Annotated in this window: 221 protein-coding genes and 1 tRNA gene (2 of these 222 only partly in view); 99 read left to right on the top strand and 123 right to left on the bottom strand. The window is 59.1% G+C overall.

What is annotated here, in order from left to right; genetic code table 11:
* The 13 genes from Q1A91_RS02460 to rpsM form a co-directional block, all read right to left on the bottom strand.
* On the bottom strand, positions 1–1035 hold the 5' portion of the coding sequence (locus Q1A91_RS02460) for an amino acid ABC transporter permease (protein ID WP_299872315.1). It extends 264 nt beyond the left edge of the window; only the first 1035 of its 1299 coding nucleotides appear in the window; the start codon lies at positions 1033–1035; its stop codon lies beyond the left edge, outside the window.
* Position 1036: 1 nt separating this feature from the next.
* Complete coding sequence (locus Q1A91_RS02465) at positions 1037–2275, bottom strand: ABC transporter permease subunit (protein WP_299872318.1); 1239 nt, start codon at positions 2273–2275, stop codon at positions 1037–1039.
* A 138-nt stretch (positions 2276–2413) separates the two neighbouring features.
* Positions 2414–3430: an amino acid ABC transporter substrate-binding protein gene (locus Q1A91_RS02470; RefSeq protein ID WP_299872321.1), complete on the bottom strand. Its 1017-nt coding sequence runs from the start codon at positions 3428–3430 to the stop codon at positions 2414–2416.
* 191 nt (positions 3431–3621) lie between these two features.
* Complete coding sequence (locus tag Q1A91_RS02475; RefSeq protein WP_299872323.1) at positions 3622–4353, bottom strand: ATP12 family chaperone protein; 732 nt, start codon at positions 4351–4353, stop codon at positions 3622–3624.
* A complete protein-coding gene (locus tag Q1A91_RS02480) occupies positions 4350–5036 on the bottom strand; it encodes an HAD-IA family hydrolase (protein WP_299872327.1) in 687 nt (228 codons plus the stop codon). The genes Q1A91_RS02475 and Q1A91_RS02480 overlap by 4 nt, the downstream gene beginning before the upstream one ends.
* On the bottom strand, positions 5033–6079 hold the full coding sequence (locus Q1A91_RS02485) for an RluA family pseudouridine synthase (RefSeq protein WP_299872329.1): 1047 nt from the start codon (positions 6077–6079) through the stop codon (positions 5033–5035). The genes Q1A91_RS02480 and Q1A91_RS02485 overlap by 4 nt, the downstream gene beginning before the upstream one ends.
* On the bottom strand, positions 6076–6456 hold the full coding sequence (gene crcB, locus Q1A91_RS02490; RefSeq protein WP_299872332.1) for a fluoride efflux transporter CrcB: 381 nt from the start codon (positions 6454–6456) through the stop codon (positions 6076–6078). Before crcB ends, Q1A91_RS02485 begins: the two co-directional genes overlap by 4 nt.
* A gap of 45 nt (positions 6457–6501) precedes the next feature.
* Positions 6502–7809: a replication-associated recombination protein A gene (locus Q1A91_RS02495; RefSeq protein ID WP_299872335.1), complete on the bottom strand. Its 1308-nt coding sequence runs from the start codon at positions 7807–7809 to the stop codon at positions 6502–6504.
* Positions 7809–9182, bottom strand: coding sequence for a trypsin-like peptidase domain-containing protein (locus Q1A91_RS02500; protein ID WP_299872338.1), 1374 nt, complete (start codon positions 9180–9182; stop codon positions 7809–7811). The genes Q1A91_RS02495 and Q1A91_RS02500 overlap by 1 nt, the downstream gene beginning before the upstream one ends.
* Before the next feature lie 163 nt (positions 9183–9345).
* Positions 9346–9765 (bottom strand): 50S ribosomal protein L17, encoded by a 420-nt coding sequence (gene rplQ, locus Q1A91_RS02505; protein ID WP_299872341.1) that lies wholly within the window; start codon positions 9763–9765, stop codon positions 9346–9348.
* Positions 9766–9974: 209 nt separating this feature from the next.
* Complete coding sequence (locus tag Q1A91_RS02510; RefSeq protein WP_299872344.1) at positions 9975–10991, bottom strand: DNA-directed RNA polymerase subunit alpha; 1017 nt, start codon at positions 10989–10991, stop codon at positions 9975–9977.
* 116 nt (positions 10992–11107) lie between these two features.
* Positions 11108–11494, bottom strand: coding sequence for a 30S ribosomal protein S11 (gene rpsK, locus Q1A91_RS02515; RefSeq protein WP_299872347.1), 387 nt, complete (start codon positions 11492–11494; stop codon positions 11108–11110).
* Between the two features lie 14 nt (positions 11495–11508).
* Entirely contained in the window at positions 11509–11877 is a 369-nt protein-coding gene (gene rpsM / locus Q1A91_RS02520) for a 30S ribosomal protein S13 (protein ID WP_299872350.1), read from the bottom strand.
* Positions 11878–12154: 277 nt separating this feature from the next.
* Here rpsM and Q1A91_RS02525 point away from each other — a divergent pair, with 277 nt between their 5' ends.
* Positions 12155–12838 (top strand): DUF2461 domain-containing protein, encoded by a 684-nt coding sequence (locus tag Q1A91_RS02525; protein WP_299872353.1) that lies wholly within the window; start codon positions 12155–12157, stop codon positions 12836–12838.
* A 128-nt stretch (positions 12839–12966) separates the two neighbouring features.
* On the opposite strand, the gene Q1A91_RS02530 is transcribed toward Q1A91_RS02525, so the two are convergent.
* The 15 genes from Q1A91_RS02530 to rpmC all read right to left on the bottom strand — a co-directional run bounded on the left by Q1A91_RS02530 (position 12967) and on the right by rpmC (position 20960).
* Positions 12967–13614, bottom strand: coding sequence for an adenylate kinase (locus Q1A91_RS02530; protein ID WP_299872356.1), 648 nt, complete (start codon positions 13612–13614; stop codon positions 12967–12969).
* The gene (secY, locus tag Q1A91_RS02535; RefSeq protein WP_299872359.1) at positions 13611–14987 is read right to left on the bottom strand and encodes a preprotein translocase subunit SecY; all 1377 of its coding nucleotides are present in this window, start codon (positions 14985–14987) and stop codon (positions 13611–13613) included. The genes Q1A91_RS02530 and secY overlap by 4 nt, the downstream gene beginning before the upstream one ends.
* 120 nt (positions 14988–15107) lie before the next feature.
* A complete protein-coding gene (gene rplO / locus Q1A91_RS02540) occupies positions 15108–15590 on the bottom strand; it encodes a 50S ribosomal protein L15 (protein ID WP_299872362.1) in 483 nt (160 codons plus the stop codon).
* 266 nt (positions 15591–15856) lie between these two features.
* Positions 15857–16492 carry a hypothetical protein gene (locus Q1A91_RS02545; protein ID WP_299872365.1) on the bottom strand — a complete coding sequence of 212 codons (636 nt, stop codon included), beginning with the start codon at positions 16490–16492 and terminating at the stop codon, positions 15857–15859.
* A 140-nt stretch (positions 16493–16632) separates the two neighbouring features.
* Positions 16633–16821, bottom strand: a complete 189-nt coding sequence (gene rpmD / locus Q1A91_RS02550) for a 50S ribosomal protein L30 (protein WP_299872367.1) — start codon at positions 16819–16821, stop codon at positions 16633–16635.
* 3 nt (positions 16822–16824) lie between these two features.
* Positions 16825–17391 carry a 30S ribosomal protein S5 gene (gene rpsE, locus Q1A91_RS02555; RefSeq protein WP_299872370.1) on the bottom strand — a complete coding sequence of 189 codons (567 nt, stop codon included), beginning with the start codon at positions 17389–17391 and terminating at the stop codon, positions 16825–16827.
* A 157-nt stretch (positions 17392–17548) separates the two neighbouring features.
* Positions 17549–17908, bottom strand: a complete 360-nt coding sequence (gene rplR / locus Q1A91_RS02560; RefSeq protein WP_299872373.1) for a 50S ribosomal protein L18 — start codon at positions 17906–17908, stop codon at positions 17549–17551.
* 10 nt (positions 17909–17918) lie between these two features.
* A complete protein-coding gene (rplF, locus tag Q1A91_RS02565) occupies positions 17919–18452 on the bottom strand; it encodes a 50S ribosomal protein L6 (RefSeq protein WP_299872376.1) in 534 nt (177 codons plus the stop codon).
* Positions 18453–18462: 10 nt separating this feature from the next.
* Entirely contained in the window at positions 18463–18855 is a 393-nt protein-coding gene (gene rpsH / locus Q1A91_RS02570) for a 30S ribosomal protein S8 (protein WP_299872379.1), read from the bottom strand.
* A 12-nt stretch (positions 18856–18867) separates the two neighbouring features.
* Entirely contained in the window at positions 18868–19173 is a 306-nt protein-coding gene (gene rpsN, locus Q1A91_RS02575) for a 30S ribosomal protein S14 (RefSeq protein WP_299872382.1), read from the bottom strand.
* 18 nt (positions 19174–19191) lie between these two features.
* A complete protein-coding gene (rplE, locus tag Q1A91_RS02580) occupies positions 19192–19755 on the bottom strand; it encodes a 50S ribosomal protein L5 (RefSeq protein WP_299872385.1) in 564 nt (187 codons plus the stop codon).
* Positions 19755–20060 (bottom strand): 50S ribosomal protein L24, encoded by a 306-nt coding sequence (gene rplX, locus Q1A91_RS02585; RefSeq protein ID WP_299872388.1) that lies wholly within the window; start codon positions 20058–20060, stop codon positions 19755–19757. Before rplX ends, rplE begins: the two co-directional genes overlap by 1 nt.
* Positions 20061–20062: 2 nt before the next feature.
* A complete protein-coding gene (gene rplN / locus Q1A91_RS02590) occupies positions 20063–20431 on the bottom strand; it encodes a 50S ribosomal protein L14 (RefSeq protein ID WP_299872391.1) in 369 nt (122 codons plus the stop codon).
* Between the two features lie 68 nt (positions 20432–20499).
* Positions 20500–20745: a 30S ribosomal protein S17 gene (gene rpsQ / locus Q1A91_RS02595; protein ID WP_299872394.1), complete on the bottom strand. Its 246-nt coding sequence runs from the start codon at positions 20743–20745 to the stop codon at positions 20500–20502.
* Between the two features lie 11 nt (positions 20746–20756).
* Positions 20757–20960, bottom strand: a complete 204-nt coding sequence (gene rpmC, locus Q1A91_RS02600; protein ID WP_299872397.1) for a 50S ribosomal protein L29 — start codon at positions 20958–20960, stop codon at positions 20757–20759.
* A 212-nt stretch (positions 20961–21172) separates the two neighbouring features.
* Here rpmC and Q1A91_RS02605 point away from each other — a divergent pair, with 212 nt between their 5' ends.
* Both Q1A91_RS02605 and Q1A91_RS02610 read left to right on the top strand, forming a co-directional pair.
* Entirely contained in the window at positions 21173–21583 is a 411-nt protein-coding gene (locus tag Q1A91_RS02605) for a DUF6636 domain-containing protein (RefSeq protein ID WP_299872400.1), read from the top strand.
* 27 nt (positions 21584–21610) lie between these two features.
* On the top strand, positions 21611–22231 hold the full coding sequence (locus Q1A91_RS02610) for a TIGR02466 family protein (RefSeq protein ID WP_299872403.1): 621 nt from the start codon (positions 21611–21613) through the stop codon (positions 22229–22231).
* A gap of 7 nt (positions 22232–22238) precedes the next feature.
* Here Q1A91_RS02610 and Q1A91_RS02615 read toward each other — a convergent pair whose 3' ends face one another.
* The 11 genes from Q1A91_RS02615 to rplB form a co-directional block, all read right to left on the bottom strand.
* Positions 22239–23045 (bottom strand): metallophosphoesterase, encoded by an 807-nt coding sequence (locus Q1A91_RS02615; RefSeq protein WP_299872405.1) that lies wholly within the window; start codon positions 23043–23045, stop codon positions 22239–22241.
* A complete protein-coding gene (locus Q1A91_RS02620; RefSeq protein ID WP_299872408.1) occupies positions 23045–23815 on the bottom strand; it encodes an ATP-binding cassette domain-containing protein in 771 nt (256 codons plus the stop codon). The genes Q1A91_RS02615 and Q1A91_RS02620 overlap by 1 nt, the downstream gene beginning before the upstream one ends.
* On the bottom strand, positions 23812–24771 hold the full coding sequence (locus tag Q1A91_RS02625) for an ABC transporter ATP-binding protein (protein ID WP_299872411.1): 960 nt from the start codon (positions 24769–24771) through the stop codon (positions 23812–23814). The genes Q1A91_RS02620 and Q1A91_RS02625 overlap by 4 nt, the downstream gene beginning before the upstream one ends.
* Positions 24772–25590 carry an ABC transporter permease gene (locus Q1A91_RS02630; RefSeq protein WP_299872414.1) on the bottom strand — a complete coding sequence of 273 codons (819 nt, stop codon included), beginning with the start codon at positions 25588–25590 and terminating at the stop codon, positions 24772–24774.
* Positions 25587–26531: an ABC transporter permease gene (locus tag Q1A91_RS02635; protein WP_299872417.1), complete on the bottom strand. Its 945-nt coding sequence runs from the start codon at positions 26529–26531 to the stop codon at positions 25587–25589. Before Q1A91_RS02635 ends, Q1A91_RS02630 begins: the two co-directional genes overlap by 4 nt.
* Positions 26532–26589: 58 nt before the next feature.
* Positions 26590–28068: an ABC transporter substrate-binding protein gene (locus Q1A91_RS02640; RefSeq protein WP_299872419.1), complete on the bottom strand. Its 1479-nt coding sequence runs from the start codon at positions 28066–28068 to the stop codon at positions 26590–26592.
* Positions 28069–28677: 609 nt separating this feature from the next.
* Positions 28678–29091 carry a 50S ribosomal protein L16 gene (rplP, locus tag Q1A91_RS02645; RefSeq protein ID WP_299872422.1) on the bottom strand — a complete coding sequence of 138 codons (414 nt, stop codon included), beginning with the start codon at positions 29089–29091 and terminating at the stop codon, positions 28678–28680.
* Positions 29092–29102: 11 nt separating this feature from the next.
* Positions 29103–29810, bottom strand: coding sequence for a 30S ribosomal protein S3 (gene rpsC, locus Q1A91_RS02650; protein ID WP_299872425.1), 708 nt, complete (start codon positions 29808–29810; stop codon positions 29103–29105).
* The gene (gene rplV / locus Q1A91_RS02655; protein WP_299872429.1) at positions 29810–30190 is read right to left on the bottom strand and encodes a 50S ribosomal protein L22; all 381 of its coding nucleotides are present in this window, start codon (positions 30188–30190) and stop codon (positions 29810–29812) included. The genes rpsC and rplV overlap by 1 nt, the downstream gene beginning before the upstream one ends.
* Positions 30187–30465 (bottom strand): 30S ribosomal protein S19, encoded by a 279-nt coding sequence (gene rpsS / locus Q1A91_RS02660; protein ID WP_299872432.1) that lies wholly within the window; start codon positions 30463–30465, stop codon positions 30187–30189. The genes rplV and rpsS overlap by 4 nt, the downstream gene beginning before the upstream one ends.
* Before the next feature lie 2 nt (positions 30466–30467).
* Positions 30468–31310, bottom strand: coding sequence for a 50S ribosomal protein L2 (rplB, locus tag Q1A91_RS02665; protein WP_299872435.1), 843 nt, complete (start codon positions 31308–31310; stop codon positions 30468–30470).
* 282 nt (positions 31311–31592) lie between these two features.
* Between rplB and Q1A91_RS02670 the strand changes: the two genes are divergently transcribed.
* Positions 31593–32198, top strand: coding sequence for a hypothetical protein (locus tag Q1A91_RS02670; protein WP_299872438.1), 606 nt, complete (start codon positions 31593–31595; stop codon positions 32196–32198).
* Between the two features lie 891 nt (positions 32199–33089).
* On the opposite strand, the gene Q1A91_RS02675 is transcribed toward Q1A91_RS02670, so the two are convergent.
* The 7 genes from Q1A91_RS02675 to Q1A91_RS02705 all read right to left on the bottom strand — a co-directional run bounded on the left by Q1A91_RS02675 (position 33090) and on the right by Q1A91_RS02705 (position 38873).
* The gene (locus Q1A91_RS02675) at positions 33090–33242 is read right to left on the bottom strand and encodes a hypothetical protein (RefSeq protein WP_299872440.1); all 153 of its coding nucleotides are present in this window, start codon (positions 33240–33242) and stop codon (positions 33090–33092) included.
* A gap of 186 nt (positions 33243–33428) precedes the next feature.
* Positions 33429–33725: a 50S ribosomal protein L23 gene (locus tag Q1A91_RS02680; RefSeq protein WP_299872443.1), complete on the bottom strand. Its 297-nt coding sequence runs from the start codon at positions 33723–33725 to the stop codon at positions 33429–33431.
* Entirely contained in the window at positions 33722–34339 is a 618-nt protein-coding gene (rplD, locus tag Q1A91_RS02685) for a 50S ribosomal protein L4 (protein WP_299872445.1), read from the bottom strand. Before rplD ends, Q1A91_RS02680 begins: the two co-directional genes overlap by 4 nt.
* Positions 34336–35211: a 50S ribosomal protein L3 gene (gene rplC, locus Q1A91_RS02690; protein ID WP_299872447.1), complete on the bottom strand. Its 876-nt coding sequence runs from the start codon at positions 35209–35211 to the stop codon at positions 34336–34338. Before rplC ends, rplD begins: the two co-directional genes overlap by 4 nt.
* 19 nt (positions 35212–35230) lie before the next feature.
* The gene (gene rpsJ / locus Q1A91_RS02695) at positions 35231–35551 is read right to left on the bottom strand and encodes a 30S ribosomal protein S10 (RefSeq protein ID WP_169639408.1); all 321 of its coding nucleotides are present in this window, start codon (positions 35549–35551) and stop codon (positions 35231–35233) included.
* A 248-nt stretch (positions 35552–35799) separates the two neighbouring features.
* A complete protein-coding gene (locus Q1A91_RS02700) occupies positions 35800–37257 on the bottom strand; it encodes a M81 family metallopeptidase (RefSeq protein WP_299872452.1) in 1458 nt (485 codons plus the stop codon).
* Positions 37254–38873, bottom strand: coding sequence for an amidohydrolase (locus tag Q1A91_RS02705; protein ID WP_299872454.1), 1620 nt, complete (start codon positions 38871–38873; stop codon positions 37254–37256). Before Q1A91_RS02705 ends, Q1A91_RS02700 begins: the two co-directional genes overlap by 4 nt.
* Positions 38874–39028: 155 nt before the next feature.
* Here Q1A91_RS02705 and Q1A91_RS02710 point away from each other — a divergent pair, with 155 nt between their 5' ends.
* The 10 genes from Q1A91_RS02710 to Q1A91_RS02755 all read left to right on the top strand — a co-directional run bounded on the left by Q1A91_RS02710 (position 39029) and on the right by Q1A91_RS02755 (position 50430).
* Entirely contained in the window at positions 39029–40615 is a 1587-nt protein-coding gene (locus Q1A91_RS02710) for an ABC transporter substrate-binding protein (RefSeq protein ID WP_299872457.1), read from the top strand.
* Positions 40616–40692: 77 nt separating this feature from the next.
* A complete protein-coding gene (locus tag Q1A91_RS02715) occupies positions 40693–41637 on the top strand; it encodes an ABC transporter permease (protein ID WP_299872460.1) in 945 nt (314 codons plus the stop codon).
* Positions 41637–42527, top strand: a complete 891-nt coding sequence (locus Q1A91_RS02720; protein WP_299872463.1) for an ABC transporter permease — start codon at positions 41637–41639, stop codon at positions 42525–42527. Before Q1A91_RS02715 ends, Q1A91_RS02720 begins: the two co-directional genes overlap by 1 nt.
* On the top strand, positions 42527–44119 hold the full coding sequence (locus tag Q1A91_RS02725) for an ABC transporter ATP-binding protein (RefSeq protein ID WP_299872466.1): 1593 nt from the start codon (positions 42527–42529) through the stop codon (positions 44117–44119). The genes Q1A91_RS02720 and Q1A91_RS02725 overlap by 1 nt, the downstream gene beginning before the upstream one ends.
* Positions 44106–44318, top strand: a complete 213-nt coding sequence (locus tag Q1A91_RS02730) for a hypothetical protein (protein WP_299872469.1) — start codon at positions 44106–44108, stop codon at positions 44316–44318. The genes Q1A91_RS02725 and Q1A91_RS02730 overlap by 14 nt, the downstream gene beginning before the upstream one ends.
* Positions 44276–45025, top strand: coding sequence for an Asp/Glu racemase (locus Q1A91_RS02735; RefSeq protein ID WP_299872472.1), 750 nt, complete (start codon positions 44276–44278; stop codon positions 45023–45025). Before Q1A91_RS02730 ends, Q1A91_RS02735 begins: the two co-directional genes overlap by 43 nt.
* 158 nt (positions 45026–45183) lie before the next feature.
* Positions 45184–46281: an ABC transporter ATP-binding protein gene (locus Q1A91_RS02740; RefSeq protein ID WP_299872475.1), complete on the top strand. Its 1098-nt coding sequence runs from the start codon at positions 45184–45186 to the stop codon at positions 46279–46281.
* Between the two features lie 91 nt (positions 46282–46372).
* A complete protein-coding gene (locus Q1A91_RS02745) occupies positions 46373–47479 on the top strand; it encodes an extracellular solute-binding protein (RefSeq protein ID WP_299872478.1) in 1107 nt (368 codons plus the stop codon).
* Positions 47480–47595: 116 nt separating this feature from the next.
* Positions 47596–49248, top strand: coding sequence for an ABC transporter permease (locus Q1A91_RS02750; protein ID WP_299872480.1), 1653 nt, complete (start codon positions 47596–47598; stop codon positions 49246–49248).
* A 3-nt stretch (positions 49249–49251) separates the two neighbouring features.
* Positions 49252–50430 (top strand): ABC transporter permease, encoded by a 1179-nt coding sequence (locus tag Q1A91_RS02755; protein WP_299872483.1) that lies wholly within the window; start codon positions 49252–49254, stop codon positions 50428–50430.
* Positions 50431–50542: 112 nt separating this feature from the next.
* On the opposite strand, the gene Q1A91_RS02760 is transcribed toward Q1A91_RS02755, so the two are convergent.
* Positions 50543–51415, bottom strand: coding sequence for a MurR/RpiR family transcriptional regulator (locus Q1A91_RS02760; protein ID WP_299872486.1), 873 nt, complete (start codon positions 51413–51415; stop codon positions 50543–50545).
* Positions 51416–51530: 115 nt separating this feature from the next.
* On the opposite strand from Q1A91_RS02760, the gene Q1A91_RS02765 reads away from it, so the two are divergent.
* The 8 genes from Q1A91_RS02765 (at position 51531) to Q1A91_RS02800 (ending at position 59408) form a co-directional block, all read left to right on the top strand.
* Positions 51531–52310 carry an N-formylglutamate amidohydrolase gene (locus Q1A91_RS02765; RefSeq protein WP_299872489.1) on the top strand — a complete coding sequence of 260 codons (780 nt, stop codon included), beginning with the start codon at positions 51531–51533 and terminating at the stop codon, positions 52308–52310.
* Positions 52298–52867, top strand: coding sequence for a TRAP transporter small permease subunit (locus Q1A91_RS02770; protein WP_299872491.1), 570 nt, complete (start codon positions 52298–52300; stop codon positions 52865–52867). Before Q1A91_RS02765 ends, Q1A91_RS02770 begins: the two co-directional genes overlap by 13 nt.
* Positions 52867–54192, top strand: coding sequence for a TRAP transporter large permease subunit (locus Q1A91_RS02775; protein WP_299872493.1), 1326 nt, complete (start codon positions 52867–52869; stop codon positions 54190–54192). Before Q1A91_RS02770 ends, Q1A91_RS02775 begins: the two co-directional genes overlap by 1 nt.
* Positions 54193–54241: 49 nt before the next feature.
* A complete protein-coding gene (locus Q1A91_RS02780) occupies positions 54242–55273 on the top strand; it encodes a TRAP transporter substrate-binding protein (protein ID WP_299872495.1) in 1032 nt (343 codons plus the stop codon).
* Between the two features lie 63 nt (positions 55274–55336).
* Entirely contained in the window at positions 55337–55507 is a 171-nt protein-coding gene (locus Q1A91_RS02785) for a hypothetical protein (protein ID WP_299872499.1), read from the top strand.
* 19 nt (positions 55508–55526) lie between these two features.
* Positions 55527–56891, top strand: a complete 1365-nt coding sequence (locus Q1A91_RS02790) for a glutamine synthetase family protein (protein ID WP_299872502.1) — start codon at positions 55527–55529, stop codon at positions 56889–56891.
* Entirely contained in the window at positions 56888–58258 is a 1371-nt protein-coding gene (locus Q1A91_RS02795) for an aldehyde dehydrogenase family protein (protein ID WP_299872505.1), read from the top strand. The genes Q1A91_RS02790 and Q1A91_RS02795 overlap by 4 nt, the downstream gene beginning before the upstream one ends.
* Positions 58259–58262: 4 nt before the next feature.
* Complete coding sequence (locus Q1A91_RS02800) at positions 58263–59408, top strand: iron-containing alcohol dehydrogenase (RefSeq protein ID WP_299872508.1); 1146 nt, start codon at positions 58263–58265, stop codon at positions 59406–59408.
* A 16-nt stretch (positions 59409–59424) separates the two neighbouring features.
* On the opposite strand, the gene Q1A91_RS02805 is transcribed toward Q1A91_RS02800, so the two are convergent.
* Entirely contained in the window at positions 59425–63354 is a 3930-nt protein-coding gene (locus tag Q1A91_RS02805; RefSeq protein ID WP_299872511.1) for an amino acid adenylation domain-containing protein, read from the bottom strand.
* A gap of 172 nt (positions 63355–63526) precedes the next feature.
* Here Q1A91_RS02805 and Q1A91_RS02810 point away from each other — a divergent pair, with 172 nt between their 5' ends.
* From Q1A91_RS02810 to Q1A91_RS02840, 7 genes are read left to right on the top strand one after another with little or no spacing between them, the layout of a single operon-like run.
* Positions 63527–64360, top strand: a complete 834-nt coding sequence (locus tag Q1A91_RS02810; RefSeq protein WP_299872514.1) for a xanthine dehydrogenase family protein subunit M — start codon at positions 63527–63529, stop codon at positions 64358–64360.
* Positions 64361–64376: 16 nt separating this feature from the next.
* The gene (locus Q1A91_RS02815; protein ID WP_299873675.1) at positions 64377–67091 is read left to right on the top strand and encodes a molybdopterin-dependent oxidoreductase; all 2715 of its coding nucleotides are present in this window, start codon (positions 64377–64379) and stop codon (positions 67089–67091) included.
* Entirely contained in the window at positions 67088–68578 is a 1491-nt protein-coding gene (locus Q1A91_RS02820; protein WP_299872516.1) for a 6-hydroxynicotinate reductase, read from the top strand. The genes Q1A91_RS02815 and Q1A91_RS02820 overlap by 4 nt, the downstream gene beginning before the upstream one ends.
* Positions 68578–69438: a UPF0280 family protein gene (locus Q1A91_RS02825; protein WP_299873678.1), complete on the top strand. Its 861-nt coding sequence runs from the start codon at positions 68578–68580 to the stop codon at positions 69436–69438. The genes Q1A91_RS02820 and Q1A91_RS02825 overlap by 1 nt, the downstream gene beginning before the upstream one ends.
* Complete coding sequence (locus Q1A91_RS02830; RefSeq protein WP_299872519.1) at positions 69431–70012, top strand: amino acid synthesis family protein; 582 nt, start codon at positions 69431–69433, stop codon at positions 70010–70012. The genes Q1A91_RS02825 and Q1A91_RS02830 overlap by 8 nt, the downstream gene beginning before the upstream one ends.
* Positions 70009–70593: an amino acid synthesis family protein gene (locus Q1A91_RS02835; RefSeq protein ID WP_299872523.1), complete on the top strand. Its 585-nt coding sequence runs from the start codon at positions 70009–70011 to the stop codon at positions 70591–70593. Before Q1A91_RS02830 ends, Q1A91_RS02835 begins: the two co-directional genes overlap by 4 nt.
* 54 nt (positions 70594–70647) lie before the next feature.
* Positions 70648–71085, top strand: a complete 438-nt coding sequence (locus Q1A91_RS02840; protein WP_299872526.1) for a MarR family winged helix-turn-helix transcriptional regulator — start codon at positions 70648–70650, stop codon at positions 71083–71085.
* Here the strand turns inward: Q1A91_RS02840 and Q1A91_RS02845 are convergent.
* The 7 genes from Q1A91_RS02845 to Q1A91_RS02875 form a co-directional block, all read right to left on the bottom strand.
* Positions 71082–72260 carry an amidohydrolase family protein gene (locus Q1A91_RS02845; RefSeq protein WP_299872529.1) on the bottom strand — a complete coding sequence of 393 codons (1179 nt, stop codon included), beginning with the start codon at positions 72258–72260 and terminating at the stop codon, positions 71082–71084. The genes Q1A91_RS02840 and Q1A91_RS02845 overlap by 4 nt on opposite strands.
* A gap of 27 nt (positions 72261–72287) precedes the next feature.
* Entirely contained in the window at positions 72288–72983 is a 696-nt protein-coding gene (locus tag Q1A91_RS02850; protein WP_299873680.1) for an ABC transporter ATP-binding protein, read from the bottom strand.
* Positions 72976–73695 carry an ABC transporter ATP-binding protein gene (locus tag Q1A91_RS02855; protein ID WP_299873683.1) on the bottom strand — a complete coding sequence of 240 codons (720 nt, stop codon included), beginning with the start codon at positions 73693–73695 and terminating at the stop codon, positions 72976–72978. Before Q1A91_RS02855 ends, Q1A91_RS02850 begins: the two co-directional genes overlap by 8 nt.
* The gene (locus tag Q1A91_RS02860; RefSeq protein ID WP_299872532.1) at positions 73692–74636 is read right to left on the bottom strand and encodes a branched-chain amino acid ABC transporter permease; all 945 of its coding nucleotides are present in this window, start codon (positions 74634–74636) and stop codon (positions 73692–73694) included. Before Q1A91_RS02860 ends, Q1A91_RS02855 begins: the two co-directional genes overlap by 4 nt.
* Positions 74633–75559 carry a branched-chain amino acid ABC transporter permease gene (locus tag Q1A91_RS02865; protein WP_299872534.1) on the bottom strand — a complete coding sequence of 309 codons (927 nt, stop codon included), beginning with the start codon at positions 75557–75559 and terminating at the stop codon, positions 74633–74635. The genes Q1A91_RS02860 and Q1A91_RS02865 overlap by 4 nt, the downstream gene beginning before the upstream one ends.
* Positions 75560–75591: 32 nt before the next feature.
* On the bottom strand, positions 75592–76881 hold the full coding sequence (locus tag Q1A91_RS02870; protein ID WP_299872537.1) for an ABC transporter substrate-binding protein: 1290 nt from the start codon (positions 76879–76881) through the stop codon (positions 75592–75594).
* Between the two features lie 82 nt (positions 76882–76963).
* Positions 76964–78340: a hypothetical protein gene (locus tag Q1A91_RS02875; RefSeq protein ID WP_299872540.1), complete on the bottom strand. Its 1377-nt coding sequence runs from the start codon at positions 78338–78340 to the stop codon at positions 76964–76966.
* A gap of 138 nt (positions 78341–78478) precedes the next feature.
* Between Q1A91_RS02875 and Q1A91_RS02880 the strand changes: the two genes are divergently transcribed.
* From Q1A91_RS02880 to Q1A91_RS02895, 4 genes are read left to right on the top strand one after another with little or no spacing between them, the layout of a single operon-like run.
* Positions 78479–79033 (top strand): 3-hydroxyanthranilate 3,4-dioxygenase, encoded by a 555-nt coding sequence (locus Q1A91_RS02880; protein ID WP_299872543.1) that lies wholly within the window; start codon positions 78479–78481, stop codon positions 79031–79033.
* Positions 79034–79070: 37 nt separating this feature from the next.
* Positions 79071–81149 carry a xanthine dehydrogenase family protein molybdopterin-binding subunit gene (locus Q1A91_RS02885; protein ID WP_299872546.1) on the top strand — a complete coding sequence of 693 codons (2079 nt, stop codon included), beginning with the start codon at positions 79071–79073 and terminating at the stop codon, positions 81147–81149.
* On the top strand, positions 81149–82102 hold the full coding sequence (locus tag Q1A91_RS02890) for a dihydrodipicolinate synthase family protein (protein WP_299872549.1): 954 nt from the start codon (positions 81149–81151) through the stop codon (positions 82100–82102). The genes Q1A91_RS02885 and Q1A91_RS02890 overlap by 1 nt, the downstream gene beginning before the upstream one ends.
* Entirely contained in the window at positions 82099–83361 is a 1263-nt protein-coding gene (locus Q1A91_RS02895; RefSeq protein ID WP_299872552.1) for a glycerate kinase, read from the top strand. Before Q1A91_RS02890 ends, Q1A91_RS02895 begins: the two co-directional genes overlap by 4 nt.
* A gap of 2 nt (positions 83362–83363) precedes the next feature.
* Here the strand turns inward: Q1A91_RS02895 and Q1A91_RS02900 are convergent, their stop codons facing one another.
* From Q1A91_RS02900 to Q1A91_RS02910, 3 genes are read right to left on the bottom strand one after another with little or no spacing between them, the layout of a single operon-like run.
* On the bottom strand, positions 83364–84158 hold the full coding sequence (locus Q1A91_RS02900; RefSeq protein WP_299872556.1) for an ABC transporter permease: 795 nt from the start codon (positions 84156–84158) through the stop codon (positions 83364–83366).
* The gene (locus Q1A91_RS02905) at positions 84151–84918 is read right to left on the bottom strand and encodes an ABC transporter ATP-binding protein (protein WP_299872558.1); all 768 of its coding nucleotides are present in this window, start codon (positions 84916–84918) and stop codon (positions 84151–84153) included. The genes Q1A91_RS02900 and Q1A91_RS02905 overlap by 8 nt, the downstream gene beginning before the upstream one ends.
* A gap of 15 nt (positions 84919–84933) precedes the next feature.
* Positions 84934–85953, bottom strand: coding sequence for an ABC transporter substrate-binding protein (locus tag Q1A91_RS02910; RefSeq protein ID WP_299872561.1), 1020 nt, complete (start codon positions 85951–85953; stop codon positions 84934–84936).
* 188 nt (positions 85954–86141) lie between these two features.
* Here Q1A91_RS02910 and rpe point away from each other — a divergent pair, with 188 nt between their 5' ends.
* Positions 86142–86831 carry a ribulose-phosphate 3-epimerase gene (gene rpe, locus Q1A91_RS02915; protein WP_299872564.1) on the top strand — a complete coding sequence of 230 codons (690 nt, stop codon included), beginning with the start codon at positions 86142–86144 and terminating at the stop codon, positions 86829–86831.
* Here the strand turns inward: rpe and Q1A91_RS02920 are convergent, their stop codons facing one another.
* From Q1A91_RS02920 to Q1A91_RS02975, 12 genes are all read right to left on the bottom strand, one after another.
* Complete coding sequence (locus Q1A91_RS02920; protein WP_299872567.1) at positions 86832–88325, bottom strand: class I adenylate-forming enzyme family protein; 1494 nt, start codon at positions 88323–88325, stop codon at positions 86832–86834.
* A gap of 24 nt (positions 88326–88349) precedes the next feature.
* Positions 88350–89120, bottom strand: a complete 771-nt coding sequence (locus Q1A91_RS02925; RefSeq protein WP_299872570.1) for an oxepin-CoA hydrolase, alternative type — start codon at positions 89118–89120, stop codon at positions 88350–88352.
* Entirely contained in the window at positions 89117–89482 is a 366-nt protein-coding gene (locus Q1A91_RS02930) for a PaaI family thioesterase (RefSeq protein ID WP_299872573.1), read from the bottom strand. The genes Q1A91_RS02925 and Q1A91_RS02930 overlap by 4 nt, the downstream gene beginning before the upstream one ends.
* A 22-nt stretch (positions 89483–89504) precedes the next feature.
* On the bottom strand, positions 89505–90638 hold the full coding sequence (locus Q1A91_RS02935) for an acyl-CoA dehydrogenase (RefSeq protein ID WP_299872575.1): 1134 nt from the start codon (positions 90636–90638) through the stop codon (positions 89505–89507).
* Positions 90639–90642: 4 nt separating this feature from the next.
* Entirely contained in the window at positions 90643–91836 is a 1194-nt protein-coding gene (locus Q1A91_RS02940; RefSeq protein ID WP_299872578.1) for an acyl-CoA dehydrogenase family protein, read from the bottom strand.
* 11 nt (positions 91837–91847) lie between these two features.
* Entirely contained in the window at positions 91848–93026 is a 1179-nt protein-coding gene (locus tag Q1A91_RS02945; protein WP_299872581.1) for an acetyl-CoA C-acyltransferase, read from the bottom strand.
* Positions 93023–95119 carry an FAD-dependent oxidoreductase gene (locus Q1A91_RS02950; RefSeq protein ID WP_299872584.1) on the bottom strand — a complete coding sequence of 699 codons (2097 nt, stop codon included), beginning with the start codon at positions 95117–95119 and terminating at the stop codon, positions 93023–93025. Before Q1A91_RS02950 ends, Q1A91_RS02945 begins: the two co-directional genes overlap by 4 nt.
* Positions 95120–95142: 23 nt before the next feature.
* A complete protein-coding gene (locus Q1A91_RS02955; RefSeq protein WP_299872588.1) occupies positions 95143–95919 on the bottom strand; it encodes an IclR family transcriptional regulator in 777 nt (258 codons plus the stop codon).
* Entirely contained in the window at positions 95916–97256 is a 1341-nt protein-coding gene (locus tag Q1A91_RS02960) for a TRAP transporter large permease (protein ID WP_299872591.1), read from the bottom strand. The genes Q1A91_RS02955 and Q1A91_RS02960 overlap by 4 nt, the downstream gene beginning before the upstream one ends.
* Complete coding sequence (locus Q1A91_RS02965) at positions 97256–97789, bottom strand: TRAP transporter small permease (protein ID WP_299872593.1); 534 nt, start codon at positions 97787–97789, stop codon at positions 97256–97258. Before Q1A91_RS02965 ends, Q1A91_RS02960 begins: the two co-directional genes overlap by 1 nt.
* A 91-nt stretch (positions 97790–97880) precedes the next feature.
* The gene (locus Q1A91_RS02970; RefSeq protein WP_299872596.1) at positions 97881–98936 is read right to left on the bottom strand and encodes a C4-dicarboxylate TRAP transporter substrate-binding protein; all 1056 of its coding nucleotides are present in this window, start codon (positions 98934–98936) and stop codon (positions 97881–97883) included.
* Between the two features lie 125 nt (positions 98937–99061).
* Positions 99062–99550 (bottom strand): class I SAM-dependent methyltransferase, encoded by a 489-nt coding sequence (locus tag Q1A91_RS02975; RefSeq protein WP_299872599.1) that lies wholly within the window; start codon positions 99548–99550, stop codon positions 99062–99064.
* A gap of 147 nt (positions 99551–99697) precedes the next feature.
* Here Q1A91_RS02975 and Q1A91_RS02980 point away from each other — a divergent pair, with 147 nt between their 5' ends.
* The 4 genes from Q1A91_RS02980 to Q1A91_RS02995 are packed head-to-tail and all read left to right on the top strand — an operon-like array spanning position 99698 to position 105552.
* Positions 99698–101473, top strand: coding sequence for an ABC transporter ATP-binding protein (locus Q1A91_RS02980; protein ID WP_299872602.1), 1776 nt, complete (start codon positions 99698–99700; stop codon positions 101471–101473).
* On the top strand, positions 101466–103376 hold the full coding sequence (locus Q1A91_RS02985; protein WP_299872605.1) for an ABC transporter substrate-binding protein: 1911 nt from the start codon (positions 101466–101468) through the stop codon (positions 103374–103376). The genes Q1A91_RS02980 and Q1A91_RS02985 overlap by 8 nt, the downstream gene beginning before the upstream one ends.
* The gene (locus tag Q1A91_RS02990) at positions 103373–104401 is read left to right on the top strand and encodes an ABC transporter permease (protein ID WP_299872608.1); all 1029 of its coding nucleotides are present in this window, start codon (positions 103373–103375) and stop codon (positions 104399–104401) included. The genes Q1A91_RS02985 and Q1A91_RS02990 overlap by 4 nt, the downstream gene beginning before the upstream one ends.
* A complete protein-coding gene (locus tag Q1A91_RS02995) occupies positions 104398–105552 on the top strand; it encodes an ABC transporter permease (protein WP_299872611.1) in 1155 nt (384 codons plus the stop codon). The genes Q1A91_RS02990 and Q1A91_RS02995 overlap by 4 nt, the downstream gene beginning before the upstream one ends.
* A 105-nt stretch (positions 105553–105657) precedes the next feature.
* Here Q1A91_RS02995 and Q1A91_RS03000 read toward each other — a convergent pair whose 3' ends face one another.
* The gene (locus Q1A91_RS03000; protein WP_299872614.1) at positions 105658–106431 is read right to left on the bottom strand and encodes an MBL fold metallo-hydrolase; all 774 of its coding nucleotides are present in this window, start codon (positions 106429–106431) and stop codon (positions 105658–105660) included.
* A gap of 63 nt (positions 106432–106494) precedes the next feature.
* Positions 106495–108960 (bottom strand): mechanosensitive ion channel family protein, encoded by a 2466-nt coding sequence (locus Q1A91_RS03005; protein WP_299872617.1) that lies wholly within the window; start codon positions 108958–108960, stop codon positions 106495–106497.
* A 353-nt stretch (positions 108961–109313) separates the two neighbouring features.
* On the opposite strand from Q1A91_RS03005, the gene Q1A91_RS03010 reads away from it, so the two are divergent.
* From Q1A91_RS03010 to Q1A91_RS03040, 7 genes are all read left to right on the top strand, one after another.
* Positions 109314–110525, top strand: coding sequence for a glycosyltransferase (locus tag Q1A91_RS03010; protein WP_299873686.1), 1212 nt, complete (start codon positions 109314–109316; stop codon positions 110523–110525).
* Positions 110522–111760, top strand: a complete 1239-nt coding sequence (locus Q1A91_RS03015; RefSeq protein ID WP_299872620.1) for a glycosyltransferase family 4 protein — start codon at positions 110522–110524, stop codon at positions 111758–111760. The genes Q1A91_RS03010 and Q1A91_RS03015 overlap by 4 nt, the downstream gene beginning before the upstream one ends.
* 65 nt (positions 111761–111825) lie before the next feature.
* Complete coding sequence (locus Q1A91_RS03020) at positions 111826–112839, top strand: glycosyltransferase family 4 protein (RefSeq protein ID WP_299872623.1); 1014 nt, start codon at positions 111826–111828, stop codon at positions 112837–112839.
* Positions 112836–113417: a histidine phosphatase family protein gene (locus tag Q1A91_RS03025; RefSeq protein ID WP_299872626.1), complete on the top strand. Its 582-nt coding sequence runs from the start codon at positions 112836–112838 to the stop codon at positions 113415–113417. The genes Q1A91_RS03020 and Q1A91_RS03025 overlap by 4 nt, the downstream gene beginning before the upstream one ends.
* A complete protein-coding gene (locus tag Q1A91_RS03030) occupies positions 113414–114556 on the top strand; it encodes a glycosyltransferase (RefSeq protein ID WP_299872629.1) in 1143 nt (380 codons plus the stop codon). The genes Q1A91_RS03025 and Q1A91_RS03030 overlap by 4 nt, the downstream gene beginning before the upstream one ends.
* Positions 114546–115295, top strand: coding sequence for a polysaccharide deacetylase family protein (locus tag Q1A91_RS03035; RefSeq protein WP_299872632.1), 750 nt, complete (start codon positions 114546–114548; stop codon positions 115293–115295). The genes Q1A91_RS03030 and Q1A91_RS03035 overlap by 11 nt, the downstream gene beginning before the upstream one ends.
* A 1006-nt stretch (positions 115296–116301) precedes the next feature.
* The gene (locus tag Q1A91_RS03040) at positions 116302–116757 is read left to right on the top strand and encodes a transposase (protein ID WP_299872635.1); all 456 of its coding nucleotides are present in this window, start codon (positions 116302–116304) and stop codon (positions 116755–116757) included.
* A gap of 127 nt (positions 116758–116884) precedes the next feature.
* On the opposite strand, the gene lepA is transcribed toward Q1A91_RS03040, so the two are convergent.
* Complete coding sequence (gene lepA / locus Q1A91_RS03045) at positions 116885–118684, bottom strand: translation elongation factor 4 (protein WP_299872638.1); 1800 nt, start codon at positions 118682–118684, stop codon at positions 116885–116887.
* Positions 118685–118877: 193 nt separating this feature from the next.
* Here lepA and Q1A91_RS03050 point away from each other — a divergent pair, with 193 nt between their 5' ends.
* A complete protein-coding gene (locus Q1A91_RS03050) occupies positions 118878–119240 on the top strand; it encodes a hypothetical protein (protein WP_299872641.1) in 363 nt (120 codons plus the stop codon).
* 75 nt (positions 119241–119315) lie between these two features.
* Here the strand turns inward: Q1A91_RS03050 and Q1A91_RS03055 are convergent, their stop codons facing one another.
* From Q1A91_RS03055 to Q1A91_RS03095, 9 genes are all read right to left on the bottom strand, one after another.
* Positions 119316–119897, bottom strand: coding sequence for a GNAT family N-acetyltransferase (locus Q1A91_RS03055; RefSeq protein ID WP_299872644.1), 582 nt, complete (start codon positions 119895–119897; stop codon positions 119316–119318).
* Positions 119894–120286 (bottom strand): ketosteroid isomerase-related protein, encoded by a 393-nt coding sequence (locus Q1A91_RS03060; protein WP_299872647.1) that lies wholly within the window; start codon positions 120284–120286, stop codon positions 119894–119896. Before Q1A91_RS03060 ends, Q1A91_RS03055 begins: the two co-directional genes overlap by 4 nt.
* Positions 120283–120750 (bottom strand): low molecular weight phosphatase family protein, encoded by a 468-nt coding sequence (locus tag Q1A91_RS03065; protein WP_299872650.1) that lies wholly within the window; start codon positions 120748–120750, stop codon positions 120283–120285. Before Q1A91_RS03065 ends, Q1A91_RS03060 begins: the two co-directional genes overlap by 4 nt.
* Positions 120751–121230, bottom strand: a complete 480-nt coding sequence (locus Q1A91_RS03070; RefSeq protein ID WP_299872652.1) for a UPF0262 family protein — start codon at positions 121228–121230, stop codon at positions 120751–120753.
* Positions 121231–121316: 86 nt separating this feature from the next.
* Positions 121317–121955 (bottom strand): hypothetical protein, encoded by a 639-nt coding sequence (locus tag Q1A91_RS03075; RefSeq protein ID WP_299872654.1) that lies wholly within the window; start codon positions 121953–121955, stop codon positions 121317–121319.
* Between the two features lies 1 nt (position 121956).
* Positions 121957–123258 (bottom strand): histidinol dehydrogenase, encoded by a 1302-nt coding sequence (gene hisD, locus Q1A91_RS03080; protein ID WP_299872657.1) that lies wholly within the window; start codon positions 123256–123258, stop codon positions 121957–121959.
* A gap of 77 nt (positions 123259–123335) precedes the next feature.
* Positions 123336–123806 (bottom strand): DUF2948 family protein, encoded by a 471-nt coding sequence (locus Q1A91_RS03085; protein WP_299872660.1) that lies wholly within the window; start codon positions 123804–123806, stop codon positions 123336–123338.
* The gene (gene murA / locus Q1A91_RS03090; RefSeq protein WP_299872663.1) at positions 123803–125074 is read right to left on the bottom strand and encodes a UDP-N-acetylglucosamine 1-carboxyvinyltransferase; all 1272 of its coding nucleotides are present in this window, start codon (positions 125072–125074) and stop codon (positions 123803–123805) included. The genes Q1A91_RS03085 and murA overlap by 4 nt, the downstream gene beginning before the upstream one ends.
* 5 nt (positions 125075–125079) lie before the next feature.
* Positions 125080–125280 carry a hypothetical protein gene (locus Q1A91_RS03095; RefSeq protein WP_299872666.1) on the bottom strand — a complete coding sequence of 67 codons (201 nt, stop codon included), beginning with the start codon at positions 125278–125280 and terminating at the stop codon, positions 125080–125082.
* 233 nt (positions 125281–125513) lie between these two features.
* Here Q1A91_RS03095 and Q1A91_RS03100 point away from each other — a divergent pair.
* A tRNA-Thr gene (locus tag Q1A91_RS03100) sits at positions 125514–125588 on the top strand.
* Between the two features lie 198 nt (positions 125589–125786).
* On the opposite strand, the gene Q1A91_RS03105 is transcribed toward Q1A91_RS03100, so the two are convergent.
* From Q1A91_RS03105 to Q1A91_RS03140, 9 genes are all read right to left on the bottom strand, one after another.
* Positions 125787–127007: a hypothetical protein gene (locus Q1A91_RS03105; RefSeq protein WP_299872668.1), complete on the bottom strand. Its 1221-nt coding sequence runs from the start codon at positions 127005–127007 to the stop codon at positions 125787–125789.
* Positions 127008–127125: 118 nt separating this feature from the next.
* Positions 127126–127722 (bottom strand): SWIM zinc finger family protein, encoded by a 597-nt coding sequence (locus Q1A91_RS23675; protein ID WP_367278628.1) that lies wholly within the window; start codon positions 127720–127722, stop codon positions 127126–127128.
* 400 nt (positions 127723–128122) lie between these two features.
* On the bottom strand, positions 128123–128719 hold the full coding sequence (locus tag Q1A91_RS03110) for a hypothetical protein (RefSeq protein WP_299872671.1): 597 nt from the start codon (positions 128717–128719) through the stop codon (positions 128123–128125).
* 22 nt (positions 128720–128741) lie between these two features.
* A complete protein-coding gene (locus Q1A91_RS03115; RefSeq protein WP_299872673.1) occupies positions 128742–129206 on the bottom strand; it encodes a hypothetical protein in 465 nt (154 codons plus the stop codon).
* Positions 129206–129373: a hypothetical protein gene (locus Q1A91_RS03120; protein ID WP_299872676.1), complete on the bottom strand. Its 168-nt coding sequence runs from the start codon at positions 129371–129373 to the stop codon at positions 129206–129208. Before Q1A91_RS03120 ends, Q1A91_RS03115 begins: the two co-directional genes overlap by 1 nt.
* A 93-nt stretch (positions 129374–129466) precedes the next feature.
* The gene (locus tag Q1A91_RS03125; RefSeq protein ID WP_299872679.1) at positions 129467–129754 is read right to left on the bottom strand and encodes a hypothetical protein; all 288 of its coding nucleotides are present in this window, start codon (positions 129752–129754) and stop codon (positions 129467–129469) included.
* A gap of 112 nt (positions 129755–129866) precedes the next feature.
* Complete coding sequence (locus tag Q1A91_RS03130) at positions 129867–130037, bottom strand: helix-turn-helix domain-containing protein (protein ID WP_299872682.1); 171 nt, start codon at positions 130035–130037, stop codon at positions 129867–129869.
* 40 nt (positions 130038–130077) lie between these two features.
* Positions 130078–130809, bottom strand: coding sequence for a hypothetical protein (locus Q1A91_RS03135; RefSeq protein WP_299872685.1), 732 nt, complete (start codon positions 130807–130809; stop codon positions 130078–130080).
* Between the two features lie 14 nt (positions 130810–130823).
* Entirely contained in the window at positions 130824–132032 is a 1209-nt protein-coding gene (locus Q1A91_RS03140; RefSeq protein ID WP_299872688.1) for a site-specific integrase, read from the bottom strand.
* 432 nt (positions 132033–132464) lie between these two features.
* Between Q1A91_RS03140 and Q1A91_RS03145 the strand changes: the two genes are divergently transcribed.
* Genes Q1A91_RS03145 through arsJ form a run of 3 tightly spaced genes read left to right on the top strand, consistent with a single transcriptional unit; the run spans position 132465 to position 135567 of the window.
* Positions 132465–133313, top strand: a complete 849-nt coding sequence (locus Q1A91_RS03145; RefSeq protein WP_299872691.1) for a helix-turn-helix domain-containing protein — start codon at positions 132465–132467, stop codon at positions 133311–133313.
* Entirely contained in the window at positions 133310–134308 is a 999-nt protein-coding gene (locus tag Q1A91_RS03150) for an ArsJ-associated glyceraldehyde-3-phosphate dehydrogenase (protein ID WP_299872693.1), read from the top strand. The genes Q1A91_RS03145 and Q1A91_RS03150 overlap by 4 nt, the downstream gene beginning before the upstream one ends.
* Entirely contained in the window at positions 134305–135567 is a 1263-nt protein-coding gene (gene arsJ, locus Q1A91_RS03155; RefSeq protein WP_299872695.1) for an organoarsenical effux MFS transporter ArsJ, read from the top strand. The genes Q1A91_RS03150 and arsJ overlap by 4 nt, the downstream gene beginning before the upstream one ends.
* An 88-nt stretch (positions 135568–135655) precedes the next feature.
* On the opposite strand, the gene Q1A91_RS03160 is transcribed toward arsJ, so the two are convergent.
* Both Q1A91_RS03160 and Q1A91_RS03165 read right to left on the bottom strand, forming a co-directional pair.
* Positions 135656–137317 carry a flotillin domain-containing protein gene (locus Q1A91_RS03160; protein WP_299872697.1) on the bottom strand — a complete coding sequence of 554 codons (1662 nt, stop codon included), beginning with the start codon at positions 137315–137317 and terminating at the stop codon, positions 135656–135658.
* 50 nt (positions 137318–137367) lie between these two features.
* The gene (locus tag Q1A91_RS03165) at positions 137368–138057 is read right to left on the bottom strand and encodes a YqiJ family protein (protein WP_299872700.1); all 690 of its coding nucleotides are present in this window, start codon (positions 138055–138057) and stop codon (positions 137368–137370) included.
* Positions 138058–138194: 137 nt separating this feature from the next.
* Between Q1A91_RS03165 and Q1A91_RS03170 the strand changes: the two genes are divergently transcribed.
* The 11 genes from Q1A91_RS03170 (at position 138195) to Q1A91_RS03220 (ending at position 146679) form a co-directional block, all read left to right on the top strand.
* Positions 138195–138641: a helix-turn-helix domain-containing protein gene (locus Q1A91_RS03170; protein ID WP_299872703.1), complete on the top strand. Its 447-nt coding sequence runs from the start codon at positions 138195–138197 to the stop codon at positions 138639–138641.
* 123 nt (positions 138642–138764) lie between these two features.
* The gene (locus tag Q1A91_RS03175; RefSeq protein ID WP_299872706.1) at positions 138765–139151 is read left to right on the top strand and encodes a Fur family transcriptional regulator; all 387 of its coding nucleotides are present in this window, start codon (positions 138765–138767) and stop codon (positions 139149–139151) included.
* Positions 139152–139182: 31 nt separating this feature from the next.
* A complete protein-coding gene (locus Q1A91_RS03180) occupies positions 139183–139845 on the top strand; it encodes a DUF2796 domain-containing protein (RefSeq protein ID WP_299872709.1) in 663 nt (220 codons plus the stop codon).
* A 14-nt stretch (positions 139846–139859) separates the two neighbouring features.
* Positions 139860–140561 (top strand): ABC transporter ATP-binding protein, encoded by a 702-nt coding sequence (locus Q1A91_RS03185; RefSeq protein WP_299872712.1) that lies wholly within the window; start codon positions 139860–139862, stop codon positions 140559–140561.
* A complete protein-coding gene (locus tag Q1A91_RS03190; RefSeq protein ID WP_299872714.1) occupies positions 140558–141808 on the top strand; it encodes an ABC transporter permease in 1251 nt (416 codons plus the stop codon). The genes Q1A91_RS03185 and Q1A91_RS03190 overlap by 4 nt, the downstream gene beginning before the upstream one ends.
* A gap of 16 nt (positions 141809–141824) precedes the next feature.
* Complete coding sequence (locus tag Q1A91_RS03195; protein ID WP_299872717.1) at positions 141825–142328, top strand: DUF3299 domain-containing protein; 504 nt, start codon at positions 141825–141827, stop codon at positions 142326–142328.
* Positions 142322–142825 carry a DUF3299 domain-containing protein gene (locus tag Q1A91_RS03200; RefSeq protein ID WP_299872720.1) on the top strand — a complete coding sequence of 168 codons (504 nt, stop codon included), beginning with the start codon at positions 142322–142324 and terminating at the stop codon, positions 142823–142825. Before Q1A91_RS03195 ends, Q1A91_RS03200 begins: the two co-directional genes overlap by 7 nt.
* A gap of 338 nt (positions 142826–143163) precedes the next feature.
* Positions 143164–144123 (top strand): glycosyltransferase family 2 protein, encoded by a 960-nt coding sequence (locus tag Q1A91_RS03205; RefSeq protein ID WP_299872722.1) that lies wholly within the window; start codon positions 143164–143166, stop codon positions 144121–144123.
* Positions 144124–144126: 3 nt separating this feature from the next.
* Positions 144127–144528, top strand: a complete 402-nt coding sequence (locus Q1A91_RS03210; protein ID WP_299872725.1) for a GtrA family protein — start codon at positions 144127–144129, stop codon at positions 144526–144528.
* The gene (locus Q1A91_RS03215; protein WP_299872727.1) at positions 144525–145289 is read left to right on the top strand and encodes a methyltransferase domain-containing protein; all 765 of its coding nucleotides are present in this window, start codon (positions 144525–144527) and stop codon (positions 145287–145289) included. Before Q1A91_RS03210 ends, Q1A91_RS03215 begins: the two co-directional genes overlap by 4 nt.
* A 4-nt stretch (positions 145290–145293) precedes the next feature.
* Complete coding sequence (locus Q1A91_RS03220; protein ID WP_299872730.1) at positions 145294–146679, top strand: hypothetical protein; 1386 nt, start codon at positions 145294–145296, stop codon at positions 146677–146679.
* 18 nt (positions 146680–146697) lie between these two features.
* On the opposite strand, the gene Q1A91_RS03225 is transcribed toward Q1A91_RS03220, so the two are convergent.
* Positions 146698–147867: a lytic murein transglycosylase gene (locus Q1A91_RS03225; protein ID WP_299872733.1), complete on the bottom strand. Its 1170-nt coding sequence runs from the start codon at positions 147865–147867 to the stop codon at positions 146698–146700.
* Positions 147868–148041: 174 nt separating this feature from the next.
* Here Q1A91_RS03225 and Q1A91_RS03230 point away from each other — a divergent pair, with 174 nt between their 5' ends.
* The 3 genes from Q1A91_RS03230 (at position 148042) to Q1A91_RS03240 (ending at position 151743) form a co-directional block, all read left to right on the top strand.
* Complete coding sequence (locus tag Q1A91_RS03230; protein WP_299872735.1) at positions 148042–149277, top strand: putative DNA modification/repair radical SAM protein; 1236 nt, start codon at positions 148042–148044, stop codon at positions 149275–149277.
* Positions 149274–150755: a UdgX family uracil-DNA binding protein gene (locus tag Q1A91_RS03235; protein ID WP_299872738.1), complete on the top strand. Its 1482-nt coding sequence runs from the start codon at positions 149274–149276 to the stop codon at positions 150753–150755. Before Q1A91_RS03230 ends, Q1A91_RS03235 begins: the two co-directional genes overlap by 4 nt.
* A gap of 625 nt (positions 150756–151380) precedes the next feature.
* On the top strand, positions 151381–151743 hold the full coding sequence (locus Q1A91_RS03240) for a hypothetical protein (protein WP_299872741.1): 363 nt from the start codon (positions 151381–151383) through the stop codon (positions 151741–151743).
* Positions 151744–151777: 34 nt separating this feature from the next.
* On the opposite strand, the gene Q1A91_RS03245 is transcribed toward Q1A91_RS03240, so the two are convergent.
* A complete protein-coding gene (locus Q1A91_RS03245) occupies positions 151778–152545 on the bottom strand; it encodes a FadR/GntR family transcriptional regulator (RefSeq protein ID WP_299872744.1) in 768 nt (255 codons plus the stop codon).
* A 431-nt stretch (positions 152546–152976) separates the two neighbouring features.
* Here Q1A91_RS03245 and Q1A91_RS03250 point away from each other — a divergent pair, with 431 nt between their 5' ends.
* The 10 genes from Q1A91_RS03250 to Q1A91_RS03300 all read left to right on the top strand — a co-directional run bounded on the left by Q1A91_RS03250 (position 152977) and on the right by Q1A91_RS03300 (position 166903).
* Positions 152977–154029, top strand: coding sequence for a TRAP transporter substrate-binding protein (locus Q1A91_RS03250; protein ID WP_299872748.1), 1053 nt, complete (start codon positions 152977–152979; stop codon positions 154027–154029).
* Positions 154030–154143: 114 nt separating this feature from the next.
* Positions 154144–156210 (top strand): TRAP transporter large permease subunit, encoded by a 2067-nt coding sequence (locus Q1A91_RS03260; RefSeq protein ID WP_367278629.1) that lies wholly within the window; start codon positions 154144–154146, stop codon positions 156208–156210.
* Positions 156211–156239: 29 nt separating this feature from the next.
* A complete protein-coding gene (dld, locus tag Q1A91_RS03265; protein WP_299872750.1) occupies positions 156240–157922 on the top strand; it encodes a D-lactate dehydrogenase in 1683 nt (560 codons plus the stop codon).
* A 25-nt stretch (positions 157923–157947) separates the two neighbouring features.
* Positions 157948–159123: an acetyl-CoA C-acetyltransferase gene (locus Q1A91_RS03270; protein ID WP_299872752.1), complete on the top strand. Its 1176-nt coding sequence runs from the start codon at positions 157948–157950 to the stop codon at positions 159121–159123.
* Positions 159124–159191: 68 nt separating this feature from the next.
* Positions 159192–159914, top strand: coding sequence for an acetoacetyl-CoA reductase (gene phbB / locus Q1A91_RS03275; RefSeq protein WP_299872755.1), 723 nt, complete (start codon positions 159192–159194; stop codon positions 159912–159914).
* A 10-nt stretch (positions 159915–159924) separates the two neighbouring features.
* Positions 159925–162579 carry a pyruvate dehydrogenase (acetyl-transferring), homodimeric type gene (gene aceE / locus Q1A91_RS03280; RefSeq protein ID WP_299872758.1) on the top strand — a complete coding sequence of 885 codons (2655 nt, stop codon included), beginning with the start codon at positions 159925–159927 and terminating at the stop codon, positions 162577–162579.
* 24 nt (positions 162580–162603) lie between these two features.
* A complete protein-coding gene (locus Q1A91_RS03285; RefSeq protein ID WP_299872761.1) occupies positions 162604–163857 on the top strand; it encodes a 2-oxo acid dehydrogenase subunit E2 in 1254 nt (417 codons plus the stop codon).
* A 13-nt stretch (positions 163858–163870) separates the two neighbouring features.
* Positions 163871–165601, top strand: a complete 1731-nt coding sequence (gene lpdA / locus Q1A91_RS03290; protein WP_367278630.1) for a dihydrolipoyl dehydrogenase — start codon at positions 163871–163873, stop codon at positions 165599–165601.
* Positions 165602–165657: 56 nt separating this feature from the next.
* Entirely contained in the window at positions 165658–166611 is a 954-nt protein-coding gene (gene lipA, locus Q1A91_RS03295) for a lipoyl synthase (RefSeq protein ID WP_299872767.1), read from the top strand.
* A 109-nt stretch (positions 166612–166720) separates the two neighbouring features.
* The gene (locus Q1A91_RS03300; protein ID WP_299872770.1) at positions 166721–166903 is read left to right on the top strand and encodes a hypothetical protein; all 183 of its coding nucleotides are present in this window, start codon (positions 166721–166723) and stop codon (positions 166901–166903) included.
* A gap of 40 nt (positions 166904–166943) precedes the next feature.
* On the opposite strand, the gene Q1A91_RS03305 is transcribed toward Q1A91_RS03300, so the two are convergent.
* From Q1A91_RS03305 to Q1A91_RS03325, 5 genes are read right to left on the bottom strand one after another with little or no spacing between them, the layout of a single operon-like run.
* Positions 166944–168824: an alpha/beta fold hydrolase gene (locus Q1A91_RS03305; protein ID WP_299872773.1), complete on the bottom strand. Its 1881-nt coding sequence runs from the start codon at positions 168822–168824 to the stop codon at positions 166944–166946.
* A gap of 1 nt (position 168825) precedes the next feature.
* On the bottom strand, positions 168826–169713 hold the full coding sequence (locus Q1A91_RS03310) for a branched-chain amino acid ABC transporter permease (protein ID WP_299872776.1): 888 nt from the start codon (positions 169711–169713) through the stop codon (positions 168826–168828).
* Positions 169710–170498 (bottom strand): ABC transporter ATP-binding protein, encoded by a 789-nt coding sequence (locus Q1A91_RS03315; protein WP_299872779.1) that lies wholly within the window; start codon positions 170496–170498, stop codon positions 169710–169712. Before Q1A91_RS03315 ends, Q1A91_RS03310 begins: the two co-directional genes overlap by 4 nt.
* Positions 170495–171262, bottom strand: coding sequence for an ABC transporter ATP-binding protein (locus Q1A91_RS03320; protein WP_299872783.1), 768 nt, complete (start codon positions 171260–171262; stop codon positions 170495–170497). The genes Q1A91_RS03315 and Q1A91_RS03320 overlap by 4 nt, the downstream gene beginning before the upstream one ends.
* Positions 171247–172461, bottom strand: coding sequence for an ABC transporter substrate-binding protein (locus tag Q1A91_RS03325; RefSeq protein ID WP_299872786.1), 1215 nt, complete (start codon positions 172459–172461; stop codon positions 171247–171249). The genes Q1A91_RS03320 and Q1A91_RS03325 overlap by 16 nt, the downstream gene beginning before the upstream one ends.
* Before the next feature lie 138 nt (positions 172462–172599).
* Here Q1A91_RS03325 and Q1A91_RS03330 point away from each other — a divergent pair, with 138 nt between their 5' ends.
* Both Q1A91_RS03330 and Q1A91_RS03335 read left to right on the top strand, forming a co-directional pair.
* The gene (locus Q1A91_RS03330) at positions 172600–173304 is read left to right on the top strand and encodes a LuxR family transcriptional regulator (protein WP_299872789.1); all 705 of its coding nucleotides are present in this window, start codon (positions 172600–172602) and stop codon (positions 173302–173304) included.
* Positions 173305–173363: 59 nt separating this feature from the next.
* Positions 173364–174521, top strand: coding sequence for a DUF3095 domain-containing protein (locus Q1A91_RS03335; protein WP_299872792.1), 1158 nt, complete (start codon positions 173364–173366; stop codon positions 174519–174521).
* 101 nt (positions 174522–174622) lie between these two features.
* Here Q1A91_RS03335 and Q1A91_RS03340 read toward each other — a convergent pair whose 3' ends face one another.
* The 14 genes from Q1A91_RS03340 to ugpB form a co-directional block, all read right to left on the bottom strand.
* Positions 174623–175117, bottom strand: a complete 495-nt coding sequence (locus Q1A91_RS03340; protein WP_299872796.1) for a hypothetical protein — start codon at positions 175115–175117, stop codon at positions 174623–174625.
* 264 nt (positions 175118–175381) lie between these two features.
* Positions 175382–176794, bottom strand: a complete 1413-nt coding sequence (locus Q1A91_RS03345) for a PolC-type DNA polymerase III (protein WP_299872799.1) — start codon at positions 176792–176794, stop codon at positions 175382–175384.
* A 1-nt stretch (position 176795) separates the two neighbouring features.
* A complete protein-coding gene (locus Q1A91_RS03350; RefSeq protein WP_299872802.1) occupies positions 176796–177314 on the bottom strand; it encodes a hypothetical protein in 519 nt (172 codons plus the stop codon).
* A gap of 4 nt (positions 177315–177318) precedes the next feature.
* Entirely contained in the window at positions 177319–179139 is a 1821-nt protein-coding gene (locus Q1A91_RS03355; protein WP_299872804.1) for a DUF294 nucleotidyltransferase-like domain-containing protein, read from the bottom strand.
* A gap of 108 nt (positions 179140–179247) precedes the next feature.
* Complete coding sequence (locus tag Q1A91_RS03360) at positions 179248–181032, bottom strand: sodium:solute symporter family protein (RefSeq protein ID WP_299872807.1); 1785 nt, start codon at positions 181030–181032, stop codon at positions 179248–179250.
* A gap of 4 nt (positions 181033–181036) precedes the next feature.
* Entirely contained in the window at positions 181037–181297 is a 261-nt protein-coding gene (locus Q1A91_RS03365; protein ID WP_299872810.1) for a DUF4212 domain-containing protein, read from the bottom strand.
* Between the two features lie 60 nt (positions 181298–181357).
* Positions 181358–182044 (bottom strand): adenylate kinase, encoded by a 687-nt coding sequence (locus Q1A91_RS03370; protein WP_299873691.1) that lies wholly within the window; start codon positions 182042–182044, stop codon positions 181358–181360.
* On the bottom strand, positions 182044–184053 hold the full coding sequence (gene acs / locus Q1A91_RS03375) for an acetate--CoA ligase (RefSeq protein WP_299872813.1): 2010 nt from the start codon (positions 184051–184053) through the stop codon (positions 182044–182046). The genes Q1A91_RS03370 and acs overlap by 1 nt, the downstream gene beginning before the upstream one ends.
* Positions 184054–184494: 441 nt before the next feature.
* On the bottom strand, positions 184495–187656 hold the full coding sequence (locus Q1A91_RS03380) for an efflux RND transporter permease subunit (RefSeq protein WP_299872816.1): 3162 nt from the start codon (positions 187654–187656) through the stop codon (positions 184495–184497).
* Entirely contained in the window at positions 187656–188753 is a 1098-nt protein-coding gene (locus Q1A91_RS03385) for an efflux RND transporter periplasmic adaptor subunit (protein WP_299872819.1), read from the bottom strand. The genes Q1A91_RS03380 and Q1A91_RS03385 overlap by 1 nt, the downstream gene beginning before the upstream one ends.
* A gap of 131 nt (positions 188754–188884) precedes the next feature.
* Positions 188885–189940 (bottom strand): sn-glycerol-3-phosphate ABC transporter ATP-binding protein UgpC, encoded by a 1056-nt coding sequence (gene ugpC / locus Q1A91_RS03390; RefSeq protein WP_299872824.1) that lies wholly within the window; start codon positions 189938–189940, stop codon positions 188885–188887.
* A 3-nt stretch (positions 189941–189943) separates the two neighbouring features.
* Positions 189944–190780 carry a sn-glycerol-3-phosphate ABC transporter permease UgpE gene (ugpE, locus tag Q1A91_RS03395; RefSeq protein WP_299873694.1) on the bottom strand — a complete coding sequence of 279 codons (837 nt, stop codon included), beginning with the start codon at positions 190778–190780 and terminating at the stop codon, positions 189944–189946.
* Positions 190781–190800: 20 nt separating this feature from the next.
* On the bottom strand, positions 190801–191682 hold the full coding sequence (ugpA, locus tag Q1A91_RS03400; protein ID WP_299872827.1) for a sn-glycerol-3-phosphate ABC transporter permease UgpA: 882 nt from the start codon (positions 191680–191682) through the stop codon (positions 190801–190803).
* Positions 191683–191744: 62 nt separating this feature from the next.
* The gene (ugpB, locus tag Q1A91_RS03405) at positions 191745–193055 is read right to left on the bottom strand and encodes a sn-glycerol-3-phosphate ABC transporter substrate-binding protein UgpB (RefSeq protein ID WP_299872830.1); all 1311 of its coding nucleotides are present in this window, start codon (positions 193053–193055) and stop codon (positions 191745–191747) included.
* A gap of 177 nt (positions 193056–193232) precedes the next feature.
* Between ugpB and Q1A91_RS03410 the strand changes: the two genes are divergently transcribed.
* The 13 genes from Q1A91_RS03410 to Q1A91_RS03470 all read left to right on the top strand — a co-directional run bounded on the left by Q1A91_RS03410 (position 193233) and on the right by Q1A91_RS03470 (position 208086).
* Entirely contained in the window at positions 193233–194144 is a 912-nt protein-coding gene (locus tag Q1A91_RS03410; RefSeq protein ID WP_299872833.1) for a LysR substrate-binding domain-containing protein, read from the top strand.
* 515 nt (positions 194145–194659) lie between these two features.
* Positions 194660–194884 carry a hypothetical protein gene (locus tag Q1A91_RS03415; RefSeq protein WP_299872836.1) on the top strand — a complete coding sequence of 75 codons (225 nt, stop codon included), beginning with the start codon at positions 194660–194662 and terminating at the stop codon, positions 194882–194884.
* Positions 194885–194980: 96 nt separating this feature from the next.
* Entirely contained in the window at positions 194981–196846 is a 1866-nt protein-coding gene (locus tag Q1A91_RS03420) for a hypothetical protein (protein ID WP_299872839.1), read from the top strand.
* Between the two features lie 365 nt (positions 196847–197211).
* Positions 197212–198462: an integrase family protein gene (locus Q1A91_RS03425; protein WP_299872842.1), complete on the top strand. Its 1251-nt coding sequence runs from the start codon at positions 197212–197214 to the stop codon at positions 198460–198462.
* A complete protein-coding gene (locus Q1A91_RS03430) occupies positions 198462–199232 on the top strand; it encodes a hypothetical protein (RefSeq protein WP_299872845.1) in 771 nt (256 codons plus the stop codon). Before Q1A91_RS03425 ends, Q1A91_RS03430 begins: the two co-directional genes overlap by 1 nt.
* Before the next feature lie 102 nt (positions 199233–199334).
* Positions 199335–199529, top strand: coding sequence for a helix-turn-helix domain-containing protein (locus Q1A91_RS03435; RefSeq protein ID WP_299872848.1), 195 nt, complete (start codon positions 199335–199337; stop codon positions 199527–199529).
* 136 nt (positions 199530–199665) lie between these two features.
* The gene (locus Q1A91_RS03440) at positions 199666–201066 is read left to right on the top strand and encodes a DnaB-like helicase C-terminal domain-containing protein (protein WP_299872851.1); all 1401 of its coding nucleotides are present in this window, start codon (positions 199666–199668) and stop codon (positions 201064–201066) included.
* A gap of 4 nt (positions 201067–201070) precedes the next feature.
* Entirely contained in the window at positions 201071–201787 is a 717-nt protein-coding gene (locus Q1A91_RS23680; protein ID WP_367278631.1) for a helix-turn-helix domain-containing protein, read from the top strand.
* Between the two features lie 78 nt (positions 201788–201865).
* Complete coding sequence (locus Q1A91_RS03450) at positions 201866–202273, top strand: hypothetical protein (protein WP_299872853.1); 408 nt, start codon at positions 201866–201868, stop codon at positions 202271–202273.
* Positions 202273–204369 (top strand): hypothetical protein, encoded by a 2097-nt coding sequence (locus tag Q1A91_RS03455; RefSeq protein ID WP_299872856.1) that lies wholly within the window; start codon positions 202273–202275, stop codon positions 204367–204369. Before Q1A91_RS03450 ends, Q1A91_RS03455 begins: the two co-directional genes overlap by 1 nt.
* A complete protein-coding gene (locus tag Q1A91_RS03460; protein ID WP_299872859.1) occupies positions 204366–206963 on the top strand; it encodes a hypothetical protein in 2598 nt (865 codons plus the stop codon). The genes Q1A91_RS03455 and Q1A91_RS03460 overlap by 4 nt, the downstream gene beginning before the upstream one ends.
* A complete protein-coding gene (locus tag Q1A91_RS03465) occupies positions 206960–207550 on the top strand; it encodes a hypothetical protein (protein ID WP_299872861.1) in 591 nt (196 codons plus the stop codon). Before Q1A91_RS03460 ends, Q1A91_RS03465 begins: the two co-directional genes overlap by 4 nt.
* A 23-nt stretch (positions 207551–207573) precedes the next feature.
* The gene (locus Q1A91_RS03470; RefSeq protein WP_299872863.1) at positions 207574–208086 is read left to right on the top strand and encodes a hypothetical protein; all 513 of its coding nucleotides are present in this window, start codon (positions 207574–207576) and stop codon (positions 208084–208086) included.
* Positions 208087–208224: 138 nt separating this feature from the next.
* On the opposite strand, the gene Q1A91_RS03475 is transcribed toward Q1A91_RS03470, so the two are convergent.
* On the bottom strand, positions 208225–209907 hold the full coding sequence (locus tag Q1A91_RS03475; RefSeq protein WP_299872865.1) for a hypothetical protein: 1683 nt from the start codon (positions 209905–209907) through the stop codon (positions 208225–208227).
* A 328-nt stretch (positions 209908–210235) separates the two neighbouring features.
* Between Q1A91_RS03475 and Q1A91_RS03480 the strand changes: the two genes are divergently transcribed.
* From Q1A91_RS03480 to Q1A91_RS03495, 4 genes are all read left to right on the top strand, one after another.
* The gene (locus Q1A91_RS03480) at positions 210236–210514 is read left to right on the top strand and encodes a hypothetical protein (protein WP_299872868.1); all 279 of its coding nucleotides are present in this window, start codon (positions 210236–210238) and stop codon (positions 210512–210514) included.
* Positions 210515–211035: 521 nt separating this feature from the next.
* Positions 211036–211362, top strand: coding sequence for a hypothetical protein (locus Q1A91_RS03485; RefSeq protein ID WP_299872871.1), 327 nt, complete (start codon positions 211036–211038; stop codon positions 211360–211362).
* 441 nt (positions 211363–211803) lie between these two features.
* Positions 211804–212196 carry a hypothetical protein gene (locus Q1A91_RS03490; protein ID WP_299872873.1) on the top strand — a complete coding sequence of 131 codons (393 nt, stop codon included), beginning with the start codon at positions 211804–211806 and terminating at the stop codon, positions 212194–212196.
* Positions 212197–212519: 323 nt separating this feature from the next.
* A complete protein-coding gene (locus tag Q1A91_RS03495; RefSeq protein WP_299872876.1) occupies positions 212520–212873 on the top strand; it encodes a hypothetical protein in 354 nt (117 codons plus the stop codon).
* Between the two features lie 133 nt (positions 212874–213006).
* On the opposite strand, the gene Q1A91_RS03500 is transcribed toward Q1A91_RS03495, so the two are convergent.
* From Q1A91_RS03500 to Q1A91_RS03510, 3 genes are read right to left on the bottom strand one after another with little or no spacing between them, the layout of a single operon-like run.
* Positions 213007–214506, bottom strand: coding sequence for an IS66 family transposase (locus Q1A91_RS03500; RefSeq protein ID WP_299872878.1), 1500 nt, complete (start codon positions 214504–214506; stop codon positions 213007–213009).
* Between the two features lie 49 nt (positions 214507–214555).
* On the bottom strand, positions 214556–214903 hold the full coding sequence (tnpB, locus tag Q1A91_RS03505) for an IS66 family insertion sequence element accessory protein TnpB (RefSeq protein ID WP_299872881.1): 348 nt from the start codon (positions 214901–214903) through the stop codon (positions 214556–214558).
* Positions 214900–215292: a transposase gene (locus Q1A91_RS03510; protein WP_299872883.1), complete on the bottom strand. Its 393-nt coding sequence runs from the start codon at positions 215290–215292 to the stop codon at positions 214900–214902. Before Q1A91_RS03510 ends, tnpB begins: the two co-directional genes overlap by 4 nt.
* Before the next feature lie 279 nt (positions 215293–215571).
* Here Q1A91_RS03510 and Q1A91_RS03515 point away from each other — a divergent pair, with 279 nt between their 5' ends.
* Both Q1A91_RS03515 and Q1A91_RS03520 read left to right on the top strand, forming a co-directional pair.
* Positions 215572–215712 carry a hypothetical protein gene (locus tag Q1A91_RS03515; protein ID WP_299872887.1) on the top strand — a complete coding sequence of 47 codons (141 nt, stop codon included), beginning with the start codon at positions 215572–215574 and terminating at the stop codon, positions 215710–215712.
* A 515-nt stretch (positions 215713–216227) separates the two neighbouring features.
* The gene (locus Q1A91_RS03520; RefSeq protein ID WP_299872890.1) at positions 216228–217316 is read left to right on the top strand and encodes a site-specific integrase; all 1089 of its coding nucleotides are present in this window, start codon (positions 216228–216230) and stop codon (positions 217314–217316) included.
* Between the two features lie 4 nt (positions 217317–217320).
* On the opposite strand, the gene Q1A91_RS03525 is transcribed toward Q1A91_RS03520, so the two are convergent.
* Positions 217321–218508 (bottom strand): site-specific integrase, encoded by a 1188-nt coding sequence (locus tag Q1A91_RS03525; RefSeq protein ID WP_299872893.1) that lies wholly within the window; start codon positions 218506–218508, stop codon positions 217321–217323.
* Positions 218509–218707: 199 nt separating this feature from the next.
* Positions 218708–219424: a DUF1698 domain-containing protein gene (locus Q1A91_RS03530; protein ID WP_299872896.1), complete on the bottom strand. Its 717-nt coding sequence runs from the start codon at positions 219422–219424 to the stop codon at positions 218708–218710.
* A 193-nt stretch (positions 219425–219617) separates the two neighbouring features.
* Here Q1A91_RS03530 and Q1A91_RS03535 point away from each other — a divergent pair, with 193 nt between their 5' ends.
* On the top strand, positions 219618–219926 hold the full coding sequence (locus Q1A91_RS03535) for a hypothetical protein (RefSeq protein WP_299872899.1): 309 nt from the start codon (positions 219618–219620) through the stop codon (positions 219924–219926).
* A gap of 1430 nt (positions 219927–221356) precedes the next feature.
* On the opposite strand, the gene Q1A91_RS03540 is transcribed toward Q1A91_RS03535, so the two are convergent.
* The 3 genes from Q1A91_RS03540 to Q1A91_RS03550 all read right to left on the bottom strand — a co-directional run bounded on the left by Q1A91_RS03540 (position 221357) and on the right by Q1A91_RS03550 (position 228017).
* Positions 221357–223894, bottom strand: coding sequence for a DUF3131 domain-containing protein (locus tag Q1A91_RS03540; RefSeq protein WP_299872903.1), 2538 nt, complete (start codon positions 223892–223894; stop codon positions 221357–221359).
* A complete protein-coding gene (locus Q1A91_RS03545; RefSeq protein WP_299872905.1) occupies positions 223891–227289 on the bottom strand; it encodes a glycosyltransferase in 3399 nt (1132 codons plus the stop codon). The genes Q1A91_RS03540 and Q1A91_RS03545 overlap by 4 nt, the downstream gene beginning before the upstream one ends.
* A 479-nt stretch (positions 227290–227768) precedes the next feature.
* Positions 227769–228017, bottom strand: coding sequence for an XRE family transcriptional regulator (locus Q1A91_RS03550; protein WP_299872908.1), 249 nt, complete (start codon positions 228015–228017; stop codon positions 227769–227771).
* A gap of 108 nt (positions 228018–228125) precedes the next feature.
* Here Q1A91_RS03550 and Q1A91_RS03555 point away from each other — a divergent pair, with 108 nt between their 5' ends.
* The 3 genes in view from Q1A91_RS03555 to Q1A91_RS03565 are tightly spaced (at most 57 nt apart) and all read left to right on the top strand, a layout consistent with a single transcriptional unit that may run on beyond the window.
* Positions 228126–228479 carry a hypothetical protein gene (locus Q1A91_RS03555; protein WP_299872912.1) on the top strand — a complete coding sequence of 118 codons (354 nt, stop codon included), beginning with the start codon at positions 228126–228128 and terminating at the stop codon, positions 228477–228479.
* Between the two features lie 57 nt (positions 228480–228536).
* On the top strand, positions 228537–228788 hold the full coding sequence (locus tag Q1A91_RS03560) for a hypothetical protein (RefSeq protein WP_299872915.1): 252 nt from the start codon (positions 228537–228539) through the stop codon (positions 228786–228788).
* Positions 228785–229045 carry the 5' portion of a hypothetical protein gene (locus Q1A91_RS03565; protein ID WP_299872917.1) on the top strand. It continues 84 nt past the right edge of the window, so the window shows 261 of its 345 coding nt (coding positions 1–261); the start codon lies at positions 228785–228787; the stop codon falls past the right edge of the window. The genes Q1A91_RS03560 and Q1A91_RS03565 overlap by 4 nt, the downstream gene beginning before the upstream one ends.

Raw genomic sequence — 229045 nt, forward strand, 5'->3', positions numbered from 1 at the left:
GATCAGCCGCATGGCTTGCGGATAATCAAGTCCAAGGCTGTCGGCCGCCTCATATTGCCCCTTGGGCAGCGCGGCGAGGCCCCCGCGGATCACCTCGGCGATATAGGCCGAGGAGAACATGGTGATCATGATCACCACACGCAGGAACAGATCCACACCGGAGCCGGGTGGGAAGAAATACGCCAGCATCACGTTTGCCACGAACAGCAATGTGATCAGCGGCACACCCCGGATAAACTCGATGAAGATCACACAGATCCACTTGATCAGCGGCATGGAACTTTGCCGCCCCAGCGCCAGCGCGATGCCCAGCGGCAGCGACAGCGACACGCAGGTCAGCCCCAGCATCATGTTGAGCATATAGCCCCCCAGATCCCGCGAGGGCACCGCTTCGAGCAGAGGCTGCTCTGGCGCAAGCATCGGCGTGATGTAGCCGGTCACGATCCAGACCACGACCGCCGCGAAGACACCCCCGAAAAAGCCCACGGCAAAGCTCTGCGTGACAAAACGCGCATAGACCAGATAGCCCGCAACAAAGCCCAGCAGGGCGAAAAGCGGGGTCCAGATTGTCCCACCCCAGATCAGCCAATAGGCCACAAACGGGAAGAGCGCAGTGATGATCAGCAGCTTGCGCGGCAGGTCAAAGAAAAGCACCGGCGCAAGAGCCGCAAACATCAGCAGGAAGGCCGTCAGCGGACGCCAGTATTGATCGACCGGATACTTGAAGCCGAACAGCAGCTGGTTCCAGCGTTCCGTCAGAACCGAAAAACAGGCGCCGACCGTACCATCAAGCACCTCGCGGCACTCCGCCAGTGAGTTGGTGTTCCAGACGCCGTTGAAGATCCACGGCATCGTACCGGCCAGGATCAGGTAGATCACGTAAATCGACGCAATCGTCAGCAGCGCGTTGGGCCAGGTTGCAAAAAGGTTGTCACGCATCCATTTGACGATCCCTGACGCATTGGCAGGGGCCGGCGAAGGCGGGATGGCGGTTTCGCGCACAAAGGCAACGGACTGTGCAGGTGTGTCTGACATCTCAGCGCTCCTTCAGCTTCATGGCGTTGTTGTAGACGTTCATCCCTGCGGAGATCAGCAGCGAGATGACAAGATAGAACAGCATCAACAGAAGCACGCATTCAATCGCCCGGCCCGTCTGGTTCAGGGTGATCCCGCCCAGCGTCGCGGTGATGTCGGCATAGCCCACCGCAATGGCCAGAGAGGAGTTCTTGGTGATGTTCAGGTACTGCGAAATCAACGGCGGGATGATCACCCGCAACGCCTGTGGCAGCACCACAAGGCTCATCACCCGGTTGCCACGCAGCCCCAGGGCAGAAGCGGCTTCGGTCTGGCCTTTGCTGACCGCCTGAATGCCTGCGCGCACGTTTTCCGCGATGAAGGCACCGGTGTAGATCGACAGGGCAAACCACAAGGCAATCAGCGGTCCACCAATCTTGATCCCCCCCTGAAAGTTGAAGCCCTTGAGCGCGGGAATGTCCCAGCTGAGGCCAAGGATGAACAACAACACGATCAGCGGCACAAACCAGATCGCGAGATTGGTCCAGAGCGTATTGGGCCGGATCCCCGTATCAGCCTGAATGGCATTGGCACGGTTGGTCATGAATCGCGCGCTGAAATACGAGGCAACCAGCACTCCGATCACCAGCAGCCAATTGACCACGCTGCCTTCCTCTCCGCCGATACCGCGGGTGAAATAGGGTCCGGGGATGTAGACACCGCGGTTGGTGAAGGCAAACAGGTCCATCAACATCGACGAGGTGGCAGCGTCCCCCCTGAACGCACGGGGACCGGGCATCACCGCCGTCATGATGGTGAAGATGATGATGATCCAGATCAACACAGGGATATTGCGGAAGATCTCGACATAAAACGCCATGAGCTTGCTGACGAGCCAGTTGTTGGACAGACGCAGGACCCCGGCCAGCACGCCAAAGATCGTGGCCGTGATACAGGCCAGAAAGGCGACAAGCAGCGTATTGAGAATGCCGACAATGGCCGCGCGCAGGTTGCTCGACTGGCTGTTGTAGTCAACCAGTGTCTGGTTGATGTCATATCCCGCGGGTGCCCCCAGGAAGTCGAACGAGATGTTCAACCCGGCAGCACGCAGGTTCGCGGTGAGGTTTGAATACAGATAGAAGAGCGCAAGCGCCAAGATGAGCGCGGCAATCGCTTGCAGCGTCATCGACCGGTAACGGGTGTCGTTCAACAGCATGGATAGCCGGAACGTACCCCCTTGAGGGTCGGGTATGGTCGTCATCAGATATATCCCTGTGTGGCCGGGCGTTGATTTTTATCAGCGCCTTGAGGCGCCCGTCCCGGCTTGGTTGTCCCCGCAAAAGGGGCCGTCGTGAGGCGCAAAGGGCGCGACATGTATCGCGCCCTTTGACTGATGTGTTTAGCGGAAGGGGGGGCTGTAGAGCAGGCCGCCTTCTGTCCACTGTGCGTTCAGTCCACGGGCCAGACCGATGGGTGTGTCTTCGCCGATGTTCTTGGCAAAGATTTCACCGTAGTTGCCCTGAGTCTCGATCGCGCGCTTGAATGCGTCCGCGTCCAGACCCAGCATCGCGCCAAGGCCACCTTCGGAACCCAGAAGACGAGAGACTTCGGGGTTGTTGCCGGCACTTGCCATCTCACCAACGTTGGCGGAGGTCACACCCAGCTCTTCGGCTGTGATCAATGCGTTCAGGGTCCAACGGACCACATCGCCCCAGTCGTTGTCGCCGTGACGGACCAGTGGGCCCAGCGGCTCTTTGGAGATGATCTCTGGCAGCAGAACGTGGTCGCCAGGATTTTCAAACGCAGCACGTGTCGCGGCCAGGCCGGACGCGTCTGTGGTGTAAACGTCGCAGGCACCGGCAAGGTACTGCTGCTGCGCTTCGGCGTTTGTCTCGATTGGCACGGGCTCATAGCTGATGTTGTTGGAGCGGAAGAAATCCGCCAGGTTCAGCTCTGTTGTTGTGCCGGTCTGGATGCAGACAGTCGCGCCGTCCAGTTCCTTGGCGGAGGACACACCCAGTTCCTTTGGAACCATGAAGCCCTGACCGTCATAGTAGTTCACACCGACGAAATCGAACTTCAGGTCGACGTCGCGGGAGAATGTCCAGGTGGTGTTACGTGCGAGCATGTCGATCTCGCCGGAAGCCAGCGCGGTGAAGCGTGTCTTGCCGGTTGTGGGAACGAATTCGACAGCCGTCGCATCGCCCAGCGCTGCCGCAGCAACCGCGCGGCAAACCGAAACGTCAAAGCCCTTCCATTCGCCATTGGCGTCTGGTGCCGCAAAACCGATAAGGCCTGTGGTCACACCACAGTTCAGTTTGCCGCGTTCTTTCACGTCATCCAGTGTACCAGCAGCTGCGGCACCCGCCGCGAGACCGGCTGCTGTCATAGCACCGAAAAATACAGATTTTTTCATTTCAACCTCTTCCTGATTGTCCGCCACGTTGATGGGCGGTTCTTATGGAGCCATTTTGGCTGCCATAGGTGATACTGGCGGGATCGCTCCCCGACAGTGGGCAATATGTGTGCGGATTCCCCGTCGAAGGTCAAGAGGCTGACCCTCAGAATCGGTCCCGAAATGCCTCAACTCAGGGTAAAGCAACCCAATCAGGCGTTCGGGTCGCAGGTTTCGGGCTGTGATAGCGCAAACATTCGGCTCGCATGCAGAAAAGCCGCGCGGCGAAGGGCAGATTGCGCCTCGGCTTCCTCGTCCCTGCCCCATTGCTCGGCCTGCCAGATCTCATCCAGCCGTGACATGTCCCACAGCGCATCGCTGTCGCGCGCGCCCAATGCCGCTGCAAAGCCAAGAACCAATGACCCCGACAGGCTCACCAGATCATGGAATGCCGCCAGCTCAAACACGCCCAGCTGATGTGTGCGCAGGGACAGAACCTCAAGCGCTGCGGGGTCTTGCGGGGCGTGAATCACCCCCACGCGCGGCTCCAGTCGTGCCCCCAACGTGGTCGCCGCCCACTCCAGCATGGGATCCCAGACCTCCGCCTGCCGCGCCACCAGTTCCGCAGGGCCTTCCGCGCGGTAGCACAACAGATCACTGTCCCCATAGGCCGCGAGCATATCGGCCACTTCCCCATGCTGGACCGTCACCTTGTCGAGCGCCGCATTCGCGGTTTTGGTCGCTGGCATGGTATGCGGTTTGATCACGTCTTCCTGGGCATCCCACTCCTGCGCAACCACGCGGGCCATGGCGGCAGACGGCAGGATCAACAGCTGCTTGGCCGGAGTGCGGACGGGACGGCCATCAAGTTCCACCGTGAAACCGCCCTGCGCGGGCACAACAGCCGCAGATTTCCAGAACCGTTTGGCTTTCCAGTCGCTCATACCCTTTGCCCCCAAACCTGATCCAACGCGGGATGCAGCGCATCAAAGCCGTCAATCACCAGCCGCGCCTGGGCGCCAAGCCGCGCGCGGTCGTGATAGCCCCAACTGACGCCAATCCCGGCCACACCCGCACTTGCCGCCATCTCCATATCGAAACTTGTATCCCCCACCACAACCGCATCCGCTGCCGCAACGCCGGTATCAGACAGCGCCGCCAGGATCATGGAAGGATGTGGTTTTGACGGATGAAAATCCGCACAATGCTGGGTGACAAACAGGCCGTCCAACCCGTGCCCGTCGATCAGCTTGTCCAGCCCGCGCCGAGACTTGCCCGTGGCCACACCCAGCAGCACCTCTGGAATGGCATGCAGCGCCTCCAGCGTTTCCCGCGCGCCGGGGTAAAGGGGCGAGGACTTTGCCACCCCGCCCTGCGCCCTGAGCATCACATAGGCGTCCTTGTACCCATCAACCATCCGCCGATGCGTGGCCGCATCCGCCTCCGGCACCAGCGCGGGAAAGATCACCTCAAGCGACAGGCCCACCATTGCCAACAGATCCGCGCGCGGTGGCAACGGCAGGCCAACGGCCTCAAAGGCCACCGCCATCGCGGCAAGGATATCCCCCTGGCTGTCCACCAGCGTGCCATCCACATCAAAGATCACCAGCCGCAGGGGTGCGCTCATTGCAGACTCTCGAAAGGATCATCAGCCGCCAGATCTTCTGTCCACCCGAAGGTGTCCCAACTGTGTGCCATATGGTCGGGCAGTTCAGCCGTGACTGTGATCACCTTGCGGGTCTCAGGATGCTCAAACCGCATCATGCGCGCGTGCAGATGCAGCTTCTTGCTGATCACCCCGCCCAGTTGCGCGCCCCAGCCATCCCCCATGTTGTCCTGCCCGGAGCCGCCGTATTTGCCGTCCCCCGCAATCGGATGCCCGATCTCTGCCATATGCGCGCGCAGCTGGTGCGTCCGCCCGGTGACAGGTTCCAGCGCCACCCAGGCCGCACGGGACGCCACCCGAAACAGCGTCGCATAGAGCGTATGCGCGCGTTTTGCACCCGGCGTGTCATCCATGTCGCGCGGATGCACGGCGATCATCTTCTCGCCCTCCCCGCTGCGCCCATGGCCGCCTGCCTTGACCAGACCATAGCGGATCTCACCCAGATAGGGCGTCGGGACACCGGCGACCAACGCCCAGTAGATCTTGCGCGTCTCCCGGTGCCGCATCGCCGCGGTCAGCGCCTTGGCGGCCATGCGTGTCCGCGCCAGCAGCAGCACGCCCGAGGTATCCTTGTCCAACCGGTGCACCAGCCGGGGCTTCTCCTCAAAGTCGAACATCAGCGCCGCAGACAAAGCATCCACATGCCGTTCTGACTGGCCCGAGCCGCCCTGCACCGCCAGACCGGGCGGCTTGTTCAGCGCAATCACGTGGTCGTCCTTGTAGATCACACAAGCCCGGATCATCCTGGCATCCGCATCCGACACGGTTGCCCGTTTCGTTGGCGGTGGGGCGGCGTCATCGGGCAGCGGCGGAATGCGCACCTGCTGGCCCACCTCGACGCGCGTCGCGCCCTTGACCCGGCCCCCATCAACGCGGATCTCTCCCTTGCGACACATCTTGTCGATGCGCCCCTGCGGGATCTGCGGGAAGCGGCGCTTGAACCAACGGTCCAGCCGCTGATCGCCCTCATCCTCTGCCACTGTCACTGTCTGAACCCGGCTCATGCAAATACCCCGCGCGCCATCCAAAGGCCTGCCATCAGACCCGCAATCGACAGCCCCACTGACAAGGCCACATAAAGTCCCGCGGCACCGATCTGGCCCCGCTCCATCAATGTCACCGTCTCAAGCGAAAACGCCGAAAAGGTGGTAAAGCCCCCCAGCACACCCGTCATCACAAAAGGGCTCAGATGCGTGAGCCCCTTCTGCGCGGCAGCCACCACAAAGACCCCCATCAGGAACGACCCCACCACATTGACCGTGATGATCGCCAGCGGGAAATCCTGCGGCCCCAGCAGACGCAGCAGACCGACCCCCATGAGGAACCGGCATGCAGCACCAATGGCACCGCCCAAGGCGACAAGAAGAACTGTTGAAATCATGTGCGGTCTGTCAGCCCTTGGCCCGCATTTGTCAAGCTGGGCGGGCTATTCTTCGCGTTTGGCACGCAGCTTGGCAAAATACGCCAGCCGCTTTTTCAGGTCCCGCTCGAACCCCCGCTCCACCGGTTGATAAAGCGCCTGCCGCTCCACCCCTTCGGGAAAATAATTCTGCCCCGAAAACCCGTCCTCGGCGTCATGGTCATAGGCGTAATCCGCGCCGTACCCCATGTCCTTCATCATCCCTGTCGCCGCATTCAGAATGTGTTTCGGCGGCGGCGCAGACCCCGTCGCTTTCGCCGCCCTGCGCGCCCCTTTGTAGGCCACGTAAGCCGCGTTTGATTTCGGCGCGAGCGCCAGATAGGTCACTGCCTGCGCCAGCGCCAATTCCCCTTCAGGACTGCCCAGCCGCTCAAACGTCTCCCAGGATTGCAGACAGACCGCCTGCGCCTGCGGATCGGCCAGACCAATGTCCTCAACCGCCATCCGCGTGATGCGCCGGGCCAGATACCGGGGATCTTCGCCCCCTTCCAGCATGCGCGCAAACCAATAAAGCGCCGCATCCGGATCCGACCCGCGCACGGATTTATGCAGGGCGGAGATCAGGTTGTAATGTTCATCCCCACCCTTGTCATACTGCGCCGCACGCCGCATCAGCCGCGCGCCAAGGGCGGCTTTGTCCAGCGGCGCCTCCACGTCCCAGGCCGCGACCTGCTCTATGAGGTTGAGCAAGGCACGCCCGTCCCCATCGGCCATCTCGTAAAGCGCGGTCCGCGCCCCAGCGTCCAGCGGCAGGGCCCGACCCAATTCCTCTTCCGCCCGCGTGGCCAGCAGAGCAAGATCCTCCTCCGGCAACCGCTCCAGCACCAGCACCTGCGCCCGGCTCAGCACCGCGCGGTTCAGCTCAAACGACGGGTTCTCCGTCGTCGCCCCGACCAGCAGGATCGTCCCGTCTTCCATATGCGGCAGGAACCCATCCTGCTGCGCCTTGTTGAAGCGGTGGATTTCATCGACAAACAGCAGCGTACCCTGCCCTTGCTGGCGGCGCAGGCGGGCGGCTTCAAAGACCTTTCGCAACTCCGGCACGCCGGAAAAGATCGCGCTGATCTGCACGAAATGCAGGTCTGTCTCATCCGCCAGCAGCCGGGCGATGGTCGTCTTGCCCACGCCCGGCGGGCCCCAGAAGATCAGCGACGACAGGCTGCCAGACGACAACATCACCGTCAGCGGTGCTTCCGGCCCGAGCACCTGACGCTGGCCAATCACCTCAGCCAATGTCTTTGGCCGCAGCCTGTCGGCCAGCGGCCGATGCAGGCTCTCGGCTTGGGCCGCGCCACTGTCGAACAAATCCGCCATCAGACGCGGAACCGCAAAACCGTCTGCCGCGCGCCGCGCCGCACCACCATTTCGACACGCCTCAACTGCCCCGCCAAAACCGCGACAACGTCGTCCGGATGGCCAACCTCAACGCCGTTGATCGCCAGAACAACATCGCCCGCACGCAAGCCAACACGCGCGGCAACACCAGGGTTCAGCACCGCAACCCCTTCGCTTTGCAAGGGAAGGTTCAGCTCTGACAGAACCGCCGGATTGATCCGCACCATGCGCAATCCGGGCAGCTTGCTGCGCTGGCCCAGCGTGATTTCATCACGGGCTGGCGTGTCGGGCGCGGCAATCAACGACACGGTGAGCGTGCCCTCCTGCCCCTCCTGCACCCGCGTGACCTCAGCCTCCCGGCCCAACCCGGCGACCGACATGCGATAGATCATCTCTGCCGGCGTGTTTACCGGCGCGCCATCCACCGCCGTGATCACATCCCCCACTTCAAGCCCCGCCGCCAGAAAGGGCGAAGCCGGATGCAGCCCCGAGACGATGATCCCGCCGGGCCGGTCCAACCCCAACGGCCCCGCCATGTCACTGTCCACCGGCTGCCCGCTGATGCCTGCCCAGGGCCGCCCGAAACGGACCTGCCCCGCCCGCGCCTGCTCCACAAACACCGCGACCAGATCAGCCGGGATGGCAAATCCAATGCCGTTGGAGCCGCCCGATCGGGTGAGGATCGACGTGTTGATCCCAATCAAACGGCCCGCCATGTCGATGAGCGCGCCACCCGAATTGCCCGGATTGATCGGCGCATCGGTCTGAATGAAATACCCCACACCGGAATTTCCGCCCCCCACACCGGACCGTGCAAGCCCAGACACGATCCCGCTGCTGACAGTCTGGCCCACGCCAAAGGGATTGCCGATGGCCAATGCCAATTCCCCCACTTCAACGCCTGCACTGTCGCGCAGGTCCAGAAACGGCAGGTCTTCCTCGGCTTCGATCTTCAGAATGGCAAGGTCCGCGTCCTTGTCGCCCAACAGAACCCGCGCCTCGTATTCGCGCCGGTCGCTCAGCACCACGCGGATTTCCGTGGCCATGCCCACCACGTGATAGTTCGACACGACAATCCCGTCCGCCGACAGGATCACCCCGGAGCCGAGCGAGTTCTGCACCCGCGGCCTTTCCATGAACGGATCGCGAAAGAACCGCTCAAAAAACGGATCCCGCTGCAAGGGTGTGCCACGCGGTTCGGCCATGATCTTGGCATAGATGTTCACCACCGCAGGGGCTGCCTCGCGCACAAGCGGCACAAAGCTGAGCTGGATTTCGGATTGCGACTGCGGCACCTGCTGCGCGGCAAGGGGCGCGCCGAGGAGCGACAGGATCAGGACAAGAACTTTCATACCCAAGGATATGCGCAACGGACGGGGGACACGCAACTCCCCTCCTCTTTTTGGCCAAAAATATCCCTGCGCAACACCGGCTCCAAACACGACACATCGTTGCAGAGAATAAAAAAGCCCCGCCAGATCGGCAGGGCTTTTACGTCTGATACTGTGAGAGGTCTTATTCCTCAGCAGCTTCTTCCGCGGCCAGGCGGGCCTTGTCGGCTGCACCTTTGGCATCGCGATCACGGTCGACAAATTCGATGATCGCCATGGGTGCCATGTCACCATAGCGGAAGCCGGCTTTCAGCACGCGCACGTAACCGCCCTGGCGGTCCTTGTAGCGGGGGCCGAGCACGTCAAAGAGCTTGGCAACATACTGATCTTGCTTCAGCTTTGAAGCGGCCTGACGACGGGCGTGCAGGTCGCCGCGTTTGGCGAGCGTGATCATCTTTTCGATGATCGGGCGCAGTTCCTTTGCCTTGGGCAGGGTTGTCTTGATTTGCTCATGTTCGATGAGCGAGCCGGCCATGTTGGCCCAGAGCGCTTTGCGGTGCTCATGTGTGCGGTTCAGGCGGCGGTATCCACGTGCGTGACGCATTTCTTCTTCTCCAATCTGGTGCCCTCTACGGGCGTTTTTACTTTGTCTGGCAACGGGTGCGTGCCCGCTGCTCTCCTTGGGGTACGTGTCTTCCGCGAGGAAGGCGCGTTACCCGGTAGTCGTCCGCCCAAAGGCGGGCGATGAAAGGGCAGATGCCCGGGTGGTGGGTTTCACCCACCCTACGTAGGGTGGGTGAAACCCACGCATTCTTAAAACGAATCCTCGAACTTCTTGGCGAGGTCTTCGATGTTGTCCGGCGGCCAGTCTTCGACGTCCATGCCAAGGTGCAGCCCCATACCGGACAGGACTTCCTTGATCTCGTTCAAAGACTTCCGGCCGAAGTTCGGCGTGCGCAACATTTCGGCTTCTGTCTTCTGGATCAGATCGCCAATATACACGATGTTGTCGTTCTTCAGGCAGTTCGCGGAACGTACTGACAATTCCAACTCGTCCACTTTCTTCAGCAGCAGCGGGTTGAATTCCAGACCATCATCTTCGTCGGCACGCGACGCGGATTCAGGCTCATCGAAGTTCACAAAGATGCCCAGCTGGTCCTGCAGGATACGCGCAGCAAAAGCCACCGCGTCATCCGGCGTGATGGAACCGTCTGTTTCGACCTTCATGGTCAGCTTGTCATAATCCAGCACCTGACCTTCGCGGGTCGGCTGCACGTCGTAGCTGACTTTCTTGACCGGAGAATAGATCGCGTCGATTGGGATAAGACCAATCGGTGCGTCCTCTGGCTTGTTCTTGTCCGCAGACACATAGCCCTTACCGGTATTTACGGTCAGTTCCATGTAGACGTCCGCGCCATCGTCGAGGTGGCAGATGACGTGATCACGGTTCAGGATCTCGATCCCGGCGCTTTCAGAGATGTCACCGGCGGTCACAACGCCCGGACCTTTGGCGGAGATCGACAGGCGCTTGGGCCCTTCGACTTCCATGCGGATGGAAACGCCTTTGAGGTTCAGGATGATGTCGGTGACATCTTCGCGGACCCCGGCAACGGAGGAAAACTCGTGAAGTACATTGTCGATCTGCACGGATGTGATGGCCGCACCCTGCAGGGACGACATCAGCACACGGCGCAGCGCGTTGCCCATGGTCAGACCAAAGCCGCGCTCCAGCGGTTCGGCCATCACAGTTGCCTGACGCGCAGGGTCATTGCCCGGCTTGACGTCCAGCTGCTGTGGTTTAATCAGTTCAGCCCAATTTTTGTGGATCATGTGTCCCTCCATTCTTGTAACTGTCGCATGTCCGGTCGGCAGTTACGCTCGAGGTTTCAAAAAGGCGGTATGGGGCCTGCGCCAAATGGCGCAAACCCCGTAAAGTATCTGTTCGCTTAAACGCGGCGGCGCTTGGGCGGACGGCAGCCGTTGTGGGCCATGGGTGTCACATCACGGATCGAGGTGATGTTGAAACCCGCAGCCGCCAGTGCGCGCAATGCGCTCTCACGGCCGGAACCAGGGCCCTGCACTTCGACCTCAAGCGTTTTCACGCCATGTTCCTGTGCTTTGCGGCCTGCGTCCTCTGCCGCCATCTGTGCGGCATAAGGCGTGGATTTCCGTGAGCCTTTGAAGCCCATGGTGCCCGCCGAAGACCAGCTGATGGCGTTGCCCTGAACATCGGAGATCAGGATCTTGGTGTTGTTGAAGCTCGAATTCACATGCGCCACACCAGCGGCGATGTTCTTGGAGACTTTACGTTTTACGCGACGTTCACGTGCCATATCTCAAGCCTCCCTTATTTCTTCTTGCCGGCAATGGCCTTTGCGGGGCCTTTGCGGGTGCGAGCATTTGTGTGCGTACGCTGACCGCGGACGGGCAGGTTACGACGGTGACGCAGGCCACGGTAGCAGCCGAGGTCCATCAGACGTTTGATGTTCATCTGCGTGTCACGACGCAGGTCGCCTTCGACGGTATAATTCTCGTCGATGTGCTCACGCACTTTCACGACTTCGGTGTCGGAGAGTTCGTTGACGCGACGGGTCGGGTCGATGCCGACCGCTTCGCAGATGGCTTTGGCGGAAGCGTTGCCGATTCCGGTGATGTAGGTAAGGGCGATTGGAACCCGCTTTGCAGTCGGGATGTTGACGCCGGCAATACGTGCCACGTGTGCAATTCCTTTTCGTTGCGGGTCCGTGATCCCAGACCCTTTTTTCACAACATAAGCCCGGAGCGTTTGACGCCACCGGGCCTGGGCTGATCAGGTGATCTTGCGCGGCAGGAGCGACCCGCGTTGCAATTTGATTCTCTGTCGAGATAGCGCTGGTTATGACCTTTTTTGGGCAGCGTCAAGCGCTGTGCACCACCCTCTTGGCAGGATGGTCTGAAACGCTATCCTCGCGCACATCGCCGCGCATTGCGACCAGCCCAAAAGGAGCCTTTCCATGGCCGGATTTTCTGAGACCTCTTTCGCCATTCTGGCTGAATTGGAGGCCAACAACAACAAGGCCTGGTACGACGAAAACAAGGAAAAGCTGAAGGCGGAAGTGCGCGCGCCCTTTGCAGGCATGCTGGGGGTGGTGACGATGTTGCTGGAAGGCAGCCGCTATCCGATGATCGGGTCGGAGAAGACCATGTTCCGCCAATACCGCGACGTGCGGTTTTCCAAGGACAAGACGCCCTACAAGTCAACCGTATCCGGGATGATCACCCCCAATGGCAGCAAGGGAGAGGGCGGCGGCGTGGTCTATGCCCAGGTGGGTCCGCGCGGCGGGATGCTGGCAGCGGGTCATTACCAGTTGGCCACCCCGGAGTTGAACCGGGTCCGGGACCGGATTGTGGCCGAGCCGGAGAGCTTTGCAGAGATGGTCGAAGCGCTGGAAGCCAAGGGCTATCCCCTGTCGCGGGAGGGCAGTCTCAAGACGATGCCACGGGGGTTTCAGCAGCATGGGGACGCAGCCTGTGCGCCGTTCCTGCGGCTCAAGCGCTATGTCACAAGCGTGGAACAGCCGAAGGCGGTATGGCTGAACGGGGATATCGTGGAGAAGATGGTGCATCTGGCAGAGGCAATTGGGCCGCTGAATGCCTGGGTGCGGGAGGCGATGATTGAGCGGGCGGAGGCGCCTTGATCATCGGTGGCGCCGTCGCCACGGGGGGCGACGGATGAGGGTTTTCCACCCTCATACTCCAGAGGTTTTTTGAACCATTTGGAAGGGGAAGCGAAGACCTGTGCCTGTGGCGTAGGTTGTACGGATCTTTACCCGTCCAGCGCCCCGGCAATGCTGCCCTGCACCTCTTCAATGCTGGCCAGACCATCTACGACCTTCAGCATGTCCTTGGCGTAGTAATAGCCAATCAGCGGCGAGGTCTGTTTATAATAGGCCATCAGACGGGTCTTGAGGCTTTCCTCATTGTCATCCGCGCGGCGTTTGAAGTCATTCTCTTTACCGCAGTTGGTGCATTTTCCGTCCGCAGGGATCGGCTTGGTCTTGTCGTTGTAAACCTCACCACAGCCGCCACAGGTCGACCGCGCCGTGATCCGCTCCACCAGCGCAGCATCGTCCACGCGCATCTCGATCACCTGGTCCAGCGTCTGCCCTTCGGAGGCCATCAGTGCGCCCAGTGCATCCGCCTGCTCCAGCGTGCGGGGGAAACCGTCAAAGATGAAGCCGCCTGCCTTCTCACCGCTCAGCTTTTCGCGGATCAGGCCGATGACGATCTGATCGGTGACCAGATCACCGCGCGCCATCACGTCGGCGAGGATCTTGCCCATGTCCGTACCGGAGTCTTTCGCTTCGCGCAGCATATCGCCCGTGGACAGCTGAACCATGTTGCGGGTGTCAACCAGATGGCGCGCCTGCGTGCCTTTGCCTGCGCCCGGAGGCCCGAGAAGTATGATATTCATTTACGAACGGGGCTCCGTTTCTTGCGTCCAGACTTTCCTTTGCCAGCACCTTTGCCCCGCAGCTGGGATTTTTCAAGCAATCCTTCGTACTGGTGCGCCAACAGATGGCTTTGCACCTGCTGGATTGTGTCCATCGTCACCGAGACAACAATCAGCACCGACGTGCCGCCGAAGTAGAACGGGATCGCAAACTGGCCGCGCAGGATTTCGGGAAACACACAGACCAGCGCAAGGTAGCCCGCACCCAGAACAAGGATGCGATTGACCACGTATTCCAGATACTCCGACGTGCGTTTGCCGGGGCGAATGCCGGGGATGAAGCCATTCTGGTTCTTCAGGTTGTCCGCCACGTCATCCGGTTTGAAGCTGACGTTGAATGTGTAGAAATAGGTAAAGAACACGATCATCGCGATGAAGAACAGCAGATAGAGCGGCTGACCCGGACCGAAGTTGGCCAGCAGCCAGGACATGATCGGACCCGTGGAACTGCCCGAGAACGTGCTGATCGTCACAGGCAGCAGCAACAGCGAACTGGCGAAGATCGCGGGGATCACACCGGCGGGGTTCACTTTGACGGGCAAGTGGCTGGAGCCGCCGTCATAGACCTTCATCCCGACCTGACGGCGTGGATACTGGATGTGGATCTTGCGCAGGGCGCGTTCCATGAACACCACGAACATGATCGTCGCAACCACCATGATCAGTACCCCCACAATCAGCGCAGGGCTGATCGCACCGGAGCGGCCAGAGGCAAAGAACTGTGCCAGCGCGGCAGGGACTTCGGCGATGATGCCCACGAAGATAATCAGCGAGATGCCATTACCGATGCCGCGTGCGGTGATCTGCTCACCCAGCCACATCAGGAACATGGTGCCACCAACAAGCGTGATCATGCAGGCAATGCGGAAATACATGCCCGGATCGGCGGCGATATCCCCTGCTTCAAGGCTGACAGCAAGACCGTAGGACTGCACCGTAGCCAGCGCCACCGTACCGTAGCGTGTGTATTGGTTCAGCTTCTTGCGGCCCTGCTCGCCCTCTTTCTTGAGCGCCTCCCAGGGTGGGTACATCGACCCCATCAACTGCACGATGATCGAGGCGGAAATGTAGGGCATGATGCCCAGAGCAAAGATGCCCATCCGGCCCAGCGCGCCCCCTGTGAACATCGACACCATGCCGCCGATGCCCTGCCCCGCCTGTTCCATGAACTGGCGCAATGCGTCGCCGTCGATGCCCGGAACGGGGATGAAGGTCCCCAGGCGGTAGACGATCAAAAGGCCGAGTGTGAAGAGGATCCGGTTGCGCAGGTCTGTTGCCTTGCCCAGCGCGGACCAGCTGGTGTTGGCGGCCATGTTTTCGACGGCTGATACCATGGGGTGTGTCACCTTTGGTTGGACAAACGCCGCCCTGCCGTTTTCCGGCGGGCGGCGTTTAGGAAAACTCATGTGAGTATGTAAGCGGGTCGCGGCCCGCTCACAAGCCTTAAGGGCGGATTACTCGGAGGCTTCTGCCGCCGCGGGTGCGGTCACAGTCAGGGAGCCACCGGCCTTCTCCACTGCCGCAACGGCAGATTTGGACGCACCCGCCACATGCAGATCGACCTTGGCGGAGATATCACCCTTGGCGAGCACGCGGATGCCGTCCAGTTCACGACGCACGAGGCCGGAAGCCACAAGTGCTGCACCGTCGATGGGCTTCTTCGCGTCGAGCTTTTTCTCGTCAATGAATTTTTGGATCAGGCCCAGGTTCACAACAGCGTAGGATTTGCGGTTCGGCTTGTTGAAGCCACGCTTTGGCAGACGCTGGTAGAGCGGCATCTGGCCGCCTTCGTAACCATTGATCGCCACACCCGAGCGGGATTTCTGACCTTTGATACCACGGCCACCCATTTTACCGGTGCCGGAACCGGGACCACGACCAACGCGCTTGCGTTTCTTGGTTGCACCGGGGTTGTCGGACAGTTCATTCAGTTTCATGTCGCTTCTCCTTTTGCCGGAAATGCTCCCCAGCGACGGGAGTGAGCAGACGCGGCGTTTTACGGTTAGGGTGGCCGGGATTCGTGGGCCACTGGGGGCGTATAGAGGGGGTGGGAGTTGGGATCAAGTGCTCACAATAATCAAACCCTCAAGGCGCAAACCAAAGCTGAACGCCTTCTCATGCGTTTCCTAAGTGGAGTTACCTTAGATGCGGTGAGTGACTTGGCCATTGAGCGAGGACTTCAAGAACATATCATATCAGAAACTCAAGTCTCCGTGCCAATGATAAGGCTGGCGTCTATTGGATTACGTTTTTTGAAGGTAACCAAATTTCGGTACTCCTCCGGGTCAAAGTCAGCCCGCTTGATTGCAGCGAAAATGCGCTCCTGAATCCAATCAGCGCTCTCTTTTAACAGCTTTAGTGAGTCTTCGCCTTCATACTTACCTGATCGCATCATCAGCACCGTACGTGAACCTTCGGGCCTCATGTCAAGAATGCCTAGTCTTGGTTTCTGGGCACTCCCTTCTTCGTCCATCCAGACCTCATACGCGGCCCAAGAATAGTGATGCACGATATTATCACGCTCTTTTCTCAAGAACTCCCAGAAAATCGCGTGGGCTTGTTTGTTTTCCGCGATTGCGTCCCATTCACGACCGATCTCTTCTCTTATCTTTTTGTTTAAGCATAATTTTTTATCAACTTTGAAGAGATCAATGGACGTGCGAAGTATGGCACAGGCTGCTATCCAGCTTATTTTCCAATCAGATACAAATGTCTCTTTGCTCTCCACTTGTTTCTGTAGCAAGGCCACAGCTGTGCGACCATCTGAGAGAGCTCTGTAAGAGTTTAGGAAATACTTCACTGGCAGATAATGCTGTGCGTACTTAGCTGGCACTGTCAAAACCTAGACTCCTCAATTTCATTACTGCCAGGTTGGCCCGCGTCCCTTAAAGCAAACGCCCCGCTGTTTCCAGCGAGGCGTTCAATCTCAGGCATCGGACTTTTTGAAAAAGTCCGTCCGTTTTCTTTGAAAGAAAACGATTACCCCTTCTCTTCCACGATCTCGACCATATGCGAGACCTTGTTGATCATGCCGCGCACGGCTGGGGTATCTTCCAGCTCACGCGTGCGGTGCATCTTGTTCAGGCCCAGACCCACCAGCGTGGCACGCTGTTTTGCAGGGCGGCGGATCGGGGAGCCGATCTGTTTGATGACAATTGTCTTAGCCATGGTTTAGGCCTCCTCAGCTGCGGGCGCAGGCGCGTCCGTCTTGGGCAGGATGTCGGCGACCTTCTTGCCACGACGCTGTGCGACGGAACGCGGGGAGCTTTCCTTGCGCAGACCGTCCATCGTGGCGCGGATCATGTTGTAAGGGTTCTGCGAGCCGATGGATTTGGACACAACGTCCTTCACACCCAGCATCTCGAACACGGCACGCATGGGACCACCGGCGATGATGCCTGTACCCTCTGGTGCGGTGCGCATGATGACCTTGCCGGCGCCGTGACGGCCCGCCATGTCGTGGTGCAGCGTGCGGCCTTCGCGCAGCTGAACGCGGATCATCTGGCGTTTGGCCTGCTCGGTTGCCTTACGGATCGCCTCGGGCACTTCCTTGGCTTTACCCTTGCCAAACCCCACGCGGCCTTTTTGGTCACCCACAACAACAAGTGCGGCGAAGCCAAAGCGTTTACCACCCTTCACGGTCTTGGAGACCCGGTTGATGGCGACCAAGCGGTCTGCGAATTCGGGTGCTTCGTCGCGGTTGCGGCGGTTGCCCCCTCGGTTGTCGTCTCTGGCCATGTGGGCCTCCTTGATGTGCGGGCGTTTTGCCCAATTGTCCAACCGCAGTGCCACAATGGCCTCGGTCATCGAAGGTGCGCGGATGTCGCGCACCTTGCATTGGTGGGTGGTGTGTTTCACCCACCCTACGTAGGGTGGATGAAACACACGTAACCACCTATATCTTCAGACCACCCTCACGGGCTGCGTCTGCAAGCGCTTTTACTTTGCCGTGGAACAGGAAACCGCCCCGGTCAAAATATGCCTCTTCCACGCCCGCCTTCTTGGCGCGCTCGGCAATCGCTGCACCGACCTTGGTCGCTGCTTCGATGTTGTTCTTGCCGACGACGCCCAGATCCTTCTCCAACGTGGAGGCGGATGCCAGGGTCTTGCCCGCCACATCGTCGATCAGCTGAACGGAGATGTTCTTGGACGAGCGGTGAACCGACAGGCGCATGCGGCCTGCGTTGACGCGGCGCAGTTTGTTCCGAACGCGCAGGCGGCGTTTGATGAACAGTGTTCTTTTGCTGTTTGCCATGGTGCGTTCCTTACTTCTTCTTGCCTTCTTTGCGGAAGACGAACTCACCCTTGTAGCGGATACCCTTGCCCTTATAGGGCTCGGGCTTGCGCCACTGGCGGATGTTCGCGGCGACCTGACCAACAAGCTGTTCGTCAATGCCTTCCACAACAACTTCGGTCTGCTTGGGCGCGGTCACGGTCACACCCTCGGGTGCGGTGTAATCCACGTCATGGGACAGGCCGAGGTTCAGTTTCAGCGTGTTGCCCTGCATCTGGGCACGGTAACCAACACCCTGAATCTCAAGCTCTTTCTTGAAACCCTGGGTGACGCCGGTCACCAGATTTTCGACCATCGTGCGGGACATGCCCCACTGCTGGCGCGCGCGCTTGGACTTGCCGCGCGGCGTCACAGTGACAACATTGTCCTCGACCTTCAGGTCGACATCGTCGGTTGCCTTGAAATGCCGTGTGCCCTTGGGGCCCTTCACTTCGATGGACTGGCCGCTGACCGTGGCGGTGACACCGCTGGGCAGATCGACCGGTTTTTTACCAATACGAGACATGATCTACTCCTTAGAATACGGTGCAGAGCACTTCGCCGCCAACATTGTGGCTGCGTGCGCTTTGATCCGACATCACACCCTTGGGGGTGGAGACAATCGACACACCCAGACCCTGACGGACCTGCGGAATGTCATTGACGCCCATGTAGACGCGGCGACCGGGCTTGGAGACCCGCTTGAGCTCACGAATAACAGGTTCGCCCTCGTAATACTTGAGGCTGATCTCAATGGCGGGATGGCCGTCGGCGCCCGTCATTTTCTCATAGCCGCGGATGTAACCCTCGTCCGCCAGCACATCCAGCACCCATGCACGCAGCTTGGAAGCCGGTGTCACAACGGTGGATTTGCCGCGCATCGAAGAGTTACGGATACGGGTCAGCATATCTGCGATAGGATCGTTCATAATATGCCCTCCTTACCAGCTCGACTTGACCATGCCGGGGATCTGGCCTTGTGAGCCGAGGTCCCGCAGCGCGATACGCGAGATTTTCAGTTTGCGGTAATACGCATGTGGACGACCGGTCAACTGGCAGCGGTTGTGCAGACGCACAGCGCTGGAGTTGCGCGGCAGTTTCGCCAGCTTCAGGGAGGCGCGGAAACGCTCTTCCATCGGCTTTTCCTGATCGTTGATGATCGCCTTCAGCTCGGCGCGCTTCTCAGCGTACTTCTTGACCAGTGCTTCACGCTTCTTCTCGCGTGCAATCATGGATTTCTTAGCCATATCTAATCCCTCCCGCGCTTATGAATTGAAAGGCATGTTGAGTGCTTTCAACAATGCTTTCGCTTCTGCGTCGGTGTTCGCCGTTGTCGTGATGACAATGTCCATTCCCCAGGTCTCATCGACTTTATCAAAGTCGATTTCCGGGAACACGATGTGCTCTTTCATGCCCATGGCGTAGTTGCCACGGCCGTCAAAAGACTTGCCGGAGACGCCGCGGAAGTCGCGGACGCGGGGCAGTGCAATCGTGATGAAACGGTCCAGAAATTCATACATCCGGTCGCCACGCAGGGTGACTTTCGCACCCAGCGGCATGTCCTCACGGACGCGGAAACCAGCGATGGATTTCTTTGCCTTGGTGGTCAGCGCTTTCTGGCCTGCAATCGCGGTCAGGTCTTCCTGAGCGGATTTGGCTTTCTTGCTGTCACGCACGGCTTCGGCACCACAGCCGATGTTCAGGACAATCTTGTCCAGACGCGGGATCTGCATGTCGTTCTTGTAGCCGAACTCTTCTTTCAGGACCGCGCGGATGCGGTCCTTGTAGTCGGCCTTGAGGCGGGGTGTGTAGTTCGCGGTATCAAGCATCAGATCACATCCCCTGTTGTCTTGGCGAAACGCACCTTGGTGTCGCCGTCCATCTTGAAGCCCACGCGGGTAGCTTTGCCGTTGGCATCCACAATCGCGAGGTTGCTCAGGTCAATCGGCATCGCTTTGGGGATGCGACCGCCCTGGCTTTCCTGGGACTGACGGGTGGCGCGGATGGAGATGTTGATCCCGTCCACGATGGCCTTGTTGGATTTCGGGTCAACAGACGTGATGCTGCCTGTCTTGCCCTTGTCCTTACCGGCCAAAACGATGACCTTGTCACCTTTTCTCAGCTTAGCAGCCATGATTACAGCACCTCCGGAGCGAGCGAGATGATTTTCATGAAGTTCTTGCCGCGCAACTCACGCACAACTGGTCCAAAGATACGTGTACCCATGGGTTCGTTGTTGTTGTTGAGGATCACGGCCGCGTTGCGGTCAAAGCGGATGGCGGTGCCATCGTCGCGACGGACTTCCTTGGCGGTGCGCACAACGACGGCCTTGCGGACGTCGCCTTTTTTCACACGGCCACGTGGAATGGCTTCCTTGACCGACACGACAATGATGTCGCCGACGGATGCGTATTTACGCTTGGAACCACCCAGTACCTTGATGCACTGAACACGGCGCGCGCCGCTGTTGTCAGCAACATCCAGGTTGGTCTGCATCTGGATCATTTGGTTTCTCCCGACCTTTGGGGGGCGATGCGTGCCTTGTCCCCAGGGTTTCGATTAATAAGGTTGGCTTACGCTTCGGCTTTGGCGCCTGCGTAAACTTCCCAACGTTTCGTCTTGGATTTCGGCGCGCATTCGATGATGCGGACCGTCTCACCTACCTTGTAGGTGTTGTTCTCATCGTGGGCCCGATACTTCTTGGACTTACGGATGGTCTTCTTCAGAACCGGATGCGTGAAGCGGCGCTCAACGGATACGGTGATGGTCTGGGCGTTTGCGTCGGAGGTCACGACGCCTTGCAGGATACGCTTTGGCATAGGTGCTCTCCTTATTCAGCAGCGGCCGCTTGGGCCTTTTGGTTCAACACAGTCTTGACCCGCGCCACGTCCCGCTTCACGGAACGCAGACGCGCAGGGTTTTCCAGCTGGCCAGTGGCTTGCTGGAAGCGCAGGTTGAAGGCTTCTTTCTTCAGGTTCACAAGTTCGTCGCGGAGCTGGTCCGGCGTCTTGTCATGCAGTTCTTTGGCGTCCATCGCCTTTTTCCTTTCAACATCACGGGCAGGCCGCGCACGCGCGTCACCCTGATTCCCGTGGAGTTCATGATGAGTGGCGCTGATACGCCGGGCTGCTTTGCATTGCAACCCTTTATCCGCCCCCATGATCAGGCTGCTGCAAAGGGGGCAGACGGATGCCTATATCTGGGGTAATTTGGCCGGGAAACCTCAATCGACGACCGAGACACATCATGATCCTGAGACTGCTTGCTACCCTTGCGCTTCTTGCTTCGCCCGCCACTGCCGATGTCTGGAGCTTTGCCACCCCCTCCAAGAACATCGAATGCTGGGTCGGGGAGAGTTTTGAAGGCTCTGACATTCACTGCACCATCTTCCAGAAAGGCGGCACACCCCCTGCCCCGCGCCCCACAGGATGCGCTGCCGCCTGGGGGCATACCTTTCAGATGGATGAACGCGGCTACGTCTCCATGACCTGCGAAAATATCGCCGCCCAGGGCACCGGTGCGCAAAGCGTCGCGGAATACGGCGTGCGCGGGAACTTTGGCGGGTTCAGCTGTTTCTCGTCCCGCCAGGGACTGGAATGCAGCAATCTGGACGGCCACGGTTTTTTCCTGTCCCGCGCCGTGCAACGGGTTTTCTGAACCCGCGCGCTGACGTATGAGGCCCGAATGGCAGACATCAAATCTCTTTTTGTGACCCGTCTTTATCACGCGAAACTGTCAGAGTTCGGCGACACCGTGGACCCCGGCGAGCTTGAAGCCTCCTGCTGGTCCATCGCGCAGGATGATGAGGCAGGCCAGCAATGGTCCGAAGACAACGGCTATCCGGGCTACACGTCCTATGCCTCGCTCACCGATCTGGGGTGGCGTTTTCCGATCTTTGCCGATGTGATCAAGCTGCTGGATGCGCATGTGGCGGCCTTTGCCAGGGACCTTGCGTTTGATCTGGATGGCCGCGCGTTGAAGCTGGAGGACATCTGGATCAACATCCTGCCTGAGGGCGGCATTCACACCAGCCACATCCATCCCCATTCCGTGATTTCCGGCACGACCTACGTGGCAATGCCGGACGGGGCGAGCGCGCTCAAGCTGGAAGACCCGCGCCTGCCGATGATGATGGCAGCCCCCGGTCGGGTTAAGGACGCGCCTGAGGAATTGCGCGCTTTTGCCTATATCGCACCCGAAGTGGGTGATGTGCTGCTTTGGGAAAGCTGGCTGCGCCATGAGGTGCCGATGAACATGTCCGAAGACGACCGGATCAGTGTGAGTTTCAACTACAGCTGGCAGTGATGCCCTATCACGTAAACTTCAGCAACCGCGCACGGTCAATCACATTCAACTCGCGCGCCTGGGGCAGAAGTGTCACGTAGGACGCAGTCAGGCCACTGTCCCGCACATAGCAGATCGTGAAGCCGGCCCCTTCCATGATCCGCAGATCACGACGCTCCAACAGGTCAACGGTTGATTCCAGCCCCGTGGAGACAAGGATCGGGATGCCGTGCCACAGGCTGGTCTGGTTGATGTGGATGTGCCCCGACAGGATCGCGGTGACATTATGGGGTTTGAGCACGTCGGCAAGGCGGGTACTGGCAGGCATGTCGATGCTGCCCCATGGCAGGCCGCCTTCATCCAGTCGCGGCGGGTGGTGCATGACGATGAGTTTGGACAGATCCGGATGGTCGTTGAGGGCGTCTTCGAGCATGGCAAACTGCGCGTCGTCTATGGTGCCTGCGACGTGTTTGGGAATCAGCGTATCAAGTGTGATGATGTGCTGGCTGCCAATGGCCCGGCTGGAGAACAGCGGCGTGGGCGCAGCACCATCGCCAAAGACCGCGTGATAGCCCTTGCGCGTGTCGTGATTGCCCAATGCGGGGATCCACGGGGCCTTGAGCGGGGCAATGGTCTCTTTCAACAAAGCATAGCTCGCTTCATCGCCCATGTTGGTCAGATCCCCGCTAGCCACCACGAATTCAGGCTGCGGGTCCATCGCGTTGATCGCCTCAACAGCGCGCCGCAGGGTGGTGAGGGAGGCGGAGTTCTCTCCAGAGGTACCTGCACGGGCGTGCGAGATATGCAAATCGGTGAGGTGGATAAATCGGGTCATCAGGGTGTTCCAGCAGCTGTGAGCAGGGATTGGGTGTATTCATGTTGTGGCGCATTGAGAATGGCGGCGGCATTGCCCTGCTCCAGCACATTGCCGGACTTCAGCACCATCAGCGTGTCACACAGGGCGGCGACCACAGCCATGTCGTGGCTGATGAACAGCATCGCAAGACCCAGCTCTTCCTGAAGGTCCATCAGCAGGTTGAGGATCTGCGCGCGGACAGAGACATCGAGCGCCGACACCGCCTCATCCGCGACCAACAGCTGCGGCCGCGTGATGATGGCCCGCGCGATGGCAATGCGCTGGCGCTGGCCGCCTGAAAATTCGTGAGGGAATTTGGTCGCGTCTTCGGCGTGCAAGCCCACCTGCACCAGACTGTCGGCGATCTTGCGGCCCTCATCGGTGCCCATGGCGCGCAGGGGTTCGCCCAGCGACCATCCCACCCTGCGGCGCGGATCGAGGGAGCCATAGGGGTCCTGAAAGATCATCTGAAATTCCGGGCGCAGGCGACGCAGGTCGGGGCGGGACAGGCTGTGCAGGTCTTTCCCGTCAAAGGCAACACTGCCCGCATCTGGTTTCTCAAACGCCATCACCAGCCGGGCCAGCGTGGATTTGCCCGACCCGCTCTCCCCAACCACACCAAGGGTTTCGCCTGCGCTGATCGTGAAACTGGCGTCCTCAATCGCCGTCAGGCGAGGGCGCGGGCCAAGCACGCGGGTGCGGGGCAGCGGATAGTGACGGGTCAGCCCTTCGGCACGCAGGAGCGTCATGCTGCCCCCTCCACCACCGGGCAGAGCAGCATGCGCGGGCCATGGGGGACCGGCCGTGCGGTGGCGCAGTCGGGGCGCTCCAGCGCACAGCGGCCAGCAAAGCGACAGCCCTGGGCCAGACCGCTGAGCGGGGGGACATTGCCCGGTATCGTCGGCAGACGTTTGCGCTTGCCCTGTTCATCCCGCAGGGCGGCTTGCGGATCGGGCCGCGCGGCAAGAAGGCCCTGGGTATAGGGATGCTGCGGCGCGTGCAGCACGTCGTCCGTCCCGCCACGCTCGACGATATCACCGCCATACATCACGGCAACCCGTTCGGTTGAGCGGGCGACCGAAGCCAGATCATGACTGATCAACACCAACGCCATGCCGCGTTTTTCCGACAGGTCCACCAACAGGTCGGTGACCTGTAGTGCGACATTCGCATCAAGTGCGGTGGTCGGCTCATCCGCGATCAGCAGCGCGGGATCACAGGCCAGTGCAAGGGCAATCAGCACGCGTTGGCGTTGGCCACCGGAAAGCTCATGCGGGAACATGCGCGCGCGGCGTTCGGGGTTGGGCAGATCGACCTCGGCAAAGAGTTCCGCCACACGTTTGGCCGCCTCATCGCGGCTGAGACCAAAATGCAGGCGCAGCGGTTCGGCGACCGTATCGCCAACCCGGCGCAGCGGATTGAGGGCGGACATCGGCTCCTGAAAGATCATCGCAACGCGGCGCGCACGCAGGGGCCGCCATGTTTCCTCGTCCGCGTCGCTCATGTCCACCCCGTCGATGGTCAGGGTGCCGGAGAGCGTCGCGGCATCCGGCGCCATGCCCATCAGACAGGACGCCAGCAGGCTCTTGCCCGACCCGCTTTCCCCCACAATGCCCAACCGGTCCCCCGGTGCGATCTTGAGAGAAATGTCGCGCAGCGCGCTGCCGGCGGCAAAGGTGACGGACAGGGTATCAAGCTCGATCATCTACCGCTCCCGCACCAGTCGGGGATCGGTGATGTCGCGCAGACCGTCGCCCAGAAGGCCAAAGCCGAGGACGGCAGCGACGATGCAGAGACCGGGATAGATCGCCAGTTCGGGGGCGAGATACATCAGCGTCTGCGCCTCTGACAGCATGCGGCCCCAGCTTGCCGCAGGGGGCTGCGCACCGAGGCCGAGGTAGCTGAGGGCGGCTTCGGCAAGGATGGCGACGGCAAATTCGATGGTGGCCTGCACGATGATCGCAGCGGCAATGTTGGGCAGGATGTGATCGCGGCTGATGGCGAAGGTACCCATGCCTGCCGCCCGCGCAGCCATAACATAGTCGCGCGTCCAGATTTGGTTGGCGGAGGCGCGGGTGACACGGGCGAAGATGGGGATGTTGATGAAAGCGATGGCGAAGACAGCGTTTGAAAGCGAAGGGCCAAAGACCGCCGCCAGCATGATGGCAAAAAGGAGCGCGGGGAACGCGAAGCTCAGGTCGGCAAGGCGCATCACAAGGTCTTCGACCCAGCCGCCGATGCCTGCGGCCAGCAGGCCGAGGACCACGCCGATAGAGCCGCCCATCAGCACCGCCACCAGCGCCACGGTCATCGAATTGCGCGCGCCCAGCATGAGTTGGGAGACCACATCCCGCCCCAGCTTGTCAGTGCCGAGCCAGTTGGTCATCGAGGGGTCCGCGAACTTGTTGCGGATGTCGAGGGCCGTTGGATCGTGCGGTGTCCAGACCAGCGACAAGGCCGCGAGGCCAACCATCAACGACACCAGCACCGCGCCCAGCAGGAAGTTCGCAGGCAGCCGGGTCATTGGCGGGCTTTCAGGCGAGGGTCGATGACGACGTAGAGCAGGTCCACGATGAAATTGGCTGTGACCACGATGGCGGCAAACAGCATCACCAGCGCCTGCACCGTGGGCAGGTCGCGGTTGGAGATGGATTGGAAGATCAGGCGGCCCAGACCGGGGAGGTAGAAGACGTTTTCGATCACGATGGTACCGGTCACAAGCGCCGCGAACTGCATGCCGACGATGGTGACGATGGGCACCAATGCGTTGGGCAGCACGTGCCGCCACAAGATGCGCCGCTGGCTGAGACCCGAGGCGCGGGCGGTGCGGGTGAAATCCTGCCGCATGACTTCAAGCGCGGAGGACCGCGTGACACGGGCGAGGACCGACGATTGCACAAGCGCCAGCGCGACGGTGGGCAGGATAAGCGAGCGCATCGCGGCGACGGGATCGTCCCAGCCTGCAAAACCACCCGGCGGGAGCCAGCGCAGTTTGACCGCAAAGAGGAGCACCAGAAGGATGGAGAGCCAAAACGCGGGGACGGCGATACCCAGTTGCGACAGGAACATGACACCCCAATCGCCGATTTGGCGGTGCTTTGAGGCGGCGAAGATGCCAAGGCTGAGGGCGAGAACTAAGGTCAGCAACATCCCCGCAACGGCCAGCGAAATGGTCATGCCAAGGCGCTCACCGATCAGCTCGGAGACCGGCACGCGGAACGAATGGCTGGTGCCGAAATCGCCAACAAACGCGCCGGTGATCCATTCGACATAGCGGATGTGGACGGGCGCGTTGAGGCCGAGGTCTTCGCGCAGGGCCGCCAGCGCATCCTCCGTCGCCTCAAGCCCGAGGATCGACATCGCCGGATCGCCGGGCAGGATGTTCATCGTGGCAAACACCACAATCGACACCGCAAAGAGCGTGCCGATAAAGCCGAGGGTGCGGCGCAGGATAAAATAAGTCATGTCACGCCCGCTGGGTGGCCCCCGCGTGGGGAGGCCACCGTGCTTTGCGTCTTCGAAGTCACCCCTTGGAGACGAACTTCAGCGGCATGTAGGACACCGGCACAGAGGGCCAGTAACCTTCGACTTCATTGCGGAAGATACCGTGCAGCGGCAGCTGATAGAGGAAGCCGTGCACCGCCTCATTGGTCAGGAACTCCTGCCCTTCTTTGAGCAGCGCATTGCGGACCTCCGGGTCTGCTTCGGTGCGGATCTTCTCCCACAGGGCAGTGAAATCGGGGTTCTCATAGCCATAGTAATAGTCCGCGCCACGGGCGAAGTTGCCCATGTCGTTGGGTTCAACATGGGCGATGATGGTCATGTCGTAGTTCTTCTTGCGGTAGATCTCATCGATCCAGAAGCCCCACTCGACGTTTTCGACCTTGGCATCGATCCCGGCTTCAGCCAGCTGCGCCTGCACGATCTCAGCCGAGCGCATCGCATAGGGGAACGGAGGCACACGCAGGGTCATGGTAGAACCTGCAACACCTGCCGCTTCAAACATCTCTGTCGCCTTGGCGGTGTCGTTTGCGTAGGTCCCTGTCAGATCAACATAGGCCTCACCCTGCGGCGGATAGAAACTGCCAATCGGCGTGGCCTTGCCGTACATCGCGCCATCAATGATTTCGTCGCGGTTGATCGCGTGGCTGATCGCGCGGCGCACCTCGATGTTGTCGAAGGGCGGTTTGGCGTTGTTGATGGCGAGGATCACTTCACCCTGGGTGTTGCCCTGCGTGACCTTGAAGCGCGGATCGGCTTCAAATTGCTCCAGCAGTTCGGGCGCCGGGAAGGCCGGATAGGCGTCAATCTCTTCGGCCATCATCGCGGCGGTGGCGGCGGCAGCATCGGAGACGAAGCGGAACGTCACAGAGTCGAGGGAGACGATGTCCGCCTCCCGGTGATCGGGGTTCTTGACCAGCGTCAGGCGGTCGCCGCGGTTCCAGTTGTCAAACTTGAAGGGGCCTGTGCCGACCGGCGTGGTGGCGTTATTGTCGGCGGTTTCAGGGGCCACGATAGCCGCATCGCCCTTGCCCATGTTGAACAGGAAGAAGGCTTCGGATTCCTTCAGCGTCACTTCGACGGTCAGCGGATCGGGCGCGGTGATGCTGGTGATCCCCGCAAAGATCTTCTTGGCGGGGTTCTTCGAATCCTCGGCCATGGCGCGGTTGAAGGAGAAGATCACGTCATCCGCGTCAAAGGTGGTCCCGTCATGGAAGGTGACCCCTTCGGCGAGGGTGAAGGTGTAGTTCAACCCGTCATCGGAGACCTCCCAACCGGTGGCGAGGTTCGGGCCAACGGAGCCGTCCTGCTGGATGATCGTCAACGTCTCATAGACGTTCTGCATGAGCATCCCGTCGATGGAGGCGGTCGCCTCTGACGTGGGATCAAGGGTTGTGGGTTCCTGTTGCAGGCCGACAGAGAGGTCGGCGGCAGAGGCGGCCGTTGCACCAATTGTGAGCGCCAGCAAGGAGACGTGGAGGGGGTTCAAGTTCAGCGTCATGCGCGTGATCCTTTTCCTGGGGGGCGCCGGGTTTGTGTGGCGCTTGGGTAGGGAGAGGGTCGCGGGGTTTGGCGCTGAGGTCAATGGGGGAGGTGTTGGTTTCGTGGGTGGGTACAGAGGAAGGCCACTGCGACAAACCTAATTTTATGCTACGCAGCAAACCGACGGGAACAACTTGTAGAGCGACTTAGCTAAAGAATTTGGGGCACCTCTGATATGAATACGCGCGATGATTTTCTCAAAGATGATCTTTTGCAAGAGATCAAAAACGTTAAGAGGCAACGGAACATCTTTCCTTTCCTTCTACTTATGATGGCGTTTTTCCTTCAATGGAGCGCCGGAGGTGACATCACAACGAAACTATCGGAAGACATGGTTCTGCCTTTTGTAGTGATAATCGGAGTAATTTTCATCGGTATGGAAACGCTAAACGTGAAAATCCTCTTACTTAAGGCGGAATTGCGGGAAATAATTAACAACTGAATAAGAAAACCCCCGTCACTCACGCAACGGGGGCTCTCTATCTCTACCGGAGTGGGTTCTCATCGCTTTTGGTGAAGAACCAAAAGCGACTGTCACTCCCGTCGTTTTCCCAAAGGAAACCGACGTCTACCAGTCTTCCCGAACGACAACACGCGTCTTGATCGGCAGCTTCATCGCCGCCAGACGCAGCGCTTCGCGCGCGATGTCGTCGTTCACGCCGTCGATCTCGAACATCACACGGCCGGGCTTCACTTTGCAGGCCCAGAAATCCACGGAACCTTTACCTTTACCCATCCGAACTTCGACGGGCTTGGAGGTCACGGGCACATCCGGAAAAATCCGGATCCACACACGGCCCTGACGCTTCATGTGACGCGTCATGGCACGACGTGCCGCTTCGATCTGGCGTGCAGTCACACGCTCCGGCTGCAGTGCTTTGAGGCCATAGGTGCCGAAGTTCAGGTCAGACCCGCCCTTCGCCAGACCCTTGATGGAGCCTTTGAACTGCTTGCGGAATTTCGTACGTTTTGGCTGTAGCATCTATCTACTCCTTAACGCCGACCGCCAGCACCACGAGGGGCCGGGCCGTCTTGCATTTCCTGTGCCTTGCGGTCACGGGCGGCAGGATCATGTTCCATGATCTCGCCTTTGAAGATCCACGTCTTGATGCCGATGATGCCATAGGCAGTCTTTGCTTCGACGTGGGCGTAATCGATGTCCGCACGCAGGGTGTGCAGGGGCACGCGGCCCTCACGGTACCATTCGGTACGCGCGATTTCGGCACCACCAAGGCGGCCCGCCAGGTTGCAGCGGATGCCCAGGGCACCCATGCGCATTGCGTTCTGCACGGCACGCTTCATGGCGCGGCGGAAAGACACCCGGCGCTCCAGCTGTTGTGCGATGCTTTCACCGACAAGTGCGGCGTCCAGCTCGGGCTTGCGGACCTCAACGATGTTGAGGTGCAGTTCCGACGAGGTCATCTTGGCGATCTTCTGGCGCAGACCTTCGATGTCTGCACCCTTCTTGCCGATGATGACACCGGGACGTGCTGTGTGGATCGTCACGCGGCACTTTTTGTGCGGACGTTCGATGATCACACGGGCCACACCGGCCTGATGACACTCTTCCTTGATGAAGGCGCGGATGGCGAGGTCTTCGAGCAGAAGATCACCGTAGTCCTTCGTGTCGGCGTACCAGCGGCTGTCCCATGTACGGTTCACCTGCAGGCGCATGCCGATCGGGTTTACTTTGTTACCCATTATGCTTGCTCCTCAACTTGGCGCACGACGATTGTGACTTCAGCGAATGGCTTGATGATCTTGCCGAACCGGCCACGGGCACGTGGACGACCACGCTTCATGGTGAGGTTCTTGCCAACATAGGCCTCCGCGACGATCAGCTCGTCCACGTCAAGGTTGTGGTTGTTCTCGGCGTTGGCGATGGCGGACTGAAGACATTTCTTCACGTCCTGCGCGATCCGCTTCTTGGAGAAGGTGAGGTCCGTCAGGGCCTTGTCCACCTTCTTGCCGCGGATCAGGCCAGCAACGAGGTTCAGTTTCTGCGGAGACGTCTTCAGCATGCGCAGCTTTGCACGTGCTTCGTTGTCTGCCACGCGGCGGGGATTCTTATCCTTGCTCATTTGCGTTTCGCCTTCTTGTCGGCGGCATGACCGTAGTAGGTCCGCGTTGGGCTATATTCGCCAAACTTCTGACCGATCATTTCTTCGCTGATGTTGACAGGGATGTGCTTGCGGCCGTTGTAGACGCCGAACGTCAGACCAACAAACTGAGGCAGGATGGTCGAACGACGCGACCAGATCTTGATAACCTCATTGCGACCGCTCTCGCGGGACGCTTCGGCCTTTTTGAGGACATAGCTGTCAACAAAAGGACCTTTCCATACGGATCGAGACATTCTTAGCGCCCCTTCTTCTTGGCGTGGCGCGATCTGACGATCAGACTGCTTGACGCTTTTTTCTTGTTACGTGTCTTGGCACCCTTGGTTGGCTTGCCCCATGGCGTCACCGGGTGACGACCACCAGAGGTCCGGCCTTCACCACCACCGTGCGGGTGGTCGATCGGGTTCATCACGACACCACGCACAGAAGGACGGATGCCCTTGTGACGCATGCGGCCCGCTTTACCGTAGTTCTGGTTGGAGTTGTCGGGGTTGGACACGGCACCAACAGTGGCCATGCATTCCTGACGGACAAGACGCAGCTCGCCGGAGCTCAGACGGATCTGAGCGTAACCGCCATCACGACCCACGAACTGAGCGTAAGTGCCAGCAGCACGGGCGATCTGACCGCCTTTGCCGGGCTTCATCTCGATGTTGTGGATGATGGTACCGATGGGCATGCCAGAGAAAGGCATGGCGTTGCCGGGTTTGATGTCGGCTTTGGCGGAGGCGATGACCTTGTCACCGATTGCCAGACGCTGAGGCGCAAGGATATACGCCTGCTCGCCGTCTTCGTATTGGATCAGCGCGATAAACGCGGTCCGGTTGGGGTCATATTCAATGCGGGCAACAACTGCGGACATGTCCATTTTGTTGCGCTTGAAATCTACGATACGGTAGAGGCGCTTTGCCCCACCGCCTTTGCGACGCATCGTGATCCGTCCGGTGTTGTTCCGTCCGCCATTCTTGGTCAGACCCTCTGTGAGGGCTTTGACCGGGCGGCCTTTCCAAAGCTCCGAACGGTCGATCAGTACCAGCCCACGCTGGCCCGGCGTCGTCGGTTTATACGACTTGAGTGCCATGTTGTCTGTCTTCCGTTTTGCTTCGGTCGTCCTTGTGACGACCACTGGTATGAAGGGCCCCGAAGGTCCCCGATTTTGGGTGTGCCGTAGGGTGGGTGAAACCCACCGATGCGACAATAGGAAAGCCCCGGACGAATCCGGGGCCTTGCCGATGGGGTCGTTTAGGGTGGATGGGGGGTGGGGTCAAGGACAAACCCGACGACTTATTACGGGACAATCTAGCGCACCACAGTTGCAATTTCGTCTAAAGATTTTATCTTAAGTTGTAGGACAGCAAGATTGGTGGCTCATAGTTTGATTAACTTTTCTCTAAACACGTTCATCAAAATTTCATTGCTAGATACTGGGCAAAGAATTTCCGAAATTCAAAAGCGACTGTCGGGTCCGGGCGGCTATGACTTTTATCAAACGATGCAGAAGGCGGTTCGCTTTCATGCATCGGGAGACCATGACAAAGCACTCGCAGTACTTGCGACACCAACAAACGCCGTTGAAAGAAAACACAATCAGGAGGCATATAGCCGCTTTGCAACAAAATTTGGTGGGTCGAAATCTATTGAGCCGTTGAAGAGCAAGCGAACACTAAACTTCCCGAATGCAGGAATTTCTATCTCTATTGATCCGCTTTTTGAGTTGACCAAAAAAGAAACGAGGAACTGCTACGGTTTGTGGGCCACTCAATCTCCGCCACTAACGCAAAGGTACGGAGCTTTAGCGTGCTATCTGATGCGGCGTGCATATGCGAACGACCCACTTGGGAATGCTAACTTCTTTTTTTCGGATTTGGTCGGAGGTAAAACCTACTCAGAAAAACAGGTTACAAACAATACCAGCCTTATTTTGGCCGCCGACGTAACTAGTATCGGTACGCTTGTAAAAGAACTCTAGAATTTTGGGGCCAAATGGCACTTTCAAAGATACCCCTTAGGATCAAATACACAGGCGGAGCTGCCGATAGAAATGAACTCCCCGGATATGATGGCGCAACCTCTATTGATGGCATGACGCGGGCGATTCACATCGCGACTCACGCATATATGACCGGAGAACCTGTATCTCGCGCCACGGCTTTGAAGGGAGCCAAGATATTCCTACGACCAGCTAGGCAGGGAAGCTTCCTAATCGACTTAGTTATCCTCCTGGAGGCGCACCCTGTTACGTCTGCAGCAGGCGTGGCACTCACTGCTCCTGTGTTCTATGACTTTATCAAAACCGCTTTTCGTCGTGCCGGGGGCCTGTTAAGTGCAGAGCCAAACCACCCGCATCTTCAGAAGATCTATGCTAGAAAAGAACCGCCTCCACTAAAAAGGCTCCCAGTCGATCTGGATGAATTAGCGGAAACGCTGGAGGGCAGTCTGCAGGCGGCCCACCGACCAATCGGTTAAGAAGATGGTGTGGAGTTAATTACTATTGGGTCTTCCCGACAGGAATTAGTAGCTTTCGATGAAGATACGAAGGATTGGGTTACTACGCAGGATATGTCTGACCGACTTGAGGTTCTTTCTGGAAACGTGACTCGATACAATGCACTTTCACGTAATGGCCGAGCGTTCATCGATCCTCTCGACCGAGTAGTACCTATTCGTCCAGACGGTGATTTTCCAACAGGTGATCTAGGCCAATTGACTTGGTCGCTTCATGGGAGCAACGTTGGAGCCCGGAATAAGCTGGATTTTCGCGCACGAAAGGTAACATCGGCAAGCGGGAAGGTTAAGCGTCTGCTTCTTGCAGATTGCACTCGCACTCCAGCCGACTAGTCAGAAACTGACTAGATTTAACTCAACCGTTCTTGTCCTTGATGTTGGGAACCAACTGAACGCAAAATCCATCCTCCCGCAAAATCACAACCTGCTCCCCTTGCAGCGCTAACTTTAGCAGTCGTTCAAAGTCCGCCTCCGCTTCCTCCACAGTCACCTCAATCCGCTCCGCCATTCCCAACCTCCAAGACCCTAATCACACCAAAGACGGGTTTTACTCCCGGCTATTTCTTACACATCCCCTCCACAGGGCATAGAAGTTGCTCGGAACGCCCCAATATTTCGATCCCCAAACGAAAAGGCCCCCGCGTTTACGGGGGCCTCTGTTATCTGTACGCGTGGGTTGCACCCACCCTACGGGTTACAGGCCCGTGGAGACGTCAATCGTGTTACCCTCTTCCAAGGTCACATAAGCCTTCTTGACGTCCTTCCGCTTGCCCAACTGGCCACGGAAGCGTTTGACTTTGCCTTTGGTGATCGTCGTGTTCACCGCCTTCACCTTCACACCAAAGAGGGCTTCAACCGCTTCCTTGATCTGGGGTTTGTTGCTGTCGATGGCCACTTCGAACACAACCGCGTTGGCTTCAGAAGCCATGGTTGCTTTCTCGGTGATGATCGGCTTGCGGATCACGTCGTAGTGTTCGTGCTTGGCGCTCATTTCAAACGGGCCTCCAATGCTTCGACACCTGCTTTGGTGATCACCAGAGTGTCACGCTTGAGGATGTCATATACGTTTGCGCCCATCGATGGCAGGATATCCAGGCCTTCGATGTTGCGGGCGGCCTGGGCGAAGTTTTCGTTCACGCTTGCCCCGTCGATGACCAGCGCACGTTTCCACCCCAGGGAGGAGACCTGCTTGGCCAGTGCGGCGGTTTTGCCTTCGGAAGCGGCCTCGTCAATAATGACCAACTGACCGGCTTTCGCCTTGGCGGACAGCGCATGCTTGAGACCCAGCTTGCGGAACTTCTTGGTCAGCTCGTGACCGTGGCTGCGCGGGGTTGGACCCTTGTAGATGCCGCCCCCCCGGAAGATCGGCGCATTGCGGGAGCCGTGGCGTGCGCCGCCGGTGCCCTTCTGGCGATAGATCTTCTTGGTGGAATAGCTGGTTTCAGACCGGGTCTTGACCTTGTGCGTGCCTTGCTGGGCGTTGTTACGCTGCCAGCGCACGACGCGGTGCAGGATGTCGGCGCGTGGCTCAAGACCGAACAGAGCCTCGTCCAGGTCTACCGATCCGGCTTTGCCGCCGTCGAGTTTGATGACATCGAGTTTCATGCGTCACCTTCTTTCTTGTCTTCAGCAGCGTCGCCCGCATCATCGGACTTCTCCGCTTCGATTTCGGCTTCGGCTGCTTTCAGCGCTTCGGCTTCGGCGGCGGCCTGCTCTTCTGCAAGGCGTGCGGCTTCTGCTTCGGCTTCGGCGGCGGCTGCTGCGGCTGCTTCTTCGGCGGCTTTTTCAGCTTCCCTGGCAGCGGAGGCCAGAGCAGCGGGCAGGATCGCATTCTCAGGGAACGGCTTTTTCACCGCGTCCTTGACGGTGACCCAACCGCCTTTGGAGCCGGGAACAGCGCCTTTGACCATGATCAGGCCACGGCCCACGTCGGTTTTGACGACCTGAAGGTTCTGCGTGGTGACACGGGCAGCGCCCATGTGACCGGCCATTTTCTTGCCTTTGAAAACCTTGCCGGGATCCTGACACTGACCGGTGGAGCCGTGCGAACGGTGAGAGATCGAGACACCGTGTGTGGCGCGCAGACCGCCGAAGTTGTGGCGCTTCATCGCACCGGCAAAACCTTTACCGATGGAGGTGCCTGCAACATCAACAAACTGACCCTCGAAATAGTGGGCCGCGATGATCTCTTCGCCCACGGGCAGCATCGCATCCGCGTCAACGCGGAATTCTGCGACCTTGCGCTTGGGTTCCACCGAGGCTGCGGAGAAGTGGCCGCGCATGGCTTTGGAGGTCCGCTTGGCTTTCGCCGTGCCTGCACCAAGCTGAACGGCGGTGTAGCCGTCCTTCTCGGGCGTGCGCTGTGCGACGACCTGAAGATTGTCGAGTTGAAGAACGGTCACAGGGATCTGTTTGCCGTCTTCCATGAACAGGCGGGTCATCCCCACCTTTTTTGCAATAACGCCTGAGCGCAACATATCAATTACCCTCCGACTATTATGACTGCAGCTTGATCTCGACGTCCACACCAGCGGCGAGGTCGAGCTTCATCAGCGCGTCCACGGTCTGGGGGGTCGGATCAACGATATCCAGCAGACGCTTGTGCGTGCGGATTTCGAACTGGTCACGGGATTTCTTGTCAACGTGGGGACCACGCAGAACGGTGAATTTTTCGATTTTGTTGGGCAGCGGGATCGGACCCCGGACAGAAGCGCCTGTGCGCTTGGCTGTATTGACGATTTCCTGAGTGGAGGCGTCAAGCACCCGGTAATCAAACGCCTTGAGGCGAATGCGGATGTTCTGGCTTTGAGCGGCCATGTGCATATCCCTTTAGATTAGGGCTTCAAACGGATTGGAAGGCCGTGCTCATCACGGGCTTCGTCGCGTCGGTATTTTAAGGTTCAGGGGCATGTGCCGGGCTGAACTCGTGTGCCTTTAGAGGGAAGCGTCTGGGTTGGCAAGGGATTCTTTTGTGGAGGCGTTGCTGGATGGGCTGACGCCCATACGAGAGGCGCTGCCTCTCGTGCTCTCCGGGATATTTAGGGAGAAAAGATGGGGGAGTGGGGTCAGGTGGTTTTGCCGCTGTTGCCCAAGCGGATGCCTTTGCGGATTTTGGTGTAGGGGAGGGTTTCGAGGTGGCAGGGGTTGGCGCCGGGGCTTTCGGCAAAGAGGATGCGGTTGGTGATGCGCAGGTAGTCGGCCATGAAATGCACACCGGATTTCACGCAGACGATGGCGTGGTCTTTGGGTTCGATGCCGACGACGCGGAACATTTCCTGGTCGGCGTTCTGGCCGCGGCGGCTGCCGACGACGACGGTGACGCCGGTGTTGAGGATGTGCAGGCGCGCGACGGGGCCGAGGTGGGCGGTGGCGCCGCCGAACATCGGGCCGGTGAAGTCGAAGATGCCGTCGGAGAGGGCTTCGACTTTGACGCGGACGTCGAGGGGTTTTGAGTATTGGTTGAAGGCACCGCCGATAGAGACGTCTATTTCAGCCCCCTGCCCCGCGGCGTGGGCCGCGGCAGCGGTTTTGGGGTCATAGAGCATGGAGAGCACGGCGTCGGGAACATCGTTTTCGATGAGCGCGCGCAGCACACCCGTGGTGTCGCCCGTGCCGCCCGCGCCGGGGTTGTCCTGAGGATCAGCGATGACGACGGGGGCTTGCAGCGTCATGGCGCGGGCAACGCAAGGCACCGTTTTTTCGAGCCGGGCGTCGAATTGGGTTTCCGCGGCGAGGATGGATGCGGCGATGTGGTCGACGGTTGCTTGCGCTTTGGCCGGGTCGGGGTCATAGGCGAAGATCGTGGGGCCAACGTCGGGGATGTCGGCGGGGGGGAAGCCCATGGCGATGTCAGTAGAGGTGACATTGAGGGTGTCGAGGGCGGCGTATATGGATTTCGCGGGTTCGAACTCCGTCGATTGGGCGGTGATGGGCAGGAGGAGGTCGACCTGTTTGTAGGCCTTCGCGAGAGGGCCTTGCAGCAGGCGATCCAGCAGATGCGCGGCGCGTGCGCCGGTGTCGGCCAGATCGGTGTGGGGGTAGGTGCGGTAGAGGGTGACGCCGTCCGTGAGGTCAGAGACCGGTTTGGAGAGGTTGCCGTGCAGATCGAAGCTGACCACGAAAGGCACGTTGGGGCCGATGACCTTGCGCACGCGGGCGATGATTTCAGCTTCGGCGTCGTCATGGGCGCGGGTGACCATCGCGCCATGCAGGTCGAGGTAGACGGCATCGGGATTGCTGTCCGTGATGGCCTGAAGGATGTCGCCGACAATGGTCTCGAACGCCTCTTCTTCCACGTAGCCGCCCGGTTCGGCACCGCACCACAGGATCGGGATCATCTCGTGCTCGCAGGCGGCCATGAAACCCGAAAGAGGGATATTGAGGCCACGCATGGTCTCGTGAAGCGCCGCGCCACGGGTTAGGGCGGGCCATGAGCCGCCGGTCTGGAAGGTTTCCAGCGTGGTTGGGAAGGGGGCGAAGGTGTTGGTTTCATGCTGGAAGCCAGCGACAGCGACGCGGGTCATTGGGTGACTTCTCCGCCAAGGACAGTCGCCACGACGTCGATATCGCGCAGCGCCATGGGATCGACGGCAAGCGGGTCTTCGGCCAGCACGCAGAAATCGGCATGTTTGCCGGTCTGGATCGAGCCGACCTCGTGATCGAGTTTCAGCACATGCGCCGCCCCAAGTGTGATGCAATGCAGCGCTTGCGGCACGGTGATCTGTTGAGAGGTGCCCAGCACCCTGCCCGTCTCCGTCACCCGGTTCACAACCGCCCAGGCTGTCACCAGCGGGGCCATCGGAGTGACCGGCGCATCGGAATGGATGGCAAATTCATTGTCGAAGATCTCAACCGCGTCGCGACAGGCATTCATGCGCGATGCGCGGTCGGGACCGACGGTCCTGGTCCAGTGGATGTCACCAAAGTAATGGATGTGGTTGCCGAAGATGTTGCAGGTCAGGCCCAGCGCTTTCATGCGTTTGAACTGGTCGCGGCCCGCGAGTTGCACATGTTCCAGCGTGTGACGCAGGTCAGGGTTGGGGTACTTCAGCATGACCTCTTCGTAGACTTCGATCGTCATTTCGGAGGCCGCGTCGCCGTTGGTATGGATATGGGTCTTCACGCCGGCCTTGTGCAGCGCCTCCACCGCACGGCGGAAGTGATCAAGGTCCATGTTCCAGATGCCGTTGTCTTCTCCGGTCATGTAGCCGGGCGCTTTCAGCTTGGCGGTGAAGCCCTGAATGGCCCCATCGGTGAACAGCTTTGCACGTCCAAGCGACAGTTTGTCGGTGGAGCGCGCGCGCAGGGCGACGGCGCGGGCGGCTTCGGCTTCGGGGTCGCCGACCATGGCGTTCATGATGGGCACATAACGGGCCGGAAACGCCGGGTCATGCACGACCCGTTCGATCATGCCGACCTCCTCCTCCGGCAGGTCCGACAGCAGTTCCGCCACCGTGGTCACCCCGCAAAGCCGCGCGACCTGACCGTAGGCGCGCAGGCTGGCTTCGTTGGCCATGTTCAGGAAATTACATCCACTTGCATTTATCATCGGCGTCATCGCCGCAAATTCCTGCAGCTCACCGTTGGGGGTGCCGTCGGGGCCTTTCATCACCCCTTCGATGTTTGTGCCTGCATCGAAACCGGCCATTGCCAGCGCGGCAGAATTGGTCGTCATCAGATGGAAATTCGAGTGCAGCACAACCACCGGATGGTCGGTGGAGACCTGATCAAGATGCGCCTTGTCGAACCGGCGACCTTGCAGGAAATTCGGGTCCAGCCCCCAGCCGATGACCGGCTCACCCTTGGGTGTTTCAGCAGCGACCTGCGCCAGCCGGGCGATGATTGCGTCGTAGTCGCCAACCCCCTCCCACAGGCGGCCCTTGGGGTCTTTTCTGGCGTAATGTCCACAGTATGTATGGTCCCAGATGCCCCCGGCGGAAACATGGGCGTGCGCTTCGATCAAGCCGGGGAGAATCACGTGGGCCGCAAAGCGGTCATCCAGCGTCGCCTCCCCCCAGCCGTCCGCGCAATCAGGGCCACCCACCGCCAGCACACGGCCGTCACGCACAGCGATATGCGTGGCCTCGGGCCGGTTTGGGTCCATCGTTATAACCTTTGCAGCGCTGTATACAGTGATCATTCGGGAGGGTCCTTCGGCCTGGTGCCGCACAAAAAGGCGGTTCGTTCTGAGAAAGCAAAAATCGTTTGCACGCGATTGACAAGCTGTATCCAGCCGTGCCTGATTACCCATGCGTAAACCAAATAAGTGAAAACGCAACAATAGGGAGAATACATATGCTTGGATGGATCAAGCGCCGGAGCCTGCTTGCAGCAGTGCTGGCGGTCCCGCTCGCGATGGGGGCAATGCCCACGGTCGCACAGGCGGAAACAACACTGCGGGTCATTCCGCATGCGGACCTCAAGAACCTCGATCCGATCTGGACCACCGCGTATATCACGCGGAACCATGGTTACATGATCTATGACACGTTGTTCGCGATGGACGAAGACTTCAAACCACAGCCACAGATGGTCGACACATGGTCCACTTCAGATGACGGCCTTGTCTGGACGTTTGTGCTGCGCGACGGGCTGAAGTTCCATGACGGCGCGCCGGTCACGGCGACGGACGTGGTTGCCTCGCTTGAGCGTTGGGGCAAGCGCGACGGGATGGGCCAGCAGTTGATGGCCAACACCGCCAGCCTTGAAGCCCAGGACGACAAGACCGTGGTTCTGACACTTGCCAACGAATATGGCCTTGTGCTTGAATCAATTGGTAAAATCTCTTCCAACGTGCCGTTCATCATGCCAGCGCGCGTCGCGGCAACGGACCCGTTTGAGCAGATCACCGACTTCACCGGTTCCGGTCCTTTCGTCTTTGAAGCGGATCAGTGGGTGCCCGGCAGCAAGGTGGTCTACACCAAATTCGCCGACTATGTGCCACGTGAAGAGCCCGTCTCTGCCGCATCAGGTGGCAAGATTGCAAAGGTGGACAAGGTCGAATGGACCTATTTCCCTGACCAGACAACAGCGATGAACGCGCTGATGGCGGGTGAGATCGACTTCTTCGAGGCACCTGCCAACGATCTGGCACCGCTGCTGGACGCCAACCCCGACATCACGGTCGAGGTCAACGATCCGCTGGGCAACGTGGGCTTTGCCCGCTTCAACCACCTGCTGCCGCCCTTCGACAACGCAGAGGTCCGCCGTGCAGCGCTGATGGCGATGAAGCAGGAAGACTACATGGCCGGTGCCGTGGGTGATCCTGCCTTCTGGAAAACCTGCCATTCGGTGTTCCCATGCGGCACGCCGCTGGACAACGATGTGGGTTCCGACGTGATGTCCACGGGCGATATCGACAAGGCCAAAGAGGCGCTCGCCGCTTCCGGCTATGATGGCACACCCGTCGTTATCATGCAGCCAACGGACATTCCGATCCTCTCCGCGTTCTCGCTGATCACAGCGGAAAAGCTGCGTGACACGGGTTTCGAGGTTGAAGTGCAGGCGATGGACTGGTCCACGCTGACCTCCCGTCGGGCGCTGCGTGATCCTGTCGCTGATGGCGGCTGGAACATGTTCCACACATGGTGGATCGGTGCGGACGTGATTGACCCAATGGCGATTGCCTTCTCCGGCAACCCAGAAGCGGGTTGGTTCGGCTGGGCGGAAGACGCTGAATTGGAAACAGCGCGGACGGCCTTTGCCGTTGCCGGTTCTGCCGATGAGAAAGCCGAGATCGGCGCCAAGGTGCAAGAGCGCCTCTGGGCGATCGGTGCTTCCGGTCACCTGGGCCAGTTCTTTACCCCTGTTGCCTACCGCAACAATGTGAAGGGCCTGATCAAGTCTCCGGTGCAGTTCTTCTGGAACATCGGTCTGGAGTAATATGACCTACGTGCGGCGCGGGTCCTGACCCGCGCCGCACTTGCTGTGTTTTTTTCACAATCCGTTCGGGGGAATTCATGACGCGCTACATCACCATGCGTGTGCTTTCGACCATACCAGTCATGATATTGGTAGCGCTTTTTGTATTCCTGATGCTGCGGCTCGCGCCCGGCGATCCGGCATCGGTCATCGCGGGGGATTATGCCACCGCCGAAGATGTTGAACGCATCCGCGAACAGCTTGGCCTTTCAGATCCCATTGTCGTGCAGTTTGTCCGCTGGGTCGGATCGCTTGCACAGGGCAATCTGGGGGTGTCGATCTTTTCCGGCAAACCCGTGACCGAGCTGATCGGTCAGCGGCTTGAGCCCACATTGCTTCTGGCATTGACCACGATCACCTTTGCCGTGGCGGTTGCCGTGCCACTGGGCACGTTGGCGGCATTCCGGTCGGGTTCACTGATCGACCGTTTTGTGATGCTGTTCTCCGTCAGCGGCTTTTCGATACCCGCCTTCGTGATGGGCTATATTCTGATCTACGTTTTCGCGATGCAGCTACAGATCTTACCCGTCCAAGGCTACAAATCCCCCTTTACCGAAGGGATAGGGCCGTTCTTTTACCATATCACCCTGCCCTCGCTCACCTTGAGTGTGATCTTCATCGCGCTGATTGCGCGGATGACGCGGGCCTCGGTGATTGAGGTTCTGGAAGAGGATTACATCCGCACAGCCCGCGCCAAGGGCCAGTCGGAGTTCAAGATCCTCATGCGCCACGGGCTGCGCAACGCCGCTGTGCCGGTGGTCACGGTGATCGGCATCGGCATCGCATTGCTCTTGGGCGGCGTGGTTGTGACCGAGAGCGTGTTCAACATCCCCGGCCTGGGGCGGCTGGTGCTGGATGCGGTGCTGGCGCGGGATTACCCGATCATTCAGGGGCTGATCCTGTTCTTCAGCTTCATCTACATCTTCATCAATCTGCTGATTGACCTCAGCTATACGCTGCTTGACCCAAGGATCCGGTACTGATGAGCGATCAAGCCACACTCCCGACCGAACCGACGGCCGCCGCAGAAGCCGCCAAGGACATCAGCCTTGCCCGAATTGCCTTGCGCAATCGCGGCGTTTTCTGGGGCGGCGCAATCCTGATCCTGATCGCCCTATTCGCGGTCTTCGGGCCGTTCTTCACGCTCGACCCGATGGAGCTGAACCCGACCAACCGGTTGAAACCACCGGGTGGGGCGGGGACCTTCGGCACTGACATGCTGGGGCGTGACGTCTATTCACGGGTCGTCAGTGGTGCGCGTGTGTCGCTGATTGTGGGGCTGGTCGTGGCGGTTGTCGCCGTGGCTGTTGGCCTGTTTCTGGGGCTGATTGCGGGCTACATCCGGCTGGCGGATGCGCTGATCATGCGGTTGATGGATGGTCTGATGTCGATCCCCGCAATCCTGCTGGCCATCGCGTTGATCGCACTGTCGGGTGCGACGTTGGGCACGGTGGTGCTGGCCATCGTGATCCCTGAAATACCGCGTGTGGTGCGGCTTGTCCGCTCGGTCGTGCTGACCGTGCGGGAGGAGCCTTATGTGGAGGCGGCCATTTCCGCGGGCACCCGCGTGCCGACCATTCTGGTCCGCCACGTGCTGCCCAACACCATCGCGCCGCTGATCGTGCAGGCCACGTATATCTGCGGCTCAGCCATGCTGACGGAATCCATTCTGGGCTTTCTGGGCGCGGGCATCCCGCCCGAAATCCCATCCTGGGGTAACATCATGTCCGAGGGGCGCACGTTCTTTCAGCTGACCCCCTGGATCATCTTCTTCCCCGGCATCTGTCTGGCGGTGACCGTGCTGGCGGTGAACGTTGTGGGTGACGGGTTGCGCGATACCCTGGATCCCCGCATTGCAAGGAACATGCGCTGATGAGCATTCTCGAGGTAGACAATCTGACCGTCAAACTGCCTGACGGTGCAGACCGCCCCTTTGCCATCGAAGGCGTGACCCTGCATGTCGACAAGGGTGAAATCCTGTGCGTCGTGGGCGAAAGCGGATCAGGTAAATCCGTGACCGCGTTTTCCGTGATGGGCCTTGCGGACAAGCGCGCACTGACGCCGGTGTCTGGCGCGATCAGGCTGGATGGTGAGGACATTCTCAACGCGACAGACGCACGCCTGCGCAAGCTGCGGGGCGAGAAGATGGGCATGATCTTTCAGGAACCCATGACCGCGCTCAACCCCGTTCTGCGCGTGGGCGACCAGATCTCGGAGATGTTGGAAATCCACACCAACATGTCCCAGTCGCAGCGCAAGGAACGTGTGATTGCCGCGATGAACGACGTCAGCCTGCCCGATCCTGAAAAGATGTACCGCTCCTATCCGCACCAGTTGTCCGGCGGGCAGCGCCAGCGGATCATGATCGCCATGGCCCTCACGCTGGAACCACAATTGCTGATCGCGGATGAGCCGACAACGGCGCTCGACGTGACCACGCAGGCGCAGATTCTGGCGCTGATCAAGGACATTCAGAAACGCAAGGGCATGGGGGTGATGTTCATCACCCATGATTTCGGCGTGGTGGCAGAGATCGCGGACCGCGTCGCGGTGATGAAATACGGGCAAATCGTGGAACAGGGCACCGTGGACGAAGTGCTGCACGCGCCCAAGGATGACTACACCAAAATGCTGATCGCGGCGGTGCCGTCGATGACGCCACCCAAACGCGAACCCGCAACCGGCGACAAGGCGCTCAGCACCGATGATCTGGTCAAGGTCTATGGCACACCCGGATTGCTGGGCACAGGCCGCGTGGTGAAGGCCGTGCAGGAAGTGGACCTGACCGTGCGGCGCGGCGAAACGCTGGGCATTGTGGGCGAAAGCGGATCGGGCAAATCGACCGTCGCGCGCTGTATCATGCGGCTGATTGATCCCACCTCCGGCGAAGTGTTGATCAACGGGGAAAACATCGCGACCCTCAAAGAAGGCCAGCTGCGCCCTCACAGGCGCGACATCCAGATCGTCTTTCAGGACCCGTACCGGTCCCTCAATCCCAGACGGACTGTGGGACAAAGTATCGTGGAAGGCCCGATGAACTACGGGATCAGCGCGGCCCAAGCCCATGAGCGGGCAGCAGAACTGATGCGCGTTGTTGGTTTGTCGCCCGATGCGCTGGATCGTTTCCCGCACCAGTTCTCCGGCGGGCAACGACAGCGGATTTGCATCGCCCGTGCGTTGGCGATGGAGCCGATGATCCTGATCGCGGATGAGGCCGTATCGGCTTTGGATGTGTCGGTACAGGCGCAGGTGCTGGATCTGTTGGATGACGTGCGTCAGAAGTTTGATCTGGCGATGCTGTTCATCACCCACGACCTGCGGGTCGCGGCGCAGATTTGCGACCGTATTCTGGTGATGAACAAAGGCGAAGTGGTAGAGACCGGACCCACAGCAGACGTCTACGCAAACCCACAACATGAATATACGCGCGCATTGCTCAAGGCGGCTCCCGGTGCCGCGCTTTGATCTGACAGCTCAATTTGGCTCTGACCGTGCGACATACACCCAGCGGCTGGCGCAGCGCCAGACGGCGTTGGTCCTGACGCTTGGGCCTGGTATTGCGACGGATCGAGGCATCATGCTGCATGAAGAGAATATTGCGATACACGAAAGCAGTGCGGCGTGCCTTTCCCCCCGTCCCGGACCGGAGATGGCCTGTCTGTGACCCCCCTGCCCTATACCCTTGACGCGGATGATCCCGAGACCCCACCCTTGGGGCTGATTGTCCTGCAAGCGGATGAAACGCTGGAAGGGGACATGCGCACGACGCTGCGCGATGATCCAACTCCGCTTTATGTCACCCGCATTCCAAGCGCACCGACCGTGACGACTGAGACGCTTGGTGCGATGTCCACCGCGCTGGAGGCAGCGGCACGCCTGCTGCCATCAAGCAGACCCTACCGGGTCATTGGGTACGGGTGCACCTCTGCCAGTGCGGTCATCGGCTCGGACAAGGTTGAGCGGATTGTGCAGAACGCGGCAGAGGTCGCACATGTCACGAACCCCCTGCGCGCAGCCATTGCCTGCGCCGCGCATCATGGCATTTCGAACCTCGCGCTGATTTCCCCCTACATCGCAGAGGTGAACGTGCCGCTGCGCGCGGCCTTTGCCGAGGCCGGTCTGAGCACGGATGTCTTCGGCACTTTCGGCGAGGCGGAAGAAGCAAAGGTGGCGCGCATCGATGCGGCATCGCTGATCACATCTGCGCTGAAGCTGGGCGCGGACACGGCGGTGGAGGGCGTTTTCCTGAGCTGCACGAACCTGCGCACCCTTGGCGTGATTCCCCATCTCTCTGCGCAATTAGGCAAACCTGTCCTGTCCAGCAATCAGGCATTAGCCTGGCATATGCAGCAGTTGAACCGGCAGCCCTGACGAACTGATAGCGCAAACTGGCCTGAAGCCCCGCAAGAATCTGGTTGCAGTCAGGTCGAAGCTTGTTACCAATACGATAGGTCAATTGCCTATTGACCTGACTTTAAGTGCGACGGCGGGATCAACGCGCCGCGAAAGGACACAGGGAAGGAGACGCTTTGGATAATGCGTCAGACGAAGCGTTCGTTGCATTCGAACGTGTTCAGAAATCCTATGACGGCGAAAATCTGGTCGTGAAAGACCTCAATCTGTCTTTGCCGAAAGGTGAATTTCTGACGATGCTTGGACCTTCCGGTTCCGGCAAAACCACCTGCCTGATGATGCTGGCAGGGTTCGAGACAGCAACCCACGGCGACATTCTGTTGGACGGCAAATCCATCAACAACATCCCACCGCACAAGCGCGGGATTGGCATGGTGTTTCAGAACTACGCCCTGTTCCCGCATATGACTGTTGCGGAAAACCTGTCCTTCCCACTGGAAGTGCGCGGCATGGGCAAGTCGGAACGGGAAGAGAAAGTGAAGCGCGCGCTGGATATGGTCCAGATGGGCGACTTTGGTGGACGCCGCCCCGCGCAATTGTCCGGCGGCCAGCAGCAGCGGATCGCATTGAGCCGCGCTTTGGTGTTCGAACCTGAGCTTGTTTTGATGGATGAACCACTGGGCGCGCTGGACAAACAGCTGCGCGAGACCCTGCAATTCGAGATTACCAATCTGGCGCATGAACTGGGCATCACCACCGTTTATGTGACCCACGACCAGACCGAAGCCCTGACCATGTCGGACCGCGTGGCGGTATTCGACGATGGCCGCATTCAGCAACTGGCCCCGCCGGACAAGCTTTATGAAGAGCCGGAGAACAGCTTTGTCGCGCAGTTCATCGGCGAAAACAACACGTTGGAAGGTGTGATCAAGGAGATCAACAACGACGTGGCACTGGTTGAACTGGATGGCGGTGCCGTGATCGACGCCAAGCCCATCAATGTGACCACGGTCGGGGAACGCACCCGCGTTTCCATCCGGCCTGAGCGCGTGGAATACAACAAGGACCGCCTGAGCGCGGACGCCCATACGCTGAAAGCCGAAGTGCTGGAGTTCATCTACATGGGTGACATCTTCCGCACGCGTCTGCGCGTGGCGGGCAAGGATGATTTCGTCATCAAGACGCGCAACGCCCCCGATCAGACCCGCCTGAAACCCGGTGAACAGATCGAGATCGGGTGGTTGCCACAGGATTGCCGCGCGCTGGATGCCTGACGCATCCCCGCGCCCACACAACAAGCATGGCGGCCAAGCCCGTGCTGTCATGCTTCACGAGCCATACGGGCGTATAATGGGAGAGTAACCAATGAAACTAGCAAAGACGCTTATGGCATCAACCGCGCTGACAGTAGCAGCCGGTATGGTTGCCGCGGACGGCCACATGGCAAACGAAATGACCATTGTGAGCTGGGGCGGCGCTTATTCCAACAGCCAACAGCAAGCCTATCACAATCCATACATGGAGAAGACAGGGGTCACGATCATCAATGATGAGTCCTCTGCCGAGGCCGTGGCCAAGCTGCGCGCGATGAACGAAGCCGGTAATGTGACATGGGACGTGGTCGACGTCGTTGCAGCCGACGCCATCCGCCTGTGCGACGAAGGTCTGGCGATGGAAATCGACGCGGACGAGCAGCTGGCCGCCGCACCTGACGGTACACCTGCGTCCGAAGACTTCGGCGACCTGCTGGTCTCCGACTGCTTCATCCCGCAGATCGTCTATTCCACCACATTCGGCTATCGCACAGACATGGTTGGTGACACACCACCCACATCCGTCTGCGCGGTCTTCGACACCGAAGCCTATCCCGGCAAGCGCGCGCTGGAAAAGCGTCCGATCAACAACATGGAATGGGCGCTGCTGTGTGACGGCGTTGCAAAGGACGACGTCTATGACGTGCTGGAGACCGAAGAAGGTCAGCAGCAGGCGCTGGACAAGCTGGCCACCATCAAGGACGACGTAATCTGGTGGTCCGCCGGTGCGGACACACCACAGCTTCTGGCCGATGGCGAAGTCGTAATGGGGTCCACCTACAACGGTCGTCTGTTCTCTGTCATCGAAGAGCAGAAGCAGCCAGTTGCGATGCTCTGGGACGCGCAGGTGTTCGACCTTGATGGTTGGATCATCCCAACCGGTCTGTCTGACGAGCGTAAAGCACGCGCGCTGGACTACATCATGTTTGCCACAGACACACAGCGTCTGGCGGATCAGGCGAAGTACATCTCCTACGGTCCTGCACGTGCGTCCTCCGCACCGCTGGTCGGTCAGCACGCTGATCTGGGCATCGACATGGCGCCACATATGCCAACCGATCCAGAGAACGCCAAGAACACGTTCCTGTACAACTACGAGTTCTGGGCTGACTACCGCGACGACATCGACGCGAAATTCCAGGCGTGGCTGGCACAATAAGCCGCGTTTGACCTGAACCCTGCTCGGGGCTGTGGCATCTGCCATGGCCCCGGGCTTCCCAAGCCGCAGCCTGTATTCATCGCTGCGCCGCCCCTCACATGCGAAGTAGGCCAGACATGACATCCAGCACCGCACCCGATACCGCGAACGATGGGCCGATGCTGGCCGCAGATGGCCGCACGTTGAAATCCAGCCTGAACCGCGCCCTGCGCCGCAGCAAACTGCGTGCGCTGATGCTGATCGCGCCGCTGTTGATTTTCGTGCTGCTGACCTTCATCGCCCCGATTGCAGATATGCTGTTCCGCTCTGTCGAGAACCAGATCGTATCCGACACCCTGCCGCGCACCACACAAGCGCTGGCCGATTGGGATGCGGGAGGCGATGCCCTGCCCGAAGATTCCACCTACAGAGAGCTCTACCGCGATATTTTCCTCGCCAAGGAACGCAAACTGCACACCCGCCTCGGCTCCCGCCTGAACTATGAGTTGACAGGCGTGTCCTCTCTCTTCCGGAAATCCGGCCGCAAGGTTGAGGATATGGGAGAGGTCTATCAGGATCAGTTCGAGGACCTGGACGGTTTCTGGAAGCAGGGCGAGAACTGGAATGCCTTGATGGGCGATGCCGATTGGCTGGCGGCCCAGAACGCCTGGGATGACAAATCAGACACCGCGCAGCCGCAGTTCGTTGCCAGCGGTGCGGTCAGCACCCTGTTGCCGCTGACGGCAGAGATGTTCACCCTCTACGCCGACTTTGTGCAGAACGAGGATGAAGACAATCTGGCCAAGGAAGACCCTTGGGCGCTGATCTATTCCGCCCTGCATCAGGATCTGACAAGCGGTGCGGGTGTTGCCAGCTATGCAGGTCCCGGTGCTGCGGAACTGCAAGCTGCCGCCGCGGCTGCGGGTGATTTCGAGACCGTTGTGTTCCGCGAAGCCTTTGAGGATGTGGATGAGGATTGGGGATCGCTGGATGTCTGGCAAACGCTCAAGGTCTACAGCCCGAATTTCACGTCCGGCTACTTCCTGAACTCCATTGACATGCAAAAGACCATCGACGGGCCGGAGATGCGCGACGACAACGAGCAGATCTACCTCAAGCTCTTCATGCGCACGCTGTTCATGTCGCTGGTGATCACGGGCAGCTGTATCCTGCTGGGATATCCGGTGGGGTATATGCTTGCCAACCTGCCCGCCAAGACGGCGAACCTGCTGATGATCCTTGTGCTGCTGCCCTTCTGGACATCGCTGCTGGTGCGGACCTCAGCCTGGAAGGTGATGCTGCAACAACAGGGTGTGGTGAATGATACGCTGGTGTGGCTGGGCGTGGTGGCCGATGACAGCCGATTGGCGCTGATCAACAACCAGACGGGCACGATCATCGCGATGACGCATATCCTGCTGCCCTTTATGATCCTGCCACTCTATTCGGTGATGAAGACCATTCCACCGAGCTATACCCGTGCGGCGAAATCGCTGGGTGCGACGAACTGGACAGCGTTCTGGCGGGTGTACTTCCCGCAGTCGGTGCCGGGGATTGGCGCGGGGTCGATCCTCGTCTTCATCCTGTCGATTGGCTACTACATCACGCCTGAAATCGTTGGCGGCACGACGGGAACATTCATCTCCAACCGGATCGCGTATCACATCTCCAGCTCGCTGAACTGGGGTCTGGCGGCGGCACTTGGTGCCATCCTGCTGGCGGTTGTGTTGGGTCTTTATTGGGCCTACGACCGGATCGTCGGCATCGACAACGTCAAGTTGGGAGGCTGAACCATGGCCGCACTTACACCGATTTCCCGCACACCTGTTTCCTTCTATGTGCCCGTGGTTGCCGCAGCCGGTGCGGTTGCAGGCCTGTTTGTCGGAACGGCGCAGGGCAGCTCTCTGTTGGGTGTCGTGCTGGGCGCGTTGTTCATGGCCTTGATCGCCCTTGTCGCCACACAGGTGGTCAAGGCCGAAACGCCTTCGCGCTGGGGCATCGTGGTTCTGCTGGGCATTGCCGGATTCATCCTTGGCGGATTTGTTGCGGGCATCATTGGCGCGCTTTTTGGATGGTTCTTCGGCTGGTTCAGCTTTTGGCTTTACGAGGGGCGCTACCGCGCGAAAGTGGCCCCCTACCTCACCCCCGGCCAAGTGCTCTGGCATTTCACCTTCCGTGTCATCTGCGGCGCGATCCTGATCTTCCTGATCACCCCCATCCTTGTGGTCATGCCGCTGAGCTTCAATGCGGAAGATTTCTTTACCTTCACGCCGGAAATGCTGCGGTTTGATCCCGAAGGGTACTCCCTCAAACACTACCGCGATTTCTTCACCAACGCGGATTGGCAGCAGGCCCTCGCCAACTCGGTCAAGATTGCGCCTGTCGCAACCCTGCTGTCGGTCAGCTTCGGGACGCTCGCAGCCATCGGGCTGAGCCAGCCGCATGTGCCTTTCCGCCGTGCGATCATGGCGATCCTGATCTCCCCCATGATCGTGCCGCTGATCATCTCAGCCGCAGGCATGTATTTCTTTTACAGCCGCGTTGGTCTGCAAGGCACCTACATCGGCGTGGTCCTGGCCCACGCGGCCCTTGGTATTCCCTTCGTAATCATCACGGTGACGGCGACGCTTGTGGGCTTTGACAACTCGCTCACGCGGGCGGCTGCGAATATGGGTGCGGGGCCGGTGCGGACGTTCTTCAAGGTGCAGATGCCGCTCATTCTGCCCGGCGTGATCTCAGGCGGATTGTTCGCGTTCATCACTTCTTTTGACGAGGTGGTTGTGGTGTTGTTTGTCGGCTCAGCCGGGCAGAAGACCTTGCCCTGGCAGATGTTCACCGGCCTGCGCGAGCAGATCAGCCCGACCATTCTGGCGGTTGCGACGATCCTTGTGGTGGTGTCGATTGCCCTGTTGACGGTTGTGGAATTGCTGCGGCGTCGGTCAGAACGGTTGCGGGGCATGTCACCGGGCTGAGCCGGGGCGTTTTCCGGCGCGGAAAACGGTCAGAATTTGGCGCAAATTTCAACGTGTGATGCGGGCCAGTTGTCATCTTCTGACCGGATTCTGCGTCAAAATCCGCGCTCGGTCAGGTGAACTTGCGAAACAATCGGGTCTGATCGAACATCTCTTCGAGTTGTTCCATCCTGCCTCTCGTCTGCTCCCAATCGAGGTTCTGCACGGAGGAGATCATCGTCTCCGTCAGCAACAGCGTCGTGGCCGCCGAATCCCAAGCCGACGGCACCATGATCCGCGCTGACAGACAGATATCCGCCAAGGGATGCACAGGCGACCGCCACTGATCCGTAAACAGGATCAGCTTCGCCCCCTTCGCATGGGCCATCTCCGCCAGCTTGAGGGTGTTGTTTTCATACCGCCGGACGTCATAGATCACAAAGACATCCCCCTCCTGCACATCCAGCAGGTAATGCGGCCATGCGTTTGAGGTGGATTGAATATGCGTCAGGTTCGGGCGGATGACCTGCATGTGCAGGAACAGATATTCCGCCAGCGTATGCGTGATACGCCCGCCCACGATATAGAGATGCCGGTCTGCATCCCCAACGAGCGCACAGGCCGCATCGAACCCGGCGGGGTCGATCTGTCCCAGCGTATGGCGGATGTTGTCGATCACCGCATCCGTGAACCGGTTGAGCATATGCCCCTCCGGCGCGCCATCTGTCCATGTGTCGTGCCGGGCGATAGGGTTGCGCGCCTTGGCCTTCAACTCCTCGCGCAGGGCGCTCTGAAAATCGGGATAGCCTTTGAAACCCAGTTTCTGCACCATCCGCGCGACAGTCGGGACGGAGACGTTCGCCTCCTCCGCCAATGTCGCCAGCGGGCCAAGACCTGAGGCAGGGTAGTTCTCCAGAATGGACTGCGCCAACTGCCGTTCGGCGCGCGTCAGATCATCCAACTTTCCCTGAATGCGGTCGGAGATGGTCAGAGTTACCTCAGGCATATGCGCCTCCCGTTTGATCGAAAAAATAACACATCGCATCGAGCAGTGATAAATTTTTCACAATTGTGTTGACATAAGCCGATTGAAGCAAGCACTTTCGGGTCAAGGAGATACGATGTCTGCCGCTGAACCTGATTTCCAGATCCCGCCTGTGCGGATTGTGAACCCGGCCGGTTCCTCTGCGCTGGTACTGGTGTGTGAGCATGCCTCACCCCATATCCCGGACTGCTATGATCACCTTGGTCTGCCGCTTGAGGCCCGCAAGGCGCATATCGCCTGGGACCCCGGCGCACTGGCGGTGGCAGAGCGGTTGTCAAAGCGCCTTGATGCGACGCTTGTCGCAGGCACGCTGTCGCGGCTCTTGTATGATTGCAACCGCCCGCCGGACGCCCCCGGCGCGATGCCGGAGCGGAGCGAGGTTTTTGACATCCCCGGAAACATACAGCTGAGCGTAGAAGAGCGGGCTGCCCGGATCGACGGCATTTATGCCCCCTTTCACGCCGCTGTCGCAGACCGTTTGGCCCGGAAATCCGCGCCGGTTCTGGTCACCGTGCACAGCTTCACACCGACCTTCCATGGCCACCCCCGCAGTGTGGAGATTGGATTGCTCCATGACAGTGACACCCGGTTGGCCGACGCCATGCTGAGCACGGCCGCACAGCACAACACCCTGTCGGTCGAACGCAATGCCCCCTACGGCCCAGACGACGGTGTGACCCATACCTTGCAGCGCCATGGTCTTCCGGGGAACCACCCCAATCTGATGATCGAAATCCGCAATGACCTGATCACCACTAAGGCCGAGCAAAACGCCATGGGCGATATGTTTGCCCAGTGGATCACACAGGCCAGCCGCCAGATCGAAGCCGCGGGAGACATCCAATGTTCAGCGTGATGCGCGGCTATATCAGTGTCGTGGACGCCGTGAATTACCGCACGGGCCGGGTGATGATGTACGGCATCTTTGTCCTGATGGGCATTCTGTTGTGGTCGTCGATCAGCAAGACGTTCTTCCTGCCATCGCTCTGGACGCTGGAAATGGCGCAGTTTGCGATGGTTGCCTATTACATCCTCGGCGGGCCCTATTCGATCCAGATGGGATCGAACGTGCGGATGGACCTGCTTTATGGCGGGTGGTCGCTGAGGCGTAAGGCGTGGTTTGATCTGATCACCGTCTGTTTCCTGATCTTCTACCTCTGTGTGTTGCTCTACGGTGCGATCAGTTCCACCGCCTATTCGCTGGGCTACTGGAAGACGGAGCCGATCTCCTACCTGTTTGGCGTGGCCATCGGCACTGAGGAAGTCGGGCGGCTTGAACGTTCCTCCTCCGCATGGCGGCCCTATATGTGGCCGATCAAGACTGTAATGATCGTGGGCTTTTTCCTGATGATCCTCCAGTGCCTGTCTGAGCTCTGCAAAGACGTGCTGCGCCTGCGGGGTGAGAGCGTCTGATGCCTTATGAAATGATCGCCACGCTCATGTTCTCCACCATGATGCTGATGCTCCTGACGGGCCAGCGCGTGTTTGGTGCAATCGGGTTCATCGCCGTTGTCGCGGCCCTGTTGCTGTGGGGCGACAAGGGCGGGTTCGACATCGGTTTCTCCGCCGCGATGAAGCTGATGAACTGGTATCCGCTGCTGACCCTGCCGATGTTCATCTTCATGGGCTACGTGCTGTCGGAATCCAAAATCGCGGATGATCTGTACCGGATGTTCCACGTCTGGATGGGCGGATTGCGCGGCGGGCTGGCCATCGGCACGATTGGATTGATGGTCCTGATCTCCGCCATGAACGGGTTGAGCGTGGCGGGCATGGCGATTGGTGCCACGATTGCACTGCCCGAACTGCTCAAGCGGGGCTATGACAAACGGATGGTGACGGGGGTGATACAGGCAGGTTCCAGCCTTGGCATCCTCGTCCCGCCCTCCGTGGTGCTTGTGCTCTATGCAATGATTGCCCGTCAGCCCGTGGGCCAGCTTTGGCTGGCCGGGATTGTGCCGGGGTTGATGATGGCCACGATGTTCATCCTCTACATTGCGATCCGCTGCCGGATGAACCCGGCCCTTGGCCCCGTTCTGAGCGCTGAGGACCGTGACCTGCCACCTGCGGAAAAACTGCGCCTGTTGCGCGCGGGTCTGCTGCCGCTGGGCATCTTCGCGACGATGATGATTCCCTTCGTGAATGGCTGGACCAGCCTCGTGGAAAGCTCCGCGATTGGCGCGCTTGCGGCCTTCTTTGCCGCCGTGCTGAAAGGGCGGATGACCAGCGAGGTGTTCGAGAATTCGGTGCGCAAGACGCTGGGCATCACCTGCATGTTCATGTGGATCATCCTTGCCGCCCTCGCCTTTGGGGCCGTGTTCGACGGGTTGGGCGCGGTGAAGGCGATTGAGAACCTGTTTACAGAACAGCTGAACCTCAGCCCGTGGATGATCCTCATCCTGATGCAGCTGAGCTTTATCCTGATGGGCACATTTCTGGATGACACCGCGATGCTGGTGATCGTCGCACCGCTTTACGTGCCGCTGGTGGGCGCGCTGGGGTTCGACCTCATCTGGTACGGTATCCTTTATACGATCACGACGCAGATCGCCTATATGACGCCGCCGTTCGGCTATAACCTGTTCCTCATGCGCGCCATGGCACCACCGGAGATTTCGCTGCGGGACATCTATGCCTCCATCACACCCTTTGTGTTGGTGATGGTCGCGGCGCTCACGCTGGTGATGGTGTTTCCGGGGCTGGCGCTCTGGCTGCCGGAACTCGTTTACGGACAATGAACCCAAAAGCCGGGCCAACCGGCACAACCTTAAACAAGGAGAGAAGACCATGACGACAAGACGTACATTCATCAAAGGGGCCGCCGTTGCCGCCCCGGCCGCCCTTGCCACACCGGCGCTGGCGCAAAGCACGATCAAATGGCGGATGCAGACCTATGCAGGGGCCGCTTTGGCCGCTGAGGTGATTGATCCAGCCATCAAGATGTTCAACCAGATCGCGGGCGACCGGATGCAGATCGAGCTGTTCTACGCCGATCAGCTGGTGCCTACAGGCGAGCTGTTCCAGGCCATGCAGCGCGGGACGATTGACGCGGTGCAGTCGGATGATGACAGCATGGCGTCCCCCACCGAAGTCACCGTCTTCGGCGGGTATTTCCCTTTCGGCTCACGCTATTCGCTGGATGTGCCAGTGCTGTTCAACCAGTACGGCCTGAACGAGATCTGGGCGTCAGAGTACGAAGCCGTTGGCGTCAAGCACATCTCTGCCGGCGCGTGGGACCCTTGCCACTTTGCCACGAAAGATCCGATCAACAGCCTTGCGGATTTGAAGGGCAAGCGCATCTTCACCTTCCCCACGGCGGGTCGTTTCCTCAGCCAGTTCGGCGTCGTGCCGGTGAACCTGCCGTGGGAAGACATCGAAGTGGCCGTACAAACGGGCGAGCTGGACGGCATCGCATGGTCCGGCATCACCGAAGACTACACCGTCGGCTGGGCGGATGTGACCAACTACTTCCTCACCAACAACATCTCCGGCGCGTGGATCGGGCACTTCTTTGCCAACATGGACCGCTGGAACGAGCTGCCCGAAGACTTGCAGATGTTGTTCCAGGTCTGCTGCGAGCAGTCGCATTACTACCGCCAGCATTGGTATTGGGGTGGCGAAGCGCGCCTGCGCGTGAACGGTGACAAACTGAAGCTGACCACAATCCCCGATGAAGAATGGGCCACCGTTGAGAGCGCGGCCCGCGAATTCTGGGAGGAGATCGCCGCTGAAAGCGAGACCAAGCGCAAGGTGGTCGACATCTTCAAACAGTATAACGAGGATATGGAAAAAGCGGGCCGTCCGTACCGCTATACCTGACCTTAAAGGGGGGCGGTTCATGCCGTCCCCCAAGCTACCAAGAAGAGTGAAACTGGAGCTAAAATGTCCGCCATTCTCGTATTAATTGTCGCCTTTGTTGCGCTTTACCCGGCGGCACTAGTCGGTGGCATCGTTCAAGGAAAACTTGGCCCAGAATATCGCCAGTTTCGTTGGGTATTCTGCGTCATCAGTTACTTCCTTATCGGCGGTTTTGCCGTGTCGCTTGTTGTCTAAATTTTAGAAAGGTAGCCCCATGCCCGGCATAATGAGCTTTGACGATCTGAAATCCCGCGTCCATGATGGCAGCATCGACACGGTGCTGGCCTGTTTTGTCGACATGCAGGGGCGGTTGATGGGCAAACGGTTCCATGCGGTGAACTTCGTCGAACACTCGTTTGAGGAAACCCATTGCTGCAACTACCTGCTCGCCACCGATCTGGAGATGGGCACGCCGGAGGGATATGCCTCCACCTCCTGGCAGTCAGGCTATGGCGATTATGTGATGAAACCGGATCTTGCCACGATCCGCCCCGTGCCGTGGCTTGATGGCACCGCGATGGTGCTGTGTGACATACTCGATCACCACAGCCACCTGCCCGTCCCCCATTCCCCCCGCGCCATGCTGCAACGACAGGTCGCGCGTCTGGCCGACATGGGGTTCGACGCGATGATGGCGACGGAGCTGGAATTCTTCCTGTTTGAGCAGAGTTTCGACGACATCCGGCGCGATGGCTATCGCAATCTGACGCCAATCTCTGGTTACAACGAAGACTACCACATGCTGCAAACCACCAAGGAAGAGCATGTGATGCGGCCCATTCGCAATCACCTCTATGCCGCCGGTCTGCCGATTGAAAATTCCAAGGGCGAAGCCGAGACCGGGCAGGAAGAGCTTAACATCCGCTATGCCGCCGCGCTCGATTGTGCCGATCACCACACGATCGCCAAACACGGCATCAAGGAAATCGCCAACGCCCATGGGCATGCCGCGTCCTTCCTGCCCAAGTGGCATCACGACAAGGTCGGCAGTTCCAGCCACGTGCACCAATCGCTGTGGCAGGACGGGCAACCGATGTTCTATGACGCCAGCGACGATCTGGGCATGTCGCAACTGATGAAACACTACATGGCCGGGCTGATCGCCTACGCGCCCGACTACACGTTCTTCCTTGCGCCCTATGTGAACAGCTACAAACGCTTTGCCAAAGGCACCTTTGCGCCAACCAAGACGGTCTGGTCGGTGGACAACCGCACCGCAGGCTTCCGCCTGTGCGGCGATGGCACCAAGGGCGTGCGGGTGGAATGCCGTGTCGGTGGGTCAGACCTGAACCCCTATCTGGCACAGGCCGCGATGCTGGCTGCCGGGATCAAGGGGATCGAGAATGAGATGGAGCTGGCCCCGCCCACCACGGGCGATGTGTATGAAGACGCCAAAGCGGCGGATATTCCGCAGAACCTGCGCACGGCCATCGAAACCCTGCGCAGGTCAGCCATGCTGCGCGAGGCGTTTGGGGACGATGTGATGGACCACTACACCCGCTGCGCGGAGGTGGAGCAGGAAGAATTTGACCGGGTGGTCACGGATTGGGAAATCGCACGGGGGTTTGAGCGGGCATGATCAGATGTATTTCACCGATTGACGGATCGGTCTACGCGGAGCGTGAGACGCTGTCCGCTGATGCCGCGCGCGCCGCGGTGGATGCGGCGAAGACAGCGCAAGCCGCCTGGGCGGCCTTGCCGCTGGAAGAGCGGATTGCGCGGGTGCAAAAGGGCGTCGCCAACGTCGGCGCGATGAACGATGAGATCGTGCCGGAACTCGCGCACCAGATGGGCCGCCCCATCCGCTATGGCGGGGAGTTTGGCGGCTTCAACGAACGCGCCACCTATATGGCAGAAATCGCAGAAGACGCCCTCGCCCCGATTGAAATCGAGGACAGCGATGCCTTCCGCCGCGTGATCAAGCGTGTGCCGCACGGCGTTCTGCTGGTCGTGGCGCCGTGGAACTACCCGTATATGACAGCCATCAACACCGTGGCACCTGCGCTGATTGCGGGCAATGCTGTGATGCTCAAACACGCCAGCCAAACGCCGCTGGTGGGCGAACGTATGGCGCAGGCGTTCCATGCCGCAGGTGTGCCCGAAGCGGTGTTTCAAAACGTCTTTCTGGATCACCAGACCACCTCTGACCTCATCGCTACCCGCGCCTTTGGCTTTGTAAACTTCACCGGCTCTGTCGGCGGTGGCAAAGCGATGGAAGCCGCCGCCTGCGGCACCTTCACCGGTTTGGGTTTGGAATTGGGCGGCAAGGATCCGGGGTACGTCTGCGACGACGCGGAAGTGGATGCCGCGGCCGAAACGCTGATTGACGGAGCGATGTTCAACTCCGGCCAGTGTTGCTGCGGGATTGAGCGAATCTATGTGGCCGAGCAGCACTTCGATGCCTTCGTTGCCAAAGCGGTGGAGATCGTCAGCGGCTACAAACTGGGCAATCCACTGGACCCTGAAACAACCCTGGGGCCCATGGCGCAGGCGCGGTTCGCCGATGAAGTGCGCGCGCAAACGGCAGAGGCCATCGCGGCGGGTGCAAAGGCGCATATTGCGCCGAAATTGTTCCCAAAAGATGGCGGTGCCTACTTAATGCCACAAATCCTAACCAATGTGACGCATGACATGCGGGTAATGCGCGAGGAAAGTTTTGGCCCCGTTGTGGGCATCATGGCGGTCAAGGACGACGCCGAAGCCATCGCGTTGATGAACGACAGTGACTTTGGCCTGACGGCTTCTGTCTGGACCAATGACGTGGCACGCGCAGAATCCATTGCCGATCAAATTGAAACCGGCACGGTCTTCATGAACCGGGCCGATTATCTGGACCCAGCCCTGTGCTGGACCGGCTGCAAAGACACCGGGCGGGGCGGAGGGTTGTCCGTGATCGGCTATCACACGCTGACCCGTCCAAAATCATATCACCTCAAGAAAGCTTAAAGACATGAGCCTGACTGCGAATTGGTCCTATCCCACCGCCATCCGTTTTGGCGCGGGCCGTATATCTGAAATTGCCGACGCCTGTGCTGTGGCGGGCATCAAGAAACCTCTGCTGATCACCGACCGCGGCCTGGCAGAGATGGAGATCACCACCCGCACACTGGACCTGTTGGAGAAAGCCGGATTGGGCCGGGCAATCTTTGCCGATGTGGACCCAAACCCGAATGAAAAGAACGCCGAAGCGGGCGTGAAAGCCTTCAAGGAAGGCGGGCATGACGGTGTTGTCGCCTTTGGTGGCGGGTCGGGACTTGATCTGGGCAAGCTGGTGGCCTTCTGGGCCGGGCAAACGCGGCCGATCTGGGATTTCGAGGATGTGGGCGATTGGTGGACCCGCGCAGACGCAGACGCCATCGCGCCCATCGTCGCCGTGCCGACCACGGCCGGCACCGGCTCTGAAGTGGGGCGCGCGTCGGTCATCACCAATTCGGTCACGGAAGAGAAAAAGATCATCTTCCACCCCAAGTTCCTGCCTGCCGTCGTGATTTGCGACCCTGAACTGACTGTGGGCATGCCGCCCTTCATCACCGCAGGCACCGGATTGGACGCATTTGCCCATTGTGTGGAGGCGTTCTCCTCCCCCCATTACCACCCGATGAGCCAGGGCATGGCGCTTGAGGGCATGCGCTTGGTCAAGGACTACCTGCCCCGCGCCTATGCCGATGGCTCCGACATTGAGGCACGCGCGCAGATGATGTCAGCAGCAGCCATGGGGGCCACGGCCTTTCAGAAGGGTCTGGGCGCCATCCATGCCCTGTCGCATCCCATTGGCGCGATCTATCACACCCACCACGGCACAACGAATGCGGTCTGCATGCCTGCGGTGCTTCAATTCAACAGCTCTGCCATTGCCGCGCGTATGGACATGGCCGCACGGTACCTGGATATCGACGGTGGATTTGACGGGTTCTGCGGCTTTGTCGATGGGCTGAACGCCGATCTTGGCATTCCGAAGAAGCTGCGCGGACTGGGCATTGAGAACCCGGACATCGACCGCATTGTCAAAGGCGCGTTGAGCGATCCCAGCACCGGCGGGAACCCCATTGAAATGACGGCAGAAAACACCCGCACCTTGCTGGAACAGATCATCTGATCCGAGGGCCTGCCTGTTACGCCTCATCCTCGTCGCGTGGTTTCAGAACGTATGCTACCTGCGCGGCGAGGGTTGAGACATTCGGCGGTTCCAATATCCCAAGGTGGTCACCGGGCACGTCAGTGATATCAAACCCCGCCGCAGCCACGGGTTTCCAACCCAACCCGGTCTGACGCGCCTTGGGGCTGTCGAATTTGTCATCAGCCGCGCGGAAAATCGTCAGGCGTCTGGGATAGGGCTGCGGCTCGTAAGCTTCGATGGCAAGCGCGTTGGCAGCGACAAAATCAGCGACATTGTCGATTGCAGCTGCCTCATCCCGATCTGCCTCAGACGTAAGACGCGCCTGCGCTTCGGCATAGGTTTTCGCCTCAGCCCGCTTTTCTTTCACTTGGGCCACATAGGACATCCCTTGCTTGCTGAACGCACGCATGTGCACGCCCAATCGTCCTGCCCGACCCAACCGCGCTCTGCCGCCGGGGCCTTCGGCGTCCAGCAGGATCAATGCCCGCACGTCACGCCCACATGCCAGAAGCTGGTGGGCCAGTTCAAAGGTCACATAGCTGCCGGCGGATACCGCGATCAGCGACAGCGGACCTGTCGGGTAGTGGCGTTCGATTTGCTGAAGGTAAAATCGGGCAATATCTGCCACTTCAGTTGGCGTGTCTGCGCTGAGCAACCCAACGGTCAGGCCGAAAACCGGCTGGTTCGGCCCAAGTTCCGCCGCCAGGGGGCGAAAGAACGACCCGTTGTCCCCCAACACATGCACACCATAGAGCGGCGGCAGCGCGCCGTCTGGTTGGATCGGGATCACGACCAACGGATCGGCTTCCTGTTCCTGCAAGGCCCGCACCACTCCACGCGGCGTGGGATCGGTATAGAGCGCGGTCGGTTTCAGGCGCACGCCGAATTTTCGCTCAACCTGCGGCAGGAGGCGCAACAGCGACAGGGAATCCCCGCCCACATCAAAGAAGGAAGTCTGAGGCCCCACGCCTGATGTCTGCAACAGGTCTTCAAACAAAGCTGCCACATCTTTGGTCAGCGGGGAGGCGTCTTCGATGTCGCTCGGCTCAACCGTATCGGCGGCAGTCGGTGGCGGCAGTTGGTCCGTCGCCACTTTTCCGCCGGGGGTCTGCGGCCATGCGGTGATCGGTACAAGTTCCGGCATCATATGCGGCGGCAGCGCGTCCTTGATCATGTCACGGACAAGATGCGGCGGCGGGGCGTCTTCCTGCGACGCCGCAGAATACCACGCAACAAGCCGAGGCTGTCCTTTGTCCGGGGTGTGGAGCGCACAATGGGCGCGACCGATTTCATCGCGCGCTTCCAGCACACCTTCGATCTGACCCGGTTCGATCCGAAACCCGCGCAGTTTGATCTGCCGGTCAACCCGCCCGATGAAGTGCAGCAATCCCCGTTTCCACACGGCCCGATCACCACTGGCATAAAGGCGGTCAATATCGGGATCAAAACGCGCCTTGGCGAAAGAGGTTGCCGTGCGGTCCGGCAGGCCAACGTAACCTTCGGCCAATGCTGGACCAGAAAAACTCAACTCCCCTTCAGCGCCTTCGGGCGCAAGTGCGCCATCCGCCGCGATGATCCACCCCCGCGCATGGGACAGTGGCAATCCAATCGGCACGCTGTCGCCTGTCAGATCCGCATCTGTCACCGCATGGGCGGTTGAGGTGATCGTCGTTTCGGTCGGGCCATAGCCGTTCAGCCACCGGACGTCCGGCACCCGGTCGCGCCAGCGCCGCAGGACGGAGAGCGGCACACGTTCCCCCCCGACGATCAAGACGCGCACCTGATCCGGAAACGCGGCCTCCGTGGTTTCCAGCGCATCCGTCAACGCCACCCAGAAGCCGGTGGGCAGGTTCAGCGCCGTGATGCCAAGGTGCTGTACCTGTTCGAGAAAAATGTCGGTTGATTGCGACATCTCCACTGTACGTAGAACCAACGTCGCCCCGGCAAGGAGCGTGCCCATCACCTCTTCAATTGCGACATCAAAGCTGAGCGCTGCAAATTGCAGCATCCGGTCCGCCGCGGTGAGGCCCAGCAATGGGATGATCGCGCGGCTGTGCGCGCTGAGAGCTGCATGGGAGACCATCACCCCCTTGGGCCGCCCGGTGGAGCCGGAGGTGAAAATGACATAGGCGAGACGGTCCCACGCCATTCCATCCCGCGAAGGTGGTGTCTCGGCCAGAGGGTCGGCAAAGGGCGCGCTCACGTCACGTGTTGCGCCCACCAGATCGGGGGCCGCGCTGTCCGTCAGGATCAGCCTTGCCCCACTGTCCTGCGCGATGATATTCAACGTATCCGCCGGATAGCTGGGGTCCATCGGCACAAAGGCGGCACCGACCTTCCATATGGCCAGCTGCGCGATGACAAACGCAGGGCTGCGGGCCGCGCAAATGCCAACGGTATCTCCGGGCGCAATTCCGGCTGCGATCAGGTCATGCGCCCGAAGATTGGCAAGCCTATCAAGTGCGGCGAATGTCAGGGGGGCCTCCCCCGGCTGCTCCAGCGCCGGATGATCCGGCTGGCGCGCAACGATTTCTTCAAACAGGGTGGCGCAGCATCGCTTGTCCGCTGCTTGCTGCAAAGACCCACCGGACAATGCACGCAGCCGCGTCTCCTCGCCCGCGCTCAGCATGGAGATTGATCCCAGGGGTCGGGTGGCGGTGGCCCCGTCGAGGTTGCGCAGGAAGTGCAGCAGATGATCGGCAAGGGCGGCCCCTTTGGGCGCCTGATCCGGGTCGTATTCGACCGTCAGATGCGTCTCATCCGAACAGAATGCAGCCAGCGTAATCGGCGCATCCCCTTCTTCAAGCAAGGAAACGTGCCGGGTATCCCACGCCCCGCCACGCGCCTGCATCTGGTCTTGCAGGCTTGTCCGGTCGAACATCACCAGCGTATCAAAGATCTGCCGTCCTAGCGGGATGTCCAGATGCTGTCGAATGGTGGTCAGCGGCGTTTGCTCATAGGGACGCAACGCAATCTGGTTGGCACGCATCCGTTTGAGCGCCGTGCCAAGCGTCAGGTCCCCCGTCAGATGCAGCCGCATGGGCACCGTCACGATGAAACACCCCGGCGCATCAGCGGAGCCGGAGACCAGATTGCGACCGTTCAGCGTATTGCCAAAGACCGTGTCATCACGTCCCGCAAGACGTGCGGTTACAACGCCCCACGCCAGCATGATCACCGTGCTGATGGCCACCCCTGTGCGTTGCGCGATCCGGCCAATTGCCGCGGTCTCCTGTTGCGTCAGGTGCCGTTCTTCAAAGCGTTTGCGCCCCGGTTCCACCCCGTCGCGCACCAGACCCTCACCGCCTTCCCAGCCTTCCAGCGCCTGCGCGAAATGCCGGGTTCCTTCCTCATGCCCAACCTGCGCGAGCAATGTGCAATGTTCCTGAAAGCGCGGGGTTGCGATGACCTCCTCCGCTGACACGGGCTTGCCTGCAAGGATCGCCTCATAGCGGTCAAATGCCTCGGCCAACAGCGGGGCGAAACTACGTCCATCCAGCAGCGTATGCGGAAAGGTCCAGACCAGTTTGCTGTGATCTGCTGCGATCCTGAACACCGTCACGCGGAACCCCGGCGCGGTGGTCGCATCGATACCTGCATCGCGGTCCTGCGCGATGAAATCATCAAAGGCCTGAGCCGCAGCAACTGGATCCAGATCGGACAGATCACGCACCGCGATGAGAACCTTTGCCGATGGCACGACACGCTGGACCGGTGTTTGACCCGCTTCCGCAATGATCTGTATGCGCAGGACCGGATGGGCTTGCATCAATCCTTGCCAGGCATCAGCCATCGCATCGGCGTCAATCTGCTCCCCCGGCATATCGACCACAACCTGTTCGACATAGAGCCACGGCCGTGCGGCAAGCGTCGAGCCTGCGAACATGCCCTGCTGAATAGGGGTCAGTGGAAAAGTCTGTGTCATAAAAACAGGCGCCAATTCAGGCAGAATGGGGTGTCTTTCCTTTACGTCAACAATACCTCAGGTTCTAAAGTTCCGCCGCAAGAGTGTCTACCGCCACCCCAATCAAAAAGGTTTGACAACAGCGCGCACTGCTTCCTATCATTCGCACACAAACAATCATGAGGTTCTGCCCTTGTCCTATCACGCTCCCGCCACGCTGGATGAAGCGCTGCGCCTTGCAGCGCAGGGGGGCGGCAAGGTGATTGCCGGAGGCACGGATGTATATCCCGCGATGGCGCAAGGCCAAACGCCTGATCGTTTTCTGGACATCACCCGGATCGGCGGCCTGCGGGGAATAAACCGGACTGAGGCAGGCTGGCGCATCGGTGCGGCAACCACATGGACGGACGTCATCCGCGCCAGCCTACCACCCGGGTTTGACGCCTTGAAACAGGCCGCGAGGGAGGTCGGCAGCGTCCAGATCCAGAACGCCGCGACCTTATGCGGCAACCTGTGCAACGCCTCCCCTGCCGCGGACGGCGTGCCGCCGCTGTTGATACTGGATGCCGAAGTCGAACTTGCCAGCGCAGAAAACGGCACGCGGACGGTGCCCTTGCGCGATTTCATCTCTGGCGTGCGCAAGACGGCACGCAGGGAAGATGAACTGGTCACCGCCGTGAGCATCCCGACACCGCCTCAAGACATGGGATCTGCCTTTGAGAAGCTTGGCAGCCGCCGGTATCTGGTCATTTCCATCACCATGACGGCGGCCTCGGTCAGCTGCGACGCGGCGGGAAAAATCACACAGGCGCGCGTAGCCGTTGGCGCCTGTTCTGCGGTAGCACAACGTTTGCCCGCGCTGGAGGCTGCTTTGATCGGCCAGGACGCACGCAGGGCGGAAGTGGACCCGGCGCATCTTTCTGCTCTTTCGCCGATTTCGGATGTACGCGGCACGGCGGCCTTCCGTCAGGAGGTTGTCGCAACCCAATGTGCGCGGGCCATCGCGCGGGCGGCTGGCCATGAATAACCCGCACGGTATTCCCATGGTGCAGTTCACGCTTGACGGCGTCGCAGTATCGGCACCTGCCCAGCCCGGACAACGGTTGTCGCACGTCCTGCGAGAGGCCCTGGGCGCACGGGATTTAAAGATCGGCTGCAACGCGGGTGATTGTGGGGCCTGCACGGTCTTGATGAACGGCGCCCCGGTCTGTGCCTGCCTGACCCCGGTCCATCAGGCAGAAGGGCATCACATTGAAACCGCGGCTGGCCTGCACAGGTCTGACCCGGTTGCGCAGGCATTGGGCACCCGCTTTGCCGAACAGGGGGCAGCCCAATGCGGCATCTGCACACCGGGCATGATGGTTTCCGCCGTGGCGTTGCTGCGGAAAAACGCCACACCAGCGGAAGTGGAGGTGCAGGATGCCTTGGGCGGTGTGCTGTGCCGGTGCACGGGATATCGCAAGATCATTGACGCGGTGCGCGGTGCGGCCCCAACAACCCAGAACGCGCGCGGCAATGTCGGTGACCCGATCAAGCGCATTGATGGGGCGGACAAGATCACCGGTCACGAACGTTTTGGCGATGACATCGCTCCCCCCGGCACGCTTGAGATTTTCATCATCCGCGCGCCCTTTGCGCGGGCCGGATTCACTCTTGGCGATCTGGAGGGGTTTATTGCCAGCCGGAACGGCATTGAGGCTGTTCTGACCGCTGCTGACATCCCCGGACACAATGCCTTTGGCGTTATTCCTCAGTTCGTCGACCAGCCCGTTTTTGCCGAGGCCGAGGTGCGGTTCCGTGGGGAGGCCATTGCAGCTGTCATCGGCACCCCCGAAGCAATCAACGCCCTGGACCCAGCCGCATTCCCTGTCACCTGGGAAGAGCGCCCGCCCGCCTGCGACATTCACAGCGCTCAATCAGAGGGAGCCGTGCAACTGCATCAGGGTCGTGGGGGCAATGTCATGTGCGGCGGTTTTGTCCAATCGGGCGATGCGCAAGCGGCCCTCGCCCGCGCCGATGTCACCGTCGAAGGCCACTTTGAGAGCGGCTTTGTCGAACACGCCTATATCGAACCGGAAGCAGGCTTTGCCGAAATCGTGGAGGGCCGGGTGGAAGTGCATGCCTGCACACAGGCCCCCGTGATGGACCTCGAAGCGCTGGAGATCATCCTTGGCATGGACCGCAGCAAAATCCGCATTGTGCCCAGCGCGGTGGGAGGCGGTTTTGGCTCCAAGCTGGACATCTCCGTTCAGCCCTACTTGGCGCTTGCCGCGTTAAAGACCGGCAAACCCGTGCGGCTGACCTATACCCGGACCGAGTCGATGCAGAGCACGACAAAAAGGCATCCATCCGACATACGCCTGCGTATTGGCGCGCAGCGCGACGGGACGCTGTTTGGGTTTGATTTCTATGGCGCCTTTGATACCGGCGCCTATGCCAGCTGGGGACCAACAGTGGCCAACCGTGTGCCTGTCCATGCTTCCGGGCCTTACAGGATTGGCGATTATCGTGCGGAATCCGCAGGTATCCACACCAACAATCCACCCGCCGGAGCCTTTCGGGGCTTTGGCGTGCCGCAATCCGCGATTGCGCAGGAATGCCTGTTCGACGCTCTGGCGGAAAAGCTTGGAATGGACCCGCTGGCGTTCCGCATCCACAACGCCCTGACCAACAACATGCCCACGGTTTGCGGGCAGGTCTTCAGCCAAGGCGTGGGCATCAAAGCCTGTCTGGAAGCCCTGAAACCCGCCTGGGCAGCCGAGCGGGCCGCCGCGACAGACCACAACACCTCCGGCAAGAACACGCGGTACGGCGTTGGCGTTGCAGCCGGGTGGTACGGCTGCGGCAACACCTCGCTGCCCAACCCATCGACCATCAAATCAGGCGTGAGGGCGGATGGAACGGTCGTGTTGCATCAGGGGGCGATGGACATTGGCCAAGGGGCGAACACGGTGATTGCCCAGATCTTTGCAACCGCCTTGGGCATACCGGTGGGCCAGATCAAGATCGTCGGGCCGGATACCGATGTGACGCCGGACGCGGGCAAGACGTCCGCCTCCCGTCAGACCTATGTCTCTGGCAATGCGGCCCGGCTCTCGGGCGAGGCGCTGAGGCGGGCGATTGTGCAGCGGATGAATGTCTCCGCCGAAGCAGCGCTTGAGATTGCCGATGGCGCGATCACAGCGACGGACGCGGGCACTGTTCATACCTTCGATCTTGGCACGGTTGAGACCGACAGCGAAGGTTTCGCCTTCCGCGCTGAGGAAACCTATGACCCTCCCACAAAACCGCTGGATGCAAACGGTCAGGGCGAACCCTATGCGCAGTTCGGCTATGCCGCGCATCTGGTGGTGGTTGAAGTCGACCCCGAGATGGGCACCGTCAAGCCGCTGAAGTTTGTGGCCGCCCATGATGTGGGGCAGGCCATAAATCCGATGCTGGTCGAAGGACAGGTGCAGGGCGGCATTGCCCAGGGCCTCGGCATGGCGCTGATGGAGGAATATCTGCCGGGGCGCACTGAAAACCTGCACGACTACCTGATCCCCACGATTGGGGACATCCCGCCGATTGAGACCTTGATCATCGAAGAACCTGACGCCCATGGCCCCTACGGCGCCAAGGGGCTGGGGGAACATGTGCTGATCCCGACCGCCCCTGCGATCCTGAACGCCATCTATGCTGCGACCGGCGCACGCATCACCCGTGTTCCCGCGACACCCGACAGGGTGCGCGCGGCTATCAAGGGGCTGGAGCGATGAACAGAGCCGACCGCCCTGAAAAGATCCGCTGCGACGCTTGTCCGGTGATGTGCTACATCGCCGAGGGCAAGATCGGCGCCTGCGACCGCTATGCCAACCACGACGGTGATCTGGTGCGGCTTGATGCGCTGACGGTGATTGAAAACACCACGCAAAAGCTGGTGCCGTTCCTCAAGGAGGGCGGGGTTGAGGACTGGGACGGCGACATCGTGCAGGGTGCACGTCCCTTTGTGACCGCCGTCGGTGCCGGCACCACCTATCCGGATTACAAACCTGCACCCTTTATCGTCAGTCAGGACGTCGAAGGTGTGGATATGGTCACGGTCGTGACCGAGGGGATATTCTCCTACTGCGGCGTGAAGGTGAAGATCGACACCGACCGCCACATCGGCCACGAGCGTGATGTGGTCTATGTTGATGGAGAACCGATTGGCCATGTGATGACCTCCGAATATGGCTCCAAGATGCTGAGCCTTGGTGGCGTGGAGCATCTGACCGGCGGCAGCAAGAAAGAGGGGCGCGTGACCTGCGATGCACTGCTGAAGCTGTGCAACCGGCAAGCCGTCGAGATGGTTGTTGGTGACGCAGAACATGCCACAACGCTGGTGGTTGAAGCAGGCAAGGCGCCGATCATCAACGGGGAGGAAGAACGGCTGATGCGCGTGGGCTGCGGGTCGGCCTCCATCGGGATGTTTGCCAAGCAATGGCTGGGTCATGCGGATGAGGTGGTTGTGGTGGATGATCACATCACCGGCGTGTTGTCCGAACATCAAGCGGGCAAGCTGCTGGATATTCCGCCCACAGGGATCAAGATCAAGGGGCGGCGCTCCACCCCCGGACGGTATTTTCAGGTGGCGGCACCCGGCACCGGTTGGGGCGGCACAGACATTGATGACCCGCTGACGATCCTTGGGCCGTTCAACCCCAAGATCGCCTGGGAAGGGCTGCGGATGCTCATGGTTTCCACCACTGGAGAGCAGTTTGCCTATTATGAGCTGGATGCGGCATTGCAGCCGCAGATGGCGCAGATGCCCGCTGCCCTCAAACGCTCCACGGACATCATTGCAGAGAATTGCGAACCCTCTGTTTGTTCGGTCCTGTTTATGGGCGGCGCGGGCGGGTCACTGCGCGCTGGCGTGACGGAGAACCCCGTTCGTCTGACCCGGTCGGTCAAGGAGTCGCTGACCCATGTGTCCTGCGGCGGGGCCGAAGCCTATGTCTGGCCCGGTGGCGGGATCACGGTGATGCTGGATGTGATGGACATGCCAACTGAATCTTTTGGCTATGTCCCCACCCCTGCCCTTGTCGCCCCCATCGAGTTTTCCATGCGGCTGCGCGACTATGAACTTCTGGGCGGGTATATGGAGGAGGTCCAGCCCGTGGATCAGGTTGGCCTTGATACCGCCCGCAAAGTGTCGGGTGAGGCCATGGGACACGATCCGATGGCGCGCGCGAACTACCGCTGGGACAAAGGAAAGAAAGAGTGATGGGGCCGCAGGCCGCTTTGCTGGCGGATGGCACCCGGCTGCATCTGCACCATGGACCGATTGATCTGATCATCGGTGCGGATCAGGACCGCATCCGGGCGTTTGAAGCCGCCCGTGCAGGTTTTGAGAGCGTCTTGCAAGGGCTTGTCGATCAACTGCCCCTTCTGCGCTCTGCCCAGACCGTTGACGCCAGCCCTGCCGAAACCGAAACCGCCCATCGCATGATCGGCGCCACCGCACCATACGCAAGCGCAGGGTTTGTCACGCCGATGGCAGCGGTTGCGGGCAGTGTCGCGGAAACCGTTCTGGCGGCGATGCTTGCAGGCAGCACACCGGCGCGCGCCTATGTGAACAACGGCGGGGACATTGCCGTGCATCTTGAACCGGGAGAGAGCTTTACGCTTGGCATGGCGTCGCACGACAACCACCCCCTTGGAACACTGCGGCTGAACGCGGAAACCCCGATCCGCGGCATTGCCACCAGCGGACGTCATGGCCGCAGTCTGAGCCTTGGCATTGCAGACAGCGTCACGGTGCTGGCCGGAACAGCGGCACAGGCGGATGTTGCCGCAACGCTGATTGCCAACGCGGTGAACCTGCCGGGACATCCAACCATAGCGCGACGCGCTGCGGAAGACATCCAGCCAGACAGCGATCTGGGCAGACGCCCCGTTGTCACCGCATGTGGCCCACTGAACGCCGCTGACCGCGCCTGCGCCTTGGACGCGGGCCTTGCCTGCGCCCGCGCATTTGCGCAACGTGGCCTGATCCATGCTGCTGCCCTCTTCCTGCAAGGCGAAAAACGCCTGCTGAACCCCGCCCCGTTCACCTTACCCGAAAAGAGCCTTGTCGATGCCTGACCTAATCCTGCGAAAAACCGTGCTGAGTGTGGAAGAAATCTTTCATGAAGGCGGCCCTGCCCCTGACAAACCGCAACGCCGCGCTGCCGCACTTGCGATCATCGAAAACCCGTTCGCCGGCCGCTATGTCGAAGACATTCAGCCTTTCATGGAAGACCTCAAACCGCTCGGATTGCAGATGGCACAACGGCTGGTCGATACCCTGGGTGGGCCGGAGCAGGTGCAGGGCTACGGCAAAGGCACCATCGTCGGGGAAGCGGGCGAATTGGAACATGGCGCGCTCTGGCATGCGCCGGGCGGTTACGCGATGCGGCAGTTGCTGGACAACTCAAATGCCATCGTGCCCTCGACCAAGAAGGTCGGCGGCGTCGGTGCGCGGCTGGACGTGCCGATCACGCATATCAACGCCTCCTATGTGCGCAGCCATTTTGACGCGATGGAAGTGGGCTGCAACGACACACCGCGCGCGGGTGAACTGGTCTTGGTGCTGGTCATGTCCACGGGCGCCCGCATTCACAACCGCGCAGGCGGGCTGGACGCTGCTGACATCAAAGGGGAGGACGGTTTGAGATGAGCCTGAACATTCGCAAGATCGCCATAAACGTCGAAGAGACACATATCGAAGCCGGGCGGCAGATCAGCCCCGAGACCCGCAAGGCCGTGGCCGTTGCAGTGATCGCCAACCCCTTCGCGGGCAGTTATACCGAAGACCTGACACCGCTGATGGAGATTGGTGCGGAACTGGGTGGCATCCTCGGCCAGCGGTGCGTCGACGCGCTTGGCATCACACCTGCGCAGGCCGAAAGCTATGGCAAGTCTGCCATGGTTGGCGAGAACGGAGAGCTGGAACACGCCGCCGCGATCCTCCATCCGAAACTGGGCGCGCCTTTGCGCAAGGTGGTGGAGAAAGGGGCAGCGCTGGTGCCATCGTCCAAGAAGATGGGCAGCCCCGGTCAGGTGCTTGATGTGCCCCTGGGCCACAAGGACGCCGCCTATGTGCGCAGCCATTTCGACGGGATCGAAGTGCGGCTGAACGATGCCCCCCGTGCGAATGAAATCATGGTCGCCGTCGCCGTCACTGACAGCGGCAGGCCCCTGCCCCGCGTTGGCGGACTGACCCATGAAGACGCCAAGGGCGAAGACGGCCTGCGCTGAGCGCGCAATAGCTTTGAGGTTGTGTCAAAGCACGCCTGCGCCTTATTGTGAGGCATGGAAGACAGCCCCGACACCCTCACCGCGCGTTATGTGCTGGAAGATCAGGTCGGTTACCTGTTGCGATTGGCCAGCCAGCAGCATGCGGTGATTTTTCAAAAGCACGCCATCGACAATCTGACGCCCACACAGTTCTCGACCATTCTGCGGGTTGCAGAGGTGGGGGAGGTCTCGCAGAACCATCTGGGGCGGCTGACAGCAATGGATGTGGCGACGATCAAGGGCGTGGTGGACCGCCTGAAAGCCAAGGGGCTGGCGCAATCCACCTCTGATCCGAACGACAAGCGGCGGTCGATCATTTCGCTCACGGCAAAGGGATCAGCCATGGTTCAGGACCTCAAGGCGATGGGTCATGCCATTACCGATGAAACGCTCGCGCCGCTGGATGCGGCCGAACGGCAGACGTTTCTGGAGCTGCTGCGCAAGCTTGGTTAGACGCCCATCACCCCTTTGGCCAGTTCCGGCAACCTGTTTGCAGGCGGGGTGTTGCGGCTGCGAAGGCTGCGCACAACGCCGTCAATAACCGTCATGCCCACACCCGGCAGATTGCCCAGCTCCACCGATTCCAGCAGTGACTTGCCCGGCGCATGCTGCGCCTGATCCATCAGCACGAAATCGGCACATTTGCCGGTCTCGATCAGCCCGGTATCCAGCTTACGCTGCCGCGCGGTGTTGCCGTTGGCAAAGCAGAACGCCTCCTCCGCCTTCACATTTCCAAGCGCGGACAACATCGCCACCATGCGCATGATCCCGAGCGGCTGCACGCCCGACCCCGCAGGGCCATCCGTGCCAAGGATCACCTGATCGAGCTTGCCCAACTCCCGCGCGGTATTGAGCGTCAGCAAAGCCGCACGTTCGTTGCCGTTGTGTACAATCTCCAACGCTGCCTTGCAGTTCTCGCACAGGCAGACGATCTGATCATCCGGCAGCGCGGAATGGCCACCGTTGATGTGGCCCACAACATCCGTGCCCGTTTCCAACACCATATCCGCGTCGATCAGGCCCGAGCCGGGGATCGAAGGCCCGCCCGTGTGGATTGTCGATTGCATCCCGTATTTGCGCGCCCAGCCGATCATCTGGTTGGCCGTCTTGCCATCCTTCACCGTGCCAAGCCCCACTTCGCCGATCAGCCGCACACCGGCGTCGGACATCTGTTTGAAATGATGCTCCTCCAACCCCGCTTGCAGCAGCGGAGCCCCCGCGTGGACCTTCACCCCGGAGGGCCGGAAATTCTCGTACCAACGCTGCGCGGCAATCGCCATGGCGACGGTGCCAACCACATCGTTTGGGCGTCCGGGCATATGCACTTCGCCTGCCGAAATGAGGGTCGTGACACCCCCGTGTAGCGTGGAATCGATCCAGTGGAGCTGTTGCTGGCGCGGGGTATAGTCACCCACGACCGGGTGAATGTGACTGTCGATCAGGCCGGGGGCGAGGGTTACGCCCATGGCATCGACCACCGTATCGGCCCCTTCGCAATCAAGGTCTGCCTCAGCCCCCCACGCGCTGATCTTGCCGTCCACGGCAATCAGGCAATGACCATCGAAAATCGGCTCCTCCAGCTTGCCCGACAGGATTTGCCCGATGTTGCGGATCACCAGTTTTGACATGTTTTCCCCTCCCGTCAGAATGTGGCGTCAGACGCCCAGATAGGCTTTCAGTTTGCCCGGATCGGCCTGCAACTCCGCCGCGCTCATCGCGTCCACGTTGCGACCATTCTCAATGAACACCGCCTGATCGGCGATGGCCATGACTGTCTCCACCCGCTGCTCCACCAGCACGATGGCGATGCCTTCGGCTTTCATCTTCAGCACCACATCCCGGATCAGCGCAATGATCGAGGGCTGCAACCCTTCGGTCGGCTCGTCCAGCAGCAGCACCTTTGGCCGCAGACACAGCGCGCGGGCGGTTGCCAGCATCTGTTGCTCCCCGCCAGACAGGGTTCCCGCCGCCTGCCCCAGCCGTTCACGCAGACGGGGAAACAGATCCAGCACCCAATCGCGGGTGTCTTTCCCCTCTCCACGGGTCATCAGGCCAATTTCGATGTTTTCCGCAACGCTGAGTTCAGGAAACAAGCGACGGCCCTGCGGAATGTAACCGATGCCGCGTTTCGGTACTTCATGCGGCGACAGCAGGTTCAGCACCTCCCCCTCAAGAGAGACCGACCCTTCGCTGAGGGGAAGCAGCCCCATGATCGTCTTCAGCGTGGTTGTCTTGCCCGCGCCATTGCGGCCCAGCAGGCAGAGGATTTCGCCCGGTCTGGCTGTGAAGCTCACACCATAGAGCGCCTGCACTTGCCCGTAAGCTGCGTGGATGCCCTGCACCTCAAGCATCCGCTGTCCCCAGATAGGCGGCTTGTACTGCCGGATTGGCATGGATTTCCCCGGGCGTGCCATTGGCCAGCACCATGCCCTGATCCAGCACCGTGATGTGATCAGCAGCGGCCATGACGACTTTCATGTTGTGTTCGATCAGCAGGATCGTCGTCTCCCCCGCCAGATCGCGGATCAGCTTGATGAAATCCTGCACTTCGGATTCAGCAAGCCCTTGTGTCGGCTCATCCAGAATGAAGATCTTCGGCTCCTGCGCCAGCCCCATGGCGATTTCCAGCAACCGCTGGTGGCCATAGCTGAGATCACCGGCGATCTGATCCGCGCGGTCATCGATGCCCACACGTTCCAACACATACCGCACCTTGGCGTCCGTCTTTGCCGGATCGCCCCCCAGAATGCGCCGCGCCGCAAGTGCTACATTCTCATGCAGGGTCAGCCCCGGAAAGATCGAGGTGATCTGGAAGGTATAGGCCAGCCCCAGTTGAATGCGTTTGTGCGCTGGCAATGCGCTGATGTCGCGCCCTTCGAAAAACACCTTGCCGCTGGTGGCCGGGGTGCGTCCGCTGACCATGCCCACGAAGGTCGATTTACCCGCCCCATTGGGGCCGATCAACGCCGTAACCTTGCCGCGTGCGAGGACGAAGTTGATGTCCGTATTGGCTTTCAGCCCCGCATAGGTCTTGGTCAGCCCGCGGGTCTCTAAGATGTTCATGGCAGCCATGCGAACACCTTCCTGCGCACAAGCCCCGCCAACCCATGCGGCGCAAAGAGCGTCAGCAACACCAGCGCCACGCCCGCGATCAGCATGTAGGCGTTTGTGAAAGAGCTGGAGAAGTCGATCAGGTAGAACATGAAGAGCACGCCAATGAGCGGCCCGATGGTTGTGCCCGCCCCGCCAAGAAGCACCCAGAGCAGCGGGAAGATCGAATATTGCACCGACGCAAAGGTCGCGCCCACATAGCCAAACAGCATCGCATAGGCCGCCCCAGCGACACCCGACACAGCCCCCGACAGGATCATCGCATAGAGCTTGTGCCGCTGTGCATCATAGCCCAGCATCCGCGTGCGTTCTTCATTCTCGCGGATGGCCACCAACGTGCGGCCAAAACGCGACTGGATGACCCGCGCGAGGCCCAGAAAGCAGATCGCAAAGAGGATATAGGCCGCGAAGAAACGGGCGGTGTCCGTGGTCAGGTCAATCTCGCCGATCATGCGGGCGGCTTTTTGGACCACGAAGCCTTCATCGCCGCGTGTGTATTCCCCGAAATAGAGCACCACCAGATAGGCCGTCTGCGCGAACATCAGCGTGACGATCATGAACGATACCCCCGCCGTGCGCAGCGCAAGCGCCGCGACAACAGCAGCCAGAGCAGCCGCACAGACGATCCCGGTAGCAAACGCCGGCACCACCGGCCATCCGGCAAGGTTCGCCGTCAGGCCAAAGCCATACATGCCCGCCGCAAAGAACATCGCGTGACCAAGGCTGAGAAGTCCGGTGTAGCCAAAAACCAGATTGAACCCCATCGCATAGATCGCCAGCACCATGATCCGCGACAGATTGCCTGCGTGATAGGGGGGTAACACGAAGAACAGCACCAAGAGCGTGGCCAGCACGCCAAAGTGCAGGGCATTGGACTTGGCGGCGTCCTTCATGTCTGCGCACGCCCCATCAGGCCTTGCGGGCGGAACACCAGCACCAGCGCCACCAACAGCGTGGCAATGATCTTGGCAAGCGTTGGGGAGAAAAAGACAGAGATGATCCCATCGCTCATCCCGATCAGAAGCGCTGCGATGACGGTGCCGGGCAGACTGCCCAGACCGCCAATGATCACCACGATAAACGACAGCAACAACGGGTCGTGCCCCATCAGGTAATGCGCCTGTTGTATGGGCACCACCAAGACCGCACCAAGGGCCGCCAACCCAGCACCCAGCCCGAAGACCAGCGAATAGACGCGCCCGACGGGCACGCCGAAGGCCTGCGCCGTTTCACTGTCCTGCTGGGTCGCGCGCATCAGCAGCCCAGCCTTGGTCCGGGTGATCACCAACCACAATGCCACCAGAACCACCGCCGCGGCGGCAATAACGAACAGCTTGTAGCTCGTCGTGCTCAGCCCCCAGGGCCAGAACATCGCAAAGCCGTTCTCGCCCCATTCAAACCATGGCAGCGCAAGGCGTGTATTGAAGGGCGGCTCAACGGGCCGTGCATCGGGGCCGAAGGTCATCAGCGTGGTTTGCTGGATGATATAGAGCATCCCGATCGTGGCCACGATTGTCCTGTCCGCGTCATAGGCCACACGCTTGAGCACCAACCGATCCGCCACCATCGCGATCCCGCCAACAAGCGCTGGCGCGATGATCAACGCCGCGACAAACCCGATGGCCGGATGCGTGCCCAACACGGTGGCCACCCACCACGCCAGCACAGCGCCCAGCATGTAGAACTCCCCGTGCGCCACATTCACCACACGCATCACACCGAAAACAATGCTCAGCCCCATGGCGGTCAGCGCAAGAATGGCTGCCGTGACCGCCCCCTCAAGGGCGGCCAGCATCAGGTGAGGTCCGAATTCCATCGCTCTGGGTCGTCCTTATGGCTGCGCGGGGATCAGAAGGATTGGGTCGTGTAGTCGACTTCGTCCTCGTACATGCCATCTTCGATAGATGCCGTGTGCTGCACCACCAGCTTCCCGTTTTCCACCTTGGAGATGTATTGCACGCCAAAGGTCTGGTGGGTCTTGCCGTTGAACCGTTTTGGCCCCTGCGGGTGATCCATCGATTCCGGCATATCCGTCATCGCCTCAACCGCTTCGATCAGCTTGGCCCGGTCACCCGGTCCCTGATAATGCGCGCTCTCCATGCCTGCCTTGATGATGTTAAGCGTTTCCCAGCAGCCGAACATATGCGCGTAGGTCGAGACATCCTTGGCATCCGCCGTAGATGCACCCATCTCATCAACACCAACGGCTTCGCGGTACGCCTTGTCGAACTCTGTCTGGTTCGCCTGCGCGTGACGCGGGTTGCCTTCCCAGAAATACGTGCCTTCCAGGAATTCCAGACCGGGGCTGTTGATGCTGACGGCCTCAAGACTGTCGATAAAGCCGAAAATCTCAGGCCGGGAGGGGCCGAAGAATTCACCCAGCTCTTTGACAAAAGTCAGCACGCCGGGGCCCACCATGACGTGATAGACGACTTCCGTCTCACGCGGGATGTTCGGGAAGTAACGGGTGAAGGACGTCTCGGTCGGTGGGATCGCGATCTTGGCGACCACTTCGCCGCCCTGCGCTTCAATCGCTTCAGAAAAGAAATCGCGGTGATCATGGCCGAAGGCAAAGTCGGGATAGATCATCGTGACCTTCTTGCCCAGATTGTCGCCAACGAATGGTGCCATGGATTTGACCTGGCTTTTCACATCCGTGATACCGGGTTGCAGCGTATAGCGGTTGAGCATGCCGGAAGCGACATGGTGCCCTTCGGAGACCACGAAATACGGCAGTTTCAATTCACCTGCCCGTGGGGCAGAACCGATAACCACGTGGCTGAAGAGCGTGCCAAATGCCACATCGCAATTGTGCTGTGTCGCGAATTTTTCGAGCACTTCGGCACCGCGCTTGGGGTCGGTGCCATCGTCCTCGGTCACGATCTCAACCGGGCGGCCATTGATACCGCCCATGTCATTGATGCGCGCCACCGCCGCCGTGGTCGTGGCGTCGTACCAGCGCCCGTAGGCGGCCCCGATGCCCGTTGCATGTTTCTGAAAGCCAATCTTGATCGGCGCGCTGCTTTGCGCCTGCGCAAATCCAAGGCTGCCCGGCAGCACACCGGAAGCGGCAAGCGTCCCTGCGCCAAGGCCCTTGAGTGCCGTGCGGCGGTTGATCTGAGTTTTCCCGTTGGACATCGATTTTCTCCCAAGCATTTTCGCTTTTTGTGAGGTGAGTTTGTGTGTGCACTAACAAAAAGTCCAGTTTTTTATTTGCCCGTCACGCCCCACGCGGGACGGCCAGCAGCCACAGGCCAAAGATCGTATAAGAGATCATCAGTACGCTCAAACCGACTTGCAACAGCAGCATGTCCTTGTTCGACCGGCAGAATTTTGACGCCATGTGATGCGCCATCAGCACTGACAGAACATGGGAAAAGACAACTGCAAAGGCCTGCGTCAGCCAGATGACTTTCACCGTGTCCGCCGTGTTCAGAAACCCGGTTGTGACGCGCAGATCAGCCAGACCAAAGAGGGTCGCACCGCGTCCCAGCGGATCACCCAGCGCGATCAGCATATACTGGATCTGCACCATGAAGCTGACCAGATAGTGAGAGAAATGATACCCCAGCGCGATGGGCAGGATCGAGATAGCGAAAGTGTTGAAAGCCAACCCGAAAGGCAGCGGCGGGCTTTTGCCCAGTACGGCCAAAGCCCGGACACCAATCCAGACGCTGAAGGCAAAAACGACAACAAGGGCAAGGTTCGCGCCAATCAGCCCAATCGTCGAGGGCCAGATCACGGCGGAGCGGCCCGGAAACTCCAGCGGGTTGATGCCCAGCTTCGCCAGCCACCAGAATGTTTCATGCAATCCGTCGAAACTTCCTGACGCGAGAATGACAAGGCAAAAGACCGCGTGGCTGCTATCCAGCGGACCTGACGACAGGCTGAACCATCCCGGCGCGCCCGCTTTGGCGCGGTGCCACAGGTGCACGGGCCGCAACGTTCCAATGAGTTGGAACAGCACCGTGAAACATTCCACCTGCCGCCCCCACCGGTCCGCGCCACACAGCGACATGCCGACAAGCGTGAAGACCCAATACCCAATTGCGAACGCCGCAAGCCGCGGTGGGTCGCTGGGCGCGATGTCAGCCAGAATGAAACACTGGAACAGCAAAAAGATCAGCACCGCCGGCCAGGCGTGCCAGTGCGCTGGCAGGCGCAATGGCGGCGTGCGACGGGAAAGCAACGATGCCGGTCCTGTCCAGGGGTTCACCCATCGCCAGATGTCCATGACCAACCCCTGCACCACAAAAAGCGCAATCCACCACACCGTCCAGAGAGTCAGCGGCAGCAGATTTTCCTGCGGGTCTGTTGGGCCTGCCCAGCCAATCCAGATCAGGCCAAGGAATACACCTGTCCCGATCCAAGAGGACCCCGCGGCAACACCCCTCAGAGCCAGCGTGTTTGGCAGCGTGACGGGCCGAAAGAACCGCTCCAGAATGTCAATCGGCAGACAAGTCACCAGCACGATAGACGCGGCCACCGTCATCGTGCCGCCAATCGCATAGGCCTGGGTCGGCAGCAGCAGGACAAATCCCTGCTCTGCGGCATGTGCAAGGGCGGGTCCGGCACTGCACATCAGCAGTATCGACAAACCAGAAAGGACAGATGCACGGCACATGTCATGAGTATACGCATTACCGTCGCACAGGGTGCAAGACCATTGCTGCCTCTTGGATATGCTGCGGGAATGCTCCTATAGTCTCAAGGACTGGTATGGGAGAGGCCGATCATGGGACAGCTGCGCGCATTTGACTTCAAAGGCTGGATTGAGGAACACCGTCACTTGCTGAAACCACCTGTTGGCAACCAGCAGATCTGGGAAGACGCCGACATGATGGTCACCGTCGTGGGGGGCCCCAACAAGCGTACTGACTACCATGACGACCCAGTGGAGGAGTTCTTTTACCAGATCGAAGGCGACATGGTGCTGAAACTCTATGACGGGACCGAGTTTTATGACGTGCCCATTCGCGAGGGCGAGATTTTCCTTCTGCCGCCCCATGTGCGCCACTCTCCCCAACGTCCGCAGGAAGGCTCCATCGGGTTGGTGATCGAACCGAAACGCCAGCAAGGTGAGCTGGACGCGGTGGAATGGTACTGCTTTGAATGCCAATCGCTTGTGCACCGGGCGGAGTTGCAGATGGAATCCATCGTGAAAGACCTGCTGCCCGTCTACAAAGCCTTCTACGCCTCGAAAGAGGACCGCACCTGCCCCGCCTGCAACGCGCTGCATCCCGGCAAGGAACCGCCCGAAGGCTGGGTCACACTGCCATCCAAAGCCTGATCCGGCGGTCACGATACGTGCGCAGATGACGTCCCCGATGCCCTCCCAGACCGCGCGCCTGACCGGGCGCGGGTGTTACGCCGCCGATGCGCCGCTGGACAATCCGCTGCATCTGGCGTTTTTGCGCAGCCCGGTTGCCGCTGGGGCCATCGAGACGCTTGAATGTGCGGACGCTCTGGATGTGGACGGGGTGGTTGCCGTGCACATCGGGGGTAATGTGGCGCATCTGGGCGCATTGTCCGTGAATGCCGTCATCCCCGTTTCCATCCCCCTGCCCTATCCCATCCTCGCGCAGACCCGTGTCGACGCCGTCGGTCAGCCCGTTGCCGCCGTTCTGGCAGAGACACCCACGGCCGCCGCAGATGGCGCAGAGGCCATCTGGCTGGACATCGCAGAGGCGACGTTGCCCCCACCGCGCACAATCGCGCAACAGCACTGGCAATCGGGTGACTGTGATGCCGCCTTCGCAAAAGCGGCACATGTCGTCAGCGCATCCATCGCGCACCCCCGCCTTGCCCCCAGCCCGATGGAGCCACGTGGGATCGCCGTTCGCTTTGACGCGGCAACGCAATCGGCCACCATCTGGCATGCGACACAAACCCCTCACCGCACCCGGTCCGAGCTGGCCCGCATCCTTTCGATAGACCCCTCCCGCCTGCGCGTGATCGCGCGCGATGTGGGCGGGGCTTTCGGCATGAAAGCCTCTCTCTATCCTGAGGAAGTGCTGGCGGTCTGGGCCGCGTTTCATCACCAAAGGTCCGTGCGCTGGATCGCCGCGCGGTCTGACGAGTTCCTCTCTGCCACGCAAGGGCGCGGGGTCCAAAGCAGCGGTGCTCTGGCACTGGATAAAGACGGCCGTTTTCTGGCGCTCAGGGCACAGACAACCGCGCCGCTGGGCCATTGGCTGCCAAACTCTGGCCTGATCCCAGCCTGGAACAGCGCCCGCATCCTGCCCTCGGGCTACATTGTCGGGGCTCTCGACATCCGAACCGAAGCCCAAACCGTGCCCCTTGGTCCAACGGGCATCTATCGCGGCGCGGGCAGACCAGAAGCCAACGCCCTGATGGAGCGTCTGGTCGACAAGGCCGCGCGGGTTCTTGAGGCAGACCCGCTGGACCTGCGCCGGCAAAACCTCCTGCCCGCTGACGCGCTGCCGCATAGAACCGCAACTGGCAACACGCTCGAAAGTGGGGATTATGGCGCGGCGATTGATCTGCTGGCGCGGGAAAGTGCCTATGCTGCCCTTCGGGCGGAACGAGACAGACGCCGGGCAGAGGGTGCATTGGTCGGGATCGGTACGGCATTCTACCTCGAACCCTCCGGCAGCGGTTGGGAAAGCGCGCGGGTGACGCTGCATCCAGATGGCCACGCTGACATTGCAAGCGGTTCATCATCACAAGGACAGGCGCGGCAGCAAAGCTACACGCGTATCGCAGCAGACGTGCTTGGCTTTCCGCCAGAGCAGATCACCGTTCAGCTTGCCGATACCGCCAAATGCCCCGAAGGGATCGGTGCGCTGGCCAGCCGCGCGACAGCCATAGGCGGCAGCGCTGTGCATGTGGCTTGCACCCGCGCCCGCGCACGCCGCGAGGCCGGCGAGACCGGGGTGATTACCGTTGAGGAACGCTATGAAAATACCGGCCAGGCGTGGGGCCACGGGGCCTGTCTGGTGATGGTCTGCATTGACACTGAGACCGGCACGCCAACCCTTGAACGGGCATTCTGTGTGGATGATGCTGGCATCGTCATCAACGCAGACGCGGTGATGGGTCAAATTATCGGCGGCTTTGCTCAGGGTCTTGGCGAAGCGTTGATGGAAGCGGTGCGCTATGACGAAGACGGGCAATTGCTGACCGGATCGTTTATGGACTACGCCATGCCGCGCGCCGCAGATATCCCACAGGTCCATGTTGCGAAACTCTGCTCGCCCTCCCCCACAAATGCCCTTGGAGCCAAGGGCGTGGGTGAAGCCGGAACCATTTCGGCGCCCATCGCCATTCTCAACGGCGTGCTTGATGCCCTTGCCCCGCTCGGGATAACTGATCTTGATATGCCCCTGACGTCCTGCTCCCTTTGGCATGCCATCGCGCAGGCCTTGACCAAGAAAGACCTCTGATGAAGTACGCCCGATCCGAAGCCAAAGACTATGCCCGCGAAAACATGCGTGGCATCTGGGCAGCGGCCCTGAACCCCTTTAACGCGGATCAGTCTTTCAACGAGGCCGGGCTACGGTCCAACATCCGCCACTGGATCGATGACCTGGACATTCAGGGCCTCTTCATCGCGGGCAAGCAGGGGGAGTTCTTCTCCATGTCGCTGGAGGAACGTAAACGCAACTTTGAAATCGCAGTCGATGAATGTGGCGGCAAGGCGGGGACGATCATGTCAGCCTCGGATCAGAACTTCGACACGGTGTTGGAACTGGCGCGCCATGCACAAGACTGCGGTGCAGACTATATCGTCGTCCACGCCCCGGTACTGCATTTCGTGACCGACCCCGACGACACCGTTTACAACTACTACAAGACCATCTGCGATCAGGTCGATATCGGCATCGCCATGTGGAGCCATCCGGACAGCGGCTATCTGATGAGCCCGGAGCTGTGCGCCCGCATCGCGGACCTGCCCAATATCGTGGCCATCAAATATTCCGTCCCGCGCGACATGTATGTGAAGCTGACGCATATGGTGGGGGACAAGATCCACGTCTCCACCGCGTCTGAAGTCGAATGGCTGGACAATATCGAGGAGTTGGACTGGAAGCTCTATCTCTGTTCCTCCCCGCCCTATCAGTTGCAGACCAAGGTGGACCGGCGGATGCACGATTACACCCAAGCCGCGTTCAGCGGTGATTTCGCCACCGCGCGGCGGATCCGGGACAGCCTTGACCCTGTGCGCAATGCCATCAAGCGCACCAAACCCGGTGGGAAACCGCAGGCACATGGAAAGTACTGGCAAGAGCTGTTGGGTCAGGCTGGTGGCCCGGTCCGCAGCCCGTTGCTGCAACTGACCGATGCGGAGAAGGAAGCGACACGTCAGGCGTTTGAAACCTGCGGGTTGAAACTGTGAGCCGGGCGCGCAGAGAGGCGTTTCTGTCGGGTCTGTTCGACGCTGCGGTGGCCGCCGCCGATCCAAAAGTCACATTGGCCGGGCACCTGCCCAAACCGCCCAAGGGCCGCACAATTGTTGTCGGCGCAGGCAAGGGTGCAGCGCAGCTTGCGCAGGCGTTTGAACGGTTGTGGCCCGGTCCGCTGGAAGGGGTTGTGGTCACGCGGTACGGGTACGCCGCGCCATGCGCGCGGATCAAAGTCATGGAAGCCGCCCACCCGGTACCGGATGCAGCGGGCCTCGACGCCGCCCAGGCATTGAAAGCCGCAGTGACAGGGTTGGGACCGGATGATCTGGTCGTCGCTCTGGTCTGTGGCGGTGGATCATCCTTGTTGCCTGATCCACCCGAAGGGTTGGCGCTTGCCGATCTGCAAGCGCTGAACGAAGCGCTGCTGGCCTCAGGTGCGCCGATCTCCGTGATGAACGACATTCGCAAGCGGTTCAGCGGGATCAATGGCGGACGGCTGGCCGAACTGGCTGCCCCCGCGCAGGTCTGCAACCTGATCGTGTCGGATGTGCCCGGCGATGATCCCCGCGAAGTCGCGTCAGGGCCCACTGTCCCCGGACGCCCCTCTGCTGCTGAGGTACAGGCGCTTGTCAAAAGCCGCGGGATTGCCCTGCCGGACCGATTGATGGCCCACCTCGCCGCACAGGACCCAGACGCTGCAACACCAACGGACACCCGCGTCAGCACGCAGATCATCGCCTCTGCTGCGATCTCTCTCGAAGCGGCGGCGCAGGCGGCGCGCGCGCAGGGTGTGAACGCCTGGGTCATGTCCGACCGCATCGAAGGCGAAGCGCGCGATGTGGCACAGGTCCATGCGGCCCTTGCCCTGCAAGCCGCAGATACCGGTATTCCCTTTCCTGCGCCTTTCGTGATGCTGTCTGGTGGCGAAACTACTGTCACCCTGCGCCACAAGGGACGCGGCGGACGGAACGCGGAATTCCAGCTTGCGCTGTCATTGGCGCTGGAAGGCTCGGACGGGATCACTGCCTTGGCGGCAGACACCGATGGCATCGACGGTTCAGAAGACAACGCAGGTGCCTTTGCGGACGGCACCACAACCACCCGCATGCGCGCGGCGGGCATTGATCCTGCTGCGATGTTGCAGGGCAACAATGCCTTCACAGCGTTCAAGGGGATCGACGCGCTGTTCATGACCGGCCCGACGGGGACAAACGTCAATGACTTCCGCGCGATCCTGATTGGTGACATCTGAAGTCAGACACGCCAGCGCAGCACCCGCCGCTCCACCGCTGCGATCCCGGCAGAGACAAGCACACCAAGCACCGACAGGATCACCACGCCCGCGAACAACCGCTCAAGGTCATAAAGGCTGCCCGCCTGGAGGATATACGCACCGATTCCAAACTCCGCGCCCAGCATTTCAGCAGCCACCAGCAGGATGATCGCGATGGTCAGCGAAATGCGCAGGCCTGACAGGATGCCCGGCATCGCCCCCGGCAACACGATCTTGCGCACGATGGATTGCCAGCTGAGCCCAAAGCTCTGGCCCATACGGATCAGCGTGCGGTCGACGTTGTCGACGGCGGCATAGGTCGCCACCACTGTTGGCGTGAAAGTGCCAAAAGCGATGAGGGCGTATTTGCTCGCCTCATCAATGCCAAACCAGATCACGAAGAGCGGCAAGAGCGCGATCTTCGGGATCGGGAAGATCGCAGCAACCAGCGGAACCAACCCGGCCCGCACGAGTGAAAACAGAGCAATCAGCACGCCCAATGCGATGCCCAGACCCGCGCCAATGCTCGCCCCGACGACCAGCCGGGTCAGCGAAGGGATCAGATGCTTGAACAACATGCCCGTGTCGTAGAGTTCCTTGAATGTCAGCAACACATCGCTGGGACGCGGCAATGTCAGGGCCGAAATGAAACCCGTCCGGGTGCCCCATTCAGCAAAGGCAATCAACAGCACAAAGACCAACAACCCCATGCCCCGCCGCTGGCGTGCAACGAAACCACCCCCCCGAAACGGAACCGGGCGCGCCGGATCAGACATCGACCAACTCCGCATCCGCCGCCATCGCCTCTTCGCGCATCATATCCCACAGGATTTTTTGCTGGGTCTCCAGTTCGGCCAGCCCATTGCGACGGTCTTCCAACGGCATGTCGATGGAGACCACCTCCCGCACCTGCCCCGGCCTGCGCGACAGCACGACAATCCTGTGGCCCAGCCTTACCGCTTCGGCCAGGTTGTGGGTGACATAGACAGCGCCAAACGGCGCGCGGGTCCAGAGGCTCACCAGATCATCCATCAGCAATTCGCGCGTTTGACTGTCCAGCGCGCTCAGAGGTTCATCCATCAGCATCACCGCCGGGTTCACCGCCAGCGCACGGGCAATCGCCACCCGTTGTTTCATCCCGCCCGACAGTTGCTTGGGCAAAGCATCACCAAACTCAGCCAGTTTGGTTCGGGACAGCACATCATCAATGATCGCCCCCCGCGCGGCACGATCCAGCGGGTGATCCTCCAGCACGAGAGAGACATTGCCCCGCACCGACCGCCACGGCAGCAAAGCAAAGTCCTGAAAGATAAATGTCAGCGGGTTCAGGCAGCCCGCAGGTGGTGCACCCACTTGCAGGACCTGCCCCTGATCTGGCCGCTCCAGCCCGCCCAGCATCCGCAGCAAGGTAGACTTGCCACAGCCCGAAGGGCCCACGATACACACGATCTTGCCAGACGGGACATCAAGCGTGATGTCCCGCAGCACTTCCGTCGCACCATAGTGATGACTGACCTTCTCAAGCCGCAGGTCCATCCCGCGCCGCCCGGATCAGGCGCCGATGGTCTCAACGTAAGAAGTATCGATCAACTGATCGAGCGTGATGTCCGCGTCCACCAGCCCTTCGGACTGGAACCAGCTGAGCTGATCCGCAACAGACGCCACGTTCAGCGCCGCCCCTTCGTTCAACCGCATGGTGCCATTGATGATCGACGGCGCCGCCTTTTCGCGCGGACGGTCGGTGTAGACATACTTGTGGATCAGATCGACCATTGCGTTCACGCCGTCCTCGCCGCCTGTCTTGGCGATCATGGCCGCATTGTAATCCGCCACACCCTTGGAGAAGCCCGCGAGGAAACCGCGCGTCATGTCGCCCTCGTCGGCGGCGTTCTTGGCGGAGGTGAAAACGGTCGTGACCTGATAATCCTTCACGTAGTCGGCCACATCGCCGATGATATGCACCGCGCCCGACCCAGACAGCGGCTTGGCGATATGGGGCACGATGGACCAGGCATCCACTTGCCCGGACTTCAGCGCGCCGATAATCGCGCCGACCTTTTGCAACGGCTTGAAGCTGAGGTTGATCCCCTCGGCGGCGGCCATTTTGGAACCCATGTAGTGGAAGGAAGAACCCGCCTGCGTCACGGCCCAGCTTTTGCCGTCCAATTGCGCAGGGCTGGTGATCCCGGCCTGATAGGCGGCGTCGGACACGAGGATCTTCTGCCCATCAATCCCCGCCTCTTCCTGAAGCGCCCCGCCAATCACCTTGATCGCACCTTTCTGTGCCAGCGAAACAAGGCCACCGGAAATGGCCGTCACCGCATAGTCGACATCCCCGCTGGCAATCGCAACGGCCATGGGCTGGGCCGCCTCGAAGAAGCGCATTTCAACGTCCAGCCCGGCTTCTGCGAAATAGCCACGCTCATAGGCGACAAAACTGCCTGAGTGGCTGGTAAAGCGCAGCGCGCCCACGGTGATCTTGCGGTTGGCAGCCAGCGCAGGCGCAGCAAGCCCCAAGGCCGCGGTTGCACTCAGGGTCGTCAAAGCCTGACGGCGGTTGAACGTGGTCATGGTATCCTCCCAATATATCTGGCCGCAGGATGCGCATGCGCTGCATTCAGGTCAAGCGAATGCGGGACGCGGCCGGATCGCTTTCCGGGTGGATGACGTGCATTTTTACCATGCAGAACGCCAAACAGCCCTACCCTCCCCCAGACAGACGCGGTATCAGCCGGTGACGCCAACAAACGGGGCTTGCCATGACCTTTTCCCGCGCCATCAAGATCGCGCCTTCCATTCTTGCCGCTGACTTCGCCAATTTCGGCGCGGAATGCGCCGCTGTTGAGGCGCAGGGCGCTGACTGGGTGCATGTGGATGTGATGGACGGCCATTTCGTCCCCAACATCTCCTTCGGCCCCACCACCTGCGCCGCGATCCGCCCGCATATCAAGGGAGTGATGGACGTGCATCTGATGATCGCACCTGTTGATCCCTACATCGACGCATTTGCGCAGGCGGGCGCGGATATCATCACCGCCCATGTCGAAGCAGGGCCCCATATCCATCGCACCCTGCAAGCCATCCGCGCCAGCGGGGCCAAAGCAGGCGTCGCCTTGAACCCCGGCACGCCAGCAGAAGCGGTTGCCCCCCTGTTGGATGTCACCGACATGGTGTGCGTGATGACCGTGAACCCCGGTTTTGGCGGGCAGAAGTTCATCGACATGACCGACAAGGTTCGCACCCTGCGGTCAATGATCGGCGACCGGCCCATCCATATCGAAATTGACGGCGGCGTTGATCCGACAACCGCACCACAGCTGGCGCAAGCCGGAGCGGATGTGCTTGTGGCAGGCTCCGCCGTGTTCAAAGGCGGCTCTGCCACCAATCCCGCACCCTACGGTGAAAATATCCGCGCCATCCGCGCCGCCGCCGAAGGCACCTATACCTGATCAGTCAAACTGATCCGCAAAGGCATCCATCAACCGGTGTTTGAGGATCTTGCCCGTGGGCGCCGCTGGCAGGCTGGTTGCCAGAATAATCTGTGACGGGCGCTTGTACCCGGCCAGACGCGCGCTGACAAAAGCCTTCAGATCGTCGGGGGTGAGATCATCCCCTTCGGCGATCTGCACAAAGGCCAGCACCTTTTCATCGCCCTTGATCATCTTGCCAATCACAGCAGACTGGATCACCTGCGGATGATCATTCAGCGCCGCTTCGACTTCCGGCGGGTAAACGTTGAACCCACCATGGATGATCAGCTCTTTCGAGCGCCCAAGAATGTGCAGCATCCCCTGGTCGTCAATCTTGCCCAGATCACCGGTCCGCAACCAGCCGCCGTCCTCAAGCACGCGACGGGTTTCATCCGGGTTGCGGTAGTACCCCTTCATCACATGCCCCCCACGGGTGAGCACTTCGCCCTCTCCGGGGCTTCCGCCTTCAACAGTATCGTCAATCCGCACTTCAACCCCCGGCAGCGGTGGCCCAACAGAGATGTCGGGATCGCCAATCTCGCTCCGTGTGGCGCAAATGCCTGCGGTGGTTTCTGTCATGCCATACCCGTTTTGCAGGGCGACGCCGTAGAATGCCTCAGCCTTGCGTTTCCATGCCGGGTCCAGCGGTGCGGCACCGGACGACACATACCGCAGCCGGTCCGAGCCCAGTGTCGTCAGCCCCTGCTCCTTGGTATACTGCATCAAAAGCGCGTGCATCTGCGGTACCGCAGACAGCAATGTCACCCCGTCCTGCAAGGCCTCAAACAGCTTGGCCGCGGTAAAGCGCGCCTCCATCCGAACGGTGGCGCCAGTATAGCATGACGCCGTCACAACGGAGGCCAGCCCGAAAACATGGGTGATCGGCAGCACGCCGTAAATCAGATCATCCTGCCGCATGTCCCGGAGATTGGCAGACGCCATGCCGCCAAACCGCAGGTTGTCATGGGTCAGCATCACACCTTTGGGATCACCCGTCGTACCGGTTGTGTAGAGCAGGACCGCAACGTCATGCAGGTCCGCATCAGGTGCGCTTGGCAATGGTGTTGCCAGATGCAGCGCTCCAAATGCGCCTGATATCTCCCGCGCGCCCATCCGTTCCGCATGGGCAACAGCGTCGTCCGAGACGGCACAGGTCATCAATACCGCCGCAGGCTGTGCGTGGTTGAGGATGCGTGCGACTTCGCCCTCTGACTGGCGGGCATTCACGGGGATCACGACAGCATCCATCTTCCAGCAGGCAAAGAGCACGGCGACAGCGGCGGCGCAGTTTTCCGACAGCAGCAACACCCGGTCATTGGCGCGTACACCCGCAGTCTTCAATTCCGCGCTCAAGGCATCGCTTGCCACATCCAGATCAGCATAGCTCCACGCCGTACCGATGCTGTCTGTCAACGCAAGCGCATCGGGGCGCGTCTGCGCCTGATCTGTCAAAAAAGTCTCAACACGGGCCATGGGATGGTGCTTTCTCTGCGTTGCTCACCGATAGACGGGTTTGCGTTTTTCCAAAAAGGCGGCGATCCCTTCGGCGGCTTCATCCGCCCCGGCAGCCGCTGCCATGGCATCGCGTTCGGCATCCAACTGCGCGGCCTCGGTGCTTTCATAGGCCGCGCTGACCAACTGGCGGATGGTCGACTGCGCGGCACGCGGTCCCGCAGCAAGCGTATCGGCCAGCAGCATGGCTTCCTCCAGCGCAGCCCCTTGCGGGCAAAGCCGCGTGATCGCGCCCAGTTCGGCAAAGCGGGTTGCCATCACCGGACGGCCCAGCAGACACATCTCCATCGCCAGCGGGCGCGGCAACATGCGCGCCATGGCGGAGGTGAGGCCCGCATCCGGCACCAGCCCGGCCTTGACGTAAGCGGCTGTAAACTTGGCTTCCTTGCTGGCCACTATCAGATCACACGCCAGCGCCAACGACAGCCCGGCCCCCGCAGCACCACCTTCCACGGCAGCGATGACGGGCACCGGACAGGCGCGCATGGCACGCACCAGATCGTGCAGGTCATCCACCTTCTCGCGACGCTCCGATTCACTGACCCCGCGGCGTTCGATCAATACGTTCAGATCGCCCCCGGCACAGAAGAATTCCCCTTCTGAGGTCAGGATCACCGCGCGGATGCGCGGTTCTTGCGCCTGTTCCATGGCACGCGCGATACAATCATAAAGCTCTGGCGACAGCGCACCCCGGCGCGCCGTATTGCCGTTCCAGATGATCAGCCGATCGCCTTTGTCTTCGATCCGTGCGCTCATGCCTTTGCCCTTTTGAAAACACCGTTTGCCGTCGATAGAATGGTGCCAGCGGCATCGCGGATCTCGGACGTGGCATACACGATCTTGTAACCACCTCCCGATACCTTGCCGGTCGCCACCACCTCCCCCTCTGCCGCAGCGGCCACGTAGGATGTGCTGAGCGACAAGGTCAGCACCGGCGTCAGCGCGTCTTCCCCCGCCAGAAACCGCGAGGCGGCAAAGCCCGCCGCCGCGTCCAGCATCATGGCATGGATACCACCATGCAGGGTGCCATTGCGGTTGCGGTGCTTGGCTTGGATATCCAGCGTCACCGTGGCCAGCCCGGACGGATCACTCAGATCAATCCGGTATCCGACCAACAACTCTGCCCCGCTTTGGGGCGCTTCATGCGGCGGCAAGGGCAATATAACGCTCCAGATGATGATCCGTGTCGCCAAAGCGGTGGTCGGCCATGACGATGCGTTTGGCGATATGGGCCAGTTCATATTCCTGCGTCATGGCAATGCCGCCGTGCATCTGGATGCTGTCCTCGGCCACCAGACGGCCCGCGCGACCCATGAGGTTCTTGGCAGCCGACACCTGACGTTCCCGTTCGCCCCGCGCGCTTTCCAGATGGCCCGCAGCGTTGATCACCGCCGAGCGCGCCTGCTCCATCTCGATCAGCAGATCGGACATGCGGTGCGCCAGCGCCTGAAAGGTGCCGATGGGACGGCCGAATTGCTTGCGCGTGCCCAGATATTCCTTGGTCAAATGCGTCGCGGTTTCCATCGCCCCCAGCGTTTCGGCGCATTGCGCCACACTGGCCGCAGCGACCCGCGCTTCGATGGCGTCAAAGGCCTTGCCTGCCGCACCCAATCGCGCAGATGCGGGCAGCCGGACATCATCCAGCATCACTTCTGCCGCCCGACCGCCTGCCAGCAGGGCATAGCCCTGGATGGTAATGCCTTTGGTATCTGCGGGCAGGACAAACAGGGAAATACCATCGGTATCGCCAATGTTGCCACTTTCACGGGCCGAGACGACAAGCATCTGTGCGGCTTCCGCATTCACCACAACCGCCTTGTGGCCATTGAGAACGATCTCATCGCCCTCCGCCTTCGCTGTCGCCTGCACCCGGTTGAGATCATACCGACTGGAAGGTTCGCCATGGGCAAACGCCATCTGCATCGCCCCGCCGATGACCTCTTCGACCAGCGCCTGCTGGGACTCATCGCCCAGATCAGCAACCAGTCCACCTGCCAGAACGGCAGTATCCAGCATCGGCTCAACCACGCCTGCACGTCCCAGTTCTTCGAACACCACGGCCAAGTCGAAACCCGCGCCGCCAAAGCCACCCTGTTCTTCCGTAAACAGCGCCCCGATCACACCCAGTTCGGCCAGTTGGCCCCAGATGTCGTCGGACATGCCGCTGGCGCTTTCGATGATCTTGTTGCGGGTTGCCGTGTCATAGCGTTCGCGCAGGAACCGCCGGAGAGTGTCCTGCAACATCTGCCGTTCTTCGGTCAGGTCAAAATTCATATGTTCAGCCCCCCATCGTGACTTTGGCAATGATGCCACGCTGGATCTCATTGGACCCACCAAAGATCGACAGCTTGCGGTTGTTGAAATACTGTGATGCGACCGGACCCGCCCCGCTTGGATCAGGCAGACCTGCATTGCTGCCTTCCAACGCTTCCGAGGCAAAGGGCATCGCATAGGCCCCCGCCGCGCGGCGGGCCAGATCGTTGATTTCCTGCCGGATAATCGTGCCTTTGACCTTGAGCATCGAACTTTCCACCCCCGGTGCCGTACCAGCCGCCGCTTTGGAGACGATGCGCAGGTTCGTTGTCGCCATCGCTTTGAGATCAATCTCCACCTGCGCCAGACGGGCCGCGAAATGCGGGTTCTCGATCAATGGCTTGCCGCCCGACATCTCGGATTTCGCAATCCGCCGCACCCGCGTCAGCCCGGCCTGAGAAAAACCCACGCCCGCGATATTCGTGCGTTCATGGGTCAGGAGGTACTTGGCATAGGTCCAGCCCTTGTTCTCCTCCCCCACGAGGTTCTCAACCGGAACCTTCACATCCGTGAACCAGACCTCGTTCACCTCCGCACCGCCATCAAGCAGCACAATGGGCCGCACTTCGACACCGGGCGTGTCCATGTCAATCAGAAGGAACGAAATCCCCTCCTGCTGCTTCACGTCCTTGTCGGTACGCACGAGGCAAAAGATCATGTTCGCGTGCTGACCCAGTGTGGTCCAGGTCTTCTGACCGTTGACGATATAGTGGTCGCCATCCTTCACCGCGGTCGTTTTCAGCGACGCCAGATCAGACCCGGCACCCGGTTCGGAATAGCCCTGACACCACCAGTCTTCGCCCGACAGGATACGCGGCAGCCAATAGTCGCACTGTTCCTGCGAGCCAAATTTCTGCAACACTGGCGCCAGCATCGACAGGCCAAACGGCACGATGCGTGGCGCGTGATGCGCGGCAGCTTCTTCCTCGAAGATGTGCCGCTGCACCGCGTTCCATTCCGCGCCCCCAAAGGACTTCGGCCAATTGGGCGCAAGCCAGCCCTGCGCGTTCAGGATCGCATGCCAGCGTTCCATGTCCGCCTTGTTCAACTCACCCCCGTCACGCACCTTGTCGCGCAGGTCTTCGGGCAGCTTGGTGGTCAAAAAGTCGCGGACGTCGTCGCGGAATGCCTGTTCTTCAGCAGAATAGCTCAGGTCCATCGTGTCGCTCCTTATGAGTAGATTTCAAAGAGGCCGGCCGCGCCCATGCCGCCGCCGATGCACATGGTCACAACGCCAAGCTTTGCACCGCGCCGCTTGCCTTCGTACATCAGGTGCCCGGCCATGCGTGCGCCCGTCATGCCAAAGGGGTGGCCGATGGCGATGGAGCCGCCGTTGACGTTGTATTTCTCCGGATCAATATGCAACTGGTCGCGGGAATAGAGGCATTGAGAAGCGAAAGCTTCGTTCAACTCCCACAGGTCGATGTCATCCACCTTCAGACCATGCCGCTCCAACAGACGCGGCACCGCATAGATCGGGCCGATGCCCATTTCATCAGGCTCACAGCCCGCAACAGCGAACCCTTTGAAGGCGCCCATCGGCTCGATCCCGGCTTTTTCCGCTTCGACACTGTCCATCAGCACAACCGCTGCCGCCCCATCGGACAGCTGGCTGGCATTACCTGCGGTGATGAAGTTCCCTTCGCCGCGCACCGGCTGAAGCCCGGACAGACCTTCCATCGTGGTGGTCGGGCGGTTGCATTCATCCCCCGTGACCGTGACCTCATGGGTGCTGATCTCTTTGGTCTCTTTGTCCTGCACGCCCATGACAGTCTTCATCGGCACGATCTCTTCATCGAACTTGCCTGCTTCCTGGGCTGCGGCCATGCGCAACTGGCTGCGCAGGGAATACTCGTCCTGATACTCCCGGCTGAGGCCATAGCGTTCGGCAACCACATCCGCCGTTTCGATCATGGTCATGTAGATGTCGGGCTTATGCTCTTCCAGCCAAGCGTCTTTCACAGACTTCGCATGCGGCTGCACCATGGAGATGCTCTCCACCCCGCCCGCAACCATTGGGCCTGCGCCTTCCTGTGTGATCGCATTGGCGGCCATCGCAATTGTCTGCAATCCGGAGGAGCAGAAGCGGTTCACCGTCACGCCAGAAGCCGTCACAGGCAGACCCGCACGCAAGGCAATCTGCCGTGCGATGTTGCCGCCGGTGGCGCCTTCTGGTGTGGCACAGCCCATCACCACGTCCTCGATCTGCGACGGATCAAGCCCGGCGCGGGCCACGGCATGTTCCACCGCATGGCCGCCCATCGCAGCACCATGCGTCATGTTGAAGGACCCACGGAACGACTTGGCAAGGCCCGTGCGGGCGGAGGAGACGAGTACAGCCTGTTTCATTTGGCGTTTCCTTTGTTCAGATCATCGAAGGTGCGCCCGTCGGCCACCAGTTGTTTCAAAAGTGGCGCTGGTTGCCAGAACCACGCATCTTCCTTGGCGTAGGTTTCGATATCGGCCAGGACCGCATCCACCCCTTGAATATCCGCCCACTTCAGCGGCCCGCCCCAGTAGCGCGGGAAGCCGTAGCCAAAGAGCAGCGTCATATCCACATCCAGCGGCCGTGCGGCGATACCTTCGCCCACCACTTTGGCGCTCTCATTGACCATCGCGCACATGTAACGGCGGACGATCTCTTCATCCGTGAAAGCGCGGGGGGTGATGCCAAGTTCGGCTTGTTCAGCTTCGATCAAGCGGGTGATGTCCGGGTTGGGCACGCCACCGCGTTTGCCCTGTTCATAGATATAGTACCCCCGCCCGGTTTTCTGGCCAAAATGGCCTTGCTCACATAGACGGTCGATATAGGTCGGCACCCGTTCGTCCGGATGCAAAGTGGGTGCCTTGCGCTTGCGCGTGGCCCAGCCGATGTCGAGCCCCGCCAGATCGGACACCGCAAAGGGTCCCATCGCAAACCCAAAGTCCACCAGCGCCTTGTCAATCTGGAAGGGAGACGCCCCATCCAGCACCATATGCCCCGCCGCTGCACGATATGTGGCGAGGATGCGGTTGCCGATAAAGCCGTCACAAACCCCTGCCTTGACAGAGATCTTGCCCAGCATCTTGCCCAACGCAAACCCAGTTGCCGTTACGTCCAACGCCGTCTGATCCGCCACGACCACTTCCAACAACTTCATCACATGCGCGGGAGAGAAGAAATGCAGGCCAATCACATCCGCAGGACGCGCGGTTGCGGCAGCGATCTCGTTCACATCCAGATAGGACGTGTTGGTCGCCAGCACGCAGCCCGGTTTGCAGGCGGCATCCAGTTTGGCAAAGACGTCCTTTTTGACGGACATCTCTTCAAACACCGCTTCAATCACCAGATCGACATCGCCAAGACTGTCATAGCGGGTCGATACCGTCAGCGCCTTTGTGGTCAGCGCGTCGAACTGTTCCTGAGAGATCTTGCCACGTTTCAATGCGCCTTGCAGGTTGCCTGCGATCCGACCCTTGGCAGCCTCAGCAGCGTCAGCCTGCATTTCGATCAACACCACGCCAAGGCCCGCCAACAACGCCGCCGTTGCAATGCCAGCACCCATCGTGCCACCGCCAATCACACCGATGGCGTTAAGCGCGCGCGGCTCCACGCCCTTCAGTTCCGGCAGGTTGCTGACCGCGCGTTCGTTGAAGAACGCGTGGATCAGACCCCTGCGCTGGTCGGTGTTCATCAGCTCCATGAACAACTCCCGCTCGCGCTTGATGCCTTGCTCAAACGGCAACTCTGACGCGGCCTGAATGGCGCGCACAGCCGTGGCTGGGCTGATCTGCCCGCGTCCTTTCTTCAACACCGCCGCATAGGTCGCATCCCAATCCACCCCATCCGGACCCGGCATTTCGCTGACCGGGCGGCGCGGCGCGCCTTCATCAAGCAGGGATTGCGTGTAGGCCAGACCAACCGCTTCGGGGTCGCCTTCTTCAATCTTGTCGACGATCCCCATTTCCAACGCCTCGGGCGCTTTGATGTGGCGGCCCGTGGTGATCGCCTCAATCGCCGCCTCAGCGCCGGTCACGCGGGGCAGACGTTGCGTTCCGCCTGCACCCGGCAGAATGCCAAGGTGCACTTCGGGCAAACCGACGCGGGCCGAGGGCTGTGCCACGCGGTAGTGACAGCCCAATGCCACCTCAAGACCACCGCCCAGAGAGACGCCGTGCATGGAAGCGACAACCAGCAATGGAGACGCCTCAATCCGCGTGCAGAGGTCGGGCAGGTTCGGCTCCATCGGCGGCTTGCCGAACTCGGTAATGTCAGCCCCGGCGATAAACGCGCGGCCATCGCCAAGGATCAAAACCGCGCGCACGCCATCTTCGCTTTCGGCGCGGTCCATCGCCTCTGACAAGCCCTGCCGTACCGCCTGGCTCAATGCGTTGACCGGCGGGTTCTGGATGCGCAAAACGGCGATGTCACCTTGGCGCGCGTAGGCAATCTTGTCTGTCATCGGGGTCTCCTTGATATCTCATCTCAGCCGCGCCGCGCCAATGCAGGCGCAGTGCCGGTTTGTTGTTCCAATGCGCGCACTGTGTCGCGCAACGCCGGGCCCACCTCATCAATCATGCGGGCGTCCGGCAAATCCTGTGGCAGCGCCCCGCAGGTGAAGGCGACCGCCTCGCCAAACTCACTGGCGTAATACGGCACACTGACCGCATTCACTGTCCGCGCATACCGCGTCGGCGGTGGTGCCAGAACAAAACCCTGACCCAGCAATTGGTCATATCCTTCCTGCCGGAACTGGCTGAGCGCTGCAACAGGTTCCAGCGCTGCAAATCGTTCGTCACCCAACGTCGCAAGCACCGCCATGCCGGAAGAGGAGCCAAATATGGGGATGCGGTGCCCCGGCTCCAGCCAGATCGTTGCCATGCCTTGCGGCCGCCACGTCCGCGCCAAAAGCATCCTGTCGCCGTCCCGCACCGCGATCAGCGCCAGCGTCCCGGTGTCATCCGCCAGCTTCTGCATCGCCTCCGATGCAAGCTCGACAAAGCTGATGGACAGGGACGCCACAGATCCCAGCGCGACCGCCGCTGGCCCCAGCCGAAACCGGTCGTTTCGCCCGCCATGGCTCAGGTAACCCAGCTCACACAATGTATAGGTCAGCCGCGTAACGGTGGGTTTGGGGATGCCTGTCCGGTCCGCGATATCGGCATTCGTCAGTCCATTGTCGCTGGCGCGAAACGCGCGCAACACGCCAAGGCCCCGTGCGAGGGTGTTGGCAAATTTCCGATCTGACGATTGTTCTGTCATCGCGCCGCCATCGGAATCAGCAGAGAGATCATCGGAAAGGACATGATCAGGATCAGAACGATCACATCCACGCTCAGGAACCGCGCGATGCCTGCAAAGATCTTGTCGATGGGCGCGTCCTTGCCCACCACATTGGCGATGACAAAGACGTTGAGGCCCACGGGCGGCGTGATCAGACCGATCTCCAGCAGTTTGATCACCACAACCCCGAACCAGATCAGATTCAGGTCATAGCTTTCCACCAGCGGAATCATCAGCGGCAGGGTCAGCACCATTATGCCGATGGGATCAAGGAACATGCCCAGCAGAAGATAGATCACCGCGATGCACAGCATCAGCACCACGACGGACAACTGCGCCTCTGTCACCATGTTGACGACCAGCGGCGCAACACCCGTCAAGGCAACGAAAGCCACGAAGATCTTGGCGCTGGCTGCAATGAGGAAAATCGCGGTGGTCTGAACGCAGGTTTCCTTGACCGCGTCCCAAAGGCTGGAAACTGTCAGACGTTTCTGCGCAAACCCGATCAGCGTTGCTGCGACCACACAGACCGCCGCAGCTTCGGTCGCGGTGAAGATGCCGCCATAAATCCCACCGATGATCAGCACAAACAGCAGCACCGCAGGCCAGCTTTCCCACGCCGCCTGAAGACGCTCAGACCGTGTGAACCGCTGATCGGTGGGTGGGGCCACTTCGGGACGGCGCCAGACCCAGACCGCAATGACCAGCACGAAGCCCGCCAGCGTCAGAAGCCCCGGCAAGACGCCCGCCAGAAACAGCGCGGAGATAGAGGTTTCGGTGAAGATACCGTAGATAATGAACAGCACAGACGGCGGAATGAGTGACCCAAGTGTCCCGCCTGCCGCCACACTGGCCGTGGCCAGTCGCGGGTCGTAGCCCATGCGCAGCATCTCAGGCGTACAGATACGCCCCATGGTGGAAGCACAGGCAATCGACGACCCGGTGATCGCGGAAAATCCGCCACAGCCCATCACGGATGCCATGGCAACACCGCCGGGCAGTTTCGTCAGCCAGACCTTCGCGGCGTGGTAGATCTTGGTCGTGATGTCCGCACGGTAGGCAATATGGCCCAACGCCACAAACAGCGGGATCATCGACAGATCATAGGAATGGATCAGATCAAAGGAATTTGAGAACACCATTGAGGTCGTAGCACGGATCGCGCGTTCAGGCAGGAACTCGCCCGTGCGGAAGGCAAAGATAAAGAACGTCGCAACCGTCGCGACGGAAGCAAGGGTAAAGGCAATGGGCACCCGCAGGGCCAGCAGGCCCAGAACAGCGGCAAAGGCAATCAGGCCAACGGTTCCGGCATCCATTACACGCCCTCCTCGTTGCCCATCAGCGTGTCTTCGTGCTGTTGCTCGTCCGAGACGATCCCGCCTGCCAGAACGGTACGCAGATCGCGGACAAACAGCTCAAGCAAGCGCAACCATGTCGCGGCGATGCCGATTACAAACAACAACAGACCGGGCCATTTCGGCAGGTTGAGATCACCGTAGTAGAAACTGCCCTTTTCCCAGACGCTCAGAAACTCTCGCCCGCCTGCATAGATCAGCGGGGCCAGCCCGATGAGGCCAACCAGCGACCCCATGACGATCAGCCATGATCGGGCGCGATCCGGGAAACGGTCGGTGATGAAGGCCACGCTCACATGGGCGCGGGCGGCTGTTGCAGCGGCCAAGGGCAGCAAAATGGCTGCGACCATCAATTCGCGCACCATCGTGACGCTGTCGGGCACGCTGGAGGCAAACACCGCGCGGGCGACGACATTTGTCGTGATCAACACACCCAGACAGATGACGGCCAGCGCCCCCAACCCCAACAGGATTTTCTCCAGATTGATCAGCATGATGCCCCTCCCATGGCTTGCCAAAAACCGCAGTGAACGCGCCGCCCCTGTCCGGGGCGGCACATTCTGTTGTCTTGATCAAAGCGTGGCTTCAGTTGGTCTTTGCAGCCCAGGGGTAGCCTTCGGTGTCACGCACCTCGGTGTATTTGGCGATCAGGCCACGGTATTCCTCCAGCAGGGATGCCCCGTCCAGACCTGTGGCACCAGCCGTCTCCACCCAGGCATCAAGGAATTTGCCGCCGGCATCGACCAGTTTGGCCCGCTCGACCTCAGGCAGTTCGATCACTTCGACGCCTGCCGCCTTCATGTCCTCGATCGCCTTGGCGTTCGCGCTGGTGATCAGACGGCCAAACTCATCCGCCATGTCAGACCCGACCGCACCCAGCAGCGCCTGCTCTTCCGCGCTCAGCGAATCGTAGACATCCTTGTTCATGAACATGCCGACACCGCCGACCTGGCCCCAGTTCAGCAGCGTGTAGCTGGTCATCACCTCGGCCTGCTTCAGCGCTGCAACCGCATAGGAGTACCCTTGAGAGCAATCGATCAAGCCGGTATCAAGCCCCTGATAGGCTTCATAAATGGACATGTTGACCATATTGGCCTTCTGCTCTCCGAAGACCTTGCCGTAGGCGCCCACACCGCGGACTTTCAGCCCTTCGATGTCCGCAACAGACCGGATTGCGGCGTCCTTGCAGCCGATGTTGACTTGGCTCGTTGTCCAAGTGCCGATGTAGACAAGATTTTTGTCCGCAAGGTTTTCCTGAATTTGCGCATTGGTGCGCAGCAGCTCATCCGTGGCACGCATGCCAACCCAGGCGTCGGGGTTGTTCACCGGCAGATCAGCGATGCCGTATGCGGCCATTTCCTGCGGATAATAGACCGCAATCACCGAACCCATGTCCGCAACGCCATCACCAATGGACTGCATGGCCGCCTTTGCCTTGAACAGCGCACCGCCCCACTGGATGTCGACGCGCATCTCGCCGTCAGATCGGTCCGCGACAGTATCCGCAAACCACTGGAGCGCTGCCGCACGGGCACCACGATTCGGACCTGCTTCGCCGTGGATCAGGACTGTTTCAGCCGTGGCAACGCTGCCCGCTACAGCGAGTGCTGCCGCCATCGAAAGAGATTTCAAGAAAGTCATTAAGGATCCTCCTCCCAAGTTATTTTACATAGTAAAACAGTGTTTCACTATCCTCCACGAGACAGCTAGCGCCGGCTTGCCACGAAGGCAAGCAAATCATTCCGGTGTTCAGGAAAGAGCGGAAATCAGGCGCGCTGATAGATGAAGCAACGGCCCGGCACGGCATCCGGCGGAATGTCGATTTCCCGCAGGTCGTCAAAATACATCCTGTCGCTGGAGATCATCAATCCACGCCTGGCCAGCAACGGTTCAACCAGCGGCGAAACCAGCCGTGCAAAGGCATCGTTCTTTTCGGGGTTGTGGCCACCCAGGTCGGCGTGGATCAACACAATGCTATCGCCAAATCGCGCCAGCGCTTCAGGCAGGGTTTCATCGACATTACCCAGAATAAGCCGATCCTCCGGGGGGGTGCTGTCGGGATGGGCCGCGGGGCTGCGTTCAAAAACGTAGATGTCCCGCTCCGGCATGATCTCCCGCATGTGCGAATAGGTACGCCCATTGCCCAACCCAAGCTCGAACGCGGGCCCCTCCAGAGCAGAGACCAGAGCGGCCCCGTAATTGAGGCAGGCGCGCTGGCTTACCATACGATCAACAAAGAGATCGAGTCGGCTCATGTTTGAGGTCTCCGCATTTGGTGTTGGCGCACAGGATGACGCATCGCCCCAGCAATGTGTAGGGGGCATGACCAGTAGGCTGGACTGAATCGATCAAATCGGTTTGACTGAATTTGATCATACTGAACACGCGAGCAAGAGGCCGCAATGCGCACACTTTTGGACATTGACGGCCTGACCATAGGTTTTGGTGCGGGCGAACCGGTCGTACGTGATGTGAGCTTCACCGTCGGGGCGGGTGAAACCGTCGCGCTGGTTGGGGAGAGCGGATCGGGAAAGACGCTGACCTGCCGGAGCGTGTTGCGTATCCTGCCAGAAGCGGCGCAGTTGCGCGAAGGTACGATTTCATACGCCGGGAAAGACGGAACCGTTGATCTGCTGTCCCTGTCGGAACGCAAGATGCGCAGCATCCGGGGCGATCGCATCTCGATGATCTTTCAGGAACCGATGCGGTCCCTGTCCCCGCTGCACCGGCTTGGTCATCAGGTCGCAGAAGTGCTTCGCCTGCACCGCAGCATTGGGCCCACGGAAGCCAAACGGCGTGTGTTGGAGAAATTTGAAAAGGTCGGCTTTGTTGATCCGGCGCGGGCCTACGCCAGCTATCCGTTTGAGATGTCCGGCGGCATGCGGCAACGCGCGATGATCGCAATGGCCATGATCGCCCAGCCCGAAGTGATGATCGCGGATGAACCGACAACGGCCCTCGATGTGACCACCCAGGCCCAGGTATTGGGGTTGATGCGGGACCTTCAGGCCGAGACCGGCATGGCCATGATCCTTGTCACCCACGATCTGGGTGTTGTTGCCAACATGGCGCAAAAAGTTGTCGTGATGAACAAGGGCCGCGTGATGGAGCGCGGCACCGCCGAACAGGTCCTTGGCAGCCCCGCGCATGGCTATACCGAAAAGCTGTTTGCGGCAGCGCCAAAGATACCGAATGTCGCAGAACCACCACGGATCAGCACCAACACAGGCGATGATGTGATCCTTGATCTGCGTGACATCACCAAAAGCTTTACCATGCGCGCAGGCGGCTGGCGCAAACCCACCGTGATCACCGCCTGCCGCGATGTGAACCTCAAGGTATTGCGCGGCAAGACACTGGCCGTCGTGGGCGAAAGCGGTTCAGGCAAGACCACCTGCGCCCGTGTGGCACTGGGCGCGGAAAAACCTGATCCGGGGGGCGAAGTGCTGTTCCATCCCAGCACCGATGCAACACCTCTGCCCGTTCATGCCATGACAAATGCCCAGCGCCTTCAATTCCAGCGTCAGGCACAGATGGTGTTTCAGGACCCCTATTCATCGCTCAGCCCGCGCATGCGGGTGATGGAAGCCCTGTGCGAGCCGATGCAGATCCATCAGATCGGCAACCCGGCAGAACGGCGCGAGAAAGCAGCAGCAATGCTTGAATGGGTCGGCCTGAATCCCAACATGCTACAGCGCTACCCACACGCCTTCTCAGGTGGTCAACGGCAACGTCTGTCGATTGCGCGGGCATTGACGCTCGACCCGCGCCTGCTGATCTGTGACGAGCCGACCTCTGCTCTGGACGTGTCTGTTCAGGATCAGATTCTGACCCTGCTTGAAGAAATCCGGGACCGGGCCGACCTGAGTTATCTGTTCATCAGCCATGACCTGGCCGTTGTTGCCCGGATCGCGGATGAGGTTGCGGTCATGCGCGCCGGTGTCATTGTCGAACAGGCCCCGCCCGCGCAGCTTTTCCATAATCCGCGCCACCCCTACACCAAGGCGTTGATCGCGGCACAGCCAAAACCTGATATCTCTCGTCCGATTGATCTGGCCCTTGTTGCCAGGGGGGCAGGCAGCCCAACAACCTGGCCTGAGATGTTTCGCTTTGACGGACCAGACGCCCCCGCATTGCGCACGTTGGAACCTGGTCATATGGTGCGGTGTCATGCGTAATTTCCTGTTTGTCCTTTTCCTGCTTCTGCCTGTCCCCGCTGTTGCTGACCAGCCGGTGCAGGAAAGCTCATTCTGGGCCATGGAAGTGGGTCAGGGGGACATGCCACCCGCAGCCGAACGTCTGCCCGACACGCCCCTTGTCGTCGATCTTGAGGCCAAGGGCCGTGCATTTGGCAAACAGGGCGGCACCCTGCGCACCCTTGTGTCGAGGACCAAGGATGTCCGACAGATGGTCGTCTATGGCTATGCGCGATTGGTTGGATACACGCCGGAGTATGAACTCTATCCGGACATTCTGCGCGATATTGAGGTTGAAGAAGACCGCCGCTACACCCTGCATCTGCGTCCCGGTCACCGCTGGTCTGACGGCGCGCCTTTCACGTCAGAGGATTTCCGCTACTGGTGGGAAAATGTGGTCAACAATGAACAGATCACCCCAACAGGCCCGCCGGAATTCATGTACATTGACGGTGTTCTGGGCACGGTCACCTTTCCCGATGCCCATACGGTGGTGTTTGAATGGCCCACCGCGAACTCCAATTTCCTGCCGTTGCTGGCACAAGCCAGCCCTCCTTTCATCTACCGGCCCGCCCACTACCTCAGACAGTTCCACGGCGCGTTCGCCGATCCGGCAGACCTGAAAAAGGAAACCCGAAAGGCACGGGTAAAAAGCTGGGCAGCGCTGCACAACAAGCGCGACAACATGTACAAATACGACAATCCCGCGCTGCCCACATTGCAACCATGGATCAACGCAAGCGGGCGTTCCTCCCGCCAGATATTTGTCCGCAACCCCTATTATCACCGCGTTGACGCCCGCGGCATCCAACTGCCCTACATCGATGTGGTGGAGATGAACATTGTCGGCGGCGGGTTGATTGCCGCGAAAGCCAATGCAGGCGAAGTGGATCTGCAAGCGCGCGGGCTGGACTTCCCCGACATCTCGATCCTCAAGAAGGGCGAGGCAGACGGCGGCAACTACCGCACACTGCTTTGGGCCAATGGCGCGGCAAGCCAGATCGCAGTCTATCCCAACCTCAACTTCAATGATCCTGTCTGGCGGGAGATCATGCGGGACGTGCGGTTTCGCCGTGCGCTCAGCCTTGGCATTGACCGCCGCATGATCAACCGCGCGCTCTACTTCGGTCTGGCGAGCGAGGGAGGCATGTCAGCGGTGTCCTACAGCCCGCTGCACGAAGCCGAAGACATGCTGGCATGGTCCGAAATGGACATCGCCCGCGGCAATGCCCTGCTGGATGAGATGGGCCTGACAGAGCGCACGCCTGCTGGATTGCGCATGCTGCCAGACGGGCGTCCGATGGAATTCGTGGTTGAAACCGCAGGTGAACGACAGGAGGTCGAAAACGCGCTGGCCATTGTGACTGATACCTGGCGGGAGCTTGGCATCAAACTGATCCTGCGCCCGCTTGACCGGGATATCCTGCGCAATCGCGTCTATGCCGGTGTGAGCATGGCTGCGATCTGGTTCGGGTGGGACAACGGATTGCCCAATACAGGCACATCACCAAAGTACCTTGCCCCCACCAATCAGGAGTTCTTTGCCTGGCCCAAATGGGGGCAATACTACCAAACCAAAGGAGAAGCCGGCGAAGCGCCCGATCTGCCAAGTGCGCAGCGCCTGATGGAGCTTCTCTACGTCTGGAACCATACCACCGACACGGACAAGCGCCGCGCGGTCTGGGATGAGATGCTGGGAATCCATGCCGATCAGCAGTTCGGCATTGGCATCCTCTCTGAGGCTCCCCAGCCCGTCGTGATCAACAAGTCGCTGCGCAATGTGCCCGAGAAAGCCATCTGGGCCTTCGATCCCGGCGCCCATTTCGGCATCCACCGGATTGATGAATTTTTCTACGACGACCCGCACGAGCAGGTGACTGAATGATGTTTCTGCGCTATGCGGTCTACCGCTTTTTCACGATGCTGCTGACGCTGTTCGTGGTCTCGATCATGGTCTTTGCGATCATCAACCTGCCGCCGGGGGATTACCTCAGCAACCAGATCGCCGAACTGCGCGCCACGGGGCAAGCCGAAGGTGTCGCCAAAGCGGAGTTCCTGCGCACCGAATACGCGCTGGACCGGCCGATCTGGGAACAATACCTGATCTGGGCCGGATTTTCTTCCGGGCCAAACGGATTTTCCGGCCTGCTTCAGGGTGACTTTGGCTGGTCGTTCGAGTTTGACCGCCCGGTCAGCGAGATTGTCGGCGACGCTTTGTGGCTGACGGTTCTGGTCAACCTCGCTGCCGTTCTGTTCGTCTACATGATCGCGCTGCCACTGGGCGTCCTGGCGGCGGCCAAATCGGAAACCTGGGTCGATTACACGGCCGGTTTCATCGGCTACCTCGGCCTTGCCACACCGAACTTCCTGCTGGCCCTGATCCTGTTCTATTACGGCCACAAGTATTTTGACCTGCCCATCGGCGGCCTGATGAACCCGATCTACGAGGGGGAGCCGATGTCATGGCCCAAGGTCAAGTCCATCCTGCTGCACCTGATCATTCCCACCTTCGTGATCGGCACCGCAGGGGCCGCCGCCATGATGCAGCGCCTGCGGGCCAACATGCTCGATGAGCTGAGCAAACCCTATGTGGAGACCGCCAAAGCCAAGGGCATGGCCCCTGCCCGCCTGCTGGCCAAATACCCGCTCCGCATGGCATTCAATCCCTTCGTCGCAGACATCGGCAACCTGCTGCCCGCAATGGTGTCAGGATCCGTCCTCGTTTCCGTTGTCCTGGGTCTGCAAACCATCGGCCCCTTCCTGCTGGCCGCGCTGAAATCGCAGGACCAGTTCCTTGCTGCCTTCATCCTGATGTTTGTCGCGCTGCTGACCCTCATCGGCACGATGATCTCCGACCTCTTGCTGGTGCTGCTTGATCCGCGCATCCGCTACGGAGCCCGCGGCGGATGACACAGCAAACTGACGACCGTTACGTCGATCCCGAACCCTGGTCCGAAGCCACCGACATCAGCGCGCCTGAGCGCAGCGACATGGACGCGCCTGCCTGGCTGCTGACCTGGCGCAAGTTCCGGAGGCACAAGCTGGCGCTGATCTCGGGCATATTCCTGCTGACCTGCTACCTGATCCTGCCCATCGCAGGCTTCATCGCGCCCTACACCCCGAACGAGCGCAGCGCCGATTACCTCTATGCCCCACCGCAATCGGTGAACCTGTGGCACGACGGCAGCTTTGTTGGCCCCTATGTCTACCCCATCACAGCCACCGCAGATCTGGAGAATTTCCGCTGGACCTATACCACCGATGAAACAACCCCGATGCGGTTGCAGTTCTTCTGTGAGGGCGATGACTACAACCTCTTTGGCCTGATCCCCTCCGACACGCACCTGTTCTGCGCACCGGAGGGCGCAACCGTCTTCCTGTGGGGATCTGACCGTCTGGGCCGCGATGTGTTTAGCCGCATCCTCTACGGCGCTCAACTGTCACTGACCGTGGGCTTGATCGGCATCACGGTCTCTTTCCTTCTGGGCATCACCTTCGGCGCGCTGGCCGGATACTTCGGGGGCAAGACCGACTGGATCATCAACCGTGCCATCGAAATTCTGCGCTCCCTGCCTGAGCTGCCGCTGTGGCTGGCGCTCTCCGCAGCTGTGCCGTCCAATTGGGGCCCGGTGGCGGTGTTCTTCATCATCTCGATCATCCTTGGCATCCTCGATTGGCCCGGACTGGCCCGTGCCGTGCGATCCAAATTCCTGTCGCTGCGCGAAGAGGAATTCGTGAAAGCGGCCGAAATGATGGGCGCAAAACCTTCGCGCGTGATCAGGCGACATCTGCTGCCAAACTTCATGTCCCACCTGATTGCCAGCGCGACCCTGTCGATCCCCGCAATGATCCTGGGGGAAACCGCACTCAGCTTCCTCGGCCTTGGCCTGCGCGCCCCTGCGGTGTCATGGGGCGTGATGCTGAATGACGCCCAGAACCTTGCCAGTATCGAAATCTACTGGTGGACCGCCATCCCGATGCTGCCGATCATCGTCGTCGTGCTCGCGTTCAACTTCCTCGGTGACGGCCTGCGCGCGTCCCTCGATCCCTACAAATCCTGACCCCACCGCTGCCCCCCTCTTTTCTCCCAAAATATCCCGGAGAGCGCGAGAGGCAGAGCCTCTCGCATGGGTCGGATGCCCTCAATGGGCATTCGATCCATAAAGTCAGCCGTACCAGTCACCGTATAGCACCTCGATCTCAGCCGTCCCCAACCGCTTGGCAAAGGCCTCCGGATCCTGCGTGCCCCCGTCCCGCCCCCGGTAGTGATACGGATAAACAAACCTTGGCGCGAATTCTGACACGGCAGAAGCCGCCGCATTGGCGTCCATCGTGAACGGCAGGTTCATGCAAACGAATGCCAGATCAATGTCGCTCAACTCCCGCATCTCGGGGATGTCTTCGGTGTCACCGGAGATGTAAACGCGAAAGCCCTCGAAGTTCAGGACATACCCATTGTCGCGTCCCGGCGGGTGGAACGTCAGGCGCTCTTCCGTCAGGTTGTAGGCCGGGATTGCCTCGATGTTCATATTGGCGAAATCGGCCACGTCGCCATTGGCGATCTCGCGCGCCTGCGCTTTCAACCCGTCCGGCAACAGCGCGAAAACCGCCGGGTTGGTGATGATCTGCGTTCCCTCCTGAACAAGCCCCGCAAGGGTTCCCGCATCAAAATGATCTCCATGCTGATGGGTGATCATGATCAAATCCGCGGCCGGATAGGCGCTATAGCGTCCAGCGCCCCCAACCGGATCAACATAGATTGTCCCCTTGGGCGTCTCCATCACGAAAGAGGCATGAGCAACGGGATGCACTGTGATCGGCCCGGCGGGCGTCTCAAACACGTCTCCGGCAGTTGCCTCCGTGCGTGCCTCGAAAGGCAGAATGGTGATGGTTGCGGTTGCGGCAGCACTGGCAAGGAAGGTACGGCGGGTGACGGTCATGGCGATCTCCTGCGGTTAAGACTTCTTGCCAGAAAAGATAACCATGCAGCCTGCGCTTTCAACTTACCGGTCGTCCCCTCCATCCTTGTCTTCGCCTTCCAGCAAAGGGTCCTCCTCGATCACCGCTTGCGCCGCAGCCGTAACCGCTTTTGTCTCTGCGTCTGTAAGGTCTTCGACCTTTCCATCCGCAAGCCGCACAGTCACCTCGCGATGGGCAAACTTGATCCCTTCTTGCTCAAACAGCGCACGGATCTCGGCGTAAACCCGCTTGCGGATCACCCATTGATCGCCCGGTTTGGTCATGAATTTGACCCGGATGATCATCGCACTGTCCTGCATCTCGATCACCCCCTGCGACTTCAGCGGCTGGATGAAATCATCACCAATCTCGGGATCGCTGAGCAAGTCCTGCCCCAGCTTCTTGATCAGCTTGCGCACCTTTTCAACATCCGTGTCATAGGTCACGCGCAGGGGCAGTTTCATCATCACCCAGTCGCGGGAAAAGTTGGTCATCACCTGCAATTCCCCGAAAGGAATGGTGTGCAGATACCCAAGATGGTGGCGCAGTTGGAACGACCGGACAGAGATTTTCTCCACCGTTCCCTTGACCCCACCCACATCCAGATATTCCCCCTTGCGGAAGGCGTCATCAAACAGAAAGAACGCCCCCGCGAAGATATCCCGCACCAGAGCCTGAGAGCCGAAACCAATCGCCACACCCACGATGCCAGCCCCGGCAAACAGCGGGCCGACGTTGATCCCCAACTCCATCAGAACCACCAGCAGAACCGAGACGACAACAACGATCAGCACAAAGTTCCGGAACAGCGGCAGCAGCGTGGCCAGCCGGGAGGCAGAGGTCCCGCCGCCTTCGTCGCCCAGTTCCACCTCCGGCTGATCGCCGACTTCCTCGGCAATCTTGGTGTCAATCCAGATGCGGAATGCGTGATAGACGACATAGCCGATGAACAGGATCACCATGACGTCGAGCATCCTGTCCGCATAGCTTTCCACCATGCGCGCACCATCGTTGTCCCAGATGTAGAAAAACGCATAGATCCCGGCCACAAACGCAAGAATGCCCGCCACCCGGCGCGCCAGCGCTTCAAAGGTGTTCATCTCCGCATGGGGCACCCAGCCGCTGGCCTTGCGCTCTTCACTGACCGCCGCCTCTGTTTCCTCCAGCGCGGCTTCCAGACGCTCCGCATTCTCCAGATTGTCCGCGCTCGCCTCTTCTTCCGCCAGACGCTCCGCCGCCGCCAGGGCAAGGGCTTGTTGCTGTTGTTCCTGCCGGATGCTGTTGAGCCGCCGCAGCGCGCGGGCACGGGCAAAGCTGCGTTCGATGAGATAGTTGATCACCCCGTAGACCACGATGATGGAGATGATGATCCCATAGGCGCCCGCGATCAGCGGGATGGCGGAGGGGTTCTCAAGCACCAGATCATAGGTCAAAGATGCCCAGGCAAAGAGCACATAAAGCACCACCGCAGGGGCCCAGACCGTTGCCAGCATCCGGACGATCAGGCTGCATTCAGACTGCGGTTTGCCGCCTCTGATGGCGTTGCTGATGGCACGGCCATTGACCACGACCAGCACGATGTTGAGCAAGACAATCACACCGGACAGAACCGAGGCGATGAAGGCATATGCGTCGTAGTTCAGGCCGAGTTCCGCGATCCAGGCCCCCAGCAGGATGGCGCAGATCTCAAACGTGGCAAGGCCCCACAGCCAGCGATGCAGGCGTTTGGCGTCCCGGTCGCTCAGCTGAGGAATGCGATACTGGGACAGGAAAGGCGACAGGATCATGCGCCAGAGGCCTGCCACAAACCGGCAGGAGAAATACCCGATGTTGATCAGCGTAACCGTGAATTGCATGGCTGTATCGTCAAGCGGCCCGAAGATGATCGCGCCCAGCAGATAGGCGACAGCCATCGACACCAGAATACCGACCACCCCCAGCACAAAGCGGAAAATCAGGAACGGCATCTTCTCCACATAGCCCTGTGGAGCGCTGCGGATACGCGCCTGCACAAACCGTTTGGCCATCCGTTTGGCGTAGATCTGCCGCTCCACCACATAGCCTGCTGCAAACATCAGCAGACTAAGGACCAGCGCCCGGCCAAAAGCCCACAGCGTGCCGTCCGGGCTGGCCGCGCGGAGGATATAGAGCACCTCGTTGATGGCCACGGGCAGCTCAAGCACCCGGTCCACAAGTGCACTTCGGAACCGCACGGCGCGTTCCTGCATGACCATCAGCGCGGAATGCTCCTCCGCTCCGCTCACGTCAGTCGCGGGCTGCTGCTCAGCTCGGGCGGTTTGCGTCAGGACATTGCCGTCGCGGTCAATGACCACCACGCGCAGATCATTTTCGTCCGCACGGCGCAGGATTTCCTCAATGTCGCCCGCAGTGTCAGTGCTTTGTATTTCCGCATCTGACCGCAGGTCGACAAGGCTTTGCGCCGTGCCAACATTGGCACTGAGCAAGACAAAGAAACTCATCAAAAAGCTTAGTAAAATCAGGATGCGCATATGGCCTAACCGGACCCAATTGGTTCGGGGGTACGCTATGCCAGCACTCAGACCAATGCAATCACACCACATCAAAGTCTGGTGCGCAGGGACATGAAGCGATCCGCAAGCCTTGTTGTTGCGCGCGCCGCCACATACATCGCGGGTGAATTGCTCTGGTGCTGAATGTCTCTCCAAACCACACTCCCCCCTTTGAAACGCCTGTGGCCAATGCGCATCGGGCTTCACCCCAACCATGCACAGAAAGTGCCCAAACCTATGGCAAACCGCACTTGGTGCTTTATGACAGTGCCGGGATCTTGGGAAACAAGGGCCGCACGCTGCGGCTCTGAGACCGGGGTGGGAAGATGAATATGGGCTACCGCGAACCTCGCATCAGCCGTGCGCGGCGCGCCGCACACCGGGTTATGTTTTACAGCCACGACACGTTCGGACTGGGCCATCTGCGCAGATCCCGCGCCTTGGCAACCGCATTGACTGCCGGTGACAACGAAGCTTCCGCCCTGATCCTGACCGGCTCTCCGATCGCGGGGCGTTTCACGTTTCCCGAACGTGTGGACCACATCCGGCTGCCCGGTGTCACCAAGCTGCCCGATGGTAGCTACGCCAGCCAGACACTGGCGTTGAGCATCGACGACACCACCGCCCTGCGCGCAGGCCTGATCCAGAGCGCGGTGGAGCGGTTCGATCCAGACCTGCTGATCGTTGACAAGGAACCCACAGGTTTTCGCGGGGAGCTTTTGCCCACGCTGGAATATCTGCGCATGCGGGGACGCACCCAAACCGTTCTTGGCCTGCGTGATGTGCTGGATGAACCGGAGGTTTTGGCAGAGGAATGGGACCGCAAAGGCGCGGTAGCAGCCACGCAAAAACTCTATGATGAAATCTGGGTCTACGGGGTGCGCGATGTCTATGACCCGACCGAAGGGCTGAAGCTGGACGCGGCCACCCGCAAGCGGATGCACTGGACCGGGTATCTGCGCCGCAGTGTCACCGACCCCACCGATGCGCCGGAGGGGCCGTATATCCTGATCACCCCCGGTGGCGGCGGCGATGGGGCCGCGATGGTGTCCCTTGTCCTGGATGCCTATGAAAAGGATCCGACGCTGAAACCGAATGCGGTTCTGATCTATGGACCCTTCCTTTCGGGTGATGTGCGTGAGGCCTTTGACGCCCGTGTCGCCAAACTGAATGGCCGCGTCACAGCCCTTGGCTTTGACAGCCGGATCGAGGCGATTTTTGCAGGTGCCGAAGGCGTCGTCTGCATGGGGGGATACAACACGTTCTGCGAGGTTTTGTCTTTCGACAAGCCCGCCGTGATCGTCCCGCGCACTTCCCCCCGGCTTGAACAATGGATCCGCGCCAGCCGGGCAGAGCAGCTTGGCCTCGTGCGGATGCTGGATGAAGCCCGCGACGGGATGACGCCGGACGCGATGATCCGCGCCATCCGCGGCCTGCCCGACCAACCCAAACCCTCCCAGGCGGGCGCAGATGGTCTGCTGGACGGGCTGGACGTTGTCGTCGACCGCGCGCGCGCCCTGATGCACTGGGACGTGGACCCATGACTGCACCGCTCGCCGTGGTCGTCAAAGGCTGGCCACGCCTGTCAGAGACCTTCATTGCCCAGGAACTTGTCGCCCTCGAAGAAGCGGGCCTCGCGTTTGAGCTGTGGTCTTTGCGTCACCCGACCGACACCAAGACCCACCCGCTGCACGACCGGTTGCAGGCCCCGGTCAGATACCTGCCAGAATACCTGCGCGATGAGCCGCGCCGCGTCGCGCGCGCCATTGGTGCGGCCGCTGATCTGCCGGGATTTGATGCCGCCGCCGACGCCTATGCCAGAGATGTGGCGCGGGATGATACGCCAAACCGCAGGCGGCGATGGGGGCAGGCCTGCGTCATGGCCCATGAGATGCCAGAGGATGTGCGCGGGCTCTATGCCCATTTCCTGCACACCCCCGCCTCCGTGGCGCGGTATGCGGCAATCCTGCGGGGTGTGCCCTGGTCGTTCTCCGCGCATGCGAAAGACATCTGGACCTCGCCTGAATGGGAGTTGCGCGAAAAACTGTCGAACGCCCACCACGGAGCCGCCTTTGGCGCCACCTGCACCGGTTTTGGCGCGCAGCATTTGCAGTCGCTTGCCGATGTGCCGGGACGGGTGGACCTTGTCTACCACGGCCTTGATCTCAGCCGCTTCCCCGCGCCGCCGACGCGCGCCTTGCGTCTGCCAAACAGCCCCCTGCACATGATGTCCGTCGGGCGTCTGGTGGAAAAGAAAGGCTTCGACAACCTGATCGACGCGCTTGCCCTGTTGCCCAAATCGCTCAACTGGCATTGGACCCACATTGGTGGCGGCGCTCTGGATGAACAGATGCGCGCCCGCGCCGCTGAACGGGGCGTTGCAGCACAGATCACCTGGCGCGGCGCCTGCGACCAGCCCGAAGTGATCGCCGCGATGCAAAAGGCAGATCTCTTCGTGCTCCCCTCCCGGATTGCAGAAGATGGCGACCGCGACGGCCTTCCCAATGTGCTGATGGAAGCCGCCAGCCAGATGTTGCCAATCCTGTCCACGCCCGTCTCCGCCATCCCGGAGTTCATTGAGAACGGCGTGCATGGCATTCTGACAGAAGATGCTCCAGCTGCACTTGCCGATGCAATGCAACAGATCGCCCATGATCCCACCTTAGGGCCGCAGCTTGCCGAGAAGGCCTTTCAGCGCCTGACCACAGACTTTCTGATGCACCCCGGCATTGACCACCTCAAACGCCGCCTTGACGCAATGCTGAAGCAGCCGGGCTGATGCAACTGGCGTTCTATGCACCTTTGAAATCGCCGTACCACCAAAACCCTTCTGGTGACCGGGCCATGGCCCGCAGCATTCTCAAGGCCCTCGAAACACTGGAGGCGGAGGTGACCCTCGCCAGCAGTTTGCGCAGCCGCGACGGCGCGGGCGCGCCGGCACGTCAGACCGCTCTTATCGCCAGCGCAGAACAAGAAATGCCGCATCTGATCCAGCAAGGCAAAACCGAAGGCTGGCAGGCATGGATTACCTACCACAACTACTACAAAGCGCCTGATCTGCTTGGCCCCGCTGTCACCAAAGCGCTTGGTATTCCCTATGTGCAGATTGAATCCACCCGCGCCCGCAAACGCCTCACCGGTCCATGGGCGCGCTTTGCACAGGCTGCGGAGGATGCCGCAGATGCCGCAGATGCGATCCTCTATTTCACCCACCACGATGCCGAAGCGCTCATCCGTGATGCACCAAAGGGCCAGCATGTGCTGCCACTGGCCCCCTTTCTTCCACAGGCTGACCTGCCGCCTCTGGGCCCACGGGAAGGCCCAATGTTGGCCGTGGGCATGATGCGGCCGGGCGATAAAGTTGCCTCCTACCAACTGGTTGCCCAGACATTGCACCTGCTGCCTGTGGGCACATGGCAGCTGGATATCGCAGGCGATGGCGCGGCGCGCGACGCGGTTGCGGCGCTGATGGCCCCCTTTGGGGGCGCCGTCCGGTTTCTTGGAACCAAGGCACCGGAAGAGATGTCGACCCTCTATCAAAACGCAAGCCTGCTGTTCTGGCCCGGTGTGAATGAAGCTTTCGGGCTGTCATATCTCGAAGCGCAGGCACATGGGCTGCCCGCCGTTGCACAGGACCGTTCGGGAGTGCGCGATGTCCTCGCCCCCAGCGGCACCTATCCAGATATCGACAGCGGCCCGCAGGGCCTTGCTGACATGATCCTGCCGCTGTTGCAGGACGCGGATCAGCGGCGCCGGTCCGGCGATGCCGCCCGCGCATATGTCGCCCGAACGCATCTGCTGCCCGCCGCCGCAGCCCGGCTGCGCGCCGCACTTGCTACCGTTGGCGTTGCCCCATGACCCGCCTCGCCCTCCTCCGCCACGGCCACACCGAATGGAACCGCGCGGGCCGCATTCAGGGCCGCACCGACATCCCACTTGATGCAGCGGCCGAGGCAGAGCTTGCCGCTCAAAAACTGCCCACGCCATGGGATCGTGCAACCCTGTGGTCCAGCCCGCTGGCCCGCGCCCGTGATACCGCGTTACTGGTCGCAGGTGCAGCGCCACAGACCCATGCAGCCCTGACCGAAATGGACTGGGGCGCATGGGAAGGCCTGCACGGCAAGGACCTGCGGTCAGACCCAACAAGCGGCTACCGCGACATCGAAGACTGGGGATGGCACTACACCCCGCCGGGTGGCGAAAACCCTGAGACCATACGCCAGCGTCTGCTCCGTTGGGTGGCAGGTTTGAGCGGGGATAACGTCGCTGTCTGCCACATCGGCATCATGCGTGTTTTGCTGGCCCATGCGACGGGCTGGGACTTCAACGGCCCTGCCCCTTTTCGCATCAAGCGCAACCGCCTGTTCGTCATTGATATGACCACATCAGACTGGACAACCTTGCCCAACCCCATCCGGCTGGAGCCGCGCATATGAAAGTCATGATCGTCGTGACACACCTGCTGGGAACCGGGCATCTCGCCCGTGCGCTGACCCTTGCACGCGCCTTTGGTGCGAAAGGCAACAAGGCTGTTGTGGTGTCAGGTGGCATGGCCGCGCCTCATCTGAGCATGGCTGATGTGCAGGTTGAACAGCTTCCCCCAGTTCGCTCTGACGGTGTCGATTTCAGCGTTTTGCTGGACGAAAAAAGGCAGCAAGTCAGTGCCTTATACATGCGTGACCGACAGAGGTTCCTGCTTTCAATACTGGAGCGTATGGCCCCTGATGTTTTGATCACGGAGCTCTTTCCCTTTGGTCGGCGGATCCTGAAGGATGAATTCAGCGCCCTGCTGGACGCAGCAAATGCACAGACAAGTCGGCCCCTGATCGCATGCTCGATCCGTGATATCCTTGCCCCGCCGTCGAAACCTGCAAAGGCCGCGCTGGCCGATGCTTTTGTCGCAAATTCCTATGACGCCGTTCTGGTACACGCCGACCCGAATCTGACCCCGCTCAACATCAGCTGGCCGGTCAGTCCTGCCTTGCAAAGCAAGCTACACTACACTGGTTTTGTCGCCCCGCCGCCTGCCCAACCCCACCCGGATGCGGTTGGACATGGAGAGATCATCGTGAGCGCAGGCGGGGGCGATGTCGGCGGGCATATCTTCGCCGCAGCGCTGGATGCAGCACGGCTGGGAGATCGCCGTTGGCGGTTGCTGCTGGGCGGGGCGGGCGCAGAGGCCCGTGCGGTGGCCATGCAGGCGCAGGCCCCGCGCAACGTGATCATCGAACCCGCCCGACCTGACTTTCGGCAGATGCTGTATCACGCAGAAGCCTCGATCAGCATGTGCGGCTACAACACCGCGCTGGACGTGCTGCAAAGTGGGGTCAACGCCGTGTTTGTGCCGTTCGATGCGGGCAGCGAGGTCGAACAGGGGTTGCGGGCGCAGGCACTGGCGGCGCAGCCGGGGATTGCGGTGCTGCGCGCTTCGGAGCTGACGGGGCCACAGCTTCTCCGGACACTCGACGATTTGGACGGGGAACCCCGGCGCGCGCCTTTGCAGGCCAATATGGATGGTGCTGCGCAAAGCGTTAAGATTGTTGATGAATTATGGAGGGGCCAGCATGCGGATTGACTGGTCTGACCTGCGGGCAGAGCTGGGGATCTGGCGGGCGGAAGGGCGGGGCCTGCCGATCTGGTGGCGTGATGATGATGCGGTGGCGGCAACAGCAGAATTGACGCAACTGGTTGATTTGGCGACGGAACTTGATGTCTCCCTGCATCTGGCCGTGATCCCTTCCCTGGCGGAGGACAGTCTTGCCGATGCCATTGGCGCGCGGCCTTTGGTGGTGCCGATGGTGCATGGCTGGGCGCACCTGAACCACGCGCCGGAGGGGGAGAAGAAGGCAGAGTTCGGCCATCCCAGGCCAGAAGCGGCGGCGGAGATGGGGCTGGGGCTGACGCGGCTGAAAACCCTCTTTCCTGCTGATAGTATTGACTTATTCGTGCCACCTTGGAACCGGATGGACGCCCGGTTGATCGCCGCCCTGCCCAGCGCGGGATACGCGGGTGTGTCGACCTTCACGCCGCGCAAAACGGCCTATCCGATGCCCGGACTGGTGCAGATAAACACACATCTGGACCCGATTTTCTGGCGTGGCGGCGGCGGGCTGGTGCCGCCGGAGCAGTTGATTCCGGCGCTGGTCGAGACCTTGCAAGACCGGCGCGCAGGCGTCACGGATGCGACGGAACCGCTGGGCCTGCTGACCCATCATCTGGTCCATGATGCCGCGATCTGGGACTTCACCCGAGGCGTTCTGGAAGAGCTTCTGGCGGGTGGCGCAAGGGCGGTCTCGCTGCGGGACCTTGGCTGATTTAACCGGATCTTAAGAGTCACAACCTGTACACAACCTGTACACCGGGCGGTGCACAGGGGGTTAAAATGCAGGCAACCCGGCGCAAAACCACCACAGGCAGCCGGACGAGCGCTAAGAACCGCGATATATTGTTGCGCGAACCAGCTATTGTGTGTAGTGCAAGGGTACAGGTGCATAAAGACGCGGCACAGCATCAACTGACGTTGAGGGGCCCGGAGGAGAAATCTTCCGGGTCTTTTTCATGGACACAGGCCATGCAGACGCGCGGATCAGGTCGGAGGTATGTGTTGGGAAATCGGGCCCCAGAACAGGAAAAAGACGTCAGGTGCTCAGACGCGGTCTTTGCATCGGGCCGAGGCCCATCCTGACGTCTTCCCTGTACTCCGTACCGGACCCGAGGATCCTGCCGGTGGCGCAGCGTGGTCAGCCCGAGGGCCGCCACATGTCACACGTCCGAAGACCCGCAACTGCTCCTGATCTTGCGATCCTGAGCGTTCGGAGATCCGTTTCCGTCCCCCCACGGCCTGCGTTACCGCCTTCCGCCACAACGCCCTGTTTCCAGTCCGCCGCTTGATCCGACACGCCCCGAAGGCCCTGCCTGACCCACAACATTCCTGATGACACCGCCTTTTCGCCCCGAGGCTTTCACCCCCACACGATCTGACCTGCATCCGTTCGCCCGTTACACGGATGGCTTTGGTCTATGACCTTGTCCACCTGTGCCCGTCTGCGCCCGGGTCTGCTGCGTTCCCGCTTTGGTTCCGAAGAACCGCTGCGATGGATCAAGGGTGCGAGGGGAAGGGGTGAGTCGGCAAGGGTTTTGTTAAGGTTTTGGGAAATTTCTTGTGGATAAGTCGTTGTATTTATTGGGGATTTTGCTGTGGGTAAGTTGAGATTTGTGTTTGAGTTGAGGGAGTTCCCCAAGCGTAGGTGGGTGAAACCTACCCTCAAACATTTGTTAACCAGAATGCGGCAAGTTAGCCCAATGAGCCGATATCGCCGCATGTATGTCCCCGGTGGCACATATTTCTTTACCGTCAACCTCGCACAGCGGGGCGGGGATCTGCTGCTGAGAGAGATTGACCTCCTTCGTTCGACCTATGCTTCCGTCGTGAAGGAGCATCCAATCCAATGTGACGCAATGGTGGTTTTGCCAGATCATCTCCATGCCGTCTGGACATTGCCTCCGGGCGATGCGGACTTCTCTGTGCGGTGGAAAAAAATCAAATCAACCTTTTCAAAGCATTGCACACATAGGCCACGTGTCAGCGCGAGCAAAGCCCGCAAGGGGGAGCGCGGGATTTGGCAACGGCGGTTTTGGGAGCATTGCATCCGGAATGAAGAAGATTTCGCCGTGCATGTAGAGTATTGCCATTTCAACCCGGTGAAGCATGGGTTGGTCGAACAGCCCATGGATTGGCCCTATTCAACGATGCATCGGGAAATGGTGGGGGCGTAGGGTGGGTGAAACCCACGCGTGGTGGCGTCAAAAAACCGTCGCGTGCATGGGCGTCACCCCACGCGTGGTGGCGTCAAAAAAGCGATGTGCGCATGGGTTTCACCCCCACGCGTGGGTTTCACCCACCCTACCCATCCATCTTCAACGCCGAGATAAACGCCTCCTGCGGAATATCCACCTTCCCGAATTGGCGCATCTTCTTCTTACCCGCCTTCTGTTTGTCCAGCAGCTTCCGCTTCCGCGTCGCATCCCCGCCATAGCACTTCGCCGTCACGTCCTTGCGCATCGCCGACAACGTCTCGCGCGCAATCACCTTGCCGCCGATCGCCGCCTGAATGGGGATCTTGAACATGTGCCGGGGGATCAGATCCTTGAGCTTTTCGACCATCGCACGGCCACGGGCCTCGGCCCGGTCGCGGTGGACCATGGTGCTGAGCGCATCCACCGGCTCATCGTTCACAAGGATCGACATCTTCACCAGATTGTCCTGACGGTAGCCGATCATCGCATAGTCGAAGGACGCATAGCCCTTGGTCACCGATTTCAACCGGTCATAGAAATCAAACACCACTTCGTTCAGCGGCAGATCATAGACCACCATCGCGCGGGAGCCTGCGTAGGTGAGGTCTTCCTGTATCCCGCGCCGGTCCTGGCAGAGTTTCAGCACATCGCCGAGGTAGTCGTCGGGCACCAGAATCGTGGCTTTGATCCGCGGCTCCTGCAGGTGGTCGACCAGCGTCATGTCGGGCATGTCGGCGGGGTTGTGCAGCTCCTGCATGGTGCCGTCTTTGTGGTGGATGTGATAGATCACCGAAGGCGCGGTGGTGATCAGTTCGATGTTGTATTCCCGCTCAATCCGGTCGCGGATCACTTCGAGATGCAGCAGACCAAGGAACCCGCAGCGGAAGCCGAAGCCGAGGGCGGCGGAGGTCTCCATCTCAAACGAGAAGCTGGCGTCATTGAGGGCAAGTTTCTCAATCGCGTCGCGGAGGTCTTCGAATTCGGCTGAATCCACCGGGAAGAGGCCGCAGAACACCACAGGCTGCGAGGGTTTGAAGCCCGGCAGCGCGTCTTCGGTGCCTTTCTTCTCATGCGTGATCGTGTCGCCCACGCGGGTGTCGCGGACCTGTTTGATGGAGGCGGTGAGGAAGCCGATCTCACCCGGTCCAAGTTCATCAATCACGGTCATTTCCGGGCGGAAGACGCCGATGCGGTCCACGTGGTGGGTGGAGTTGTTCGACAGCATCCGGATGCGGTCGCCCTTTTTCAGCACACCGTCCATGATGCGCACAAGGACGATCACGCCGAGGTAGCTGTCGTACCATGAATCCACCAGCATGGCTTTCAGCGGCGCGTCGCGCTCGCCTTTGGGGGCGGGCAGGTTCTGGACAATGGATTCCAGCGTTTCCATGATGCCCTGTCCGGTTTTGGCAGAGACCTGAATGGCGCCCGAGGCGTCGATGCCGATCACATCCTCGATCTGTTCGGCCACGCGGTCACAGTCAGAGGCAGGCAGGTCGATCTTGTTCAGGACGGGCACGATTTCGTGGTCCGCGTCGATGGCGTGATAGACATTGGCAAGCGTCTGCGCTTCCACCCCTTGTGTGCTGTCGACCACCAGCAGCGAGCCTTCGACCGCGCGCATGGAGCGGGAGACCTCATAGGCGAAGTCCACATGGCCCGGCGTGTCGATCAGGTTGAGGACGTATTCCTCCCCGTTCTGGGCGGTGTAGTTGATCCGCACGGTCTGCGCCTTGATGGTGATCCCGCGCTCACGTTCGATGTCCATGCTGTCGAGCATCTGCTCTTTCATATCGCGATCCGCCACGGTGTTGGTGGACTGGATCAGGCGGTCAGCGAGCGTGGATTTCCCATGGTCGATGTGCGCGACGATGGAGAAATTGCGGATGTGGGATAGTGGTGTCATGTAGGGGGATATGATGCGGAAACCCGGTTTGGTCAATGGGATATGGCGTTGCGTGCCGGAAGACAAAAGTACGTTGTTTGCGGCACACCCTTGCGGGCCAGTATACTCAACCGTGAATTGCCCCGCCCGCTCGTTTCAGGCATACTCCGCCCCAACAAGTGACCCCAACGGTCCGAAGCGATGAGGCTGAGCCATGATCCGTATCACGATTGCCATTGCGGCGCTTGCAGGTCTTGCGGCTTGCGGCGGTGCGCCGAGGGAGAGCAGCCCGCGTGGGGGATATGCGCCGTCTCCGTTCCTGTTTGCCAAGGGGCCTATTCAACAGGCCTGTCAGGCAGGCGGGCGCAAGGCGGCGTCGCGGGCGCGGTGTGGCTGTGTGCAGGCGGTGGCGAACCGGGAGTTGTCTGCGGGCGATCAGCGGCGCGGGGCGTCCTTGTGGGGTGATCCGGCGCGGTTGCAGGAGATCCGGCAGTCGGATGCGGCCGGGAATGAGCGGTTCTGGCAAGCCTGGAAGGGTTTTGCGGGAGAAGCCGCACGGTTGTGTCAGGATACCTGAGGCGGGGATGATTTTCGCGGGGATCGATTTCTTTGAAAGAAATCGGTCGGAAATTTTGAAAATTTCCGCGCGCTTTCAGAGATCGCGCATCCAAAATTGCAAGTGGTTGGTCGTCTCGGTCGTCTGGCCGTGTTCTTTCCAGCTGAATGCGGCAACGACGCCGGGTCGCGGTGCGTATCCGCGCGCCTGCCAGAAGCCGTCAAGCGGGCGGTAGTCAGCGGGCCGTGCGGGATGGTCCGGCGCCCGCATCACCGCGCAGAAGCACACCTTTTTGAACCCATGAGCGCGGGCGTGCGCCTCTCTGAGATCAAAGAACCTGTGGCCGATGCCCCTGCCCCGGTACGCAGGTTGCAGGACGCTTTCCGCACAATAGAAGACCTCTGCCAGATCAAGATCCGTACCGGCGAAGGCCGCGGCGAAATCCTCGGCATGGTCTGCCAGCGGCGCGCCTGTGCTGGCCCCGACCACCGCATCACCGTCAAACGCCCCCACCAGAATGGCACGGGGGCTGGCCGCAAAGGCGTGCAGGTAGCGTTCCTCATAGGCCAGATCCCCGTCATAGAGATAGGGAAAGGCGCGGAAGACCTCGATGCGCAGACGCGCCACTTCTGGCAATGCCGCTGCAAAGGCATCCCCGGTGAGGGCGGCGACCCTCATGACACCTGTGCTGTCCAGTCGCCGAGGTTGTAGTAGGTCGTCACCCGGCTGATCTTGTCGCCGCTGAGCTCAAAGAAGGACCCGGCCGGCAGGACATAGGTTTGGCCGCGCGCCTCTGGCAGGCCGGGGTCCGTTTGCAAGTAGGTGCCGTTGACGGTGTATTCCGCAGCGGCGCGGGTGCCGTCCGGATTGGCGAAGATCACCATATCCGTGAGGGTTTCGCGGTAGCTTGCCGTCATATGTGCGCAGAAGTCGGCAAAGGCATCTTTGCCCCGGCGCACGTTGCCTTCGTTGACGTGATGGGCGACGTCATCTGCCAGGCAGGCGATCATGGCGTCGGTGTCGCCCGCGTTGAAAGCCTCAAAATAGCGTTGGATCGTCGCGTTCATAGGGCATCCTTTTGTGTGGGAGGGCCGAAACGGGCCAGAAGGCGTTCCGCGATCTGGTCGCGGGCGGCGCGAAATTGCACCAGCTTGGCTTCGCGCGTCTCCCCCAGACCGGTGGGATCGAGGATGGGCCAGTATTCCACTTCCAGATGGAAAAACCGCGTCAGTTCCAGCGCACGGCGCTGGCTGGCCGGAGACAGCGCGATCACCAGATCGAAGGAACTGAGGTCATCGCCCCATTGCTCCATCTCGTCAAAGCTGCGCGAGCGGTGGCGCGACAGTTCCACGTTCATTTCCTGACAGACGGCAATGGAAAAGCCGTCAATTTCAAGATCGTTCTTCACGCCCACGGACTGGACGTAGGTTTCGGTGCCGTAGAACTTCTTCATCAATCCTTCGGCCATGGGCGAACGCACGGCATTGTGGTCACAACAAAAGAGGACCGATTGAGGAAGCGCCTGGGTCATTCAGCCGCCGAAGTGCAGAACGCAGATCAGGGTGAAGAGACGGCGGGCGGTGTCCTCATCAATCTCCGCCTTGCCTTCCAGCCGTTCCTGCAACACCCGGCTGCCTTCATTGTGGATCCCGCGCCGGGCCATGTCGATGGTTTCGATCTGGGAGGGTGGCAGTTTCTTGACCGCGTCAAAGTAGCTTTCGCAGATCTGGAAGTAGTCCTTGACGACCTGGCGGAAGGGACCAAGCGACAGGTGGAATTCGGCAGCCTTTTCGGCCTTTTCCGTTTCCACATCAAAGACCAGCCGTTTGTCCCGGATGCTGAGGCCCAGATGATAGGGGCCTTGCGGGACCGGGCGGTCCTCCCGCGCGGGGATGATGAAGGTGTTGTCTTCAAGAAGGTCGAAGACCGCGACCTTGCGCTCCTGCTCAATCTCCGGCGTGGGCGGAGGCAGGTTTGCGTCGTCGAGGGCGATATGGCTGATACGGGACATGGAAGATCAACTTTTACTAAAAAACCGATGGCGCAGGGATACGTCAGCCCCATTTCCAACGCAATGGGGAGGATGGAGAGGCTGCGTCAGCCCGCCAGCAGGTAGCTGGCCACCAAAAGCACAAGCGTGCCCGCCATGGAGGCATATCCCAGGATCCGCGCGCGCCCGACAAGGCGGCTGCCGGAGCGGTTGATGGCAAAGAGCGTGCTGATCAGGACAAGCGAGACAAAGGGCTGGCTGCCGTCTGCGGCGACCATGGTGCCTGCGGCGGAGAGCAGCGCCAGCAACAGCAGCAGGAAGGCGGGCGGCGCCCAGTAGTCCATCGGCAGCCCCGGTTGCGCAGGCTGCGGCGCGCGGGCGGAGCGGGTCATCACAAAGACAACAATCGGCAGGACAATGCCAAGCCCGATACACAGGCTGATGAAGATCGGCCAGGCCATGGTCAGGCCAGCTGCGGTGATGATGCCAAACAGCACGATCGCGTCGAAGACCACCATACAGCAGCGGGCAAGCGCGTCCCGGATGCCAACACCCTTGGCATTGATCAGTGCCTTGAACGTCGCATCGCGCAGGCCGAGGTTGGCCATATGCACCGCCACGGCCAATGCGGCCAGCAGGGCAAGGGATGCGGATGCGCCATTCGAAGTTGTGTAGAGAAAGAAGGTGGCAATGCCGATGAAGATCGGCGCGAGGATCTGGCGGGTCTGGATATCGATCGCAAGCATATCAGCGGTTCAACTTGTTCAGGCGGGCGGTGACGGAAAGGCCGTGCGCCTCAAGGCTTTCGGAAGCGGCAAGCCGCTCGGCGGCAGGGCCGATGGCGCGGAGCGCGTCCGGAGTCATCCGGGCCAGCGTGGTCCGCTTCATGAAGTCAAGCACCGAGAGGCCGGAGGAAAACCGCGCGGAGCGCGCGGTGGGCAGGACGTGATTGGGGCCGCCGACATAATCCCCGATGGCTTCCGGCGTCCATTGGCCCAGAAAAATCGCACCGGCGTGGGTGACCTGGGCGCTCAGCGCATCGGGGTCCGCGACGCAAAGCTCAAGGTGTTCAGGCGCGATGCGGTCGCTGAGGCGGGCAGCGGTGGCAAGGTCCGGCACGGTGATGATGGCCCCGAAGTCGCGCCAGCTGTCACCTGCGATGGCGCGACGCTGGAGGGTTGTGAGGTGGCTTTCGACGGATCTGGCCACCGCCTGACCAAAGGCTGCATCGGTGGTGATCAGGATCGACTGGGCGGAGGCGTCATGTTCCGCCTGGCTGAGCAGGTCAAGCGCGATCCAGTCGGGGTCATTGTCAGCATCCGCGATGACAAGGATTTCCGAAGGGCCGGCAATCATGTCGATGCCGACTTTGCCGAACACCCGGCGTTTGGCGGCAGCGACAAAGGCGTTGCCGGGGCCGGTGATCTTGTCCACGGGGGCGATGGTTTCGGTCCCGTAGGCAAGGGCCGCAACCGCCTGCGCCCCGCCAATACGGTAGATTTCATCGACGCCGGACAGATGCGCGGCCAGCAGGACCAGTGGGTTCAGGATGCCATCGGGCGTGGGCACCACCATGGCGAGGCGGTCAACACCGGCCACCTTTGCGGGGATGGCGTTCATCAGGACAGAGCTGGGATAGCTGGCGAGGCCACCGGGGACATAGAGACCAGCGGCGGAGACCGCGCTCCAGCGCCAGCCGAGGGTTGCGCCCGCCTCATCCGTCCATTGGGCGTCTTCGGGCAGTTGGCGCGCGTGGTAGGCGCGGATGCGCGCGGCAGCATGTTCGAGGGCTGCGCGGTCTTCGGCAGCGACCTCCTCAATGGCCTGCGCCATTTCTTCGGGGGTGATGCGCAGGGTGTCTGCGGTCAGGGTGATCCGGTCGAATGTCGCGGTCAGCGCAATGACGGCTGCGTCACCGGTGGCGCGGACCTGCGCAATGATGTCGGCCACCACCGCATCCACATCCGGGCTGTCTTCGCGTTTGGCATTCAGGAGCCGGGCAAAGGATGTCTCAAAGTCCGGGGATTGACTGTCGAGGAAGGTGGGCATGGCGGTGGGTGCTCCAAAACAGATTTCAGGCCTCCGGCGGGGTTTTTGGAACCATTTGGAAGCAGGTGGTGAGGGTCTCAGGTGTCGTGATGTGGACGCTTGCCGGAGGGGGCTTTGTAGGGGCGCGTGACGTCTTTGAGGGTCGCTTCGAGCGTTTCGGCCGTGAGGCGGAGGGCGCCGTCCCCCGCAAGGGTGAGGGTGACATGGCCGGAGGGCGCATCGGTTTCATCAAAGGTGATGTCCAGCAGAGACAGCACGGTGTCCGCATCGCCCCGAGGGATGCCCTGACTGGCGACATGCTGGATGGTTTCAAAGACCAGCAGGGACTGGACCCGTTCTGCACCATGGCGGGCGTTGCCGGTGTCTTCCCAGCGCACGCGGTTGATCAGCAGCGCAAAGCGGCCTGCCTTGCGGTCCCAGCGCATTTCGGACGCGGGGAACACGGCGTCCTGCACCAGTGAGGCGATCACCTTGAGGTCTTCGGCATCCAGTGCCCCGATGTTGATCGGGGCTTCGCTGCCGTCTTCGAAACGCGCGTCGTTGGTCATGTGTCCTTGATCCGTTCGATATCCGCGCCGATGCCGGAGAGTTTTGTCACCACATGCTCATAGCCCCGGTCAAGGTGGTAGACGCGGGCGACTTTGGTTTCTCCCTCAGCCGCGAGGCCTGCAAGGATCAGGGAGACAGAGGCGCGCAGGTCAGTGGCCATCACCGGCGCGCCTTTGAGGCGTTCGACACCCGTGACCGTTGCGGTGCCGCCGTGCACCTCGATCTCGGCACCCATGCGGATGAGTTCGGGGGCGTGCATGAAGCGGTTCTCGAAGATCTTTTCTTCGAGGTGTGAGGTGCCATCGGCGGTGCAGAGAAGCGCCATCATCTGGGCCTGCAAATCGGTTGGAAACCCCGGAAAGGGCGCGGTGGTCACGTCGACCGCGCGGATGCGCCCGTTTTTGCGGGCGACCTTGAGGCCCTTGTCCGTTTCCGTCACGCTGATGCCCGCCGCTTCCAGTTTTTCGCAGAAGCTTTCCAGCAGGCTGATGCGTCCGCCCAGACATTCCACTTCGCCGCCGCAGATCGCGGGTGCGAGCATATAGGTGCCCAGTTCAATCCGGTCCGTCACAACGCGGTGGGTGGCACCGTGCAGACGGTCGACGCCCTGAATGGTGATGGTTGGGCTGCCGTCGCCGTCGATCTCAGCCCCCATGGCCCGCAGGCAGGTGGCGAGATCGACGATCTCCGGCTCGCGCGCGGCGTTGTTGATCACCGTGGTGCCTTTGGCCAGCGTGGCGGCCATCATGATGTTTTCTGTCGCGCCGACGGAGGCGAAGGGGAAGTCGATCACGGCGCCCTTGAGTTTCCCGCCCGCCGCCTTGGCGTGCAGGTAACCATCGCGCAGCTCAATCTCTGCGCCCATTTGGCCAAGCCCGTCCGTGTGGATGTCCATGGGCCGCGCGCCAATCGCGCAGCCGCCGGGCAGCGAAACGATTGCATGGCCTTCGCGTGCCAACAGCGGACCCAGCACCAGGTTGGAGGCGCGCATCTTGCGCACGATGTCATAGTCCGCCCGCGTGTTGATCGCACCATGGCTGGACAAGGCCAGCACCTGGCCCTCCTGCAAGGCGGTCACTTCGGCACCGAGGGATTCCAGCAGTTGGGTCATGGTACGGATGTCGCTGAGCCGGGGCGCGCCGGTCAGCGTCAAAGGCTCCTCGCTCAGCAAGGTCGCGGGCATCAGGGTGAGGCAAGCGTTTTTCGCGCCCGCGATGGGGATTTGCCCCGAAAGCGGTGTGCCGCCCCTGACCAGAATGGAATCCATATGCTCTAGCTTTCTTGTGCGGGCCGTTTGCCAGCCCGGTCTGTTTCATCTGCCTGCGTATCCGACGCCAACTCAATATTCTGGCCTGCCCGCGCACGTGCTTGAGCCTTGCGCCGCGCCATATTGGCCTTGAGCGCGGATTTGAGCCGATCCTCCCGGTTTTGCCCGGATTTTGACGGCCCCTGCGAGGGGGTTTGGCGTGCCATGCTGCCTCTGTACCGCAGGGCGCGGTGAGGGTCCAGATTAGGCTTGCACGATGTCCAGTTAGCCGCTAATGACCGCGCTCATCGGCGCTGCTGTAGCTCAGAGGTAGAGCACTCCCTTGGTAATGGGCGGGTCCATTCCAAGTTCGAGTGTTCGAACAATGAGTTAGCGGGGCGTGGTGGAAATTAGTAGGGTATTAGTAGGGCGTTTTTTCCCGGTGCCCTGAAGTGGATAGGCTGCTGTAGCTCAGAGGTAGAGCACTCCCTTGGTAAGGGAGAGGTCGAGAGTTCGATTCTCTCCAGCAGCACCACATTATTTGATATGTATTATTAATTTCAATTACTTAAGAGATACTTAAGCGGGCTAGACCACCCTGCAGGCCACCTTTCTCAGCTTGAGTTGGCGCTCTTTTCAGACCACTAGCTGTGTCCCAGAATCCAAGGCTGGCGCTAGCCGAGAGAAAATCCCGCCTCGACACGCCAATGCTTAATCACAAGAGAATCTGAGTTCACTGTAGCCCTAGGCTTACTACTGCCTCATAGTTCGAACCCGTAGAACAGTAGCTGTCTTTTGGAATTCGGCCAGACTTTTTCCATTTCGAAACAACAGCATCAACCTCGTGAGCCTTGAGTGTCCCTATTGAAATTGCAATCCAACCGTTTCTGGACCGGAATGCTTTCAGATATCGGCGGTCAGTTACACTTGATAGGACGTAGTCCCGCGCTTCGGAAATCGTGGGCCGGGATGCCACTATCAAAGCGCAATCACCCGGTAAGATATGGTCGGAAATACTGTTTACTGTTTTCTGCCGGGGGACAATCGCGCCCATTCTCGCGTTATCGACGCTTACAATTAGTGACTGATAGCCTCCATCCTCGTCATACCATCTAACGCCAGCCGGTCCCGGTACAGGCCTACGGCATGCAAACTCAGGATTTTGATCAAGTTGAAAGCAGACTTCGCTCTCTGACAAATAATATCTTCCTGAGGAAACCTGCCCGCTTGTGAATTGAAATATGGTGGTCCCATCTTTGTTCAGCGATGCGTACCATTTCTTTCCACTGGAGACTAGTTGACCTGTAATAACCTTGCCTCGCCATGTCTCAGGATTAGCAAGATCAACCGTTTTGGGTCGAGGTTCTGGACTGGCAGTCTGAGGCTCTGTTTCATTAAGAAAGCCGTAGCGGCGATTCTCCGATGCCGAGAAGACATACATGCTTTCGGGAGGAGTTCTCAACATCACCCCAATCACTTCGGAAGGAACGTCATAGTCATTCAATGCTTCGAGCACGTCCGCCAGTGCGAATTGTCCACCCACCATATCACCACGCCCATTTGATGGGCTTATCTGATGCACGCCGAGTTCACCAAATGCCAATCGCTCGGCCCCTGCAAAGAATACCAATGCACAGGCTGAAAAACACTTACTCTCACTCAAAACAACGGTAGCCATACCCAAGCCATGCACTCTGGTAGCTATGGCAAGCGCACCATGAACAGCCCCTCCCGGACTATCAAGTATCAGCACTGAAGCGTTTGGCACCTCCGAGAGAGTTCTCTCAAACGCCAAAGGTGTACGGGAATCAATTTCATCAGCAATCGCAATAATCCCGTCACCCTCATCTACTATGATGACTGGGTAGTTTGGGTGTTCAGCATTTTGAGCGAAGGCAGATGTGCTAAGGAATTGCAGGAAAAACGCGCAAAAGAGAGCGTTGGCCACTCTCATGCTGCTACCAGGATATCGAACCAACTCCACACAACTAGTCTCCCTGAGTTGCTTCTTCTCAACTCCACTCTACGCATTTAGCTGCTGGAGCAAAGAAACAAGTTTCCTTCGGCTAAGACTAGAAATACTGGATTTCGTTGATTTGAACCATCAGTCTTCGGAGTTCACGCGCTCCAGGCGGGCCTTCGCCATAAGACCAACGCCGTTCTGAGATACACCACCCAAATTCTCGTATCGAACCGCTCGCTTGGTGCGCCTGTTCGCCTTTTCTGCGTGTTCTGCCAAGTACATTGATCCAATCAGGGTTGCGCCCCGCAGTCAGAAGAAAGACTTGAGACCTTTCCGTGGTTACAGTGAACGCACTGAAGGGCCCTCCATGGCCTGCCTCAGCGATTGCCTTGTGCCATTCACCTATGTTTTTGAAGGCTCCTTCATCACTCAGCGCAGCCATAAGGTGCTTGCACCATCTTGAAAAGCTATTTGCCGGGAAATCGCTACGATGCAAAAAATCAGGGCAAGAACAAGTCTGGTAGGAGAGTGAGACATCATAGAAAACTCCTGGATGGGTGAATGAAGCAATTTGGCGATCGCCGGAGACGGGGCGAATGTCGGCGCATTCGAGTTGAAAAGGAATAAAGAGATCGTCTGCCCGTTTCTCATAAGTTCGACGGGTTCTTGGCTGTCGTCCTAGTAGACTGCGCAATAGTTTTCTCATTTGTCGCTAGACCCGGTGAAACTCATTGTAAGACGTTCGCAGACCGTGCGGCATTGGTCAATTTGGGCTCATGCCTGCCATTCACTGCTGGCGCAAAGCTAAGCACTCACAATCTAGACATTGTCCAATTCTCTGAAATATCAGCGTCAGAAACCGTCTGCAGTTGGTCCCATTAAGAACCGAACCAAGCGGCGCATATTCTGCATTTTCTTTGTCCTCAATCCGTGCCGATAATTAGGATGTGTTGAACCGGAACATGCACCACCGCCAGCGCCATGCATCCGGCAAACCGCCCAGCCGCGCACTGCAGGGTTTTTGCACAGAACGCCAGAGCGCTTGGAGTTGGCTGTGCATCTAGGTGATTGGTGCGCCCTTTGCATGGGGTTATCGTCGATTTCCATCACTTACCCCCCTTCTCAACCGTGCCCACAATCGCTTGCCCGCCGTCTTCAACGTTCACCCGTTGCACGACCACGGTTTGCTTGCCGCCGTTGCGGTGTTTGCGCAGCGCCTCAATCTGTGTCGTATAGGTCCGGGCAAGCTTGTTGTACCCTGAATAGTGCGCCTGAACCTGCTGGACGGTTTCAGCGTTCCCCAGCCATCGGCCAGCGCGCACCAGTGCCACATGCGTTGCCGCCATCTGCACCGCTAGCAACCGCTCTACAGTATCGCGCGGAGCAATCTCTGCTATGACCGCAACCATAAAAACCCGTTCGTCGTTGCCCTCATATTCATCGCTGGCCTCAGTTGACTTCAGAGCCTTCAAACAATGGCGCAGAAGGCCCTCAGCAATCTCCGGATGATTTGTTCTGAATATCTTTTCGATGGCAGTCTTTTCCGTGATTTCGACCTGCTGGCCTTCCTCGGGTGTACCTTTGAAACTAACGCCCAACGTGCTTTCCGATCTGACGGGTTGCTTGCTCATGCTGTCCTGCCTTTGGCTAGATGTATAAATGTCCTGTTTTTTGTGACGCGGGCTTTCGCAAAACTCTGACATGCGGCACAGATTTTGTGACGGTTCATTGTTTCACCACCCTAAGATTGCCCCTAGTGTCACAATGGTTGTGACAGGGTGTCCGCTCTTTTGTGCGGGGCTTCTGAATTTTCCGCCAAATGGCAAAGCCCTTCGGCGCTGTTTTGAGGTCATCGCAGGGCAATTCCTCCAGCGCCCAATGCGACGTCATGCCGACGCCGGACGGCCCAAGGCACGGCCCTTGCGTCATGCGGATGAACGCCCGGTCCTGCAATTCCTGAAACCACTGCCCGACAGTGTTGCGGTGCACGTTCAGCGCCTTTGCAGCATCGCGATGGCTGAGAAGGATGCGCCCGTTGTTCGATCCGGTGAAGCGCCGCTTCAGTTCGATATAGAGCGCGCGGGGGCCAGGTTTGAGCGTTGCCCATGCCTCCGTTGCCTGCACCCATTCAGGAAGCTGGACATGACGCCCAGCCCCCTTCTTCGCGTACTTGTAAGGCTTGCCCCCCATCAGCGCCCGCCACGCGCCATAAGCGCCATGTAGAGGCGCAGGGCGACCATTTGGCTAGGGCAACCGCCCAGCGTCACCCACGCGGCGTCTGTAGCGGCCCCTGCGCCCTTTCGGGCCATGACCACCCATGAGCCGTCTTTGGTGGCAAGCATGTATCTCTTATCCATGGCGTGACCCTCCAAAGAACAATTCGGCAAACAGGCGGGCCTGCGTTTCGGTCATGCCGTAGCGGCGGCGCAGGCGGAGAATGCGAAGGGACGTCATGCGCAGTCCTCCCCATGGCCCAGCGCCTCTGCTGATTTGGGGAACCGCAGTGTTGCCCGATCCACGTCTGGCGACAGTGAGTAAAACGCCACGCCGTCCGGTTGACGATATTCGGTGCAGATCGGCCAGTGATACTCCGCTTTCAAGCGGTGAATAACGGCAGGCAAACGCCAGCCTTTCACATTTTGAATCTGCGTCAGTTGGGAGATGGTTTGCCCCTCCGTAAGGGCCTTGCACGTCCAGTAGACGCTGGTTGGTTTTGAGTAAGAATGTGCCTGTGGCATGTTCAATCCTTTGATTGAAAACGCGCGGCGCTGGGCGTATGTGTTGGGAGTATCCACCAAGATATATTCCTGTCCCACATGCCCAGCGCTTATGCGCCGGGTGGGACGGGTCTTAGCCCGCAAGGGATGCAATCGCTGCATCTACTTCGGTTTCTTTCCAGTAAAGGCGTGAGCCAATTTTGGTTGGTTTTGGCAGACGACCTTGATCGCAATCGCGATAAATTGTCGTCCGTCCCCGGCCACCGAGTTTCTTCTGGAGGTCTGCAAAAGAGAGGTATTTCATTGTGTACTCCTACGAATGTAGGCACACCTTGGCGCGTCGTTCAGCTAGCGTCACTGGAAGGAATGTAGCCCTCTTTCTTTCCAATTTCCTCCAGACGATCCCAAGCATCCTTTCGCTCCTGAAGCTCTTTCTGGCTAAAGCCTTCGCTTGCTTTGGCAATGACCATATCAACCTCTTCAGGATTCACCGAGCCGGGCTTTGCCCCGTCCAGTACCTTGCGCACACCATCTATTGATAACGGGAAGCCAAGTTTGCACATTTCGTCGGAAACAATCTGACAGGCAGACTGGCCTTGACCGATCTTCGTTAGGCCTGCCTTCATTAGCCTGTTCACCGCTGAACAAATCACGTGGTTTCTGCTTGCGTAAGCGGTCGATTTGCGGCCTGCTCGCTTGGGGTTATCCATTGCGGAAAACAGCTTCTGAAACACTCCACTCAGATTGCTTGGACTAGTTTCGGACAAGGCCAAATGATCAACAAGAAGCTCGCGCGCAGCCTCTATAGCCGCATCATCTGGGGCTGTGAGAGCATCTGAAATTGCCTGAATTTCATCCTGCGTAAGGGCTGATTTTCCATAGGTAACACGTCGCAGAAATACAATCCTAAGTTCGTCTTGCAATAAGCTAATACTTGCCTCCAGCGAGTCCCGGTTCTCAAAGAGATAGTCGTGCGTTGCAGTAACGGGGTCTCGCTCGATTGCAGCATCAAAAACCAGCGTGTAAAAACGCTGATATTGCTCAGTCTCGAGCAGAGCGGAAGCATGTCGCGACATGGCGAAAATGTGTCTCAAACTAAAGACCCCGGCGCTTGAGCCAACCTAACAACTTTCAGATCGTTCAAACGCACATGTAGGCCCCACCGCTCCATTAATGCCCGCCGTTGCTCCAAAAAATCTGTTCGCCGATACGCCAGTTCGACAGCGCCACCGGACACATGACCCAAACACGTCTCCGCCACCTCACGCGGCGTCTGCGTTGCTTCCGCTGTCCAATCCCGGAAAGATGAACGAAAACCGTGGGGCCGTGCAGTCATACCGCGCCGCGCCATGTACTTGGACATGGTGGCATCAGAAATGACGCCGCGCCGAACACCGGGGAAAAGGTAGCCATCCCGCGCAAATGGTTTTGCTTGTTCAATCACGCCAAGCGCCTCCGTAGACAATGGCACTCGAAAATCGCTTGTGGCATCCCTGCGGCCCTTCATCGCCTCCGCTGGTACGGTCCATATGTCCCCTTCGATCTGGTCCAACCGCATGAAACGCAGCGGCGCAGACCGCACCGCAGTCAAGATAAGCAACCGCAGCGCCAGTTCCGTAACCGTTCCTTCGTTCAAAGACTGATAGAAGGCTGGCACATCCTGCCAAGGCACCGCAGGCGTGTTCTGTGTTTTGTGGCGCTGTTTGCCCAATAGCGCCTTGGCCTTGTCCGTCGCCTGAATATCCACGTCCAAGCCCAGCGCCGCTGCATGGCGGATGCAAATGCCCAGACGGTTCATGGCTTTCTTAGCGGTATGGGCTTTGTCATGCCAGATCGGGGCCAGCGTGTCGCGAATGTCGCGCTGGTCAATCTCTGCCACCGGAACCTTGCCCAGCTTTGGCAGGACGTGCAGTTCTATAGGTGACCACCAGCGACCTGCCTTCCCGTCGCCCTTCAATTCAGCTTTGCGGCTTTCAAAAGCATCCTTGGCAATATCCTGCAGCAGATGCATGTGGCGCGCTGCATCGCGCTTTTCAGCATTGCGCTGTTTGATCGGGTCTTTGCCCTGACGAACTACGGCCCGCCATTTGTCGGCTTCCTCTCGCGCTTCTTTGAGCGAAACAACCGGGAAGGCACCCAGCCCCATTTCACGCCTGCGCCCATGAATATGGACACGCAGCACCCATTTACCGCCGCCTTCATCATTCTTGAATATCCAAAGGCCACCGCCATCGGAGTGTTTTCCAGCCGGAGCCGCCTTGACGGTTTGAGCGGATAGCTTGTTCAATGCACGGGTCATCTGGTCCACCTTCTAGGCCACCCTTCACATATAGGACGGCGGGGTGCGCCATGGAACACCCTAGGACAGATATTTATTTAGAATCATGGGATAACGTAGGTTTTTCGGTATGCCGCGAAACGCCACGAAACAGGATTCCAATGCCCTCCAGCAGCACCACAGTCGCTCTGTAAAGAGCGACAACCGTATTCACCGAATAGCACTGGGCGGCAGTCGTTCTGAAAGAACGATGGGAGCTTGGAAGGTTCCAGGTTGTTCCCCTCCGGGCGCACTACATCCACCACACTGTCAGCTGGTGCCCCTGCCCTTGAAGCAGCTTGGTCGATTTCAGCATTCTGTCAAAACACGAGCCGAAACCAACACAACCACTTCGGGTATGCTGTTACAAAAGTTTCATTTTCCAACGGCGTATAATTCATATATTCCTGAAATATGGAAGTATTGATCCCCACCCGCCTCTCCATCCTCGGCCATCCTCAGCGGCTGGCCCTGTTCCGCCTTTTGATGCGGCGGTATCCGGACCGGGTGCCGGCGAGCGAACTGGCAGAGGCCTTGGGGCTGAAACGCAATACGCTTTCGACCTATGTGCACGCTCTCTTGCAGGTCGGGCTGGTCACGCAGGAACGTGCGGGCACGTCGCTGCGCTATGCCATCGACATGGACGCTGCGCGCGAGACCATCGATTATCTGCTGAACGATTGCTGCCGGGGACGTCCGGAGATTTGCGCCCCGGCGGCCGATCCTACCCCAGAAGGAGACAAACGCATGACCGACAAGCGCTACAACGTTCTGTTCATCTGCACGGGCAACTCTGCCCGGTCGATCTTTGCCGAAGCGATCCTGAGCGACATCGCGGGAGAGCGGTTTGTGGCCCATTCGGCGGGGACCAAGCCGCAGTCACAGCTGAACCCCTTTGCCATCGAGGTTCTGGAGCACAAGGGACATGACGTCTCTGCATTACGCGCCAAGAACATTGCTGAATTTCAGCGCGCGGGGGCGCCGGAATTCGACTTCGTCTTTACCGTGTGCAACCGGGCGGCGAATGAGGAATGTCCGTCCTGGCAGGGGCAGCCGATCAGTGCGCATTGGGGGCTGCCTGATCCGGCTGCGGTGGCAGGGTCCGACGCGGAAAAGAGCCTTGCGTTTCATCAGACCTATGGGGCGCTGCGCAACCGTATGTCCGCCTTTGCCGCGCTGCCGCTGGCCGCGCTTGACCGCATGTCCCTGCAACAGGCCGTCGATCAGATCGGCCAAACCCAAGAAGAAGGACCCTCCGCATGACCGTCTACGCCCTCAATGGTCTTGGCCGTATTGGCAAGCTTGCCTTGAAACCCCTGCTGGCGCGGGGGGCCAAGATTGCCTGGATCAACGATGCGGTGGGCGATCCGGAGATGCACGCGCATCTGTTTGAATTCGACACGGTTCATGGGCGCTGGCACGCTGATTTTGCCCATGATGCGGACAGCGTCACCATCGACGGCACCCGCCTGCCTTTCATTGGCACGCGCGATCTTGACGCGCTGCCGTTGGAGGGCGTGGACGTGGTGATCGACTGCACAGGTGTTTTCAAAAGTGAAGCGAAGCTGGCGCCCTATTTCGATGCGGGCGTGAAGAAAGTGGTCGTGTCGGCCCCTGTCAAAGACGGGGATGCCGCCAATATCGTCTACGGGGTCAATCATGACATCTATGAGCCTGCACGCCACAGCATCGTGACAGCGGCCAGTTGCACCACCAATTGCCTCGCTCCGGTGGTCAAGGTCATCCACGAGACCCTGAGGATCAAACATGGCTCCATCACGACAATCCACGATGTGACCAACACACAGACCATCGTGGACCGACCGGCCAAGGATCTGCGCCGGGCCCGGTCGGCGCTGAATTCGCTGATCCCGACGACCACGGGCAGCGCCACGGCGATTACGTTGATCTATCCTGAACTGACCGGCCGCCTGAACGGCCATGCGGTGCGGGTGCCACTGCTGAATGCCTCCCTTACCGATTGCGTGTTCGAAGTGGCGCGGGAGACGAGCGTTGAGGAGGTCAACGCCCTGTTCAAGGCCGCGGCGGAGGGGCCGCTGAAGGGTATTCTGGGGTATGAGGAACGGCCGCTGGTGTCGACGGATTACACCAACGATGAACGCTCCGGCATTGTGGATGCCCTGTCCACGATGGTGGTGAACGGCACACAGGTGAAGGTCTATGTCTGGTATGACAACGAGATGGGCTATGCGCACCGGTTGGTCGATGTGGCCTGCATGGTCGGGGACAGTCTGTGAGCGATAGCGCGGCGCGACCTGAGGGCTTGCCTGCGTACATCGCGGTGACGGCGGCCTATTGGGCGTTCATGCTCACCGATGGGGCGCTGCGCATGCTGGTGCTGCTGCATTTCCACACGCTGGGGTTCTCTCCGGTGCAGCTGGCCTATCTGTTTGTGCTGTATGAGATTGCGGGGGTGGTCACCAACCTCAGCGCGGGCTGGATCGCGGCGCGGTTCGGGCTGGCCTCCACGCTCTATGCGGGTCTGGGGCTACAGGTGCTGGCCCTTGTGGCGCTGGCACAGCTTGATCCGGGTTGGGCCGTTGGGGCGTCGGTGGTCTATGTGATGCTGGTGCAGGGGGCGAGCGGTGTGGCCAAGGACCTTGCCAAGATGTCCTCGAAATCCGCTGTCAAACTGCTGGCGCCGTCCGAAGCAGGTGGGCTGTTTCGCTGGGTTGCGCTGCTGACCGGATCCAAGAACATGGTGAAGGGCCTCGGTTACCTGCTGGGGGCTGCACTGCTGGCCACGATGGGGTTCGTCTGGGCCGTGCTGGGCATGGCCACGATCCTTGCAGGGGTCTTGCTGGCCCTGCTGATTGCGATGCCGCCGGGTTTGCCCGTGGGGCGCAAGGGCGCGAAGTTTTCTGAGGTGTTTTCCAAATCGGCCAACGTGAACTGGCTCAGCGCGGCGCGGGTGTTCCTGTTCGGCGCGCGGGATGTCTGGTTTGTCGTGGGCATTCCGATCTATTTCTACGCGGTCCTGTCGGACGGCACGACGGAGGGCAACCGGGCCGCGTTTTTCCTGATCGGCACTTTCATGGCCGGGTGGGTGATCCTTTATGGTCTGGTGCAAGCGAATGCACCCCGCATTCTGCGCGCCCGGACCCGAGGGGAGGCAGAATTGATCGCCGCCGCGCGCCACTGGGCCTGGGGGCTGGCGGCGGTGCCTGCGGTGCTGACAGTGGCGGCTGTCATGACCGGCGCGCCGCAGGTCTGGCTGACGGCTGCGCTTGTCGCCGGGCTGCTGGTCTTTGGCGCGGTTTTTGCCGTGAACTCCTCCCTGCATTCCTATCTCATCCTCTCTTTCACAAGCGCAGAGAGGGTCACGATGGATGTCGGTTTCTACTACATGGCAAACGCCGGAGGCCGTCTGGCCGGAACAATCCTGTCGGGGGTGACCTATCAGGTCGGGGGGCTTGCCCTGATGCTTGGCACGGCAACAGTGATGGTCGCGCTTTCGGCTGTCACCGTCGGTTTCTTGAAACTCCGCGCCGGGTAGCTGACATCAGGCCGTCCGGGCGGCGGCGGGAACAAAAGAAGCCGGGCGCAATGCCCGGCTCCCACCGATTTCCCCGTATGTCGCGGACCTACGCGCCCTTGGCGTCCTTCGTGTCCGCTTTTTGCACGGCAGGCACGTCCATCACATCATTGGCGACACCGGCAACGCCGTTTTCCAGGCTCACCCCAAGTTCCTTGCCCAAGGCCTGCATGGCGGGCATCTGGAGCGCCATGCCCAGAACGGAATCGAGCGCCTGATTGACAGGGGTCCCGCTGACCGCACCGTCGCCACCGCCCCCTGCACCGGGTTGCCCCATGCCCGTCACCTGATGGATCTTGATCGAGTCGATCTTTTCAGCCGGTTTCACCATCTCGGCAATGATGGCAGGCATCGCTTCAAGCTGGGCAAGACGGATCTTCATCGCGACGATCTCTGCGCTCAATTCATTCTCGGAGTTGGCAATCGCCGTCTGACCTTCCGCAGTTGCCAGCAGGTCGGTTTTCTTGGCCTCTGCGCGCACAGTGATTGCATTCGCATCTGCCTGCGCTTCTTCCAGCTTGGCGGCGGCCCGGTCGCTTGCCGCGTCTTTCTCGGCCTCGGCAGCCAGACGGATGGCGGTGGCCTGACGTTCGGCTTCTTTCTGGGCTTCGATCAAGGCGATCTGCTTGACCCGCTCGGCCTCCGCCACGGCGCGGGCGGTTTCGATGGCTTCGGCGGCCTTCTTGGCTTCGGCACGCGCATTGTCGGCAGAGGCGCGGGCCTGGCTTTCTTCCTCGGACTTGCGGGCCACGATGATGGCGCGCTCCTGATCGGCAACCTCCAGCTCCCGCTCCTTGGCGATTTCCGCCTCACGGATGGCACGCTCGCGCTCAATCTCTGCGGCGCGGACGGCGCGCTCACGTTGAATGCGGGCCTCCTCCTTGGCGCGGTCGGAGGCTTCCTGATTGCGGGCAATCTGGGCTTCCTGTTCGGCCTGAAGGGTCTGGATCTCTTCGATCTGGGCGATTTCCGCCTGCTGCTTTTCACGCTCGATCTGATATTTGCGCTTTTCCGCTTCCATTTCGGACTGGGCAACGGCCACGTCCGCCTCCGCTGAGATTTCGGCGCGTTCCTTGCGCGAGGTCGCGATCACAGCAGCGAGCTTTTGCATACCAACGGCGTTAAACGCGTTGTTCTCATCAAGGCTTTCGAAGGGGGTCTGATCAAGCGCGGTCAGCGACACCGCTTCGAGCTCAAGACCGTTCTTCAGCAGGTCTTCGGAAATCGCGTTCTGCACTTCCTGCACAAAGCTCGCCCGGTTTTCGTGCAGCTCATCCATGGTCATCTGCGCAGCCACGGCCCGCAGGCCATCGACCAGCTTACCCTCGATCATCTCACGCAGTTGATCGACATGAAACGTCCGGTCCCCCAGGGTCTGGGCGGCGCGGGAAATGCCGTCTTCGGTCGCGTTGACTGACACGTAGAATTCAACGCCCACGTCCACCCGCATACGGTCCTTGGTGATCAGGGATTGCTCCGCTACGCGGGACACTTCAAGACGCAGGGTCTTCATGTTCACCTTTGAGATTTCATGCAGGAACGGAACCACAATGGTGCCACCGTCCATGATCACTTTCTTCCCGCCCGACCCGGTCTTCACCAGACTGGTTTCGCGGGTGGCGCGCTTGTAGAGCCGCGCCATGATCAGTCCGATGAAAAGGAGAAGGGCGACAATAATCGCAGCAGGGATGAGGATTGATGAAAAAGGCATAGAAATACTCCTGTAAGGAACTGGAACGGATGGTGGAACGGCGAGAAGCTTCAGATGACGAAGAACTTGTCGCCACGTTTGCGGATCAATGTCACGTCACTGCCTGACGGAAAGATCTCTTCATCATGCAGCGGCTCAACCCGCAGGTAGTGGACGTTGCCGTGGCGGTCCTTGATCTTGACCTCCGCCGGTTTGCCGCGCTGTGCGGTGCCTTGGGTGATGGTGCCGTGATACCCCCCCATATGGCGGGCCTTGAGGGCCGTGGTTTCGGTCTTGGGCATGATCAGAGCCACCCAGTTGGCGATGACACGTGTCACGCCAAGCGCGGGCACAAACGCGATGAGAGAGGCCACCAAGGCAGGCAGCGACCGCCCCACCAGCCCATCAACAACGGACTGGAGGATCAGGCCCGACAGGCCAAACATCGTCAGAAACGACACCAGCCAGATCAGGAAAGGCACGTCGCGCGCGCCCAACCATGTGAACAGCCCGCCGGATGCTTCGGTGGTGTCGATGACCTCTGTTACGGCCTCGACATCAAGATCAAGATCAAGATCGCCCCCCGCTTCGACCGAAAGGTCAAAATCTGCGTCGATATCCACATCAGGTCCGTCGGACCCGACGCCAAGGATCGATCCGCCAATCAGGGCGCTCAGGATTTCCAGCACAAACAACGCAGCTACAACAGTGAGCGCGATGGCAAATGGCAGGGATGGTGGGGACGTAAATAACTCTATCATACTCAACCTTTCCAACAGTATATAACACACTTTTCATATTAGTTGAAGTATATATGTGCAAATTTTGTCATTTGATAATATTTATTGGTTATGATACAGTAAATTTCATATCAATTCCACGCCCGACGGAGCACTGAATGCCGAATTTCATGGAGCAACGCCGTCTGGCGCGCATGATTGACAAGACATCCAAGCAATTGGGTGCTGTTTCTGTGCCGGAAAAGGGGTGGATTGCCTCCGTGCGGCGCGCTCTTGGCATGTCAGCCGAACAGGTGGCGCTGCGCAAGGGTGTCAGTCGCAACGCGGTCTATCAGGCAGAGCGGAGCGAGAAAGAAGGCGCTGTTTCGCTCAAACAGATGGAGCAGCTGGCCAAGGCGATGGGTGGGCGGTTCGTTTATGCCATCGTCGCCGATGGCCGGATCGAAGACATCAAATACAGTCAGGCGCTGATCAAGGCCAAGATGCTGATCAAGGAGGAACCGGATCTGGCATCATGGAGCACGGACGACCGTCAAGATTGGATTGAGGACAAGGCGGCGGAACTGCTGCACGACATGCCCCCTTCCTTTTGGGAGCCTGAGTAGCGGCGCTTTGCAACGATTTGCCGGCGGCAATTCGGCTGGCACATCCGATGAATCGCGTTGCGATCCGTCCAGAATTTATTTTATAATATAACAAATTTGGACAGCGGATCAGGAGACGCATGTATGCGCAAGCAGGCGGCAACACGGCAGTCGGACGTTCTGGACGTGCTGAACCAGCATGACAAACCCATGACCGCCTATGCGATCCTTGACCAGATGAAGGTGGGAGAGCCCGGTCTGGCCGCGCCGACCATCTATCGGACGCTGGCCGCCCTGACCGAACAGGGGCGCGCGCACAAGCTGGAATCCATCAATGCCTTTGTGCCCTGCCGCTGCGCGCATGAAACCTCTGTCCCGGTGCTGGCCATCTGTGAAGAATGCCTTGCCGTCGAAGAACACGACGGGGCGCAGCTTTTACCGCAGCTCACGGCGCTCTCCCAAAAGTCCGCCTTTGAGCCCACCCGCCATATCGTTGAAATCCACGGGCGGTGCCAAACCTGCGCCACGTAATGCCCATGACCCCATGAAAAGGATCTGCACCATGCACAGACTAGCTCCAGCCGCCCTTGTCCTTCTTGCCGCAGGTGCCGCCAGCGCCGAAGAAACCCGCCAGCTGGACGCCCATGAACACGGCGTTGGGCAGTTGAATATCGCATTTGACGGTGATCAGATCGCGATGGAACTGCATGCACCGGGGGCGGATATTGTCGGGTTCGAGTATGAAGCAAAGACCGCGGAAGACCGCGCCAAGGTGGATGCAGCGGTTGCCACGCTTGCGCGCCCGCTTGATCTGTTCGCCCTGCCCGCCACGGCCGGGTGCAGTGTTGTGCAGGCCAGTGCTTCCCTTGAAAGCGAAGAGGATCACGACGATCACGGGCACGAGGATCATGCAGACGACCATGACGACCATGACCACGCGAAACATGGCGAAGAGGGTCACACGGACGAAGATCACGCGGCCCATCAAAAGGACCACGATCACGACCATGACGACCACGGCAAAGAGGCCAACCACACAGAGTTTCATGCCGAGTATCTTCTGAACTGTGCCGTTCCCGCGCAGGCGACGCTTGTCACCTTTGCCTATTTCGACAGCTTCCCTAACGCGCTGGAGCTTGAAGTGCAGGTCGTCTCTGACCGGGGTGCGACGGCATTTGAAGTGGTGCGGGATGCGCCCACCCTTGACCTGCGCGACATGTTCTGAGCCTGATTGTGCGGATGGATTCAGACACTTCCATTCTATCTCTGCGTGACGTCCGATACCGCTGGCCGGGTCGGGCGTCCTTTGCTCTGGACATCGCGGATTTCGCCATTGCGCCGTCAGAAACCGTGCTGCTGCTGGGCGAAAGCGGATCGGGTAAATCGACGCTTCTGTCGCTGATCTGTGGCACGATCACCGCGCAGGCGGGTTCCGTGACGGTGGGCGGCACAGACCTCGCGTCCCTGTCAGCGGGCAAACGCGACCGGTTCAGGGCCGAACAGATCGGGTTGATCTTTCAGCAGTTCAATTTGCTGCCCTATGCCTCTGTGCGCGACAATATCCTGCTGCCTTTGCGCTTTGCGCCACAGCGCCGTGCGCGGGTAGCAGCGCCGCAGGAGGAGGCCCATAGGTTGTGTACCACCCTCGGCCTGCCGGAAGAGGCCATTGCCGCGCAGGCCGGCACACTCAGCGTAGGCCAGCAGCAGCGCGTTGCAGCGGCGCGTGCCCTCATTGGCGCCCCGCCGCTGATCATCGCGGATGAGCCGACATCGGCACTGGATGCAGCGACCCAAGCCACATTCCTTGAGTTGCTTTTCGCGCAGGCGCGCGCCAATCGCAGCACTTTGCTGATGGTCAGCCATGATGCCCGGCTGGCCGCGCATTTTGACCGGGTTGTGCAGATGTCGGATGTGACCAGCCCCCTTCAAGGTGCGGCATGATCCTGCGGCTCGCATTCCGTTCGCTGATGGCCCGCGCCTTGACCGTTGGCATGACGATCCTTGCGATAGCCCTGTCCGTCGCCCTGTTTCTGGGGGTTGAGAAGGTCCGCACCGGGGCCAAGGCCAGCTTTGCCGATACGATTTCGGGCACTGATCTGATCATCGGCGCGCGTTCTGGTTCGGTGCAGCTGCTGCTCTATTCGGTGTTCCGCATCGGCAATGCCACCAACAACCTCACCTGGGAAAGCTACAATGACATTGCCGCCCGGCCAGAGGTGGACTGGATCGTGCCGATCTCCCTTGGGGACAGCCACAGGCAATTCAGAGTCATGGGCACCACCAGTGCTTTTTTCGAGCGCTACAAGTACCGCGCCGGGCGGTCGCTGGCCGTTGCGCAGGGCCTGCTGATGGATGACCTCTTTGACGCTGTCATTGGTGCCGATGTGGCCGCGACGCTGAACTACAAGGTTGGAGACCCCATTGTCGTGGCCCATGGGCTTGCGTCCTTTGTCGCCCATGATGATCAGCCGTTTCGGGTGTCCGGCATTCTGGAAAAGACCGGCACGCCGGTCGACCGCACCGTGATTGTCAGCCTGCGGGCGATTGAGGCCATTCATGTGGATTGGCAAAGTGGGGCGAAGATACCGGGGCAATCCACACCAGCCGATGTGATCCGCCAGATGGAGCTTGAGCCGAAGGCGGTCACCGCAGCGCTTGTCGGAGTCAAAAGCCGCTTGCAGGTCTTTGGCCTGCAACGTGCGATCAATGACTACCCGCAAGAGCCGCTGTTGGCGATCCTGCCGGGGGTGGCGCTTCAGGAGCTTTGGCAAATTGTCGGCATTGCAGAAACAGCATTGATTGCCGTCTCGGGCATGGTCGTGATCACGGCGCTGATCGGGATGATGGCCACCATATTCTCCAGCCTGAATGAACGACGACGGGAAATGGCGATCTTTCGGGCGATGGGGGCACGGCCCCGTGTGATCCTCAGCCTGCTGGTGCTGGAAGCCACGCTGATGGCCGCCATCGGCGCGATCATTGGTCTGGCGTTGCTTTACGCCGGGCTGGTCGTGGCGCAGCCCCTTGTCGACGCCGCCTTTGGCCTGTGGTTGCCGATAGATCCGCCGTCCCTGCGGGAGCTTTGGGTTCTTGTAGGCGTGGTGGCTGCTGGCGCAATTGTGAGCATGGTGCCCGCCTTGAGGGCCTACCGCATGTCGCTGGCCGATGGTATGATGGTCCGGATCTAGCAGAGGGGTTTGAACGATGACTTTGTCCCGCCGCCACCTCATCGCCGCCGCTGCGGCAAGTGCCGCAATGCCGCGCGTCGGCCTTGCCGCCTCTCCCCGTGTGATCGGCTGGGATGAGCTGATCCCGCCCGGTGTGCCTTACGCGCAGATCATTGGCGAAGGGCAAATGGACCGGGTCCGCGACACCTGGCTGCCGGAGTTTGATGAAAACGCCACGAAGCTGAACAAGAAACTGCACGGTGCCTATATCAAGATGCCCGGATATGTCCTGCCCATCGACATGTCGACGGCAGGCGTGACCAGTTTCATCATGGTGCCTTACGTGGGCGCCTGCATTCACACACCTCCGCCCCCCGCCAACCAGCTGGTTTTTGTCGATAGCAAGAAACCCTGGCCCAGTGACAAATTGTGGGACCCGGTGTGGGTCACGGGCCGCATGCGGCATGAGCTGCAATCGACAACAATCGCGGACATCGGATATGCCCTGACGGCTGACCTGATCGAGGCCTACACATGGTAGCCGCCCCTTTTGACCGGCGTGCCGTGCTTGCCGCCCTTGGTGCGCTCACGGTCACGCCGCAGGTGGCCTTTGCAAAGGACTACATCGACCTGGAATGGACCGATCTGATCCCCGAAGGCCAGCCTGTCATCCCGCCCGTCATTCAGGAGTTGATCCAGCACAACGGCCCCAGCCTTGCCGATCAACAGCCGCCCTCCCATGGGGTGCGCACGGAGTGGAATGGCGAGATTGTGCGGCTGCCGGGGTTCATCGTGCCGATTGAGTATTCGGGAACGGGTGTGACCGCTTTCATCCTTGTGCCCTTTGTCGGGGCCTGTGTGCATGTCCCCCCGCCGCCTGCAAATCAGCTGGTCTTTGTCACGACGCAAACACCTTACGAAACTGCTGGTTTGTTTGAAGCGGTGAACGTGGTGGGGATGTTCGGCACCGCATCCATGTCCACGCAACTGGCCGATATCGCCTACGCCCTGTCGGCGGACCATATCGAACCATTTTGAGCGCCGCTTCATCACTTCCGGACGTGCCAAAGCAGCCAAAGAGGGCCGCATCGGAAACACTGCACCCGCGCGTTGAGGGAATCGAAACAATTCGTTTCCTTAGAGCAGCCAACCCAAAACCTGGGGCCCTCAGTTGCGCAGAAAGGCCCAGGATGCGGGTGTGTTCCGGCGCAGCGCGGGCTGGTTGCCCGATAAAGCCGGAACCGCCCGGAGGCGGGGCCTTTCCCCGCAACTGAGTGCTTCAGGTTTTGGGTTGGCTGCTCTAAATCGCCAAATCCTGGCCCAATTGCCGCCACAAAACAGGGCTAGTCCAGCTTAAACGCTGCTGGAGCATTCTTATGTATTTGTCCGTCGTGGTTCCTTGCATGAACGAGGAGGAGGCCATTCCTTCGCTCGTGTCGCGCCTGGCGCTGGCCATCGCGCCCTACAGCGACCGCGCGGAGATCATCCTGGTCGATGATGGCTCCACGGATGAGACATGGGCCGCGATCAAGGCCGCACAGGCGACATGTCCACAGGTGCGCGGCATCCGCATGTCGATCAACCGCGGGCATCAGATTGCCTTGACCGCAGGACTGCAAGCCGCCCTTGGTGCGCGCATTTTCATGCTGGATGCGGATCTTCAGGACCCACCGGAACTGTTGCAGGACATGATGACCATGATGGACCGCGGGTATGACGTCGTGTACGGCCGCCGGACCGAGCGTCAGGGCGAGACCCTGTTCAAACGCGCCACGGCACATGTGTTCTACCGTGTCCTGAATGCGATGTCTGACGTGGATATCCCCCGCGACACCGGCGATTTTCGTCTTGTCAGCCGCACGGCGCTGGATGCGGTGTTGGCCATGCCTGAAAAGGCGCGTTTCATCCGGGGCATGTTTGCATGGGTTGGATTTCGGCAGATCGGCATTGAATACAGCCGCGCGCCCCGCGAGGTGGGAGAGACGAAGTATCCGTTCCGCAAAATGCTGCGGTTCGCCATTGATGCGATGACGGCCTTCTCCACCAAACCGCTCAAACTGGCGACGCGGCTGTCGTTTGTCAGCCTTGGCGTGGCGGGGTTGATGATGATCTATGTGTTCCGGTCGCTGATCCTGTATCAGACCGCACCGGGGTGGGCCTCTGTTGTGCTGGCGATCTCGGCGTTCTCGGGCGTGCAGCTTTTGACCCTTGGCATTCTGGGCGAGTATATCGGCCGGCTTTACGTCGAAGCCAAGAACCGCCCCCTCTATTTTGTATCCGAAGACACGCGTGCGGCAGATGCCGAAGCGCCCGTCTTGCTTAAAAAGCGAGCTTAACTCATGGAAAACCAAAAACAATTCATGCGCTTTGCGCTTGTCGGCGGCGTTGTCGCGGCAACCTATGTGGCCCTTTACCTGCTGTTCATGGCAGCCGGGCTGACGCAGAGCCTGTCCAACGCCGGTGCCTTCCTGCTGGCGGTGGCGCTGCAATATGTCGGACAGGCCAGCTTCACCTTCGGTGCGCGGCTGGATGATGCACCACAGGTCACGCGGTTTGGTCTGATGATCTGCTGCGGTCTGATTACCTCGGCGGTGATCACCGGGGTTGCCGGGCCCGCAATGGGCCTGCCGCACTGGCTTGCGGCGGTGATCGTCACGGTGGTCCTGCCGTTCCAGAACTATCTGATCATGACCCGCTGGGTCTTTCTGATCCCCGGCGACAAGATGGATGCAGCGCAATGACCCACGTCTACAACGATACGTTCTTTGACTACATCGACCATGGCGCGCGGCGCTCTGCGCAGGCGCTGATTGGTCTGATGTCCGCGTGGCTTGCCCCCAAAAGCGTGCTTGATCTGGGGTGCGGTCGCGGCGTCTGGTTGCGGGAATGGCAACGCGCCGGTGCGACGGATGTGATGGGGGTCGACGGTGATTATGTCGACCGCGCCCAGCTTGCGATCCCTGTGCAGAACTTCCATGCCGGAGATCTGACCGCGCCTTTGAACCTGGGTCGCAGGTTCGATCTGGCACAAAGCCTCGAAGTCGGAGAGCATTTGCCGACGGCCGCGTCGGATGCCCTGGTCGACAGCCTGACCGCCGCCGCAGACCGGGTGATGTTTTCAGCAGCCGTGGTGGGTCAGGGCGGAGAGTTTCACGTCAACGAACAACCCCTGTCCTTCTGGCAGGCCAAGTTCGAGGAACGCGGGTATCGCGCCTATGATTGCCTGCGGCCCTATCTGAAAAAGAACAAGGACGTCGAGCCATGGTATCGCTACAACGCGGTTCTTTACGTCAAACAAAGTGCTGCTTTTGATCTGCCCGATGCGATCCGCCAGCATGCGCTGGACGACGGTCAGATCCTGAAGAATGCAGGCGATCCGATGTGGCGTCTGCGCCGGAGCATCGTGTCACATCTGCCGCAAGGCACCGTGACGCGCATCGCACAGGCGCGCGCGTCAGTCTTGGCAGCCAAAGCCCGGCGTGGTCAGCCTCAGCAAGGTTGATCTGATGAGCCATGTCGCCAGTGACCCTGCCGTGATGGGGATGACCCGCCCGGCCCAACACGGGCTGCGGCTGTGGCCCACTTATCTGGTGACACTGCTGTGCGTTGTGGTGTTCAGCCTGCCCAACCTCATCGATCCGATGATGCGGTATGACGATTTCCCGGCCCTGATGGCGGAACCTGCGGGGTTCTGGGAAAAGACTCTGCATGAAGGCCGGTGGCTGAATTACCTCTGGCATGAGCGCGGGTTTGTCACTCCATCATGGCTGAACTTCGCCCTCTATCAAATGCTCTGGGCCATCTTTGCGGCGTCTTTGGCTGTTGCAGCCATTGGCAGACACGCACAGCCCTGGTTCACGGGGCTGATGGCGCTGCTGATCGTCATCTCCCCCTCAGCAATGCTGATTTCATTGTGGTTCAACACGCTGCTGCCGGGTCTTGCGCTTGTGGCGCTTTACGCCTGGCTGGGCACATGGATGCGCGCCAGCAGCCATCGCGCGCTCTTGCCGCCCTTTGTCGTGCTGACATTCATGGCCTATACGACCTACCCGCTGCTTTTGCTGGCCGTCTGCCTTGCCCGGAGCGAGAACCGGTCGCTGCGCGACCTGATCGGACTGCTTGTCCTTTTCACCTTCAGTTTCGCAGCGGCGGTGCTGTGCGTCTATACGATCAACCTTCAGGTGCATGGCGTTTTTGGCGTACCGCTTGCGGAATGGCGCGACGCGACTCCGGCACAGGATTTCGCCGGGCTGATCGCCAACATTCCGTTGATCCAGCAGAGCCTTGCCGGCTTTCTGATCTCAACCAGTTTTGGGCTTGAGGCAGTCGCCGCCTTTCATCTGGGTCTGTTCGGCCTCACGACCGCTGTCCTGCTGTGGCGCGCACCGGGAGAGGCGGCCTATCTGCATGCAGGGTTCTGGATCGGGGTTGCGCTGATCATGGTCCAGATCCTCAAGACAGGGGCACTTGCCCCGCCGCGGGGGTTCATCTTTGTCTGGGTCATTTACGGGATGATGATCGTCCGCGCAGCCCAACTGCTTGTGGCCCAAGGCGGCACCAGCGGACGGATCGCCAAGAATACAGTCCTGCTGATCCTGTTCTGCTACATCCTTCTGATCTTCCAGCAATATGCCAGCTATCGACCGTGGCAGAAGGAAACCCGCGCCTTGGCAACGGTGGTCGCGCAATCCAACACGCCCGTCACGATTGTCGGAGATATTCTTGATCTGCCATCCGCGCAGCGCGCCGTGATCAACAACGCGCTGGGGCTTGAGTTTCGCATGGACCAATTGACGGGGCGGCGGATCTCCATCTGTGCGACTTCCGCATGCGATGCGGCGCAAAGTGGCACCGTCTTTCACGTCACGGACGAAGGTCTGCTCCGGCAGTAAGAACTGTCGATCCGGCTCCTACCCCAGCCGCGCAAGCAGATCGGGAGAAGGATCCCCCGTTGCAGGCAGTCCGAGACTGGATTGATAGGCGCTGATTGCGGCGCGGCTGTTGGGCCCGATCACGCCATCAGATCCGCCTGTATCGAACCCCCGCGCCGTGAGCCGCTGTTGCAATGCAACGCGGTCATCCTTGGTCAGACCGTATTTGTCTGGCGGGAAGCTGGCGCGCAGGGGGCCACCGCCCAGAATACGATCTGCCAGATGGCCCACCCCAATCGCATAGCTGTCGGAGTTGTTGTAGCGTTTGATCACCCGGAAGTTCGATGTCACGTTGAACACTGGCCCTCCAGCTTGCGGTTGCAGGCGGCTGCCGCCCGGTGCGCCGCTGCCGGCTTCACCCCCCCATTTCAGACCGCGCGTCCAGCCATTGCGCGAGAGATAGGCCGCTGTTGAGGCCAATGAATCCGCAGGATCGTTTGACCAGATATCGCGGCGACCATCCCCAGTGAAATCAACGGCAAAGGCCTCATAGGAAGTTGGGATAAACTGCGTATGCCCCATGGCGCCGGCCCATGACCCGGTCAGCTGGCTTGCTGTGGTATCGCCGTTTTGCAGGATCTTCAGCGCCGCCAGCAGTTGCTTTTCAAAGAACGCCCCCCGCCTGCCGTCATAGGCCAGCGTAGACGTGGCGGAGATCACAGGCACATTCCCCCGCCGCTCTCCATAGAAGCTCTCCAGCCCCCAAACGGCGGTCACGATACTGGCGGCAACGCCGTACTTCGCCTCTACCGCGTTCAATGTGCTGCGATGGCGCGCATAAGCGGCACGGCCCTTGGCGACCCGTTCATCGGAGGCGGCGATGGCCAGATAATCCTCAAGCGTGCGGGTAAATTCCGTCTGGTTGCGATCACGTTTGACCACACCAGGCAGGTACCCGGCACCGCGAAAGCCAGCGTTCAGCGTCGATGGGGAGATCCCCTGCGCCGCCGCACGGCTGCGGAAGCTGGCGACCCAGGCGTCATAGCCCGCATTGGGCGCCGGGCGCAGATCAGCGGGCAAGCTGGCGGCACCTGATGATCCGGCGCTGCTGCTGCCTGCGCGTGGTCCCAGAACGCCCGTCCCGGTCGTACATGCCGACAGGCCCATTGCGCCCAATCCAAGTGTGAAGTTCCTGCGTGACGTCTGCATCTGCCCACCTCAATTTTGTTTTTTCTTGGTGTAGCGCATCCCGCCTCCCCCGCAAAGCGAGCTTTGCGCAATGTGCGGGTTTGGGCTGATCCGGCAGGGGCGCATTTGCGAAAGGATGTCGCAGATTCAGGATGAACAGTTGCGCGATGGCGCACAGGAACATATCAAGAACATATGGCAAAACTGAACCTCAAGGAAAAGCTGGCCCTGCTCAGCGATGCGGCGAAATACGACGCCTCCTGCGCGTCGTCAGGCACCGCGAAACGCAACTCCGCGGATGGCAAGGGATTGGGCAGCACCGAAGGATCGGGGATCTGTCATGCCTATGCACCCGATGGCCGCTGCATTTCACTGCTGAAGATCCTGATGACAAACTTCTGCATCTACGATTGCGCCTATTGCATCAACCGGGTGTCGTCCAACGTGGAACGCGCCCGCTTCACGCCTGAAGAGGTGGTGCATCTGACCATCGAATTCTACCGGCGCAATTACATCGAGGGGCTGTTTCTATCCTCCGGCATCATCAAGTCCCCCGATGACACGATGGCCGATATGGTGCGCATTGCCCGGACCCTGCGGCAGGACCATCACTTTCGCGGGTATATCCACCTCAAGACGATTCCAGACGCTGCTCCTCAGTTGATCGAAGAAGCGGGGCTTTATGCGGACCGGCTGTCGATGAACATCGAATTGCCAACCGATGCGGGGTTGAAAAACTACGCGCCCGAAAAGAACCCCGATGAAATCCGGCGCGCGATGGGAAACGTGCGCCTGCGCAAGGAAGAGTTGAAAGCGCCCACCTACACGGGCCGCAAAGCGCCAAAGTTCGCCCCCGCCGGGCAATCGACGCAGCTGATCGTGGGCGCGGATGGGGCCAATGACCGGACAATCCTGCAAAGCTCCACCCGGCTCTACAGTTCTTACAAGCTCAAGCGGGTGTATTATTCGGCGTTCTCTCCGATCCCCGACAGCACCGCGAAATTGCCACTGATCAAACCCCCTTTGGTGCGGGAGCATCGACTGTATCAGGCGGATTGGCTTTTGCGGTTCTACGGGTTCGACGCGCAGGAGATTGCCCCCGATGCAGGCTCCGGCATGCTGGATCTGGAGATTGATCCGAAATTGGCCTGGGCACTGGCGAACCGCCATGCCTTTCCGGTGGATGTGAACCGTGCGGGCCGGGAAACACTTCTGCGCGTGCCGGGCTTTGGCACGAAATCCGTGGGCCGGATCCTCAGTGCACGGCGCAATGGGGCTTTGGGATACGACGATCTGCGCCGGATCGGGGCGTTGGTGAAGAAAGCCAAACCGTTCATCGTTGCGCGCGACTGGCAGCCCGGCGGGCTGACGGATGCGGCGAACCTGCGCGCGCGGTTTGCCCCGCCCCCGGAACAGCTGAGCCTGTTTTGAGATACAGCGTCACCCTGCCCCGGCTGGGCACCTTTGCCACGTGGCGTGATGCGGCGCGGGCCCTGGCGGGTGCGGATGTCCCCCCCGATGCGGTAGATTGGCGGATGGAAGGCGAAGCCGAAGGGCTGTTTGACGCGCAGGCGATGCCACTTCCGCCCATGGATGCCCCGCTGAATGTGCCGCGCGCTTTTCCCGCATTGGCAAAACAGGTGATCGCCGCCCGCGACCCGCAAGCGCCCCATCTGCTCTATTCCCTGCTGCTGCATCTGCGCGACGCCCCCCGCGCGCTGACCAACCGCGCCGATCCGCTGGTCCAGCGGGCCGAGCAGACGGCCAAACACATCCGCCGCGACATGCACAAGATGAAAGCCTTTGTCCGTTTTCGGGAAGTCAGCCCAGAGGGCGCGAACCGGCGGCAGTTCCTCTCGTGGTTTGAGCCGGATCACCGCATTGAAGAACTGATCGCGCCGTTTTTCACCCGGCGGTTCGGGGACATGGATTGGGTGATTGTCACGCCCGAGGTCACCATGCGATTTGAAGGCGGGGTGCTGCGGCATGAAGCGGTGGCATCTGAACGTCTGGAACTGAGCGATGAGACGGAGGAGCTGTGGCGCACCTACTACGCCAACATCTTCAATCCCGCACGGCTGAAGGTGAAAGCAATGCAGTCGGAGATGCCCAAGAAATATTGGAAGAACCTGCCCGAAGCCGCTTTGATCCCGGATCTGATCGCCAATGCCGAAGCCCGCGCCCGCCAGATGCAGGAAACCGCGCCGAGTTTTGCACCCGCCCGCGCGGATCGCATTCTATCGCGCCTGCCAGAGCGGTCGGTGGATCGAGTTGGCCCGCTTGCCAGATTGAACGCCTGTACCCGTTGCCCGTTGGGTCAGATGGCAACGCAGGGTGTGCCGGGCGAAGGGCCGCAAGATGCGGAATTGATGATTGTCGGCGAACAGCCCGGTGACCAGGAGGATCTGCAAGGTCGCCCCTTTGTCGGCCCCGCAGGTCAGTTGTTTGACCAATTGGCCGCCGACGCGGGGATGGACCGGACAGCCGTCTATGTGACCAACGCCGTCAAACACTTCAAATTCCAGCCGCGCGGCAAACGGCGCATCCACCAAAACCCCACCGCGTCAGAAATCGACCATTGCCGCTGGTGGCTGGACAAGGAAGTAGACCACGTGCAGCCGCTGCTGATCGTTGCCCTTGGCGCCACCGCCGCGCGCGCCTTGACAGGCAACGGCCGTGACCTGATCAAACGGCGCGGATCTGTGGAAAAGGGTCTGTCCGGCCTGCCCGTCCTCATCACGCTGCACCCCGCTGCCATTCTGCGCACCCCCGACAAGGCTACCAGCGCCACCCGCATCGCTGATCTGCGCGGTGATCTGTGCGCGGCGGTTGGTATGATAACCTCTGCGCGACAGGCGCAGGTGCCACGTGGAGCCACCACAGCAGGGAACGCCGGACCACTATCGTGACCCCATATCAGGACGCTCAACATATAGGCAAAACTGTGCCGGGGCTGGCAAACAGACCGCGTGCCGGTCAATTTGGGGTCTACCCCTTTTGATACAGACCCGGACAAGGGCAGAAATGACATCGAACGGCAAGCGAAGCGCTGCCAGAAAGCGCACCGCAAAAGGGCGCTGTCCCGGCGGTACGAAAGAGCAGGCGCAGCGGACACATAACCCGAACAGGCAAATGGAATCAGTGGACCAGGGGGTCCAAAAACTGACCGGGCAGGACGTGTGTCCTGATGTACGGCAAAGCCGGGCGAGCAGGCTAAACAGCACACAACCAGAGGCAAATTTCTACCTAAACGTTAATCTACTCAAATTGTGGCAAACCTCGGAAACAAATCACCTATTTGTGGCAGTCATTGTTTCTAAAATACAAAAAAGGCCTCACTCGCGCCTCTTTTGGCCACGATAACCCGAAGCACCGGCAACAGAATCCTGTCGCCTTCTTTGGAACGGTTAGATGCGTCATTACAGCAATGTAGTCCCACTTCCTGAACGGCACGCTGCGGTCCCCCGCAGGGGCCCGGTTCCCGGTCGGATTGATACTTGCCTGTTGTCATCCTTCGATCAGGCGTTTTGCAGCATGCCTCTGACCTCCGTCGTTGTCACGCAAGGCGTCATGCACGCAGAGACGCTCACAACTTGCGAAGACTTCATGCTAGGAGACACCTTTGCGCTGAAGGACAGCGATGGCAAACTGGCGGCCAATGACCACAGCTTTGCTCCAGTCCCGGCCAATACCCTGAACGTGGATTGCGCCACCATTCGGACCCTCGCAGATTTTGCCGATGTCCTACGGATGACAATGATGGATGAAACCGGCTGCGGGCACCTGTGTTATGCGGTTATCCCACGGCACGCAGGCATGCGTGCGCCGTATCTGCTGGTGCCGCGTCTATTGCCCGCAACGCGCCAACTGACCTTGATCGACGCAGTCCAGATCTGACGCGCCTTACACCCTCATTTATTTCCGTATCGGCTCACATCAAGGCGAGCCGACGGCTTGAAACCTGATCCCGTTGGGCGCGCGATTGTTCTTCCACGTATGATCGCTGCACAAAATTGATATGATCGCGCGCTGCTGTTTCCGCGCGTTCGGGATCACCTGCATTTATGGCCTCAAAAATCTCGCGATGCTGCGCCTGAAGCTGATCCCCCGTGCCGTCGATCGACCGCAGGAAGGACCGGTTGTAAAAGAGGTTCTGCTGCGTCAGCGCATAGATCGACGACATTGTATGCACCAGCAGGGAATTATGGCTGGCATCGATGATCGCGGAATGGAACAGGATATCCGCCTCCTGCGAGGCATGAGGGTCCTGTTCATCATGGGCCGCATCCAGTTTGTCCATGATCCGCGCGAGGATCTCCTTGTCAGCAGCGGTCGCACGGGTCGCCGCAAGGCTGGCGGCAAACCCTTCCTGCGCCGCGCGGAACTCAAGATAAGAGGCAAAAGCATCCTGATGGCGGGAGTAGAGCGCGATCAACGCCGGTGACATGGCCGATCCGACAAGCGGCGCGATAAAGGCCCCTTCGCCATGTCGCACCTGAATGAGGTCATTTTCCTCAAGCTGTTTGAGTGCCTCGCGCACCTTGGGCCGGGAGACGCCCATCTGCTCCGCCAGGTCACGTTCTGACGGCAGGCGACCACCATCCCTGAGGATCCCGTTCAGGATCAAGGTTTCAATCTGCGCAACGATCGTGTCGACGACCGATGTATGCCCGATTTGTTCAAAAACTGAGTTCATCATTCTACCAACGCCCTCTGATCGGTGGCCTGTAACGTTTACCATTATAAGAATCATACCTTCAAAAGTCTAGCTGATAAGCAGTCGTAGCCGGATCAAGTGGTAAATAAAATGATCCAATTATCAGAAAATCTCAATACTCCCAAAATCACGACCACTTCAGCGTGACAAATCTCACCAATAAACTGTTTTAAATATATTTTATCAAAATTCGCAGGTCGCGAAAGAGATCAGAATACATGCAAATGCGCCCTCAAATTAGGCATTTCCTCCAGCAAATCAAGACAAGTGGTCACAATTTTCGTTGACTTGATGGAGTGGTAAATAATATGAACCACCTCATCGAAACCGGGAGATGTCGATGTTTGGGCTCAAGCGCTCCACATCCCCAGAACCAAAGAACGGCAGTATCTGCCACAAGGAGGAGACCCCAAATGAAGAAGATCGTAACAAGCCTGGCCGTCGCGGCCACCATGATGTCTGCGACGGCCACGCTGGCCGCCGACAAGATCCTGCTGAAGACGCCCATCGCGTTCTCCACAGCGCTCCCCGGTCTGGGCACACCCATCCCCCGCGTGGCAGAGCAGTTGAACCTGATGTCCGGCAACACCATCAAGATGAAGGTCTATGAGCCCGGCAAACTGGTCCCTCCTTTCGAAATCCTCGACGCGGTTTCCTCTGGCAAGATCAATTCCGGTTACACCACCGCGGGCTATTGGGCCGGTAAGATCCCTGCGGCCCCTTTGTTTTCTGCCGTGCCATTCGGCCCTGAAGCGGGCGAATACATGGCGTGGCTCTACTACGGCAACGGCATGTCGCTCTATCAGGAGATGTACGACCAGGCCGGTTTCAACGTCAAAGTCCTGCCTTGCGCGATCATCGCACCTGAGACATCCGGTTGGTTCTCCAAGGAAATCAACTCTCCCGAAGACCTCAAGGGCCTGAAAATGCGCTTCTTCGGTCTGGGTGGTAAAGTGATGCAGAAACTGGGTGTTGCGACATCCCTGCTGCCCGGCGGTGAAATCTTCCCCGCACTGGAAAAAGGCGCGATTGACGCGACCGAATTCTCCATGCCTGCCATCGACGCCCGTCTGGGCTTCCACAAGCTGGTGAAATACAACTACTTCCCCGGCTGGCACCAGCAAGCGACCGTGTTTGAACTGCTGATCAACGGCGACGTCTGGAACGAAGCCTCAGAGCAGCACAAGGCGATCATCGAAAACGCCTGCCGCAGTTCCATGACCGACAGCTTTGCCGAAGGCGAAGCGATCCAGCACGCAGCGCTGCTCGACAACATCGAAAACAACGGCGTGATCATGAAGCAGTGGTCGCCAGAGATGCTGGCCGTGTTCAAAGAGACCTGGGAAGAAGTTGCCGCTGAAGAAGCTGCCGCTGACCCCTTCTTTGCCAAGGTTCTGGAAGACATGAACACCTTCCGCGACGGCTACACCCTGTGGAAGAGCAACGCGTTCCTGCCACGTAAGTAAGACCAACACACCTCGGGTGGCGGCCACGCGCTGCCGCCCGATCCCACACTTTCACCGAAATTTCTGATTACCTTAGGTCTGCCCGGCACCCGCGGCAGGCACCGGGAGGGGACCATGGTCGACCAAGATAAACGCATAGACGATCCGATCCAGACCTACGAAGACGTGTTGGAGCATCCGGAGACAGACACCCAGGCCATCGCGGTTGGGTTGGACAAGACAGTCAAGGCCATTGGTCATGTCGTCATGTGGGCCAACATCCTGCTGATCGGCGCCATCGTTTCGCAGGTGCTGTTCCGTTATCTGGCCAATCAGAACTTCCCCAAACTGGATGAGATCCAGTGGCACTTTTACGGCCTCGTCACCATGGTCGGTATTTCATACGCGCTGGTGACAGACAGCCACGTCCGCGTTGACCTGCTGCATATGCAACTGAGCCGCCGCGCCCAGCGCATCATCGAGGTGCTTGGCATTCTGACGCTGCTGGTTCCCTTCATTTATCTGATGATCGATCAGGGCTATGACTACTTCTACGAAAGCCTGCGGGTGAACGAACGCTCCGACAGCCCCACGGGTCTGCCGATGCGCTACATCCTGAAATCCGTCATCCCGCTGTCCTTCATCCTGCTGGCCATGGGCGCGCTTGCCCGGTTGATCCACGACGTCCATGCCTTGTTTGCCAACTACGAACAGGAACGTGTGGGCAAGGGCCTGCGCCTGATCGTTGTTGCCCTGCTTTGCTTCGTTGTTGTTGCAATCGCCCTGACCTTCCTGGTGGAAACCACCGAGGAAAAGCTGGTCATCGCGATGTTCATGACCTTCATCGCCCTGCTGTTTACCGGCTATCCGGTGGCGTGGACGCTGGCGGGTGTGGGTGTGTCCTACTGTGGTCTGGCTTACCTCTTCGACAACGACCTGATGCTGTGGACCGGGTTGGAATCCACCTTCACCGGGCTGGACTATCTGACATTGGGTGCAGTTGTGAACCGGGTCTATGCGACCATGTCCAACGCTGTCCTCGTTGCCCTGCCGATGTTCATCTTCATGGGTCTGATGCTGGACGAATCCGGTGTGGCGGAAAAGCTCATGACCGCGATGCAGCGCCTTTTCGGCAAGACACGCGGCGGCCTTGCCATCACCGTCACCATGATCGGCATCATCCTTGCCGCATCAACCGGGATCATCGGCGCCTCTGTGGTTCTGCTTGGGGTCCTCTCCCTCCCCTCCATGATGGAGCAGAAATACTCCCCCACATTGGCTGCCGGTGTTGTCTCTGCCTCAGGCACGCTGGGCATCCTGATCCCGCCTTCCATCATGCTGGTGATCATGGCCGATCAGATGGCCCTGTCCGTGGGCGATCTGTTCATGGCCGCGGTCTTCCCCGGTATCATCATCGGGGGTCTCTATCTGCTCTACATCTTCATCATCGCGCTGATTAAGCCTGATGTGGCCCCCGTGCCCGAAGGTGCCAAAGCCCCCGACTGGGAAGCTGTCAAAGCCGTGCTGATCGCTGTCATCCCGACCCTTGGTCTGATCCTTGCCGTGCTGGGTTCCATCTTTGCGGGCATCACCACGCCGACCGAGGCCTCCGGCGTCGGCGCATTGGGTGCCACATTGCTGGCGCTTGGCTATCGCAAGCTGACGCTGAAGAAACTGGTGAACGTGCTGATCTCCACCTTCAACACCACGGCCTATATCTTTGCGATCTTCCTGGGTGCGACCGTGTTCTCCTATGTGCTGCGGGAGCTGGGCGGGGACGAGCTGATTGAACACATGATCGCCTCCACCGGGTTTGGCCCGACGGGTACGGTTCTGTTCATCCTGTTCATCGTCTTCCTGCTGGGCTTCGTGCTCGATTGGATCGAAATCACGCTGATCGTGCTGCCCCTGATGCGGCCCATCGTGAACGGCCTTGGCATGGACATCCCCGGTTTCGGCGTCATTGATGAGCCTTCGCTGGTGTGGTTCGTGATCCTTGTGGCGGTTACCTTGCAGACCTCCTTTCTCACCCCGCCGGTTGGCTTCGCGCTCTTCTACCTCAAGGGTGTCGCGCCGAAGGAAATCAGTCTGATGCACATCTATCGTGGCGTGATCCCCTTCGTCCTGTTGCAGCTGACGGGTCTGGCACTTGTCTTCCTCTGGCCTGCACTTGCCACCTGGTTGCCCTCTGTCGCCTACTGAACCCAACCGTTTCGAAAAGGAGAAAGACCATGACTGATCAAGACCTCCTGACCGCCCTGCGCAAGATTGTCGGCTCCCGGCACTTGCTGACCGGCGCGAAAAAGACGGAACGGTTTCGCAAGGGGTTCCGGTCTGGTCAGGGCGACGCGCTGTGTGTTGTGCAACCCGGCACACTGGTGGAACAATGGCAGGTGCTGCAAGCCTGCGTGGCGGCGGACAAGATCGTCATCATGCAGGCGGCCAACACCGGCCTGACCGAAGGCAGCACCCCAAACGGCAGCTATGACCGGGGGGTGGTGCTGATCAACACCCGCCGGATGGACGCGCTGCACCTGATCAAGGGCGGCATGCAGGTGCTGGCCCTGCCCGGCTCCACGCTTTTTGCGCTGGAAAAGATACTGGATCCGTTGGGGCGTCAGCCGCATTCGGTGATTGGATCGTCCTGCATCGGGGCGTCTGTCGTGGGCGGCGTGTGCAACAACTCCGGCGGATCACTGATTGAGCGGGGGCCATCCTATACAGAACTGTCGCTCTATGCGCAGATCGACGCGGATGGCGCATTGAACCTCGTGAACCACCTTGGCATGCAGCTGGGTGACAACCCGGAAGAGATCCTGACCCGTGTGCAGAACGGCACCTTCACCGATGCCGATCTGGAAGAGACAAACAAGAAAGCCTCTGATACCGACTACGCCCGTATCGTCCGCGATGTGGATGCGGAGACCCCCTCACGCTTCAACGCCGACAAACGCTGCCTGCACGAAAGTGCCGGATGCGCGGGCAAGCTGGCGGTCTTTGCCGTGCGGCTGGACACCTACCCCCAAAACGATGCCGAGCAGGTATTCTACGTCGGCACCAACAATCCCGACGACCTGACCGCCCTGCGCCGCCATATGCTGGCTCATTTTGAAACCCTGCCCGTGAGCGCGGAATTCATGCACCGGGAGGTGTTCGACATTGCCACTAAATACGGCAAGGACACCATGGTGATGATCGACAAGCTGGGCACCGACAAGCTGCCGATGTTCTTCGCGCTCAAGGGAGCGGTGGATGCGCGGCTGAACAAGATCCCGTTCCTGAACGGGTTCACCGACAAGTTCATGCAGGCGCTCAGCGCCCTCTGGCCCCGCATCCTGCCCAAACGCATGACGGAATTCCGCGACCGGTTTGAGCACCACCTGATCATCAAGACCCGCGACGGCGGGATTGCCGAAACCCAAGCCTATCTGGAAACAACCTTCGCAAATATCGAGGCTGATTTCTTTGCCTGCACCCCGCGCGAAGGCAAAATCGCAGGCCTGCACCGCTTTGCCGCTGCCGGCGCTGCGATCCGCTACCAGAATGTACATGCGGGCGACGTCGAAGACATCCTTGCGTTGGACATTGCCCTGAAGCGCAACGAACGCGCATGGCTCGAAGAGCTGCCCGAAGAAATCAACAAGCACATCCTGCACCGGCTCTATTACGGCCACTTCATGTGCCACGTGCTGCATCAGGATTACATCCTGCGCAAAGGTGTGGATGTGAAAGCGCTGAAAGCCCAGATGCTGGAACTGCTTGAAAAGCGCGGCGCTGAATACCCCGCCGAACACAACGTCGGGCACCTGTACAAAGCCAAACCGGATCTGGCGCATTTCTACAAATCCGTCGACCCCACCAATTCCATGAACCCGGGCATCGGCAAGATGTCCAAGAAGAAAAACTACGCCTGAAGACCGGGCAAGAAAGGCCAAGACCATGACCAATGTTGTTATCGCATCTGCTGCACGTACTGCTGTCGGCTCCTTCGGGGGATCATTCGCCAACACGCCGGCCCATGATCTGGGCGCTGCCGTGCTGGACGCCATCGTTGAACGTGCGGGGATTGATAAATCCGAAGTGTCCGAAACCATTCTGGGTCAGGTGTTGACCGCCGCACAGGGCCAGAACCCTGCCCGTCAGGCGCATATCAATGCGGGTCTGCCGCAGGAAAGTGCCGCTTGGTCGATCAACCAGGTCTGCGGCTCCGGTCTGCGCGCCGTGGCTTTGGGTGCACAGCATATCCAACTTGGTGATGCGAGCATCGTGGCAGCGGGTGGTCAGGAAAACATGACCATGTCCCCCCACGCGCAAAACCTGCGCCCCGGTCAGAAAATGGGCGACTTGCAGTTCATCGATACGATGATCCGCGACGGATTGTGGGATGCCTTCAACGGCTATCACATGGGCCAGACGGCTGAAAATGTCGCCGAGAAATGGCAGATCAGCCGCGACCAGCAGGACGAATTTGCCGTTGCTTCCCAGAACAAGGCCGAAGCCGCCCAGAAGGCAGGCAAATTCGCGGATGAGATCGCAGCTTTCACCGTCAAGACCCGCAAAGGTGACATCATCGTCGATCAAGACGAATACATCCGCCACGGCGCGACCATGGAAGCGATGCAGAAACTGCGCCCCGCCTTCACCAAGGATGGCTCTGTCACGGCTGCCAACGCCTCCGGCCTGAACGATGGTGCCGCAGCGGTGCTGCTGATGTGCGCGGACAACGCCGAAAAGCGGGGTATCAAACCACTCGCCCGCATTGCCAGCTATGCGACCGCTGGTCTGGACCCCTCCATCATGGGTGTGGGCCCGATTTATGCCAGCCGCAAAGCGCTGGACAAGGCAGGCTGGTCCGTTGGCGATCTGGATCTGGTCGAAGCGAATGAAGCCTTCGCCGCACAGGCCTGTGCGGTGAACAAAGAGATGGGCTGGGATCCCGCGATTGTGAACGTCAACGGTGGCGCGATTGCCATCGGTCACCCCATCGGCGCTTCCGGTTGTCGGGTGCTGAACACGTTGCTGTTCGAGATGCAGCGCCGGGACGCCAGGAAGGGTCTGGCGACCCTGTGCATCGGCGGCGGCATGGGTGTCGCGCTCTGTGTTGAGCGGCCGTGATCTGGATCAAAGACCAAGCAAAAACCGGACCATAGACAGGTCCGAACAACTTACGAAGGAAGAAGAATATGGGACGCGTTGCACTTGTTACCGGGGGAAGCCGGGGGATCGGCGAAGCCATCTCTAAGAAACTCAAAGCGGACGGTTATCGCGTTGCGGCAACCTATGCCGGGAACGATGAAGCGGCGGCAGCTTTCACCGCTGAAACGGGCATCAAAACCTACAAATGGAACGTCGCGGATTACGAAAGCTCTGCGGCGGGCATCGCACAGGTTGAAGCTGACCTTGGCCCCATCGACGTGGTGGTTGCGAACGCAGGCATCACCCGCGACGCACCATTCCACAAGATGACGCCGGAGCAGTGGCATCAGGTCATCGACACGAACCTCACGGGTGTTTTCAACACCGTGCACCCCATCTGGCCGGGGATGCGCGAACGCAAGTTCGGGCGGATCATCGTGATCTCTTCCATCAACGGCCAGAAGGGCCAGTTCGCACAAGTGAACTACGCCGCGACCAAGGCGGGCGATCTGGGGATCGTGAAATCCCTGGCACAGGAAGGCGCGCGCGCAGGCATCACCGCCAACGCAATCTGCCCCGGCTACATCGGCACCGAAATGGTCATGGCGATCCCTGAAAAGGTGCGTGACAGCATCGTCGCGGGAATCCCCGCAGGCCGCCTGGGCGAACCCGACGAAATCGCGCGCTGCGTGAGCTTCCTTGCCGCAGATGACGCCGGTTTCATCAACGGCTCCACCATCTCCGCCAACGGCGCGCAGTTCTTTGTCTGAGGGATAAACCATGACCGACCAGATACCCGACCTCGACCCGACCGAAACGCTGGAATGGCAGGAAGCCGTTTCAGATGTGATCGAAAAGGACGGCGCCAACCGCGCGCATTTCCTGCTCGACAAGGCGGTCTCTCAGGCCCGCGCGGCGGGGGCAAACCTGCCCTTCTCTGCGACCACACCTTATCAGAACACCATTCCCGCCGACGATCAGGAAGCTTTTCCCGGCGATCTGGAAATGGAATGGCGCATTCGCACGATCAACCGCTGGAACGCCATGGCCACCGTGGTGCGGCGCAACAAAGTAAGCAGTGAATACGGCGGGCACATCGCCTCCTTCGCCTCATCCGCTGTGATGTATGACATCGGCCTCAACCACTTCTGGCGTTCCAAATCCGCGATCCATGGCGGCGATCTGGTGTTCTTTCAGGGCCACGTGATCCCCGGCATCTATGCGCGGTCCTTCATGGAAGGGCGAATCACCGAGGAGGAGTTGGAGAACTTCCGCTCCGAAGTGGATGGCAAGGGCCTCAGCTCCTATCCCCACCCATGGCTGATGCCGGACTATTGGCAATTCCCGACCGTTTCCATGGGTCTGGGGCCATTGATGGCGATCTATCAGGCGCGGTTCATGAAATACATGCACAACCGGGGCCACATCGACATGGCCGACCGCAAAGTCTGGTGCTTCCTTGGTGATGGAGAGATGGACGAACCCGAAAGCCGGGGCGCGATTGATCTGGCGGCACGCGAAGGCCTCGATAACCTGATCTTCGTGATCAACTGCAACCTGCAACGCCTTGATGGACCTGTGCGCGGCAACCACAAGATCGTGCAGGAGCTTGAAGGCGACTTCCGCGGTGCCGGTTGGAACGTGATCAAACTCCTCTGGGGCAAAGGCTGGGATGAACTGCTGGAGAAAGACACCTCCGGCAAGCTGCGCCAGTTGATGGATGAAACCATCGACGGGGATTACCAGACGTTCAAATCCAAGGACGGCGCGTATATCCGCAAGCATTTCTTCGGCAAGTATCCCGAAACCGCGGCATTGGTTGAGGATTGGACCGACGAACAGATCTGGGCGCTGCGCCGGGGCGGACACGATCCCGAAAAAGTCTATACCGTCTTCAAACGCGCGACAGAGACCAAGGATCAACCCACCTGCCTGCTGGTCAAAACCGTCAAAGGCTATGGCATGGGCACCGCTGGCGAAGGCCAGAACACCACCCACCAGCAAAAGAAACTGGCAGAGGACCAGCTGCGCGCCTTCCGGGATCGCTTTGACATCCCGATTAGCGACGAAGATCTGCCAAAGGCACCGTTTGTGTCGCTCAACAACGCGCAAAAGGCCTATCTTGCGGACCGCCGCAAGGCACTCGGCGGGGCCTTCCCCATCCGGCACCACAAGGTGGACGCGCTGCAAATCCCTGAACTGTCAAAGTTCGAAGGGCAACTGAAAGGCACCGGAGATCGTGAGATTTCCACCACCATGGCCTTTGTGCGCATCCTGACCACGCTCTTGCGCGACAAGAACATCGGCAAGCAGGTTGTGCCGATTGTCCCCGATGAATCGCGCACGTTTGGCATGGAGGGGCTGTTCCGCTCCGTCGGTATCTACAACCCACGCGGCCAGCAATACACGCCCGAAGATGCCGACCAGATGATGTACTACAAGGAAACGACCGACGGTCAGGTCTTGCAGGAAGGCATAAACGAAGCGGGTGCCATGGCCGACTGGATCGCGGCAGCGACAGCCTATTCCAATCATGGCGTGCCGATGATCCCATTCTTCATCTACTACTCGATGTTCGGCTTCCAGCGGATTGGTGATCTGGCCTGGGCCGCAGGCGACAGCCGTGCACGTGGCTTCATGCTGGGCGGCACCGCCGGGCGGACCACGCTGAACGGCGAAGGCTTGCAGCACGAGGATGGCCACAGCCATATCCTGGCCAGCACCATCCCCAACTGCATCACCTACGATCCAACCTTCAGCTATGAGGTGGCCGTACTGGTGCACCACGGCCTGCAGCGGATGTATGTCGATCAGGAAGACGTCTATTTCTACCTGACTTTGATGAACGAGAACTACCAGCATCCCGATATGCCTACGGGCGTTGAAGATGAGATCATCAAGGGTCTTTACCGGCTGTCTGAGGTGAAGAAACCCGGCAAGAAACACGTCAATCTGATGGGCTCCGGCACGATCCTTGTGCAGGCGATGAAAGCGGCGGAGATGTTGAAGGATGACTTCGGCGTCACCTCTGACATCTGGTCGGCGACATCGCTGAATGAACTGGCGCGTGACGGTCAGGACGCTGAGCGGGAGAACCGCCTGAACCCACTGGCAGACACCCGTGTGCCTTTCGTGACCCAGCAGCTGAACAAGGCCAAAGGCCCGGTGATCTGCGCCACGGATTACATGAAGAACTACGCTGAACAGATCCGCGCCTTCGTGCCGAACCGCTTCACCGTGTTGGGCACAGACGGTTACGGCCGCTCTGACAGCCGGGTCAACCTGCGCCGCTTCTTTGAGGTGGACGCAAACCACATCGCCGCTGCGGCCATGGTCGATCTCTACCGCGAAGGCGCGGTCAGCAAGGCCGATCTGACCAAAGCACTCAAGAAGTACGACATTGACGGCGCCAAGCCGAACCCGCGTTTGGTTTAACCGCGCATATCAGGAGACGAGAAGATGACAATTGAAGTAAAAGTGCCTGATATTGGCGATTTTGACGATGTGCCGGTGATTGGCATTCTGGTCAGCGTGGGCGACGTGATCGCCGAAGAAGACCCGCTGGTTGAGCTGGAATCCGACAAGGCCACCATGGAAGTGCCCAGCCCTGCGGCTGGCAAAGTGGTGGAGATCAAGGTCAGCGAAGGCGACAAGGTATCCGAAGGTGCATTGCTGCTGATCCTTGAAGGCGAAGCGACAAGTGATGCCCCCGCTCCGGCGGCAGCACCCGCTGCGGCGGCCCCTGCTCCAGCGGCGGCTCCTGTTGCGGCACCGGCCCCCGTGGTCACGGATGCAGGCTTCGGCAAAGCGCATGCTTCCCCCTCCGTCCGGGCTTTCGCCCGCCAGTTGGAGATTGACCTGACCAAGGTCAACGGCACGGGCCGCAAGGGACGCATCCTGCGCGAAGACGTGACTGCGATGCTCAAATCCACCACGGCCCCCGCAGCCAGCGGTGCCGCTCAGGGCGGCATGGGCATCCCGCCGATCCCGGTGGTGGATTTCTCCAAATTCGGCCCGGTCGAAGATGTGGAAATGCCCCGGATCAAGAAGCTTTCGGGCCCCGCGCTGCACCGCAGCTGGCTGAACATCCCGCATGTGACCCACAACGAAGAGGCGGACATCACCGATCTGGACATGTACCGTCGCGAGTTGGACACGCAGGCCAAAACCGAAGGGTATCGCGTCACGTTGCTGTCGTTCGTGATCAAGGCGTCCGTTTCTGCCCTGAAACAGCATTGGGAGGTCAATTCCTCGATCCACCCCGATGGCGACAAGCTGATCAAAAAGGACTTCTACAACATCGGCTTTGCCGCCGACACGCCCAACGGGTTGGTTGTTCCGGTGATCAAGGACGCGGATCGCAAAGGCATTGTCGAGATCTCCAAAGAGCTGGGAGAGCTTTCCGCAAAAGCCCGCGATGGTGCGCTGAAAGGGCCGGACATGTCCGGCGCGACTTTCACCATTTCCTCGCTCGGCGGTATTGGCGGCACGTCCTTCACCCCGATCGTGAATGCGCCCGAAGTGGCCATTCTGGGCCTCACCCGGTCCAAGATGGCACCCGTATGGGACAAGGAAACCGAAACCTTCCTGCCACGCAACATGCAGCCGCTTTCGCTCAGCTATGACCACCGTGCCATTGACGGCGCACTGGCGGCCCGGTTCTGCGCGACCCTGAAACACCTGCTCGGCGATGTGCGCCGGCTGATGCTGTAAGGAGGGCGTGACCATGGAAGTCAAAGTTCCCGATATTGGCGATTTCGACAACGTCCCCGTCATCGGCATTCTGGTCAGCGTGGGTGACACCGTCGCCGCCGAAGACCCGCTGATCGAGCTGGAAAGTGACAAAGCCACAATGGAAGTGCCCTCCCCCGCTGCGGGCGTGGTGAAGGAGATCAAAGTGGCCGAAGGGGACCAGGTCTCAGAAGGCGCATTGATCCTGATCCTTGAAGGTGCGGATGCGGGCGATGTGCCAGCCGCACCAGCAGAGGCCCCCGCTGCGGCCCCCACAGCCGTTGCTGCCACAGGCACAGCAACTGGTGCAGGTGACGTGCATGGGGAGGTAGTTGTTCTGGGCTCTGGGCCGGGGGGCTACACCGCAGCGTTCCGCGCGGCGGATCTCGGCAAGAAGGTCGTGTTGATCGAAAAATACGACACCCTTGGCGGGGTTTGCCTGAACGTGGGCTGTATCCCATCGAAAGCGCTGTTGCACAGCGCCAAGGTGATCACCGAAGCCGAAGAGATGGCCGATCACGGTGTCAGCTTTGGCAAACCCAAGATCGACATCGACAAGCTGCGCGACTGGAAATCTTCCGTCGTGGGTCAGTTGACAGGTGGCCTCTCCGGTCTGGCGAAGGGCCGCAAGGTCACGGTCGTGAACGGCTATGGCACATTCACCGGGCCCAACATGATCGAAGTGCAAGGCGAGTACGGCACCAAGACGGTCAGCTTTGACCAGTGCATCATCGCCGCAGGCTCCCAAGCGGTGCACCTGCCCTTCATCCCCCACGACGATCCGCGCATCATCGACAGCACCGGCGCGCTGGAATTGGCGGACATCCCCAAGCGCCTGCTGGTGCTGGGCGGCGGGATCATCGGGCTTGAGATGGCCTGCGTCTATGACGCGATGGGATCGAAAGTGACCGTCGTGGAATTCATGGACCAGATCATTCCCGGCGCGGACAAGGACATTGTCAAACCGCTGCACAAACGCATCGAAGGCCGCTACGAGGCGATCCTGACCAAGACCAAGGTGACCGCCGTTGAAGCCCAGAAAAAGGGCATCAAGGTCACGATGGAAGGCCCGGATGGTGAGATTGTCGATACCTTCGACAAGGTGCTGGTGGCCGTGGGCCGCAAACCCAACGGCGCGTTGATTGATGCGGACAAGGCGGGCGTCGCTGTGGACGAACGCGGCTTCATCGCCGTGGACAAACAGCAGCGCACCGGCGTGCCGCATATCTTCGCCATCGGCGATGTGGTCGGCCAGCCGATGCTGGCACACAAAGCCGTGCACGAAGGGAAAGTCGCTGCCGAGGTCTGCGCAGGTCACAAACGCTTCCTGGATGCCAAGGTGATCCCATCGGTCGCCTATACCGATCCCGAGGTCGCCTGGGTCGGCATGACAGAGAACGAAGCCAAGGCAAGCGGCATCAAAGTCGGCAAGGGTGTTTTCCCATGGGCCGCCTCCGGCCGCTCCCTGTCAAATGGCCGCAACGAAGGCATCACCAAGGTGCTGTTCGATCCCGAAACCAACCGTGTTGTCGGCGCAGGCATCGTGGGCACCAACGCAGGCGAATTGATCGCCGAAGTGGCGCTGGCGATAGAGATGGGCGCGGATGCGGTCGATCTGGGTCACACGATCCACGCGCACCCGACCGTTGCCGAAACCGTCAACTTCGCGGCGGAAATGTTCGAAGGCACGATCACCGATCTGATGCCGCCGAAGAAAAAGAAGTAAACACACTCCGGGGGCGCGCCTGCGCCCTCGGCCCCCCTTCCCAAAAGGCCAATCCCATGCGCGACCTGAAAATTCCCGAACAACGGCACCCCGAAAAGGCCCGCAAGCCCGACAACGCGCAGCCGAAAAAACCCAGCTGGATCCGCGTCCGCGCACCGGGTGGGCAGGCCTATGACGACACCAAAAAGATCATGCGTGAGAACAGCCTCGTCACGGTCTGCGAAGAGGCCGGATGCCCCAACGCGGGTGAATGCTGGTCCCAGGGCCACGCCACCATGATGATCATGGGAGAGATCTGCACACGCGGCTGCACCTTCTGCAATATCGCCACGGGTCGCCCTGACCAGTTGGACGCGTTTGAGCCGGGTCGTGTGGCCCATGCGGTCGCCAAACTGGGTTTGAACCACGTGGTCATCACATCCGTGGATCGCGACGATCTGGAAGACGGCGGTGCTGAGCACTTCGCCCAGACCATCCGCGCCGTGCGCCACCGTAGCCCCAAGACCACCATCGAAGTGCTGACACCCGACTTCCTGAAGTGCGATGCAAGCATGCTGGAAACGGTCGTCGACGCGCGGCCTGATGTGTTCAACCACAACCTTGAAACCGTCCCCGGCCTCTACCCCGAGGTCCGTCCCGGCGCACGCTACTTCCACTCACTCCGCCTGTTGCAACGGGTGAAGGAGTTGGACGGCAGTATTTTTACCAAATCAGGCATCATGGTGGGCTTGGGCGAAGACCGCAAATCCGTCCTGCAAGTCATGGACGACATGCGCGCGGCGGATGTGGATTTCCTGACCATCGGGCAATACCTGCAACCCACGCCCAAGCACCACGGCATCGACCGTTTCGTAACACCGGAAGAGTTCGCTTCCTACGAAAAGGCCGCTTATGGCAAAGGGTTCTCCATGGTGTCGGCCACGCCGCTCACCCGCTCCAGCTATCACGCGGGCGATGACTTCGCGCGGCTGCGCGAAGCTGCTGAGCGTAAAGCATCCAGCATCGGCTGAAGGGGAACCTGCACCACGTCGCGGGTGCAGACCCTCTGTTGCCTATATCCGGACCAATCGGAGACTTCAGAACTCACAGAAAGGACAAACGATGTGGGGTATTTGCGTGATGAGCGCGGTGAAAGGCAAAATGCTGTCGCGCCGTTCCTTCACCGAAGGCACGGCTGTGGCCCGGACCACAAGCGCGATGGGCACGCCTGCCATGGCCGCTGCCGGTGCGACGCTGGTGATCGTTGCGCCGAAACATCGCTGTAGTAGCGGCGGGCCTGCACGTATCTTTACGATGCTCTAAGAACACCAGCCCAAGCACCGCAGCAGGGTCTTTGGGCACATTAGTCCCCCTCTGCCCGCGCCTCCGCCGCCCAGTCGATAAAGGCCTCAAGGGCGGCATTGAACGCCTCAGGCTCATTAAAGAACGGCGCGTGTTTGCCGTTTGGGATGTCCGTCGTGCGTCCTTTCCAGATCATGCCATACTGCAAACCCGCGATGTAGTCGTGGTTCAGGAACGGATCGTCATGCCCGTTCATCACGGCAACGGGGATCTGCCCCTCGCGCAGCATCCGCATATGGCGCGGCCAGTCCACGACGGTCAGCTTCGTGATCATGTAAAACCGCGCCCGCCCGTCCGTGCGGCGCAGATTGCGATGCAGGAATGCGCTCTTTTCGGATTTGGGCACGGTAGCATGGCTGGCGAAGGTCGTGGCCTCCGCCCCTGTGAGATACTGTTTGCCCGCCAGAATGAGGTGGGATTTGGCATCATGCCCCTTGGCGAAATCATCAGGTGCCATGTTCAAAGGTGCGGTGCCCGTTGTGACCACGCCCGCATAGGCTTGCGGATTGCGCGCGGTGAGTTCCAGCGCGTTGTACCCTCCCAGTGACCAGCCCAGGACAATCGGGTTTGTGATGCCTTTCTGCGTCAAGATCTCCTCCGCGATGTCCGCATAGGCGATGACGTTGTAGGTCTCTTCGGGATCGCCATTATCCGATGCGCCATGCCCCGGCAGGTCGAACGCGATGACCCGGTGCCTGTCGCGGAAATGGGCAAATTGGTTCTGGAAGGCTTCCTTGCAGGCGGAGTTTCCATGCAGCAGCAGAATAGGCGGGCCAGTATGAGTATGACTTGCACCCGTATCCGCCACGGCGATCAACCCGTGTTTGGTCTCAACCATTTCCTCGCGCAGGCCCAGCATCCCTTCCCGCTTGGCCCGTTCGAAACGCCGCCGCATCCGCACCATCAGCGCCGCGCGCAAGGTCGCGAACGTCTCCCGCAATTCCTGTATCACGCCCCACAATCCGCCGGGATAAAACACCATCACCGCCACGATCATCAATGCGATGATGATGTCGCGCCACGCCCCCATCCACCCAAGGCTTTCCGACAGCAGGATGATCACAAAGGCCGCGATCACCGGCCCCCAGAGCGTCGCAAGCCCCCCGACCAAAAGGATCGACAGCACCAGTGTCAGTGACCCGATCCCGAATATATCTGGCGAAGCGACGCGCACATAAGAGCCATAGAACCCACCCGCAATGCCCGCAAAAAACGCGCTCAGAGCAAGGGTCGCAAGCCGCGTGCGCCACTCCGAAACGCCCCGCGACATGGCGTAGTATTTGTTGTCCCGCAGCGCGATGATCGCACGCCCCAAAGCGGAGCGGGTGATCAGATAGATCGACCCCACGCAGACCACCATCAGCGCAAGGGCCGTATAGTAGTACCCGATCTTGCCATCCTTGACGAAGCGGTAGCCATCAATCTGCAACATCGGCAGCGTCACCATGCCGGAGGTCCCTCCGGTGATGTCGGACTGCGAAATCACACCCTGATAGATGATCTGCGAGAAGGCGATGGTGACAAGGATCACATACATCCCATCCAGCCGCAGCACCGGCAGCACCATGATCGACGCAAAAACCATCGCCGCTGGCCCCGCCAGCAGGATTGCCAGCCACGGGTTCACCCCATAGGTCTTGGCCAGAATGCCATAGGTGTAAATCCCCACAGCAAACAGCGCCACATGCGCGAAATTCAACAGCCCGCCAAAGCCAAAGCTGAGATCCCATGAGGCCGCGACAATTGCAAAGACCAGCGACAGGATGATCAGGTGCCGGATGTAGGAGCCATCAAAGACAAAGGGCACCACTGCCAGCACCAGAACAAACAGAACCGCCGGGATCAGGCCGTTGGTGCGGTGGAAAGGAGGATCATAGCGCATATTAGAGCGTTCTCTGGTGGGTGCCAAAAAGGCCCGCAGGTTTGATCGTCAGCACGATCATCATCATCGCAAACAGGACCGCAGGCGCCCAATAAAGGCCAAGGTAGAAGGTGGTGAAACTCTCGACCAATCCGACGATCAGCGCCGCGTAGATCGGGCTGGTGAACCGCGCGATGCCGCCAAAGATCACCACGATCAGCGCTTTCATCAGGGGGTCTGCGCCCATTGTGGGGTTAATGAACCGAACCGAGCCGACGAAGTACCCCGCCACCCCGGCCATCGCCGCCGAGAGCCCAAATGCCAGCGCATAGAGCAGCGGCACGTTCAACCCCATCAACTCTGCCGCTTGGCGGTTCTGGGACACCGCGCGCATGGAGCGGCCCGTGCGGGTGCGCGACAGGAACCATCCAACGGCCCCAAGGATGAAAGCCACCAGAACAATCAGCGCCACTTCGTTCCATGAAAATGCCAGCGGCCCGATGTTGAGGCTGCCCTCCCCGATGCCGGAGATCTGTTTGGAGCGTGGACCCCAGATCAGCAGCATCCCATTCTGCAACACCGTCGCCCCCGCAAGCGTGGTGATCACGGTGGCTGCAACGATGTTCTCCTTGCGCTCAAACGGTCGGATGAACATCTGCTGGAAGAGAATGCCCAGCGCGAACATGCCCAGCACCGTCGCGCTCAGCCCAAGGACATGACCCAGCGCAAAACCATCCACATTCCCCACCTGCCAGCCAATGTAGGCGCCCAATGCCACAAACGCGCCATGGGAGAAATTGAAGATGCCCAGCGTGGTCCAGACAACCGCCAGCCCCGCCGCCATCAACGCATAAAGCGCGCCCAGCACGACACCACCGGTGAGGACAAACAGGAAACTCTCGAAACTCATGCGGCGGGTTCCCCGAACAGCATGGCCATCAGTTTTTCGTGGCTCGGGATATCGGCCTTTTCCAGCACGCCGCTGATCCGGCCATGGTCAAAGAGGTAGAGCCGGTCGATCAGTTCCGTCAGGAAGTTCACGTCCTGATCAATCAAGATCAGCGGCACACCCGCCGCCTTGATCGACGCAATCGCCTGACACAACTCAATCCTCAGTTTGGGCGACAGCCCAAGCGTCGGCTCATCCAGGATCATCAGTTTTGGGTCTCCCAGCAGGCCGCAGGCAATCGCCACCATTTGCCGCTCTCCGCCCGACAGATAACGGATCTTGCTGTCCAGCCGTTCGCGCAGGCGGGGAAAAAGATCGTGCACCTGCGCGAGTCGATCCGCGCTTTTCCCGCGCCCCGCCGCTGCAACCGGTGCCACATCCATGGTTTCGGCCACGGTCATTTCAGGGAACAAGAGGCTGCCTTCGGGCACATGGATCAGCCCCGCGCGCGCCACCTTCTTGGGGTCCATACGCCGCCGCGTGACCACGTCATAGTTGAAGTTCCGCCACCTGCGGCTGCCCCTCTCCCCTGCCCGGTTCAACCGCTGCCCTTCCAGAACGATCTCTCCGGTCCAGGGGGCGAGCACACCGCTGATGGTCTTCATCAACGTGGATTTGCCATGGCCATTGGGACCAAAGAACCCAATAGATTCCCCTGCACTGAGGGTCAGGTCAATCTGGCTGAAGATCTGGATGGGATCATATCCCCCCGACAACCCGCGCACTTCCAACAGCGGCGCGCTCATGCAGCGGCCCCCAGATAGGCTTCGATCACCGCAGGATCGTTGACCACATCATTTGGCGCGCCCGTGGCGATCACCTGCCCCTGATCCAGCACCATCAGCCTGTCAGAGACGGCCATCAACAACGTCAGCACATGCTCTACGAGCAAAACCGTTGTGCCCAGCTGCTGCACCTGCACGATCACCAGGCGCATGCGCTCAATCTCCTCCAGCGTCAGGCTGGACGCGGGCTCATCCAGCAACAGCACTTTCGGATCAAGCGCCACCGCCCCTGCAATCATCACCAGCTTGCGCAGGAACACCGGCAATTGCCCCGCAGGCCAGTTCATCAAAGTTGCCGGGAAGCCAACGATTTCCAATGTCTGTTCGGCCAAGGTCAATTTCTGCTGAAAAGTCAGCGCACGCTCTGTCTGCTCCACCGTCAGCAGGACATTGTCGATGGCCGACAGATTGGGAAACACGGATTCGCGCTGAAACGTCCGGGCCACCCCGCGTTTGGCGATTTCATTGTTGGCCAGCCGGTGGATGGGCTGACCGTCAAAGATCACCTCACCGGACGTCGCTGAAAACGGAATGCGCGTGATGGCGTTAAAAAGGGTGGACTTGCCGGACCCGTTGGGCCCGGCAATACCAAGGATTTCACCACGCTGGACGGTGAAGCTGATGTCATCGACAGCCTTGATCGCACCAAAGCTCTTGGACAGATGCGACACCTCAAGAATTGGACCAACCGTCACCGTCCCGGCCTCGCTTACTTGGACATCCACGGCGGCAGCATGAAGCTGCCGTTCTTGTATTTGTCAGGCTCGATCAGGATGCGCTTGCCGTCCTGGATCTGCCAGAAAGACACCGGGATGTGATCGTTGCTCTGCAGCGCCACGTGGGTTTCCGGGTCAAACTCCAGCGGACCTGCGACCGTATCGCGCTTGATCTGGCCAATCGCGGCGGCCACCTCCTCCCGCTTGGTTGGATCGCCTACCTGTTCCAGCGCTTCGAAATAGAAATTCGCCATTTCATACAGGCCCACACCATACGCCCCCGAAGGCACCCCAAAGCGAGCCTCATAGGCGCGCATCAACGCCTGCCCGCGCGGCCAGCTGTCGCTGTCGAGCGGCGCGTTGATCAGGTTGTAGAGCACGCCTGTTGAGTTATCGCCCGTCAGATTGATGAACTCCGGCACGGACGGTGCATATTGCAGGAAGACCAGCGAATCCGTTGGTGTCTCCACAAACTGATTGAGAAACAACGCGGAGTTGCCCGGCAAGTAGTCGGTGTTGATCACCAGATCGGGGTTCGTGTCCCGCACCTTTGCCAGAATTGCGCGCCAGTCGCCAACCTCGCCAAAGGGCACCAGCTCATCCACGACAATGTTCCAGCCGCCTTCCTCAAAGGACACCTTCATGCCTTCGGAAATCGTCTTGGAATAGGCATTGTCCGAGGAAATGATCGCAACGGACTTGTCGCGCAGCGTGATCTCTCCCCGCTCCGCCAGAGCTTCCACTGCGGGCAGAACGTCTGTTTCATAGCCTTTGAAAGAGGCCGTGAAGGACCAGCAGCACCAGTAGTAATCAATGTCCTGTGTGGTGATCGCCGCAAAAGATGGCGATGGACCAGCGGCGATGTAGGGCATGCCCGCCTCCGCCATCAAATCCACTTCGAACATGCTCAGAGAGGCATATCCTGTCATGATGACTTCAACCCCATCCGTGCCCAAAAGCCGCTCAGCCCCCGATGATACATTCGCGGCAGAGCCGTCCTTGACGTCCGCTGTCACCACCTCAAACGTATATCCCGCAACACCGCCGTTGGCGTTGGCTTCATCCACCGCCCATTCAACGCCGTTGACAAATTCCTGCCCATCGGCCGCCGCTGGCCCCGTCAACGGCGCCAAGACACCAATCTTCACCACGTCGGCAAAGGCCGATAGCGGGCTCAACAACAGCCCTGCGGCCAGACTCAATTTCAAGACATGTGCTTGCATCATGCGTTCCCCAGATCCTTAATCAGATGTGCGAAAAGTAGGGCACGGCGGATGATTCACTGTCCACTAGCAAATCTGCTAGTGTTCAGGGGGCGCCGCGGACGAAAGAGGGACAGGATCACCGTGATTGACGATCTACAATTCGAAGACTGTCACGACATGCAACAGCTGAGTGCAGCGCTGAAATCCTACAGCAGCTCGCTTGGGTTGCCGTATTTCTCGTACTTTCTGGTCAGTGGCAGCGATGAAGAGGAAGAGGTCTTTCTGTCCAACTACCGGCAAAACTGGCTGGACCGTTACCTGCGCAAATCCTACCAGCATTACGATCCGGTCATTGTGACTTCCCGCAATGCCCGGCTGCCGTTTTTCTGGAATCAGAAAACCTTCCTCAGCCCGTTCCGAAAGATCCAGAAACGGGTCTTTTATGAGGCGCGTGAATTCAGCATCTCAGCAGGGTATTCCATCCCGATCCGGGGGCCAAACAACGATCTTGGTGTCTTTTCCATTGTGTCGTCCGGTGATCAGGACCTTGTTGAGGCTGTCCGCCATGAAGGCAGCAAAGCGCTTCTGGTCGCCATGCAGGCCCACGACCGGGCAATGGTGATATGTGCGGACACCGCCTGCGCGCAGCAGACGCCGGACCTGTCCCCGCGTGAACTGGAATGCATCAAATGGACCGCTGAAGGCAAAACCAGCGATGAGATCGCGGACATCATCTCTATCTCCGCAGCAACAGTGAATTACCACATCAACAAGGTGATCTCCAAACTTGCGGCAGCCAATCGGCATCATGCGGCGATCATTGCGGTGCGCAAAAAGATCATCTGAGCAGGCCCGCAAAGGACGCTTAGGTTGTCGCATCGGCAAAATGCGCCTACCACTGATCTATGGACACACAAGCCTCCAGCAGCGACTTTTACGCTTCCGTCACACCCCACGACACCTTCGCGAACCTTTCGGATGCGAAGCTGTACGTCGCTCTTCCCGACGATTGGTGGGTTGGCACATCGGACATTGTCGGATCCACGCAGGCGGTTGCGGATGGCCGTTACAAGACGGTGAACATGGTTGGTGCGGCTGTGATCTCAGCCCAGATCAACGCACATGCAGGCGCCCCTTTTCCCTATATCTTTGGCGGCGACGGTGCGGGGTTTGCCGTGCCGCCATCCTGGAAAGACCGTAGCGCACAGGCTTTGGCCGCCGTACAGGTCTGGGCCCGCGAGGAATTCGACATGGGATTGCGCATCGGCATGGTCCGCGTCCGCGATATCCGCGCGGCGGGGGTGGATGTGACGGTGGCCCGGTTTCAGGCAGCCAAAGGGGTCGATTATGCGATGTTCTCCGGTGGCGGGCTAAGCTGGGCGGAAAACCAGATGAAGGCCGGGGCCCATGACATTCTTCCGGCAGCACCCGGCACACAACCTGATCTGACGGGCCTTTCTTGCAGGTGGAGCCACATGCCCAGCCGTCACGGCACAATACTGTCCGTGGTCATCCTACCACGTGATGACATTCCCGGCCCTGCTTTCTCAGACCTCGCCCGGCAGGTTGTGGAAGTGGCAAACGGTCTGGACCGCGCAGGACATCCCGCAGAAACCGCAGGCCCAGGCGTCAAATGGCCTCCAGCGGGTGCGACACTGGAAGCCCATGCGCAGCGCGGCAAGGGTTCATTGGGGGCGGCACGGCGCAAGGCGTTGTTTGAAAGCTTCATGGCATGGTTTCTGATCAAGACCGGCATCAGGATCGCCGGTTTTGACGCAAGGCGCTACCGGGAAGACGTCGGCCGCAACGCCGACTTTCGCAAGTTCGAAGACGGGTTGAAAATGACCCTCGACTGCGATGCCCAAACCGAAAAGCGGTTGCGCGCGGTTCTGCAACAGAGTGCTGACGCGGGGATCATCCGCTTTGGTCTTCATGCCCAGTCGGAAGCCATGATGACCTGCATCGTCCCCTCCATCATGACGGACGATCACGTCCATTTCGTCGATGGTGCTGCGGGCGGATATACGGCGGCGGCGCAAACGATCAAAGCGAGTCTGACATAACGGGATACCGACATTGTCACCCGCACAGATTTCCCAAGGCATTCACACGAACAGATCAGCTACCTTGATCAAAATGACGACCATCATCTTCAAAAAAAACTCTAAGGCTTCGTGCCCCGTTTGACCCAACAGTTCCTTGTAAAGAATGTGTTGCTTACGGCCTCGAAGCTCGTGCGACCATCGCTCGCAACGCGCGCTTTGCCCCAGGTCAACACAACAACCATGAATGGGTTGCCGGGGCGTTTGACCATCTTCAGCATCTCATCCCGGAATCTTTCACATGTTTCTGTCGCGCGCTTGTGTATTGTATTTCGACCGACAACCGCGCCGTTCTCTTCATAAAAATTCAATACGATAGCAGCGCCATTTACGGAGGACTTGAGGGGCGTTGCTTGCGAACCGCCAGCAATAGACCTCGTCCGGTTGATCTGAGTTGGCTCCTTGCGCAGCACGCAGGCCTTGCTGCCATCACTCAGCACAACCCGATCCTTCCCAGCACAATTTGCATTTGCCTCAGTGGCGGCAACAGAAAATAGAAATGCAGCACCACCTGCCAAAAGGATATTATGGGCACGTCTCAAAAAGGGGGAGTACATCAATAACGACTCCAATTATGTTCAACTAAACTATTAAATACCTTAGCACACTTCCGCACTTTCAAACAAAACAATTAGGCACGTCTATTCCGTGAGCTTCTGCATACGACACAATTCAATTCTATCTGATCCTTTGAACAGTCTTTCAGATAATTCTATTGGATAAAGTCAATAATACACCTCAAATTCGAAAGTAATCCTCAGCCGAGCCCGTCACTAACGTCTACCGCTTGAGTAGCGCTGCGCAGACATTGGCTTTCGACCCTATTGATTCAAATCCTCGAGCAGACGGCTGTGACGCCGGGTTTCTGCGATCAGTTGCTCAAACGTCGTGAACCCCTTCGCTGCCACCAGCGGCAAGAGCCTGACCAGAACCTCTGCCGTTGCCTGGGCGTCACCCAGCGCGGTGTGGCGTGCATGAGCGGGGATCGTGACCGAAAGCCGGTCGCACAGGGCATCCAGTGAATGCGCCTCCGTGGTGCCGAAAACCACGGCCGACAACAGCACCGTATCCAGCACAGGATGGGACCATTCGACCCCCATGACATCTGCCGACTTGCGCAACAGCCCGATATCAAACGGCGCATTATGCGCCACCAGCACCGCATCCCGCGCGAAGTGGTGAAAGGCGCGCCCGACTGTGGCGATGTCCTTGGCATCCGCAACATCGGCATCCGTGACGTGATGGATTTTCGTGGACGAGGGCGGGATCGGGCGGCCCGGATTGACATAGACGTCCATCACCTCGCCCGCCACGATCCGCCCGTTCAGCACCCGGACCGCGCCAAGCTGCACGATGTCATCCTTCTCGACCGACAGGCCCGTCGTTTCCGTATCAAAAGGCACGAAACAAAGTTCGGACAGCGGCGTCTTGGCGATCTCTTTCGGTGCGGTCGCATTGATCAGATCGAAATCAAAAACCAGCGGTCGCGGATCAGTCAGCGCAAGCGTCTCCGTCTCCACGTCCACAAAGATCATGTGCCCGCCTTCCTCAAGCGCCTTGAGGCGGGCGTTGAGTGTGACGCCTTGCGCAGGCGCGGTGAGCGCGAAGGCCGTATAGGATCCCTTGGAAGACGCCCGTTCACGCGCCTCGAAAAAAGCTGCCAGATCAAAGTAATCCGCCAAAGGCGCCTTGAGGCGCGGCGGCGCGACCTCGGACAGGATCGCGGCAGCCTGACCGTCATAAAGAACGATCTCATCTGCGGCATTGAGGACAAGGGTCGCGATTGGGATTTCGGTAAGAAGTGCAGTCAGTTGTTCGCGTTCCGCTGTCAAAAGCTCCGTCTCACGGGCAATCTCACCAGCCGCACCTGACAGGGATGCCTTCACTGTCTGCGCCAGCGCATCGGCGGCGGGGGCAAGGTCCTCGAGGTATTGCGCGACGTCCGCGCTGACATCGCTTTCTACGCCGGCATGAGCCCTCAGCCGCAGATTGGCGGAGAGGGCGTTGATCGGCTTGGCGATGTTCTCATCGAACAACAGCCAGACGATCAGAACCAGCCCGGTGTTCAGAAACGCAAAAAGCACAAAGGCCGTCACAAACGCCCCCACAGGCACCGCGTCTTCGGCCCGTGACCAGCCAAACGCCATGGCGGCTGCCGCCAGCGCGGCCCCAGCCAGCGCCAGCAAGCAGAAGAACAGAAAGATCCGCAGGCGCAGGCTGAGTTTGGTGAGCATATCAGCCCCCGCAGACGAGCTTCAGGATCGGGTCATCGGCGGGCATGGCTTCCCATTCGGCATTGGCGACCCTGCCCCCTTCGCCAAAATCCGCCCCGTCGATCAGAATGGCAGAGCGCGCGCCCGCACAGTCAAACAACATCGGCGCCTGCGTCACCGGCGACCAGCGGCCAAAGAAATACAGGTCGGTCAGGCGCTGATCGGGCAAGTCAGCGTTCGTGCGGGTCGTCGCCGTATCTGCTGCGACAAAGCGTTTGGTGTAGGGCCACACTTGCGTCCAGGGCCGTATCCAGCTCTGCTCCTCGATCTTCATGGCGATGTTGACCCCATCGGGCAGCCGTTCTGCGGTGCGGTCAAACCATGTGTATTCATTGGAAATGGTCATGCCGATCATGCCCAGACCGGCAACAACAGGCATGACCCATTTCGGCAGACGGCGACCGGTCACCATATTCAACAACAAAGCGACCCCGGCGCAGGCGATGCCTGCGAAAACTGTCGCGATCAATTCTACGAACATATGCTCATCCTAACGCACCTTTTCCCGATCCCGCAGCAGATTGCATCGTTTTGACCACAACAAACGCATCGCGCAGATGGCTGCGCTCAAAATCAGAAAGCGTGGACGGATCAAGGTAGTTGCTCGGGTCCTGACCACTTCTGATCTGATCTGCCTGATGCTTGAGGCGCAGGTTTGCAACAAGATCATAGGCATCCAGCAGGTCCGCCCCGCCAGAGGAGGAGACAGCACCCGCCGCAATCGCAGCCTCCAGCCGGGCGCGCGTGTTCACTGGCAACAACTTGCCTTGCAAGGTGTAAATCCGGCCAAGATCGACTATCGGCACAACACCATTGTGTTTGAGATCCAGTTGATTGCGATGATCCCCTGACCGGATGGTCGCAAGCCCCCGCAGCAGCCCCAGCGGCGGCTGATGCTTGAGCGAGTTTGAAATCATATGCGCCCTGAAGATGGAGTTCTTTGAGGAAGCCTCAAGCGTTTCACGTTGCAGATCGTTGAAGAGGCTGTCGTCCCCGCCGATTGGCCGCAGATCAAACATGACGGATGCCAGCATCTGCGCTTCCGGGTTGGGTTTGGCGATCCAGCTTTGGAAGTACTCCCGCCAGACTTTGAGTGGCTGACACCAGCGCGGGTTGGTCGCCATCATGTCGCCAGGACAATAGAAGTATCCGCAAACGTCCAATCCGTCGCTGACGATTTTCGCAAGCGCCGCGAAGTATGGCATATCCGCATCGCTCATCGCATCTGACAGGATCAGGCAATTGTCCTGATCGGAAACCCCCGTTTGCTCCTGACGCCCCTGACTGCCGCAGGCAAGCCAGACGTAAGGCACCGGCGGCGGGCCAAGCGTTTGTTCGGCAAGGGCCAGCAGGCGGCGGGTGGCCGTATCGGCAATGTCGGTGATCAGCCGGGTGATGACCTCATGCCGGTTGCCTGCATCGACCAGTTGTACCAGCACCTGCGGGATCTCTGCGGTGGCCCGCGCCATTTCCTCAGCGGATGCTGCCTTTGCCACACGGCCCACCAGTTCCGCCGATGATTTTGCCTGTGCGCGTGTCAGATCGGTCTGGGTGACGATCCCTTGCAGCGCCCCTCCCGTCACGATGGGCACATGACCGATGCCGCGTTCGACCATCAGATGCAGGACATCCGTCACCAGCGCCTGTGGCGCAAGCGTCAGCGGATCGGTGGTCATAATCGTAGAAATCGGCGCGGTCGGGTCCATGCCTTCGGCAATCACGCGGGAGTTCATATCACGCAGGGTGACGATCCCTTGGAACTGCGCCGGGGTGCCCACGCATATCGAAGAGATCCTTCGCGCGTGCATCAAGGCAGCCGCTTTGCGAATGGGCGTATCGGGCGGGCAGATGACCGGATCACGGGTCATCAGTTTGGCAATTTGCAGGGTTCCAAGATCATTGGTGTTACCGCGCGGGGACGGGCGACGATCAAAGAACTTTGCGACCGCCGCATGTGTATCAATCAGTGTAAACAGCGTGTCGGAAGGCAACACGATCATGGTCGCCGCCGCTGTTACCGTTGCCGTACGGCTCGCCAATGCGCCCCGCAACAACGCGCGTTCACCAAATGAATTTCGGGTGCCAAGGATGGACAGTTGAGCGCCGGTTTCATCGGTAATCTCAATCTCACCTTCAACAATGATGTAAAGGTGCGCGACCGTATCCCCCACCGCGAAGACCGCCTCTCCCGCATCAAGCGTCAGCACGTCACAAACCTCAGCCACCGATGCAAGCACGCTGTCAGGCAAACTGTCATAGGGGTGGACGGAGGCAAGGAATTGCGTGAGCGCAGCAGGAAGCGTCATGGGGGTGCCTCGTAATGAAAAGGAAGTGCCCGCAGGTGTGCGGGCATCCTCAGTCTTTCAGGAAGACCCACCGCCGCACAGGAAAACCTTGCGGCGGCGGGACGTTGTTCAGTGACCTTCGACAGCCGTACCGGCACCACGTGGCACACGAACGCTTTCGACCAGATCCTTGATCTCCTGCGGGGTTTCCTTGGTCATGCCGGAGACAACGAACGCCACCGCAAAGTTGACCATCGCACCGATTGCACCAAAGGAAGTGGATTTAATCGGCCCAAGCAGCGGATCGGCATCGGTGAAGGAGTTGGTGTCAGGAATGAAGAACCACCCCTTGTGCAGGAAGATATAGAGCAGCGTGACCACCAGACCGGCCAGCATCCCTGCCACCGCGCCCACGTTGTTGATGCGGGTCGAGAAGATCCCCATCATCAGCGCCGGGAAGATCGAAGCCGCCGCAAGGCCAAAGGCCAGCGCCACGGTTTGCGCCGCAAATCCCGGTGGGTTGAGGCCCAGCAGAACCGCGACCACAATCGCCGCTGCCATTGAGATACGCGCTGCCATCAGCTCGTTTTTCTCTGACATGTTTGGCGTCAGCTGTCCTTTCAGCAAGTCGTGACTGACCGCCGAGGAAATCGCCAGCAACAAACCCGCCGCCGTCGACAGGGCCGCCGCAAGGCCACCCGCCGCGACAAGGCCGATCACCCAGCCGGGAAGCGATGCAATCTCCGGATTGGCCAGAACAAGGATGTCGCGGTTGAAGTTGGTCAGCTCATTGCCTTCCCAGCCGTTCTCCGCCGCTTTAGTCTGCAGATCCGCGTTCTTGTCGTTGTAGTACTGGATCTTGCCGTCGCCGTTCTTGTCTTCCCAACCCAGAAGGCCGGTTTTCTGCCACGTCGCCATCCAGGCGTACTCTGGATCGGTTTCGATCTGCTCCACGCTCACGGCTTCAGCGTTTGTGCCATTGGGCCACATCAGTTCAGAGATGTTCAGCCGTGCCATCGCACCCACCGCAGGGGCAGTCAGATAGAGCAGTGCGATGAACACCAGCGTCCAGCCCGCAGACCAGCGCGCATCAGACACCTTGGGCACCGTAAAGAAGCGCATAATGACGTGGGGCAGACCCGCCGTGCCGATCATCAGCGACAGCGTAAAGAGCACCATGTTCAGCGTTGACCCATGCGCCGCCGTATACTCGGCAAACCCAAGATCGGTCACGATCTGGTTCAGCTTGGCCAGCAGCGGCTCACCGCTTTCGACGGTACCAAACAGCCCCAGCGCAGGGATCGGATTGCCCGTCAGTTGCAGGGAGATAAAGACCGCCGGAATGGTATAGGCCGTGATCAGCACGCAGTATTGTGCCACCTGCGTATAGGTCACGCCCTTCATACCGCCGAACACAGCGTAGGCGAAAACAACGCAGGCCCCGATCAGCAGACCCCAGAAGGCGTCGATCTCAAGGAAACGGCCAAAGGCAATGCCCACGCCCTGCATCTGACCGATCACATAAGTGATGGAAGCCACCAACAGACAGATCACCGCCACCATCCGCGCGGTCTTGGAATAGAACCGGTCGCCGATGAACTCGGACACAGTGAACTTGCCGAACTTGCGCAGGTACGGTGCAAGCAGCAAGGCCAGCAGCACATAGCCGCCCGTCCAGCCCATCAGGAAGGAGGAGTTGTCATAACCTGTAAAGGCAATCAGCCCCGCCATGGAGATGAAGGAGGCGGCAGACATCCAGTCAGCAGCGGTCGCCATGCCGTTGGTGACAGGGTGTACGCCGCGTCCGGCTGCATAGAATTCCGATGTGGAGCCCGCACGGGCCCAGATCGCGATGCCGATGTAGAGCGCAAAAGAAGCACCCACAAACAGCAGGTTGAGTGTAAACTGGTCCATGTTCCTACTCCTCGTCCACGCCGTGTTCCTGGTCGAGCTTGTTCATGCGCCATGCGTAGAAAAAGATCAGGATCAGGAAGATGATGATCGACCCTTGCTGGGCGAACCAGAAGCCAAGATCGGTGCCGCCGACGGCGATGCCGGACAGCAAGGGGCGCAGGATGATCCCGAACCCGAATGAGACCAGCGCCCATATGGCAAGGCTGATCAGGATGAGACGCACATTGGCTGACCAATAGGCGTTTTTATCGTTGTCTTGGGACATGTGTTGGTTCCCTCCTCCGTTTGGTTCCCTTCAGGCCGCGGGGGCCTGCCAATGAATGCGTTATGCCGTGGCTTTCGACACAACCGCGTTGAGTGCGGCGGCGATGTCGTCAATCGCCCCCATCGCCGGAACGCGGGACAGCGCGCCTTTGGTCTCGTAGTAGTCAATCAGCGGTGCGGTCTGGGCGTGGTAGGCCTCCAGCCGCTGCGCCACTGTCGCTGCGTTGTCATCCGCGCGGCGTTTCATATCGGTGCTGCCGCAGTGATCGCAGGTACCTGCCACTGCTGTAGGTTTGAAGTGATCGTGATACCCTTCTCCGCAACCACCACAGGTGAAGCGGCCAGAGATGCGGGTGACCATCGCTTCGTCCTCAACCTCAAGGCTGATGGCGGCATTGATGCACTGCCCGGTGTCACACAGGAGCGTGTCCAACGCTTCGGCCTGAACAGTCGTGCGTGGGAAACCGTCAAGGATCACGCCTTTGGTGCAATCCGGTTCAGCCAGTCTGTCCCGCAGGATTGCAATCACGATCTCATCGCTGACCAGATCGCCTGCGTCCATCACCGCCTTGGCTTGCTTGCCCGCGTCCGTGCCCGCCGCGACGGCGGCGCGCAGCAGATCGCCGGTAGAAAGCTGGATCAGCCCGTGGGTCTCTTCCAGCAACCGCGCCTGCGTGCCTTTGCCGGCACCCGGAGGGCCAAGCAGGATCAGAACGGGTGCCACAGTCGGGGTCATTGCGCCGTCCATCATGCGTCCCCTTTTCCATGCGCTACCGCGTCGCTGCTTGAGCGCTGGCGGTTCATGCGGTTTTCGATCAGATCATCGACGACCGACGGATCCGCCAAGGTCGAAGTGTCGCCCAGCGCGCCGAAATCATCCTCCGCAATCTTGCGCAGGATACGCCGCATGATCTTGCCGGAGCGGGTCTTTGGCAGGCCCGGCGCCCACTGGATCAGATCCGGCTTCGCAATCGGACCAATTTCGGTCCGGACCCAGGTCTCCAGCTCCTTGCGCAGCGCATCCGAAGGCCCTTCGCCAATCATCAAAGTGACATAGGCGTAGATGCCCTGCCCTTTGACATCATGGGGATAGCCAACCACGGCGCTTTCAGCGACCTTCGCATGGGCGACCAGAGCGCTTTCGACCTCCGCCGTGCCCATACGGTGGCCGGAGACGTTGATCACATCGTCAACCCGACCCGTGATCCAGTAATCCCCATCTTCGTCGCGGCGACAGCCGTCCCCAGAGAAATAGTAGCCCTTGTAGTCCCCGAAATAGGTCTTCTCGAACCGTTCATGATCCCCCCAAACGGTGCGCATCTGGCCGGGCCAGCTGTCCTTCATGCACAGGACGCCCTCAACCCCGTTCCCTTCGATGACGTCACCAGAGGTGGGTTCCAGCACAACAGGCTGCACGCCGAAGAACGGTATCTGCGCCGCACCGGGTTTCAGCTTCGTGGCACCGGGCAGCGGGGTCAGCATGTGACCGCCCGTTTCGGTCTGCCAGAAGGTATCGACGATGGGGCAATTGCCCTTGCCGACAACCTCATTGTACCAGTTCCACGCTTCAGGATTGATCGGCTCGCCAACCGATCCAAGCAGGCGCAGATCCGACAGATCGTGCTTCTCGACCCACTCTTTGCCCGCGCCCATCAGCGCGCGGATGGCGGTGGGGGCGGTGTAGAACTGGTTCACTTTGTGCTTGGCACAAATTTCCCAGAACCGGCCCGCATCGGGAAATGTTGGCACCCCTTCGAACATGATCGTCGTGGCACCATTGGCCAGCGGACCGTACACGATATAGCTGTGCCCGGTCACCCAACCCACATCCGCCGTGCACCAGAAGACATCGCCATCGTGGTAATCGAACACGATCTCATGGGTCATGGCGGCATAAACCAGATAACCACCTGTGGTATGCACCACGCCTTTGGGCTGCCCGGTGGAGCCGGAGGTGTAGAGGATGAACAATGGATCTTCGGCCGCCATTTCAACCGGCGCGCAATCGGCGGAGGCTTCCGCCATCAGCGCGTTGCAATCATGATCGCGGTCGGTCCAGGTGGTCTGCCCGCCCGTGCGTTTGACCACAAGACATTGCACATGGTCCTTGCAATGCAGCAGCGCGGTATCGGCGTTTGATTTCAATGGCGTTTCTCGTCCGCCCCGGGGCGCATGATCTGCGGTAATGACAACTTTAGCGTCACATCCGTTGATACGCGCCCCCAGAGCGTCCGGGGAGAAACCGGCGAAAACGATGGAATGAATGGCACCGATCCGTGTGCAGGCCAGCATGGCGTAAGCGGCTTCAGGGATCATCGGCAGATAGATGACAACCCGGTCACCCTTCTCCACCCCCAGCGACCGCAACACATTCGCCATTTTGGCGACGGATTGGTGCAGTTGTTTATAGGTGATGTGCTGCGCAGGTTCTTTTCTGGGATCATCCGGTTCCCAGATGATCGCGGTCTGATCACCGCGCGTTTCAAGGTGGCGGTCGATGCAATTGGCTGAGACATTCAGCGTGCCATCCTCGAACCAGCGGATGTCAACGTTACCGGGTTCGAACGATGTGTTCTTTACCTTCGAATAAGGCTTGATCCAGTCAATGCGCTTTCCATGTTCAGCCCAGAATGTGTCCGGCTCAGCCACGGATGCGGCGTACATCTGCGCATAATCTGCGGCGCTGACATGCGGCTGTGGCTGACTGACATCTGGTGAAACGGCGTCTGTTGATTTTGCTAGAACCTTGGTGATCATGGGCGTCCTCCTCACGCTGCGCCAGCGGTTCTTCCGGTGTCCAGAAAACGCGGCGGCTGCGGAGGAAAATACACATTTTTGAGACTCATCGACCAATGCGCTGGTCTTAAATAGTTTTTTTGTAAATTTTTTCGCGCCGAAGTGAGTAAATAGGTTAACAACTTTTCACAACGGGGATTTTGCCCATGATTTCCGCGATCTATCTCAAACGGGATGCAGCCCCGCATTCCCGTTCGGCATACAATTGTATACATAAATTCCGAGATCCATACGCGGCGAAAGCTGCCGCCCGATGCCTGCGTGCCGACCATTCGCTGCGCAACCAGACGAATCGCGCATGCCGCATGCACGGCTGCTTACCCGGATTCGCACCATCCGCCCCGCGGCGGTGACACTCAGACGGCGGGAAAGTGAAAGACGATCAGATGCCGCAGGAACCGGTCACGCAGGCGCCGTGCCCGCCGATGTTTCAACATCCTCCTGCTCCGGCCGCAGGCACAGGCGCAGCAGCGGTGGCACAGTCAGCAAGGTCAGGAAGGCGGACATAGACAAGCCGCCCACCACAACAGCCCCCAGCCCCCGATAAAGCTCAGACCCTTCGCCGGGGAAGATGATCAAAGGCAGCATTCCCATGACCGACGTCAGCGTAGACATGAAGATAGGCCGGATCCGGTTGCGCGTCGCTTCCTCGATCGCGTCAACCGGCGTCATGCGATCCGTGCGCAGGTGGTACAGCGCCTGATGCACGATCAAAATGGCGTTGTTTACAACGATCCCCACAAGGATGACGAACCCAAGCAGGGTCAGCATGTCCATCGGTTGGGTCTGATACAGGTTCAAAAGCGCAAGGCCCCCGACACCGCCCGCCGCAGCGACGGGCACGGCGATCAGGATGACCAGAGGCAGAACAAAACTCTCGAACAGGATCGCCATCACAAGGAAAACAATGATCAACGCGACCAGCAAATTGATCTGAATGGCATTCCAGGTCTGGCTCAATTGGTCCGCAGTGCCAGAGACGGACAGCACCACACTGCCCGGCAATCCCTGCGCTTCCAGCGCGGCGACAACTTCCGTTTCCAGAAGCTCCACGGCTGCCTCCAGCGGCAATGCGTCTGACGGGCGGATTTCCAGCGTCACGGTGCGCAGGCGGTCCCGGTGGCGGATCTCGGTAGGCCCTGCCGTAAGAACAACATCAGACAACGCGGAAACCGGCACGATCTGACCATTTGGCGTCACCACCGGATAATTGCCCACATCCTGCGTCCTGAGCGCGCGCTGCACTGAGCGGTCACCGCGCAGCACAAGATTGATCCGCTCCGCCCCCACGGTCACTTCGGCCACGCGCAGCCCGTCGTTGAACGCATCCACCGTCGCGGCCAGTTCGGAACTGTCCAGACCCGCATCCGCAAGGCGCTGACGGTCCGGGATCAGCCGTACTTCCGGCGCGCCAAGCTCAAGACCGGGGATCGGTCGAAACTGATGCCCTTCCGAGCGGGGCAACAGCGCGCTCACCATCCCCGCGGCCTGCCCGGCAACCGCCAGAATGTCGTTCAGGTCCTGACCCGAAACATTCAGCTCAATCGTGCGCCCGCCCCCAACGCCACGGCCAAACAGCGACGGCTGGGTCATGAAGCCAAAGGTGCCGGGTTCCGCAAAGATCGGCCGTGACAGCACCGGGATCAGATCACCCGCCCGCGCACCGTCCACCGCACTGGACCCGACAAAGGAGTTGCCGGGCGTGGCCACAAAAAAGAAGTTGTCAATTGTCGGCGTACCATCTTCGGTCTCGGTCTCGGGTGCCGCTTCCCACAGCGGGCGCGCAACGCTCTCGATCCGCTCGGCGATGGTTTGGGTCGTATCAAGGTTGTATCCCGGTGGCGGGATGATCAGGCCAAACACAAGGTTCCGGTTGCCTTCAGGCAGATACTCCAGCCGCGGCAGGAAAGTGATGCTGGCAAGGGCCGCACCGCCCGCGATCAGCCCCACCATCAACAAGCCCAGCGCACGGGACCGGACGGTCCAACGCACATAGATCATCACCAGCGCCCGGAAGCCCCCTGCGATGTGATCCACCCCCCACAGCCGCGTCGGGGTCTGGTCCTTCTGGCTCAGCAGGCGCGACGCCAGCGCCGGGATCACCGTGACCGCAACCACAAGCGACAACAGCACCGAGACGGAGATCGCAACGGCGATGTCACGGAAGAGCTGCCCCGCCTCCAGCTGCATGATGAGGATCGGCACGAAGACCAGAACGGTCGTCAGGGCCGACACAAGGATCGCCCCCCAGACCTGCCGCGCGCCTTCATAGGCGGCTTCGCGCCGCGATTTACCCGCTTCGCGCAAACGGAAGATGTTCTCAAGCACCACAATCGCGGCATCCACGATCATGCCGACGGCAAAGGCGATCCCGGCAAGGGAAATCACGTTCAGCGTCCGACCGGTCAGAGCCATCACCACGAAAGTCGCCACGATAGACACCGGGATCGACAGAGACACGACGATGGTCGCACGCGGAGAACGCAGAAAGAGCATCAGGATCAACGCGGCCAAAGCCCCTCCGATCCAGATGTTCTGCGTCACCAGATCAATGGCGCCGTCAATGTAGATCGTCTCATCATAGACCTGTTCCAGCTCAAGCCCCGCATCCGCAACAGGCCCCGCCCCGAGATCGGCCAGAACAACGCGAATGTCCTCCATCACGGCAATGACATTGGCCCCTGCTTCACGCACGATGTTGAAGGCCAGCCCCGGCTCCCCGCGAAAGCGCAGCCGTGTGGTGGCGTCGGCATAGCTGAAAGACACATTCGCAACATCCGCCACGCGCACCTGCCCCACCCCGCCAGACGCAGCGCCAGACCGCAGCACAACGTTGCGGATCGCGTCTTCGGTGTTCAGATTGCCTTCGGTGCGCACAACGTATCGGCGCTTGCCCTCATCCAGATCACCGGCAGAGATGGAGATATTCTCCGCCCGCAGGATGCGCACAACTTCCGGCACGGTGAGGTTGTAGCGCGACAGCCGCAGCGGATCGACGATGATCTGCAACTCCCGCGTCACGCCGCCAAACAGGTTGACGGAGGATACACCCTCGACCCGCTCTACCCGGTCTTGCACCGTGTCTTCGATGAAATCGCGGTAGGTGGCGATGTCGCGCGTGTTGCCTTCCTGCGCCGTCACGATCACCCAGGCGATCGGGCTGTCATCAGAACCGGAGGTGTTGAGCGTCGGCTCATTTGCCTCATCCGGATAGCCGCTGACCCGGTCCAGTCGGTTGGACACCAGAAGCAGGCTGTCGCCCATGTCGGTGCCCACCGCGAACTCCAGTGTCACCTCCGCCTGTCCGGTGCGCGACCGGGAAGTCATGATCTCCAACCCTTCCAATCCGCGCAGGGCGTCTTCCTGAAGGTTCACGATTTCCCGTTCGACTTCTGATGGCGCGGCACCGGGCCATTGGGTTTCGACGACAACGATGGGTTTGCGCACATCGGGGGCAAGCTGGATCGGAATGCGGGTCAGGGCAATCGCCCCAAAAAGAAGCGCGATCAGAACAGCAGCAACAACCGCGACGGGCCGTTCAATGGCAAAGCGGATCGGGTTCATCAGTTTGTCTCAACAGGCGTTGGACGAATGTCCTGCCCCGGACGCAGCCGTTCATTCCCGCGCACCACCACCAGATCACCGGGGGCAAGCCCCGTCAGAACCTCATACCGGTCGCCCGCGGGGACGCCGATCTCAACCGTGCGCGGCTGGGCTTTCCCATCCGCCGCCACGAAAACCGTCCAGCCGCCCCGTGCCTGCACCAGCGCGTCCTTGGGCACCGACAGCACGTCCCGCGCTTCACCAACGGGAATATCGACCGTCAGCGACTGGCCAATGGCAAGGTTGCGCATCTCACCAAGTCCAGAAGCCGAGAACCGCACCGCGCGGGTGCGCGTTGACGGATCCTCCACCGGCAGGATCGCGCGCAGTTGCAAATCAAGCACCTCATTGGTTTCCAACGTGCCTTTCACCTGCTGGCCGGGACGCAGATCCCTGACAAAGCGGGCGGGTATGCTTGCCTCAATCTCAAAAGACTCCGTGTCCAGCACCGCAACGACCGGGGTGCCCGCCTGAATATAGGCGCCCGGAATGGTCAGCACCTCCAGCACCACGCCGGAAAAAGGCGCGTGGATCATGCTGCGTTGCAGCTGGTATTCCGCCTCGGCCAATTGTGCATTCCCGCTTTCCAGACGCGCCTGCGCCTCCGCCAGTTGCGCGCGGGCGACCTGTACCTCTGACAGCACGTCATCAAAACGCCCTTGCGAGAACGACGCCGAAGACCGCAGGGCATTGATCCGCTCAAACGAGGTCTGAGCGCTCGCCAGCCGCACCTCGCCTGTGGCGACACTTGCTTCGGCCTCTGCAATCCGCGCACGCGCCTGGCGCACCCGGATGGACAGCAGGTCGCGGTTCAGCTCTACCAGCAAATCCCCTTGCTGTACGGCACTGCCTGCAAGCACGTGTATCGTGTCAACGTTCCCGGCGACGCGGCTGGCGACCGCACCGTTGCGGGCTGTCACGATCTCCGCAAACACCGGCACCGTCTCGGACAATGTGCGCGTCTCAACGGTTTGCACACCCACAGCGGCAGCGCCCCCTTGGGCCGATGCACCCTGCGCCAACGCAAGCGCAAGACAAACAGCGATCAGTCGTATCATGGTCTGGAACACACCAACCCTCCGAACGTGGCGTGCCAGAAGGTAGCGCGGCTGGCGTGTTGTCAATTGCGGCCCGTGAGGCAGAGGGGATTGCAAGTCTCAGGTCCAAATCTACCTGGCCAGCATGCGTTTCACGTCTCCCGCCGGTGCCCTGTGGCCGGATCAAACAGATGGATATGCGCCGGTGCCACCGCATAGCGCCGCGTCGCGCCCTTCTCGCTGATCGGATGCACCCCGGCGAGGCTGACGGTGATGACGTCTGAGCTATGGCTCAGACGCCCATGCAGCAGGGTGTTTGCACCCAACGGCTCGGACATCTGGATATGCGCCTCAATGGGTCCTGCGTCATCTGCCATCAGATGCTCAGGCCGCAAACCCAGCTTGATCGGGCCATCCGGACCTTGGGTTGGGCCGATTGAAGCCTCACCCATCTTGACCACGCCCCCTTCGACACGCGCATCAAAGACGTTCATCGCAGGGCTGCCGATAAATTGGGCGGCAAACAAAGTACGTGGGGTTTCATAAACCTCCAGCGGTGTGCCGATCTGCTCCGCGATGCCACCGTTCATCACGATCATCCGGTCGGCCATGGTCATGGCTTCGACCTGATCGTGTGTCACATAGAGCGAGGTGATGCCCAACTTGTCCTGCAACTCCCGGATCTCAAGCCGCATCTGCACACGCAGCTTGGCATCAAGGTTCGACAGCGGCTCATCAAACAGGAACACGGCAGGCTCACGCACAATCGCGCGGCCCATGGCGACGCGCTGGCGTTGCCCACCTGACAATTCACGCGGCTTGCGGTCCAGCAGCGCTTCAAGCTGTAGCAACTTGGCGGCGTTCTGAACCTTCTCTTCAATCTCCGCCTTCGGCAGTTTGGCGATCTTCAGCCCGTAGCCCATGTTCTGCCGCACCGACATATGCGGGTAGAGCGCGTAGTTCTGGAACACCATCGCGATGTCGCGGTCCATCGGCTCCTTCTCATTCGCGCGCGTGCCGTTGATCAGGATATCCCCGGCAGAAACCGTCTCAAGCCCCGCCACCATACGCAGCAAAGTGGATTTGCCACAGCCGGAGGGGCCGACGATGACGATGAACTCGCCATCCGCTATCTCCACATCAATCCCGTGGATCACATCCGTCGCGCCGAAGCTTTTCTTGACGTCTTGAAGGGTCACAGTTGCCATGGGTTATTTCTCACTATCGACAAGGCCGCGGACAAAGAGCTTTTGCATCGACACCACCACAATCACGGGCGGCACCATCGCGAGGATGGAAGTCGCCATGATCACCGGCCATTCGGCCACATCATCGCCCGAGGGGAACATCTGCTTGATGCCCATGACGATGGTGTTCATTTCCGGGTCCGTGGTGATCAGCAGCGGCCAGAGGTATTGGTTCCAGCCGTAGATGAACAGGATCACGAAGAGCGCTGCGATGTTCGTGCGGCTCATCGGGACAACGATGTCGATGAAGAACCGCATGGGCCGCGCGCCATCAACACGGGCGGCTTCGGCAAGCTCATCGGGGATCGTCATAAAGAACTGACGGAAGAGGAAAGTAGCTGTGGCCGACGCGATCAGCGGGAAGATCAGACCAGAATAGCTGTTGAGCATGCCAAAGCCTGCCACCACCTCGAACGTGGGCACGATGCGGACTTCGACAGGCAGCATCAGCGTCAGGAAGATCAGCCAGAAGAAGGTCGTCCGGCCGGGAAACTTGAAATAGACAATAGCAAAGGCCGACAGCAGCGAGATGATGATCTTGCCCACCGCAATGCCGATGGCCATCACCAGACTGTTGCCCAGCATCGTCAGCACCGGCACATTCACGCCGGAAAACAATGCTGCCGAATAGTTTTCCCAGAACTGGTCCCCCGGCCAGATCGGCATGGGTGGCGATACGATCTCAGGCTGGGTGACGGTGGACGCCACAAACGCCAGCCAGATCGGGAAGAAGATCACCAGCACGCCGAGGATCATCAGCAGGTGCGTCAGCCACAATCCCGCGCCGCGTTTTTCGACCATGCCGTGTTTCTCAGACGCCATCAGTAATGCACCCGTTTTTCAATGAACTTGAACTGCACAACCGTCAGCAGGCCCACCACAAACAGCAGGATCACTGATTGCGCGGCGGAAGATCCAAGGTCCTGGCCGACGAACCCGTCGGCAAACACTTTGTAGACAAGGATCGTGGTCGATTGCTGCGGCCCCCCTGAGGTGATCGTGTGGATCACGCCGAAGGTTTCAAAGAACGCGTAGACGATGTTCACCACCAGCAGGAAGAAGGCCGTGGGGGTGATCAGCGGCAACACGATGGTGAAGAACCGCCGCCAGAAATGCGCGCCATCAATCGCCGCCGCTTCGATGACGGAGCGGGGAACGGCCTGAAGGGCGGCAAAGAAGAACAGAAAGTTATAGCTGATCCGGCCCCAGGCGGAGGCGACAACCACGAGGCCCATCGCCTCGGTGCCATTCAGCACGTGGTTCCAGTCATAGCCAAGCTGCCCCAGATACCACGAGATCACACCGACCCGCGTGTTGAACATGAAAAGCCACAGCACACCCGCAACAGCCGGGGCCACGGCGTAAGGCCAGATCAGCAGCGTGCGGTAAAGGCCGGAGCCTTTGATCAACCGGTCCGCGATCACAGCCAGAAACAACGCCGGGATCATCGAACACAGCGTCACGAGGATGGAGAAGATCGCAGTGGTCAGGAACGACGCACGGTAGAACGGGTCGCTCAGGAGGTATTCGAAGTTCCCAAGGCCCACGAATTGCGCCGACAGGCCGAAGGGGTCAGGGATGAACAGGGATTGCCAGATCGCCTGTCCGGCAGGATAGAAGAAGAAAACCGCAGAGATGATCACCTGTGGCGCAATCAACGCCAGCGGCAAGAGCCAGCCGCGAAAGGTCACGCGTTTTTCCAAATCTTAACCCTCCCCCGAAAGCAAATGCGGACCCCGAAAGGCCCGCATTCTTTGTTGTTGTGTTAGCGGTTGGCGCTTTCAAAGCGGCGCAGCAGGGCATCGCCGCGTTCCTTGGCGCTGTCCATTGCTTCTTGCGCAGTCTTGTCGCCGGACCAGATGCCTTCCAGCTCTTCGTCGATGATCCCGCGGATCTGATCGAAGGAACCAAGGCGCAGGCCTTTAGAGTTGGCTGTCGGCTCTTTCGCTGTCATCTGGATGACCGCGATGTCGGTGCCGGGGTTCGCATCATAGAAACCGGCCGCGCGCGTGGCGTCACCTGCCTCAGTCGTGATCGGCAGATAGCCGGTGTCCTGATGCCATTGCGCCTGCACGTCGGATGAGGACAGGAAGCTGAGGAATTCACCAACGCCTTTGTACTCTTCCGCTTCATGGCCTTCCATGACCCACAGCGATGCACCACCAATGATGGTGTTCTGCGGGCTGTCCGTCACAGCGGCCCAATAAGGCAGCGGGCGCACTTCGAAATCAAACTCCGCTTCCGCCTTGATCCCCGCGTAGCCAGCCGAGCTTTCGGTGAAGAGCGCACATTCGCCCGCCCGGAAGTTCGCACCACCTTCGTTGCGGCGACCCGTATAGATGAACTTGCCCTCTTCGGCCCATTTGCCCATCGCGCTCAGGTGTGCGACCTGCACCGGTCCGTTCAACGCAAGTTCTGTGTCGAGCCCGGCAAAGCCGTTGTCCTGCGTGGCAAAAGGCGTGTCGTGATAGGCAGACAGGTTCTCCAGATGGATCCAGCTTTGCCAGGCTGTGACCAGCGGGCAATCCTCGCCCCCGGCCTTCAGCGCGTCCAGCGCCGTGCCGACGTTCTCCCAGGTGGACAGATCCATGTCAGGGTCAACACCCGCCGCTTCAAACGCATCGCGGTTCACCCACAACACGGGCGTGGAGGAGTTGAAAGGCAGTGACAGCATTTCGCCCTCGGTGGTGGTATAATACCCTTTGACCGAGCCGATGTAGGCATCCGGGTCAAATGCAGCACCGCTTTCGGCCATCACTTCATAGACGGGCTTGATCGCACCTTCGGCACTCATCATCGTGGCTGTGCCAACTTCGAACACCATCAGAATGTGCGGCTGCTCCTGCGCGCGGAATGCTGCGATGCCCGCGTTCAGCGTCTCGGAATAGTTACCCTTGTGGCTTTGAACAACGGTATAGTCGCTCTGGCTGGCGTTGAACGCTTCGACCTGAGCCGCGACAAGCTCTCCCAAACGCCCGGTGAAGGCGTGCCAGAACTGAACTTCCGTCTCCGCAGACGCCGCAATGGGCGTGAGCGCAGTGGTTGCGGCGAAAGCGCCGAGCAATAATTTCTTCATGTTTTCCTCCCGTGCATCTGTTCGATGCGTTTTTTTGGTTCCACCGACCCGTGGTCGAGTCGGGGAATGCAATGTTGGCGAGTGTATTGGCACATTCCCATAATTCAAGCTGCCCATTTAGCTAATCTGCATAACATTATGCTATGCTTGGTAAGGGTTGAGCGGTTAGATGCGTCCATGTCAGATCGAAGAACGCCCCGATTCCGTCAACTTGAAGCTCTTATGGCGGTCATAGTTAACGGTTCTGTTACATCCGCAGCCGCTGATCTTGGCATCAGCCAGCCGGCAACAAGCCGCTTGCTGTCTGATCTGGCGAAGGAGTTTGACTTCCAACTTTTTGACAAACGCGACGGACGCCTTGTCCCCTCGCAGGAGGTGCGGCTGCTGGAGCCCGACATTCGCCGTGTCATTGAACTGATGCGGCAGATTTCGGATGTCAGCGCCGACATCACCAAACGCAAGGCGGGTCATATCCGCATCGCTTGCCTGCCCGGTTTCGCAACAAGCCACCTGCCGTCCGTTGTGGCGGCGTTCTTGCGGGACCGTCCGGGCATCTCCATGACCATTGAGCCGGACAGGCCGGAGCGGATCCTCGAATGGATGATCACGGAACAATATGACTTTGGCATCACGGACGGTTTTTTTGGCCACCCGGCGGTCGAACGGACGGACGTCAACGTGCGCACCGTCTGCATTTTCCCACAAGGGCATCACTTGGAGCGCCAAAAAGAGATCCATCCCCATGATCTGGCAGAGGAGAACATCATCCACACCCGCAAGGACAGCGTGTTTTTCAAGGCGCTGGAACGGCGCTTTCAGGATGACCAGATCGAACTGCGGTCCCACATTGAGGTCCGCCAGTTCACTGCCGCCTGTGAACTGGTGTGCGAAGGGGTGGGCGTGTCCATTGTCAGCGAACTTGATGCTGTGAAATACGCAGCCAAGGGTATCAGTTTTCGCCCCTTTCGCCCGACGTTGCCCCATGGCATCTCGCTGGTGCGGCCGATCCACAAGAAACCATCCCTGATCACGCTTGAATTCTTCGAGACCTTCAAAGCCAGTCTTGACCCATATCTGGTTGAAGGCTGAGCCCGCGATTAATCCGGTCCGTCTTGCCCCGTGCCCAGCGGCGGAGCGCGCGCAATGGGCTGAACGAGACTACTTCCCTCCCCGGATACTCCCCACCTCTGGCGGTATGACCGGCCCACTGGAATCTGTCGCAGCCAAAGGCAGCCACTGTATCCAAAACAAGGACAATCGCCCGGACATCGACCTTCCTCACCAAAAAGCGGCACAATAGAACACGTATTCGGTAAATTTTCGGCCAGATTTTGACATAATCTGCGCGTGTCGATACTGTCGAAAGTCCGCCAAAGAGTTTTGGCGAAGGTTTGCCCATGACCATCTGGCGTGTCTCTGAACGTTTCGGGGATGACCATTCGGCACTGGCACCACCGAAGGGGTTTCGGTGGGTATCACGTGGGTGAACCGTGTTTGTGTGTGTAACCAGTAACCTCAAGTGTGAGAGTAAAATGTTTGTAAAGAGTTGTACCCTGGCTTTCTCAGTATGTGTTTTCCTGTTTTCTGCGCCTGCCTATGCGGTTGTGGCAGCGAACAATGGTGGCGGTGGCCCCGGTGGGGTTGCCCCCGGCGGCGGTGGCCCCGGTGGCGGGGGGCCTGGCGTAACCTCTCCCGATATTGATGGCGGGCCCGATGCCGATATTGATGCCCGCTCTGACCGCGATGACCGTCAAAGAGCCGCAGCGGCGAACGGAATGGTTCTGTCCGACAACATCTGTACCGGCGGCAAACTCGCGTCTTGTAATTGAGCGCTTGGTGACGGGACCCCAATTCATCCCTTCACCACATTCTCGACAAGGTTTTGAACTACCCTGAACGGCAGTATCCTCCAGGTAGTGAATACAATGGCCATCGCGACACAAATTGACACGAATGACGCATTCGATTGGAGTGAGAGAACAACAGAAGAGTTCGTCCAGTCGGGCCAGACCTTCAGGAATGTCACCACCACATTTGATGATGGCCACCTTGAGGTTAGGAACTTCGTGGACGGCCTTCTGACCCAGTGGTCTCTGACCGATCCGACGGATGTCTTGCCCGTTCAAAGCCAACAGATCACATACGGCGCATTCGGGAATATCACCACGATAGATGCGTTGGACGACGGGTCAGTGCGCACGCTGAAAACCTATGCGTATGCTGAGGCCTTCGGGATCGCGTATCTCGTCTCATCGGTCAAGACCGATGAAGGAAACAGCCATTCCTGGGCCACCATCCGCACAGGTTTCGACGGCGGTCGCCGGGTAACAGAGCGTGAAGTCGTCTTCGACAACGGTGACGTGCGGGCAGAAACGTACTTTTTCGGAACGCTGACCCAAAAGGTAACGACGACATCCAACGGCAACACAACGCTTACCGTATTCGATGGGGACAAGCGGGTCTCCATTCTACAGGAGGATGTGAGCAACAGCGCGACCTGGACGTCGATTTCGACAAGATTCAACATCGACGGTGAATACAGTTCAAAAACCATCATCCATGACAATGGCATGCAAGAGACCATATACCCGTTTGCAAATGACGCCGGGCGCGCCGTGAGAAAACGGGACTTCGGAGATCTTTGGGACTGGGATGATCATTCGGTTGCCTTCGACGCAGACGGACAAAAACTTCACGAGCAGCTGAACTACGACAATGGGGTCTCCGTTACGACCCGCTATACCGATGGCATTGCAACCTCCGTCACGGAAAACGACACTGGCAACGTGGAGGATTGGACGCAAAAGTCATCGACCTACTCGGTCCTGCACGGGACCGGGACCTATTCCATCAGGTATGACGACGGCGGCTCGTTCCGCACGGTCACTCAGGATGGCGTGCTGGTTTCCCGAACTGAAAGCGATGAAAGATCTCAGACCCCCTGGAAAAGCAGGACTCAGACTTTTGAGAACGGCGTCGAGCTCACGCGAACGATCCTCTTTGATGATGGAGGGAGTGCGTACTACGAGAATGAAAACCTGATCAGACGCAGTTGGTCAGATCGTGACGACAGCGCATTATGGTCCAGCGTCGTGAACACCTATTCAAGCTCCGGCGAATTGGTAAGCAGACGAACAGACTTCGATAGCGGCCAATGGCGTCACGAGACATTCACGGATGGCGTGCGCACCTACGTGGACAGAAATGCTCCCATCAACACCGAAACCTGGACCAGAATCGAAATGACATTTGATCTGGCGGGCAACACGACCGACCGAACGATCAGTTTCGTCGGGGGCGTGTCCCAGCACGATGTGTTCAGCGAAGGCATGCGCAGCGTAACAACACGCACCGATGGGGGAGGTACAAAAATCTGGGACACATCCGTGACCCGTTTTGATCAGTCCGGCGCGATCATCAGCAAGACCGTGACCTTTGACAACGGCGTCGTTCAACAAGAGCACCACGATGAGGGCGAACTCACATCGCAGGTACGCATGGACTTGAACGACATATTCCTGTGGCAAACCATCACATCCTCCAAAAACCCCGAAGACGACAGCCAATGGATTGAGCACACCGAGTTTGATAACGGCGATGAAGCCGCCAGTCTCCTCGAGGACGGGCAAAGGCTTTTGCACGTCGAAATGCACCAGACGCAATCTGCATCATGGTTGGTTCGCGTGAGTGAATATGCCGACGGGGACCCGTCAATCACGACCTATGACCAGCTTGATGATGTCCCGCAGATCTATCTTGACCTGTTGGGCACAGATACCATTCTGGCCTGATGCGCCGGTCCTGAATTCAAACGGCCGAACCCGATGCTAGTGAGTTATGGCGTCACAGGCTCCCAGCTGGCAGCACCGCGTGCAGATCCCACAAATCTTCTCATAAAACCATGGCGATCCCTGAAGGACTCGAACCCTCAACCTGCTGATTAGAAGTCGCCGGGTATCGTACTTCCTCTCGAAATCCACGGACGTCCACCAACGCCCCACGACATCTCATTTAATCAATAAAAATAAGAGACTTGCGGATCTCTCCAAGTTGCGCAGCAGGCAATTTCTGTCTATGACTGTCCGTAGTTGTCTACCAACATCTCACCGATTTTGTCCCCCCAGTGTCCCCCAGCTGTCCCCCAAACGGGTGTTTCATGAAAACCAAACTGACCGAGCCAGTCCTACAGAAGTTCAAGAAGCAGGTGCCTACCGAGGGGCGAGTTGAGATATCAGACACGTTGCGACCTGGATTGCGCCTAAGGCTATCAGCAGCTGGCAAAGCGGTGTGGATGTACGAGAAACGCATCAAGGGAGGGCCAAAAAGGAAGCACACCTTTGGGACTTGGCCGGAACCCATAAGCCTCGCTGAAGCCCGAAAGCTCGCGCTTGAGATCGAGGCGGAGGCCGCGAAGGGTATAGACAGGGTGCAAATGGCCGCGAAAGAAAAGCAGGAAGCCGAACGGGCAGAAGCCCAGATCAAGTCACTGCAAACCGTAATCGATACCTACGCAGACCTCCATCTCTCTACCATCCGCACGGGCGACAAACGAAAACGTCAGATCGAGGTTGCCCTTCAGAAGCATCTAAGCAACCCGGTTGGGGAGCTTACGCGCGCTGACCTTCAGAAAGCTGTTGATGATAAAGCAAAGGAAGGCAGGTTGGTTGCCGCCAACCGAATTAGAGCGGCATTGCTCGCATTCTCAAGCTGGGCGTTCGGCAGGAGCTACATCGCTTCAAACATCGGACAAGGTATTGCCAAAGCGGGGCGAGAGACAGCCAGAGAACGTGTGCTGGATATCCAAGAAGTCCGTGCGATCTGGAATGCAACCTTCGAAATTGGTCCTCTCTGGGGTCCGGTGTTCCGCCTTTTCATCCTTACCGTCCAGCGGCGCGGCGAAATCCTTGGCCTTCGGATCGCGGAGTTGGACCTTGAGCGAGGGCGGATCGTCAAGCCGGGATCACAGACTAAGAATGACAAAGGTCACATCACTCACTTGTCGCCCCCTGCCCTTCCTGAAGTACAAGCCGCTTTGGCGGACGCACAGGAGCGTGCCGAAGAAAAGGGCCATGCTGCAGATTATCTGTTCACTACAACGGGTACGACGCCGGTCTCTGGCATCAGCCGGGCTAAGGAGCGGCTGGACAAAATTCTTGGCGACAAAGTCGGGCCTTGGCGAATTCACGACATCCGCACAGCCTTCTCGACCGCGATGGCCGATGCCGATGTGCCTGAAGCAGTTTCGGACCGCGTGTTGAACCATGTTGCTGGTGGGTCGGCGCCAAGTGCGGTTTCGCGGGTCTACAACCAAGCAGAGATGCTGCCACAAAGGGCGGCCGCGCTTGATCGCTGGGCGGCACTGGTGACCGGCGAAAGCGCTGATGTGATCAAGTTGGAGGTGAAGTGATGTCTGATGAATTAGAGCCAGATTGGGTGCCCTTCAGCGAACAAGTTACGTCTGACGGACCCTGCATGCCGGACCTTGATGAAGGTGCCGAGGTGATCCTGGCGGTCATACAAGATCATTTCCCGGATAATTCAGTTTGTAATTGCTGGGCCAATGAAATTTGGCAAACCTACGAGATTGGCATTAACGCTGAAGGGCAGACGAAGAAAACAACATCCATAGCCAAAGAAACTAAAGAGCTAGATGATGTAATCAAAAACCTTAAGAGGGCAAAGAACAAGCTGGCGAACGTAAAAGCCCAAGGACGCATTGCTTTAAGAAACCTTGCAGCCAAGTTGCTGATCGGGGCGGAAGCTGTCCAAGAGGCAATTGAAGAACCCTATGTTGGCCATGACCCCTGGATACACATAGGCGAAGCGAAAGTGACCCAGATCATTTCTCAACATCTGGATATGCTGATCGTTGACCTCAGCAAAGCTATCGAGGTGGTCAAAAAGGGGCCAAACCGCGGGAAAGGCAACATCCATAATTTAGCCACAAATGCGGTTGCTCAAGAGTGTTACGAAGTATTCGCTGGCCTGACCGGACAGATTCCGAAGTATTCTACTAGTGGCGTAACAAACAAGAGATCCGGAGAATTCTCCGATTTCCTGACCAGTGTTCTTCTTTTACTCAACCTTAAGATCAATACCGGGGTGGAAGAGTTTACCCGGGACGTTATTGATGAGAAAAAGGAAAAACCAAAGGAGAGTGCCCCCATTCTCCGCTAGTGGGGCAAATAACCCAAAAAATATCATTTGCCCCACTTAGACCAAGGCGAGTGTGACATGCTCAAACCACTCCTGAACCATCTCGGACAGGAGTAAAACACAATGCGTATCCCCCTCGAGCAGCGCCGCCTGCTTCCCCTCAAAGATGCGGCTGCCTATACCGGCATGTCCCGCTCGACGCTTTACGCTCAAGAGAAGCTCGGCCGCCTCAAATTCACCAAAATCCTTGGCTCGACCCGGGTTGAACTGGCTGAACTTGATCGCTGGATCAATGAAACCGCACAGGTTTCGAACTGATGAAGGATTCTCCCTCAGATAAGGCCCAGCCAGTCGGCAAAGAGGGCCAAGCGCACGCTCCCGATCAACAGAAGCAGGTGGACAACTGGAAACCTGCCAGTTCTTTCATTCCTAACATCATGGCGGGCTGGAAGAAATGAACCAGGTCAGCCACATCCAACCCGGCAACGACGCGCCTCCGCATTCGATTGAAGCCGAGCAACAGCTTCTTGGGTCAATCTTGCTGAACTACGGAACCACCCATGTGACCGCAGGTGGCGGGGCAGATATCTTCTACGATCCAGTTCACCGTGATGTTTTTAATGTTTGTCTTGGGCTGGAGAAAAATGGCCGGACAGTTTCACCTGTCACAGTGGCAGCCTCCCTCTCCGAAGACCTTGTGGAGCGTTTGAGCGAACTGGGCGGGAAAGGTTACCTGGCCCGTCTTGCAGGTGCATCTGTGTCCAGTTCAATGGCTGCCAGCTACGTGGAAGTCTTAGCGGAAGCCAAATCCAAGCGCGACCTCATCGCAATCATGGACCGGGCCCGCGACGGTATCGCGCAAGGTGATCTGCTGGCATCCGATATTGCCGCGCAGATGGAAGGTGCGTTTGGCGTTCTGAGCCAATCCGAAACAGCCGTGAAACCAACGTCCATGATGGCGGCAGTCACCGGCGCAATGGAGCAAGCAAACAACGCCCACGAGGGTGAACGCATCGACAGTGTAGCAAGCGGGATCAATGCCTTAGATCAGATCATTCCCGGCTTTGGTGCTGGCGAACTCTGGCTCCTCGGCGGACGTCCGTCTATGGGCAAAACCGCAGTCGCCTTGTCTGTGGGGTTGAATGCAGCGCGTGCTGGTCACCCAGTCGTCATTGCCTCGTTGGAGATGGCGCCCGAAGCCATGGCACTGCGCGCGCTTTCAGAGCAGACCGCCCGTCTCAACCGCCCAACTCCATACTCCGATATCCGCCGCGGGCATTATGACGACGCTCAGGAAACGGCTCTCTTCAATGCTGCAGAAGAGGTGGCGGAACTGCCAATCACGTTCCTTCCTCGCCAATACCAAGACACGAGCCTTCTGCAAGTTGGTGTGAAGCAGTCGCTGCGTCAGATGGCCGGAGAAAAGACGCCCCTTGTCCTGATCGATTATGCTCAACTTTTGAAGGCAAAAGCCCGTACCCGCTATGAGCAAGTGACGGAAATCAGCCTTGCCCTGAAGAGCCTGGCGATGGACCTGGGTGTTCCTGTCATAGCCCTCTCACAGCTTTCCCGTTCTTTGGAAGATCGTGATGACAAACGCCCGAAGATGTCCGATCTGCGCGAATCCGGGCAGCTCGAACAAGACGCTGACGGTGTTATGTTCTGCTTCCGCGACGAGTATTACCTCGAGCGTGAAGAGCCCTCCACTGATGACCTCGAAGACTACGCAGATTGGACCGCCGCCAGTTTGGCAGCAAAGAACCGCCTGGAGATCATCGTTGCAAAACAGCGCCAAGGCCGGATCGCAACTGCGCACGTGATGTTCGACGCCGCTGTCAACCGGATCTGGGAGTAACAGAATGAGCCACGAAGCCACAAATTGGGCGATCAAGCAACGCGGCCTTAAACCCAGTGCGAAGATTTTGCTGTGGCATCTGTGTGACCGGTACAACCCGGATCATGGCTGCTTCCCATCCCAAGAGACACTCGCCGAAGATTGCGAAACAAACGTCCGAACAATCCGGCGTCAATTGCAGGTCCTTGAAGCGGCTGGTTTGATCAGGAAGGAGCACCGGAAGGGGAAAGGCGGCACCTTCAATTCCGACCGGTACTTCCTCGCTTTTGAGGCCGAATTTGACCAGCGGACAAACTGTCCAGCGGACAAATTGACCGTAGGACAAAACATGTCGCCACCAGCGGACAAAAAGTGTCAAAACCAGCGGACAAATTGTCCTACTAACCCTGTAAGTAACTCAATAACTAAACAGGTAAGGGCAAGTTACCCCGATCAGTTCGAAGAATTCTGGAAAATTGTTCCGAAGAAGGTCTCCAAGGAGGATGCCTTCAAAGCCTACAAGGTCGCACTCAAAAAAGCATCGCCGGAAGAACTCCTTGACGGGATGGTTCGCTACGCTGAAAGCCGCCGCCATCAGGACCCAACCTTCACAAAACATCCAGGGAGTTGGCTTCGTGCTGGCGGTTGGATGGACGAGGTTCCCCAGGTGTCAGCCGCAGTCGAACCGGAACGGGCTGCCAAGAGGAACCGCTGGAAAGCAATTGCGCAGCAGCCAACCTGAGCCTTCCCCAACCGATGCCAAGCAAACTTGCCGCAATGTGACCAACAAACCGCTACCCAACAATCAGGAGGCCGAACAATGAGCAATGATCCCGCTGCAACCGACAACACAGCACAGGACGAGCCCCCGCTGGCGCCGACCATGCGCCCCCTCTTCAGCGAAGACGGTCGCGCCATCTTTGGCTACGCGGACGCTGCCGTCGCCGAGGCAATTGTCCAGAAGCTCCCGATCTACTTTTGGAAGCATGAGGAGGTCAGCGGATCGGGTAAGGACAGCGTTCAGCCTCACGTCGGTCCAATGCCTGGCGCCTTCCATCGCGTCACGGGTCTCGGCAATGGCAAGGAAATCCAACCCGATGATCTTCTCGGTGTCGCGCTGACAGCGCTGCAGAACGCTCTCTACCGGATCCAGTACCTTGAGGACCAACTTCTGGACGGTCGGGGGTTCCGGAACCAACAGGACAAAAGCATGGAGGTAACCCACTGATGGCTAAGCACGGTCTCTTCGGGAGCGGTCAGGGCACACCGCCAATCATCGCAGAAAAATCACCTGTGTTCTCTGATCCAGCAAGCGTCTTTCGCCGCGGTGAGGCCGGGATTCTCCCAGAGCGCGGTTCTCGCGGCCAACTGGATCTGGTGACACAACTGCTCGCCAGCGGCATGGCATCGAGCAAGGAAAGTGGTTCACCCCTGCTGGCGGCTTTGACCCCGATGGTGGGAGGCGCCATCGGAACGCGTACGTCTGGTCTGTTCAAAGAAGCACAGGCAGGCCGAGACGCATCCGCCATGGACACCCTCATTGCCGCAATGGGAGGTGAGCGCGCCGCCCCGTCAGCGAATGCTGTATCAGTAAGGCGTGAGGCTGTGCCGGGCTTTTCAACTGAGAACTCTCCGCCGGGAATGAAGGGTATCGCGAAGGCGCTGGAGAAAGCCAATCCTGCTGGATCCACACCGTCGGGTAGCACCAACGCCGCAGCGGACTTCTTGATTTCGCCGCAGACGCGGGCAGCATTCCAGCCTTCAGCCGATGCCCTGAACGTTTCGATGGACTTCAATGCATCCGAAAGTGGTACCGCACGCGGGACAGAGGTCATCATCCCGGATAATGCCTCACCGGAAGTTCGTGCCGCGGCTGAGCGCTACAACCAGATGGTGGCGGAGTTCGCAGCCAAAAACGGAATTGAAAACTATCCTGTGCGCGGTGTCCGGACACGCTCAGAGAACGGGCGCGGTGTGTCACATACCGTTCATGCAGAGCCATTCTTCAATAGCGATATGGCGATGCAGGAAGCTGTCGCAGCCAACCCAGAGGCCTTCGCCCAAATCTACAAAGAGGCGTTCGGCAACCTTCCTGGCGCACGTCTGATCGCGCCCCATGGCGTTGGCAACGACCGTGGGGCTGCGTCCTCTATCTTTGGCGACGAAACCAGCTACGGTGAGATGATGGCTAACGCGCTCTTGGGGACGGATGGCCCTGCATCGCCAGCTCGTCAAAATGCAGCGCGCCTTGCCTCCGGTGATTTCAGTACTTTCGCTGGAGTGGGTCAATCGCAACGCATGAACCAAGACAGCATGCGCAAACTCATTGGCTTGATGAGCAATCAGGACGTGTCGCCTCATCTCCGCGATCTAGCGAGCACAATGCTGACCCAAGGCATGTCGCAAGGTGGCCCAATGTCTCCGCAAGACCAGATCGCGCTGGCCAGCGGCATGCTGGGGCTTGAGAAGGCCATGGAACCCCCAGAGCGGAAGATCATCAAAGACGTGAATGGCATCAACCGTTATCAGGACACACAGGAACAGGTGTTCACGGACGTGCAGCCAGACCCGCCGAAGCAAAGCGCAGCAGAGCAGAAAATTGAGCGCCTTATGGCTCTCGATATTCCCCGCGAAACAGCGGTCAAGATTGCTGATGGCGTTCTCGCGATCAATCGGGACGAATACGGGGTTGTGACCATCATCGACAAAGCGACCGGCATGCCCGTAAAGGGAGTTCCGACCGCTTCAGGCGGTGCTTTAGCGGACGGGGCCGACGATAATGTGCCTGCGGACGCGCCCGTGGCTGGTGTGGTCCCACGGGCAACCCCCGCGCCCACCAACCTGCCGCCGATCAGCAACGCCGAAGACGGCTTTGGTCTAGAGGGCCAATTGAAAGGAGGCATCAATGCAATTTCTGACTTTGCTGGGTTGGGAACGCCTTACGAAGGGGTTCGCAACACACAGGATTACTTCAACGTCCTGAGTGAAAACCTCACGAATGCCTTTGCCCAAACCTATGGCAGACAGCCTACGGGAAAGCGCATGGATGCGATCCAGGCCCTGACTGCGCAGACTGGCGGCTTGCAGGGCGCCGAAGGAGCACAGTCGAAGCTCAGAGCTTTGAGATCCAGTTTTGCCACTGACCTCGAGACCCTCAAAGCAAAAACTGCGCGCAGAATGCGCCAACCTGACCGGGATAAGATGAACCAGCAGATCACAGGTGTTGAGGCGATTATCGCGCAGCTGGATGACGCTCTCGGCAGGTTCGGAGATGGTGAAACGCAGGCAACCACCAACGGCATCAAGTGGAGGGTCGAACAGTGAGCGGCGAAGTCAAACTGGTCATCAACGGCCAGCGTGTTGCTGTTGACCGGTCTTTCTTGGATCTGTCTGCAGAAGATCAGAACGCGACGGTTGAAGAAATCGCGGCCAGCCTCGGCAAGGAGGATAAAGCCGGTAACATGGGCCAGCTGAACCAAGGGATCGCGGAAAGTGGCGGGCTCATCCTCGACCTCCTTAACCCCTTTGACAAACCTCACGCTCTCAATCCGTTCAAAGACGGCACCGGATCAGCGGTAACCGGTCTTGAAAAAGGCATGGATGCAATCGGCGTCAATCGCGCGACATCCGCACCAGAAACCTTCATGGAAAACGTGTTTCGTGGGGCCGGAAACGCGGCCGGGGCCGCCCCATTTGGAGGACTTGCCGCCAAAGGCCTCTCTCAGGCCAGTGGCATGGTAGGCCAGATCGCTGATGATGCGGCGACAGCGATGGCTTCGAAATCTGGAGTTGCTGCAGAACTGGCCGCAGGTGGTGCGGCACAAGGCGCTGAGAGTCTCGCTGAAGACGCAGGGGCGCCGGAGTGGCTGCAACTGACGGTAGGCATTGTGGGTGGCGCCGGGGCGGGCGCCGTCGCCCCAGTGGTCCGCGCAACGCCGACAGCCATGGGTGCCCGCAAGGTCGCGTCGGCAGTAAAGACCGCGGCACTGCCATATACAAATGCAGGGGGCGAAGAAGTCGCTCGCCAGCGGATACAAGAACTTGCCGGTGGCGCTGATCGCGCTGCAGAGCTTGCAAGGCAGATCGGGCCCACAGAAATTGGCCTGACACCAGCACAGCAGATCGGCGACAAAAACCTCTTAGCCCTCGAACAAGAGGCGATGAAGCGTGATCCGAAGCTGCGTGCGACAATGGATGAACAAGCTGACGATGCCCAACACATCGCCGCGAACAAAGTGCGTGACATGGGCGGAGATCCTGCTGATGCGCAGGCCTTTTTTGAGCAACGCCGTCAGTCTTTCCGGGAGGAGATCATCGGAGCGGTAGATCGCGCCACCAAAGGCGCATTGCGGCCCACCGCGAAAAACAGCGAAATGTTCAACAGCCAAGAAGTATCCAATCAGATCAAGGCTGCTGAAACTGCGGCCAAGGCGCAGGAAGATTTCTTGTGGGCCAAAGTGCCGAAGGATACCGAAGTAGGCACATCTGGGGCGAAAGCAGCGGCCCAGGACCTGATTGCCGCGACACCGCGCGCGCAACAGGATGATATCCCCCGTGTGGTCCGTCAAATGCTGGCGCAAAACGCCAATGACCCTCTTGGTGAATTTGACACTGTGGCCGAGGTTCACGGGCTCTATTCCGAACTGCGCCGCGTAGCCCGATCGGCTATGGCCGGTAGCGATCAGAACCCGAATAAGGCCCGTATTGCAAACAAGATCGCTGACAGCATTCTTGACGACCTTGGTTCAGGAGCGGGCCAGACAGAGGTTGGTCGTTCCATCGACACAGCGCGCGCTTTTTCTGCTGAAATGCATCAGACCTTCAGCCAGGGCATCGTAGGTAAGTTGCTAAGACGGACGCCGGACGGCGACATGGTCATTGACCCTGCGCTAACCTTGGATCGCTCCTTGGGCAGAGGTGGCACAACCGGTGCAGTTGCAGCCGACAACATCCAAAACGCAACAAATGCCCGGGCGGAGCCACAACTCGAAGACTTTTTGCGCAATCGTTTTGATCGCGCCGCGTTTGCCGCTGATGACACGTTCAACCCGCGCGGAGCCGCGACCTTCATGCGCGACAATGCCGATATGATGGAGCGTTTCCCGTACCTCAAGGAGACGTTCGATGAAGCGCTGCGCACACAGACGCGCGCTGCAGCAGCCGAGACCCGCGGAAAAACCACGTTGAAGAACATTGAGAATCCGGCAAAGTCAGTAACCGCGGCGTTTAATCAAGCACCACCGGAGGCGGCCATAGATGTCATATTCAAGTCAAAGCGGCCGTCGAAACAGGCGAAACAACTTGTCGCCACGGCCCGCAAGGACAAGAGCGGGAAGGCTCTGGCTGGTCTTAAAGGCTCTTTTGCTGATTTCGTAATCCGGAAAAACACAGACGCCAACGGGCTTTCAGGCGAGGCGATGATCCGCTTCATGAAGATGCCAGAAAACGAAGCGGCCCTTAAAACGGTTTTGAACGAAAGCGAATTCAACCGCATGGGCCGGATCGCGGTTGAGTTGAAGAAACTGCGCAAAGGCCGGAAGTCTTCTGCAGATATTGGCGGTCTTTCCCCAAGATCACCGAACCGCGTCATTGAGATGGTGGCGCGTGTGATCGCGGCGAAGCAAGGGGCTAAGGCGGGTGGCGGATCAAGTGGCGCCTCCATCCAAACTGCACAGATGGCGTCTGGCCGCATGAAAGCCCTTCTGGGCAACCTACAGAATGACAAGGCAGAGCAGATGTTGATCGACGCGGTGTCCGATCCTCAACTGTTCCACATGCTGATGGTCAAACCGGAGAGCCTGAAGCTGACAAAACGTCATATCAACAAGCTGGCACCCTACTTTACTGGCACCGGCGCCGCTCTCGCCACCTCAGTTCCTGAAGAAGGTGAACCGGATGATCGTGAGGGCCTTCAATGAAAGACACTGCTGACCGGACCCTCACCCAGACGGCACAAGCACCACCCGACGATTTCAATCAGAAGCTACGGCCCGCCATTCACCCACGTGTTAGCCACGCCGTCCCTGTGCAACCCGACGCAATCATCTATCAGCTATCTCAAGCAGTTTCCTGGATTCACAACGCAAAGCCGAAGGAGACTGCCTACTATCACTGCGGCTTCATCGCGGTCGATCAGCAGAGCAGCCAAGACCTTGTCGAGAAGCGGATGTACTTTTCCCTTGTTGCGGGGTTCGGGCTTGTTTGGCCGCGGCAGAAGCGGATCACCGATCAGCTTACGCACTACTTCGCAATCCGAACGGAGGAGCCCCTGAGCGGCATGCCACGCAACGTACTGAGTGGGACCGTCCTTCCCAGCGAATACACCATCATGCGGGCTCTTTCTGAGCGCCAGTCGAGCTTGTCAGTGGCCCGGTGCATACGCGATGCAATCGGCACGACGGACTCGGATGCACGCGAGATGAGAAATAGCCTCATCCGACGCGGTTGGATGACAAATGACGCCTCCCCTGCCCTGACTGAGGTTGGCCTCAGCGTCTTGGACTAATCAACACAATAGGAGCAAAGAAAATGGCCAGAACACGTTTTTCAAGCCTTACTGTAATCCCCAACACCGCGGCAAACGGCCCAGCGAACAAGTACGATCCGGAGTACTGCTGGACAGTGCGTGAACTGGCGCAGCAAGGTCTGTTCGTCGAAGAGTGGTGTGCAGCCATCGGCGTGACCATGAGCACGCTCTACAACTGGGCCAACCGCTATCCAGAGTTTGAGGACGCGATGCACCAAGCCTGGTATCTCCTACGCGCCTATTGGAGTAAACAAGCGCGCGAGAGCATCATCGGCGTCTGCCGGCCACCTTCAGTTTTGATCAAAATCCTTGAAACCCGCTTTCCCGAAACTTGGGGGAAAACCAACCCGCGCATTACCCAAGAGGCCTTCGAGAACCGCCCCGGTCGCCCTGTTGATCCGCAGGATGACGATGCAATTAACCCTGAGATGGTGAAAGGTATGGACCGCGATCTCATCCGCGACCGCATTGCAGTGCTGGAAGCCCGGCGTGCGGTGGCTAAGGAAAATCAGTAACCCCGGGTGCTCTCAATAGGTCGACGCAACACTTTAGTCTCTTGAGAGAAATGAAGTGTAGTTTCTGGTCTACCAGATGCGGACATTTCTTATTGAGCTGCAGGTATCTGGGATCGTTGGCAAATGCATCAGGGCAATCTAGTTCTGCTGCATCTGCTGGCCGGTTTGGTTGTAAGCCTGCATTGGGTTGAAGTTGGCGTTGTTCGTCAGGACAATCGACCCGTTTTGTAACTGCCAAGCGTGGTTGTAATTCTGGTTGAGCATCACTGTGTTACCCGAAGGGGTTTTCCAAGGCTGCACTTCCCAGATGCCGTTAATCGACTTGGCGTGGCCCGCATCTCTCATCCCTTCACGCTTTTTCCAGCTTTCAAACATCATGTCGCCGATAGACGTATCAGCCTTTGCAGCAATGTTTAGGTTCGGACGCGGCTGGTTCAGTTTCTTGACCCACCACTGGGTCTCAAGTTGCTTCCACTGCGGATTGACCCTCAAGTTATTGATGATTGGGGCAAAGCCCGGGTGTCCTTCGTCTAACTTGCCCACGGGTGTGAATATACCCATGATCATTGCCGTTCGCCCATCTCGATAAACAGCTCCGGAGTAGTTGGCCTCCGCATGCTTGGTGATCACAACGATATAGGCGTCGTTCTCGCGCTGTTGTGTTCGTACATGGGCGCGTATTACCACCCCATCCACCCAGGCCTTTGCACTGGCAGGCCAACTGGCGCGCCATGCCTGCCCGATCAACTGCGTCAGTGGCTCCAGTTCTGGAGCGCGTTGGACGTCTTTGATAGTGACCTGCATGGTGCTTGAAATCGCTTGAAAGTAGGCACGCGATACCATCTCGGCATCCGTCAGGTCCTGTCCCAAACACATGTAGCCAACCGGCCCGTTTGTGGACATGCCCCAGCTTAGCGGATCCATGAAGGCGAGGCCGTATGCTTCGTCCTGAGTGCCCGTACCCCACATTAGCCCTGCCCCTGTGAAACAACCCGCTTGCCCGTCTGAGTTGCTCCATTTCACGCCACCTTGAGTTTTCCAGCCTGCGGGCACGAGGGTTTCGTAAGCAGGAAAGGGCTGGCCCGTGGGCCCGTTCTGATCCATGATCTGCACGCGTCGCATTTCAATCGCTTTGCCCGGTAGAGAATTCGTCTGGTTTGACGCCAGCGTGTGGTTGCTCTGCCCAGTGTTGCTGGATTGATCGCTGCCTGCCGCATCAGAGAACCTAGTGAAATAGGCCTGCACATCGCCCACTGCCGCAAGTCCGACGGCACCAAAGCCAAATAGATCCCCTCCAACGGAGCCGAGCGACGTACCGTTGAGCAGGTACGAAATCTCATCTCCGTTTTCTTCAATGTTCAGCATATTGGCGCGGCCTTGCTCAAATGCACTGCTGGATTGCTCAAGCAAGGACCTGAAACCATCGCCATCGCGACGGAACACCCGCACCATGCCCTGCGCGTCTAGTGTCAGCATGTGGTAAAGATCACGGGCATCATTCAGCCCATAGAGTATTCCGGCGGAGCCAGTGCTATCGGGGTGAATCTCGAGCACGACACTGATCTGCCGCCGCCCTTCAGTTCCGTTTTCTGGGGCGACAAAGAAGTATTTGATCGCTTGCGGATCACCGATATTTTCGATTTCAAAACTGCTGCCGTTGTTGGTGTATCGCCAGATGTTGTCTTGACCTGAGACTGGCAGATACTGCGTCAGCCGCCCTAGGTCTTCTGAGCCGGATTGGGCGGTCGCAGGGCTGACAAAAGCGAGAGACCAGATGAACAAAGTCAAAAACGCAGAAAAAATCATGTGAAGCGCACGCATAGCAATCCCTCTCAAAATGTAGGTTCGGACTTATGCGTCAGAGGGTATTGGAGAATCGGGCTTAGTCAAAGGGCTATGAAATAGAGTTGTCGAAACAGGGATTCATGGTCATGGTCATGGTCATGGTCATGGTCAAGAAATGTCGGAGACAGCGACAGAGTAAACTGCAGAACGACAAGGCGGAGCAAATGATGATCTACACAGTGGAAGACCCGCTGTTGTTCCGTGCCTTGCTAATGGGCCCACGGGCGACTGCGAAGAACAAGACCGTGTGGAGCAGGCTGGCACCCTACTTCTCAGGAGCGGCGGAAAGTTTCTCAGGAGAAGAATGGCTCTGGTTTCAGAAGCCATCTCCAAGCCGCTGTCCAACCGCAATGCGGAGTGGGCAAGGGTAACCATGCGGATGCTGATTGAGCAGATGCAGATAGAATCGGGTAGTCGTGACGTTGCAGACCTCGTTGATAGCGCGCAGGACCGCCTGTTCGCCTTGCTGGTGCTATCTCCGTTGGTGAGCCTTGATGAGCTGACAGCGGGGCTGGAGGCCGCGCAGCAAGATGTTGCGTTTCTTGCGTATGAGCACGATTTGCGGCCATCAGTGATGCAGTGATAGCAATGGCGCTCTGTTTCAGACGAGTGCTATCAGTCTAGTGGCAATGAAGTGGCTTGGAGCCTGCATGGCAGCATTGGCCTTTTGGTGAGCTCTTCCTGCAGCCGCCGCTATGCATAACGGTCGAAGGTTTCGCAGTGTCTAGGACTCCAGGACCTTGTAGAGCAAGGCTCGGGCCGCTGGCTACGAGCAGAATAATAGGTAGGCATGTTAGCAGGCGAAGCATAGCGTCTCTAAATTGGGTTGTTCAATTGGCCATCTGTGCGGCTTGTGATTTTTACGCGCGTTGATCTGGATCAATCTTCTAATTGTTTCAGGTGAGTTCCGACATTGTTTGTACTAAGTTGACCAACGAACGTGTTGATAACATTGGGACCACTTGCTGGAAGCTGATTGCCATTCAGTAGCAGTTTTGGCACACCATCTGCCCCATTCTCATAAGTTGTTTCCCTCACCGGCACATCGCGTAATAGTGCAGTTCTGTCGGAGAATCTGGTCCGGCTATTTTGTGGAGAATATTGATGCGATATATGATTTTGACCGCCCTAATGGTGGCAACGGCTTGCGCAAAGCAACCTGAGAACATTCCGGCTGCCGACATCGGACCTAATCCATATCTGCGTTTCTCTTGCAAGAATCTCGCCCAAGAAAAACTCAACCTGTCTCAAAGTTTGGAGAACTTGAGCGCAGCGCAAAAAAGTGCTGCCAGCGGAGATACCGTAGGTGTTCTCCTGCTCGGCCTTCCTGTTTCGAGCATGTCGGGAAATGATAAGGAAACCGCGATTGCGGTTACAAAGGGTCGCATCCAAGCTGCTGAGGTAGTTCAGCAACAAAAGGGCTGTGCATGAATAGGATGGTGTCTAGTTTCCGGCTTGGATTTGACTCCAGAGATCACTTCTAGCGTTCAAGTTCATCGCTCTTTCGGGCTGTCAGTCGGCCAACCACGCGGAAGGCATATTCGCTCACCGGCTTGGTCTGTGTGCTTTTGGTTTGAGTGCTTCCCAAGCTCTACGGTGTCTCCGCAATGTAAGTCAGCTGCATGCTCCGTTGCAGCGCCCCAAGTGATGCTTGGGCGTTTTGTTGCTGCGTCAATAGGCTGATTAGCGAGCCTCAAAGTCGGGGTTCAATTGCGCTCGCAATGGTTGGTGCGACATTGAGTCACTCAACTTAGAAGCAACTCGCGGTGGCAGGGCTGTTCGGTGCTCTGCTACTTATTGTGAGAAGGCTTAACTCAAACCGATATGTTGCGCTATCTTCGGCGCAACACTTCTCCAAAATGGAGAGTCATTGTGAATTACCGCACTCCCATATCAAGAGATTTGCTTACGGTTCCAACCGTCACACTCGCCAAAGTGGCAAACTGGCTCGTTGCAAAAACACCCTTTGAATGTCGCTATGAGCTTGCAGATGTTCTTTCCAACGGCGAGCCTTGCTTTGGGTGCGTTTACGAACTGGCGGGAAGCAATACCAAGTACATGTTGATATCAGATACCGGGGAAGGCGAACAGTTAGCCGCAATCGTGCTATTCGGTTGGGATGATGTACGTCGTCATCATCAACGATTCGGTGATGGGCGCGCTATAGTACTGGAAGACGAGAGCGCTATCGTGGAACCACCCTTTTGCGTTCAAGCATTGGCGCTCGGTCAGTACGTCTCACTCAAAGCGGGAAGGACTTATTGACTCGCCCTTTTGGGGCACTTCTCCCACACGCCTGCTGCGAGAAAAACCTGCAAATGTTGAGTGAGGCCTCCTTAGAAGACATATAAGTTCGCCCGGCAGGGCTGCATGTCTTTGCCTGGGGTACGGCTCAAGTTCTGCATGTTCTGTTACAGTTTCTAGAACTACTTTCGGCGGTATCGATGCGGCTATGTGCGTTCTGTTGATGGAGCCAGATGGCCTACGCGCAGCGATGAATGCAGTTGCAATCATAGATAGTAATGCCATATTCACGTCAAAATTGTAGTCTATACATCTGCGCAACCAAGGAATGAGTTGGGCTCAAGATGTTCAGTTTTTCAAAGCAAACTTGTGAAATCAGCCGCATACAGGAAGTGTACGAAGTTACACAAGATTTGAAGCGGTTTGTTCAATTCGCTTCTTCAAGCAAGGCTCTTCTTGATGGGGGTGTTGCAGATAGCGCCGATATTCCTTCAAAACGACAGGCCGAAGCGATCATAAAACGTGCGTACCAGTGCGGCATTTTCGAGATCCCTCAGGTTGTTAAGGAGATTGCTGAATTGTCTACCGCTAGGACTGAAAAAGCCGTTCAGCAACATTCAGAAACAAGCTGTTCAGGAGACATTGTTGATTGGGAGGCCAACCAGAAGCCTACAAAGGCTAAGGGCTTCTTCAGGTAGAGCCTTTAGGTTGGTGGAAGAAGATGCAGACAAAGATGAGCCAGCATTGGTGGGGGTGTCACGAGGCATTGTTCGCCGACTCATCGGCAATCGCGCTTCATCGATACGGAGTAAGCGTCCGGTCTGACCGACCCTATAGTGCGGTTTTCCATGGCAGGAGATCATCGACGCGGTTGATCTTGTAGTCTGGAATGCGGGCGAGTGTGTCGGCCAACCATTGCTGCGGGTCGATACCGTTCAGTTTTGCGGTTTCAATCAAGGTGTAGGCGATGGCGGCTGCGCGACCACCGGTCTGTGATCCGACAAACAGGTAATTCTTGCGCCCGATTGCGACGGATCGCATGGCCCGTTCGGCGGTGTTGTTGTCCAATTCCAAGATGCCGTGGTCGAGGTACGGTCTGAGCCGCGCCATGCGCGTCAGTGCATAACGGAGTGCACCTGCCAGTGGCGACTTACCTGAGATACTGGGCAGTTGGGCGTGGAGCCACGTTTCCAGATCATCGAAGACCGGCTTTGCCTGCGCTTGCCTGATCTCGACGCGTGTTTCTGGTGGCGACCCGCGCACCGCCTTCTCGACCGCGTAGAGCTGCGCGATGCGTTTGATGGCTTCGTCGGCGATAGCCGAGCGTTGGGCGCGGTGGACGTCGACGAACTTGCGCCTGACATGCGCCATGCAGGCGACCTCGTTGATATCGCCTAAGCGGTAGAGATCTTCGAACCCGGCATAGCCGTCCGCATGCATCCAGCCATGGTATTTGGCCAGATGATCTTTGGGATGCTGCCCTTTGCGATCAGGGGAGAACTGATACCAACTGGCAGGTGGAACGCTACTACCCCAAGGCCGCTCATCCCGACCATAGGCCCAAAGGCGTGCTGTCGCTGTTTTGCCCGTGCCGGGTGCCAGCATCTTCACCGGCGTATCATCAGCGAAGATGACCTGACCGGCCAGCACATGCCGCCCGATAGCATCCGCCAGTGGTTCCAGAAGCGCCGTGGACTTGCCGATCCAATCGGCCAGCGTTGAACGATCAATGTCGATCCCGTCGCGTTCGAAGATGCCGCTTTGACGATAGAGCGGTAAGTGATCCGCGTATTTGTTGACCAACACATGCGCCAGCAGGCCCGGACCAGGACGCCCGCGCTCGATGGGACGCGATGGTAATGCGGCTTGTGTGAAGGCTTCGCAGCCTGAGCAAGCGAAGCGCGGCCGCACGATGCGGTTCACGATGAAACGACCTGGAACGTATTCCAGCTCTTCGGTCACATCCTCGCCGAGGCGGCGCAGTCCACCACCGCACTGGGGGCAATCTTCGTCGCCAGTCGTTAGCTCCACTTCCATGCGCGGAATGTGATCAGGGATGGGGCGGCACTTTGGTTTGTCTTTTGGCTCCTCATCGGGAAGCCGCAGCTTTGCCGTCATCTTGGCGACTGCGATCTCGCTCGTTTCCAGGTCCAGCTGAAGCTGCTCGATACTCTCTGATGACGATCCAAAACGGTGATTGCGATGACCTGCCAGTTGATGGCGTAGCTTCTCTATCAGCATGGCCTGCGACTTCACCTCGGCCAGCAAAAGTGCTGTGAACTGCCTGAGTTCATCAGGGTCTTTCGGCAGGGCTTTGTCGACGTCCAGCATGGCTAGACTATAGCAAAACAACGACACGGCGGGAATCCCACGTGCGCATTTACCCAGCCCTAAGCGGTGTCCAACTGCGCTGCGGCACACGCCAGTCGATCCCTTCGAGCAGCATCGATAACTGCGCGGCAGTCAGGGCGATCTTGCCCTCTTTCGCCGATGGCCACACGAACCGACCTTTCTCCAGGCGTTTGCTGAACAGGCATGCGCCCTGACCATCCCACCAGATAATCTTGATCAGATCACCGCGGCGACCACGAAAGACAAACAGATGCCCGGTGAACGGATCCTGCTTCAACGTCTGTTCGGCCTGAGCTGCAAGCGTCGTGAACCCGCGCCGCATGTCGGTCACACCGGCGGCCAGCCAGACGCGCGTGTTCGCAGGGACAGGGATCATATGGAAAGGCCACGGATCAGCCGCGCCAGCGCCTCGGGATCGTAGCTACCGACAATCCTCAATTGATGGCCGCCTGCGATGTCGATCTCAATCGCACTGTGGCCGGATGCAGCATTGGCTGCACGCGCGGCGCCCGGTTCTTCGGTGGCAGGCCGGTCAACAATCTCCACAGGCAGCAAGCAGGGCGTCTCACTAACCTCGTCTTCAATAATCTCCCGATCCGGTGCAAACTTGGGATCACGTAGCCATTTGTGGATCAGGTTGGTGTTCATGGCATACCGCCGCGCGACCTGCGCAACCGATACCCCCGGCGCACATGTTTGCGCACAGATCGACACCTTCTCCTCATCCGACCAGAACCGTTTCTTCTGACCCTTCTTGCCCGCCATAGCCGCCCTCAAGATGTCCACTATCAATGGTGGACACTTATCAACGCACTCTATGACACGTCAGAGCAGCAAGACCGGACGCTTACGATACGGAGCGGGATTGGTCGGTTTCATACTTGCGATACCTACCGCCAGAATACCTTGGACAATCCCGTGCCAAACCAGCCGCGATGACTCTAGCACTGATGTTTTTACCGTTTCTGCCTTCTTTTGGAGCACCGTTAACCAGTTGTTAACGATTGGCTGCAAGTCTTCCGGACACGCAAAAAAGGTATCATCATGGACGATAAAGAACGCATACTGGCACTTGAAAAAGCACTTCTTGATTATGTCAAAACGTATGGCTTCAACGAAGCAGCAAGGGAATACTTTGTTCGCGGGAGTTCTCAGTTCGCATCTGAACAACGCCAGTTAAACTGAACCAGAGGTGATGCTGTATCTCCCAGAACTTTTGGTAATCCACATTCTTCTAGGGATTTACGCTGATAGCTGTGAAGTTTCAGGCTTTCAAATTGATGGAGGCCACCATGCCAATAGGACTCGAGACGCGCAGCAAGCACTCAGATAGACCAGACACCGTTAGAAGCTGCCCCTTCAAAACACCGGATGAGATTCAGAAGCTAACCCACAGAGAGTATCCGCACTGGCACAGATTGCTAAATGGAAGGCACATCGGGGTTCATAGACAAGATGAACGGATCTGTAACTGGGTAGCCCGAACACTGCGCACCAACGGGAGCTATCGCCAGAAGTGTCTGGGTGCCGCCCTCCCTCTGAGCAAGCCTGCAATCCCATATCAAGAGGCAGTTGCAAGGGCTTTCGAGTGGTTTGAAACCTCTCAGGTTCAAGCCTTGTCAGTGCCGCCAGAGAGCGTGGGTAGAGTTACCAAACTTTCAGTATGCCCAATTGGGCCTGTCTATACAGTGGGGCACGCGATGGCGGATTATCTGGAGTGGTCCAAATTGGCCCGCTCTGAAGGCGGTCATTACAACAATCTCACATTGATGAACCACCATCTGGTTTCGGATTTCAGCGGAATTCCGATTGAGGATTTCCGTGGCAAAGACATGCAACGGCTAGCAATAAATACCTTGGAGCAGCCACCGAAGAGGGGCTTTGAAAGCCTACCTGCTCGAGTAGAGATCAACGACCTTACCGCAGACGAGGTGCGCAGGCGTAAACGGACCTTCAACTCACTGGTGAGCATCTTGAGGATGGTGTTTCGCTATGCTTGGGAGAACGGGCATTTGTCGTCAGAGCGTTCTTGGAAATGCCTGAACCGAGTATCCGTGAATCACAAACCGCGAACAATCTTCCTTACAAGGCCTGAATGCAGTCGGCTGCTCAACTCCTGCTCAGAGGCTCTTCTTAAGCTGGTCATGGCGGCTTTGTATACCGGATGCCGAGTGGGCGAACTTGGTGAATTGCGGGTCGAGGACGTCGGCAAGGATGGCTTTGGAATTCACATCAAAGCCTTCAAAAGCAGCCCGGCCAGATTTGTTTTCCTCCCAGAGGAGGGCATGGCATTCTTTTTGGCCGCCTGTGTTGGCAAAAAGGATAGCGATCACGTGTTTGTGTCAACGAAAGGTCTGCCCTGGCGGCGGCAACACACATTGCAGTTTCGTACTGCGGTGGCAAAGGCTGGTCTACCGAAAGAGTTCGTCTTCCATGGTCTCCGGCACACCTATGCGAGTGATCTCATCCAAGGCGGAGCGACATTGGACACAGTCGCCAAGCAGCTCGGGCATGCGAGTACGCTCACCGTTATGACTACATATGGCCACCTCGCCGCACAGGTCAGGGAGGCAAACGTTCAGAGGTGCTTTTCTGGCTTGTCCGAAGCGAACAAAGAGCAAGCCGAAAACCTTAAAGAACGGTTTGCTCAGATGCGTCGCGGGAAACCTCCCCAGAATTGGAATCGAGAAGGAACGCCAGAAAATGAAAGCTCACTCCCTTCAAAGCCGTTGGCCCGACCGAGCAAAGAGGTAGTTGAGGTATTTGATGGCCTGTCCGGTAGGCACTGACTCCTCATTCTGGGCGCAGTCGCGAGAGTAGCGGCCCACTATATCTGGCATGGTTTGAACGCGGCCAAGCAATCTCCTGATGATGCCTGAAAACGGGAACAGAATTCCTCGCTTGTGGCTTTATCCGGTTAGCCGAGGTGCACTGGAGCGCTTCAAAGCTGCGGCGAACCTCCTCTTCGCGCTGATGCGCACAGAGATGCCCATAGGTGGTGCTCACAGTCTGGACGTTACAATGACCAAGTTGCTCTGCCACTGTTAGCAAAGATGCGCCGCCCTGAATCAATTGGCTCGCATAAGTATGCCGGAGACCGTGAAACGTGATTGAATTAGGAAGCCCCGAGAGCTTCCGTGCTTTCTGAAAGTGGCTCTTGTACTCAGCACCCCAGATCCTCCCGCTTGCCCTACTGAATAAGTTCTCTGAGGGGGGCCTGTTACCAGCGATACATCGAAAGAACTCAAGGCCCTCAGGAGGCAGGAAGACAAAACGCTGCCTCACGCCTTTCAAGGATGAAACAAAGACTGCGCATCCACTTTGGTCCAGGTCCTCGACACGCATTTTGCAGAGTTCGTTTGCACGGCAGCCGGTATAAAGAGCAGCCTGTACCAGGATCCTCAGATCATCGGAACATGCGTCCAACAATCTTTGGCACTGTTGACGACTGAGAAAAACAACGCGCGGGCGGTCTACATTCGGAAGGCGGCGCAAGCATCGTATCGGCTTGTCGCCCTCTAGGTCGCCTCTTTCCCAAGCCAGGAGGAACGCTCCGCGCAGGATACTAATCAGCGCGTTAAGGGTCTTCTTACGTTTCCGCAGCGCCTCTTGGGAAAGCTCTCGCAGCTTGTTGCGGGTCCTCGGGTCTTCCCGCCCAAGTTTTGGAGGCGTTTCGATCACTTGGAGGCAAAAGTCACCAAAGTGTTTTCCGTTGAACTCCTCCAGTAGCACGAGCGCTAGATTTGGGACGATGTAGTAGTTGATTAGGCTTACCAGCGTTTCGAAGTGCGACCTTGTTGCAGCCATAGCCTTCCACTCAAGATAGTTCTTCATTGCGCTTGCGACCGTTGGAACGCTGCCAATTGGGCAGATACTCAAAGACCGTTTGGAACCAAGTTGATATGGCTCGGCAGCAATGATAGCGATATCAGACCTAGCAAACCAGTCCTCAGCATTCCTGACGGCTTCTTCAAAGCTCATCTGGTGCGTGTGTCCCACCCGGTGTTGCTTATATCCTCCGTCCCTATTTCTGACCCGAGCGACCCAATTGCCGCCTGAGGTTGACTGCTTTTGGAAGCCAACGTGACGGCAGTAGCTTAGAAGGATGAAGTATGGCGCGGTTCTCGGTTGCAGACTCCTCCGGACATCAGGATCGCTGATATCTGGTCGGACTATCAAGTTAACTCCTTCTTGGCCTCAGGGCACAGGTCCGCCGCACCATTTTCTTTTGCGGTCCCCGAAAATAGTCTCGAACAACCGTTCTGTTCTCTTTGGGCAGATTCTCCCAAGGCAACCATTCAATCTCATAGCTAAGAGCTTCCGCGATACGCTCCATAGCGGCACTGCTCATCACGCCTTTGATTGCTATTTCCTGACCGCCAATTTGAGGTGTGGCGTTGATCTCAACGTCAGTCCGCTCTTTGACCATTTGAATGTAAGGGTTTACGCCCTTCATGAATTCACTGTCGATGATGATAAGTTTAGCCGAAAGCTGCACGCATTGGCGAACAATGCGAAAATGGTCCATTACGTGATACATGATTCCGAAGAGCGCCACGACATCAAAGGTCTGCTTCTCTGCGATCAGACGATCCAAAGCGTCGAATAAGTCTTCTGCTGCAAGGGTTACTCGCTCCTTCGCAGCGGAGTCTGGCAATTCATCAAAGAGCTCAACTAAGTCAGCACGTCCCTCGATGCCAAGCACGCTTTCCGCGCCAGCTTCCGCAAGGGCATAGCTCCAACGTCCATCATGAGCTGCTATGTCCAGCACTTTCGCGCCCTTGATATCGTCAAGGAATGGCTCGATCAGAAAGGCATGGCGCTGCCGCTGACGGGCCAGATGTTTAGCATCCTCGCGGTACTTTTGGAGCCCATTCAAAAACTCAAGTACCGGCATCTGCTTCCCTTTCGTACAACATGTATCACTTGGTTGATGGTCTTTTGAGACTCCAACACAGGTCTGAGAGTACGCTGCTGACGACAAATAGCCACTCCAAAATACACCAGCTATTGTTCGGATGCCCGGTTCCTCAGCTTAACTCCGGCGCCGCCATGGTTCTCTGGGCTTGCAAGAAAACCGTACCGGGGAGATGCGCCAATATGGCATCTGGAAAGCCAATGGCCTGCCTTTCACTGTACAAGGCTTTGCACAGGATGGGCGCGCAATCTCCCTAACGGAGTTGGCTGCTGCTAACGACTTCCCTGCCGAGGAGCTACAGGGTTGTCCTCCGTCAGAGGTCAGCGGCCAATGGAACGGCATGCTGCTGCTCAATCTGGATGAGAAGTGCTTTTCAATCGTTGCACTTTGGTGGGCCGAGAATGGAGCACTGCACCAAAAAGCTCGGCACTGCTTTGCGGATGAACGCATGATGCCACAACAGACTTGTGCAGAAGTATAACGAACAGACCAACACTAAGTGAATGGATTTGGCAGCGGAGAACGTGGCTAGGGAACCGCCTCCGCTGCTAAGGCCAATGCGCAGTAAAGATGGGTATCAACCTGTTCCTAAGATGTCTGGAGGACTCTCGAGGAATGCCTTCAAAGGTAGCTTCATCGCCAGATGTAAGGCAAGCGGTACATCATTTCCGAACGAATTGTGGTCACCTCGGGTCAGATGCAGCCCGCGCTACCGTAGATAGAATGCCATTTGGAAGCTGGTAAATCACTGTTTAAGCGCATAACAGGCCTGATAGGGCAAATCGCCTTGTCTCAAACCGGGACACGTCAATAAAACGGTAAACAAATGCGTCATTACGTTCCCAAGCGCCGCGACCCGTTCGAAATGCACGATGATGCTATAGCTGAAGGCTGGCAGGCCGTGGACACCATTCCTCTCAAAGGGGAGGGAGAGTTCATGGTATTGACGCTGTCGGGCATGATCCGCTTAGCCCGCAATCGCAGAGAAACCCGCAACATCAAGCCAGCGGATGGGTATGGCCCAATGCGGACTACAGTCGGGGCCGTGGTATCGGGGAACTACCTCGCAGCGATAGCATGGAGATGGCCGAACTGAAATGAAGCAATGTCTTTACGCGAATTCGGTAAGGTCTGTTGTCGAACAGAGCGCTCTTTCGCTGCGGCTGGTCCAATGATCGCTTTTGGGCCTCAGAGTAAAGACGGCACAAAAAATTGAAAATGTTAACTATTTTCTCCTTTGGCAACTTTGACTTATGATTACCACAACGCTCGAAACCAGAAAGCCGCGACAATGGAACTCATGGTATTGAGCTACTCACCAATACTTGGACAGCATCCGGCGCTTTTAAGCTACTCTCTGCTCCTGCTTTGAGAGTTACACGCTCCTTCGCAGCGGAATCGGGCAACTCATCAAATAGCTCAATCAGCTCAGCCCGGCCCTCTACCCCCAGAAGACTCGGGGCCCCAGCCTCTGCAAAAGCGTAGCTCCACTTCCCACCATGAGTAGCAATGTTCTACATCTTTGCGCCAGAGATTTCCGGTAGGAAAGGTTGAATTAGAACTGCATGGTGTTGCCGATGCCGCGCAAGCTCTTTGGTGCCTCAGGGATGATTTCCCTCCATCAAAAGATGTGGGTTGAAGTAGCTAACCGCACTTTGGAAACGCGGTTAGCTACCGTCAGTAGGTATGCTGCGGCTACTGGGTAGAAGGTACGCAGCAATTGGGAGCGAAGTGATCTCTTCGCCGTCTGCAGAATATCGGGCAAAATGGTGATTCGCACAATTCTTTATGCAAATTGCCGCCAGGTCTGGAAACACTCCAGACCGTATCACTGATACTGTTCTCAAAGACCAAGGGCGGACCATCGCTTAAAATGGACCGCTTTGCATTGAGTAGTAGAAATCAGCTTACTCAGGCCTCACCAAGCCGCCTGGCGATTGCCTGTAGAATCACCCCGTTCGTGTTTAGGTCCGAATATGTTGATGTAACTCGACCTGACTTTGAGAATACGCTCGAAGCGAAGCCCTGCTTGGTCTTGCAATTCCTCCGAACAAACTCGACTAAATTATCAGAGTGCTCATGTGGCTTGTACGCAGCCCAAAGAAACGCCGCCTTAGAACTCAAAACCAGATATTCGTCCCAGAATTCTGCTGTGTGGTGTTCCGGATTGAGACCCACAGTATCCAATGCCCAAGTCCGCTTTTGAGCATCAAGCTGCAAGCCTTGGTATGTGAACCATGGCGCGCGATCAATTGGGCCCTCTGAGACTGCGATCAGCCGCCCTGTTTCCTTGAAGTCTTCGACTTGTGCTGCAAACAAAACCTCCGCCAAGTATGCGCTTTCCAACGACATGTCGCTTTCCATGGCTTCCAGCAAGAGTGGCTCTGCACCTAGGGGACCAATTGCTGAAGCCGCTTCCAGCAACCGCATTTGGTCGTCATAGGAGAGTTTACTGCTAACAACCTCATATGGAGATTTGGCGTTAACCCCCCATGAGCGGAATGCCCGCGCAGAATAGTGCGCGCTATGAGACCTATAGACCGAGTGCAGCTTGCCATCGGTAACCGAGTTGACTTCACCATCAATTACAATCTTGGCCAAATCCCAAGAGTTTACTAAACTTTCAAGCTGGTCATTCATGCCTGCATAGCGCCTCAGGTTCTCAAGCGATGACAGCAGTCTTCCAGCATCGCTGCCATCAAAATTTCTGTTTCCCCACTTTTGGCGATCCACTCGTATCCAGCCCTGCGGCAGTAAGCGGTTTTGGGTCTTCCTTCCTCTGACTTGTCTCAGGATCTTTGCGATGTTCCTTTCAAATTCCCGCTTTGGGAGGAAGCCTATCTGCGAAGCGGCAATTAGCCCATTGATGTGGCTCCCGACGTCCCACATGGTCACCGTCGGATGCACACGACCTTCTGTTGGAGAAAAGCTTACAGTTGCTGGACAAAGTCCGGTTCTTTGAATTGTATTCTGGCTGATATAGCTCCAAGCAACTTGAGCATCATCGAATAGGCGTTTGCGTTCGCGTGCCGCCCTTGAGGGGGAAGCTCTACCTGTATAAGCCAGAGCCCCGACTGTGCGCCTTTGGTGGGCCATTTCTGCGCCCTTAGGAGCGATTTCGTTGACAAGTAGGTCAATTGCTCCAAGCAGACTGAAACCATCCCGCATTGCCTTCTTCAGCTGGGAGCGCAATCCGAGTCTCATGTATGGATTTGAAAGAGCCTCAGCTTGAATGGAAACTACAACATCTTCTGCATTCTCCAGCCGTTCCTGAAGTGTCTCCAGAGAATTGAGATCAGAGACTTGAACGCTCGGCAGCCAAAGTATGCCTGCACTATCTAGGCCTTTTGTTTCATGGCCTGCCAGACCAACGCATTGGCCAGACTGAAGCACCAAACCAGGGTCAACTTCGCCCTTGGTGTGGCCGCTAATCTCGTCTACGTTAACACTGAAAAGTTTGAGATGCCGGGATTCAGAATGCCGCTCCTCTCGCGGGTTCCCAATAGGAAGCCAAAACAATGACTTTTCACCGATGCTATGTTTCGGAGGCTGACCAATGCTCACTTGCAGGCCATCTCGCTCCAGATCAATCTTGAAGGTTTCAAAATGTGCCATCAGGTCGCTGTCGCTGGTATCCGGATAAGCCAAGTGCACGGCAACAAATCGATGGAGTCTGTAATTGTCACGCAGATGTAAGTCCGAGATTCTGAGTAAACTTGTCGCTCCAGTTTTTTCCAGCAAGTTAAGTTTGTCCAAGGTGTGACCTATTTTATCCACAACGTCTTGTGCTGCCATCCCCTCCAAGTGAACCATGTCCAGGTGAAAAATTGACTGAGTTCCGCTAAGCTTCAAGTCCGCATCTTTTGATAGGTCAAGCGGGAACCACTTGCCGCCCATGAGGCGTAATACACCATTTGGCCAGATTTCTGATTTGACCTCTCTTTCACCGGTTGGAACCACGAGGACGGTCTTCACTCCACCAGCCCGTACTCCAGTTGGTTCCCACGGATTCTCGGTATCGTCAGAGGCGATGGTTTTGAAATTCGGCCGATCCAGCATTCCCCCTGCCAAGGCGTTACTAAGAAGCTTAGTTACCTCGTGAAGTGAGCGGCCCTGAAAATAATCCGACTGATTTGGAAGGCCCGGCATGAATGGCGCTACTTCAATCTTGTTTTGAAGCATGTAGGCGGTTAGCACGCTACTGATGGCTGATTTCGGAGAAATTGCCTCTCCGTCCTTTCCGTAAGGGGAGACCACGCAGGTAACAGGAATGCCACGCGAACAAACCTCATCAAGAACCGTGATGAAGCTCTCAGCCGAAAGGCCCGGATCGATGCCCGTCAAGACCAGCGAAGCAATACTGCTGGTCGCAATTGTTGGGCTAGCAATTGTTACGGTCGAGCTACCTATGGTCGCAGCAGCAGACAGAAGGAATCCGCGACGATTCATTTAGCATACTCCTGGGCTAGTAGTTTTCCGCCGTAGCGTTTTGATTTGCCCCATGCGGCCAGACTGCCTGAAGCTGCACGAATAAGCGCACGGAATACAGATACGTACAGTAGTGGGCGGTAAACAATTCGTTGCATTGGCCATACTAGTATCAGCCTGTTCTTGGTGCTCGGGTCTGTCAGCACAGCTAAGAAAGCGACGAAAAACTCAACCACGGGTAAAGCAAGATATGCCCAGATCATTTTTGGAGGTACTAGGCTGGCATTTGCACCAACATCGCCAGTCCAGCTGCCTACAAGGTATCCATATGCTGCAATCAGGATAAAAAGATCAGCGATAGGGGCTAGTAATGGGAATAGATAGCCAAAAACGACCATATCGGGAATTGAGATTAGGCCAACACTCCGTCTTTCTCGCACAGCATTTTTGTGTTTCCAAGCGCTTTGGAACATCCCCAACGACCATCGCAAACGCTGAGTGAGCAGTGCAGAGACAGTTCGCGGAGCTTCAGTTACGGCTATCGCTCGTTCTTCATAAACCACCCGATATCCAGACCGATTGACTGAAACGGTAAGGTCACAGTCTTCAGTCAAAGTTTCACTGCAAAATAGACCTGCTCGTTCAAGTGCGGAGAGCCGCCAAGCACCCAATGCTCCAGGAACAACTAAAATTCCGTTTATGTGGTCATAAGCTCGCCTGTCGAAATTCTGCGCTGTTACATATTCCAATGCCTGCATCGATGTCAGCAAATTGCTAACGTTGCCAACAGTGATCTTTCCCGCAACCGCCCCGACCTGAGGGTCAGAAAAATGCGAAACCATCTTGGAGATTGCATCTGATCGAACTTCGGTATCGGCATCAATACAAACAGCTACTTCAGAGTCCAAGGAGGAAATCGCCCTATTTAGAGCACTCCACTTTCCCTGGTTTGGTTGGAAGATGTATCTGACCCTAGTATCGTGCTTAAACTCGAGCGCTTCATTGATGGTGTTATCAAGCGAACCATCATCGACTACGATGACCTCTAAATTCTTGTAGTCAGAGCAAAGAACACTTTCGATACACTTGTGGATTGCGACCTCTTCATTAAATGCCGGAATAATCACCGAAACCTTCGGACTATTCTCTAGCGAGTTAACCGAGTGCTTTTTCCTAAGAAGCGCTAGGCAAACGATTGCCATGGATCTGAAAAGACCTACAAAAAGGACGCACCAGAATACTACCTGTAGCAAGGTGAGGGTCAGTGACGCAAACGCGAACGATACCTTGTCAAATAGCAGGCCAAGCCCGGTTACTTCTGGCATGAGCTCTGTTCTATTTATTCCAAGTGTCTCAGAAACTGTGGTAAAAGTGTACCCTCGACTACGCAGTTCATTGACTATTTGTGGTAGCGCTTCAACCGAAGGTGCCCGGTTTTTGCCGCCATCATGTAGTAGAATGACATTGCCCAAACCATCTTCAACCTGTGATATTACATACGCGGAGATTTCTTCGCTGCTCAATCCAAGCCAGTCTTTTGGGACAACATCCATTCCGTAGATCAATGAGCCGCGTGCTTGAACGACTTCAAGGGGCCAGATCCGGTCGCTGCTGATTGGGCCTCCGCTTCTTAAGAATGGCTCACGATACAGAATCGTGTCCTGGCCGACTGCACTTGCCAAGGCGCGATGGGAGAAGTCGTGCTCAAAATCTGTACGTGAATGGGATATCTGATCCATTCTCGGATGTGAAAATGAATGTGTGCCAATTTCGTGTCCGTTGTCCACAATGCGTCTTACAAGATCCGGATGTTTCATCACATTCTGACCCAAAACAAAGAATGTTGCAGGAACATCAAGCTCCTCCAATATCTTCAGGACAGCTGCCGTGTACTCAGGGTGAGGCCCATCATCAAATGTCAAGATCAACTCATTCGCTTCTGGCGCACCATAGCGTTCAATCTGATACGGAGTTGGGTAATAGCCGTAGTTTTGTTCAGTAATCAGCCCCGTCTGCGCACTTGTCTTAACTTGGCGGTACCCAAGACTCGCCTTCTCTAAGATACGAAGAGCCGGTCCTCTTCCCACGTACTGAACGAAGTTGTTCAGGCTTACTGTTTCAATTGCTTGCGTTGCTCTAGGTAAGTTTGCCCTGAAAGCGCCGATGAGTGGCCAAATCCCAGGATCCTCATAGCCCAACGACCAGACGCCAATGCTCGAAACCCCACCGTCCTCTAAAATCTCTAGGTTATTGAACATTGAGGCTGCGTCATTCATCCACACCTTTTCCTGGCGTCGATTCTCAGATTGATACTTTGCGAACGACCCAGATGCTTCTGCCGCGAAATGCAGTTCTGCATCTGTTTTGCTGACATTTGTTATGACTTCGCCGTAGGAGAGCTTCTTGGGGACTGGTGATCCGTCTTCCCAACTAGTCGAAAAGTTGCCCAATGCGATGGTAAGCCGTTCACTTCCGACTCGAGACAACGCGGACTTGACAGTCTCGGCTAACCAATCGTTTTTTGACAGAGGTGTAGGTGCTGAACCAATCCAAGGTTCATAGAACGCCTTCAATATGACATGGTCAAAACCTCTTTCGAAGTCAAAGGCCAACCAAGGTCTACGAGTTGCGTTCATGATGATGCATGTCCGGAATCCCGCATCTTGTAGGGTGATCTTGAAATCATTCAATAGTTGCAAGAGGTTGGCGACCTCCCAGTCAGTGAGCGGCTCAAGGTCCAGGCAGGCGCCATCGGCGTTAAGCGATGTGAGCTTTCTCGCCATATGGGACTTCATTTCTTGAGAAAGCGTGGTGCCGATGATTTCCTCAGAAGCCAATCTGTCGAGTAAGCTCAGATCAAATTGCACTCTTGGCAAGACAGTGATTTCACCCTCGCGATCAGCAACATACTCTTCAGCCGCCATACGTGTATCTTTGCTTGTGACGTGAGTACTTGCCTTGCTGTCTTTAACAGAAATGGTAACCCAATCAGGTACCAAAACATCGATTGTCTGACAGCTGCTGTTCAGAGACAGGTGCGACCATTCAACCGAGATTGGAAGATGCGCAACGATACGCTGCGGCGGGGCCAACACTGATCCCGTCTGATTTCCACCAAATGCAGCTTTGCAGCTAGAGGTCAGATTGGCCGTCTCAACAGAGTTGTGACTTTCTAGGCTCTCGCTATCAATCTTTGCCCTTGCGGGCTTAATGCTAAGTTGATTTGCAAGAGCTGGTTTAACATAGGGTATGCCGTCGATGAATAGGGTGGTCCAAATGAGGGCAGCTAGGGCGACAAGGATTAGCCGGACTGATATCCAAGCGCGCCGAGTCTGACTGGGATCGCTAAAGACAGCAGGGCCTGCTCTCTCTTCTTCAACTCTATTTAGGTGAAAATCAAAACGCCGGAGAGACATCCCTATGCCTCCCCGCTCTCAAGTCGAGTCGGCGAAAGTGAACGCCAAGCGGCAGCGAGTACATGTCGCAAACAAAAAAACACTCATCACCCAATTCGCACGGATTGCGGACCAGATACTCTGGTTCGCAAATGCAAGGCCCCCACCCAACATTCCGCCCACTGCTTGGCTCTACGGGCCAAGCTAGGGATATGCTGTTTTAGGCGAAAAAGTGTCCCTACGTCAATTTTTTGACGCAAACAGGTCGAATATGGGCGAAATGAGGCAATAAAGCGCTTCCGCCGTAAATAGTGGGTTCTTAAATCTCTTGATTGTTTCGCATTAAGGCTGCGTGCGGTCTAACTCTTGCCGCAAACTGCAATGATCTAAACCACTTTGGCGTAATAGAGCATTGCCACTTCGGTAGCTTTAGCAGCCCATTAGTGCTTGGACGGAACTGAGAACTGGTTGTGCTACGCAACAGCGGTGCTCAATGCGAGTCATTCACCATCCGACGCCCGGTTCCTCAGCCTCACCCCAGCACCACCGCCGTTCTCTGGGATGAAGTCTACGCCCGCCGCTTCAAGCGCCGCCACGACGCGTTCCTCTGCATCTGCAGATACCAGCCCTTTGTGCGAAGGCCTGCCCTCAATCCTTCGCAGCGTAATCAAGGGGACGTCCGCCATCTCGCAAAGTTCCTGCTGGGTCAGGTCGGCAAGTGTTCTGGCGGCCTTAATCGGTTTTTTCATCGGTGATGCCTGCTCGTTGATAACTTTTTCTCACTGTGCACTTGTTATCAGTAAAGTCTAGTGATAGGTAGTTATCAGTGAGCAAGAGCTTCGGAGGAAGAAGAGACGATGATTAAAGCGACCGCAATCAACCGCACCGCCATCATGCAGGAAGCATGGGCCAACTACCGCCGGTTCAATGCACGCCTGCCGTTCTGCCGCCGCGCCTTCGGAGAGGAGCTGTCCCGCGCATGGTCCAAGGCCAAGCTCGCCGCATACAAGACCTGCCCAATTAACCGCGCCCGCGCTGCCATTGCTGAGGTGGAGAACAAGAGCAAACTCACGCAAGCCGACTACGCACGCCTTGGTGTGCTCCGTGCCGCCCTTCGCGCACATCAAGAGGCCGCAGAAGCAGCGCCCATCAGCTTCGCCAAAGCCAAGCGGAATACCATTGCAGAGCAGCCATCGGCCCGCGCCGCCTAAGCAATTCGCAATCAAACGGTGGGTTTGCCTAAAGCCACCTGCATAAAGGGGAACGACATGACGAACGCAGAAATCATCCAGCGCCACGCGCCATTTGCCAATCATGAACTGACAGCGGAGGATCTGGCCTACCGCCTCAACAGCCTTTTGCGGCTCTGCCACACCGCAGCGGACAACGACCAGCCTACAGCCTTCTCAGAAGGTAATGGCCTGTGCTTTGGGCTTAAGCTGGCGGAGAAATGGGCTGGCGAACTGATCGAGGTTATCGAGAACCTGGAGAAGGCCGCGAAGAAAGGGAGTGACTCATGAACCGAATTCAACAAGCAATTGCTGATCTTGAGGACGCCCGAAAGGCTCACGACGATGCTGTCACAGCGCAGAGCAAGACTTTTAACCGGTTAACTGGTGAGGAATGCCCCAAGGCAGTAGAGGCCGCAAACAATGCTACCGATGCCGTGAAGAACGCAGAACTCACGCTCTTGGCAGTCGAACCCGAAAACGCGATGGATGCGTTGCGCAAGATCGCAGCTCTTTTGGAGGACGGTTTTGCCCCAGAAGGTGTGGCA

The organism is uncultured Sulfitobacter sp. (assembly GCF_947500075.1).
Taxonomy (GTDB): Bacteria; Pseudomonadota; Alphaproteobacteria; order Rhodobacterales; family Rhodobacteraceae; genus Sulfitobacter.

Bases quoted from the DNA above. Each gene is read 5' to 3' on its own strand.
- Q1A91_RS02465 (WP_299872318.1), bottom strand. From the start codon at position 2,275: ATGACGACCATACCCGACCCTCAAGGGGGTACGTTCCGGCTATCCATG.
- Q1A91_RS02470 (WP_299872321.1), bottom strand. From the start codon at position 3,430: ATGAAAAAATCTGTATTTTTCGGTGCTATGACAGCAGCCGGTCTCGCG.
- Q1A91_RS02475 (WP_299872323.1), bottom strand. From the start codon at position 4,353: ATGAGCGACTGGAAAGCCAAACGGTTCTGGAAATCTGCGGCTGTTGTG.
- Q1A91_RS02480 (WP_299872327.1), bottom strand. From the start codon at position 5,036: ATGAGCGCACCCCTGCGGCTGGTGATCTTTGATGTGGATGGCACGCTG.
- Q1A91_RS02485 (WP_299872329.1), bottom strand. From the start codon at position 6,079: ATGAGCCGGGTTCAGACAGTGACAGTGGCAGAGGATGAGGGCGATCAG.
- crcB (WP_299872332.1), bottom strand. From the start codon at position 6,456: ATGATTTCAACAGTTCTTCTTGTCGCCTTGGGCGGTGCCATTGGTGCT.
- Q1A91_RS02495 (WP_299872335.1), bottom strand. From the start codon at position 7,809: ATGGCGGATTTGTTCGACAGTGGCGCGGCCCAAGCCGAGAGCCTGCAT.
- Q1A91_RS02500 (WP_299872338.1), bottom strand. From the start codon at position 9,182: ATGAAAGTTCTTGTCCTGATCCTGTCGCTCCTCGGCGCGCCCCTTGCC.
- rplQ (WP_299872341.1), bottom strand. From the start codon at position 9,765: ATGCGTCACGCACGTGGATACCGCCGCCTGAACCGCACACATGAGCAC.
- Q1A91_RS02510 (WP_299872344.1), bottom strand. From the start codon at position 10,991: ATGATCCACAAAAATTGGGCTGAACTGATTAAACCACAGCAGCTGGAC.
- rpsK (WP_299872347.1), bottom strand. From the start codon at position 11,494: ATGGCACGTGAACGTCGCGTAAAACGTAAAGTCTCCAAGAACATCGCC.
- Q1A91_RS02525 (WP_299872353.1), top strand. From the start codon at position 12,155: ATGGCCGGATTTTCTGAGACCTCTTTCGCCATTCTGGCTGAATTGGAG.
- Q1A91_RS02530 (WP_299872356.1), bottom strand. From the start codon at position 13,614: ATGAATATCATACTTCTCGGGCCTCCGGGCGCAGGCAAAGGCACGCAG.
- secY (WP_299872359.1), bottom strand. From the start codon at position 14,987: ATGGTATCAGCCGTCGAAAACATGGCCGCCAACACCAGCTGGTCCGCG.
- rplO (WP_299872362.1), bottom strand. From the start codon at position 15,590: ATGAAACTGAATGAACTGTCCGACAACCCCGGTGCAACCAAGAAACGC.
- rpmD (WP_299872367.1), bottom strand. From the start codon at position 16,821: ATGGCTAAGACAATTGTCATCAAACAGATCGGCTCCCCGATCCGCCGC.
- rpsE (WP_299872370.1), bottom strand. From the start codon at position 17,391: ATGGCCAGAGACGACAACCGAGGGGGCAACCGCCGCAACCGCGACGAA.
- rplR (WP_299872373.1), bottom strand. From the start codon at position 17,908: ATGGCAAACAGCAAAAGAACACTGTTCATCAAACGCCGCCTGCGCGTT.
- rplF (WP_299872376.1), bottom strand. From the start codon at position 18,452: ATGTCTCGTATTGGTAAAAAACCGGTCGATCTGCCCAGCGGTGTCACC.
- rpsH (WP_299872379.1), bottom strand. From the start codon at position 18,855: ATGAACGATCCTATCGCAGATATGCTGACCCGTATCCGTAACTCTTCG.
- rpsN (WP_299872382.1), bottom strand. From the start codon at position 19,173: ATGGCTAAGAAATCCATGATTGCACGCGAGAAGAAGCGTGAAGCACTG.
- rplE (WP_299872385.1), bottom strand. From the start codon at position 19,755: ATGCTTGATACCGCGAACTACACACCCCGCCTCAAGGCCGACTACAAG.
- rplX (WP_299872388.1), bottom strand. From the start codon at position 20,060: ATGGCTGCTAAGCTGAGAAAAGGTGACAAGGTCATCGTTTTGGCCGGT.
- rplN (WP_299872391.1), bottom strand. From the start codon at position 20,431: ATGATCCAGATGCAGACCAACCTGGATGTTGCTGACAACAGCGGCGCG.
- rpsQ (WP_299872394.1), bottom strand. From the start codon at position 20,745: ATGCCAAAGCGTATCCTGCAAGGCGTCGTGACCTCCGACGCAAACGCC.
- rpmC (WP_299872397.1), bottom strand. From the start codon at position 20,960: ATGGACGCCAAAGAACTGCATGACAAGACGCCGGACCAGCTCCGCGAC.
- Q1A91_RS02605 (WP_299872400.1), top strand. From the start codon at position 21,173: ATGATCCTGAGACTGCTTGCTACCCTTGCGCTTCTTGCTTCGCCCGCC.
- Q1A91_RS02610 (WP_299872403.1), top strand. From the start codon at position 21,611: ATGGCAGACATCAAATCTCTTTTTGTGACCCGTCTTTATCACGCGAAA.
- Q1A91_RS02615 (WP_299872405.1), bottom strand. From the start codon at position 23,045: ATGACCCGATTTATCCACCTCACCGATTTGCATATCTCGCACGCCCGT.
- Q1A91_RS02620 (WP_299872408.1), bottom strand. From the start codon at position 23,815: ATGACGCTCCTGCGTGCCGAAGGGCTGACCCGTCACTATCCGCTGCCC.
- Q1A91_RS02625 (WP_299872411.1), bottom strand. From the start codon at position 24,771: ATGATCGAGCTTGATACCCTGTCCGTCACCTTTGCCGCCGGCAGCGCG.
- Q1A91_RS02630 (WP_299872414.1), bottom strand. From the start codon at position 25,590: ATGACCCGGCTGCCTGCGAACTTCCTGCTGGGCGCGGTGCTGGTGTCG.
- Q1A91_RS02635 (WP_299872417.1), bottom strand. From the start codon at position 26,531: ATGACTTATTTTATCCTGCGCCGCACCCTCGGCTTTATCGGCACGCTC.
- Q1A91_RS02640 (WP_299872419.1), bottom strand. From the start codon at position 28,068: ATGACGCTGAACTTGAACCCCCTCCACGTCTCCTTGCTGGCGCTCACA.
- rplP (WP_299872422.1), bottom strand. From the start codon at position 29,091: ATGCTACAGCCAAAACGTACGAAATTCCGCAAGCAGTTCAAAGGCTCC.
- rpsC (WP_299872425.1), bottom strand. From the start codon at position 29,810: ATGGGTAACAAAGTAAACCCGATCGGCATGCGCCTGCAGGTGAACCGT.
- rplV (WP_299872429.1), bottom strand. From the start codon at position 30,190: ATGAGCAAGGATAAGAATCCCCGCCGCGTGGCAGACAACGAAGCACGT.
- rpsS (WP_299872432.1), bottom strand. From the start codon at position 30,465: ATGTCTCGATCCGTATGGAAAGGTCCTTTTGTTGACAGCTATGTCCTC.
- rplB (WP_299872435.1), bottom strand. From the start codon at position 31,310: ATGGCACTCAAGTCGTATAAACCGACGACGCCGGGCCAGCGTGGGCTG.
- Q1A91_RS02675 (WP_299872440.1), bottom strand. From the start codon at position 33,242: ATGGCGGAGCGGATTGAGGTGACTGTGGAGGAAGCGGAGGCGGACTTT.
- Q1A91_RS02680 (WP_299872443.1), bottom strand. From the start codon at position 33,725: ATGAGCGCCAAGCACGAACACTACGACGTGATCCGCAAGCCGATCATC.
- rplD (WP_299872445.1), bottom strand. From the start codon at position 34,339: ATGAAACTCGATGTCATCAAACTCGACGGCGGCAAAGCCGGATCGGTA.
- rplC (WP_299872447.1), bottom strand. From the start codon at position 35,211: ATGTTGCGCTCAGGCGTTATTGCAAAAAAGGTGGGGATGACCCGCCTG.
- rpsJ (WP_169639408.1), bottom strand. From the start codon at position 35,551: ATGGCCGCTCAAAGCCAGAACATCCGCATTCGCCTCAAGGCGTTTGAT.
- Q1A91_RS02700 (WP_299872452.1), bottom strand. From the start codon at position 37,257: ATGACCCGCGTCGCTGTCGCTGGCTTCCAGCATGAAACCAACACCTTC.
- Q1A91_RS02705 (WP_299872454.1), bottom strand. From the start codon at position 38,873: ATGATCACTGTATACAGCGCTGCAAAGGTTATAACGATGGACCCAAAC.
- Q1A91_RS02710 (WP_299872457.1), top strand. From the start codon at position 39,029: ATGCTTGGATGGATCAAGCGCCGGAGCCTGCTTGCAGCAGTGCTGGCG.
- Q1A91_RS02715 (WP_299872460.1), top strand. From the start codon at position 40,693: ATGACGCGCTACATCACCATGCGTGTGCTTTCGACCATACCAGTCATG.
- Q1A91_RS02720 (WP_299872463.1), top strand. From the start codon at position 41,637: ATGAGCGATCAAGCCACACTCCCGACCGAACCGACGGCCGCCGCAGAA.
- Q1A91_RS02725 (WP_299872466.1), top strand. From the start codon at position 42,527: ATGAGCATTCTCGAGGTAGACAATCTGACCGTCAAACTGCCTGACGGT.
- Q1A91_RS02745 (WP_299872478.1), top strand. From the start codon at position 46,373: ATGAAACTAGCAAAGACGCTTATGGCATCAACCGCGCTGACAGTAGCA.
- Q1A91_RS02750 (WP_299872480.1), top strand. From the start codon at position 47,596: ATGACATCCAGCACCGCACCCGATACCGCGAACGATGGGCCGATGCTG.
- Q1A91_RS02755 (WP_299872483.1), top strand. From the start codon at position 49,252: ATGGCCGCACTTACACCGATTTCCCGCACACCTGTTTCCTTCTATGTG.
- Q1A91_RS02760 (WP_299872486.1), bottom strand. From the start codon at position 51,415: ATGCCTGAGGTAACTCTGACCATCTCCGACCGCATTCAGGGAAAGTTG.
- Q1A91_RS02765 (WP_299872489.1), top strand. From the start codon at position 51,531: ATGTCTGCCGCTGAACCTGATTTCCAGATCCCGCCTGTGCGGATTGTG.
- Q1A91_RS02770 (WP_299872491.1), top strand. From the start codon at position 52,298: ATGTTCAGCGTGATGCGCGGCTATATCAGTGTCGTGGACGCCGTGAAT.
- Q1A91_RS02775 (WP_299872493.1), top strand. From the start codon at position 52,867: ATGCCTTATGAAATGATCGCCACGCTCATGTTCTCCACCATGATGCTG.
- Q1A91_RS02780 (WP_299872495.1), top strand. From the start codon at position 54,242: ATGACGACAAGACGTACATTCATCAAAGGGGCCGCCGTTGCCGCCCCG.
- Q1A91_RS02785 (WP_299872499.1), top strand. From the start codon at position 55,337: ATGTCCGCCATTCTCGTATTAATTGTCGCCTTTGTTGCGCTTTACCCG.
- Q1A91_RS02790 (WP_299872502.1), top strand. From the start codon at position 55,527: ATGCCCGGCATAATGAGCTTTGACGATCTGAAATCCCGCGTCCATGAT.
- Q1A91_RS02795 (WP_299872505.1), top strand. From the start codon at position 56,888: ATGATCAGATGTATTTCACCGATTGACGGATCGGTCTACGCGGAGCGT.
- Q1A91_RS02800 (WP_299872508.1), top strand. From the start codon at position 58,263: ATGAGCCTGACTGCGAATTGGTCCTATCCCACCGCCATCCGTTTTGGC.
- Q1A91_RS02805 (WP_299872511.1), bottom strand. From the start codon at position 63,354: ATGACACAGACTTTTCCACTGACCCCTATTCAGCAGGGCATGTTCGCA.
- Q1A91_RS02815 (WP_299873675.1), top strand. From the start codon at position 64,377: ATGGTGCAGTTCACGCTTGACGGCGTCGCAGTATCGGCACCTGCCCAG.
- Q1A91_RS02820 (WP_299872516.1), top strand. From the start codon at position 67,088: ATGAACAGAGCCGACCGCCCTGAAAAGATCCGCTGCGACGCTTGTCCG.
- Q1A91_RS02825 (WP_299873678.1), top strand. From the start codon at position 68,578: ATGGGGCCGCAGGCCGCTTTGCTGGCGGATGGCACCCGGCTGCATCTG.
- Q1A91_RS02830 (WP_299872519.1), top strand. From the start codon at position 69,431: ATGCCTGACCTAATCCTGCGAAAAACCGTGCTGAGTGTGGAAGAAATC.
- Q1A91_RS02835 (WP_299872523.1), top strand. From the start codon at position 70,009: ATGAGCCTGAACATTCGCAAGATCGCCATAAACGTCGAAGAGACACAT.
- Q1A91_RS02840 (WP_299872526.1), top strand. From the start codon at position 70,648: ATGGAAGACAGCCCCGACACCCTCACCGCGCGTTATGTGCTGGAAGAT.
- Q1A91_RS02845 (WP_299872529.1), bottom strand. From the start codon at position 72,260: ATGTCAAAACTGGTGATCCGCAACATCGGGCAAATCCTGTCGGGCAAG.
- Q1A91_RS02850 (WP_299873680.1), bottom strand. From the start codon at position 72,983: ATGCTTGAGGTGCAGGGCATCCACGCAGCTTACGGGCAAGTGCAGGCG.
- Q1A91_RS02855 (WP_299873683.1), bottom strand. From the start codon at position 73,695: ATGAACATCTTAGAGACCCGCGGGCTGACCAAGACCTATGCGGGGCTG.
- Q1A91_RS02860 (WP_299872532.1), bottom strand. From the start codon at position 74,636: ATGAAGGACGCCGCCAAGTCCAATGCCCTGCACTTTGGCGTGCTGGCC.
- Q1A91_RS02865 (WP_299872534.1), bottom strand. From the start codon at position 75,559: ATGGAATTCGGACCTCACCTGATGCTGGCCGCCCTTGAGGGGGCGGTC.
- Q1A91_RS02870 (WP_299872537.1), bottom strand. From the start codon at position 76,881: ATGTCCAACGGGAAAACTCAGATCAACCGCCGCACGGCACTCAAGGGC.
- Q1A91_RS02880 (WP_299872543.1), top strand. From the start codon at position 78,479: ATGGGACAGCTGCGCGCATTTGACTTCAAAGGCTGGATTGAGGAACAC.
- Q1A91_RS02885 (WP_299872546.1), top strand. From the start codon at position 79,071: ATGCCCTCCCAGACCGCGCGCCTGACCGGGCGCGGGTGTTACGCCGCC.
- Q1A91_RS02890 (WP_299872549.1), top strand. From the start codon at position 81,149: ATGAAGTACGCCCGATCCGAAGCCAAAGACTATGCCCGCGAAAACATG.
- Q1A91_RS02900 (WP_299872556.1), bottom strand. From the start codon at position 84,158: ATGTCTGATCCGGCGCGCCCGGTTCCGTTTCGGGGGGGTGGTTTCGTT.
- Q1A91_RS02905 (WP_299872558.1), bottom strand. From the start codon at position 84,918: ATGGACCTGCGGCTTGAGAAGGTCAGTCATCACTATGGTGCGACGGAA.
- Q1A91_RS02910 (WP_299872561.1), bottom strand. From the start codon at position 85,953: ATGACCACGTTCAACCGCCGTCAGGCTTTGACGACCCTGAGTGCAACC.
- rpe (WP_299872564.1), top strand. From the start codon at position 86,142: ATGACCTTTTCCCGCGCCATCAAGATCGCGCCTTCCATTCTTGCCGCT.
- Q1A91_RS02920 (WP_299872567.1), bottom strand. From the start codon at position 88,325: ATGGCCCGTGTTGAGACTTTTTTGACAGATCAGGCGCAGACGCGCCCC.
- Q1A91_RS02925 (WP_299872570.1), bottom strand. From the start codon at position 89,120: ATGAGCGCACGGATCGAAGACAAAGGCGATCGGCTGATCATCTGGAAC.
- Q1A91_RS02935 (WP_299872575.1), bottom strand. From the start codon at position 90,638: ATGAATTTTGACCTGACCGAAGAACGGCAGATGTTGCAGGACACTCTC.
- Q1A91_RS02940 (WP_299872578.1), bottom strand. From the start codon at position 91,836: ATGGACCTGAGCTATTCTGCTGAAGAACAGGCATTCCGCGACGACGTC.
- Q1A91_RS02945 (WP_299872581.1), bottom strand. From the start codon at position 93,026: ATGAAACAGGCTGTACTCGTCTCCTCCGCCCGCACGGGCCTTGCCAAG.
- Q1A91_RS02950 (WP_299872584.1), bottom strand. From the start codon at position 95,119: ATGACAGACAAGATTGCCTACGCGCGCCAAGGTGACATCGCCGTTTTG.
- Q1A91_RS02955 (WP_299872588.1), bottom strand. From the start codon at position 95,919: ATGACAGAACAATCGTCAGATCGGAAATTTGCCAACACCCTCGCACGG.
- Q1A91_RS02960 (WP_299872591.1), bottom strand. From the start codon at position 97,256: ATGGATGCCGGAACCGTTGGCCTGATTGCCTTTGCCGCTGTTCTGGGC.
- Q1A91_RS02965 (WP_299872593.1), bottom strand. From the start codon at position 97,789: ATGCTGATCAATCTGGAGAAAATCCTGTTGGGGTTGGGGGCGCTGGCC.
- Q1A91_RS02970 (WP_299872596.1), bottom strand. From the start codon at position 98,936: ATGACTTTCTTGAAATCTCTTTCGATGGCGGCAGCACTCGCTGTAGCG.
- Q1A91_RS02975 (WP_299872599.1), bottom strand. From the start codon at position 99,550: ATGAGCCGACTCGATCTCTTTGTTGATCGTATGGTAAGCCAGCGCGCC.
- Q1A91_RS02980 (WP_299872602.1), top strand. From the start codon at position 99,698: ATGCGCACACTTTTGGACATTGACGGCCTGACCATAGGTTTTGGTGCG.
- Q1A91_RS02985 (WP_299872605.1), top strand. From the start codon at position 101,466: ATGCGTAATTTCCTGTTTGTCCTTTTCCTGCTTCTGCCTGTCCCCGCT.
- Q1A91_RS02990 (WP_299872608.1), top strand. From the start codon at position 103,373: ATGATGTTTCTGCGCTATGCGGTCTACCGCTTTTTCACGATGCTGCTG.
- Q1A91_RS02995 (WP_299872611.1), top strand. From the start codon at position 104,398: ATGACACAGCAAACTGACGACCGTTACGTCGATCCCGAACCCTGGTCC.
- Q1A91_RS03000 (WP_299872614.1), bottom strand. From the start codon at position 106,431: ATGACCGTCACCCGCCGTACCTTCCTTGCCAGTGCTGCCGCAACCGCA.
- Q1A91_RS03005 (WP_299872617.1), bottom strand. From the start codon at position 108,960: ATGCGCATCCTGATTTTACTAAGCTTTTTGATGAGTTTCTTTGTCTTG.
- Q1A91_RS03010 (WP_299873686.1), top strand. From the start codon at position 109,314: ATGGGCTACCGCGAACCTCGCATCAGCCGTGCGCGGCGCGCCGCACAC.
- Q1A91_RS03015 (WP_299872620.1), top strand. From the start codon at position 110,522: ATGACTGCACCGCTCGCCGTGGTCGTCAAAGGCTGGCCACGCCTGTCA.
- Q1A91_RS03020 (WP_299872623.1), top strand. From the start codon at position 111,826: ATGGCCCGCAGCATTCTCAAGGCCCTCGAAACACTGGAGGCGGAGGTG.
- Q1A91_RS03025 (WP_299872626.1), top strand. From the start codon at position 112,836: ATGACCCGCCTCGCCCTCCTCCGCCACGGCCACACCGAATGGAACCGC.
- Q1A91_RS03030 (WP_299872629.1), top strand. From the start codon at position 113,414: ATGAAAGTCATGATCGTCGTGACACACCTGCTGGGAACCGGGCATCTC.
- Q1A91_RS03035 (WP_299872632.1), top strand. From the start codon at position 114,546: ATGCGGATTGACTGGTCTGACCTGCGGGCAGAGCTGGGGATCTGGCGG.
- Q1A91_RS03040 (WP_299872635.1), top strand. From the start codon at position 116,302: ATGTATGTCCCCGGTGGCACATATTTCTTTACCGTCAACCTCGCACAG.
- lepA (WP_299872638.1), bottom strand. From the start codon at position 118,684: ATGACACCACTATCCCACATCCGCAATTTCTCCATCGTCGCGCACATC.
- Q1A91_RS03050 (WP_299872641.1), top strand. From the start codon at position 118,878: ATGATCCGTATCACGATTGCCATTGCGGCGCTTGCAGGTCTTGCGGCT.
- Q1A91_RS03055 (WP_299872644.1), bottom strand. From the start codon at position 119,897: ATGAGGGTCGCCGCCCTCACCGGGGATGCCTTTGCAGCGGCATTGCCA.
- Q1A91_RS03060 (WP_299872647.1), bottom strand. From the start codon at position 120,286: ATGAACGCGACGATCCAACGCTATTTTGAGGCTTTCAACGCGGGCGAC.
- Q1A91_RS03065 (WP_299872650.1), bottom strand. From the start codon at position 120,750: ATGACCCAGGCGCTTCCTCAATCGGTCCTCTTTTGTTGTGACCACAAT.
- Q1A91_RS03070 (WP_299872652.1), bottom strand. From the start codon at position 121,230: ATGTCCCGTATCAGCCATATCGCCCTCGACGACGCAAACCTGCCTCCG.
- Q1A91_RS03075 (WP_299872654.1), bottom strand. From the start codon at position 121,955: ATGCTTGCGATCGATATCCAGACCCGCCAGATCCTCGCGCCGATCTTC.
- hisD (WP_299872657.1), bottom strand. From the start codon at position 123,258: ATGCCCACCTTCCTCGACAGTCAATCCCCGGACTTTGAGACATCCTTT.
- Q1A91_RS03085 (WP_299872660.1), bottom strand. From the start codon at position 123,806: ATGACCAACGACGCGCGTTTCGAAGACGGCAGCGAAGCCCCGATCAAC.
- murA (WP_299872663.1), bottom strand. From the start codon at position 125,074: ATGGATTCCATTCTGGTCAGGGGCGGCACACCGCTTTCGGGGCAAATC.
- Q1A91_RS03095 (WP_299872666.1), bottom strand. From the start codon at position 125,280: ATGGCACGCCAAACCCCCTCGCAGGGGCCGTCAAAATCCGGGCAAAAC.
- Q1A91_RS03105 (WP_299872668.1), bottom strand. From the start codon at position 127,007: ATGAGAGTGGCCAACGCTCTCTTTTGCGCGTTTTTCCTGCAATTCCTT.
- Q1A91_RS23675 (WP_367278628.1), bottom strand. From the start codon at position 127,722: ATGAGAAAACTATTGCGCAGTCTACTAGGACGACAGCCAAGAACCCGT.
- Q1A91_RS03110 (WP_299872671.1), bottom strand. From the start codon at position 128,719: ATGTCAGAGTTTTGCGAAAGCCCGCGTCACAAAAAACAGGACATTTAT.
- Q1A91_RS03115 (WP_299872673.1), bottom strand. From the start codon at position 129,206: ATGGGGGGCAAGCCTTACAAGTACGCGAAGAAGGGGGCTGGGCGTCAT.
- Q1A91_RS03120 (WP_299872676.1), bottom strand. From the start codon at position 129,373: ATGGATAAGAGATACATGCTTGCCACCAAAGACGGCTCATGGGTGGTC.
- Q1A91_RS03125 (WP_299872679.1), bottom strand. From the start codon at position 129,754: ATGCCACAGGCACATTCTTACTCAAAACCAACCAGCGTCTACTGGACG.
- Q1A91_RS03130 (WP_299872682.1), bottom strand. From the start codon at position 130,037: ATGAAATACCTCTCTTTTGCAGACCTCCAGAAGAAACTCGGTGGCCGG.
- Q1A91_RS03135 (WP_299872685.1), bottom strand. From the start codon at position 130,809: ATGTCGCGACATGCTTCCGCTCTGCTCGAGACTGAGCAATATCAGCGT.
- Q1A91_RS03140 (WP_299872688.1), bottom strand. From the start codon at position 132,032: ATGACCCGTGCATTGAACAAGCTATCCGCTCAAACCGTCAAGGCGGCT.
- Q1A91_RS03145 (WP_299872691.1), top strand. From the start codon at position 132,465: ATGGAAGTATTGATCCCCACCCGCCTCTCCATCCTCGGCCATCCTCAG.
- Q1A91_RS03150 (WP_299872693.1), top strand. From the start codon at position 133,310: ATGACCGTCTACGCCCTCAATGGTCTTGGCCGTATTGGCAAGCTTGCC.
- Q1A91_RS03160 (WP_299872697.1), bottom strand. From the start codon at position 137,317: ATGCCTTTTTCATCAATCCTCATCCCTGCTGCGATTATTGTCGCCCTT.
- Q1A91_RS03165 (WP_299872700.1), bottom strand. From the start codon at position 138,057: ATGATAGAGTTATTTACGTCCCCACCATCCCTGCCATTTGCCATCGCG.
- Q1A91_RS03170 (WP_299872703.1), top strand. From the start codon at position 138,195: ATGCCGAATTTCATGGAGCAACGCCGTCTGGCGCGCATGATTGACAAG.
- Q1A91_RS03175 (WP_299872706.1), top strand. From the start codon at position 138,765: ATGCGCAAGCAGGCGGCAACACGGCAGTCGGACGTTCTGGACGTGCTG.
- Q1A91_RS03180 (WP_299872709.1), top strand. From the start codon at position 139,183: ATGCACAGACTAGCTCCAGCCGCCCTTGTCCTTCTTGCCGCAGGTGCC.
- Q1A91_RS03185 (WP_299872712.1), top strand. From the start codon at position 139,860: ATGGATTCAGACACTTCCATTCTATCTCTGCGTGACGTCCGATACCGC.
- Q1A91_RS03190 (WP_299872714.1), top strand. From the start codon at position 140,558: ATGATCCTGCGGCTCGCATTCCGTTCGCTGATGGCCCGCGCCTTGACC.
- Q1A91_RS03195 (WP_299872717.1), top strand. From the start codon at position 141,825: ATGACTTTGTCCCGCCGCCACCTCATCGCCGCCGCTGCGGCAAGTGCC.
- Q1A91_RS03200 (WP_299872720.1), top strand. From the start codon at position 142,322: ATGGTAGCCGCCCCTTTTGACCGGCGTGCCGTGCTTGCCGCCCTTGGT.
- Q1A91_RS03205 (WP_299872722.1), top strand. From the start codon at position 143,164: ATGTATTTGTCCGTCGTGGTTCCTTGCATGAACGAGGAGGAGGCCATT.
- Q1A91_RS03210 (WP_299872725.1), top strand. From the start codon at position 144,127: ATGGAAAACCAAAAACAATTCATGCGCTTTGCGCTTGTCGGCGGCGTT.
- Q1A91_RS03215 (WP_299872727.1), top strand. From the start codon at position 144,525: ATGACCCACGTCTACAACGATACGTTCTTTGACTACATCGACCATGGC.
- Q1A91_RS03220 (WP_299872730.1), top strand. From the start codon at position 145,294: ATGAGCCATGTCGCCAGTGACCCTGCCGTGATGGGGATGACCCGCCCG.
- Q1A91_RS03225 (WP_299872733.1), bottom strand. From the start codon at position 147,867: ATGCAGACGTCACGCAGGAACTTCACACTTGGATTGGGCGCAATGGGC.
- Q1A91_RS03230 (WP_299872735.1), top strand. From the start codon at position 148,042: ATGGCAAAACTGAACCTCAAGGAAAAGCTGGCCCTGCTCAGCGATGCG.
- Q1A91_RS03240 (WP_299872741.1), top strand. From the start codon at position 151,381: ATGCCTCTGACCTCCGTCGTTGTCACGCAAGGCGTCATGCACGCAGAG.
- Q1A91_RS03245 (WP_299872744.1), bottom strand. From the start codon at position 152,545: ATGATGAACTCAGTTTTTGAACAAATCGGGCATACATCGGTCGTCGAC.
- Q1A91_RS03250 (WP_299872748.1), top strand. From the start codon at position 152,977: ATGAAGAAGATCGTAACAAGCCTGGCCGTCGCGGCCACCATGATGTCT.
- Q1A91_RS03260 (WP_367278629.1), top strand. From the start codon at position 154,144: ATGGTCGACCAAGATAAACGCATAGACGATCCGATCCAGACCTACGAA.
- dld (WP_299872750.1), top strand. From the start codon at position 156,240: ATGACTGATCAAGACCTCCTGACCGCCCTGCGCAAGATTGTCGGCTCC.
- Q1A91_RS03270 (WP_299872752.1), top strand. From the start codon at position 157,948: ATGACCAATGTTGTTATCGCATCTGCTGCACGTACTGCTGTCGGCTCC.
- phbB (WP_299872755.1), top strand. From the start codon at position 159,192: ATGGGACGCGTTGCACTTGTTACCGGGGGAAGCCGGGGGATCGGCGAA.
- aceE (WP_299872758.1), top strand. From the start codon at position 159,925: ATGACCGACCAGATACCCGACCTCGACCCGACCGAAACGCTGGAATGG.
- Q1A91_RS03285 (WP_299872761.1), top strand. From the start codon at position 162,604: ATGACAATTGAAGTAAAAGTGCCTGATATTGGCGATTTTGACGATGTG.
- lpdA (WP_367278630.1), top strand. From the start codon at position 163,871: ATGGAAGTCAAAGTTCCCGATATTGGCGATTTCGACAACGTCCCCGTC.
- lipA (WP_299872767.1), top strand. From the start codon at position 165,658: ATGCGCGACCTGAAAATTCCCGAACAACGGCACCCCGAAAAGGCCCGC.
- Q1A91_RS03300 (WP_299872770.1), top strand. From the start codon at position 166,721: ATGAGCGCGGTGAAAGGCAAAATGCTGTCGCGCCGTTCCTTCACCGAA.
- Q1A91_RS03305 (WP_299872773.1), bottom strand. From the start codon at position 168,824: ATGCGCTATGATCCTCCTTTCCACCGCACCAACGGCCTGATCCCGGCG.
- Q1A91_RS03310 (WP_299872776.1), bottom strand. From the start codon at position 169,713: ATGAGTTTCGAGAGTTTCCTGTTTGTCCTCACCGGTGGTGTCGTGCTG.
- Q1A91_RS03315 (WP_299872779.1), bottom strand. From the start codon at position 170,498: ATGAGCGCGCCGCTGTTGGAAGTGCGCGGGTTGTCGGGGGGATATGAT.
- Q1A91_RS03335 (WP_299872792.1), top strand. From the start codon at position 173,364: ATGGACACACAAGCCTCCAGCAGCGACTTTTACGCTTCCGTCACACCC.
- Q1A91_RS03340 (WP_299872796.1), bottom strand. From the start codon at position 175,117: ATGTACTCCCCCTTTTTGAGACGTGCCCATAATATCCTTTTGGCAGGT.
- Q1A91_RS03345 (WP_299872799.1), bottom strand. From the start codon at position 176,794: ATGCTCACCAAACTCAGCCTGCGCCTGCGGATCTTTCTGTTCTTCTGC.
- Q1A91_RS03350 (WP_299872802.1), bottom strand. From the start codon at position 177,314: ATGTTCGTAGAATTGATCGCGACAGTTTTCGCAGGCATCGCCTGCGCC.
- Q1A91_RS03355 (WP_299872804.1), bottom strand. From the start codon at position 179,139: ATGACGCTTCCTGCTGCGCTCACGCAATTCCTTGCCTCCGTCCACCCC.
- Q1A91_RS03360 (WP_299872807.1), bottom strand. From the start codon at position 181,032: ATGGACCAGTTTACACTCAACCTGCTGTTTGTGGGTGCTTCTTTTGCG.
- Q1A91_RS03365 (WP_299872810.1), bottom strand. From the start codon at position 181,297: ATGTCCCAAGACAACGATAAAAACGCCTATTGGTCAGCCAATGTGCGT.
- Q1A91_RS03370 (WP_299873691.1), bottom strand. From the start codon at position 182,044: ATGGACGGCGCAATGACCCCGACTGTGGCACCCGTTCTGATCCTGCTT.
- acs (WP_299872813.1), bottom strand. From the start codon at position 184,053: ATGATCACCAAGGTTCTAGCAAAATCAACAGACGCCGTTTCACCAGAT.
- Q1A91_RS03380 (WP_299872816.1), bottom strand. From the start codon at position 187,656: ATGAACCCGATCCGCTTTGCCATTGAACGGCCCGTCGCGGTTGTTGCT.
- Q1A91_RS03385 (WP_299872819.1), bottom strand. From the start codon at position 188,753: ATGATACGACTGATCGCTGTTTGTCTTGCGCTTGCGTTGGCGCAGGGT.
- ugpC (WP_299872824.1), bottom strand. From the start codon at position 189,940: ATGGCAACTGTGACCCTTCAAGACGTCAAGAAAAGCTTCGGCGCGACG.
- ugpE (WP_299873694.1), bottom strand. From the start codon at position 190,780: ATGGTCGAAAAACGCGGCGCGGGATTGTGGCTGACGCACCTGCTGATG.
- ugpB (WP_299872830.1), bottom strand. From the start codon at position 193,055: ATGAAGAAATTATTGCTCGGCGCTTTCGCCGCAACCACTGCGCTCACG.
- Q1A91_RS03410 (WP_299872833.1), top strand. From the start codon at position 193,233: ATGTCAGATCGAAGAACGCCCCGATTCCGTCAACTTGAAGCTCTTATG.
- Q1A91_RS03420 (WP_299872839.1), top strand. From the start codon at position 194,981: ATGGCCATCGCGACACAAATTGACACGAATGACGCATTCGATTGGAGT.
- Q1A91_RS03425 (WP_299872842.1), top strand. From the start codon at position 197,212: ATGAAAACCAAACTGACCGAGCCAGTCCTACAGAAGTTCAAGAAGCAG.
- Q1A91_RS03430 (WP_299872845.1), top strand. From the start codon at position 198,462: ATGTCTGATGAATTAGAGCCAGATTGGGTGCCCTTCAGCGAACAAGTT.
- Q1A91_RS03435 (WP_299872848.1), top strand. From the start codon at position 199,335: ATGCGTATCCCCCTCGAGCAGCGCCGCCTGCTTCCCCTCAAAGATGCG.
- Q1A91_RS03440 (WP_299872851.1), top strand. From the start codon at position 199,666: ATGAACCAGGTCAGCCACATCCAACCCGGCAACGACGCGCCTCCGCAT.
- Q1A91_RS23680 (WP_367278631.1), top strand. From the start codon at position 201,071: ATGAGCCACGAAGCCACAAATTGGGCGATCAAGCAACGCGGCCTTAAA.
- Q1A91_RS03450 (WP_299872853.1), top strand. From the start codon at position 201,866: ATGAGCAATGATCCCGCTGCAACCGACAACACAGCACAGGACGAGCCC.
- Q1A91_RS03455 (WP_299872856.1), top strand. From the start codon at position 202,273: ATGGCTAAGCACGGTCTCTTCGGGAGCGGTCAGGGCACACCGCCAATC.
- Q1A91_RS03465 (WP_299872861.1), top strand. From the start codon at position 206,960: ATGAAAGACACTGCTGACCGGACCCTCACCCAGACGGCACAAGCACCA.
- Q1A91_RS03470 (WP_299872863.1), top strand. From the start codon at position 207,574: ATGGCCAGAACACGTTTTTCAAGCCTTACTGTAATCCCCAACACCGCG.
- Q1A91_RS03475 (WP_299872865.1), bottom strand. From the start codon at position 209,907: ATGCGTGCGCTTCACATGATTTTTTCTGCGTTTTTGACTTTGTTCATC.
- Q1A91_RS03480 (WP_299872868.1), top strand. From the start codon at position 210,236: ATGGCTCTGGTTTCAGAAGCCATCTCCAAGCCGCTGTCCAACCGCAAT.
- Q1A91_RS03485 (WP_299872871.1), top strand. From the start codon at position 211,036: ATGCGATATATGATTTTGACCGCCCTAATGGTGGCAACGGCTTGCGCA.
- Q1A91_RS03495 (WP_299872876.1), top strand. From the start codon at position 212,520: ATGTTCAGTTTTTCAAAGCAAACTTGTGAAATCAGCCGCATACAGGAA.
- Q1A91_RS03500 (WP_299872878.1), bottom strand. From the start codon at position 214,506: ATGCTGGACGTCGACAAAGCCCTGCCGAAAGACCCTGATGAACTCAGG.
- tnpB (WP_299872881.1), bottom strand. From the start codon at position 214,903: ATGATCCCTGTCCCTGCGAACACGCGCGTCTGGCTGGCCGCCGGTGTG.
- Q1A91_RS03510 (WP_299872883.1), bottom strand. From the start codon at position 215,292: ATGGCGGGCAAGAAGGGTCAGAAGAAACGGTTCTGGTCGGATGAGGAG.
- Q1A91_RS03515 (WP_299872887.1), top strand. From the start codon at position 215,572: ATGGACGATAAAGAACGCATACTGGCACTTGAAAAAGCACTTCTTGAT.
- Q1A91_RS03520 (WP_299872890.1), top strand. From the start codon at position 216,228: ATGGCGGATTATCTGGAGTGGTCCAAATTGGCCCGCTCTGAAGGCGGT.
- Q1A91_RS03525 (WP_299872893.1), bottom strand. From the start codon at position 218,508: ATGAGCTTTGAAGAAGCCGTCAGGAATGCTGAGGACTGGTTTGCTAGG.
- Q1A91_RS03530 (WP_299872896.1), bottom strand. From the start codon at position 219,424: ATGCCGGTACTTGAGTTTTTGAATGGGCTCCAAAAGTACCGCGAGGAT.
- Q1A91_RS03535 (WP_299872899.1), top strand. From the start codon at position 219,618: ATGCGCCAATATGGCATCTGGAAAGCCAATGGCCTGCCTTTCACTGTA.
- Q1A91_RS03540 (WP_299872903.1), bottom strand. From the start codon at position 223,894: ATGAATCGTCGCGGATTCCTTCTGTCTGCTGCTGCGACCATAGGTAGC.
- Q1A91_RS03545 (WP_299872905.1), bottom strand. From the start codon at position 227,289: ATGTCTCTCCGGCGTTTTGATTTTCACCTAAATAGAGTTGAAGAAGAG.
- Q1A91_RS03550 (WP_299872908.1), bottom strand. From the start codon at position 228,017: ATGAAAAAACCGATTAAGGCCGCCAGAACACTTGCCGACCTGACCCAG.
- Q1A91_RS03555 (WP_299872912.1), top strand. From the start codon at position 228,126: ATGATTAAAGCGACCGCAATCAACCGCACCGCCATCATGCAGGAAGCA.
- Q1A91_RS03560 (WP_299872915.1), top strand. From the start codon at position 228,537: ATGACGAACGCAGAAATCATCCAGCGCCACGCGCCATTTGCCAATCAT.